This is a genomic window from Terribacillus halophilus (genome assembly GCF_900162685.1).
In the GTDB taxonomy this organism is placed as follows: domain Bacteria; phylum Bacillota; class Bacilli; order Bacillales; family Amphibacillaceae; genus Terribacillus; species Terribacillus halophilus_A.
The window spans coordinates 1,103,697-1,334,382 of the sequence record NZ_LT727828.1 but is presented as its reverse complement, the minus strand read 5'-3'; the positions used below and the strand labels follow the sequence as shown (position 1 = coordinate 1,334,382).

The following is a 230,686-nucleotide window of genomic DNA, read 5'->3' as shown; positions in this document are numbered from 1 at the left end:
TGGGGTAAATTCAAGTTTGAGTGCTAAATAAGGAGATTGTGATGTAGCTGAGATAACTTGACCGGTTACCGGCAGTTCCACAGATGCCACAATATAATTGCCAGGTCCATATTGATAACATTCCTCCCCCAGCCATACTTCTTTTTCACCTTGGACAATAATACAAAAGGAAGTCTCGTTCACTCTGGCAACAGGTTCACTAATTGCAGACTCACGTATGAGAAATAGTGATGGGATAGAAGTAGGATGCACACCATCCGGTTCTGTGTTTCTTTGTATGAGCTTGCTTAGTTCGTACCTCTTCTCTATTTCCTCAGACATATAGCATTTCTCCTTCTATGGTTAGGCTCATTCTAATTCATATCCGAGAAGTGTGAAAGAGATTTGATAGGAATAGGCAAGAACTTAAGATAAATGTGTTAATCTTCTGTTTCTAGTTTATGCCATAATGAAGTGGTAGTTAAAGATAATGAACTAAGGGAGGATAATATAAATGGAATATGTAAAACTGGGCAATACAGGTTTGGACGTATCTAGAATTTGTCTTGGCTGCATGAGTTTTGGAGATGCAGAAAAGTGGATACACAAATGGGTGCTTGATGAAGATAAGAGTCGCTCTATCATAAAACGGGCGCTTGACCTTGGCATAAACTTTTTTGATACCGCCAATGTGTATTCAACAGGAACGAGCGAAGAATATCTAGGACGCGCTCTAAAAGACTATGCCAATCGAGATGAAGTTGTGCTAGCAACAAAAGTGCATGGCCGTATGCATGAAGGTCCAAACGGTGCGGGGCTTTCTCGTAAGGCTATTATGAGTGAAATTGATAATAGCCTGACAAGACTGGGGACAGACTATGTAGACCTTTATATTATTCATCGCTGGGACTATAACACACCAATTGAAGAAACGATGGAAACCTTGCATGATGTGGTAAAATCCGGGAAGGCAAGGTACATCGGCGCCTCTGCGATGTATGCTTGGCAATTTCAAAAAGCGCTTCACGTAGCCGACAAAAATAATTGGACTCGCTTTGTGTCGATGCAGAATCACTACAACCTCATTTACCGTGAAGAAGAGCGGGAAATGATCCCACTCTGTAAAGAGGAAAAAATCGGGATTACACCTTATAGCCCGCTAGCATCAGGAAGATTGACACGCGACTGGTCAGAAACAACGCTTCGATCAGAGACAGATCAGATTCAAAAATCTAAATACGATGCAACCGCTGATGCCGACCGATTGGTTGTAGAACGAGTAGCCGCAGTCGCAGAAAGACACGGTGTCCCTCGTATCCATGTCGCACTTGCCTGGTTACTATCGAAAGAAACAGTAACAGCTCCAGTGATAGGCGCTACAAAGATATCTCACCTTGAAGATGCTGTAGGTTCTCTTTCTGTTAAGCTCACAACTGATGATATTGCATTTCTTGAAGAGCCTTATGTACCACATGCAGTGGTTGGGCCTAATTAATCATTGTTTAGATAAAAGGAGCAGCCTACTTTGTTAATGGCTGCTTCTTTTGTCTATAAGATATCTATATCTATTAAAAATATTTTCTAGTCTGTATCGCATTTGTTGCAGCAACTACTACAAAAACAACAATCCATATATAAAGTAATTTAGGATTACTATCTAACTCTTCAATTGCAAATATGGAAACAGGAACTAAAAAAAATATAATACCCATTACGATTGTATATTTCCCTTGTTGTTTTTTATATCCATCTTTGTCCGTTACTTTCTCAAGTTTATCTGTAAAACTCCACATTAGTAAATCTTCAGCTTTATCATTCAAATACGCATATCCTAACAAGAAACATACTATAGAAAAAATGACTAGTAAAAACATTAAAAGTCCCATAAGACAAAAGCTCCTTTCCCTACTCCAACTGCTTAGGTTACATATACCCTTAATAAGCTGCGGAAATTAGGAATAATAAGGTTAACTTATATCTTGAAGATTCTTATATAATGTTTTGAAGACAAAATAGTCTACCGAAACAAGAGCAGCTTATTCACTTTTTATATGATGAGTTGCTCTTTTCCTTTGTTTCTTTCTCTTTCTAAGACTACATGTTTACCGACGTGCAATAGAGTAGGAAACCTCATCTTCAATATCTTTGTTTTAATAGACTCTAAACTACAAAATTTCCCAATACATTCAGTTTCAAGAAAATGGTAAGATTGATTTATAGATAAAAACTTTAAAGGAGGTTTGCTCCATGGGACAGAATATATATAATCAAGTCAATATTTCGGCTGAATTGGATAATTGGTCGATCAGTATTCGTCTTGATAAAAGAGAAGCGGCAGTCAGTATTCACGACCGCTTAAAAGGCTTTTCCGATGACTTCAGTATAGATACTCTTATAAAATTTTTACTGTTAGAAAGTCGCTTCTACCTAATGCAAAAACACCTCGTGAATAGTGCTGCTGCGATTGACAATGCTAAAAAGCACCTAGTCCACTTTAAGGATACCCACAGACATTATCTACACCTAGCAGAAGGAATACAATTCTATGACGAAAAACATTACCAAGAAGCTCTTAACTGCTTTGAGAAGGCTGAAAAATATCTGAATCAATTAAATGACCCAGTAGAAATAGGTGAATTTCACCTTCGTAAAGCCATGACTTATTATTTTCTTGATATAACTACTTTATCTGCTTTACATGCAGAAAGAGCAATAGAATCCCTAAAACCATATAAAACATTTGAGTTTCTTCTTGCCCGGGCAGAAATGCTGCAAGGGATGAATTACATGGATCTTCATAATTTTGAAATGGCGGAAGAACATCTTCATAGAGCTTTAGCATCTTACAAAAATATAAATAATCACAACTTTATAACCACTACTAAACTCAACCTTGGACTTCTGTATGTGGAACGCAAATTGCCGGAAACAGCTATTCGTTATCTGGAAGAAGCACGTAAGAATAGACAAGAACGCATCCATTTGAAGATTTTATACTTATTAGCTGATTCCTATTGGAAAACTAATCAGTCTTCAAAAGCTATAGAAGTTTATTCTGAAGGTTTCCAGAAAAGCATGGATAACGATGATTTAACAATGAAGTGGGAATTTTCCATGCTGCATAAGAAATATGAGGATAAGGTGAACTATGAAAGTGTATGGCAAGAAGGTATAGAATATTTTAGAGGAATAAACGATTTGTATAATGTTAGACTCTATTCAAAAGAACTAGCCTGGCATTATACTGAAACGAAGCAATTCGAGCTGGCAACAAGATACTATCTTTTAGCTACTATCTAAAAAGGAGGGTATATAATGAAGAAAGTTGTTTTCTCGCTGATACTAGTAGTAACGATCATTCTAAGCGGCATGGCTGGATATGCAAACGATAACAAGACAGCAGAAAAAAAAGGTGATCTTGGGACTATAATACTTTCACTAAATATAAGCAAATAAAGAAACCGGGACAAAACCCCTTAAAATGAACAATTAAAGAGGCAGGTATTTCCGTAAGTTCGGAGACACCTGCCTCATCTTTTTTATAATTCAGACATTCCCTATTACTACCTACTACTTTCCCATGTAGACGTCAAGTTGAATTTTACACTTTTTGCTCGTTTCCTTTTTACACTTTTGCTGAAAAGATGCTCTTCCGATTTTTCATCCGATAGCTTTCCTCTTCCTCGCCTCCATGAATCACTTCCACTCGATGAAGTAAACGGTCTAAAATCGCTGTGGTGATACCTTGGTCTCCGATTAAATTGCCCCATTCATCTGGACTTTTATTTGACGTCAGGATAATCGAACTTCGTTCGTACAGATGATTAATCAAATGAAAGAATAGGTTTGCTTCTCTTTGATCCATGGCCATATACATTAAATCATCAATGATCACTAGGTCGGCATTTCTAATTCTCTTAAGCTGAACTTTAGATTTGTTCAGGTATTCTTCTGATTTTAGAAGCTGCACAAGTTCTCCCATTGTAGCGAAATTAACATTGAACCCTCTGTAAACAGCCTCCAATCCAAGACCAATTGCGATATACGTTTTTCCGATGCCGGGAGGACCTAAAAGAATGAGATTGTACTGTTGCTCCAGCCAGCTTAATTCTCGCAGTTGAGAGAGCTGGCGAGCCGTCAGAATGTTTTGGCCTTTCAGCTCAAACTCGTCTAATGACTTCACGAAAGGGAAGCGTGCCCATTTCATTCTTTTCTCCAGACTTTTCGCTTCACGCTTGGCTAATTCAAAGCGAGTGATAGACTCTAAAAATTCCAAGTAAGTCCACGATGCTTTTTCAGCTTCGCGAAGAAGCTGTGGTAGCTCCTCCGCCGTTTCTGCTAAGCGTAGCTGCCGGAATTGATTTTGTAGTTCATGTACTGTCTTATTCATCATGCTCTACCTCCTAAAATGCTAGTATAGGCATTTAGAGAACGGGTAGAGGCTTTGATATGAGAATGTTTTGGCGGACTCGTGTAATAAGATTGTACTTCTTCAATCGGCTCATCTCGTAAAGCATCAAGGTGATGAGCGATATCGCGAAAGTCATTCGCATTGTAGAGCTTTTCTGTCGTGCACTTGGTTAAAACAGTATCAATTAAAGCTGGGTATTGTTGGATCACCTTATGAATAATTGTAAATTGATCTCTCCGATACCTAGGGTATCTTTGGCTAATCTCATCTAAATATGCAGCTGCGCGAACCTGATCTCCAAAGTGGGAAATGAGGCGTTGTTTAAGCTCTTCCACACCTTTGGAGCGATCACGAGTATGGTGACGGTTTTGAATCAGCTTTCCCTTTTCAGAACTGATCATATGCTCGCCAATCACTTCACCATTTGCTTCTTTACGGATGATCAGGGCCTGATCATCTTCCCTGATTTCAATCCACACAAGATTCTCACTCATATTTTGATAAGTCCCCAGTGGGACAGAGTAACGGTTTGACTTGTACCGGATCGTGTTGTCCTTGCTGACACTTCTTGTTATACTTTGGTTATTGGTACTTTCATATGAAAGTAACGAAGAGACTGGCTGTAAGTGTTGCTTTTCGAGGAGAAACACTTCTGCTGGTCTTTTTTTCATTGTCTGGTGAACCTGGTGGTTTCCAGTACGCTCGAGCCACTGCCTTGCCCGTTTATTCCAATCTTCTATATCTCTAAACACACGACTATCAGCGAAGTTGCCTTTTATGTATTTCACTACATTTTCAATCATACCTTTAGATTCTGGATCCGCTCTTCGGCACAGGTGAACTTTGAATTTACGCTCGTTTACATAGCTTTGAAACTCAGCTGTTAAAAGTAGTTGACCTGCATTTTCACTTACTGAGATTAAGTGATCCTGATCATAGACAATTTCTTCTGTTCGTCCCCCATAGAACTGGAATGCGTTTTCGTGACAACGAATCGCATCTCTTGTAGTGAATGGACGTGCTTGCCATTCCATATATTTGTGTCGTGAGTTAGCGAGTACAAAGGCAATAAAGTATAGTTTGATTTCCTTATTGTTCACGTTTTTCTGTTTTGTTTCTCCCCAATCTACCTGGAGTTGTTTACCCATTGGCTGCTCAGGAACTGCTTCGTATTGACGAACAATCATCTTTTTCTCAATCTGATAGACTTCTCGAATATCCCTTACATATGTTCTTACAGTACTTCCGCCGACCACTAGGTCGGGGTATCTTTCTAAAAGCCAATCATGGATCTGAGCACTGCTTAGGTGGGGATACTCTTCTAGCCAGGCCAGTATCCAGTCCTTATAGTGATCTAATTTTTTCATCTTTCTCGAGGGCTGTTCAGTATAGGCCTTTGCCTCATCGAATGTCATTTCTAAATACTTATAGACAGTCGGTCTTGAGATCTTAAGCTCCTTAGAGATTTGTGCTACTTTAAACTTTCTCTTATGTAATTCCTTAATCTTAATATATAACACTAACTTCTCCTCCAAAATACTAACCTCCAGTAAAATAACGTCAAATCTATTTTACTAAAGTAGTAGGTTGATTGAGCAAAAGTGTAAATTCCTATCGAGCAAAAAGTGTCAACTTTATTCTAGCGTTTACATCCCAATCATTATAATCGTTGCATGCATTGCATGTAAGGCCATTAAAATCCAAATACAACATCATAAACCTAACAATTCTTCCTGTAAAAAAAGCAATAATAACTAACCAAAAACACAATATAAATTTATCTTTATTCATATTAAAAAAACCTCTTATATTGCTAGTAAGTCAATCTACGGCGTAATTTCTTACTAAACCGTCGTATTGACTATTACTAAACAATATAAGAGGCTGATTTGGCGACTATTACAGCCGACTCAGTTAGCGTCCCAAGAGGGATTCGAACCCCCGACCCACAGCTTAGAAGGCTGTTGCTCTATCCAGCTGAGCTATTGGGACATGGAGCGGGTGAAGGGAATCGAACCCTCGACATCAGCTTGGAAGGCTGAGGTTTTACCACTAAACTACACCCGCGTATTGCATTTATGTATGTTGCCCTCTCTTAAGGACAAGATTAATAATACACTATATGTTTCAAATCGTCAACAGTTTTTTTAGATTTTAAAAATTGCTCCGGTATCCCGGAGCAATTTCATTAATAATACGGGCGAATCATTAGGTAAACGATGACGCCTGTCAGGCTGACATAAAGCCATAATGGCATTGTCCAGCGAGCAATCTTACGGTGTTTTGGCACGTCCATATTCCAAGCACGCGTAATCGATGCAAGGGCTAACGGTACGATAACTGCTGCCAGCACGATATGCGTGATTAAGATAAAGAAGTAAATTGGACGGATGATACCTTCACCACCGAAGGATGAATCTCCTGCCAAGTAGTGATAAGACACATAAGTAACTAAGAACAATGTCGTTGTAATAAACGCTGCGTAGATAAAGCGCTTATGCCAGATAATTTTCTTCTTCATGATGAAGATTAGTGCCAACAGCAGGAAGATGAACGTAAAGCTGTTGAATATTGCGTTTAGCATTGGCAGGATGTGTACGTCGAATAAATCAAAGTCTTCGACAGGCGGTAAGCCGCTCAATACAACAACCAATCCATCAATAATGATAGTCAGCCAAATGACAAGCGGACGATAATTGCGTTTTTTATGATTTGGTTTATAACCGAAATCGGATTCATTCATTCAGAATCACCTCTATTCGTAACATTACACTAGTATAACGTAAGTTCGAGGTAATTCGGCAAGCAAAACGTTACAATTTTTTGTCCGTAATCAGCTGAACGATACAGATTTCTCCAGTTCCTGCACTTCTTTTCCATCCATCGTGTAAAAACGGACAGTCGCAATTTTGTCTTCGTAGGACAACAAACAATAAGTCGGATGCGGCGATTGCTTTGGCAGGCGGATGCTGCCGGGATTGATGTAAAGTCGGCCATTGATAACATCTGCTCTTGCTACATGCGAATGCCCGTAGCAAACGACCTTCGCCTCCCTTTCCATCGCCAGCTGCTCTAAAGATCGCAGGCTGGATTTCACCCCATATAGATGACCATGTGTGATCAAGATCGGTAAATCGTCAACAGTAAGCTGCTCTATTTCTGGATAAGCTCTGTCAAAATCACAGTTACCTGCAACACGGTAATACCCTTCCATTTCTGGCGCGTCAAAAGGCAGCTCGGAATCACCACAGTGGATGCTCCCAATAACTTCCTCTTCATGACGCTGTTTCAGCATTGCTACTTCTGATGTGAGTCCATGACTATCACTCGTGATTAGTAGCTTCATCTATCTCCCTCACTTCGCTTGTTCATTCAGCCATTTTTCCAAATGTACCATCGCTTGTTTGCGGTGGCTGATTTGGTTTTTCTCAGCTGGATCTAGCTGCGCCATCGTTTTCTCATAACCTTCTGGCTGGAAGACTGGATCGTAACCGAAACCATGTTCACCTTGGGGAGCTTCGGTAATGACACCTTCCACATGACCTCGTGCGTAAAACGTTTCTTTACCAGGCTGCGAAACAGCTAATACACAGACGAAACGTGCAGTGCGCTCAGCCGTTGGAACATCTTGCAGCTCTTCTAGTACTTTGTCCATATTCGCTTGATCACTCTTAGCTTCTCCAGCATAGCGAGCAGAATAAACACCCGGACGCCCTTCCAGCGCATCAATTTCCAAGCCGGAATCATCTGCAAGAACCGGCACTTGCAGAAAGCCCGCTATCGTTTCTGCCTTTAAGGCTGCGTTTTCCTCAAAAGTTGTACCAGTTTCTTCAACATCATCAAATTGCTTGTCTAATTCGTCGAGACCATACGCTGTCATATCATATTGCTCGAAGAAAGATTTAAATTCTTTCAGTTTTCCAGCATTTTTTGTTGCAATAATAATTTTGTCCATGATAATCCCTCCAATAAACGTGACTATGTTTCTGTACCCTAATTTGAAACTTGCTAAATATTATGTAATTCTTACTTATAAAGTATATCCTTCTAACCGCTATCATTGCAAAAGTTCAGCGGTTCTTTTCCTGCAAAAAAAGTCCGGTCAGCTGACCGGACTTTTCCAAACTTATAATTTTTCCGCTGGTACGTATTGTTCTCTTGTCACAGGCTTGGCGTATGCTTCGCCTTGTTCGTTGAACACTTCTTCCACGCCTTCTACTTTCACAGAGACAGCTTCAACATCTGTCATTTCCGTTAAGCTCATTACTAGCGTTTCCATTAGTTGATCAGAGATTGCTGCTTCATCTGCGTTGCTCAACACTTCTTTGTTGAATTCAAGGTTAAGCACGCCATCTTTCAAAGTTGGTTCAGATGTTAAAGCAGAACCAGTGTTAAATACATTGGCTAGGCTGCTGTCCATAGCTGGACCGTCAATCAAGGATGTAACAATTGCTTCGTAATCATTTTCTACGTTGCTGCTAATACGCTCTGTGACTGGCACTTCATAAGCTGCACCGTCCACTGCTTCTGCTGGGAAGTATAGTGTTACAGATTTACTGTCAACTGTTGTAATGCCGTTATCCATTAGGTTGATTCCGTCAGCACGAGATAAGCTCTTGCCGATTGGTGTACCATCGACTGGCATTTTCGCCAATTCTTGTCCTTCTACACGGACAGAAACATTTTTCACATTTTCAAACTGTGTAAGTGTGTACGTAATCGACTCGAGAATTTTCTTCTCGTTTGCAGCTTGGTACTCGTTGAATTCTTTCGAGAAGTCGACTACTAATGTGCCGTTTTTCTTAGCATCAATACCGTTAATCGTTGTGCCAGCTGGCAATACAGCCTGGAATCCATTTGGAAGCATGTCCGTTACAGGACCGTCTTTTACAAGGTATTCCAATGTTTCTTTGGCTACTTCATTCGTCTGCGGCAATTCAAATGTCATCGGTACTACCATGTTATTTGCATCCATAAGGAACAGCTGACGCTTGGCAGTGGCAGATTCAGCGGCTTCCCCTTTATTCTTTTCATCTTCAGGCTGCTTTTCTTCACCTTCTGCTGGTGCTTCTCCTTCAGCAGGCGCTTCTTCCTTTGCCGAAGTTTCGTCTTCCACAGGCGTTTCTCCCTCTGCTGGCGCTACGTCTGTTGCGCCTGGCTCAAGTGCACTTTCTTCCAGCTTGTCCACATATGTTGTATCCTGCGGCACGTCCACTTCATCGATTGCTTGCTCTCCTTTTAAAGAACATCCGGCCAGTAAAATGGAAAGGCCTATTACGCTAGTGAAAAGACCTGCAATTTTCTTATTCATACGCACTTCTTCCCCCTTGATGGTTTGTACTATCATGTATACGAGCCATCAAAGGATTTAGACCATCTTTATTTAGATTGAGTGCGATTGGCCGAATTTAATTCTGCCTACTTCCGTAACGGGACGCTGCAACCACATGTTTGCGATTTTCATGAACAGATGCGTATCGCCTGTTGCATAAAATTGATGGGAAACAGGACGTGTTCCTTCATATAGCTTTCGTTTGAAGCCGAGAATGGCACTTACTTCTCTTGCTGTCTCATCCCCAGAACTAATAACCTCTACTTGATTCCCAACAACTTCCTCAATTACCGATTTGATAAGCGGGTAATGCGTGCAGCCGAGGATGAGCGTGTCCATCTGTTTCCAATTCTCTAACGGCTTTAACGCCTCTTGGACAACTTGATGTGCAAGAGGCCCAGAAATGACCCCCTTTTCCACCATCGGCACAAATGTCGGACAAGCAAGCCCTTCAATCTCCAGCTCACTATTGATATTTTTAAGCGCTTTTCGATAAGCATGGCTGCGAATGGTGCCTTCTGTACCAAGCACGCCTATATGATTTGTTTTCGTTGTCTTTATAGCTGCTCGTGCGCCTGGTTCAATAACACCGACGACTGGTATATCCAGCTTTTGCTTCAGCTCTTCTAAAGTAAAAGCTGTCGCTGTGTTACAAGCGATTACAAGCATCTTAATGTTCTTCTCCAGGAGGAAATTTACCATATCCCAAGTAAACTCCACGACTTCCTCTTCTGGCCGCGGACCATATGGGCAGCGCAGTGTATCACCTACGTAGATAAGGTTCTCTTTTGGCAGCTGCCGCATTAATTCTCTGGCAACCGTCAGTCCCCCTACTCCTGAATCGATGACCCCAATTGGATAATCCACGTTTATCTCCTCTTTTTCTTTTCTGTTTTAGCCTCTAGCTGTTCGTAATCATTCATTTTACCGTGTAACTTATGTAAGAGCAACTGCAGCTGATCTGCTTCCTCCGGCGAAAAATTTTCCAGCAGGTTTCCGAGATAAGCTTGCCGTTTCTTGATCACTTCCGTAATGATTTGCTCTCCCTTTTCTAAGATATGCACACGCACGATGCGTCGGTCCTTCTCATCACGCACGCGCTTTACTAGTTCGTTTTTCTCCAGCCTATCCACGATATCTGTTGTTGTACTAATAGCCAGCTTAATTGTTTGAGATAGTTCTCCTGTCGTTAAATCGCCTTTGTCTGCCAGCCATTGCAAAGCGACGAATTGCGGTGCTGTGATTGGATACTGCAGCAAAATCTCCCGTCCTTTTTGCTTGATAATCGCTGAAACATGCCGCAATTCTTTCTCAATGGCTGCAATTCGTTCGGCTGTCAGTGTGTCGTGCACGTTCCATTCCCCCTGCTACTTCTTCGTTAAAATATTCCGGCGCAAATATCTTGCAAGTTTTTTCTTATATTGTAAGGAAACCATGATATACAACGTATCGCCTGCTTCAATGATTGTTTGGCCATTTGGCGAAATAATCTCCCCATTTCGGAGGATGGCGTTAATTAAAGTTGTCTCTGGTAAATCGAGATTCTCCAGCGATTTACCAGTAATTTCATTTAGTTCGGTTGGTTTATACTCTACCATCTCAAGATTATTTCGTCCCATACTGATCAATTCCAGCGTTTCAATTTCATTCGTTGTCTGTGGTTCCACTAACTTCAGCTTTGCTGCGAGTGCTGTCACTGTAGACCCTTGCAGGACCGTTGACAACAGTACGACGAAAAAGACAGCATTAAAGATGAGCTGACTGTTCTCTATACCAGCAATCAACGGGAAGAGAGCCAACACAATTGGCACAGCCCCTTTTAAACCAGCCCAGGAAATGAACAGCTTTTCTTTCGCAGAGTATTTGAAGCGAATAAGACTGAGGAAAGTTGCCAGTGGTCGCGCTAAGAAAATCAGCACAAGGGATAGCAAAAATCCTTTTAGCATCAAACTCGGTGTAAACAGCTCTGACGGAAAAACGAACAAACCGAGCAATACGAACATGCTAATCTGCATCAGCCAGCCGAAACCTTCATTAAAGCGAATGATGGCACGCCGATAGGTAATTTCTGCATTGCCGATATACAAGGCACTTACATACACAGCTAATAAGCCGGATGCATGGATAAGTGAAGTAATGCCATAGCTTGCCAACGCAAAAGAAAGAGCAAACAATGGGTACAGTCCGCTCGTATCCAGATTGATTCGATTGATAGCTGTAACGGCAATAAAGCCGATAAGGAGACCCATCGCGGCACCAGCACCCATTTCCCATATAAAACTGCCAATCATTGAAACGACGCTGGAACCATGTCCGCTAATTAACTCAATACATGTAATGGTTAAAAACATTGCCATCGGGTCGTTCGTACCTGACTCCGCTTCCAGCGTGGAAGTAAGCCTTTCTTTCACATTCTGTCCTTTCAAGACAGAAAACACAGCAGCAGCGTCCGTCGAACCGACAATTGATCCGATCAATACAGACTCCAGCCACGGCAAATCAAATATGTAATGAGCAGCAACTGCCACAATTGCAGATGTCAGTAACACGCCTATTGTAGACATCGTAATCGCCGGAGCAAGCGCTGGCTTCATTGTATGCCAGTTTGCGTGCAAACCACCTTCAAACAAAATAACAATCAGCGCAAAAATACCGATTCCTTCCGCTAAGTACACATTATCAAAATATACAAGACCGAAACCGTCACTCCCGACAATCATACCAACTGCAATAAACAGTACGAGTGCCGGAACACCAAACCTAGTCGAAAATTTCGTCACTACAACACTCACAACGAGCAATAGTGCGAACAGAAAGATGAATTGATTTGTTACCACATAATCCTGCATGTACATCCTCCTACAACTTCTCGAGCTTTTTAACTTTTTTATCCTACCCTTTATGATACCTTTAAAAACGCATACCTGCATGGAAAAAGCACTATTCGCCCGTGAACAGCAAAAAACCGACACACGTATGTCGGCTGTTTATCTGGTTCTTTATTTAAACAAAGGGCTTAATGTATACGAGCGAAATAGCTCTGAAAAAGAAGATACCGGCAAATCACGATAAGCAACGGTACGGCATCCGTTAATGCTGACCAAGATGCAGTTCTGTTCTTCATCATAACGACTTACTACTGTATTTCCCTTCTTCATCGCCCACTTTTCAAAATCCGCTGGCGGAGAGCTTCCAAACTGTGTTTCCTGAAACTGTGCAATCGCGCACTCTGCACCGCTGTAATGTATTGCTATCTCCTCAACAGATAAACCGTATAACGCTGCAAATGGCTGCATCACAATCGGATCATCTTCATCAGACATGTAGAATTCCCCTGCCCCCGTTTGCTGCACAAAGGCTTCACGAACATCTTTGAAAATTTGCTGCTGCAATTTTGGCAATGCTACAATGACTGGAGCGACAAACGGACTTTTCACAATTTCCATGGAAAACCCTCCTTTTCTGTACAGTTTCGACAGAACCGGAGGGATACCTGCAAGTTTTCGGTGAAAAACCCAGGTTAACTGCTACTTACACAAGTTGGAAGATTATCGTCGTTATTCTCCTCCACCGCCCCCTCCGCCATCTGAACCTCCGCCGTCATAGCTTGGGCTGCTCGAGCCTGCATCAAGGGATTGGGAACTTAAGTCAGTGTCGTGATATTTTTTATGCTTTCCATCCAAATCAGCCGATTCAAAGGCTGTCATAGAAGCTAATACAGAAACATCTCCATTGTTGTCATGCTTTGTTTTTTCATTATGCTTTCGAAGCTGAGCAGCGCTCGGTGCATTCTTTTTCTTAGGAGTAACGATCACCAACGTTAAAACTGTTACAAACACAATGAATCCAACAATCAAGATAACAGTTGTAATATCATTCATATGTCTCGCTCCTTACTAAATTTATTGTTATGTATAAAATTCAATCCTAGCCCATCATAACATACAAATATTTACACGTTGAGCCAGCATATGTATTGCTTCTGTTAAGATGAAAGAAGTACAAAACACTTGGTGCTAATTGCTCCGGATCGCAATAACGCATTCAATGTCTTAACGAATGAAGGGTGTCATCATGCGTACAGAACTGAGGAACATGACGGAAAGTGACTTTACTAGTTATATAGAAGAATTTATCCCAGACTATGCAAAAGACTTAAGCGAAAATTTCCATTTGCCAATGGTTCTTGCATTAGAAGAAGCACAACAGTTACTAAACAATTTACTTCCAGACAACCACAATACACAAGGGTATGAAGTCTGTAATATCTATTCATCTAAAGAGGGAGCAAACATCGGCGTGCTTTGGTATAACATACAACCGGACAGTAACAAAGCCTTTGTTTACCACATTCTTATTCACGACAGTTATAGACGAAAAGGATATGCAACTGCTGTGCTTCATCAGTTAGAATCCGAGATGAAGAATCAGGGCATCACATCTCTTGGATTAAGTGTTTATGGTAATAATCCAAATGCATACCATCTGTATAAAAAATTAGGATACACTACTTCCTCAATCTCCATGGGAAAGGTCTTGCAACAATAAAGAGATTCAAAAGATAAGGCCGCCCTTAGGCAGCCTTATCTTTATCGTTATTCGAAATAGTTTTCTTCCCTAAAGAATACAATCCTGATGCAGCAAGACCAGCTAAACCGCCTGACCATATCCGCAAAACGAGGGTAAGATCCGTTAATGGCCAAGCAAGTAAACCAATGAGCAAACCAGTCAGCAAGCTAATTAATGGCAAGAATCGTTTATTAACAGAGACTGTCTTTTTAACCAGCTGTACCAAAGCAATTACAATTGGGCTAATAACTGATGCAAAAGTCATTACTGCTTCCATGCATCCTTGCCTCCCCTACGATTTTATTACTTACCCATTCATTATTTCTCCGTGCGGTACCCAGTTCTCCTTCATCTATTATTTGTTATAAAAAAATGTATTCAGAATAATAGCAACCTCACTGCCTCCGAAACCATGAACCTGGCTCATTTAGGCTATGTCGTCATATATCATTATCTTATTTAGTCTCTTTAAATTGAGAGTAGAGCTAGAGTTTTCTTCCCCTCAAAGTTTAAAACTCCCTATAGCCCTCTTGTAAATGTATTAGAGCAACCTGAGAGAGCTTAAAAGTTCACTCAAAACCTAAACATAAAAAAACTCCTCCTAAATGAAAAGGAGAAGAATATAATAACTTTAAAGCATCTTGAAAAATCCGAGGGTTATTAATAGACACGGTGATAAGAAAACTAATTTCTGCAGCCATTTTATTTTTGCTAAAACAAAACCTGACTTAATGCCAAATAAAACAAATAATCCGCTCATTAAAGCAACTAACACAGCTGTAATAAATGGTGAATAACCACCGATCATAGCAGCACCGATTCCAGCACCAAATGCATCTAAAGCAAGGGCAATACCTAATAATAGCGATTCTTTCGCAGAAATTGTACCTGAGCGGTCTAAATCAGCCATTTGTGGTTTTTTAAGCACAGTTATGAACAGACCGAATTTCTTTAATTCAATCTTCCATTCTTTAATCTCCAGTTTATTTTTTTGTATTGGATCCTCTTCCATTTCTTCATCAACCTTCTTTGATCGGAGAACATTATATAGACTAAATACCCCTATTGAAATTAAGATTATGCTCCCAATTATTTCTGCAAATCCGGGAGGAATAAAGGAACTTAATAAACTTCCAATCGCCATTGATGTCAGAACCGTAACTCCTGAACATAACATAATAATTAGTAACGCCAAAAAAGAAATGCGGATTCGCCTCATACCGTAAGTAACCCCAACACCAAAACCGTCCAAGCTCACGGCAATGATCAAGAGCATTAGTCCTGCAAAATAGGCCATACTATCCCATCCTTCATTTATTTCAAGCTGGATTTAGTATATGAATGAATGCGGAATATGTGTACTAACGAATTAGTAGAGCAATGGCTTACTTCCCGCTATGCGTTTTTTCGCACTTTCCTGGGCATCCAATATGAGGAAGAGTTGAAATATGGGAAAATAAAAGTCTAAATGTCTATGTATGCTGCCATCACCAAATGCAAATAATATAGGACTCCTTCGTGTTTCTAGAACAATTTATCTAACCATTACAAGAAAATCACTATGTTTTGCTTTCTTAGACTATGCAACGTTATAATTGTAAGCTCCAGGCCTTTTAAACAAGAACGTGACAGACACCTTTCAGTTAGTTATCAAACAGCCGATTGTAATAACCACTAAATTCTTTTTTTAGTTGGTTTATTTGTACTTCTTCAGCCATTATATCTAACACGTCCGTGCTGATATAAACAATATATTGTTTGGTTTGAAAAACGATAGGAAAGTTTAAAAACATCCTCACTTCTAAAATTGACCTCAGCATATATTAGTTTAAAATTCTCACTATAATCGATAATTTTTTCTTTCCAATTTGTGATTTCCAGGAATTTACCAACACCTATTTTTTTGCCATACCTTTTGCCGCCACTATAAGAAGCGACACAAAATGTCGCTTTAATCAGCGTATCTCATTCAGCATCCTTACGGTTCGTCACCATTCTTATGATTGTAATAAATTATGTCAATCTTGTTCCTTACACGAAAGGGAGTTGCCCTATCAAGGAGGGTTGTATCTAAAATTACTTTTTTCTATCCATTAACTTTTCAATAGTAAAACAGCCACCAAATAGCAATACCGCTACTATAACTAAGCGAGCGAAATTTCTCTCAGGGTACACTAATTCGAATGTATAGAAGATAACAAACGCATATATAGCCATAACAACATATTTCACAGAATACCTCCATATATAAAACAACGCTTTATTCACAACTTAGATACTAGGAGGTTAACCCTGTCGAGATCATACTTGTATGAAGCAAGATTAAACGCTGTTACAAGCGTGTTGTAGAATAACTTACCATGAGTCGACAACTCTTTCACGAATAACTCTCTGTCAATACTTACAATTTTATGGTCAAATTGGACTTGAATGTTTGTACCTACATCTTTCATTGCTAATAGAATAGGCTGACCCGGAAAAAGGCACTTACCTTCACCAATTTCTAAACATTCTTCCAGCGTGTTAAACAGGAACCCCCAAATCATTGGCAGATCATCCCAATACTCTACACCCAAGTATTCCTTAGATTTAAACCTAAAAGAAAGACCACCATCAATACTTAAGAGATTGTCATCAAGGAGTTCTTCTAAATTTGTTTTCAAAAAATCAATGAATTTTTCTTCGTTACCTTCAAGGAAACAAACATGTTCGTCTGTATTCATCAAACTATTGTTTAGTCTCCTAATTGGTTTAATGACTATAAATTGCTTGATCTGCAACATAATCATACTCCTAGTGATTGAGAAATCATTTGTAATTTCGGAATATAAGTTACGTCGTTCTTACTTTAACGTGATATGAGGCTTTTTTAATCTCACTCCCCAAGTAAAACGGCGCGTATTGTTCTAGAGAGCGCATATAGAATAATAATGCCTGTTTGTGTTTTCTATGTGTTCAATATAATAATTTACCATCACCCATAACCTGGTCTCCTAGCCATTACATCAACAAAAACCATCACAATTGGTTGCAGTAGCTAGAAAAGAAAGTGATGACGGGTTGATGTAAAGTTGCCAAAGTTAACGACTGAAGTTTCGCTCTAACTCAACTAACGCAGATTGAGATCAATTATCGGATTTTATCTGCTAGAAATTCTTTAGCGACTTTGTTATCAAAGTCTAGCTCTATTATTTTTATAGCAGCAGCAAGTGCTTCTTCATCATCAATTATTTTGTCCGGTATTTCATGTAAGAACAATAAATATGATAGGTATCCAGCTAACGCCTGCTTATCAGCTAACGCAATACAGCGCCTTGCGTGATAAAGAGCCGCATGATAGGCTCCCTCTATATGACAAAGCGGATTAACAAGCAATTCAAAAGCTATTTCATGAAATTCTATTTTTTCATCTTCTATAAGTAAACTTACCATGAATGTATAAATAGACATACTTGGACAAGTAAAAGCAATATCTGTTAATTCCTCGTCAAGTTCCTCAAAAGATAAGTGCTTCGAGAAGCTTTTCGCCTCTGCAAATCTACCTTTTAGTATTAATTCTTTAAAATTAGTAGACATACAACTCCCCCACCCGTTACTAATATTTATTTCTTTTGTAAATGTAACTGTAACAGTTTTCCCACTTACTTTAATAGAACTTTTTATAAGTTATCTCTTTACCATGGCGCACAACATGGACAGCACCTTAGAAAGGTCTCTCCATTCGTTTCCCGTTCTCTTCACCCCAATTGTGCTTAAACAAAAAAGCCCCCTCAATTGGCTAGAAGTAATCCTGCTGAATGATAAATAGCAATATGTATGTATAAAGCAAAAAGTGCTGTTCCTGCAACTCTCTTGCAGTTTTAATCATATCTGTATTTTTAGTCCAGCATCAATTTAGAATAACGCTTACTCCATCAGCCTCATCGACTGCACTCGTCAGAACATCATCACAATTGCTTTTCCCCAAAACAAAAAAACCGACCATCATAGTCGGTTTTAAGCAGCCGTTAAAGCAAGCGATTATTTTCTTTCTGCTTACAGTCAGCTATGTCAAGCAACAGGCAGATCGCCCGTCAGAGCTTCAGTTCCCCCATACGAAGGAGCTCCACTACAGCCTGAGACCGTCCCTTTACTCCCAGTTTCTGCATCGTATTCGAGATGTGGTTTCGCACCGTCTTCTCTGAGATAAAAAGCTCTTGTGCGATATCCTTGGTCGTCTTATCCTGTACCAGTAGTTCAAAGACTTCTTTTTCTCGTTTGGTGAGTAATTGTTTTGGCCTGTAGTCACTATCCTTCAAAATTTAACCCCTCCTTGCTCTCTTCAGGGTTGCTGCGTCAGGTATTTATTTAGTCCATGTAGCTTATGTAAAGGAATGACGGAGGGTGAACGGGAATTAGCGAAATGTTAACGATTTGTTATAAGGAAGATACACATTTAAAAATTAGACTGATCTAGGTGTCAAATGTTTATGACACACACTATGTTCTTATCCATGCAATCTCTCCCAAAGTTTAGGTACGGTCTGCCACATATCCTTTATAAGCTTATTGTACTTTTAATTCTTCTTTGACAGCTTCTCAACAATTAAGAAAACCGCAAGTGCAAGAACGAGGACATTAATCAAGCCAAATGAATCAATCAGCGCACTGCTTATTGATTGCATCGTGTAAAGTTTGTATAGGAATATACCTAAAGATATCATTGTGCTAATTAGGAATATAGAAAATAACGTCTTAGCTGAATTAGAGATAAGTAGAAATACGAAGAAGATAACAAAAATGATCACCAAATAGATTAATTCCATATAAATTTCCTCTCCTTTATATCCAAAGATTCAATTCACTGTTACTCATATTTATTGACTCAAGAGGATTTATCAAAACATAACCATATATCTACCTCTTCAACACACAATATTATCTTTCCATTATTTTTACATAAATGGTTGCAAAACAATCCGACGTTGTATATATTGTACATATAGTGTATATACATTATAACAGGGATACATACGCTCACTCGAGTTTGCTTTTGGCACTCATTGCTATGTCTGTGTCTCTCTATACACACACTTAAGATTGCGTTTCACTAAAAAAGCAGATGAGGGATCGGCATGCAAATTATTATTTCAAACAGTTCGAAGGAGCCGATTTATGAACAAATTACAAATCAAATTAAATCGTCTATTTTAACCGGTGAGCTGCAAGAAGGATCTCCTATTCCTTCTATGCGGAAGCTCGCCAAGGACTTACAGATTAGTGTCATCACAACAAAACGCGCTTATGAAGAATTAGAAAAAGCGGGCTTTATCTACTCTATTGTCGGAAAAGGATCGTTTGTTGCGGAGCAAAATCTAGAAGTCATAAAAGAGAAAAAACTAAAAGTCGTTGAGGAACAGCTTAACGAAGTTATTATGAACAGCCGAGAGATCGGCCTGTCCCTTGATGAACTGCAGCAATTATTGAAGATTTTATATGAGGAGTGACGTGAATGGATAATGTAGTTGAATTAAACAATGTGACAAAGCAATTCAAGGATTTCTCTGTAAAGGACCTGAACCTGCAAGTGAAGCGCGGATTTGTGCATGGTTTTATCGGCGCTAATGGTGCTGGTAAGTCGACAACAATAAAGATGATGATGAATTTGTTGAAGCCAGATGCAGGCGAGGTAAAGGTTTTCGACTTGGATTACAAAAAGTATGAAAAGACAATTAAAGAACGCATTGGTTTTGTATACGATGGTAACGTTTTTTATGAAGGTCTTAATTTAAAAGATATTAAACGTATTGTGGCACCAGCTTACAAACACTGGGATAATGCATTATTCTCTCACTATACCAGTCAATTCGAATTGCCAATGAATAAATCAATAAAAAACTTCTCAAAAGGAATGCAAATGAAGGCTTCTCTAGCTGTGGCGCTCTCCCATCATGCTGAACTGATTATTATGGATGAGCCTACCGCTGGCTTAGACCCTATTTTTAGACGTGAGCTGCTTGGACTCTTACAAGAGCTAATGATAGACGGCAACCGTACCATCTTCTTCTCCACTCATATCACCACAGACTTAGACCGCATTGCAGATTATATAGCATTCATCCATAAAGGAAAATTGATTTTTGATAAGTCCGTTCATGACGTAGCTGAAAATTATGCAATTGTAAAAGGGAGAACAGATCTTCTAGACCAAGATACAGAACAAGCTTTCTTTCATATTCATCGCGCTGCAACAGGATTTGAAGGTTTAACAGATGATGTACGCAACGCTGAACGCACTTTTGGGGGTGAAGTTGTTATTGAGCGCGCCTCACTGGAGGATATTATGTATTATGTGAAGGGTGGATTACAGCATGTTTAATTTAATCAGACGTGATGTCATTTTGCAGAAAAAGCAGCTTCTACTATTTGTACCTTTTACTTTGTTCTTTGTTTTGTTGGGAAAACAAAACCCAGCATTTATCTTTCTTCTTGCCAGTCTTTTTGTGCCGATTAACACCTTTGCATATGATGAAAAAGTAGAAGTAAACATTTTACTGAACTCTTTACCATATAAGCGTTCTGAAATTATTGCATCACGTTATCTAGGAGCTATTGTTTATATGCTCTTAGCTACTGGCGTAACCTGCGGGCTGTTTTATGCTTTAAGCAGACCATTCACAATTACAGATATAGCTATTAGCAGTGGATTATTTCTACTATTTACCGCACTATTTTTCCCGGTATCTTATGTCATTAAAAAAGGATACGTTTTTCCTGTCGCAATGATTAGTTTCCTTGCTCTTTCTATCATTGGACCTAAGATTGTGTTCCATTTTGCTGATGATTTGAAAGTAATAACCGATTTCGTTACAAGTTTATCTACACCCATTTTCTATATTGGATTGACACTTAGTATTCTAATAATCTACGTAGTTTCTTGGATGATTACGACTTTTATCTATCAGCGTAAGGGTTTTTAAGTTACAGGGTACCTTTAAAGTACATTATCACCTCTGTTACAATAATAGCATCTAATTTCCTGCATGTTCTAGAGGTGATTGTATTGAAACCTAAGAAACTGTTTTATTTAACCTTCCATGTTTTTACACCCTGTGTTTACTTTTTTGGATATCTCGCCATACATTATTTTAGAGGGAACAATTTAATGGAAGCTGCTGTAGATATCTTATGTATAAACGCCATTTACTCATTTTTATTAGGAATAATTTGGTCATTATTTACCGATAAACTTGACCAGGCTATCAAAGCAGATGAAGAGAATAACAGTGTGTAGGGGTTATAAAAAACCAGGTCTGTGCCTGCAGACCTGGTTTTGCTATTTTTGCTGGTCACAAAACAAAGAAGTGCTCATGCTGCGATAACCTTTGGTTTAAACACAATAAAACGGTGTAAGCTATCTAATTCAATTACTTAACCACACACATCTTTTTTCAAACCTATCTCCTTCATCAACAAACCCTGAGCCTGCATATGGTTATGTGCACCGTGGTTTTCTTGATGATAGACCTCGAAATCTTATCTATTTGAAATTCAACCTCCAATTAATATCATTAAACTTCTCTCCCCAATTTTTCTTTTAAATGTATTTATGGGGAGTATATTGTGAATTATGATGAGTAAAAGCCAAGTAATGGGGTTGCATTTTTATGATGGGAATAGAAGTATATTAAATACCACTTTTCACTTCCCTTCAGTTGTCACTTAGCTTATTCTTAAGGAAGTACAACAATAAAAGGGGACGTTAGTTATGAAGGATGAATTGAGATACATAGGAGAGAAGATACAGGAGAATAAAGATATAATAGCTAAGTCTGTGCTTCAACGCCTTGATTCGAATTTAGGTCATGATCTTCGTCTTTTATCTCTTCCTAACCAGGATCTATACAAATTCAACGCGGAACTGGTCTATTCAATCGGTTCGATTCTATTGCCTGAGGAGAATAAAGAAGAAGTAAAACAGCATTTTCTTAACTGGGGATCAAAAGCAGGTCAATCTGCAACGGAGATGAATATATCCCTGACTGCTACCTTGCAGTATGTTTCCAATTTTCGGAGCGTTATATGGGACATTTTCACGGAGGAGCTGGAGGAGCGGCATTTCGCGGCGATTACAATGCTGGATGTATCGAAGATTATAGATCCGATGCTGGAAGCCGTCAGCTTCGAAATCGGCAGACAATTCGAAAACCATAATAAAGAAATGGTGAGCATTGCGTATAGTGCGCTGGAAGAGCTGTCGGTGCCAGTCGTTCCAATTTATGAAGGATTAGCTGTTATACCCATTGTTGGGGAAATCGATACGCATCGTGCCAAATTGATTATGGAGACGGCGTTAACACAAGGAAGATTATTAAAACTGGAGCATATTATTTTAGATGTTTCTGGTGTTCTAATGATTGATACGATGGTGGCTGATCAGATTTTTCATATCGTACAGTCTCTTCGGTTGAGCGGTATAAAAACAATCATTACTGGTATTCGACCGGAGATTGCGCAAACAATGGTATCCCTCGGATTGGAATTCCGTTCCATTACAACACAGTCGACGCTTAAAAATGCGCTGCATCTTCTCGGCTACGGGAAGCTGGATAAGCAATAACATTGTAAAAAGAGCTGATCATGCCGATCAGCTCTTTTGTCTTTACTTCACTCTGCTGTATATAGTTTTAACGGCTTCATCAATCTCATCTCGAGACATACGCAGCGCCTTGGCAGATGTACCATAGCCGATTTCTTCTTGCCCCTCTTTCAGCCCTTCAAATATGCCGTCCGCAAATTCATCTACTGGTGCTCCGAAAGTGTGAATACCTGCTCCTCCCAGATCGGTATTGACTGCTGGCGGTGCTATTTCAATTACTTCTACTTCTGTGTCAGCTAACTGCAGACGAAGACTCATCGTAAACGAATGCATTGCCGCCTTCGCTGCTGAATAAATAGGAGCTATTGCCATTGGCGTGAAAGCTAGTCCGGATGTAACATTTAAAATTGCTGCCTTTTCTCCTTTGGAAGCAAAGAAAGGCGCAAACAGCATTGATAAATGAAATGGCCCTTCTATATTAGCGGAGATCTCTTTGCTGTAATACGACCAGTCATTTACCGTGTCTGCTTCTAAAACAGCAAAACGCTGCTGGATACCTGCATTATTGACGAGAACATTAACCTCTGGATGTTCTTTTTTGATCCATTCCAATAGAGCGATTCGCTCTAATTCTACAGACACATCACAGACGCGCGTTATAAGTTCTGGATGCCTGTCCTTTGCTTCTTGCAGCTTACTTTCTCTTCTGCCGCAAACAATTACGTCATTTCCTGCCTGCAGGAATCGTTCAGTAAATGCAAAACCGATTCCGGATGCACCGCCTGTTATTAAAATTTTATTTCCAGTAAGATTCATCTGTCTACCTCCAGCTTTGTACTGTTGTTATCTTACCCGCCCAATTGCTTTCCATAACTTTCTGAAACGATTACCGCATCTATTTTGGGGTAAAGTATGACTGACCTTACTAGAAACGGAGTGATTATCTGTGGCAACCGAGCCAATTAGAATTGATGCGATTATCAACGGAGAAAAACACAAAGCAGAAAAACAAGCCCCTCGTGAAAACCCAGCTTACCCAGAACAAATTGTTGGCTACTCCCCCCTTAATACAAAAGAGGAAACCATTCAAGCAATCGATGCAGCAGATCAAGCCTTTACCGAATGGCGAGACACATCATTTGATGACCGAATCAAACGTATGCGACGCGCCATACAGAAAATCAAAGACAAGACACCAGAAATTGCAAAGTTGCTTGCTCGCGAGCATGGGAAAGCATTATATGATGCCAAGGGCGAAATCGCCGTTTCGCTTATGTGGATGGAGTTCGCTTGTGATAATGTAGCTGAAGTACTCAAAGACGAAGAACACGAGCATGATAGCGGTAAAACAATTATTGCGCGAGATGCGATTGGTGTTATCAGCGCCATTTCGCCTTGGAACTACCCTATTTCCCTTTCCACCATCAAGATTGCTCCTGCCCTGCTCGCGGGTAACACGATGGTGCTAAAGCCTAGTCCGCTGGCACCGCTTGCTGTCAGCAAAGTGACCGAACTAATCGCGGAAGAGTTTCCTCCTGGCGTACTGAATTTGGTACATGGTGAAGCAGAAGTTGGTGTCGAACTTACTTCCAACCCGAAAGTAGCAAAAATCGCCTTCACCGGCGGCACAGAAACTGCCAAGCATATTATGAAAGCAGCAGCTGATACCATCAAGCATATGACGTTAGAGCTTGGTGGAAATGATGCAGCCATTGTACTGGATGATTTTGATGTGAACGATGAAAAAGCCATGCGCAGGCTGGTTGTTTCCAATTTCTTAACAGCTGGTCAAATCTGTATGATTGCCAAACGCGTCTATGTACATGAAACGATTTTTGATACTTTTATAGAAAAATATCGCGAAGCTGCTGACAAATGGATTCGAGTTGGTGATCCATTCGACGAAAATGTCACAGTCGGCGCGGTCAATAATAAGAAACAAATTGAATTTGTTCAAAGTCTCATCGATGATAGCAAACAAAAAGGCGCAGAAGTGATTAAACTCGGTAAAATAATGGATGAAAACCTCTTCCAGCAGGGCTATTTTATGCAGCCAACACTCGTTTTAGGTGCAGACTATGACGATCCAATTGTGGAACAAGAACAGTTCGGACCTACTGTACCAATTCTGCCGTTTAAAGACGACGAGCATGCCATTCACCTTGCCAATAAGAGCATCTTTGGATTGACGAGTTCTGTCTGGGGAAAACAGGAGCACGCTGTAAAGGTTGCTAAACGCATCCAAGCAGGTACAACGATGATTAATACGGCCGCTGTCCAAGGCTTAGATGTTCGCTTCCCATTCGGCGGCGTCAAACAGTCTGGAATCGGGCGCGAGTACGGCAAAGAAGGCCTCCTCGCATATGCGGAAACACATGTTATCAATATGCCGAAGTCTTTAGATTTACCTTATATACCGGAATGACAAAAGCAGTGCATCTGCCCTGATGCACTGCTTTCTGCTCTTGTAAGCTGTCGCCATCGCCCGTATGATGGATATAGAAACAGCATGAAGGAGCTTTTGACAGCATGAAACAAACGTTACAACTGACAGTTTGGCTGATTACTACATTATTCTTATTGAGTGCCTGCGGGACAGTCAATCTTAATCAAGCAGCAGAAACAAACGACCACCCAACAGCAACTTCCGGTACAACAGATAAAGTGGAAGTTTCGTTGATCCGTATTGTTGACGGAGATACGATTAAAGTAAACTATAACGGCCAAGAAGAAACAGTCCGCTATTTGCTTATTGATACTCCGGAAACGAAAGCACCAAATAAATGTGTACAGCCCTATGGAAAGAATGCATCTAAGCGCAATGAGGAGCTCGTCACAAATGGCAAGCTGGAACTGGAATTTGATGTAGGACAAAGAAAAGATAAATACGGAAGGCTGCTTGCCTACGTGTACGCAGACGGACAAAGTGTTCAAGAAACGCTGCTAACAGAAGGATTGGCGCGCGTAGCGTATGTGTATCCACCCAATACCAGATACCTCGATTCATTTGAAGACGCAGAGGCATCCGCTATCGATGGTAATAAGGCAGTGTGGCGTCAAAATGGTTACGCAACAGACAAAGGATTTAATGGCTGCTCTATCGAAGAGAAAGAAGATAATGTATCAAGTGATGTTGACCAAGACCAATCAGATGAAGCGACAGATTTTGCTAACTGTACAGCACTGCGAGAAACGTATCCAGCAGGCGTACCGAGCACACATCCGGCGTATCAGCCCAAGTTTGACCGAGATAAAGATAATTATGCTTGTGAATGAGCGGAGAATATAATGTTCCTCATCCAGTAAGTTCAATTCTTCTTAAATGACAATGGCTATACTTTTTGTTTATAGTGAAGTTATCTACATAACAAAGGAGAATGACGAATGACTAAAACAGCTCACTGGAAAGAAAGCTGGCTTCAACATCGCCACGTACTAATTAACCTGCTTGACCAAATAGAAGACGGGCATTTAGATTATAAACCATGGGAAGATGCAATGACACTGAAAGACTTAGTGCTTCACGTGGCATCATCTAACGCTATGATTCTTGACATGGTAAAAACAGACGATATGAACAATCCAGAAATCCCTGAGGTACAATCAATGGACGAATTGCGTCAAGCAGTTCGCGATTTCACTGATAAGACAGCAGCTATTTTCGATAGTATTACTGATGAAGAATTAGACCAAGATAACCAAGCAAAAATTCCAAGCATGCAAGGAAAGAGAGAAGTCTACGTGCAAGCAATGTACGACCATGAACTGCACCACAAAGGACAGATGTTCGTTTATGCACGGCTAGTTGGAGCAACGGCTCTTCCTTTCTTCCGTTAACCTTATAAAGATCCTGCGGTTTCCCTGCCGCAGGATCTTTTAGTATGATACTCCATATATTTTCAAAAAAACTGCTATACAGCAACTTCCTCTCGATATATAATCATCTAAACACCTTAGAAAACGTTGAAAGAGGGATGAAACATAGCATTCATAATCATGCGTGAAGAAAAAGAGAACGTTCGCTGCCTGACAGAGGCCGGAAGCGCCATGTGTAAGCTGTTTGCTACATTAGAAGAAGCTGAGTTGATGAAAAAGCAGCTCGCTGCTGAGACTGCATCGCATATCCGCTGGTTTATTGTAGAAATGTAATTCATGTATTTAGAACAGACAAGTAGTCGGAAGCTTTCGAGGAAGCACCGGCTTCTTGTCTTTTTATTTGATAAGCAACAGCGTTTTCTCTGGAACTTACAGATTGATGAAGCTCTAAAATAAACACCGCCGCCAAGCGCTATGATCTGTTTCCCCTTTCAATTCTCTGGCAACTACAGGAGATATAGCTAGAGAACTTTCTTTAAAGATCGGAAAGAAGATTTAATAATTTTTCCGCTTTGTGGGCTTCTTATCATTCATATTTCTAACTATACACACGATTGAAATGACTTGGAGTATCGCTCCAGCCAAAAACAGGATAGGCTGTTTCAACCATGCGGAAAATCCAAAAAAACCTGAAGCTAAAAGCAATGATACAACTCCCCACAAATGCCACTTAGATTGAAACATCGATTCCCCCCTCATATATTAGTAAAGGTCATCCTTATTTATACTTCTAATACCTAAATGCTTTATTAAAAGTATCATCGCAATCACTTGTAAAATAAGTCCCGTGATAAGGAACACTGCTCCTTCTGAAATTGCTCCTAATAGCATCAATGAGGAGGCTAAAAGAAGCAAACCAACTCCCCAAATCTGAAACTTGGATCTATTCATTCTCTCCCCTCCTTTTATTCAGCTTATACTCACCGTATCATAAATCTCTCCCATTTGGAAAATAAACCCTTGTAAAACTAATAGTATTAGTTTACTATTTAACTAATACTATTAGTTTGGAGTGATACATGTGCGTTTACAGAAACATGAACATCTTTATCAGCTCACTTTTATGCCGCGTTTGTTTCCTGTTAATTGTTACTTGATTGAAGAAAAAGATGGCCTTACGCTGGTAGATGCAGCTATGACTTCTTCCGCTGCATCCATCTTATCTGCCGCTGAAACAATCGGCAAACCTATCCGTAAAATTGTACTGACACATGCCCATTCAGATCACATTGGAGCATTAGACAAATTAAAAAAAGCCTTACCACATGCAGAGGTGTTTATGGCAGAAACAGAGTGGAAATTACTATCGGGGGAATTTTCATTAAAAGCCAATGAACCACCTATAAAAGGAGGCTTTCCAAAAAACATCCAGACAAAGCCAACTGTATATTTAACAGAAGGCGATCGAATCGACTCTCTGGAAGTGATTGCTGCTCCCGGACATTCCCCAGGCATGCTTGCTTTCTTCGACCATCGAAACGGCGTACTTCTTGCCGGAGACAGCTTCCAGCTGCGCGGCGGAATGGCAGTTGCTGGTGATATTCGTTGGCGCTTTCCATTCCCTGCATGGGGTACGTGGAACAAAGAACTTTCTATTGCTTCTGCACAAAAATTAGTTGATCTAGAACCAAAGCTTCTTGCTGTCGGGCATGGTGATCTCCTGCATAACCCGGTACCTAAAATGCAGCAAGCCATTCAGCGTGCTAGAAAAGGATTAAATTCTCATGCCTAAAATGCAGCTTACACAATCCAAAATAACAGACGCTGCACTTTCCATTGCAGAACAGCAAAGCTATGAAGCTGTAACAATGGCGAATATCGCACGCGCCTTATCCATTAAGCCGCCATCTTTGTACAATCATTTCAAGAACTTGGATGAGATTAAACAAGAAATGGCCTTGATTGCGCAACAAAAATTGTATGAAGCCTTGAAAGACAAAAATACGCTTTTGTCATTAGCCAAGAAGTACGTAGATTTCTCCATATCATATCCTGGTTTATACACCGCTTCCCTGCGTGGCGGTACAGGTAAGACAGGTCACGCAATCGTACAACTTTTTGCCAACACACCCGTTTTAGCTGGATTAGTGGAAAAAGAAAAAATCCATGCTATTCGCGGATTTCGCAGTATGCTGCATGGATTTATAGATTTACAATATCACGAGGGGTTTAAAATGAATGTTAATCTGGAGGAATCGCTTGTGAGGATGGTTGGTATCTTCGAGCGAGGGCTAAGCGGGTGAACAGAAGCCGTACATCAAGTTTGAGCAGACATGCTGATAGTGCTTTAAAGTGTCGTTCAGAGTAAGATACATTGGTTATAGAAAAGGATCTTACATTAAAGGCTAAGATCCTTTTCTCTATCAAAAACTATATGGACTAGTTAGAAGAGCTATCTTACAATTATTTACCCCCCAACAGAACTTGAAAACTGTTAACATAAATGGCGTTCCCTGTAATCTGAACGTTAAATAATTCTTTATGTACGACAACACCGCCATTTTTCTCAATCCTCTTGCTCAACTAATACATTGATGCCGCCTTCTCTTATCCCTGAAAAAGAGAATGAGAAACGTCTGGCATGCACATCCGCGATAAATAAATACCTTTCTAAGCAGAATATTTAGGTATTAATTTCCAAATATACGAAAATTAATTCCCTATATCAAAGTAAAGCCTATACTTAAAATGGTCGCTCTTTCCGTAACATAATAGAATTGGCCATAACAAAGATCAAAAAGAAACTGCAAAGTATTAATAGGTCGCTCCATATCCAATTTATATCTTCTCCACGTAACATTATTGCATTTAAGATACGAGTGGCGAAAGATAGTGGCATTAGGTTGGCTATTGTATTTATCCATTGCCCGCCACCGGTTATATCAAATAATCCACTGAATAATATTTGGGGTACTAATAGAATTGGGATGAATTGTATAAGCTGAAACTCATTTTTGGCAAAGACAGATAACAGTAATCCTAGCGCAAGAGCAACACACGCAATGACTAAGGTAACGAAGGTCAACAGTAGCAAGCTGCCTTCCAGTGGTACATCTAAAACAAAAATAACAAACACTTCAATGATGAAAGCCTGACAAGCGACAAAGGGTAAGTAGCCTAAAAAATAGCCAATCAACATGTAAGATCTTCTGATAGAAGTTGCTAAACTGCGCTCTAATGTACCAAATGTACGTTCTCGTAAAAAGCTCACTCCTGAAGTAATGAATACATATAGAAAGATAAAAAAGCCCATTATAGCAGGTCCTACTTCCTCAAATGCAGATAGATGTTTACCACCGTACATATATTCTGTATGGACAGGCGTATTGGAACTGCTGTTTAAATTCTCTTGTTCAAGTTGGTCGGTTATTATATGATAAGCAGCGTTTCTTTTTGTATTTTCGGTGCCTTCAATAATAATTTTAAATTCTTCCGGAATTACAAAAGCATCTAGTTCTCTTTTCTTCATATCAGCTTTTGCAGACGCAACTGAACTGTAATTTTCCCAACCCTCAACTTTAAAGGCTTCATCTCCTACAATTCCAATCTGTATCTCTCCACTCCCTGCATTCAATACACTATATAATAAGAACAGTACAAGTATTGGAGCTACAAACATCATTAGCAGTGTACGTTTATCTCTTAATAGCTGTATACCAACACGCTTTGCAATCATGAATGACCTCATACTTGTGCCTCCTTTAAAAAAGCGACATCAACAGAGCCATGATGTTGAATTAATTTCTCCGGAGTACCTGCATCAGATAACTTTCCATTTCGCATGAATAGTAATCGATCACAAACTTCTGCTTCATCCATTAGATGAGTAGAAAGTAAAATTGTTTTACCGGCTTTCTTAAGACGTTTGAACTCTTGCCAAAAATCTAATTTCAACTTTGGATCAATACCAACTGTCGGTTCATCTAAAAGCAGAATATCAGGGTCATGTATAAGCGCAATAGCTAAACTTAGTCTGCGTTTCATTCCACCTGAGAAGAAAGCTATTTTACGTTTTCTTACATGATATAAATCAACAAAATGAAGCAGCTTATCTACCCTTTCCTTTAATTCCTTCCCTTTTAGCCTGTGAAGAGCCCCGAAGTAAAGTAAGTTTTCTTCGGCTGTTAATTCACTGTATAGAGCATCGTTTTGTGCCATATACCCTATATATCCACTTACTTCTAATGTTGGCTGTTCTTTATCCTTTATCTTTATCTGACCAGATTTCACCTTTATGATACCGGCAAGTGCACGAAACATCGTGGTTTTTCCAGAGCCACTTGGACCAATTAAGCCAATTAACTCTCCTTTCTTAATAGTACAGGTGATATCATTTAGAATGTAATGTTTTCCTTTCGCGATAGTTACTCCCTTTAGCGTAATCATTTCGCTCTCCTTCCTTTCCATAGCTGTTGTGTAGGATACATTTATTTCATGTATAATTATGGAATAGCCAAAAGAGGGATTCAATTCGCAATAAAGTGTAACTGTCAAATAAGCAACATATTTGTAAATATGTCTAGTTAGGGGAGTTAATAATGACTGCTGCAGATTTGAGAGTAAAGAAAACCTTATTAGGAATAGAAAACAGTTTTCTTGAACTTTTGAAGTCAAAAGAATTTAGTAAAATAACTATTCAACAAATTGCTGATCGCGCAATGATTAATAGAGCAACCTTTTATTTACATTACACCGATAAATTCCATCTTTTGGAAGAGTTGATTCAAAAACGGATGGATAGGATACTTAACATTTATCGACCTGCTGCTCATCTTACAGAAGGCATCTTATATAAGGATCGCTTTATAAACACAATAAAGTATGTATTTCAACTTGTTGAAGAGGACAGTGGGTTTTATGAATTACTAATTAAACGAGAAGATATAGGAAACTTAAAACATAGATTTGAAACAGCTATCCTACATGTCTTTCAAGAACGTTTCCACTCACTTTTCGGTCAGCAAGCGTTGCCCCTACCAAAGGATATTCTGCTAACCTTCCTAAGTACTGCAATTAGCAGTATGCTATATTGGTGGCTAGCAAACAGTAAGCCTTATACACCTGAACAAATGGCTTTATTTATCGTTCAATTAAGTATCAAGGGACCTATCAATGGATCTGGTTTGGAGTTAACTCCTTAATACTTACACCGATAAACTTAATCCATACCTTGACTTTACAAAAGCTGCCGAATTCTGGGCAGCTTTTGTAGCAAGAGGGTTTCATTGTATATGTGTAAAAGATGCTTATGGTAACAATGAGGAAGAGAATTAAAAAAGGAATGCTTTTCTCACTTCCTTTCAGTACTGACACCCATTGTTTCTTTTTCATTACATCAATCACTATTCCCCCTCATTCCTCAACCTACAAAAAAACGGAACTCCTAGTAAGAGTTCCGTTCTTCTGTCTTAATAATTCGTATCACTGCCAAAGAAGTTCTTAAACGATTGGATGTTCGTTGCGCGGTTCATCTCGGCGATGGACGTGGTCAACGGAATGCCTTTCGGACAAACTTGGACGCAGTTTTGGGAGTTACCGCAGCTGCCGATGCCGCCTTCGCCCATCAAAGCTTCCAGACGTTCTCCCTTGTTCATTGCTCCTGTTGGGTGGGAGTTGAACAAACGGACTTGGGAAATCGGTGCGGGACCGATAAAGTCTGATTTGTCGTTAACGTTCGGACATGCTTCCAAGCATACCCCGCACGTCATGCACTTGGAGAGTTCATATGCCCACTGGCGTTTTTTCTCCGGCATACGCGGTCCAGGTCCAAGATCGTACGTACCATCAATTGGCACCCATGCTTTAACTTTTTTCAGACTATCGAACATTTGAGAGCGGTCAACTGCCAAATCTCGAACGATTGGGAAAGTAGACATTGGCTCAAGTCGGATTGGCTGCTCGAGTTTATCAATCAGTGCGGCACATGACTGTCTAGGTTCGCCGTTGATAACCATAGAACAGGCCCCGCATACTTCCTCCAGGCAGTTCATATCCCAATAAATCGGCGTTGAATCCTTGCCTTCAGCATTCACTGGGTTTCTGCGAATCTCCATTAAGGCAGAGATGACATTCATATTTTCCCGGTATGGTACCTCAAACGTTTCTTCATAAGGAGCGCTGCTCGGATCGTTCTGACGTGTAACAATCAGGGTAACCGTCTCTTGTTTGGTCGCTTCCATTATGCTTTTGCCTCCTTCGCTTTCGCTTGGCTGTAGTCACGTTTTCTTGGCTCGATATAGGAAGTGTCGACTGCTTCGTAATAGATATGTGGTGAGTTGGTAGATTCATCATATCTAGCCATAGTTGTTTTCAAGAAGTCTTCATCATTACGTTCCGGGAATTCCGGCTTGTAATGGGCTCCGCGGCTTTCGTTCCGCTGGTAGGCACCAATTGTCATCACACGTGCTAAGTGAAGCATATTCTTCAGCTGGCGTGTGAACATTACACCTTGGTTGCTCCAAAGCGACGTATCATGGATGTTGATATTGTTCCAGCGTTCCTGAAGCTCCTGCAGTTTATCGTCTGTTTTCAGCAGCTTGCTGTTTTCCCGAACAACTGTCACGTTATCTGTCATCCACTCGCCGAGCTCACGATGCAGCTTGTACGCATTTTCCTTCCCGTCCATCTTAATCAGCTTATCGAAGGACGCCTGCTCTTTTGCAAGGGCATCGTCGAACAGTTTGCTGGAAAGGTCATCTGCGTGCTTATCTAATCCATCGATATACTTAATTGCGTTTGGTCCTGCAACCATTCCGCCATAAATAGCAGACAGCAGGGAGTTCGCACCAAGACGATTCGCACCGTGCTGTGAGTAATCACATTCTCCAGCCGCGAATATTCCTGGAATGTTTGTCATCTGATCATCGCTGATCCATAAACCACCCATCGAATAGTGTACGGCTGGGAAGATCTTCATCGGTACTTTGCGCGGATCATCTCCTGCGAATTTCTCGTAGATCTCGATAATTCCACCCAGTTTGACATCTAATTCTTTCGGATCTTTATGAGAAAGATCAAGGTACACCATGTTCTCCCCATTGATACCGAGCTTTTGGTTCACACACACATCGAAAATTTCTCGAGTGGCGATGTCACGCGGCACCAAGTTTCCGTAAGCCGGATATTTCTCTTCTAAGAAGTACCAAGGCTCACCATCTTTATACGTCCAAACACGGCCGCCTTCTCCGCGGGCAGATTCACTCATCAAGCGAAGTTTATCATCACCTGGTATCGCGGTCGGGTGAATCTGGATGAACTCTCCATTCGCATAAATTGCGCCTTGCTCATACAAAGCACCAGCAGCCGAACCTGTATTGATAATGGAGTTTGTCGATTTACCGAAGATAATCCCAGGTCCGCCTGTTGCCATAATGACAGCATCTGCACGCAATGCGCGCAATTCATGGGATTGGATGTTCTGTGTCAGGATACCGCGTCCGACACCTTCTTCATCAATGATTGCATGAACAAATTCCCAGCCTTCATATTTCGTTACCAGTCCAGCTGTTTCGAAGCGGCGGACTTGTTCGTCCAGCGCGTAAAGCAGCTGCTGGCCAGTCGTCGCACCAGCGTAAGCTGTCCGGTGGTATTGTGTACCTCCGAAACGGCGAAAATCAAGCAGTCCTTCTGGCGTTCTGTTGAACATAACGCCCATTCGGTCGAGCATATGGATAATGCTTGGTGCAGCATCACACATTCCTTTAACCGGACCTTGGTTGGCAAGGAAATCTCCGCCGTATACTGTATCGTCAAAATGTTCCCATGTGGAATCGCCTTCCCCTTTTGTATTCACTGCTCCGTTAATGCCGCCCTGGGCACAAACAGAGTGGGAGCGTTTCACTGGTACAATGGATAATAAATCTACATGGACGCCAGCTTCTGCAGCTTTGATGGTAGCCATCAACCCTGCAAGTCCCCCGCCGACGACTACTATGTTACGTTTACTCATATCTTTAAGTCCCCTTTCTTAAAGCTGCTATCTTATACGCCCATACCGATTGCAAGCAAGGAACGTATTCCCAAATACGTAACGCCCAGGAATACAAGCAGCGTCGCATATGTCGCGATTCGCTGAGAACGCGGAGACACGGTAATGCCCCATGTAACCAGGAAACTCCATAAGCCGTTCGCAAAGTGGAACGTTGTGGAAATGACGCCAATCAAGTAGAACCAGAAGAAAAATGGCTGCGTAAGAATCGCTTCCATGAAATCAAAGTCAATCGTTTCCTGCGTAAAGATTGTAATAATACGAGTTTGATAGACATGCCACGCAATGAAAATCAATGTTACGATACCAGTGACCCGCTGCAGCAAGAACATTAAGTTACGGAAGTAGCCATATCTTCTCGCATTGTTCTTACCAGTCAGTACAATGTACACACCGAGAATGGCATGGTATAGGATTGGTATGTAAATAACCACCCATTCAAGGACAAAGCGGAATGGAAGATCGTGCATGAAACCGGCAGCTTTATTAAAGCTGTCGCTTCCGTATGCAGCAAAATGGTTAATTACCAAGTGCTGGATAAGGAAGATTCCAATTGGAAGCACTCCCAACAACGAATGCAGCCTGCGGTAGAAAAACTCTCGATTCTCGTTCATACGTACCCCCCTCTGTAGCTCTCTGAATTAACAGAATGATTGCGTTTTCATAACCGGTCAAAAATAAGACCGATTGAAAACTAAAATCCGTTATTAACAATATTATTGTATAACTATCAAATTTAGGCGTCAAGAAAACGCTTCGAAAAAATTAATAAACAGTTTTTTTATTTTGTTAAATACCGACGAAACAAATCATTTTTTGTCAGCTGTGTAAACATTCTTAATTCCGTCAAAAGACAATAGCGGGAAGTGCTGTTTTCATGTTAAAGTGAATACAGATAGCTTGTAATTGCAACAAGGCGGGAAAGGAAGACACGCATGCAAAAGAAAATGCAAGAATTCGACAGAGATTATATGGAGCAGCTCATTACCCACGGAGCTGGTCATGATATATTGCGTTTTGTCAGTTTACCAGACTTATTAGGCGAGGACGCCTCCTCTATCCTTTATGTTCTTGGTAAGAAGCTGGCACGGAAAGTAAACCCAACGTCCATGGAACAAATCGAGGATTTCTTTATTCAGATGGGCTGGGGCAACCTGAGTCTCGTCAAACAAAAGCGGCATGAAATGACATTCGAACTCTCTGGTGCTCCCGTCGTACATAGATGGAAAGTAGGTCTCGGGAAGGAATATCGCATGGAAGCAGGCTTCCTGGCTGCCAGTATAGAGCAAATCAAAGAACTTATGTGTGAAGTGGTAGACGAAAATGTACCGAAACGTGAGTATGTCCAATTTAATGTGTATTTTGCAAAGGAAAATTAATGTACTTGTGAATCGAAAAAAGACGTGTGGATATCTTCACACGTCTTTTTTGTCTGCTCTAGTAATATCGATATTTCTCTCTTTCAGCCTCGTGTTGTTTATAATAAAGGAATAGTACGTAAAAACGGGCTAGCTCAAATGTTTTATATTCGTGATAGAACACAGGATACTTTTGAATAAAGCTGTTATCTTGAATAGCCCATTCTGGATGATGCGAAAAGAAGTTTTTGCTGCACCACGCAACAAAAGATCTGCTTGGCAGCTTGCCTCTTCCTATAGGATGTACGGCAGCAGCAATATCCATCCAATATGTATTCCAATCTGCTCCGTCCAACATATCTGCATTAGGATGGTCTGCTATCAAATGCCTCAAATCATCATAAGGGAAATGTTCCCGGAGACGGAGGGACAACATTTCTTTCATGGTTCTAGTCCAGCTTTCTTTTACAACTTCCTCTTTAAGATGATGATACGCGGTTGGCATTGCAATGTATTTGCCTTCTTTTATAATTCTCATCTCCTCATAAAAAAAAGACCAGAGCATCATAAGCCTGGTCTATTCTTGTTCATTCTCCTGTTCATCTTGCGGGTTATTCAAGTGATTCAATATAACTTGCGCAGTCGGTGCTGGTATACCAAGCTTGCTAATCTCTTCGACAGAAGCTTCCTGGATAGCGGGAACTGATTTGAAATGGCGCATAAGCAATCTTCTGCGCTTCTCTCCTACGCCAGGGATATCATCCAACTTGGATTTGATCGCACTCTTGCCGCGAAGTTGACGGTGGAAGCTGATGGCGAAGCGGTGGACTTCATCCTGTATACGCTGAACCAGATAAAAATCCTGAGCATTTCGATCGAAATTAACAACTTCTGGCGGTGTACCATAAAGCAGTTCACTCGTTCGGTGCTTGTCATCCTTTGCGAGACCGCAAACCGGAATATCCAGTCCAAGCTCGTCCTCCAGTACTTCCAAAGCAGCGCTCATTTGACCCTTACCACCGTCAATGACAATTAAGTCAGGCAGCGGCAGGTTATCCTGTAATACGCGCTTGTAGCGACGTCTGATGACTTCACGCATTGTATCGTAATCATCCGGGCCTTTTACATCACGAACTTTGTACTTTCGGTATTCCTTTTTGTCCGGGCGACCGTCGGTGAAAACAATCATCGCTGATACTGGATCGGTTCCTTGGATATTCGAGTTGTCAAAAGCTTCAATTCGATGCGGTGTTTCGATATTCAATTTTTCTCCAAGTGACTCTACTGCTTTAATTGTTCGGTCTTCATCACGTTCGATAAGCGAGAATTTTTCTTTAATAGCGATTTTCGCATTCTTTCTAGCAAGTTCCACTAGCTCTTTTTTCCGACCTCGGAATGGGATGGCAACATCGGTATCCAATAGCTGCTGCAGTCCTTCCACGTTCGTGCCAATTGGTACGAGTACCTGTTTTGGCATTAGATGGTTTTGATGCAAATAGAAACGTCCGACAAACGTAAGGAATGTCTCTTCTGGTTCATCAAAAAACGGGAACATGCTGACATCACGCTCAATCAGCTTACCTTGGCGGATAAAGAATACTTGCACACACATCCAGCCTTTGTCATAAGCAAAGCCGAACACATCTCTGTCTGTCTGATCCGTTAATGTCATCTTCTGCTGCTCCATGACAGATTCAATATGCTGAATTTGATCTCGCAGTTCTTTTGCCCGCTCAAAATCAAGTTCTTCCGAAGCTTCCTGCATCCTTTGCTGCAAATCCTTCTTAATCTGATGGTGTCCGCCATTTAAGAAGGTCGTAATATTTTGTACGATATTACGGTTTGTTTCTTGGGAGACAGGATACACACAAGGACCAAGGCATTGGTGCATATGGTAATACAAGCAAACGCGGTCGGGCATCGTATTACATTTACGCAGCGGGTAAAGCCTGTCCAGCAGTTTCTTCGTTTCCCTGGCTGCGATTACGTTCGGATATGGTCCAAAATATTTGCCTTTGTCTTTTTTCACTTTTCGTGTCACCAGCAAGCGCGGCTGTTCTTCTGCTGTAATTTTCAAATAGGGATATGTCTTATCATCCTTTAGAAGGATGTTATATTTGGGATCGTATTTTTTGATTAAATTCATTTCTAAAATGAGTGCTTCGATTTCGGAGGAGGTGACAATGTATTCGAAATCGACAATCTCTGTGACAAGCCGCTGCGTTTTGCGGTCGTGTGCACCAGTAAAATAGGAGCGCACGCGGTTGCGGAGTGTCTTAGACTTTCCAACATAGATGACTGTCCCATTTTTATCTTTCATCAAATAACAGCCAGGCTGCGGCGGCAGAACAGCGAGTTTATCTGTAATCGTCTTGTTCATTCGCTTTCCCCTCTATACAATTCTTTACATAAAGGAACCCTTGCTACAGGAAGTAACAAGGGATCCAATTCATGATTGCTTACGCGTGTTTGTTTACTAGCTCAACAAGAGCTTCTTTTGGCTGGTAACCAATTACTTGGTCTACTACTTCGCCATCTTTGAAAAGAAGCAAAGTCGGGATGCTCATTACGCCAAATTTACCAGCAGTAGCTTGGTTTTCGTCAACGTCAAGTTTTACGATTTTTACTTTATCGCTCATTTCGCCATCGATTTCTTCCAATACTGGAGCGATCATTTTACAAGGGCCGCACCAAGTTGCCCAAAAGTCAGCAAGGACAAGTCCTTCGCCAGTTTCTGTACTAAAGTTTGAATCCGTTGCATTTACAATTGCCATTGTCTATTCCTCCTAAATAAAGCTTTCACCAGAGTATAGCACTGCTGAAGTCCGGAACGCTAATAGTTTGCTTAGAAGGCTCCATTCCTAAACATCGTACTAAATACTTGCTCCTATAACATATGACAATCCTACGGAAATAACAAGAGATATAAATCCAACTGCGCGATTATCATTCGCAATCTCCGCATCAATCTTATAAGTCGGCGTAAGGAACTCAAAGATAAAATAACCGATCAGCAGCATGACGAAGCCGACGGAACTCCACACGATACTTTGCAAAATACCATCATTATGTTCATAAGAAAAACGAAGTACATTCGTAATTCCGAACATCTTTCCCCCAGTCGCCATTGCTACTGATAAGTTTCCGCGTCTGATTTCTTCCCAGTTCTTATAAGAAGTAACCAGCTCGAAAATAGCCATAAATACAATAATGCTCAATACTGCCACGCTATAGCGAGCAGCTGTCAGGACAAACGTATTTTCCCAAAATGACTCCATAACTTCGAATTCCCCCGGTCGTTACTGAAATTCCAGCACGGTAACACCAGTTCCGCCTTCACTCATTCCGCCGGAGCGATGATTTTTCACAGCACGATGACGTTTGGCAAATTCCTGTACACCAGTCCGTAATGCGCCTGTTCCTTTACCGTGGATAATCGATACTTGCGGATATCCAGCTAATAGCGCATCATCCACATATTTTTCTACGCGGCGCAGTGCATCCTCATATCGTTCTCCGCGCAAATCCAGCTCTGTGCTTACATGATAGGCGGAGCCTTTTACAGTGGCTACCGGCTTTTCTTTTAATGTGTCCTGTCTCTTTACGAATTCAATGTCTTTTCGTTTCGCTTTTATTTTCATAATTCCAATTTGGAGTAAATATTCTTTGTCGCTTACCTTCTCGACGACTGTTCCTTTTTGTCCGAGTGTGAGCAGAAGTACTTCATCACCAGGCATAAGCTGCTGGGATTCCTTCGATTTCGGTGCTGATTTCGCGCCTTTTTTCGCAAGCTCCGGTGAAGCATCCTCCAGCCGTTTTCGTGCTTCAATAATTTCATGCTCTTTTACGCTTGCTTGATTTTTCATCGTACGAAGCGAGCTGACAATTTCTTCTGCTTCTTCCCGCGCTCGTTCTACCGCTTTAGCAGCTTTCTCTTCTGCTTTTTGGTAAAGACGTTCCCTCTTGGTGTCAAACTCCTGCCATTGCTTCTCCAGATCTTGCTTCAGCGCTTCTGCTTCTTCCAGCTGCGTTCTGGCAGTTTCATAATCCTGTTCTGCTTGTCGGCGAGATGTCTCTAAGGAAGCAATCATATTTTCGACACTCTTAGAATCGGTACCAATCAGTTCTTTTGCACTGTCGATAACAGATTCTTTCAAGCCTAGACGGCGTGATATTTCAAAAGCATTACTGCGTCCTGGCACACCGATTAAAAGGCGATACGTGGGCTTCAGCGTTTCTACATCAAATTCCACACTGGCGTTCACAACACGCTCTCGGTTAAATCCATACGCTTTCAACTCTGGATAATGCGTTGTCGCTACAACGGACGCTCCACGCTTGATTGTCTCATCTAGAATACTCATCGCTAATGCGGCACCTTCCTGAGGATCTGTACCAGCACCTAATTCATCAAACAAAACCAGCGATTGATGATCGACTTGCTGCAAAATATCCACAATATTCACCATATGGGAGCTGAATGTACTCAAGCTTTGTTCAATAGACTGTTCATCGCCGATGTCTGCAAACACATCTGTGAAAACAGCCATCTCTCCCCCATCAAGCGCTGGCACTTGCAAACCGGACTGGGCCATCAGTGTACAAAGGCCGATTGTTTTAATCGTGACAGTTTTACCACCGGTATTCGGTCCGGTAATAACAATGGTGGAATAATCTTCTCCAAGATCAATATCATTCGCTACCACTTCTTCCGGATCGATGAGCGGATGTCTTGCCTGCTTCAAATGGATGATGCCTTGGTCGTTCATTTTCGGCATGGAACAGCGCATCACCGCGCCAAGCTTCGCTCTAGCTGCAATAAAGTCAATCTGACCTAGAATCTCAATATTAGCAAGTAAAATCGCTTCGTCTTCAGCAACTCGCATACTAATCTCTTTTAAAATTCGTTCGACTTCCGCTTTTTCCTGTGCTCGTGCTTCCTGCAGCTGGTTATTCATATCTACTACAGCTTGCGGCTCCATGAACAATGTTTGACCTGAGGAAGACTGGTCATGCACGATACCGCCGATTGCTCCGCGATATTCTTGTTTGACCGGCAGCACATAGCGGTCATTTCGAATAGTAATGATAGAATCTGATAACATCTTGCTTTTCGAACGGGTATAAGATTCTAATTTTTCTCTTACTCTGCTTTCATTCGTACGGATTTTAGTACGGATTCCACGCAGGCGGTCTGATGCGCCATCCATAACACGGCCATGATCATCAATGGCGTTCTTTATATGGCGTTCCAAGTCGCTTAACGAAATAAGCTGTTCAACGAGTGCACGAATGATCGGCAATTCAATGTCTTCCAGTTCTTCCACGAAGTGTTTTAAATTCTTTCCGCCATAAATTGTGCTGGCAATGTCCAAACACTCATTGGCATTTAAAACGCCGCCGATTACCGCTCGTTTCACACTAGCACCGATATCGTGAATGCCTCCTAGCGGAATTCCTCCGCGAAGACGAATAATAGAAGCCGCTTCATCCGTTTCGGCTTGCAGCTGTTCAACTGCTTCCAGTTCTGTTGCGGGCTGGATTTGCATCGTTCTTTTTTTACCAAGTGAAGACGCAGCTTGTTCACTTAGCTTTTGGATGATTTTATCGAATTCCAACACACGGAATATTCGTTTATTCATTTTTTCCCCTCACTTTTAGCAGTTAGTTGCGCTGAAAAAGCTCCATCAACTGTTGCTTCGACCATGTGTTGATGACTGTCTCTGGTTTAAGCCAGCCTTTTCGAGCCATAGCGACTCCTACTTCCATAAAAGATAGAGTCGCATAGCTGTGGGCATCGGTATTGACAGCAATCTTTACACCGAGCTCCTGCGCTTTCTTTAAGTACGTCCATGACAGGTCCAGTCGGTTTGGATTCGCATTCAATTCAATGACTGTTCCTGTTTCTGCTGCTTTCTCTAACAACCAATCCGGATCGGCCGCGTAACCGGCTCTTCTGCCGATAAGACGGCCTGTTGGATGAGCTATAACATTTACATTCGGATGTTCCAGCGCTGCCGTCAGACGATTCTTTATTTGATCAGCTGATTGCGAAAAGCTGGAATGAATTGCACCGATTACGTAATCCATCTCTTGCAGAAATGCATCATCAAAGTCTAAGCGGGCATCTGGCAGAATATCCATTTCCACACCGGCAAAAATATGAAAGTCGGGGAACAATGCGTTTACACGCTCAATTTCTTCCCGCTGTTTTCGGAGCCGCTTTTCATCCAGCCCGTTTGCCACTTTCAAGTATTTCGAGTGGTCTGTAATTGCAATATAAGAATAGCCAAGTTCAATTGCTTGCTTTGCCATTTGTTCAATTGACTGTGCACCATCACTCCACGTTGAGTGCATGTGCAAATCTCCTTGAATATCAGAAAGCTGAATTAGCGGCATTTCTTGTTTGAAGCTATCTAACTCGCCGTGCGCTTCCCGTATTTCAGGAGGAATAAAGGTTAAATCAAAATGTCGGAAGAAATCCTTCTCTGTTTGGAAGGTTGTCAGTTCTCCCGTTTCTACATTCTCCACGCCATATTCACTAATTCGCTCACCGCGTTTTTTCGCCAGCTGACGAAGAGCGACATTGTGGTCAGCTGAACCAGTAAAGTGATGCAAAGTCGTCGCAAAAGCTTCTGGTTCAATCAACCGAAAATCGACGTTAATGTCGTAGCCTTCTTCTAACGTCACTGATACTTTTGTTTCTCCATTAGCAATAACTTCTTTTAAATTCTCAATCGTCAGCAGCTGCTCTTGGACTTGCTTTGGGTCATTCGTTGCAATAATAAAGTCTAAATCTTTCACAGTTTCCTGCATCCGGCGCAAGCTCCCAGCCCGGGCATAGCGCTCAATACCATCTAGACTTTCCAAAAAGGCTTCAATTCGTTCTGCTAAGGGCAGCATCATTGCAATTGGAATACGCTCTGGTCTGGATCCGACATTTGCTAAGCTATCGAGAATCTTTTCAGCAGACTTTTTGCCAAATCCGCTTAGTGCTGCAACTTTTCCTGATTCTACAGCTGTTTTCAAGGATGCTCCGTCAACTACGCCAAGCTCCTGGTACAGCTTGGCCAGTTTCTTCCCGCCTAATCCTGGCAAGTCAAGAAGCGGAACAAGACCTTCTGGCACTTCCTCTTGCAGCTGATGCAGCGTATCAGACTCTCCGTTTTGTATATATTCTTCTATCACTGCGGCCGTTCCTTTGCCGATGCCATTTAATGCGGTAAAGTCAGCAATCTCATCTAGTGATTGATCGTTTGTTTCCAACGCATTCGCAGCTTTTCGGTATGCAGATACCTTGAATGTATTTTCCCCTTTTAGTTCAAGATAAATTGCAATCGTCTCTAATAGTTTAACAACATCCTTTTTGTTAATAGCCATCTGTCTCATCCTTTCGACCAAGGTAGAAAACCCTTGCGCACGATGCCGCAAGGGTTAGTTATTCCATCCCATCATTTCGCTGGGTAATTTATTTGCAACATGATTCAGCCATAAATCTTTAATTTCACCAGATATATATGGTGTATGCTCTACCATCCAAGCTGCGAGTATTGACCTATCCAGTGCTTCCTGTATCGGTGTAATCGGCAGCAATACGGAAAGATATAGAATGACGAAGACAATTAAATATATCTCGATGAAGCCGAGCGCACCGCCAAGAAGCTTGTTGACAGAACGCAAAATTGGCAAATCGGCGATAAAGTCAAGCATCGATCCGATAATGTGTAAAACAATTTTTGTTGCGAAAAAGAGAATCGCAAACGCAATAGCGTTGTAAAACACTTGATCTAATGGAACAGCTCCAAATATATTGGACCACGTGCTGTCAGATGACATATCCGGATACGGAATCCATAATTCCAGTTTCGGAGCCAGCTGATCGTAATAAATAGCAGCAACAATAAATGACACAATAAAGCTTGCCAAATGGAACAGCTGCATAATGAAGCCTCGCTTCAAGCCGACGAGAACGCCGAACAAGAGCAACGCGATAATGAGTAAATCAATCATTGTCCTTGCTTGCCTCTTTCCTTGTAATAGAACCTAGCAATTGTGCATAGTCTTCTTTTAGTTTCAAATAATCATTTGTCGTATTTACAGCCGTTAGCACGGCTAATTTTGCTGTATCAAGATTCGGATTCGCCGCAGAGATCTCCGACATCTTCTGGTCGACTAGGCTCGCCACCATTCGCATGCGATGGGCTGGCTCTTGGCCTACAATTGTATAGGATCGGTTATGTATTTCTACCGTAACACGTGTTTTATCTGACTGGGACACGTTATCCCCCCTCACTTCTCTTATAATACTAAACCTTATAGTAACATGAAGGTGCCAATTTAGGAAACAATTCAATATAGCTTTATCGGCATGCTATACTGGATGTCAGATTGGAGAGATGAACGTGGGACAAATCGTATTACAATTAACATTGGACAAGATCCAGGAAATGAAAACAGTATACAGCCAAACAGCGAAAGCGGCACCACCCGGAGCTGTCTTTGCCGCCAAAACACCAAGCTGCAGTATTACTGCCTACAAATCCGGCAAAGTGCTGTTCCAAGGTAAAGCACCAGAATCGGAGGCAGATAAATGGGGAACAGCTCCAGCAGCTTCTAAAAGCAACAGCACCTCAAAACCAAGTGTGAATGATCACAAGTATGCACCAGACCCTTCTTTATTTACCACCTCTCACATCGGCTCAGACGAAGCAGGGACAGGTGATTTCTTCGGGCCAATCACTGTTGCAAGTGCATATGTAGATAAGAGCCAGGTTGCACTTCTCAAAGAACTTGGTGTGAAAGACTCGAAGCTTCTGAAGGATGATGCTATACAGCGCATCGCAAAAGATCTCATGCACGCCGAGATGCCTTACTCTCTCTTAGTGATGCGCAATGAAAAATACAATCAGCTGCAGAAGCGCGGCTGGTCGCAAGGCAAGATGAAAACGATGATGCACCACCACGCCATCCAAAAGCTGCTTGCCAAGATTGCCCCGACTAAGCCGGATGGCATTCTGATTGACCAGTTTCAGCTGCCGTCAACTTATATAAAGCATCTTGCTTCTGAAGGAGAAAAGCTGCAGCCAGACGTGAGCTTTATGACGAAAGCGGAAAGCTATTCTCTCGCTGTAGCAGCAGCTTCGATCATCTCCCGAGCGAGCTTCTTAAAAGAGATGGACAAGCTTTCCAAGCAAGCAGGTTTTACAATCCCGAAAGGCGCCAGTGCAGCTGTTGATCAAGCAGCCGGACGCCTCATCCGAAGCAAGGGACGCCAAGCGCTTCCTGTATTCACGAAAATGCATTTTGCAAATAGCGCCAAAGCCGAAAAGTACGTCTAACGTCCATATTTTCGCCGACTATTTGATTTCCTGGTCCGCACGAGCCTGCCAGCAGGCTGCTTGCGGATCCATTTTATATACTTGGACAATTTTTCATCTGACCGCAGCGCTTCAATTGTACCAAGCCGAGCTGCCAGCTCCTCATTCGTATACAATGCATGAATTTGTTTGTGACACGGAATACAAATCATCGCAGTATCTAGAAATGTGCCGCCCATTTCCTTTGGTATAAGATGATGCTCTGTTAACGTAACCTCATCTCGGCCGCAAAGCTCACATCTGCCAATATGCTGTCTTGCCACATTCATCCCCTCACTTAGTACCAGTATAGACAGTAATTTCCGCTTTTAACGTACATTAGCCTATTTCCCGATAATACCGCAGCGACACTTGTGTTTCGCCTGTTTCAGTCAGATTGCTTTTCTTGCCCCGCAGACGGAAGCCTCTTGCTTCATAAAAAGGAATGCCTAATGTATTGCCTTCTTGAACGGAGACCCATTGTTCCGAAACGCCTTGCTGCTTTTGGTCTTTTGTCAAAGCTTCCAGCAGCAGCTTTCCAGCACCCTTATAACGCGCTGCTTCATCGACATACAACACAAACACTTCCCCAGTCGATTGTCCTGTTACCGCTCCTCCAATAACACCAACCACTCGCCCCACCTGCATTGCCACATAACGATAACTGCCAGATTGGATTTCTTCTTTTACACGACCAAGGTTATACCAATAAGCGACATTCTGCCGCTGAAACTCCTCACTAAGCTTCCCAGCAACCGTTTGCCGCCACCCTTTGGAACATATGGCTGCTATTGCTTCGGCGTGTTTTAGTTCTGGTTTGGTAATATTCATATTTGCTCCTCCATTACTTTTATTAACTGCCTGACAATCTAGTAAAAAGATAACTCTAACTTCCAATCGAAAAGAAAAGTTCTTCTCTTTTTGGAGATACAAGAGAGTCTTTTGCCTCTATAGAGAAGCGCACTTCGAGGGTAGAAAGTGATGAGATCCTCTGTAAAGAGCCTTTAAAGAGCTGTTTCTTGGTTACAGAGACAAGTGATGGCTAAAATACTGGTACTGAGCGTATTAGAGGTAAAAGAAAAGTACCTATTATTATTGAACTTTTTCATTAGTATGTGGATTCTGAAGCGAGAATTGAATAAAACTGAGTATTTCGAAATTCACCTTTAATAAATTCATTTTTTCGTAATGTCCCTTCATATCTCATACCTAATTTGGTCATCACTTTTTGTGAACCTATGTTGTCAGTATCGCATCTGCCTTCTATTCGATTAACGGATAAACTTGCAAAACCATACTCAACAATTTTATCTAACGCTTCTGTCACAATTCCTCTACCCCAATATTTTTCTGATAGAAAATATCCAACCTCGATACTCTTATGTTTATTACTCCAGTCAATAATTGCAGCAACTCCGATTACTTTGTTAGTATCATTCCAGACAATTCCCATTCCCCTGCTTCCCCGACACTATAACCATTGATGCCATTGTCTAAGAATTGAAGTGTTGTTTCTTTGGTCTTATTCGTTTCCCAAGTCATAGGACCGGAGACATTAGGGTTGGAACCAAAATTCATACAAGTCATCTATGTCGCCATAAGATAACTTTCTAAGCATTTAACGTCCAGTCTCAAATTCAGGCATCACCTTTAAATGATTTTCAAAACTCATATATTAACCCCATAAATCAATTCCGGTGATTTTTTTCTGTCGTCAACCACAATCTTTTATGAGACATTTAGTTTGTGCTATTCCTTATATTTCGTTAATTCTGATTATAACTTAGCGAGATAATCTAACTGACTTTACGCTTTAATTCTAAAGAATTATTTTATTTGTTCTACTTCTTCTGTTCTAAAATCAACAGTATATATCTTTTTAACTTTCTCAGTACCATCTATATCTTCGTAAACCCTAATAACATATTTAGTTCCATCTTCTTTCAGGTAGTCAATATGTAAATGTTCTTTCTCTTCAGAATGAAGTTGATTGTAAATAAGTAATTCTGCATCATCTTGCGATAAGATACCATTTGCTTCCGCATTTTTATCACTAAGCGTATAGCCACTTCCTGATTCCTCTTTATTGCTTGCTGCATCGGTTGAACAACCGACTATACTACTCATCATTATAAGAATTAAACTAATTACTAAGATTACATTCCTCTTCAAACAATCACCTCTTTAGGAGATTTTGCTGTCTTGCACTATCTATTCAAAGAATACAAATCATCCAAAGAAAGATTTTTATAGTAACATTAGGTTTGGGGTCCTTCGTATACAATTCAGTACGACATTCAACTTAAAAGTTTCATGTAATCAGGTCTTCTGTAGACTTATACTTGCTAACTATTCACTTATTCTGCTTTTCTTCTCTCTTTCAGCTTACTAATTAAGTATGCCACGCTGTTTATTCCGATTACTATCATTAACCCATAGCCAATTGCTCTCCCATGTATTACTCCGTAAATTGAGATTGAAAGAAAAACAATAAAAAGAACTATGTAAAGTATCCCTCGCATCGAAACTTGCAAGTTATCACTCCTCATTGTTTAATGAGATTATCGTAGCACATAAAATATTCGCACATAACAATATTTTACATTTTTTTCTGATACAAAAAATAAAAAGGATAGCTAGCGTCTCCATGACGCTAGCTATCCTTCCTCTTTAACTTCTCAATTCCGCACCATGCACTGCTTTCACAGCTTCCATAATGCTGTTATAAGATGCTTCTACTTCTTCATCTGTCAGTGTGCGTGTTGGGTCTTGGTACAGCACAGTATAGGCAATTGACTTCTTGCCAGTTTCCATGTGCTCGCCCTGGTACACATCGAAGATCTGTACTTGCTGCACGAGCTCACCGCCAGATTCTTTGATCGTACGCTGAATATCGCCAGCATGTGCTGTTTCATCAACAACAAGCGCGATATCACGTGTGACAGAAGGGTGACGCGGTACTGTGCGGAAGCTTGGTTCTTCTTTATACTGATCCATCAAATAAGCTGCATCTAGATCGAAGACATACGTTTCTTTTAGGTCGTACGCTTTTTGTACGGTTGGATGCAATTGCCCTACCACACCAACTGCGCGGCCGTTATGGGAAACAGTTGCTGTACGTCCAGGATGATAGCCATCTACTTGTGCCTGCTGGAAAGCAGGTTCAAGGTCAAGCTGTGCGAAGATGCCTTCAACAATTCCTTTTACTACATAGAAATCAACTGGCTTCTTCTCTTGCTGCCATGGCTGCTCCATCCACATACCAGTAATTGCACCTGCAAGACGGGCCGTTTCTGTAGGCTGCTCTGTCGTTTGTTCTTCTTCTGAAAGGAATACACGACCGAATTCAAAGTAGCCTAAGTTATCTTGTTTACGTGCCACGTTATAAGATAGTGTGTCCACAAGCTCTGGAAGCAAGCTAATACGCAGGTGGCTGTGCTCTTCACTCATCGGCATTTTTAATGCCACAGCGTGTACGCTCTGCTCTTTTACTTCCGGACTAACAAGCATTTCTGTACGAGCTTTGCTAGTCAGCGAGTACGTGATTGTTTCCATCAAGCCAGCACCTTGCAAATACTGTTTCAGCTGACGTTTCAAGTATTGCTTCGTTGTCAGTTTACCAGCAAACGCTTCTCCTTCTGGCAGCGTGTACGGAATATTATCGTATCCGTAAATACGCGCAATTTCCTCGAGCATATCTTCAAACAAGCTGATATCACCGCGCCTTGTTGGGATAGAAACAGTGAATTGGCTGTTAGTTTGTTCAAAATGGAACTGCAATCTAGTCAAAATAGACGCGATTTCTTCATCTGAGATTGCTGTACCTAAACGGGCGTTTACACTTGTTGTATCTAGCTCGACCTTCTTCTCTTGGCGATCTAGTTCGTCGAATTCAACAACACCTTCGGCAACTGTTCCGCCAGCGTATTCTGCTAGTAAGCGAGCAGCATAAGCGCCTGCTTTTTTGACACGATTTGGATCAATGCCTTTTTCGTAGCGCGAGCTCGCTTCACTGCGCAAGTTATGATGCTTACTCGAACGGCGGATTGCACGGGAATCAAAGTAAGCTGCTTCCAGCAATACAGTTGTCGTTTGATTAGAAACTTCAGAGTTAGCGCCGCCCATCACACCTGCAAGTGCAATCGGCTCCTTGCCGTTTGTGATAACTAGCTCATCACCTTTTAGTGTGCGTTCTTGATCATCCAAGGTTTGCATTGTTTCGCCTTCGTTCGCAGTTCGGACAATAATTTCTTTCGTTGCCACTTTGTCATAATCAAAAGCGTGCAGCGGCTGTCCGTAGACAAGCAGCACATAATTGGTAATGTCGACAACATTATTGATTGGGCGAATGCCTGCTGCGATTAAGTAATTACGCATCCAAAGCGGGGATGGTGCAATTTTTACGTTTTCAATTACATAGGCGCCGTAATATGGGTTAAGCTCGCCATCTTCTACTTTCACTTGTACAAAGTCAGCTGCTTTGCTGTCGCTTGTGGGATACGCTTCATCCGGCAAGTTAACTTCTTTATTTAGGATTGCTGCTACTTCGTAAGCAACACCGAGCATGCTCATTGCATCAGCACGGTTAGGTGTCAAACCAAGCTCCAGAATAACATCATCTAAGTTAAGCAGTTCTGCAACAGGAGTCCCAACTTCCGTATCTTCAGGAAAAACAAAAATTCCTTCTGCGAATTCTTTCGGTACGAATTTCTCATCAATACCTAATTCTTGAAGCGAACAAACCATTCCGTTCGATTCGACGCCGCGCAGTTTTGCTTTTTTGATTTTCATTCCGCCAGGAAGACGCGCACCTGGAAGTGCTGCTGCAATTTTCTGCCCTTGTGCGATATTCGGTGCACCGCAAATGATTTGGTATGTTTCTGTACCAACATTGATTTGACAAAGATTTAATTTGTCTGCATTTGGATGCTGTTCGCAGCTTTCCACATAGCCGACTACTACGTTTGTGCTTTCTGGAGCGATGCGCTCAATTCCTTCTACTTCGATACCAGAGCGCGTAATTCTTTCTGCTAGCTCCTCTGGTGTAATATTATCTATGTTTACATATTGCTTCAGCCAATTTAAAGATACAAACATCGTTATCTAACCTCCCGTTATGCCTTATGGTATTGCGATAGGAATCGTACATCATTCGTATAGAAGTGACGGATATCGTCAACGCCGTATTTAAGCATCGCGATACGCTCTACACCCATACCGAATGCGAAACCAGAATATTCTTCCGGATCATAACCGCTCATCCGAAGAACATTGGAATGTACCATGCCGGCACCAAGGATTTCAATCCAGCCAGTGTGCTTGCAGACGTTACAGCCTTTTCCGTCACACACTTTACACGTCACATCAACCTCAACAGATGGCTCTGTGAATGGGAAGAAACTTGGACGCAAGCGAATTTCCCGGTCAGCACCAAACAATTTACGAGAGAACTCGAGCAGAACACCCTTCAAATCGCTCATGCGAACGTTTTTATCAATTAGCAACCCTTCAATTTGTGTGAATTGATGGGAATGTGTCGCATCATCACTGTCACGGCGGTATACAATACCTGGGCAAATCATTTTAATTGCCTTGTCACCGTTGTATTCGCGCATGGTACGCGCCTGAACTGGCGATGTTTGTGTACGTAAGAGCAGATGATCTGTAATATAAAATGTATCTTGCATATCACGCGCTGGATGGTCTTGCGGCAAGTTCAATGCTTCAAAGTTGAAATAGTCTGTTTCTACTTCTGGTCCTTCTTTAATTTCGAAGCCCATTCCAAGGAATAGGTCCTCTACTTCTTCAATGATGCTTGTAAGCAAGTGCGGACCGCCTGTTTTAACTGGACGTCCTGGAAGTGTCACGTCAATTGCTTCTTTTTGCAGCTGTTCATTTAATGCTGCTTCTTCGAGCAAGTTCTTTTTATTATCCAATGCTGTTGCAATGGCTTCACGAACTTTGTTGGCCAATTCGCCGATTACCGGACGTTCTTCCGGAGACAGTTTCCCCATTCCGCGCAGTACTTCTGTGATTGGTCCTTTTTTACCTAAGTAAGCAACGCGCACGTCCTGCAAAGATTGCAGGTTATCAGCTTGCTGTACTTTCTCGATGGCTTCTGCTTGTAGTGCTTCGAGTTTTTCTCTCATGCTTTTGCCTCCTATGATTTTGAGCATAAAAAAAGCCCCTCCCTCCGAAAAGGGACGAGCTTTCATTCGCGGTACCACCCTTGTTGGTATACACTTGTACACCCAACTTGAAGCTTGATAACGGATCTTGCAATCCGGATACACCTTTACTTGTCATAAAAGACAAGGTCCCGGCGTCTGCTCCAGAGTGAAGGTTCATCCGCTGCCGCAGCCAGCATGCTCTCAGTCAAGGCATGCCTTCCTGGTGCTGCGATTTGCAAGGGATTACTGACTCTTTCCACGCATCTCAATATGAATCTTGTTTTATTATAGAAAATCCCGGCGCAACTTGCAACCCGCTTTTATTTGTTTACCGTGTGATAAAGCAGGATTCCAGTTGCAATACTAACGTTGAGCGATTCCGCTTTGCCGAAAATCGGGATTTTGACAGCCATATCGCTTTGGGCGATTAGCCGCTTGTCAATTCCTGCTCCTTCATTTCCGACTAGCAATGCTGTTTTCTCCGGAGCCGATACTGCTCTATAGTCTACCGCTCCCTCTAGTGCAGCTGCCCAGACGGTATAGCCAATGTCCTGCAGCTCTGGAACCAATAATTCCAAGTCAGCAGTTAATACTGGCAAGTGGAAAATAGAACCTTGGGTTGCACGAATCACTTTATCGTTATACCGATCAGCTGATCCTTCACCAAGATATATCGCATCATATCCAGCAGCATCAGCTGTTCGAATAATTGTCCCTAAATTGCCTGGGTCTTGTACCGCATCCAATAAAAGAATTCGGTTGTGTCGCTTCAGCTTTTTATCCTGCATCTGCACGACAGCCGCGATACCTTGAGGCGTCTCTGTTTCTGTAATCGACTTGAATACATGCTCACTAACTGTTTCTGCTTCTAAATGAGATGCCCATTCTGGCAGCTCCGTCTCTTCACGCAGAATAAGCTTTTCAATCGTCCATCCGGCTGTAATCGCTTCTTCGACTAAATGGAAACCTTCCACAAGAAAGGTGTTCGTCTTTGTCCGTTCTTTTTTTCGTTTTAGTTTTTGCCACTGTTTTACTTGGGCATTTTGTGTTGATGTAATCAACGCACGTTCACTTCCCTTTCTCGACATATCCTCTATCATACATAGTTTTACAAAGCCGGGTCAAACTATAAAAAAGTTAAGGAGGTGTTCATGTATGGATTTGGACATCCGACGCGCTATTTTAGCGAATATTAAAGGCAATAATGAAGAACAGCTGGAAGCGACTATCACAGATTCCATTGGCGGAAGAGAAGTATTGCTTCCAGGTCTTGGCGTACTTTTTGAATTAATTTGGCAGCATGCTGATGAAAACGAAAAAGCAGAAATGGTTGATGCACTAGCAAAAGGAGTACAAGCGACACAAAGCTAATTCTGGGGCGAAATAAAGTCTTGTCCGCCTGGTTCTTTTGAGCTACAATTGGACTAACAATATGTGACAGGAGATATGTTTTTTGGATACATCTTATCTGCTTTCGACACTTAGTCCTCTTATCCGCGCATCTTACCAGCAGCAGACAGGACTTTCCCAATTATCCAGTCCGAGCCAGTCATTCGGTGATGTGCTAATGCAATCGATGCAAGCAAACATGCCAGTTCGTTTGAATCCATATGCAACAACTAGCGCCCCGTCACCAGTACAGAATGTCACGGCTGTGCAGTCCATTATGGAAAGCGCACCAGCCAGTTCAGGGAATAAAACGATTGATGGTATTATCTCCAACGCTGCTTCTCAATATGGCGTAGATGAGAAGCTTATCCGTTCGGTTATAAAGATGGAATCAAACTTCAATCCGAGAGCTGAGAGCGGTGTAGGAGCGCAAGGTTTGATGCAGCTTATGCCAGCTACAGCAGCAGGGCTTGGGGTTATGAACAGCTTTGATCCAGAGCAGAACGTAATGGCAGGTACAAAATACCTCAGCCAGATGCTTGACCGTTATAATGGCAATACAAGCTTAGCTTTAGCAGCTTATAATGCCGGACCAGGCAATGTTGATAAATATAACGGCATACCGCCGTTCAACGAAACAACGAATTACGTTCGTAAAGTAATGGGCAGTTATCTCGCTTAAAAAACCAGCTTCCTCGGAGGAAGCTGGTTTTTTATTAACTATACGTAATTTTTTCAACTGTTTCTTTATCCAGCTTCTCGATAACTGCGGTAAGCAATTTCACGGTGTTGTCATAATCATCTTCATGCAGCATGGCCGCATGAGTATGAATATAGCGTGTTGGGATACCAATTGTTAAAGCCGGAACACCTTCACCGGTCAAATGGATGCTGCCTGCATCCGTTGCACCACCCTTAATGGTATCGTATTGATAAGGAATTTCCAGCTCCTCTGCCGTCTGGATAACCAAGTCACGCAATCCTTTATGAGAGATATGTGCAGCGTCATATAAGACGATTTGCGGACCACCGCCGAGCTTTCCATTCGCTTCTCTGTCGCTAATACCTGGTGTATCGCCTGCAATTCCTGTATCAACAGCAAAAGCGATATCCGGTCCAATCTTATTAGCAGAAGTAGTAGCACCTCGTCTTCTGACTTCTTCTTGCACCGTTCCAACACCATAGACAGTTGCTTCTTTATCTGTATGATGTAAGTTTCTCAGTACATCAATGGCAACTGCACAGCCAATCCGGTTATCCCAAGCTTTCGCTAAAAGCAGCTTTTCATTCTTCATCTTCGTGAATTCAAAGTAAGGTACAACCGAATCACCCAGACGAACGCCAAACTCTTCTGCTTCTTCTCTGCTGCTGGCACCAATATCGATGAACATTTCTTCTATGACAGCGGGTTTCTTCCGCTTTTCGAGGGACAACAGATGCGGTGGCTTGGAGCCGATGATACCGACAAGCTCCCCTTTACGCGTATGAACAGTAACACGCTGCGCCAGCATCACTTGGCTCCACCAGCCGCCTAGTGTTTGGAAAAACAGATAGCCGTTCGCATCGATGCGTGTCACCATAAATCCAATCTCATCCAGATGCCCAGCGACCATTACTTTCGGACCGTCTGGTTTGGAACCTTTTTGCTTTGCAATTAAACTGCCCAAGTTATCGGTAGACACTTCTTCTGCATAAGCTGAGATATAATCTCGCATCACATTGCGAATTACAGCTTCGTCTCCAGATACACCAGGTGCGTCGGTTAAGTCCTTCAGCATCTTCAGTTTGTCATTCATATATGTGCCTCCCTGTTTAATAGCCTTCATCCTGTCTTGTATGATTCACTTCGTTTTTTTGCTGGTATGCCTTTAATATCGCTTGTTCATCAAAGCCTAGCAGCTGACCTAACAGCAAGAAGCTGCGGAACATCATGTTGTAATTTTCTTGATTCGGCGCGGCATAAAACGCATGAATAGTACGGTAAAGCTCCAGAAATGCATCTGTCTGATCTATTTGCTTGTTTGGAAGCGGTGCTGATGCATACGTCAAGCCTTTATCCAGTCCTACCGACAGAATGAAATGCAGACCATCTACATATTCCTCCAAAATAACAGCTTGTTCACTTGGCCCTTTGCGGCTCCAAAACTTGAAGCAGCGTGTTTCATTGGCCAGTTCCCCAATTTCCACTTGCAGTGCAAGTACCTTCTTCCGGAAAATATCTTCTCGATTTGCTGACTCTAGATTTTCTTCAATATAGGAATCCAGCTCCCGCTGCTTCCTGAATAAATATTCGTAATCCATGTATAAGACTCCTTCTTGCGTTATTGCTATGTAACGAGGGTATAGTAATACAGATGAAACTTCCTCTTAAGCGTAATCGTATCTATACAAAAAGTAAAGGAGGCCTGCTCGCTGATGAAAATCTTTTTTCTCCTGCTTCTGGCAGGTGCGGCGCTTCTTTTGTTCTATACTGTGATGAAAGCAAGAAATTATGCTGCTAAAGACCATTCCTCCGCGGAAACGGATGAAGTCGAATTTCACGACCAGCTGATTGATCAGTATTTTACATTAAGTTACCGAGGATACCGTATGATTGGAGAAAAACATATTCAAACAAAAGAAGATAGCATTGAAGTAACAAAGGTAGTAATGACTGCCGCGCAGCCGACCCGGTTAACAGGGTTCTCCCGAAATGATTTGTACCAGATGGAAGAATGCATCCTTCAGCACTTCCCCTACACCTCTATTGAGTGGCGCCATCCGATAAACGAGCTTGTCTTAACAGAAATCTAAAAAGAGCACGGAAGCTTGAAGCTTCGGTGCTCTATGCACTTTCTTTGAAGAATTCTTCCCACTTGTAGGTGAATTCTTTTTTTCGCATTAAGTAGATAAACACAAGCAAAACAAGCATGACGCCTCCTATTGCTGCTGGCGGCAAGTAGCGCAGCCATGTTCCCGCAAAGGAATACAGCGCTGCCAGCGGTATACTGGAAATAAAGGATGCTTTTGCGTACGATTTCCAATCCCGGTTCGTCTCCATCAAACACACACTCAGCATATGAAAATGAATGAATGGAATCATTCGCATAAGCGCAATTTGCGTCGTCGTAAAGCTCGAGTGTTTGCCAATCAGCTTTTGTTTCAGAAAAAGGATTCGTTTCGCTGATTTCGGAAAACGCAGAGAAATAAAATAAAATAGCAAACTTGAAGCGGTTATACCGATGATGGAAAGAACCGTTCCAGCTACCGCACCGAATAAAATCCCGCCTGAAATACAAAGAAACACAACAGGCAGAAATAAGGCGGGCCGAAGCAGATGCAGGAGGATGAACAAAAGCGGTGCAAACAACCCACCTGTTGCGACGACCGTCATCAACTCCATGCCGACCTGGTTCATTGCTGCTCACTCCTCTCAGATGTCTCTAATACATATGACAGGAGACGAGCCTTTATGACAAGCACATATTACTTTTTCTCAGAGAAGATACAGAACAAGTAGGACATGCATGGCGATAAGACAAGGAAAGCCGAAGACAAAGGCTGTATGCTTCGTTTTATGTCGAAAAACCTGCATCGCGATCCAACCACCGATAGCACCGCCAATAACAGCAGTAATCCACAATCGTTTCTCACTGATACGCCAAGCATGCGCGCGGGCTCTCCGTTTATCAATCCCCATCCAGCTAAACAGCAGCAGGTTGACGATGATAAGATACAGAACTAGAAACAGCCACACATTTTTCTCCCCTCTCTATACAAAAAGCCGCTATCAAGTGATAGCGGCTTTTCTAGCTTATTTCAAAGCGTCTTTAGCTTTTGCAGCAAGCTGAGCGAATGCTTTCTCATCAGAGATTGCAAGCTCAGAAAGCATTTTGCGGTTTACTTCGATACCAGCAAGCTTAAGACCGTGCATCAAACGGCTGTAAGTAAGTTCGTTCATACGTGCAGCAGCGTTGATACGTGCGATCCAAAGTTTACGGAAATCACGTTTTTTCTGTCTGCGGTCACGATAAGCGTACTGACCTGATTTGATAACCTGTTGTTTTGCTGTTTTGAATAGTGCGTGTTTCGCACCGTAGTAACCTTTTGCTAACTTAAGAACGCGTTTACGACGCTGACGCGTTACTGTTCCACCTTTTACACGTGGCATTGTATTCCCTCCTATAGGACGAAAGCTTAACTTTCAGTTTTTATTATTTTGGTAGCATTTGTTTGATTCGTTTAAGGTCGCCAGCAGAAACTAGTGCATCTTTACGAAGCTTGCGTTTCTGTTTCGTAGACTTGTTAGCAGCCAAGTGGCTAGTATAACCGTGATGACGGCTTACTTTTCCAGAACCTGTTTTTTTGAAACGTTTAGCAGACCCTTTGTGGGTTTTCATTTTTGGCATCGTATTTCCTCCTTATATCCTTCGGCTTACTGTTTCTCAGCTATAGGAGCAAGCATTAGGAACATGCTGCGGCCTTCCATTTTCGGTCTCATTTCAACCGTTGCAACATCTTTGCACTCTCCAGCAAGCTTTTCGAGAACTTCTTGGCCTAATTCTTTATGCGTAATGGCACGTCCGCGGAAACGAACAGAAGCCTTTACTTTATCGCCTTTTTCAAGAAACTTACGCGCGTTGCGAAGCTTCGTGTTGAAGTCGTGATCCTCGATACCGGGGCTCAAGCGCACTTCTTTTACGTTGATTACTTTCTGGTTCTTACGCGCTTCTTTTTCTTTCTTCTGCATTTCGAAGCGGTATTTACCATAGTCCATAATCCGGCAAACTGGTGGTTTTGCATTTGCAGCCACAAGCACCAAATCAAGATTTCTCGTCTGAGCGATTTCTAATGCTTCCTGACGGGATTTAACGCCAAGCTGGTCACCGTTGGAATCAATGAGTCGCACCTCACGTGCACGAATTTTCTCATTGACGTTCATTTCTTTGCTAATAATCATCCACCTCCAGGATATTTTGGGAAACTTATGATCGGGGACAAGATATCCGCCGCTAATCAGTTACACATGGTTGTAAAAAAGCATAAAAAAAATGCCGGTACGCATACGGCACCCACACTTGTCCTAAAACACTGTTTATCAAACCTGCCAACTGCCAAGCGGCGTCAATCAGGTGAGAAGTGGGTACTTCTGCTTGTCTCAGATCATTATTTATTTCACTTTTACAATCTTATCATAGCTGATGTAAACTGTCAATCATAGTGAAGCCCGTTAATCCTGCTCAATTAATGTAACATATTCTTACGATACTGACAACCGTCGTTTTAAAATTAACTAGACGAAACTTATTCCCCAACAGTACCGTAATTAAACAAAGAGGTGATAAAATAATGCAAAAACAGCTTCACCTGCCGAAAACTCACAGCGAAAAAGTTTGGGATATTATCGGAATCAGCAGCTGGTTAACTACTAGCCTCTTCCTAATTATTATCTGGCAGCACCTCCCTGAGCAAACACCGCTTCATATGGGCATAACCGGGAAAGTCGATAATTGGGCTGCAAAAGAAAGCCTGCTGCTATTGCCAGCGCTCGGGATGGTCAACTTCTTCCTTCTGCATTTATTAGAAATGTATCCTCAATTGCACAATCAACCAGAGCGCTTAAATGAGCAAAATGCAGCAGCGTTCTATCTGCTGAGCCGTAAAACGGTGAACAAGCTAAAGAATCTAGGTGTATTGCTTTTATCTTCCATAGCAGTGGAATTCAGTATGATTGGAATGCGGTGGATAAATCACGGCAGTACGTGGCTGATGATAATTGCATTGCTAGTTTATCTTTATCCGATAGTTGAAGCAATATGGAAGCAGCGTAAAATAAAGTAATTACAAGCGACCCCAGTCTTCAGGATTAAGCTTCCCAGTCTCTTTGGCTTTTCCAATAAAGATGTTTCGGAAATTCTCTTTCAAGAAGTGCGGGTATCCATAATATGTGATGTCATCGGATTTTTTAACTATATAATCTGCATCATTAATCCAACTAATATCTTTAATAGAATCAATCTATTCTTTCATATTATCAAATACCATTAGTCCTGTCGCAGGTTACCATTTTCTAGCTTCCAACTCTGATGAATGTTATCACTTTCTGTAGTTTTCACGTACAGTAATGCATCTCTTTCAGTTTGAATTATTGGTAGGTTTACTTGTGTCATATAAATCTCTCCTTTAAGTGTTTTTAACATTCTAATTTAAAAAGCTCAGTTTTTGAGAAAAAACAAAAATATTATACAAAAATAGCGGTCCTCCCGGTTAAAGGTGGTTCCGCATATTGTCTATTGTTATCTATGGTTTATCAATTAACTTTTGCACTTTGATTGTACGTGAGGACAACCTTTTGCCTTTTGTTATCTTCTACTCGTTCACTGTAGTTACCAACTACTTTTATTGTCTTTAAGGCAAGGGACATATAGAGTTTCTGCTCATTCAACTTTCTCATAAAAGCAACTGTGGACATCTGGTCCATTATCTTACCCTTCTGGTCTTCTCCTACAATCACATTATTTATTAGCGAATAAAATTCATCATCTTTATCTTGAATTTCTTCTATGGATTGCCTGAGCCTTCTCCCCTTGTAGCTATGATCTTCTTCCGGGATAACTTGCACTATTTCAGTATCAGTGAATTTCATCAGCTAGAACCCCCTCACCAAATCGAACATTTGAGCAACTTCTTCTTCTTTCCGAAACAATTCCTCAATCGCTTTTCTGTAGTCTTCTAACATCATATGACCACTTTCTACATTCTTGTACAGCTCGCGGACTTCTTCATCCATATCAGCGTTCCGCAAAGGTTCAATATGTTCGTCAACAACCAAAGATTCTACTTCATAAAGCGGGTATCTATGCATCCATCCTCTTTCATACGCAAAGCTTTTCGGACTAGCCTCAATATGGTTTATCCCGTCCAAAACCTTATATTTCTCTTCTCTATAGGAAATAGCGATTTCTTCATTAAGTCTCTCTTCTAAGCGGACAATTGCAGTTCTTTTTTCGTCAAGAAGCATCGCCCCTTTACGATACATCTTCAGAGCGGCTGTCATATTAACTTTGATAGCTTCACCGCCACCGGCGTTTGCAGTATATATTAGGTCTTTTCCTATGTAACTCTTCTTGCCCTTCGTCATAGCATTCAGCAACTCATTAATACTGTGGCTATCTTTAATACCTTTTAAGCTATCCAGCGTGCCACTATCTAATATGTTTTGGATAGATTCTGTAAGAGAACCTGCGATTTCTTTCCCAATTAGGAACGTAGCAATATCACCACCCAGCGCAACACTCCAACTTTCTTCGTTAACGCCTACATTCGCATTAATTAGTCCAAGAATTTTTGTCAGACCTTCATCAAGGTTTCCGATTTCCTCTATCATTACTTTTTTTTGCTCTTCATCTATATATCCCGCCTCATAAAGGCGCCCAAAGATGGTATCCGCATTTTGACTTATCAACCTTATCTTATCCGCCAAAGGTGGTAAATTGTCTTTTAATGCTCGCATTGTTTCATCAACTTCATCATTATGCATCGCATACCACTTTAAGAGGTCAGCCTTGCCTTCTATTCCTTCAAGGTATTCCATCTGTACTCCAAGAAGCTGATATACAACTTCATTAACTCCACCTTTATTATCAGCATCGGCGTAATCAATTGCCAGGTCTCTGAAGCTCGCTATAACATCATCTGGTATATCATCAACAAGTTCTTTAATTCCATCAGTCTCCAGTTTTGTATCGACCTTCGTAACATCACCAAATGTCACAAATCCCGCTTTCTCAGTAACAGCATATAGCGGATCATCTTCTGATATATACTGGTGTATCTTTACCGGCGCATCTGCATAAAATTCTTTTGTGAATTCAGCAAGCTCATTAGTGGGTATTTCATAGATATCGTTCTTACCCCTTAATCCGAAATGTACATTTACCGCATCGTAGAAGTTAAAGTCATAATTATACGCCTCAACAGGTGAAATTTGGAGCCCATTCACCCCGTATATTTCATCAAACGTATCGTCCGATATTCCCGTCATTGAACTGTTGTGGTGACCAAGAGAGTGCCCCAAAGAGATAGTTTCTACACCATCTCCAACCCCAAAGTTTCTTTTTGTATCATCCACAAATGTTCTGGTAGCCTCCGCTTGTTTCTCAGACTTTCCTGCAAACGGTCCTTTTATATTTTCTTTCCAGTCAGCTAAATTCGTAGTTCCTTGGTTTATAACGTATAGTTTTTCTTCATTGTTATTAGACAGTAAAAGCGCTGTTCCATCATACCCAGAATTCAACTTTGATGTAACTTCAGACTCAGAAGAATGGTAGATACTAATATCGCCTTCATAAAGTTCCCCTGTCTCTTCTAAATATATAGATTTGAATTTGAGTTCTAACTCCTTAGAATTCAAATTATCATATTCTGTATTTACCAATCGCATCCATATATTGGTTGTAGTGATTTTCTCAAGGGACATAAAATCATCCCTCCTTAGTTTCTGTTAGCTTAATGGTTTTGAGCGACTTCAATATGCGTTCTTTTTCAGCTTTTACCATTTCATCGCACCTCTGAGAACTAAGACCCTTTTTACAAGACATATCTGCGAATATTCGAATGTTGTCTTTATTATCGTTCCATATCAGTGTTGCAAAAGCCGGACGGTGAGCTTCGGTTAAATCAGCATATTCTATATATTGCCCTTCATATTGGGACTCCAAAGGTCGAAAATCCAAGTTCTCATTACTATTTTTAGACATTCCCTCTTTGATGGATTCTTCGCTGCTCATAAAGCCATAGTACTTTAATTGAATATTGGTAACTAAATCAAGTTCGTTATCCATATGAGTAATGTCAACGAACTCGCTATCCCTCGCAGAAGCATTAGTATAACTTCTTTCAATTACTTCCATATCTCCAGGAAACGCCATCGTGAATTTTCCAGTTTTAGCCTCAAACGGGTAATAACCTTCTCGCACCGGTTCAGTAGATGTTAAGAAGCTGCGAGTAAATTCATCTTGAAATGCCGGTACATCCGGCAAGTCTTTAGGGTCCATATCTGACGGCGCAGCAGATTCTTTTCCGTTAGTCATATTACACCCTCCTAAAACGATAGTAGTCAGTAAAACGAGTATTATTGTCTTTATCTTCACAAAAGTACCTCCGCACTCATATTTCTCCTTGTGTAAAAATTATACAAAAAAACGAAAACTTTCACAGCATTATAAGGAGACTCAACAGAAAACCCTACTTTTGTCGCGGGACTTTTTCCTAGTTAAACCATAAAAAGAGAGTGTTATTTATCTCGCTTTACTTTTGTCGTTAGATTTTCGCTCAAACTAGGAGGTTCACAATAAGTTTTCCTTTTCAACGCCAAGTTTATTAAAAGATATTCCAATACCTCAACTCAGACAACAACAAAAGGGGTTGTTAAGACAGCAAAGGACAAGTCATCGGAAATCACAAAGGAATCCAATACGACGGATAAATCCATTCAGCCTTCAGGCGCGAACAAATTCATCGCTATGAAACAGACAGAACCTACTTAATATCCGAACAACAATTCGAGTTTTAGGTTTAATGGCTGCTGCGCTTGTCTTCAAGATATTTGCTGGTCTCCTATACAGAGATGTAGTCAACATAAACTTCTTTGGTTTCGGAGCCTCTACAGCATCTAAAGAAACAGCCGCTATCGCTATGGAAAGTCAAAACAAGTCTACGAAATTAGAAATTCTCGCTTATTACAGTACTGCTATTTTCAAATTAGAGTTCTATCACAAGGTCAAAAACAAAGTAAGCATAGAAGACCAAGATATTGATGACTACTTAGAAACAATGGCAGAAGAAATCGTCACTATCTACGACAAAGAGTTCAAAGTAAATTTGAACTACGACGTTATTTATATCGATAGCACCCGAGAATCCTCATATCCGAACATAGTGAAGAGATTCTTGCCCGAAAAATTCCCCTCCGGCTTCTCAAGCTTACCAAACAAAAAATCCCTCCACCGCCATAATGGCAGTGAAAGGAATTTCTATTACTTACGCAATATGCGCTTGTCTACTTCTTCTTTAATTTCTGCCACGAAAGCTTTCAGATCCTTCGTTTCAGAGTCTTTTTCACCATAGCGGCGAATGTTTACTGCATGATCAGTTACTTCCTGATCACCTAAGACGATGGCGAAAGGAACTTTCTGTACTTGCGCTTCACGAATCTTGTAGCCGAGTTTCTCTTCCCGCTCGTCTACTTGAACGCGGATACCTTCCATGCGAAGTGCATCTTCTACTTGGCGTGCGTATGCAAGATGCGCGTCAGGAGAAACTGGGATGATTTTCGCTTGGACTGGTGCAAGCCATGTTGGGAAGGCGCCTTTGTATTCTTCAATCAAGAAGGCAACGAAACGTTCCATTGTAGATACGACACCGCGGTGGATAACAACTGGACGATGTTCTTTTCCGTCTTCTCCGATATAAGTTAAATCAAAGCGTTCTGGCAAATGGAAATCAAGCTGTACAGTAGACAATGTTTCTTCTTTGCCGAGTGCTGTTTTCACTTGTACGTCCAGTTTCGGACCGTAGAATGCTGCTTCGCCTTCTGCTTCTACATAATCCAATTCAAGATCTTCCATTGTTTCTTTCAGCATTGCTTGTGCTTTTTCCCACATCGCGTCATTGTCGACATACTTCTCTTTGTCTTCTGGGTCGCGGTAAGACAAGCGGAATTTGTAATCATCGATACCAAAGTCTTTGTACACAGCTTCTACAAGTTTCACTACACGAATGAACTCATCTTTCAACTGATCTGGGCGAGCAAAGATGTGCGCATCGTTTAATGTCATCGCCCGAACACGCTGCAAGCCGGCAAGCGCGCCAGACATTTCGTGACGGTGCATTGTACCAAGCTCGGCAATACGGATTGGCAAGCTGCGGTAGCTATGCAATTCATTTTTATACACCATCATATGGTGCGGGCAGTTCATTGGACGAAGAACAAGGTCTTCATTGTCCATTTCCATTGTCGGGAACATGTCATCTTTGTAATGATCCCAGTGTCCGCTTGTTTTATAAAGATCTACACTCCCAAGTACTGGTGTATAAACGTGATCATAACCAAGCTTTTCCTCTAGGTCTACGATATAACGCTCGATTGTACGGCGTATTGTCGCTCCCTTTGGCAGCCATAGCGGCAGACCTTGACCGACTTTTTGGGAAACAGTAAATAACTCAAGCTCTTTCCCCAATTTGCGGTGGTCACGCTCTTTTGCTTCTTCAAGCATTTTCAAATAGTCATCCAGCTGGCCTTTCTTCTCGAAAGCTGTACCATAGATGCGCTGCAGCATTTGATTATTGCTGTCGCCTCTCCAGTAAGCACCGGAAATGCTAAGCAGCTTGAATACTTTAATCTTTCCTGTAGATGGTACGTGAATGCCCCGGCAAAGGTCGAAGAATTCACCTTGTTCGTAAATCGTTACATCCTGGTCTTCTGGAATTGCGTCAATTAGCTCTATTTTCAGCTCATCGCCGGTTTCGCGGAACATCGCTTTGGCTTCCTCGCGAGAAACGACTTTGCGTACAATCGGAAGGTTTGCATCAACGATTCGCTGCATTTCCTTCTCGATTTTCGGCAAATCTTCTGGTGTGATAGAAGCTTCTAAGTCCATATCATAATAGAAGCCATTTTCAATGACTGGTCCAACACCAAACTGTACATTATCATACAGACGTTTTACCGCTTGCGCTAACAAGTGCGCTGCAGAGTGACGCATGATTTCTACGCCTTGCTCTTGTTTAAGAGTAACAATTTCGATTGCGCCTCCGTTTGGAAGCTCTGTGCGCAAATCATATGCAATGCCGTCGACGTTGACTGCGATCGCTTGTTTTTTCAGCCCTGAAGAAATAGAACCGGCAATATCCTCACCAGTTGTTCCAGCAGGAAATTCTTTTTTTGCTCCATCTGGGAAAATGAATTCTAGTACATCTGCCATTTGTGTTTTCCTCCTAAATATAAAAAGCCCGTCCCTTTGCACAATTGATGTGCAAAGGGACGAGCATTTGTCTCGTGGTTCCACCCTAATTCCCGAAATATAATTCCGGCTCAAGAATCGGTAACGTCGATCGAACGCCGCCGGTTTTCTTTCGTCCTCCGACGGAGCTGTAAAAGGTGGTAACAGCAAAGCGTATGCAGGAAGCTTCCAGCCTTGGCTTCCCTCTCTTGCAAGCAAACGGATTTTACTATCGTGTCCTTTATTGTCGCTTCTTCATATAATGTACAGTATAAGCGCAACAGCCGGAAAATGCAAGAGCAGTTAAAAACAAGCGAAAGGGAATTGATGTAAAGGAAGGTATGTGGCTCTTTCCTGGAAAATATTAATCACAGTTTGTGTTTTTGGATCCGTTGGGTGCTCACCATACAAATAAATCTTACGAGGTGACATGGCAATCAAAGGTGTCAGGTTCATCTCTTGCTTCCCGATTCCTGCAAGGGCAAGCGGTTCTTGGTTTGCCAATGTTTTAATTTCTTTACCGGAAAACAAGCTTCCATCTTCCCTGTAGAAAGAAAAATCAGGTCCTTGAATAATATGAACGGCTTCCTTACTTATTGGCTTCTTGCTAATGTACTGGCGCAGCGATTCCACATACAGCTGATACTCTTCTTCGAGTTTGTATTCATCAATAGCGTCGCCCACAACGACAGTGAGCGCTTCTTTGTACGCGCTGCTGCGAAATTGAATGACAGCATCAAAGAACACACGAATATTTTTTGCAGCTATCTCTTGAAAGATTTGGGTAATCTGCTGACGCGGTAAGCTCGGTTCCTTCTTTTCTTCATACATATCCCCGACGAGAATCGTGTGCGTCAGCTCTGCAATGCGCTTTATCGCTTCCTCGTCCTTATAGTAATAAACTTCGTTGGCAATTTGCTTGATCCATGCTGTCTCACGATGATGGAGAAATGTTTCTACAAGCGCCGCTGCTATGCGGCGATGGTATCCATCTTGAATCGTCGCCTCATAACCCCATCGCTCATCCTCAGCCACGTACACTTGTTTCGTTACATCAAGCATCGCTAAACAAGAACAAAATGTATCCATCTCTATCTTTGATTTGATAAACACTTTACGCAATATCAACCACCCTCGCCACTATCAACTGTTACATTATATGGGCAGAAAATGGATTTATGAGTTGAAAAAAAGACAAGCCGCATGGCTTGCCCTTTCTTCTTAATTGTTTCTTCTGTTTTTCCCGAACAACGGAACCTCGGTTGCGACACGCTTGATGCGCTCCATGATTCGTCCTGCTTTCACTCTTTCCACATCACCGCGATTTGTCGTTGCGATTTGCTGCTCCAATTGATCAATGGAATAGTTGGAGGTGAAAAAGACTGGCAATCGTTCCATCATTCGATAATGGAGAATCGAACCGAGTATCTCATCGCGGAACCAGGCAGACTGTGACTCAGCCCCTATATCATCCAACATGAGAACTGGTGCTTTTTTAAACATGTCCACTTTTTCATTGACCGAATCGTCTTTTAGGGATGCTTTTATTTCTCGTACAAATTCCGGCATATAAATGAGCATACTGGAGATATTCCGTTCTGCCAAATAGTTGGCGATAGCGCCTAGGAAATACGTTTTACCCACACCAAACGGTCCATAGAAATAAAGACCTTGTTCCGGAATTGTATCACCTGTCTGCTGCAGGAACTGCAATGTCTTCAGGATCGCCTGCTGACGTTCGGAATCGCCATGATCGAGTGTTTCTGTTGATGCCTCTAAAATATCTTTTGGCATATACAAGCTGTTAATCCGAGCTTCTTGCCTCTCTCGCTCTTCATGCTGAAGACGGGTATGACATTTATCGTAAGCAAGACGGATAACATGCCCGTCCACTTCCAATCTTGGTGTGTAACCATTTAATATATTTTTGCATTGACCAAGTGCCGGACAATCATGACACGCTTTTGATGCTGTCGTATATTCATAAAGCCGCATCAAGTTACGCTGAATATCCTGCTCTGTCAGCTGCGGATTTGCTTCCAGTACCGCTTTAACTTCCGGATTTTCTCTAACTTGCTGCTGCATACGTTCAAAGTTTTCTTTGAAATTATTGTTTTCCTGCATCCATTTTTTTAATGATGCCTGAATGGGCTCCATACGTGCACCCCCTTCCCGCTATCTCTTAAACGCCACGCTTATTCGCATTAAATTGTTTAAGCATTTCTGCTACATCCGCATCCGGCACTGCTGTCGTGCTCGGCGCTTCTGCTTTGCCTTTCTGATCAAACCATTCCGGAACGACCTCGGATCGGCCACCGTTTTTCCGCCGTGCGGCTGCTGGCTGCTTCGCGTTGTTTGCTGTTGTGTTCCATGGCTGATTGCTGCTCTTGGCAATCTCCATCGCTTCTCTTACTGTGCTTATCTTTTTTCGTGCCCAATGTGCAGCTATTTTTTCCATGTATGCTTTTGATAATTTCATATCCGATTTGAGCAGCACATAATAAACGAGGACATTCATAATTCCTGGTGCCATGCCTTGCTCCGCCATCACGTCCCGGATAACTTTCAAGTCAGAAGCTGCTGCTGTTCCATTACCAGAAATATCTTCTAACAGCTGCTTTGGTGAAATTGTCTCAAGCATGTGAACAAGCTTCTCTTGCTTGGAAGTTGCCTGCACTTCTTGTTTGGCATCCTTCTGTGTAAGCTCCATTACTTTTACTTCTGTTGTCCTTGGGCGTGCTAAAAACAGATCATGACAAGCCGATTTGAATTCGGTCGGATTGAGCACATTGTCTTCCGAAACGGCCCATTGCATTGCTTTGTCCAAATCGAGCGAAGTAAGATTATAAAGCACAGCCATGGATTCGAGCAGCTTTTGATTGCGCGGTGTCAGAACCTCTTTAGGATTCAGCATCCGCTGTTTGAGTGATTGACCCAGCCAATCAAAATCCACCACATCCGTTTCGATGGAAGGGCCGGGATTCTCTTCTGCAACCGGCGCGGCCGGAGCTTTCATCGGCAGCACACCTTGTTTAGCGAGCTTGTCCGCAGAAAAGACAGCTTCAAATGATGCAGTAATTTCTTCCGTTGCGTCAGGCAGCTCTTCTGCTGCTACTAAAGCCTGCTGCATGTCCTTGTAACGACTTTCCCCTAATTGATGGTAAAGCAGCTGCGAAAGCATATCATCAGCAAAAAAGGCAGCTGGTGTAAACGGCGGATACAAGTCATAGGTAAACACACGCTGCTCTCCATGCTGCTTGTATGTTCGGATGAGTCCAATCGCTTCCAGCTGCAGTCTCGCTTCGTATAATTGGTCCATTGGCATATCCAGTAATGTCATCAGCAGGTGATGTGTTTTGGGTTCATACATGCCGTGATGCATCATATATTCATTGACCATCGTCTGGTATAAGGTAACTGCCCTTAACCCAAGCAGCGGCTGATACAAGTGAGTCAAAGCGACCGAATATCCATTCGGAAGGGATCTTTTCATCCGGATCTGATACCCGTCAGCTGGCAGCAGTTTCCCGATATGCTGACTTTTCATACAATCTGTCCTTTCCATCTTCCAAGCTGTTACAATTATTTATCGGTTTTAATCAAGTCTTTCAATTCTTCCAGGAAGACACTGAGATCCTTGAATTGTCGGTATACAGATGCAAATCGAACATAAGCCACTTCGTCCACATCCGACAGACGTTCCATGACCATTTCGCCAATTTCCTTGCTTTGTATTTCCGATGTACCGCCGTTGCGTAATTCTTTTTCAACTTCCAATACGATATGTTCAATCTGCTCCAGCGCTACTGGACGCTTCTCACATGCTTTGATTAGTCCGCGCATAAGCTTCTCTTTGCTAAATTCTTCCCTTGTCCCCTCTTTTTTCACAACAATCAGCGGCGTTGCTTCAATCCGCTCAAATGTAGTGAAGCGAAAGGCGCATTCTTCACATTCCCGGCGACGCCGGATGGAACGTCCTTCTTCTATGGGACGGGAATCTAATACTTTTGTGCTTTTATATTGGCAGTTTGGACATTTCATGCCGATCCACCCCATTATTCTTTGCAAGCCTCGACAGGCTTCGCGCATTTACGACACGTTTGTATCGCCTTTTTCTTATTCTACCATGATTCAAGTGAAAAATCGAAGGACCGCAGCGGAAACAAAAAAAGGCAGCCGAGGGCTACCCTTTCCACTTACGCAATGCCAGCACCGCATTATGACCGCCAAAACCGAATCCATTTGACAAAGCAAATGTAATATCTTTATTGACTGATTCATTCGGCACATATGTTAAGTCACATTCTGGATCAGCATCTCGATAGTTAATTGTCGGAGGAACGATGCCATCTTGCAGCGCTTTTAGCGTAATAATCGCTTCCACTCCTCCAGCCGCTCCAAACAAATGACCCGTCATGGACTTGGTAGCACTGATCAGCAAGTCATGCGCTTTATCACCGAATACTTCCTTGATTGCTTTTGTTTCCGTTTTATCGCCTTCTGATGTACTCGTGGCGTGGGCATTAATATAGTCAACATCATCAGCTTCCCAATCTGCCATTTGCATCGCCAGCTTCATTGCTTTGGCAGGTCCTAGATAGTTTGGAGATGTAATATGATGGGCATCTGTTGTCGAGCCATATCCTACAACCTCTCCAAGGATTACTGCTCCGCGCTTTTGTGCATGCTCGAGTTCTTCCAGCACTAAAATACCGGCACCTTCGGACATAACAAAACCATCGCGGTTTGTATCGAATGGTGAACTGGCTGTTTCTGGCGTATCATTCTGCGTACTCATTGCTCGCATCTTTGTGAAACCAGCATAAGCAAACGGTGTAATTGATGCTTCAGCTCCGCCAGCAAGCATTGCATCGGAGTAGCCATGCTTGATATTCAGGAAGGCTTCCCCAATCGCATGGTTACCTGTAGCACAAGCAGAAACAGGTGCAAAGCTAGGTCCAGTAAAGCCCGTCTTAATGGAAACAATTCCTGTTGCCATGTTGCTAATCATCATTGGTACCATAAATGGCGAGACACGGCGCGGACCCTTGTCCAGCAGCTTCTCGTGATTGTCTAGAAGCGTATTTACTCCGCCGATACCAGAGCCAATGTATATCCCTACCCGTTCCGGATTTACTGTTTCTGCATTTAGATTAGCCTGCTCCATCGCTTCGACTGCTGCAACGTAAGCAAATTGGCTATATAAGTCATATCGTTCGATATCTTTTTTATCGAGGTATTTCTCTGGGTTAAACCCAGTTGCTGTTCCGCCAATTTGCGACGCAATCCCAGCGAATTTTTCTGCATCTAATGGCTTGATGCCGGATTTCCCAGCTTTTATATTATCCCAAAATGTCTCCACATCCGAACCAAGCGGTGTGACTGCACCATATCCAGTAACTACGACACGTCTATTCAAAATTATACCTTCTTTCTAGCAGTAACTATTAGTACCTGCTATTATATCCGAAGTAATAAAAAAATGCGAATAAATGCATTATCTCTAGTACGCAATAGTTACTCCATCACTATGTATGTTTACCATCTTTTCATGTAGCAATACAGCCTTCATTGACGATTAGAAAACCCCACTCCAGAATAAGAGCGGGGTTAATTGTCTGTCCAAATATTAATGTGATTTCGGCTGCACTGCCACAGGACCCATGCCCCGCGGAAGCTCGGCTTTCTCACACGTTTTAGCTTCAAGCGCGTCAATGATATAATCAGTAGCTACGTTCGGATCAATGATGTTACCACAAGTGTAAACATCAATGCTCGCATAACCATGTTCCGGAAAACTATGGATTGTCAAATGTGACTCCGAGATAATAACCACTCCGCTTACGCCATGCGGCGCAAATTTGTGGAAAGCGACTTCCCTTACTTCAGCACCTGACTTTAGTGCAGCATCAACAAAGATTTGTTCAATCTGCTGCATATCGTTCAACGTTTCTATGTTACAATCCCATAGTTCTGCAATTACATGTCTTCCCATTGTATCCAATGTAATTCCCCCTTAGAATATTTACCTAAAAAATAGATGCGTGAATTGCCACGGGGGAAAGTTAGTCCAAAGAGGTCCTAACCCTTTAAGCAAGTCACTTACTGCATAGATTCCTTAGGAAAACAGGTTTTAACGCCCTTGCTGCAAAGATGCATGCAAAAAGAAGTATATAGTGTTTGTACCTGTTTGGCAAGCAAACTTCCGAAATATCTCCAGGGGGATATACAAAGATTACATAACTTCTGCGCTATTCGCTTCTCTTACACCGTTTCCGACTAATGTCGCTAGATCGACTACCCTGCAGGAATAACCCCATTCGTTATCATACCAAGCGATAATCTTTATCTTGTTTTCTTCCATTACAATAGTAGATAGTCCGTCAATGGTTGCTGACTGCTCTGTCGTTGTGTAGTCGATGGATACAAGCGGTTCTTCACTGTATGAAATAATACCACGCATATCCGTCTCAGCAGCTGTCCGGAAAGCATCATTCACTTGTTCAGCCGTAACAGACGCTTCAACATCTACTACCAAGTCTACAAGTGATACATTCGGAGTCGGCACACGTAAAGCCATACCGTGAAGCTTCCCTTTCAAATGCGGAAGTACTTCTGCAAGCGCTTTGGCTGCACCTGTAGTAGTCGGTATGATTGACTGCGTACAGCCTCTCGCACGACGAAGATCTTTGTGCGGATTGTCGATATTTTTTTGATCATTGGTAAAGGAATGCACCGTCGTCATTAAGCCATTTTTAATTTTGAAACATTCATCGAGTACTTTCACAACTGGTGCTAGGCAATTGGTCGTGCATGACGCATTGGAAACGATGTGATGGATGTCACTTTTATATGTCCGCTCGTTTACACCCATAACAATTGTTGCGTCCACATCTTTACCGGGAGCTGTAATGACAACTTTCTTCGCGCCTGCATCCAGATGTGCAGATGCAGCTTCTTGAGAACAGAATTTACCTGTAGCTTCGATCACAACGTCCACACCAAGCTCTTTCCATGGAAGCAGTTCCGGGTTGCGCTGACCTACTACAGTAATTTTTTTGCCATCATATAAAATAGTATCTGTTTCTGCATAAACTTCTTTATCCAAATTACCATGAACGCTGTCAAATCGCAGTAGATGAGCCAATGTTTCTGCCGGATAGGAGGCATTCACTGCTACAATCTCCAAATCAGGCAGCTCCATTGCTCGTCTGCAAACCAATCTTCCAATTCTGCCAAATCCATTAATCGCGATACGTATTGTCATCGTATTGCCTCCTTTAATGTGCCACACTATATTGTTTAAACTTTAATATAGTATAACACAATAAAAGAATAGTGCGAACGAAAAAGACATTTATATATCAAATTATTTTGTGTACTTTCTTGCAAGAGCTCTAATACATTATTTTTTGCTAACTCACCATTATAGGAAAGAATGACATCTGAATCTTTCCATTATCATTCATCAACTTACGGCATATCACGCAAGGAGCGGATGTGGGTGAGCAACTGGTACAATAGTTTCCATCTCAGAAGCCCCTCAGATATGGACTTACCAATAGCTATGGCTTTCCCACAGACAGTTATGCGGTCGACATTGGCTTCCACATGTACTGCCGAATACATTTCACCCGATTTTTTTTCGTACAGCTGAGCCAATATGATGACGACCATAGCTGTAGTTCTTTTTAATACATTCTCTGCTTCTTTAATTAGCTGCTTATCTTGGTCATCCAGCGACTTTACTTTAACAAGCGGTCTTCACTCCTCCTGTTATACAACATTCCCACTATAATCCAGATGATTTTCAAATAAAATAAAAGGCCAAATCGCAAAACGATTTGGCCTTTCTATTGTTCACTTGTCTATAATCTCCCAAGAAGTCAGTAGCTGCTCGAGCTGCTCCTGTGTCTCTTTAGGGGTGCCGTTATTGTCAATCACAGCATCCGCTTTGCTCGCTTTCTGCTCTAATGACATCTGACTGTTGATTCGATCCATTGCTGCTTGCTCTGTTAATTCATTCCGCCGCATGAGCCGTTCCAGCTGAACGGATGAATCGACATACACAACAACCACTTTATCGACTAGCTGCAGCTGATTTCCTTCGAATAGCAGCGGAATATCCAGCACGACAGCTGGGTAAGTTTTTTTCAGCCGATCACGCTCTGCTGTCATTCTCTCTCTAACAACAGGATGAACAATATTATTTAGCTGCTCCCGCTTTTGCTCGTCCCGAAAGATAATACTGCCAAGCTTGGGCCGGTCGAGTGTTCCGTCTGAAAGCAGAATCTCTTCCCCAAAACTTTTAACGATTGCTGCCAAAGCTGGCTCACCGGGTTCTACTACTTCCCGTGCTACTACATCAGCGTCAATCACTGGAATTTTGTATTCTCTAAACAAATCACTGACGGTGCTTTTCCCGGATGCAATGCCCCCAGTTAATCCAATCACCAAGCTCATAGCTGGATCCTCCTTTACTGCTGACAAGAAGTACAGAGATGCGTTCCTCTGCCGCCTACTTTTATCTTTATAATTTCCCGGCCGCAATTTGGGCATGGTGTACCTTGCTGGCTGTAAACTTGCAGCTCATTTTGGAATGATCCTATCTTTCCTTGGCTGTTTACATAGCTGCGAATTGTACTGCCACCTTTTTCGACTGCTTCCAGCAGTGTTTCAGCAGCTGCTTGCTGAATCCGAACCAATTCGATATCGGTTATAGAAGAGCCGCGCCGTTCTGGGTGGACACCTGCTTTGAATAATGTTTCATCTACGTAAATATTACCCAAGCCGGCTACAACCGTTTGATCCAGCAGGATATTTTTGATCATCCGGCTGCTTTTTTGTACCTTCTCTTTGAAATAATCCAGTGTAAAAGATTCATCAAAAGGTTCCGGACCAACTAAGGTTAACGGCGGTGCGTCGTTTTCCTGTCCTTCGTTAAACAAATGCATTGTACCAAACTTGCGCACATCGTTGTAACGCAGCTGTTCCCCATTTGTCAGCTTAAAAATAACATGTGTATGCTTATTGTCCGGCTCTGTTTCCGGCTTTAGAGAGAACTTTCCTTCCATTCGCAAATGGGAGACAATGACATCTCCATCCAAATAGAATAAAAGAAACTTTCCTTTGCGGCCGACAGATCGAAACGTCTGTCCTTTCAGCCGTTCGATAAAAGCATCTGCGCCTTCATCAAATTTAATAATTTTATGCCAGTGGACAGTAATATCGGCAATCGTCTTGCCAACGATAAGCTGTTCCAATGTTCTTCTTGCTGTTTCTACCTCTGGTAATTCTGGCATTTCCTGTCCTTCTTTCCGTGCTTATTTCGCGTCATACCATGTCTTCCCGTATGAATAATCCACTTTTAGCGGCACATCCAGCTTCACTGTATGTTCCATCACATCAGGAACAACTTCTTTTAGTTTTTCAATCTCTGATTCAGGCGCTTCGAGAATCAATTCATCGTGTACGGACAGCAGCAGCTTCGCTTCCATTTGTTCTGTTTCCAAACGTTCTGCTAAATCAATCATAGCTTTCTTAATAATATCTGCGGCACTGCCTTGAATTGGTGTATTCATCGCTGTACGTTCAGCAAAACTGCGTACATTGAAGTTTCGGCTAGTCAAATCGGGCAGGTAACGTCTGCGATTCATGATCGTTGTTACAAATCCTTTTTGCTTCGCATCCTGAACGATGTCTTCCATATACGTTTTAACACCTGGGAAGCTCTTGAAATAACGATCGATGAACTGTTGTGCTTCCTTCCTTGTAATGCCAAGACTTTGAGACAGTCCATAATCACTGATTCCATAAACAATACCGAAGTTAACAGCTTTTGCTTGGCGTCGCATATTACTTGTAAGATCTTTCTCTTCTACATGAAATACATCCATTGCTGTTCGGCTGTGAATATCCATATCTTCATTGAACGCTTCAATCAGCTTTTCATCTTGTGCAATATGCGCTAGTACGCGCAGCTCGATTTGGGAATAGTCAGCCGCAAAAATAACGTAATTATCTTTCGATGGAACGAAAGCTTGTCTAATTTTACGTCCCTCTTCCAGTCGAATTGGGATATTTTGCAGATTGGGTTCCGTTGAACTTAATCGCCCTGTTTGGGTCAATGCCTGATTGAACCGTGTATGAATCTTATTGTCTTTATCCACTACTTTCAGCAAACCTTCAATATATGTGGACTGCAGTTTGCCTAATTGACGGTACAAGAGCAGTTGCTCAATAATCTCATGCTGGTCCGCCAGCTGTTCTAATACGTCTGCAGAGGTAGAATAGCCTGTTTTGGTCTTCTTAATAACCGGTAAGCCCAATTTCTCAAACAAGATCGGACCGAGCTGCTTTGGTGAATTAAGATTAAATTCTTCTCCTGCCAATTCATATACTTTTTGTTCAATTTCAGTTAATCTGCCGCCCAACTGTTCCTTCATTTCCTGAATTCGCTCTACATCAACTTGCACGCCAAGGTATTCCATTTCACCTAGAATAGCAGCAAGTGGCAGCTCTAAATTCTGGAGCAGCTCCAGCTGTTCGTTTTCCGATAGTTTTGCTTCTGCTTCTGGCTTCAAGTTATAAATAACCATTGCTTTTCTAGCTAAATGTTCGGCAAGTGCTTCCACTTCCGGCACCTTCATCTTGGCACCTTTTCCGTACACTTCTTCATCATACAAAACATCTTTCATTCCTAGGCGATGCCCAATTGCCGGGATGTCGTGATGGTTTTCAGATGCATTGATTAAATAGGAAGCTAATAGCAAATCAAAATTAGCATTTTCCAATGTGATACCATGATGCAGCAACGCTACGACCGTTCGTTTTACATCGAATACCCATTTCGATTTTGAGCTGTCTTGTGCCCATTCCTTGAATACGTCCGAATTGTATGCAACGTCAGAAGGAATAAAATAAGCACCATTCGCATTGGCAAGACCAAATCCTTCTACCTGTGCTGTATGGTAGTTGTCTGTCAGCATCTCAACGACTAAGGCGTCCTCACCAGTGAATAGCTCGCTCTTCACTTCATCAACAATGGTTACATCCAGCGGCGCAAGCTCTTGTGAAACTTCCTCCGTCTCTCCTTCTTCACCAATTCTAGTGAGCAACGATTGGAAACCAAGATCTTTAAAGACCGTACTTAAAGCTGGCGTCTGGTAGCCATCATAATTGATATCAGCAAGACTTACTTCAATTGGCGCTTTTGTATCAATGGTAGCAAGTTCCCGGCTCATATAAGCAGAGTCTTTATTATCGGCAAGCTTCTGTTTGATGCTTTTTCCTGATACTTCATCCAATTGCTCGTAAATGTGATCAAGCGTTTGGAATTGCTTTAGAAGCTTCACAGCGGTCTTCTGTCCGACACCTGGAACACCAGGAATATTATCGGAACTATCACCCATCAATGCTTTCATATCGACGATCTGATCTGCTGTGACTTCCATATTCTCCAGCAAGAAATCCGGCGTGTAGGAATCTGTTTCGCTGATCCCTTTTCTTGTCAGCTGAATTGTCGTCTTATCACTGACAAGCTGCAGAAGATCTTTATCTCCGGAAATGACTTTCACTTCAAATTCATCCTGCTCTGCTTGTTTTGCTAACGTACCGATAATATCATCCGCTTCGTATTGACTGAGCTGATAATGTTTAACTGAAAAAGCGTCCAGCAATTCGCGCAGCAGCGGGAACTGTTCCGATAATTCAGGCGGTGTTTTTTGACGGCCGCCTTTGTATTCCTTAAATGTTTCATGTCGGAATGTCGTCTTGCCCGCATCAAAAGCAACGAGCATATGCGTTGGTTTCTCGTTTTCCAAAATACGAAGCAGCATCGTCGTGAAACCGTAGATAGCATTTGTATGGATACCTTTATCATTATTTAGCAGCGGCAGTGCAAAAAATGCACGGTAGGCAATGCTGTTCCCATCTATTAAGACCAATTTTTTCGTCATAAATCAAGCTCCTTTTTCATCGTTCCTTACTCTACTTTTTAGTTTACCATGTTTCTTTCTGGAAACAAAAAAGATCGTCCAAGTGGACGATCTTTAGCCAAGTGCTTTTGGCAGGCGTATGGAAAATGTCGTACCTTTATTCACTTCACTGCTGACAGATATGGTGCCGCCATGCGCCTCGACGACATGCTTGACGATAGCAAGTCCGAGTCCGGTTCCCCCGGTGTTGCGGCTGCGTGCCTTATCTACCCGATAAAATCGTTCAAAGATCCGATCGAGCGAATCTTCCGGTATACCTAGTCCAGTATCTGATATCTCAGCAAATACGCTATCATTGGATTGGGTGACTTGCAGTCTCACACTGCCATTTGATGACGTGTAATTCACCGCATTATTCATTAGATTAATAACAAGCTGCTTCAGGCGATCTTCGTCTCCCCGCATGATTACACTATTCGGCAGTTCTGACTGCACGTGAATCTGCTTACTTTCCGCATGCTGTTCAATAATCGGCATAATTGTATCAACCATTGAACGGAAGTCCAGCCGCTCCATTCGTATCTGAAGCTCATCTTTTTCCAACCGAGATAGCTCAAGCAAGTCCTTTACTAATGCTTGAAGTCGCTGGCTCTCATTATTAATGATGGTAAGGAAGCGCTCAGTAAGTTCTCTGTCCTCCAGTGCTCCATCTTCGAGCAGCGTTTCCGAAAAGCCGCGGATAGATGTCAATGGCGTCTTCAGTTCATGCGATACATTTGCGACAAAGTCCTTACGCATCTCTTCTACCCGCTTCAACTCTGTAATTTCATAGAAGACAAGTACCGCACCTTTTAGATCATAGGAATCATTAAAAATTGGTGCAGCAACGATTTCGAAGAAGCGTTTCTCCTTTTCCCGCTGAAGGATAAATGCATCGCGGACTTTTTCTTCGTATAGGAAAGCCTCGGATACAACATGATGGATGTGACTTTGGGAAATGGTGTCGTGATAGACATGACCGATGTAATCCTTATCTTTCCCGCCAAATACAGACAGGAACTTTCGATTGACCAGATGGACATATCCTCTTTCGTCCACTAACATCAAACCGCTTTCCATATTGTCGATCACAGTTTCCAGCTGATCTTCCTGCATCTTTTCCAACAGTTCTAGTTCGTGGAGATTGCGGGCAATCTGATTTACCGAGCGAATCAGCCGCCCGGCATCACCATAGAAATTCTCATAATTCCTAGCTTTATAATTACCCTTCACTAGCTCTTCTGCTACTACAGCAGTCATGGAAACGGGTTTGATATAGCGCTCCTGCAATCGGTAAAGCACGGATGTAATTAATGCAGCGCCAATTAGCAAGACACTCCAAAGAATAAACCACTCAGAAGTGATTTGCATAAGGATAAAACCGATTGCCGCAAAGATCAGCAATATAAGCGATCCATACACGACAATCCCATAAGAGCTGCGACGCATTATTGCGGCTCCTCCATCTTATAGCCCAGTCCGCGAATTGTTTTAATAAAAACAGGATGCTTGGAATCAGGTTCAATCTTCTCACGCAAATGACTGATATGAACATCTACGATACGTGTATCACCGACAAAGTCGTAATTCCATACAGAGCTGAGAAGCTGGTCACGTGACATAACCCGCCCTTTGTTCTTCGCCAAATACATCAAAAGTTCAAATTCCTTGCGGGTAAAGCTTAAAGAGTCGCCATTAATTGTTGCTTCATATTGATCCGGAAAGATAGACAAACCAGAAATTTTGATTTCGCCGCTGTCCATAAAACTATCATTCTTGTTCGTCCGACGCAGAATAGCTTTAATTCGGGCCACGACTTCTTTTGGACTGAATGGTTTTGTAAGATAGTCATCCGCGCCAAGCTCAAGCCCCAATACCTTGTCCAATTCTTCGTCACGTGCAGTCAGCATTAAGATTGGAGTATCAATTTGCTTTTGACGCAGCTGCTTGCAAACTTCTGTGCCGTCAAGTTCCGGCAGCATCAGATCAAGCACAATAATGTCATATGTATTTTGCAATGCCTTTTGCAGGCCAGTCATACCATCGAAAGCTGTCTCTGTTTCGAATCCGGCTCTTTCTATATTGAACTGTAATAACGTTACAATAGATTCTTCGTCGTCTACAATTAGTACTTTTTGTGCCATAGATACTAGCCCCCTCTATGCCCATCATACCGTTTTCTAACTGTAAAGTGAACAGTACTAATTCGCTTTCTCTGTTAAGAGTTTGTAAATAAAGCGAAAAAGATAAGAGAACCACCTGAAAGATTAGCTTAAAGGCGAAATAGCGGAGGATTAGATCCACTGCTCTGAAAGGATAACGCTGACTGACACTATATTAAATATGGTGATTCCTGTTGGAGACCTACGTTTTTTTTGCGGAGCAAGATAGCTCTCTAGTACCCTGTAATAAATAAGAAAACCGAACCAATGAAAACTCTGCAAGAATTTTCGTGGTTCGGTTTTCTATTAGACTAAGACTCTATTATCTTCGTGTAAATATTTACTGAAGAACGCTCATGACTTTCTGTACGGATTCAACAGATTTGTCCAGCTGGGCTTTCTCTTCGTCTGTAAGTTCAAGCTGAATAACATCTTCCAGACCGTTACCGCCAATAATTGTAGGTACACCCAGGAAGAGATCGTTATAGCCATACTCTCCTTCCAAGTATGCAATGGCAGGAAGGACACGGCGCTGATCTTTAAGAATTGCTTCCACCATGACTAGCAAGGATGCAGCCGGAGCGTAATATGCACTTCCGTTTCCAAGCAAGTTCACGATTTCACCGCCGCCTTTACGTGTACGTTCCACGATAGCGTCCAGACGATCTTTCGGAATTAATGTCTCAAGCGGAATGCCTCCAGCGTAGGAGTAACGGATAAGCGGCACCATGTCGTCTCCGTGTCCGCCGAGAACAAAGCCAGTAATATCCTTGATGGAAAGATTCAGTTCTTCCGCTACAAATGTACGGAACCGAGCCGTGTCTAGTACACCGGATTGACCAATGACACGATTACGCGGGAAACCGGAAGTCTGGTATACCGTATATGTCATGGCATCAACTGGGTTTGTCAATACAACGATTACACTATTTGGTGAATACTTAACAACTTGTTCTGTAACGGATTTCATAATCTTGCTATTTGTGTTCACAAGATCATCGCGGCTCATTCCTGGCTTGCGGGCGATACCTGCCGTAATAACTACTACGTCAGAATCTTTTGTGTCAGCATAATCTGCTGTCCCTTTTACATGTGCATCGAAGCCTTGAACAGGAGATGCTTCCAGCATATCCAAAGCTTTGCCCTTTGTCGGATCTTCCATATCAGGAATATCGACTAATACGACATCAGCCAGTTCTTTCTGTGCGATGAGGAATGCAGTTGTCGCTCCTGTAAAACCACTACCGATTACGGATACTTTTCTTCGTTTAATTGCCATAATGATTCCTCCTTCGACAGGTTAGTCCATGTTTTTGATTAGTTCGTCACCAAATTCGGATGTTTTCACTTCTGTTGCGCCATCCATCAGACGAGCGAAGTCGTAAGTAACAACTTTGGAAGCAATCGTTTTGTCCATTGCTTTTGTAATGAGGTCAGCTGCCTCTCTCCATCCTAGGTGCTCTAGAAGAAGCACACCAGAAAGGATAACAGAAGATGGGTTTACTTTATCTAAACCTGCGTACTTCGGCGCTGTACCATGTGTTGCTTCGAAAATGGCATGGCCAGTATCATAGTTGATGTTTGCTCCAGGTGCAATACCGATACCGCCAACTTGTGCAGCAAGTGCGTCAGAAATATAATCTCCATTCAAGTTCATTGTTGCTACAACATCGAACTCTGCCGGACGCGTTAGGATTTGCTGAAGGAAAATATCAGCGATTGCGTCTTTCACGACGATTTTACCAGCAGCTTCTGCTTCTTTTTGTGCTTCATCAGCAGCTCCACGGCCTTTTTCTTCTGCAATCTTGTCATACTGATTCCAAGTAAATACTTTATCACCGTATTCAGCTTCTGCAAGCTCATAGCCCCAGTTTTTAAAGGCTCCCTCAGTGAATTTCATGATGTTGCCCTTATGGACAAGCGTCACGCTCTTTCTATTTTCTTGGATAGCATAATCAATTGCAGCACGTACGAGACGCTGCGTTCCTTCTTCTGATACTGGCTTGATACCAATGCCAGAAGTTTCCGGGAAGCGAATGTTATGTACTCCCATTTCATTCTCAAGGAATTCGATGACTTTTTTCACTTCCGGTGAGCCTTTTTGCCACTCAATACCAGCATAGATGTCTTCCGTATTCTCGCGGAAAATAACCATATCCGTATCTTCTGGCTTCTTCACTGGTGAAGGTACACCTTTAAAGTAGCGGACCGGACGCAAGCAAGTAAACAAATCAAGCTCTTGTCTAAGCGCTACGTTCAAAGAACGAATACCGCCGCCGATAGGTGTTGTCAATGGACCTTTAATAGCGATCTTGTAATCACGAATGACTTCAAGTGTTTCTTCTGGCAGCCATTCACCAGTCTTGTCGAATGCCTTCTGCCCTGCATAAACTTCTTTCCACTCAATTGACTTTTCGCCTTTGTAAGCCTTGTCTACAGCAGCCTCGAGTACACGGCTTGCGGCAGCCCAAATATCAGGTCCTGTTCCGTCTCCTTCAATGAAAGGTATAACCGGTCGGTCTGGTACTTGTAGCGCTCCGTTAGTTACTGTGATTTTGTTTGCTTCAGCCATGTTCGATTCCTCCTAAAATAAAATCTGATACTCTATCAGTTTAGCAAATATTGGCCTCTATTGTTGTAAAAATATTAGATTCTTTCTTCAAGTGATGTATACGTACGATGTGTTTCCCCGACATACTCAGCTCGCGGACGGATCAAACGGTTATTTGCGTATTGTTCCAGGATATGCGCAATCCATCCTGAGAAGCGGCTCACCGTAAAGATTGGTGTATACAAATCATGGTCAATTCCTAAGCTGTAATATACCGTTGCAGAGTAGAAATCAACATTCGCTGGAAGATTCTTTTCCTGCTTGACGATGTCTTCTACCTTCACACTCATTTCATACCATTTTGATTGTCCTGAAATTTCGGTTAATTCTCGAGACATTTCTTTAAGAAATTTCGCTCGCGGATCACCTTGTTTGTATACGCGATGCCCCATACCCATAATTTTTTCTTTATTTGCGAACTTATCATCCAAGTATGCTTCCACATTCTCGATCTCACCGATGTCAAACAACATCTCCATTACTGCTTCGTTGGCTCCGCCATGAAGCGGCCCTTTAAGTGCACCAATAGCTGCCGTAAGACCGGAATACATATCAGACAATGTACCGACACAAACACGTGCTGTAAAAGTAGATGCGTTTAATTCGTGATCTGCATGAAGTACGAGCGCTTTGTTCATTGCTTCCACTTCGATGTCTTTTGGTTCTTTCTCGTTAAACATATACAAGAAATTCGCTGCATAACTGTAATCTGCTCTTGGTGCCACAGGCTCGTGACCAGAACGAATACGCGAAAATGCTGCCACCAAGGTTGCGATTTGCGCCTGCAGACGGATCGCTTTTTTTGCATTTGCTTCTGGTGTATTTACTTCTGCCTCTTCGTCATACACCCCAAGCAAAGATACTGCTGTACGAAGCGCCGACATAGGATGAACCGTTTTCAAATCATAGGATTTAAAATGCTCCAGAACTGGTTCTGGAAGCTTTGCCTGCTCAGCCAGTTCCCCTCTTAGCTGTGCAAGCTGCTCCTCATTCGGCAGCTCATTATGCCATAACAAATAAATTACTTCCTCGAAACTGGAATTACTAGCAAGATCATCGATGTTATAACCTGCATATGTCAGTTGATCATCTATAATTGAGCTAATCTTTGACTCTGCTGCTATAACTCCTTCAAGCCCCTTAACTACTGCCATGTTAATCTCTCCCCTTCAGTAAAAGTAAAAATCAATAACATGTGTAATAAAAACTTCAAATTGCCAAGTCTATGAGTGAAGCACTTTCATTATAAACATAATCTGCCTATTTGTGAAATGAAAACGTTTTAATTTTTTTGTTTTCTTTCTAGTCTGATTTGATTTAAATTTTTGTTATTTCGTAAACAAACCGATAACTTGAATGACCATATAAGTAATACCTGCGCCAATCAGCGGTCCGACCGCCACTCCATTTAACAGCACAACAGCAAGGATTGTGCCAATGACAAGCGCTACGGTAACCTGCGGATCAGTTGACATCAGATTAACCCCGTACTTACCAAGAATTGCTACTAAGATACCCGAAGCGAGCGCCATCCAGGCATAATATGATTTCACACTTGCATATAAATCCTTAAAGCCGATTTCTCCGCTTGCAATAGGGACAAGCACAGCAATCGTCAGTACAGTAATTCCGATGCTCATACCTTTGGATGCAAGAAAAGGAAACAGCTTGTCATCGAGCTGCAGTACTTTTATGCCCAGCAGCACATACGCCGCTATGGTGATGGATTGATTTTTCCCAATGATTCCTAAGAGTAAGATGATTACTAAAAACAATGAAGATGTGTTTAACAAGATTATTTCCTCCAAATTTCTTTAAATATATAAAAGGGGTGAGTTCATGCAGATGACGCTGCTCCATCAGCTGCTGCGAATGTGTATCGTCCTCGGCTCTATCGTCGGCTGTATCGCATTCATTATGCTTGCTGCGCCTTATGTTTATCCTTTTATTATTTCATTCGTTCTAGCGATAGTAATGAATCCGATCGTCCGTTTGATAGAAAATAAAACGGTGTTAAATCGGACGGCAGCTGTTGTTCTTATTCTATTGATATTTTTAGGGATTTGTATCGGCGGGTTAGCATTAGCTGTAACAGAAATTGCGCAAGGCGCCACTTATTTAGCCAAGACAGTCCCCGCACATTTCACAGATTTTGTAAGCTATATCCAGAAGCTGTCGGAGCAATATGTGATGCCCTATTATGAACGGCTTTTGTCCTTCCAGCAGGAACTAGATTCCAGTCAGCAAGATGCACTCGACGAAAACCTGCAAGCTGTTGCCCAGCATTTATCTGTTACGCTGGGAGAAGGAATTCAAGCAGCCTTAGAAGCTGTTCCTTTGCTCCTTAGTAAGGCGCCACTCTACATCAGCGTCTGTGTATTTGCTTTACTTGGCACCTTTTTCTTATGTAAAGACTGGGAGAAAATTAGTCGTTTATTGGAACGTGTTCTCCCCGTTATGCTGCTGTCCTCTACAAGACAAGTGGGTGAGGGATTAAAGAAAGCGTGCATCGGTTTTCTCAAAGCACAAGCACTGCTGCTAAGTCTTACATTCCTCATCATGTGCATAGGCTTTGCCGTGCTTCGGATTGAGCACCCTTTTGCTACTGCCTTCTTCATCGCACTCGTTGATATTGTGCCATATATGGGCACAGGTATTGTCTTTATTCCATGGATTTTATATAGTTTTCTGACCGGAAAATTTTCCCTGACAATAGGCCTAGCTGTTCTTTATCTAGTCATTGTGCTTCAACGTCAACTTATGGAACCGAATCTGCTGTCTGTTCAGATCGGGCTTAATCCATTAGCCACGTTAATTGCTGTTTTTGCAGGTTTCCAATTGCTAGGCTTTATCGGGTTGCTAGCCGGACCTGTTCTGCTGGTAATTCTGCATACCCTTTATCAGACAGGTGTGCTGCATCTTTTATGGAACTATGTGAAATATGGCAAACAGATTTAACGGCGATAAACACGAATTGTATTTTTCGCTACGAGCCGCATCAGCAATCCTTGTACCCAATAGCGCAGCTTCCTGCGGCTGAATGGCAGCAAAAACAGCAATCCTAGCACGTCGCTAATAAAGCCAGGCAGCAAGAGCAAGAAGCCGCCAATTAATATACACAAACCGTTTAACAATTCATCCGTCGGCGGCTGTCCGTTCTGCATTTGCTCACGCGCTCTCCTGTAAGTCTGAAGTCCCTCGCGCCGAGCCAAAGCCACTCCAAGCAAGCCTGTGGCCGCAATCAAAAGAAACAGCCAAAGAAACCCAATCTCTAGCCCTGTCCAGATAAAAACGGTAACCTCAAGCGCCGGAAATAAGATAAAAAGAAAAAGTAACGCTTTTTTCATATACAACGCTCCATCATCATTTAGATTACTAACAGTTTACCACAGCGCCTTGCAAACAAAAAAGGAGAGGGGACTTATCCCCCTCTCCTTCCTTCATCCTTCTATTTTACAGGACGCTGGCATGTCCGTCATAAATATCACCTTTGGCTGCATCTACTGTTACGTAGGCACCGCTGCTGATTTTAGTAGTCGCTTCTGCAACTCCTACAACAACCGGAATACCAAGGCTAAGTCCGACAACTGCTGCATGGGAAGTCAAACCGCCTTCTTCTACAATCAGTCCGCCCGCTTTCTCGATTGCAGGCATCATGTCTTTATCTGTGCCGTATGTGACAAGGATATCACCCTCTTGAAGCTCTTGCAGTGCTTCTTCAGCATTTTTAGCTACTACTGCTTTGCCATACACACTGCCTTTGCCGATGCCTTGTCCTTTTGCAAGGATATCACCAATTACGTGAACCTTCATCAAGTTCGTCGTACCAGTTTCTCCGACTGGAACACCTGCAGAAATGATGATACGATCGCCGCGTTTGAACAGACCAGTAGAAAGGCCAGTATCAACTGCAAGATCTAGCATATCATCTGTTGATTCTACGCGTTCACCTGTGATTGCTTCAACACCCCATACAAGCGCAAGCTTACGATTCGTCGATTCATCGAATGTAACAGCAACAATCGGCTGCTTCGGACGATACTTCGAAATCATTTTAGCTGTGTAGCCGCTGGAAGTAGCCGTTACAATCGCACTCACACTCAAATTGATTGCCGTATGACCGACAGACTGGCTGATTGCGTCTGTAATCGTCATATCACTTGCTTTAGAGTTCTTATCAAGAATCGCTTTATGATCAAGTGCTGTTTCGGCTTTTTTCGCGATATTGTTCATTGTACGTACTGCTTCAACTGGATAATTACCAGCTGCTGTTTCACCAGAAAGCATGATCGCATCCGTACCATCGAAGATTGCATTCGCAACGTCGGACGCTTCCGCTCTTGTCGGACGAGGGTTGCGCTGCATGCTATCCAGCATTTGTGTAGCTGTAATAACAGGTTTACCTGCAATATTACATTGCTTGATCATTTCTTTTTGAGCCAATGGTACATCTTCAGCCGGGATTTCAACACCCAGGTCACCACGAGCAACCATTAAGCCATCACTCACCTGCAGGATTGCTTGCAGATTATCGAAACCTTCTTGGTTTTCGATTTTTGGAATGATTTGAATATGACCTGCTTCATTTTTCTCAAGCAATTCACGGATTTCCAATACGTCAGATGGGCGTCTAACGAAGGAAGCAGCGATGAAATCAATTCCCTGTTCGATACCGAACTGAATGTCATTTGCATCTTTGTCAGTAATACCTGGCAAGTTTACACTGACACCTGGTACATTGACGCCTTTTTTGTTTTTCAACAATCCAGAGTTCAATGCCTTTGTTTTAATTTCATTATTCGCTTTATCGATGTCCAATACTTCCAGCTCAATTAAACCATCATCCAGCAGGAACTTAGATCCGACGTGCACATCATTAATCAGACCTGGATAAGTGACAGAAAATCTTTCTTTTGTCCCTTCCATTTCGTTCATGCTGACGAAGATTTCGTCGCCTTTCTCGATATTCGCTTCACCATCTTGCAGAATGCCAGTACGGATTTCCGGACCTTTCGTATCCAGCAGGAGACCGACTGTTCTACCGGCACGGCTTGCTGCTTCGCGGATATTTTTGATACGAGCACCATGCTCTTCATAATCCCCGTGGGAGAAATTAAGACGGGCAACATTCATGCCTGATTCAATTAGCTGGACTAGTGTTTCTACGGACTCAGAAGCTGGTCCGATTGTACATACGATTTTTGTTTTTCTCATTATGAGAATCCTCCTTCAGTAGTGCAACATCTATTAGATAGATAATTCTTGGGATAGCTTGTACATATCCAAGTCGATTTCGTGTTTTTTATCCAGAATATCAAGTATGTCGTGGTCGACAAGCTTATTGTTCTGGATTCCTACCATGCGCCCGGATTTGCCCTCCAGCAAGAGATCGACTGCTTTACCGCCTAAACGGCTGGCTAGCACGCGATCATTTGCAGTAGGCGATCCGCCCCTTTGCACATGTCCCAGGATCGTTACTCGCGTATCCATATTTGTTGCTTTTTCAATACGTTTGCCGAATTCGAAGCCGCTGCCGACTCCTTCCGCAACGATGATGATGCTGTGTTTCTTTCCGCGTTCCTGACCACGCTTCAAGCGCTCGATTACGTCGTTGAAATCTGTCGGCTGTTCCGGAATGAGAATACTCTCCGCACCATCAGCAAGTCCCGCCCAAAGGGCGATATCTCCTGCATGACGGCCCATCACCTCAACAACATAAGTGCGCTCGTGACTAGTAGCCGTATCGCGTACTTTATCAATCGCTTCAATCACGGTATTAAGTGCTGTATCGAAACCGATTGTAAAGTCAGTACCAGGTATATCATTATCAATTGTTCCGGGAACGCCGATACAAGGATACCCTTTTTGTGTCAGCTTTTCGGCACCGCGGAACGAGCCGTCGCCGCCGATTACTACCAACCCTTCGATCCCAAAACGCTTCAGCTGTTCAATTCCCTTTTCCTGTCCTTCATCGGTTTTAAACTCCAAACAGCGTGCTGTGTGGAGCACCGTCCCGCCACGCTGGATAATATCACCGACGGATCCAAGATCCAATTGTTTGATATTCCCTTCAATCAAACCTTGGTAACCATTGTATATACCGTAAACTTCCAAATCATGATAAATAGCTTTTCTGACTACGGATCGAATCGCTGCATTCATACCCGGAGAGTCTCCGCCGCTTGTTAGAACACCTATCTTTTTCATGCACTCACCTCTACACAATTTCGATTATAGAACTTTTGTACCCTTTCAAAGATAATCCTTATTCAACTAATTATCAAATAAAAACATATAATTTTCTTATTAAAAAAAGTGAGCATCGAAAATCTGCAAAAATCCTATGTAAATCGTTTACAGAAGCGGAAAATGCAGAGAATCTATTAAGTGATCTATTCTGTATAAGCACCGATATTACTATATTTTTCCCATCTTTTCTCTAGTAATACTTGCTTGTCCATCTTTTCCAGCTGTGTAAGATTCTCTGTGATTGCTTGATCGACAAGTTCAGCCTGTGATGCAAGATCTCGATGTGCACCGCCGCGAACTTCAGGGATGATATTATCAATAACACCTAATTCTTTCAAATCTTGTGCTGTAATCTTAAGTTTTTCCGCAGCTTCTTTTGCTTTTCCGCCGTCTTTCCAAAGAATAGAAGCGGCTCCTTCAGGGGAGATGACAGAAAACGTAGAATTCTCCAGCATAAGCAGGCGGTCTCCAACGCCTAACGCTAGTGCGCCGCCGCTTCCTCCCTCTCCGATGACGATACAAATGATTGGCACTTCAAAACCAGCCATCTCCATCAGATTACGGGCAATCGCTTCACTTTGTCCGCGCTCTTCTGCTGCCCGGCCGGGAAATGCTCCTTTTGTGTCAATAAAGCAAATAATAGGCCGGCCGAATTTGGCTGCTTGCTGCATGTGACGTGCTGCTTTACGAAAACCTTCTGGATGCGGCATCCCGAAATTACGGCGAATATTCTCTTTCGTCGATTTTCCTCGCTGATGACCGACAACTGTTACAGGCTGTCCTTTGTACTTGGCAATACCAGCAACAATTGCTGCATCATCCCCGTAATAACGGTCTCCGTGAAATTCCAGGAAATCCGTAAATAGGTGTTCAATATAATCAAGTGTCGTCGGACGGTCTGCATGCCGTGCCATTTGAACACGGTCCCAAGGCTTGAGATTTGTGTAAATATCATTCTCAAGCTTCTCCAGCCGCGTTTCCAATTTTACAATCTCTTCAGACAGATCCAAGTCACTATCCTTTGTGAATTTCTTCAGCTCAGCAATCTTTTCACGCAGGGCAATAACCGGCTTCTCGAATTCCAATACTTGTCTCATGATACGTGTCCTCCTGCTTGGTGAATATCGAGGATGGTAGTCAGGTATTTCTTCATATCATGGCGATTGATGACAGCATCCAGCTGACCATGATCCAACAAAAACTCTGCTGTCTGGAAATCTTCCGGCAATTTTTCACGAATCGTTTCTTCGACAACTCGTCGGCCGGCAAAACCAATCAATGCACCTGGCTCGGCAAAATTATAATCGCCTAAAGAGGCAAAACTTGCAGATACACCGCCATATGTCGGGTTTGTCATGACCGAAATCATCAATCCACCCGCATCACGGAAACGTTGAACTGCTGCTGATGTTTTTGCCATCTGCATTAGGCTTAGTGCACCTTCTTGCATTCTGGCACCGCCAGAAGCTGTGAAGATGATAAATGGGATCTTCTCCTCGCGAGCTTTCTCTAGGGCACGCGCGATTTTTTCTCCTACAACGGATCCCATACTTGCCATTCGGAAACGAGAATCCATGACAGCGAATGCTGTGCGGAAACCATTAACTGTGCCTTCTCCAGTCACAACCGCCTCTTTCAATTCCGTCTTAAGCTGGTCTTTCTCAAGCTTTTGTGAATAACTCGGGAATTCAAGCGGATTACCCGTTTCTAAATTTGTATCATATTCCAAGAATGAACCTTCATCAAACAAGCTATTAATTCGCTCGTCAGAGGGCAATTGGTGATGGTGACCGCATTTTTGGCACACATACAATTGCTTTCTCATCTCTTCTCGGTAGTAGATTTTCCCACAACTCGAGCATTTGAGCATGAGTCCCTCAGGAATATCCTGCTTCGCCTCTTCACTCGGCTTGGAAGCATGTTTCTTCTTGCTAAAAAAATCTTTAAGCAAGGTAATTCCTCCTTTTGAACAAACGCATCTAACTATTTATTGTACCATCATTTCGATATAAGTGCGCATATATTTCCACTATGTAAAAACAGATAACCTGCGTTCGACAGACAATTTCCAGCATTGGAAACATCTGCCTTGGCAGGTTTATTCTCAGTCTTCGTCGATTAGTGTCAGCTGACGTGTTTTCTCCGCCACTTCTTCTGGATCGACTGTGATACGGTTTACACCAGTGTCCATTGCTGCTTTCGCTACTGCTTTGGCAACAGCTGGGGCAACGCGCGGATCGAATGGAGCTGGGATTACGTAGTCTTCGTTCAAATCGCTCTCGTCGATTAGCTCGGCAATTGCTTTAGCAGCGGCGATTTTCATTTCCTCATTAATGCCAGTTGCACGAACATCTAGTGCACCACGGAAAATACCAGGGAAGGCCAATACGTTGTTTACCTGGTTCGGGAAGTCAGAACGTCCTGTACCGATAACCCGGGCACCGGCTTCTTTCGCATCATTTGGCAAAATTTCTGGATCTGGGTTAGCCATTGCAAAGATAATTGGATCTTTCGCCATTGTGCGCACATCTTCTTGAGAAAGCAGGTTTGCAAGGGATACACCGATGAACACATCTGCATCCTTGATTGCATCAGAAAGACTTCCTTCTTGGCGATCACGGTTTGTGATTTTCGCAACGCGGTCTTTCATCTTGTTCATGCCTTCTGGGCGACCTTCGTAAATCATCCCTTTGGAATCACACATGATGACGTTGTTTACACCAAGGCTGTGCAGCAATTCGATAATGGCAATACCAGCAGCGCCTGCACCGTTTGCGACAACTTTGATATTGTCGAAGCTTTTGCCAACCAATTTCAGTGCGTTCAATAGACCAGCAACTGTTACGATGGCAGTTCCGTGCTGATCATCATGGAATACTGGGATGTCTGTTTCTGCTTTCAAGCGTTCTTCAATTTCGAAGCAGCGCGGTGCAGAGATATCTTCCAAGTTTACACCGCCGAATGTTGGTGCCATTAATTTTACAGTGCGAACGATTTCGTCCACATCATTTGTGTCCAGCACGATTGGGAAACTGTCCACCCCTGCAAAGCTCTGGAATAGAACCGATTTTCCTTCCATAACTGGCAGGGAAGCTTCCGGACCGATGTTACCGAGGCCAAGAACAGCAGAGCCGTCGCTGACAACGGCAACCATATTGCCTTTCATTGTATATTCATATACATCATCTTTATTCTGATGAATTTCTTTACAAGGCTCCGCCACTCCGGGAGAGTAGGCGAGACTTAAGTCAGTCGCGTTACGGACAGGGATTTTCGACTTCATCGTCAGTTTCCCTTTGTTTTCGCGATGTATTTTCAATGCGTCTTCTCTTAGGTTGGACATATTTTTTCATCCTTTGTGTAGTTTATAACATGATGGTCTGTGCAGACGTTTATCATTATAGGGACAACAACGCGCAGTGTAAAGGCAGGTGCCCTCCTTTATTAGGTTACTGCAACGTTCTCTTTGCCAAACTGATTCCTTAGCTCTGCCAAGCATGCTGCACTTACTTCTAAACAGTATGTCTCCGCCAGCTGGTAGCTCTTACGTGTTTCTTTATGCACAACTATGACAGGTACACTGCCAGGGTATGTTTTTGCAAGTTCCCGAAGCGCTTCTAGCACTTTATCTTCTTCATCATAACGAATGAATAATCGCTGCTTACTTTGCTGAAGCTGCTCCTCTTGAAAAAGACGACCCTCTTGAAGAATGAGCTGACTTTCTCCATTTCTTTCTTCCAACTTGCCAACTAAATCAAGCAATGCCTCTTCTTCCAGAAAACGTCCAATTTTCCGATGCAAATCAGGAAAAACAACCGCTTCAATCTCTCCTGTTTCATCACCTAAGGTTAAGAATGCCATTGGCTGACCTTTTTTCGTTCGAATGACGCGCTGCTGAAGTAAAACAGCGGTTATTCGAACCTGCTTTTTCGGCGGTAAACTTTCCAGCTGTTGTATCGTAATATAGCCACTGCTTCGCAGGGTACCTCGATAGCTTGCGAGCGGATGACTTGAAATATACAACCCGAGCACTTCTTTTTCGTACTTTAAAATTGCCATTGGTGAGAATGGCTCTTGCTCATCGTATGACGCTTCAAATTCCACTTCTCCAAGCAAGGAAGGCTGTTCGTATAGCTCTTTGAATAATTCGGCCTGTTCCATCGCTTTGTCAATAGTTGCTAATAAAGATGCTCGATTGCTGTAAATAGAATCAAATGCACCTGCCAAAATAAGCTGTTCTAAAGCGGATTTGCTAATCGTAACACGGATACAGAAGTCGAACAGATTCTTAAATGTTCCCTCTTTCCGTGCTGAGATAATTTCCCGGACAACCTGAGCCCCGATACCTTTAATTGTCAGCATTCCCATTCGGATGTTTGTATGCTCGACGGTATATTTACCAAAACTTTTATTAATGGAAGGAGGTAAAATATCAATTCCGCTTCCGCTTGCTTCCCGCATATATTGACGAATCTTGTCCGGCTGATTGGCAACACCGCTCATTAATTCAGCAAAGAAGCTGGCTGGAAAATGGGCTTTTAAATAAGCAAGTTGGTACGCAAGATAGCTGTATGCAACTGCATGGCTTCGGTTAAAGCCATAGTTGGCGAATTTGACGATCCAGGAAAATACTTCCTTGGCAGTATCGGCTGTGTAACCTTTTTCTATACAGCCTGACAAGAAGCGTGATTCCTCTCTTTCAAGCACCTTGCCATCCTTCTTACTGACAGCTCGGCGCAGCATATCTGCCTCTCCCATCTTATAGCCTGCCATTGAAGCAGCAATTTGCATAATTTGCTCCTGATAAACAAGCACACCGTACGTTTTTTCCAGAATTGGAGCGAGATTTTCGTGCGGATAGCTGATGTCCTCTTCTCCATGCTTTCGTTTAACAAAGACTGGGATGTAACTCATCGGACCTGGACGATACAACGCGTTTACGGCGACAATATCTTCAAATGAAGTTGGTTTCAGCTGCCGAAGTACTTGCTTCATACCGCTCGATTCAAACTGAAACACGCCATTTGTTCGCCCATCACGGAATAACTGGAATGTCGCTTCATCATCAAGCGGAATACCATCCACATCGAGTGAAGGTACTTGTCTGGACACAGTGGACAGAACTTGATCCATCAATGTAAGGTTACGCAGCCCTAGAAAATCCATTTTTAAAATTCCTAGCTGTTCCAGTTCCTTCATGGCAAATTGCGTTAGTGCTATCTCATCATGTCCTTCGGTAAGCGGCACCGTGTTTACGAGCGGGTCAGCACTAATTACCACACCAGCAGCATGCGTTGACGCATGGCGCGGCAGTCCTTCCAATTTAACACCAATCCGGAATAAGCGTTTCAGCTGCTCTGACTCTTTCACATAAGCTGTGAGCTCCTCAGAAGCTCGCAGTCCTTTTGATAAAGAAGGCGCATTAGTTGGAATTGCTTTCAGCAGAAAAGACGCATCTGCTTGCGGGATTTCCATCGTTTTAATTAATTCACGCAGCAACGAACGGGCGGCAAACGTGCCGAATGTAATAATTTGTGCTACCCGCTCCGCTCCATATTTGTTTTGTACATAACGAATTACTTCATCTCTCCGGTAGTCAGAGAAATCAATATCAATATCAGGCATCGTTATTCTTTCCGGATTAAGAAAACGCTCAAATAATAATCCGTAAGCTAACGGATCAACAGCTGTAATGCCGAGCACATAAGCGACGAGGGATCCGGCTGCCGATCCCCGCCCAGGGCCGACTCGGATGCCTTGTTCCTTCGCATAACGCACAAAATCCCAAACGATTAGAAAGTAATCACTAAAGCCCATCTCTCTTATGACGTCCAGCTCATAAATAAGCCTGTCTTGTGCATCTTGACGATTGTGATAAAGATCCATCATTCGCTGCTCGCATATCTTTCTTAAATAAGCATCCGCGGTCTCCTCTTCTGGTACAGGATAAGCCGGCAAGCGTCGTTTGCCGATTTCTAGCTGCACGGTGCAGCGTTCTGCGATGGATCCAGCTTGGGTTAATGCTTGCTGCCACGTTTCGCTTTGAGAAAGCTGCATCATTTCAGATTGCGTCCGCAAGTGGTACAACGAAGGGGAATCATACGGTGTCGGCTGCCATGTTGCCCCTTCCTGCATCGCAAGCAAGCATTCATAAGCATCCGCATCCTCTTCCTGTAAATAGCGAACATCTCCGGTTGCTGTAAAGCGTATATTTGTCTGCTGCTGCCAGTTGATAAGTGTCTGATCATCCAGAAAGTGTACTTCGTCAGGACTAATAGCAGCATAAAGCCGCTCCCCATAAATCGCGCGCCATGGCGTTATGTCCATTTGAATCAGCGTATGAGAAGGGACAATTGCGATGACTCCTTGTGCATAGTTGTCTAAGTCAGACAACATCAGTCGACCGTCGTTGCCGGACTGCAGGAAGGTGCTTAATTCAACAAGTCTTTGATAACCGATATCATTTTCCGCCAATAAAAGTACTTTCATAACTTGTTCTTCTGCTTCGACGGATACATGCACCCCGATGATTGGTTTTATACCAGCATCCAGACAAGCAAGGTAAAATGGTACCGCGCCATGCATTACCCCGTCATCCGCCAATGCCAATGCTTCAAAACCCGCTTCTTTGGCTTTACTTACCAACTGCGGAATCTTTATTGTGCTTTGATAAAAACTGTAGCTGCTTCTGATTTGCAGATGTGTGAAATCCATACAACATTACCGCCCTTTTTTACACTATCTCTATTATATACGAATTCCTTTCGACTTTGAAATGACTATCATAACTTGTCCGTTGCAGCCATAGGGTAGAAAAAGTACAAAAAAAGGAGCCTCAGCATGGAAGAACGCGTAATCATTTCAATGATGCATTGTTATTTCATTGCATTGGGAGTTATGATCGGAGGCTGTTTCGTCGGCAGTATCGGAGCGTTTGCTACTGGTGAACCGCCACTGACAGCGATCAAACGTATTTCGAACGGGATAAGAATTTGGGCAATTATAGCTGCTATCGGTGGTACATTTGATGCTATTAGCAATTTTGAAAAAGGGATTTATCAAGGGGCAACATTTGATGTTATTAAACAGATCCTTATCATTGTGGCAGCGATGGGCGGTGTGAAAACAGCACTCTTGATTATTGGCTGGTTCGTCCAGGAGGATATTTCCTGATGCGGATTCCGCCTCTTTATAAACAAGCTGGCTGGCAGCGTTTTTTAGTCGGTTTCTTCCTCGGCGGTATTATCTCTTACTTTGTTTATCTCTTTATGTACGGAACTTTGTATGAAGAATGGGTCAAAGAAAAGGCTGAAATGGAAGGAACGATTCACGACCTGGAACGAGACATAGAAGTATTAAAGAATAATAACGAAGAAATAAATGAGCTGAAACAAGAGGGCATGGTTATTGATGAGATTACGGTACAGCTCGAAACAGATGAAAATCTGGAACTGGATAAGCTAATCGAGCATGAATTAAAGGAAGCGATTAAAGAAGAAGCACGGCATATGATTGGCAGAAGTGTTAACGGCGCTGTCCAAAGTACACCGTTATTACTCGGGGCAATCGAAAATAAAGAATACGAACTGGAAGGGTTTCGGTATAAGGTCGCTGTCAAGCAGCTGATCATATCGGAGATCCTCTACTTGACAGTGACAGTGGAGAAAGCAATTTAAGCCCAGTCAAACGCACGGCATATGTCTTGCAAATCCCGCTCCAGCTTGGCTGCTTCGGTCCAACTGTATACCGTCGCCCCTGAGGCAAACGCATGGCCGCCGCCATTATATTTTCCAGCCAAGCCATTAATTACAGGGCCTTTTGAGCGAATACGCACTCTGATTTGTTCTTCTTCTTCCACAAAAAAGACCCATGCCTTAACGCCTTCCATATTGGCCATTGTTCCAACAAGCTGACTTGTTTCCAAGGACGTTACTCGGTAGGAAGCTAAAATATCCTTGGTGATTCGAATAGACGACACACCTGTTTCGTGCACAGTGAAATGCTGGAGTATATAGCCATGCAGCCTGGCTACATCTTGCCTGCTAGCATACAAGTTTTCATATAAATAAGTACGATCAAATGCATACTCGACCAGCTCACCAGCGTAACGGAACGTCTTTTCACTCGTTGACGGAAAAAGAAAACGACCGGTGTCACCGACTATACCAGCATATAACAGCATGGCACCGCGCGTTGACAGTTGGAGGTCTGGATCAGATATAAACAGCTCGTAAATCATCTCGCTAGTTGAGCTCGCTGTCGGAACAACCCATTGCATATCACCATATTCGTCGACTACAGGGTGATGGTCAATTTTAATAATTTCTTTCGCTAACTTATATCGCTGATCAGATATTCGCGGCTGGTTTGCTGCGTCACAAACAATGACGAGTGCCCCCTCGAATTCAAGATCTTCTATTGTATCCATTTTCGCAAGGAATGTTAGGGAAGGATCTTCATCACCTACGACCCATACCTGCTTTTCAGGATAGGAAGCCTTGATAATCTCGCGAAGCCCGACCTGTGATCCGTACGCATCTGGGTCCGGGCGTACATGCCGATGTATGATAATTGTGTTATATGCTTTAATTTTCTCTACGATTTGTTTGTGCATCCTATCCTCCTCCATAACTATTAGCGATCCAGCAGCTGCGCCATAAGCAGCGCCTTTGCTACAAGTGTTTTCTTGTTACTATACACTTCTACGTCCATTTTTGCCAGCTTGCGGCCGACCTCTAAAATACGCGGTTTAATCAAAATCGTACTCTCGAGCTGAACAGGGCGTAAGAAATAGACAGACACATTATCAACTACCATGTCACCTTTTTTCATCTTTCGTACAAAACGACGGCTGGCTTCCGTAACGAATGTGGTCAATACACCTGTCGAAAGACTTCCAAGCTGGTTTGTCATTTGCGGTGTCACTTTCCCACTGAATACAATGTCCGGCGCTTCGTCTTCGAGCAGCTCAATTTCCCTTGTAATGATATCTTCAATTGTTTCTCCGATTTGCGGCTGGAGTTGAATTTGCTGAAGCGCTTTTAATACATCTTGTCTAGATATGAGCCCTTGCAATTTGTGCTGCTGGTCTACGACAGGAATAATCTCAATTCCTTCCCATACCATCATATGGGCAGCATAAGCAAGCGTTGTATGCGGCTGTACCGTAAGCGGATTTTTAGTCATAGCCTTCGCAACAGATAGCTGCTTATCTTTATTGATAATATCCTTTGAAGTAACCATTCCTGTTACCTTTTCATTATCATTCGTAACGGGATATCTTGTATGTGTTGTTTCAGCGTTATATGTAAACCATTTTTCCAGCGTATCTGATTCCTGCAAGTAATATGTATCATTCAAGGTTGTATAAATGTCTTCCACGACGATGATTTCTTTTTTTATCATCTGGTCGTAAATTGCCCGGTTAATCATTTCGGCGACTGTGAATGAATCATAGCTGGTAGAAATGACCGGCAATTCTTTTTCGTCAGCCAGACGTTTAATGCGGTCATCTGTATCAAATCCACCCGTAATAAGGACGGCTGCACCTGCTTTAATCGCCAGTTCATGTGCTTCAATACGGTTTCCGACAATAAGCAAGGCATCCTTTTGGGTATACCGCATCATGGCATCAAGCTCCATTGCACCAATAACAAATTTATTTAATGTCTTATGCAGCCCATCACGTCCGCCAAGCACTTGTCCATCAACGATTCCAATAATTTCGGCGAACGAAAGTCGGTCGAAGTTTTCTTTCATCTTTTTCTCAATGCGCACAGTCCCGACACGCTCAATAGTACTGACAAGTCCTTTGTTTTCCGCTTCCTTAATGGCACGGTATGCAGTTCCTTCACTTACATTCAATTCTTTTGCGATTGCTCGAACGGATATTTTCCCGCCAACTGGAAGGCTTTCAATATATTTAATAATTTGATCATGTTTTGTTGACATTCCTTCACCATGCTCTCATCTGTACTAGTCATTATTTATCTATTGTTATTGTACAGTTTTTACGTGAAGGTTTCAATTTCATAAGAAAATTAGCTGCTTTACTGCTAGGATTCCATTTTAATAAGCAGCATTTCACTATAACAGATAAAAAACAGCACCTTATCAAAAAGGTGCTGTTTTCTTTAGATTGTAATATATTGGCCTGGCTCCAAATGGACACCTTTACCTGGTTTTACTTTTTCTGCAAATGCCGCACCATCTTGCTCGATCAGTGGGAATGTATTGTAGTGCATTGGAATAACTTGTTTTGCTTTAACCCACTCAGCAGCAATTAACGCATCTTCCGGCCCCATGGTGAAATTATCTCCAATCGGCAAGAAGGCAACATCGATGCTGTTTGTATCTCCGATAAGCTTCATATCGGAAAACAGCCCTGTATCTCCGGCATGATAGATTGTCTTACCTTCTGCTGTAAATAAAATCCCTGTCGGCATTCCCATGTAATGCGTATGACCATCTTCGTCAGTGAAAGCACTGCTGTGAAATGCTTGGGTCAGTTTCACACGTCCAAACTCAAAATCGTGCGCTCCGCCGATTCCCATAGGGTGTGTATTCAACCCTTTGCTTTCCAAGTAAACAGCCAGTTCATTTGGCGCTACTACAAGTGCGCCTGTTCGTTTCGCTATGGAAACTGTATCTCCAACATGATCATTGTGGCCGTGTGTCAGCAGGATGACATCCGGCTGGACTTCATCTGCATTCAAGTCGCATGTGCCATTTCCAGTGATGAACGGGTCGATTAAGATCGTATGGTTCTCTGTTACAATCTGTACAACAGCTTGTCCATGGAATGAAAGTTTCAAGTTGCCAACCCCTTTTCATTTTATCGCCTATAGTTTACCACAGTTGCCATTGGAAGAAACGTGATACGATTTTTGTTATAATAGGAGAAAAGGAGGCTTACTTATGCAACACAGAATTGATATACTATTACGCCAACTGAAGGAAAACCAGACAGACAGCGTGTTTATCACCTCCATGGAAAACGTATATTATATGAGCAATTATTATACGGATCCGCACGAGCGACTTGTAGCTGTATTCGCTGACCAGAAGGATGCACCACTGCTCATTTTGCCGGCAATGGAGAAAGAAGATGCCTTGAAGGCTGGTTGGAAAGAAGAAATGCTTACATACCATGATCATGAAGATGTGTGGAAGTTGTTTAAAGATTACTTAAAGGAACGCGGACGCGTACCTTCATCCATGGGAATTGAGAAAGATCACGTGTCTGTTATTCGCTTGGAAATGCTGCAGCAAATCTTGCCTGAGGTTTCCTTTATCAACGCAACAGAATTCCTGCAGAACCAGCGAATTGTCAAAGACAAGAAAGAATATACGTTGCTCAAACAAGCAGCTGTCTTAGCTGATTATGGGGTGAAGAAAGGAATTGAAGCAATTGCTGCTGGTAAAAGTGAATTGCAAATTACTGCCGAGCTGGAATATGCATTAAAACAAGAAGGCGTTACCAGCATGTCATTTGCGACAACTGTTCTTTCCGGAGCCAAAACCGCTTCGCCGCATGGCACACCTGATGGAAAACAGATTGCACCTGGTGATCTTGTTCTGTTTGATCTAGGGGTTGTATTTGAAGGGTATTGTTCCGATATTACCCGCACTGTCGGCTACAAGCATGTAACAGCGGATCAGCAGCACATCCACGATACAGTGCGAGTTGCACTCAAAAATGCAACTGCAGCATCACAAGTCGGAACTGCTATCTCAGAGATTGATAAAGCTGCCAGAAGCCACATTGAAAAAGCTGGATACGGCCAATATTTTACACACCGTGTCGGACACGGCTTAGGAATCGGCGTTCATGAGTTCCCATCGCTTTCGAGTAATAACACCCAAGCAATGCAGGAAGGCATGTGTTATACAATTGAGCCCGGCATCTATTTGCCTGGTGTTGGCGGTGTCCGAATTGAAGATGATATCTTCTTAACGAAAAACGGACCGGATGTGCTCACTGCTTATCCGCGTGATTTGCAAATTATTGGGTAACACAGAAAGAGCATCTGCGATTTATGCAGATGCTCATATTTTATTATAAAAGTAATGCACTAGAAGGCTTATAAGCAAGATTATGAGCTTCTGCAACTGCTTGATACGTTACAAATCCATCTAATGTATTAATGCCTTTTGCCAAAGCTGGGTTCTCTATACAAGCTTTCTTATAACCTTTATTCGCCAGTTGGAGCGCATAAGGTACCGTTACATTTGTCAATCCAATTGTAGAGGTACGGGGTACAGCTCCAGGCATGTTGGCAACAGCATAATGCAGTACATCGTGTTTGGTATACGTTGGGTTATCATGGGTTGTGATTTTGTCGGTAGTAGCAAAAATACCACCCTGATCAATAGCAACATCGACGATTACAGAACCAGCTTTCATGCTTGCGATCATCTCCTCGGAAACAAGCTTCGGTGCTTTAGCGCCTGGTATGAGAACAGCTCCAATCACCAGATCAGATTCTTGTACAGCGTCTGCGATATTTAATGGATTAGAAACGAGTGTGTTAATAGAACTACCGAACAAATCATCCAGTTCCCGCAAACGCTGCGGACTTAAATCAATGATGGTGACGTCCGCTCCAAGTCCGACGGCAATTTTAGCTGCATTTGTACCAACAACACCTCCACCGATAATGGTAACTTTCCCTCGCTTCACCCCAGGAATACCAGACATTAAAATGCCGCTTCCTCCATAAGGTTTTTCCAAAAATTGTGCTCCGACTTGTGACGCCATCCTGCCTGCCACTTCACTCATTGGTGTCAGCAGCGGTAAAGAGCGATCTTCCAGCTGCACGGTTTCGTACGCAATTCCAACTACTTTTTTCTCGATTAACGCATTTGTTAAAGGACCTTCCGCTGCAAGATGCAGGTAAGTGAAAAGAATAAGACCTTCATAAAAATAATCGTACTCCTCCGGTAGTGGCTCTTTCACTTTCATCACCATTTCCTTCATCCACACTTCCTTTGCCGTCGGAAGTATCACTGCGCCAGCTTGTTCATACTGTTCATCCGTAAATCCCGAACCGAGACCTGCGCCAGTTTCAATGAATACGTCATGTCCTGCATCGTGCAAAAGTGTGACACCAGATGGAGCCATTGCTACACGGTTTTCACTATTTTTAATTTCCTTCGGTACCCCAATCTTCATGCTGTTTCCCCCTATTTTATATGTAAAAGGAACTCGCTTGCTTTTTCAGTATACCATTCTTTACAGTCATGAAAATGCAAAAAAAGCTGGTCCCATCAAGTCTGGGACCAGCTTTTTGCTAAATTATTTTGCTACAGTTTCAGAAAGACGAACTGTATCTCTGGCAATCATTACTTCTTCGTTTGTAGGAATGATAATAACTTTTACCGGAGAATGCGGATATGTTAGGAATTGCTCTTTACCACGAACATTATTCAATGCTGGATCATAATAAACGCCCATGAATTCAAGACCTTTAAGTACGCGCTCACGTACTTCCGTGCTGTTTTCACCAACGCCAGCTGTGAAGATGATTGCATCTACACCACTCATACGCGCAGCGTAAGAACCGATATATTTGTGAATTCTTTCAGCAAACACATCAAGTGCTAACTCTGCACGCTCATCGCCTGCTTCAGATTTGCTTTCAATGTCTCGCAAGTCACTGGAGAAACCAGATAGTGCAAGCATTCCGCTTTCCTTGTTCAATACATGCAGTACTTCGTCAGCAGTTTTGCCAGTTTTACGCATGATGAATGGAATCAAGGCAGGGTCAATGTTACCAGAACGAGTACCCATCGTTACACCTGCAAGCGGTGTGAAGCCCATAGAAGTATCAACAGATTTACCGCCTTCGATCGCTGCGATACTTGCGCCGTTACCAAGGTGAGCAGAAATCAGACGAAGATCTTCTACTGGGCGGTCAAGCAATTCAGCTGCACGCTGTGACACGTATTTATGACTTGTACCATGGAAACCGTATTTACGGATGCCATATTTTTCATAGTAGTCATAAGGAAGGCTATAAAGATAAGATTCAGGCGGCATCGTCTGATGGAAAGCTGTATCGAAAACAGCAACCGCTGGAATGTTTGGCAGGATTTCTTTAAATGCGCGGATACCTGTCAAGTTTGCCGGGTTATGCAAAGGTGCTAGCTCGGAAACTTCTGCAATCTCGTCCATTACTTGATCTGTAATTACAACAGAGTCACTGAATTTCTCTCCGCCGTGAACAACACGGTGGCCTACGCCGTCAATCTCATCAAGAGATTTAATGACACCTGTAGAAGTAAGCTTCTCAAGAAGCATTTTTACAGCTTCTTCATGATTTTCAATATCTTTAGTTGTTTCATCTTTTTCACCATTGAATTTGATAGTGAAGATGGAATCTTTCAATCCGATACGTTCTACTAGACCCACTGCCTTTACGTCTTCCTCAGGCATGCGGATTAGCTGGAATTTCAAAGAAGAACTACCAGCATTAATTGCTAAAATATTACTCAACATGTTCAGCCCCTTGTAAACTTTTACGTACTTCCCTATTTTACCTGTGTCGACAAGCTTATTGCAAGATGTGTCGAGAACTTGTTTGGAATTTCGTTAATTTTTTTAGTTTTTTAAACCAGATAACTCGCTATCGAACCAATCATTGATCTGCTTCAGGACATTGGACATGGCATTTGGATTTTTAAACGAAGGCAGCTGCACGAGTAGCGCTTGCTTTGGCGCTGTTGTTAGCGTCCCCTTCTTCTGCAAAATCAAAACGCTTTTCGCTTGCGATTCGTTCTTGAACATGCTATCAGGGAACTGCAGCAATCCGACAATATGTGCATGCTCCTGAAGGAATGCGTGCAGGGAGCGCGCCTGGTCACTTTCAAATAAGAAATTCGGAACGACAAAGAGCAGGTAGCCGCCTTCTTTCGTGTAATGCAGGCTTTGCTCGATGAATAAATGGTGAGAATACGAATGTCCTTCTTCTGCCTTCAATTCAAATTGAGCAGCCTGGACATCATCTGGGTAATACCCTACCGGCAAATCACTTACAACAAGTTCAACTGGCTCCAGCAAAAACGGACGTAAGCTGTCTTGATGGAAAAATTCGATCTGTCTTTCCTGCATATTCGCACTCATAACCGCAAGCTGAATCAAAGTTGGATCCACATCACTGCCGTATGCTTGTATGTCTTTTTCTACTTGGTTGAGTACAGCTGTGAGCAAATTACCTGTACCAACTGCTGGATCAAATAAACGAATATTATCATTTTTTCCAACTAGTTTATTCGTCAAGTACCCGATTAGCATGGCAACAGTGTCAGGTGTGAGCATATGCTGCTGCTGTGTTGCCCCTTTCATGCCTTTCAAGATTGCGAGCTGGATTCCTTTTCGAACTTCTTCTTTCTTATAACCCTGTTTATCGAAAATGGCAGCATGTTTATCCAGCTGCTGCTTTACTAGCGGCTGGTCTGTAAGCTCCGTTTCGCGATCTATTATATATTCCATTGCTGCACCTAGTGCATCAAGATAAGCTATGTTTTCACGTGATTCCAGTGACTCAGCCATCTGGTCAAGTGCCTGGTACACTTTTTCGACATTTTGTTGTTCCACGTTCAAGTTCCTCCATTCCTCTACATCTGTCTTATTGTATCAAATGCTGCAGGCAGAAGCGAGAACAGCCATTTATGCATGCAAAAAGCCCAGCCGAAGCTGAGCTTTTTGATCTTTTTAAGAGAAGAAATGCATCAATGCTGTTGCACCGATAACTGTTGCAGCACCACCAAGACGCGTGGAGATCTGTGCGAACGGCATTAAAGCCATACGACCAGATGCAGATAGGATCGCAACGTCACCTGTTCCGCCTAGTCCACTGTGACAAGCTGTTACGATACAAGACTCAACGGGGTACATCTTCATCAATTTACCGACAAAGTAACCTGTTGTAGCCATTGCAATAACAACAGACATACATGTTACAGCAAAGCCGATTGTGAATACGCTTGCTACATCCTCAAGTGGAATAAAGACAATTCCCAAGCCAACCATTAGCGGCCATGTGAAGGCAGTTGATACAAATTTGTATAGCTGCTGCGCACCAGTTTGCAGTTTCTCAGGAAGTAAATTACCGGATTTAATAATTGTAGCAGCAATAATCATGATGATTGCTCCGGATAAAGTAAATCCAGCGAATACATGAATCCAATGTTCTACTACTCGTCCAAGAACGAACAAACTCATTGCAACAAGGAGACCTGCTCCCATCAAGCTGAAATCAATTGATTTATTTGTGTTCTGTTTTGCAGCTTCCAACACTTTATCACCTTTATCAGAGCGAACAAGTTTGTCATGTCCAGCAAGTTCCGGACGTTTTTCACCAAGCTTTTTCATCAAACCAGCGATAATGATCGCACAAACGTTACCGATGATTGCAGCAGGGATAAGCTGAGAAACAAATTCTCCAGCGCCTCCGCCAAGGATACCTGCATAACCTGCTGATAATGGAAGGATACCTTCACCGATACCACCAGCAATGATTGGTACAACGATATAAAAGAAAGCATGATGTGCACTGTAACCGAACAGCATACCAACTAGGGTACCAACTGTTACTGCAGCAATCGTTCCTGTTACCAATGGGATGAACATGCGGATGAATCCTTGAATAAGGACTGTCCGGTTCATTCCAAGAATACTACCTACAACAAGACATGCGATGTAGAAATAAAGGAAGTTTGATCCGCTTGAAGTCATTAGCTGATCGACAGCTTCCAATGTTGTTGAGCTTAATGTGTTGTAAAACACAAGTACAGACGGAACGAACAACGATAGAATCGCTGGTCCTCCAATACTGTTGAAATACGGAATTTTCTGCCCAACATCCCCTAGCAGCACTCCGATTACCATGATGACAGCAAAGCCGCCGATCATGTCAGTAGGTAATTGATTTGTGTATGCAGCAATAAGTACAATAATAGCTAAAACTATATACACAGGAAGCGGTATAACACCGACTTTCCAATCCATGACTTTTTTAAAGCCTTTTGGCTTGTTGTCATGAGTATGGTTATCGCCTGTATGCGATTTCATTTCCATTGTATTGCCCCCTCTAAGTAGATACGACTATTCTAATTTAACCTAATTTACCTGTGTTATTATTTAACTAAACTAAATGTAATGTAACTTTTGTAATTATAAAAAGCAGGGTGAATTAATTATTAGATTATTTACTAATTAGGCGGTTATTATCCAAAAATCCTTGATATGACCGGATAAGTTAAAGATAAATTTATAGTATATATATTGGAATTCAGAACAGCTTCATTATGGAAACCCTTTCACTATTTTTCATAAAATACGGAGGATACTAGCAGAATTTGTGCTTTTAACAGTGAAAAACGCAAAAAAAGAAGCCTGCTCGCAGGCTTCTTCTTAGATATATTGGCTGATATGATGAGATGTATTGGCATTGACGCGATACTTGAATACTGGGCGTCCTATACTGCCGTAGTGCATTTCCACTTCCAGCAGCTGCACATCTTCCAAGAACTTTAAATATTTCCGCACAGATACTTGAGACATTTCCGTTTCGTTAGCAATATCTTCTGTTGTGAAAAAATTGTAACGGAAAGTGAGAATGCTGTTCCACACTACCTTCAGTGTACTTCTTGTGAGTCCTTTTGGCAGCTGCATCATCTGTTCTTGTTCCGGCAGCAGCAGAAGCTGATTATCCAGTTCTTGCTGGGTCATTTCTTCTTTGTTGCTGAAAATAAGCTGGCGCTTGCGATAGCCGCTTAATGCATGCTGGAACCGATCAAATTCAAATGGTTTAATCAGGTAGTCTACAGCTCCGTACTGCAGCGCTTCCCGGATCATTGGTTTCTCACTGGCAGCAGAAATGATAATTGCGTCCACTTCATAGTCCCGTTTGCGTGTTTCTTTTAGTAATTCAATTCCGTTCTTGCCTTTCATATAAACGTCCAAAAGCAGCAAGTCTACATCATTCTGCTGGATAAAATCAAGCGCGTCCTTATAATTTTGAACAGCACCTACCGCAGCAAATCCGCTCATTTGTTTCACATAACGTTTATTTAATTCACTAACCATCGGGTCATCTTCTACGATGAGTACTTTAATCATTTATTGCATCCTCCTGTATATCATACGGCAGCTGGAGACTAAACGTCGTTCCTTCACCTAGTTCACTTGTCAGAACAAGATAGCCGCCCAACTTCTGCACGTAGTCTTCCACTTGATAAAGACCGAAACCACGGTCACTCCCCTTGGTTGAAACACCTTGTTTAAAAATCGATTCTTGCTGTTCTTGACTAATCCCTTTTCCTGTATCGGTCAGTTCAAGAAACAGTTGCCCATCAGCAAACTTAATTGAAAGTTGTACACGTTTTTCCGGCTGCTGTTCGACTGCGTCTACGGCATTATTCATCAAATTACCTAAAATCGTGATTAGCATTTGATTTGTTTTTTCCGAAGTATTTGGAATTGTATCGTTGCAATCTACTTCAAGCTGCACGCCATTCTCCGCCATATAGCTTTTCTTCCCTAATAGAAAACCAGCTAAGATAGGGTTCTTCAAATAGTGAATCATCGCAATTGTAGCAGATCGTTCTTTACCGGCAACATTTTTCACATAACGCCCGAGCTGATCATAATCTTCCAGCTCTAAAAGCCCAAGAATTACATGCAGTTTATTCATAAAGTCATGTGTCTGGGCACGTAGGGCATCCGCATACAGCATTGTGTCTGTGAGTTTTTCATTTAGATGGTTGTATTCTGTCCGATCAACAAATGTTGCGATAGCACCTGCTGTATTGCCTTTGAGCTGGATTGGAATTTCGTTCATTACTAGCGTCAGACCGTTATGCTCCACTTGGCGACCAATTAACGGCTTGTTCCAAGCAATAACTTGATGAAGCTTTGTGACAGGCAGCACATCATCCACTTGCCGGCCTTTCAGCTCCCCTTTTATTCCCATCTCTTCCAGCAATCTTTTTCCTTCTTTATTGACCATCTGAATCTTACCTTTTGTGTCAACAGCTACCATACCATCTTTAATGGATTCGAGCATGGCAATACGCTCGCTAAGAAGCGCAGCAATTTCATCTGGCTCCATGCCGTGCATAATCTGTTTGACTTTCCTCGCAAGCAGCACGGCTCCAATAAGTCCGATCAAGAGACTTAAAACTGTCGCTAAATACAATGGAATACGGTTGCTGCGAATAATCTCATTCAACTCATTCATGGTAATTCCGACAGCTACAACTCCAACTTGTTCCCCTTGCTCGTTATAAATCGGTGAAAAGGCGCGAAGACTTAATCCTAGCGTTCCTTCTGCCTTTGAGACGGATTCCTCCCCTGCCAGAGCTGATTTTTCATCTCCTCCGACGAAGGGCTCCCCTATTTTATCTGGGTCTGGATGACTTAAACGAATTCCATCCATATTCATGACAACGACAAAATCGGCGTCCGTGATTCGCATTGCTTGTTGTGTAAACTGCTGAAGTGTCTCTGAATCTTGTTCATCTGCCGCTTCGACTACGGACGGATCAACTGCCATCAGCTTGGCCGTTTGCAGCACTTGCGCCCGTTCTTGGGACTTGATATTCCGGCTTGTCTCAATTCCGATCATAATAAATGTCGTCGTGACAGCAAGTATGACGACAACGAAAACGAGTGCGGTCATTTGTGTCCGCAACTTTATCTTTTGTTTCAAGTATAACCTTCTCTCTTTCCGCTTTCCCGCTTCAAGCTCATTTCTCTAAATTATAGCGGAATAATGCTGGATTATAAACCAAAAAAACCACCAACAGGTGGCTTTTTCTCAATATACGGTCTCATCATCAAAGCGTTGGGGCTTTTGCTGCTTCTTTTGCTTTGGATTTTGCTTCAGCATTTCTTGGATTTTCTCTACTGCTGCAGGAGCCGCCTCAATTAGTTTTTCATAAAGGTGAGTCTGTTCATCAAGATGAATCATTTTTACGCCTTTATGACCTACAATTAAGAAAGCTATCGGCGTTATGGAGACACCGCCACCACTTCCCCCGCCAAAAGGAAGTTCATTTTTTTCACTTTTTCCTTGGGAATTGCTTCCTTCAAACTCACTGCCTCCAGCTGCAAAACCGAAACCAACACGTGACACAGTTAAAATAATACTGCCATCCGGTGTTTCTACCGGATCGCCTACTATTGTATTGACATCAATCATTTCTTTCAGGTTTTCCATTGCGGTTTTCATTAACCCTTGAATTGGATGGTCTCCCATAGTAAGCCTCCTATCTCCTGACATTGGATATAATAGCTTGCATAGCTTTCCCAGTACGAATAGACACTATGCATTGAAAGTTACTATCGAAGACAGCAGCATGAAACACCGGATTCACCTGAATATCAAAAGGTTTTGTGACCTGTATGTTTTGCGAGATGAGTTGTTGAGCAATTCCTTTTAACGTCCAGATAACTCCTGATAAAGTGCCGGCAGCTGCAGCATCCCCAGTACCAATCGTTGTATGCCAGCGTAATTGATGCAGTTCAGCTGTCCTAGTTATTTGCAGAAGATAAGGAAAAGAGTGCCTGAGTTTGCGCAGATCTGCTGTCATTGTGTCAAGTGTAGCTTTTAGTTCCTCTCCCGGTGTAGTTTGAATAGGTTTGTGCTGGGTAAATCGCTTTTTATAGACAACTACTCCGACTATACTTACTTTGATACGCCACCGTTTCTCTTCGTAAAAAATATGTAGCATGACATTTGCTGATAAAGCGACGATCAGAAGAACCAATAAAATAATTGCGCTAATTATAATAGCCATCCACATGTCCAGCCCTCCCCTACATATAGCATGGGTCAGCATCATTGTTTTTACACGGAAAAAGGAGCAGCTAACGCTGCCCCCTTTTGTGCCATACTTATGAAATTATCTGTTTAATTGCTCTTGTGCAGTACGTACAAGACGTTTTGTGATTTCTCCTCCAACAGATCCGTTGGCACGAGAAGTTTCGCTTCCGCCAAGCTGCACACCGAATTCTTGTGCAATTTCATACTTCATTTGATCTAGAGCTTGTTGTGCTTGAGGTACTACTAGCTGGTTGCTTGAGTTGTTGTTAGCCATTTGATGTCACCTCCTTGTACATGTAGCATGTGCTGATGAGGGAGGTAACATACGGATTAATTTAATGGGAAGTTCTTACAACAAATCAGCGAATGGTGCTTTTTCTTCCAACTCAGGAACGGCCGTAATGATTTCCGTTCCTTTAACAGCTTTTTCAATTTCTGTGGAGAAATCAATTGTACCTTCATACAAATGCACTTTCTCACGTCGCGGTTTCGTTTTCGGTGAATCTGGTACAAAAACAGTGCAACAGTCATCGTATGGGCGCGTGGATATGTCATACGTGTCTATTTGCTTTGCAATATCGATGATTTCGGACTTATCCATTGTAATGAGCGGTCGCAAAATCGGATAATTGGTTACTTCGTTAATGGTATGCATGCTTTCCATCGTCTGACTGGCAACTTGCCCAAGACTTTCTCCAGATGTTAGGGACAAGATACCGTTTTGTTCAGCAATCCGCTCACTGATTTTGAGCATCATACGACGCATGACCGTCATACTGTATCCAAAAGGAATTTCTTGATGTACTTTCACCTGCAAATCGGTAAACGGTACAACATGAATTTTCACTTTCGCTCCGAATTTAGAAAGTGTTTGGGCTAAGTCAATTACTTTCTGCTTCGCCCGTTCATTTGTATAAGGAGGAGAATGAAAATGAATAGCTTCGATTTCTACTCCGCGTTTCATGGCCAAGTATCCTGCCACAGGGCTGTCTATCCCACCAGAGAGCATCAATAGTGTCTTACCTGAGCTTCCGGCTGGTAATCCGCCCGGCCCTTTTATCTTTTGTCCTGTCACATATGTTGCTTGTTCGCGTATCTCAACCATAATATCTACACCAGGCTTACGAACGTCAACAGGATAACCTTCACTGTTCTGCAAAACATAAGCGCCGATACGCTGATTCATTTCTTGGGAGTCGATTGGGAATTTCTTATTCGTCCGGCGGCAAGATATTTTAAAAGACGTGCCTGCCGGGTTGTCGAGCAGCAGCTGAAGCGCAGCTTGTTTGATCGCCTGTTCTTCATTTGCTGTCCGTATTGCCAAACTAAAGCTGTGAATACCGAAAATGTGGCGGCACGCTTCAACGATAGGTTCATGATCTTCTCCGTGCAAATGAATATACATACGGTCCCGCGTACGCTCCACTTTGGCTTTTCGATAGGACCTGATTTGGTCTTTCACATTATGTTCCAGCTGTCTGGTGAAATGCTTCCGATTCTTTCCTTTCAGTGCCATTTCTCCATAACGTATTAATATATGATCATACTGCATCTGTTTATCTCATCACTTTCTTTAGTTGTGTTAGTGCTTCTTCCAGCACTACAAGGAAATATTCTACTTCTTCCATCGTGTTGTCATAAGAGAAACTAACACGAATTGCTGATTCTGCCTGTGCAACGGGAACACTGCAAGCCAGCAGTACAGCACTGGCATCACTGTTTTTAGAAGAACAAGCCGATTTAGTTGAAACATAAATATCTTTTTCCCCAAGTGCGTGGACAAGCACCTCTGGCTTTAATCCAGGTACGGAAAAATTAAGAATATGCGGTGCACCAGCCGGTGGAGAATGGAGGATAACACCTTTCATATTCGCAAGCCCTTCCCATAGCTTTTCCCGCAACTCAAATAAACGAGCAGGCTGATTCTGTAAGTTCTCCATCGCCATACGGAAAGCCTTTACCATCGCTGTTATTCCCGGTACATTTTCAGTTCCGGAACGCAATTCCTGTTCTTGTCCTCCTCCGGTTAGCTGCGGCGCAATAAATACATCTTTGTCTTTATAGAGAATGCCGCTTCCTTTCATGCCATGAAACTTATGCGCAGAAAGTGTACAAAGATGGATGTGGCTTTTCTTTAAATCCAGCTCAACCTTTCCTGCTCCTTGGACATAATCCACATGAAACGTGATATTCGGGAATTCTGTCAGCATCTTTCCGATTGTTTGAATCGGCTGAATCGTACCGATCTCATTGTTTACGTGCATAACACTTACAAGTATTGTATCTTCTGTAATCGCAGCCTTAATGTTATCGACTGCTACATACCCATATTTATCAACATCCACATACGTCACCTGAAAGCCTTGTTTTTCTAGTTCCGCACATGTTTCCAGAACGGAAGGATGCTCGACGGTTGTCGTAATGATGTGATTCCCAATCCTTTTCTTTCGGTATGCTGTTCCTTTTATCGCCAGATTATTTCCCTCCGTACCGCCTGAGGTGAAAATAATCTCATTTTCTCCAACATGCAGCAGTTGTGCCGCCTGTTTGCGGCATGCAGTCAACAGCTGCTCTGCTTTGCCGCCCATACGATGAAGAGAAGACGGATTAGCGAAATACGTCTGCGCTGCTTCTGTATAACTAGACAGCGCGTCACGATGCGGTCTCGTGGTCGCACTATTATCAAAGTAAATCATCATCCATCTCTCCTCTGATTCAAAACTGTCTTTTACTAAAATAAAGCAATCCCTCGTTTGTGACAAGGGATTGCTTTATTTATCAGCTGGGAACCTTGATATGTTTTTCCAAGCGTTCCAATGCTTTCGGTTCTATATCTTGCAAGGCACGCGCCGCACGCTCCAAAGCCTGCTCATATTGATATTCCCGGAATAATTTCTCCGCTTCCAGCATTTCAGCCGCCAGCATCGGATATTGACTTCGGTAACGGTTGGAATATTGGATTACTACTTCTGCCAAATAAGCCTGTTCCAGCAGATTTTCAATTTTTTCAACACTTGCATTGCTTATTTCTTCTGCTTGCTGCAAGGTCGTACTGACTTCCGCCATATCAAGCGGATGCCCATCAAGTATTTCCATTGCCCGAGAAGTTTTCTCTTGGCTTTCTTCTACCATTTTCCAAACTTCCTGAGGAACACCAGGAATATTGCTCTTTTGCAGCTTCCGATTCACATCGTATAGCTTCTGACGCATATCCGCAATCTTCTCTTTTGCATCTAATTCATCTTTGCGAAGCGTCTTTATCTTCTCTCGGATGACTTCATGCTCTTCTTCAATTGCACTAAGTTCCCGGAATCCTGCTTCTAACTCTTCTTTCAATTTCGCATGTGAAAACTGGTCATCGTCAACTTCTCTCTGTAAGTTATCAAGCTGATGAGCCAGCCTGGAAATCTTAGATTCAAGTTTCACATGGAATTCAACATCATTGTCTGTAAAGAAATAAGATTCCCGAAGCAAATCAACTTCTTCTTTTGTTTCTAGAAATGCTTCTGCCTTCTTTTCGACCGTTTGGACATACTGATCGAACTTCGAATCAACATAGTTCTTCGCTACAGCTTCATTTTCCAGCAGTTGATACATTTCTTTAATCCGGCTTTCTAAAGCAGGGATAACCAATTTTGTCTCCTCAGCGTCTCCGGATTCCAGCTGTTTAATCAAGTGTCCAAGCCGTTCATTTTCTCTCTTCAGCTCGTCTTCAAACCCAAGATGATGGATGCGGTATCCATCTTGTTTCATTTCCCGGATTCCTCCTAGAAGGTCAGAGATTTGTGCCGGCAAATCTTGTTTCACCTGCTTATAGGCTGTAGGGAACGCATCAATCTCTGCTGCTAGCACTTCTGTCTTTTCCTTCACATCCATAATAAGCTGATTGGCTTCAAAGTAGTTTCCAGATTCAATAAGGGCATGATAAGCAGCCAGCTGTGCACTCTGCTCCGCAATAGCCGCTTCAAAGCGCACATCCGCTTTACCAAATTGATGACGATGCTGCGAAATGGTTCGTTTTAGCCCTTGCAGTATCGGCTGCAGTTCCTCCGCCTGTTTCCGAGCTTCTTCTTCAGAAGCAAGCAGTTGATCAAGCTCACGAAACATCGCTTCAATCTTCTCTTCTACCTGGTTAAGGATATCCTGTACTTGCTGCAGATGCTGTCTCGCTTTCTTGAAACGGTAACGGTCCGCCCCTTCTTCCGCATCAAAAAGAGCCTCTTCTGTATCTGGAAGCTCTTTTGTTACGATATGATCCCAGCGTTCCTTCCACGATTCAAATTTTTCCTGCGTCTCCCCAGATAGGTTCAACGCTTTCACTTTTGCTAATTCTTCTGACACATTGCGGTTTGTAATGTCCAGTTTCCAGCTCTCGAGCCGATCCACTTCATCATAAACCCGCTTTCTCATAATCAGCCCCAGGATAATAAGGGCGATGATTACTATAATTCCTCCGATGATGTACGGCAATGTCCAGCCTCCTAACCAATACTCGGGAAAAAGGAGTAATACCCTATTAGTCGTTATCTTTTTAATACTACAATGATACCATGTAAAGGACAAATTTGGCTAAATTTTTTCAAATTTCTCAGGTAATTTCCACCTATTCCCTTGTACGTGCTCCTAATTGGCTGAGACTGCCTGCAAACGACTGGAGGAGACGGTCGCCAATGTATCAAGCCAATGGTGAATGCTCGACGTATACATCGAGCAGAAATAGGTGCGCGATTCCTCTGTGACCAACACACCTTTCATCTCTTTACTCATTGTAAATGGAGCTGCCAGCATACCTGAGAGTTGCATATAGAGGTAAACACCTTCTCGTTCTCGTATGCCATACATCTCCAAATAGTCCCTGAACGCTTGTTTTAGCAGATGTGTCTCTTTTGCCAGGTACGTTACAGCCATCTCTCGGACAAAGATGGAATCCAGCATAAGTTCGCGCTGGATAAAAGCAGAGAATTGATTGCGAGTGAGCTTATATTGTATAATTGCTTCAATTAATCGTTTCAGATAGATACTGGCGTTATCCTGCTGAGCAGGCCTAACTTGATCCAGATAAGCCAGATAGTCTTCGTAATACAACACGACAGATGCTTCCAGAAGACCTTGCTTACTTTTGTAATAATAGTTAATTAAGGAGACATTGACCGAAGCTTTTCCCGCAATATCGCGGACGGATGTCCCATGGTAGCCTTTTGTGTAGAACAATTGACAAGCGGCGTCCATCACTTTCTGTTTCGTGTCATTTTTTTTCAATCTTTTCAGCTCCTTTCCTGTTGTATACGACAGTGCCAGGTGCATTCCTGCATCTTTCACTCGTCAAATATCGCACTATCTGTCGAATGATCGAAAATAATTGTATGGGGGAAATAAAAATATGTTTGAAACTTCAGCCTATAGCGGTTCCCGTGAAAAGGATTATGAATTACTTGTAAAACAGCTTGACGCATTGCTAACAGGAGAAGAGGATGAAATCTCTCACTTGGCAAATGCTTCTGCACTTCTTAATCAGTTTCTAGATGATGTAAACTGGGTTGGGTTTTATCTTCATAAAGGGGAAGAATTAATTCTCGGCCCATTCCAAGGGCTTCCAGCTTGTGTACGCATTAAAATCGGAAAAGGCGTGTGCGGAACAGCAGTCGCTGAAAACAAAACACAGCTTGTAGAAGATGTAAACCAATTCCCAGGCCATATCGCATGTGATGCAGCCAGTCAGTCTGAAATTGTTGTACCGATTGTAGTTGACGGCAAATCTTACGGCGTACTGGATATTGACAGTCCATCCAAAGCTCGCTTTGACGAAACGGATCAGAACTATCTTGAGAAATTCGTTGCTGTACTCGTCAAGCACTTACAAAAATAAAAAAAAGGCAGCCTCCCAACACGGAAGGCTGCCTTTCTTTATACACAATACCTGTTTTTACCTAAACGCTTCGCATCATACAACTTATAATCAGCTTGAGAAAACAGCTGGTGCACTTCCGGACGTGCTTCCGCTGTCCACGTAGATATACCACAAGAAACGGTAACTGCCGGACGGGTTGAGCTTGCTACATTTTGCACGATTTCTTCAGCTTTCTTAATGGTCTGATCAAAAGTAGCGTGCGGCATGTAAACTGCCAGCTCTTCTCCGCCCCATCTGGCGGCCACATCATTAGGTCCAAGCAAATCCTTCAGTAGATTTGCCACTTGAATTAAGAGATAGTCGCCAGTATTGTGGCCGTATGTATCATTTACTTTCTTAAAATCATCCACATCAATTAAGATAAATCCTCCCTGATCATCCTCTTGGATGTGCGTCCGCATCCGATCATCCAAATAGCTGCGCGAACAAAGATTGGTTAAATAATCTGTTATGACTAATCGTTCCAGCTTCTCCTGCAGCATCGAATTGACGATCGACAAAGAAGAATGCTGGACAAGAGACTCAATTAACCGGAAAGATTCGAAAGTAAAGAAACTTGGGTTGCGATGCAGCACAAGCGCGACGCCTTGCAGCTGCTCCGACCCTACCATCGGTATGACAAGCAGCGAGCGATAAGGAAGGTTAATATCTGGATAGCGCTCAGGGAAGTTACTGACAAACATGGCTTCTTTGGATTCATTTCGATAAAGACGTGCAATAAAATTAAGGAAAGGCGCAGAAGCTTGATCAAAGAAAAATCCCGTACTGCCGTCTAACACGGTACCAGCTTCCTGCTCTCCTTTATATAGAACAAACCCGATTTCCTCCCCGCCAAACGTTTCATGAATTTGCTCATGCATTAACGTAATTGTATCGGAAAGACGTAAATTCGCATTTATATTTTTTGAGGTCTCATTGATAAGCTGTAAATCGCTAATCAGTTTCTTGGAGTGCTGATACAATCTCGCATTCTCCAATGCATTTCCCGCAGAATCCGCAAGCTTTGTAATAAAACTATCATCCGCTGTTGTATAGGTGACAAGTGCCGGCATCGAAACATGCAGTACGCCATAGATACCCTGCTTGCCATGCAGCGGTACATAGCGATTGATTACTTGTCCATCTGCACTTCGATCCACTTGTACCTCTCCGGTCATATAAGCTTTCGCACTAACCTCATGTACCGAATAGTCATATACCAGGTTTTTTATAGGTAAATTTGTGTCTCCGTGGTAATCCTGTGCAAGCAGTAAGGCGTATGCAAACTGCGGATAGCTTTGCTGCAGCGTGTTAATAAGTACAGTCAAGACATCGTGCATATCAATGGAAGCATGCAAGTTAGTCGTCGCTTCGTATAATTGGTTAATGTGCTGCTCATTTCCTTTTAACTCCTGCACCCTCGTAAGATGAGAAACGAATTTGCCTATCTCTATGGGCAGTTCTCGATTATAAAGCAGTTGATCGGCAGCATTGCCAATGTATATATATCCAATTGCAGGTTCTTCGGGTTCTTGCAGCGGCAGCACTTTGTCTAAGGCATGCGGGAACTCTCTTAGTTGGTCTGGCATGCAAGGAGACGAAAATGGAAAATTAACGGATAAATAAAACCCACTTTGCGTCGGTCCAGCATAGCTAACGCGCTCTAATTGCTTCTGCCAGCAATCATATATGTAGAGAGCCACGCTTTCTGCCTGTAGAAGGTTTTTTAATCTTTCTGTTGCAAGCGCAAGAATCTCCCTGTATGTATAGCTTTCTCCCGAGACAAGGAGCTGGTAGAAATATAGTTTTGCTTGATCAAGTTTGTTATCAATTATCCGCTCCATATAATCTCACCTACATTTTGGTAGTTTTATTCTATTATATAAGATAATAGACTTATTTCTCAACGATAAACGTAGTCCTTATTACTTATCAATCGTTGTACTTCTTCTACTTTTTATATTAGTCTTGACTTCTTACGACTAAAAAGCTTATAATACTCTTTGTGTAAAATAAATGGCGGCCTACGTGAACTCCCATTTGACTGATTTTGTTCCTTTCTTGGCAAGGCGCAAACCGAGACGGATTTCCGTTTCTCCTTGTTTCAGAAGGTGTATCGTGTAACTCTCTGCTGTCGGAGCGATGGTACATGAAAACATAATCAGCAAGTGACTCGAGAACACTCTCTGTTTTTATTTTATGCAAATAAAATAATAAAGGTGGAATTTATCCATGGCACGTTATACAGGTCCATTATGGAAAAAATCCCGTCGTCTTGGCATCTCCCTAAGCGGAACAGGTAAAGAGCTTGACAAACGCCCTTACCCACCAGGTCAGCACGGTCCAAACCAACGCAGAAAGCAATCCGAATACGGCTTGCAGCAAGCAGAGAAACAAAAACTTCGTTACATGTACAACATGAACGAACGCCAATTCCGTCGTGCATTCGAGGAAGCTGGTAAAATGAAAGGTATTCATGGTGAGAACTTCATGACACTTCTTGAATCTCGTCTTGATAACCTAGTATACCGTCTTGGCTTGGCTCGTACTCGCAGACAAGCTCGTCAGATCGTTGGCCACGGCCACATCGAAGTAGACGGTAAGCGCGTAGATATCCCATCTTACCGCGTAAAACCTGGTCAAGTTATCGGTGTTCGTGAGAAATCCCGTAAACTTGATATCATCACTACATCTGTTGAAGCGAACAACTTCGTACCAGATTACGTGACATTCGATAACAACAGCTTGGAAGGAACTTACTCTCGTTACCCTGAGCGTTCTGAACTTCCTGCTGAAATCAATGAAGCACTTATCGTTGAGTTCTACTCCCGTTAATTGCTTGGAAAACTCCGGATTGCCATCAGGCATTTCCGGAGTTTTTTTGTATACATAAATGTAATCTTAAATACCATCCATTTCTGCATTATGTCCATTTTAATTTAACTACCAATAATGGAATAAAATAGTCATCCTGTAAATCCATATATGCAAAAAAGCTGCCCCCTTTAAAAGTGAGACAGCGTTTCTTTAAAACTTACTTCGTATTCGTAAAACCGCCATCAATGCGGATGACTTCGCCATTGATGTACTGTGCTTTAGATATAAGCAAGAATGTAACAAGTTCCGCTACCTCTTCTGGTGTTCCTAGGCGCTTCTGCGGAATACCGCCAGTTGCATTTTCTTTCATTTGCGGATTAGCTGCATAAAACTCAGCTACCATTTTTGTTTCAGTAGGTCCTGGTGCAATTGCATTTACACGCAATCCGTCTTTTGCATACTCTGCTACCAAGCTTTTTGTCATACCAACGATGGCATGTTTTGTCGCCGCATAAGCGACAACTGAATCTTGACCAATGACTCCTGCACTCGAAGATGTGTTCACGATAGAACCACCGCCATTTTTCATCATCACGTCTGCTACATAACGAACACCATAAAGCGCCCCAAGCAAGTTGATGGCTACGATACGTTCGATTTCAGAAACTTCTGATTCAAGGAAATACTTCCCGCTTCCAGAAATACCAGCATTGTTAAAGAAGTAGTCAATAGAACCGAAATATTCTAGCGTCTTATCAACATAATTTTTCACTTCTGCTTCTTTAGAAACATCTGCTTGAATGAATATAGCATCTGCTCCAGCTTTCTTTACCAGATCAACTGTTTCGTTTGCCCCTTTTTCACTTACATCGACGACAGCGATATTGACGCCTTCTTCCGCAAGACGAACTGCTGTTGCTTGTCCTAATCCGCTTCCCGCGCCTGTAATGATTGCTGTTTTACCCATCTGCAATCCCTCCAATAGATAGTATGAGTGATATACTGACTTATTTTAGTGCTTTCACCTCACTCAACCATAGATGAAAGCCGACTTATCTCAACAGCGTTATACTTCCCCAAAAAAAAGAGAGCTATTACAGCTCTCTCTGTTACTCTTTATATTCTGTTAAAACAAGATTTTCTCCACAGCATCTTTCAAAGAATTTGTCGTTTTTATACTGCCAAATGGAATGCCTAGCTGTGTGGATGTTTGCGCAATTTCAGGGCGCATACCACAAATAATTGTCTCCACACCAAGAAGTTTTAGTGCCTCAATAATCGAAAATATACGTTGCGCGACCATTGTATCGATTACAACAACTCCCGACATATCGATAAACAAATAATCGACTGCCAGCTTTGAACAGCTATGTAGGACATTATCTATCATATAGCGCGCGCGGTTTGTATCAATTTCTCCGACAAGCGGTAATAGTGCTACGGTAGATGTAAGGGATATGACAGGTGTGCTTAACTCCAGGATTAAGTCCCGCTGCGCTTTTAATTTGAATTCAGATTGTCTGTCATATTCACGGATGAACCAAACAATCACTTCATTAAATGAATCCGTAATCTTTTTATAATAATCGAGCGCTGTTTGTGCATCCACATTCATTTCTTTACAAAAATCGCGAAGCACATTCAGATAGATTTCTTGATTGCGGTGGAACTCTCCAATAATTGTTTCTATTGGCGTGTCCAAATGCCGTTCATCCTCTACGATGGAAATAATCCAATTCTCAAAAGCATCACATGAAATATTACGTTGAGGATTTAGCACTTCACAAAATTGTACATGAAATCCGCGGTTCTGCTCTTTTAATCTTGCTATTGCTTCCGGATTATCCATTGCATACACACCATTGGATTTATCGGCAGCTGAATACCACTCTTCTACCAATCGATCAATATTGTTTAGAAAGTGCTTATGTATTTCCTGTTGATATAGCATTTTCCTGCTCCCTTTATCAATCTGTTTCATACATATGAACAATATATACTATAGCATCTTTTTTGGAAAAATTCTTTTTGTAGCAGACAAGAAAAGAAAAATACTACCTTTTTCCTAATTAAATAGGAAAAGGACACCCTATTTCGACATCCGTTTCAACATACTCACTTTAGTATATTTCAATATTTTGTGCTGTTATTTTATGTTCTCTGGCGTTAAATTCATAAACGACATTCCCTTCTTTCCTGAAAAATCAATAAACCCTTCTTTTTGAAATTTCATTAGAAAATCCCCTTCAGATACTCTATATGTGAAAGAGATTTTCTAATATTCACTTAAGGATTAAGAATTACTTTCACGACATCAGCACTACTATTAGTTAATTGCTCGAATATATCCGGCCCATTCTTCAACGGGATGCGATGACTAATTATTTGCTTACCGTTTATTTGACCAGTTTTCATATAATGAACAGTATTTGACCATTCTTTACCTGGAAAAGGAGAAGATAAAGCGTTCCACGAACCATGAATGGTAAGTTCATTGCGTACAATCTTTTCGAAAAAGAAACGTTCAATCTTTATATCTGCATACGGTATTCCAAGATAGACTACTTCTCCACCTTTTTTAGGAAGAGCTAACACCTGAGCAGATGTTATGGTTGTTCCAGCAGATTCAATAGCTAAATCACAGCCTTGACCATCTGTGTATGTCAGTATCTTTTCATGTGGGTTTACTAGCCTTGCATCTATAACGTGAGTAGCTCCTATTTCCAAGGCAGTATCTAATTTCTTTGTATCAATATCTATCGCAATCACCATTTTCGCTCCGAATATCTTAGCCCACTGTATTGCGAGAAGTCCAATACTTCCCGCCCCCAATACAGCAACAGTGGCACCCGGCTGGATTTTTGTGCGGTAAAACCCATGTGCTACTACTGCAGCTGGCTCAACTAAAGCCGCCGTCTCACTATCTACTTCTGAGGGAAGTAAAATAATATGTTCCGCAGGAAGTTTTACATACTCAGCAAAAGCACCGGGTACTTTAGATCCAATGACTATTAGTTTTTCACATCTCGATGGCTTCCCACTTTGACAAAAGTAACAGGTTCCACACGCGTATGTTGGGCAACCCGCCACTCTATCTCCAACTTTTACATTGGAGACTGCCTCACCGATTCTTTCCACAACTCCTGAGAATTCGTGGCCGAATGTCATGCCCGGACAATAAGGACCGAGTTTTCTATACCGAGACAAGTCGGAGCCGCAAATTCCCGCAGCAGTCACTTTGATAATTACATCATTTTCCAATTCAATAGATGGCATCGGGGATTCTTCATAACGTATATCCTCAATTCCGTACAAATTTAATGTTTTCACGCCGCTCCCCCATTCACGTCTGATTCTGCTTCTTTTTCATAAATATTTTCAGAAAAACACCGCCTATAATCACACCGTTAAAAATCATCTGATGATTGATATAGAAAGCACTTATTCCCCTTAATGGTCCCAACATAAAGTCCAACATCATTTCTACCATATTTCTCCCTCCATACTAGTAATCCAGATATGTTTCCTCATTATGGCTAATAACGATCTCTGCTAGTATCAACTTCATTCCTCAAGTATTACCGCCATACTATAGAATTGAATTTCTCAGATCCTTAAGATGTATACACCTATCAGAAACACCACCAGCGATTGCCAGCTTTAATTCTTCCACTTTGGCTTTTGTTGTTGCTCTCTAATTAGTAACCTATTAATTAATTGCTCTTTTTTATTTCCTTATCTTTCTTCCATTGGTGTTAAAAGAACTTTAATTGCATCACCTGATTTAATTGCCTGATAGGCTTTCTCCCATTCCGATATATTAAAAATGTGTGTAACTAATGCAGCAGCATTTACGGAATTACTTTCCAGAAGACGCAACGAGGGTTCCCAGTCTGCCGGCTTCTGGCTTCGGCTTCCGACAATTTCAAGTTCCTTCTGAATCACCTGTTCCATGTCAAAAAGTACCGCTGATTCAGCAAACAGACCCACCTGGGCGTATTGCCCTTTTTTTCGAAGAAGCTTCAATCCTTGACGGGCAGCTGGTACTGCTCCTGAACATTCAAAAACTATGTCTGCGCCGTAGCTATCTGATAAACTCGATATCAGCTCTTCTAGAGATTCTTTCTGAATATTAACTACGTAGTCAATCCCTAATTCCTTCGCTTTTTTCAAGCGAACTTGATCAGATGAAAGACCTGTAATAATGACAGTTGCTCCCTTACTTTTCGCAACTTGAGCAGTCAGCAAACCGATCGGTCCAGGACCAATCACCACAACGATATCATCTTGCATAATTGTCGTTTTCGCTACTGCATGATGTGTACATGCGAGCGCTTCTGTCATTGCTGCTGATTGATCATCGACATTGTCGGGAATCTTATGGATGCTTTCAGCCCTGGCAATGACATAGTTTGCAAAACCTCCATCTTGTTGCGTGCCGAGGCCTTTCCGGTATTTACATAAGTTATAATCCTTCTGCCGACAATAACTGCACTCTCCGCATATATAGAAAGTTGTCTCAGATGTAACCCGATCTCCAGCTTTTATATGAGTAACATTCCTGCCTACATCTACTATAACTCCAGTAAATTCATGACCTAATGTTACAGGAGCAGCTACACGGTAGCTCCCTTCGTACGTATGAATATCAGATCCACATATGCCAGCATAGGTCACTTTTATTTTCACTTGGTCATCTTGAGGATAGGGTTCTTGTTTATCTTCCATAACTAGGTTTCCAAACCCCAACTGCTTTTTCACTAAAGCCTGCATACTTAGATCCTCCTAAATTATTAATTGAATATCGAGAATATCTTCCAAATAATCCAGTTAACTAAGTTGCCTCCTTGGTCTATACTAGAAACCATTGCTGAACCTTCTGGCATTTCTATATTGGCCTCGGTTGTCATGTCTGTAAATATAGGAGCAATATCAGTTGCCATATATAAAGATAAGGCAATCATAATTGTTCCAGTTATAACGGAATAAATGATGTTTCCTCTAGCCGCTCCGACAATGAACGCGACAATAAAGGGAATTGTTGCTAAATCAGCAAATGGAAGAACAGCATTTCCAGGAAGAATGACTGCCAAAAGAACAGTTATTGGTGTTAGTATTAAGGCTGTAGATATAACGGCGGGGTGTCCCAACAACACAGCAGCATCCAGTCCAATATTTATTTCACTATTACCGAAGCGCTTACTAAGCCAATTTCGTGCAGATTCCGACACCGGCATAAGTCCCTCCATCAGGATTTTTACCATCCGGGGCATTAACACCATGACAGCGGCCATCGCCATTCCAATTTCTATAATGTCTCCAACTCCGTATCCTGCTAATGCACCGATAGCAGCTCCTAGTAACAATCCAATTACCATCGAATCTCCGAAGATACCAAATCGCTTTTGAATTGTTTCTGGATCAGCATGAATCTTGTTTAAACCAGGAACTTTCTCTAGCAATTTCACGATTAAGATACCCGGCGCATAAGAAATCGTACTTCCAGTCGCTACCGTAACGCCCGGCATTTCATAAAAATCCTCTACCATTGGCTGTGTCCAGTCTGCAACTTTCAAACACACAATCTGGAACAAAACAGCAGCAATCAGTCCTTGTACCACACTTCCAGAAACGGTATATACAACAGCGGCCATAAAGGTATAGTGCCAATAATTCCAGATATCTACATTCATTGTTTTAGTTGTCTTCGTCACCAGCATGATAACGTTCACAATAAGACCTAGCGGAATAATGAACGCTGCTACTACAGAAGCCCATGCAATGGAAGATGTAGCAGGCCATCCCACATCAATTACATTGAGATCAACTCCCAATCTGTCTACCATCTGTTGAGCAGCAGGACCTAAGTTCAATGTCAGCAAGTCGACGACAAGGAATATACCAACAAATGCCACGCCAATTGTAAGACCAGATCGAAATGCTTTTCCTGGTTTCTGTCCAAATAATAGACCAAGAAGGAAAATTGCCACCGGCAAGATCACAGTCGCACCCAAGTTAAGGAATCCTTGTAAGAAATTCACAAAAGCATCCATTATACAGCCCACACTCCTTTAAAATGAGGCCGATTCTAAAACGTAGAATCGGCGCCCATTCCTCACTTTTTAAGTTCGCTCAAGATTTGTTCTTTTGTATCTTCCATACCAATCCCCGTTAAGAAAGATCGCGCATTAATTACAGGGAAAGGATAAGTTGTTTTTACCATGGCTGTAGTTACTAACAAATCAGCTGTATCCACGTAGGAATTGACTTCAGCAATTTTAATCTGAATCAAGTTAACATCGATTTTGTTTTCCTTTGCCATCTCTTCTATTGCACTATTTACGACAGTAGAAGTAGCAATGCCAGCGCCACAGGCAACTAACACTTGTTTTTTAGCCATTATCTGTCACCTCCTTTACTAGCTGATAAGCTAAGTTTCCTTTCTATCAAACTAACAACATGCTCTTGTGACTGAGATTCTGAAAGATCTTGCAATGTCGTTTCATCTTGGAGAAAGTCCATCAGTTTTTTTAAAATCGTGAGCTGCGCGTGCGACTCTTGCATCGCTAACATAAATATGATACTCACCGGTGTTTCCATGGAAACTTCCCCCATCACCTGAAAAGTTACCGGTTTCTTCAAAAGGGCGATACTAATAGCATTCTTTTTTACATGTTCAATATCTGTGTGCGGAATTGCAATTGATATAGAAGAGGAAGTTGGTAAGCCAGTCGGGTATTCCTTTTCTCGATTGATAATTCCTGCCACAAAGCTAGTTTCAACAAGGTCCTCTTTTACAAGGTTTTCAGCCATACTACGCAATATGTCTTCTTGACTTCCCGTCATCTGCAGAAACACCAGCCTCTTATCTAAGTAAAATTCAGCCATAATAGAACTCCTTCTCCTTTATTACGTCATTCGAATAGTGTTGTATGATTCGTTTTAACTCTGGAATGCTAGATGCATTTATTAATTTTTGCAAATTAGCTTCAGATTTTGATAGTTGCATCAGCTGCATTAGTGCATGAATATGCTGTTTTTTATCCTTCGCGGCGATGACTACGATAACATGTATTCGATGATGCAAATATTCAACGCCATTCTTGATTTTCAGCAAACTCATACCTGTTTCAGAAACGCCGCATTCCGGAGAGGCATGCGGTATTGCTATGCCAGGTCCTATGACGATATATGGATCGTCTTCACAGCTTTTGAGCATTGAGTCTACGTACCTAGGTTCTATCATCCCCTTCTCAAGCAGAATACTGGCACAGGATTGAACAGCGTCTTCCCATGAATTGGATTGAAAAGTCATTTTCAAATGTTGCCCAACCAGGAAGTCACTTAGCTGAAGTGGCTGCGGCTCATCCGGTGTTTTCTGAACTACATGCTGATCCACTTGACTAAGATAAGCCTGTAGCTCTTCTTCAAGGGCCTTCGCATCTTTCACAGTCGCATGATTATGGATGATTTGCATGATATCGCTTGTTCGAACTTCTTTTGAAACAAAGCCGTGAATATAGGATAGGACCTGTTTCCTTAAGAGCCTTTTTTCATTTGCATCTAACATTGTCTTGGTAATGAACATCTTCCGAGAAGTTTCCAATACTACTGGCGAAAAAACAAGGTCATAATCAATGTCATAAGTAATGAACTCTCGAACAGACATGCTGTCTAAGAAGATTAATTCTGGGAATAATCCGCTTAATTCAAGATGCATTAGCTTTGAAACCGAAACACCGTGCGGACATACGACAATTGCTTTCACCTTCTCACCAATACTTTCACCGTGCTGCCTAATCCATCCTCCTATTAGCAATGTAATGTATACCTGTTCATTCTCAGGGATCTCCCTATGGAGAAAGAGCTCTAGTGGTTCGAGGGAACGTTTGACTAATACATGTAAAGCACGAAATTCGCCATTAAGCACGCCTGGAACAGGTGTTGTATCCGTTAAGTTATATTTAATCCGGTAGTAGGCTGGCTTAAGATGCTGCATTAATTTCTGCAGCAGTTGATTTCGTTCATGTACACGGATGCATGAGATTTTTTCAAATAAACTGAGCATGCTGTCTACCACTGGATATAAATCCGGAAACGTATCTGCTGCTTCTAATTCAGAATTCACAACATTCGCCGATAACAGATGAAGAGTAAGAAATAGTTTTTCTGCTTCTGGCATTTCCTGATCAAATAGCAATTCCTCTGCAGCTAGGTATTCTTTCGTACCAGCCAATTCCTTATAACTTATTGGTGTGTTATTTAAGCACTGACCTTTACTGATTCGTTCCAGAATCAAAAATAAAGTGATTGGCATCGTCTTCATTTTTTCATCTGTGTATTTAATTGATAGTTTTTTCTCTACTTGGTGGATTCTGTTGCTGAAGGAATACAAACATTCCTGTTCTACCTCTAGAATATCGATTAAACGTGGTAGACCATCTTCTATTCCAACGAATTCCATCACTGTGGACATTACTACCTTTCGCAGCTGAATCTCGTTTCCTTCAATATGGTAGCCGAGCTTTCTTGAATAGCGTATATACAACTGATAGAGATCCAGCTGCTCTTGCAAAACTTTTAAATCACGTAAAATTGTATTTCTGCTAATACGAAGCACGCTAGAGAAATGATCTAATGAGAGCTCATTCTTACTAACCAGCATAAGTAGCAGCAGATTTGTTCTCTGTTTTACTGTCATAGAAGATAAATCAATCTGCTCATGATGGTCCTTTACATAATTAAGAGCAGTAAATATGCTTTCATTGATAAGGAAATATCCTTGTGATGTCCGCTCTATTAAGGGTAAATTTCTTTGTTCAAGCCAATCATTGATTTTCTGAATAGTGTAGCCGAGCTGTCTTTTTGAAAGATTAAATTTCTTTTCAATTAAGGCACTGGAAAGGCTCGGATTACTTAATAAAGCATCTAGAATAGCGGTGTTGCGCTCATTAAGATTCATCTAATCCTCCTTTCTATTCACATACTAACACGCTAATCCGTTATTTTGTATGCGCTTTCATTATCATTTAGGGGAGAATGAATGTACAGCATGAGAAGGAACCTGCTACAAGTATAGTATCGCAGAAAAAAAGGCTTCATCAGCATGTTTAACTGATAAAGCCTTCTGATTAGTTACTTCCTTGTCTTATTAAGCTCATTCGCATTTTGATCTTTCGTATTCGGCTCTGCGTGCAGTCCATCATTCGGTTTATCTGCAGCATACAACCCATCTGCTGTCATACCTTTTTCTGCTTCTGTCGCATGGTTCCTGCGATCTTTGCTGCCTAGTTGTGATGACACTTGTTCGGAAGTTCCAGCTGCTGGCTTATTTTTAGCATAAAGCAATACTTTACCTGCTTTTAGTTCCTCTGCATAGCGATCTTTTTCCACATCAGAAACTTGGAGATTCTTTAACACTTTCTCTTCTGGATCATTACTAGAAAAGAAAGAAGAAAACTTTGTGCCGAAGGAGCCGTTTGCTTCTTTATAATTCACTTCCCGCTTATCGGCTAAGATACTGTTGTCAGGTTTTTTATCCACAATAATGGTCACATCTTCTTCTGGTACACCCGCCGTAACCAATTCATTAATACGTACAATTGCGTTTGCTTCATTGTTGAATGATTCTATCGTGTTACGCATAAAATATACCTCCTATTGTTTGTATTCCTCATGCTATCTCTATGGTTCTTTCTTTCCCCTTTCGGTCCTTATAAAACATAAAAGCACTGCCCGAGTTGGACAGTGCTTGTTTATTATGCGAATTTTAGCAATGTGTATTTTTTCTTTCCGCGACGGATGATAATGAATCTTCCATCAATACGGTCGCCTTCAACAAGGACTCGTGCTGTATCCTCTACTTTGTTACCGTTAATACGGATGGCGCCATTGGTGATATCTTCTCTCGCCTGACGTTTGGATGATGAGATACCTGCTTCTACTAGCATGTCAACAAGTCCTTTGTCTTCGTCCGCTGCCAGATAAAATGGAACATCTTTAAAGCCTTGTTCAATTTCAGCACCATTAAGGGAAGCGATATCGCCGCTGAACAAAGCCTCAGAAATCTTGATAGCTTGCTCCAGCGCTTCCTTTCCGTGTACGAGTGTGGTCAATTCTTCTGCCAATTTCGTCTGTGCAAGTCGTTTTTCTGGTTCCTTTTCAACACTTTCTTCAAATGTTGCGATTTCTTCTAGCGACATGAAAGTGAAGTATTTCATGAACTTGATAACATCGCGATCATCTGTGTTGAACCAGAACTGGTAGAATTCATATGGTGTTGTCCGTTCCGGGCTGAGCCAGACAGCACCTCCGGCAGTTTTCCCAAATTTCGTACCGTCAGCTTTCGTGATCAGCGGCACAGTAAGCGCAAATGCCTTGTCTGCTGCTTCTTCATCGTTTCCTGCATGTGTACGGCGGATTAATTCCATTCCAGCAGTAATGTTCCCCCACTGATCGCTGCCGCCAATCTGAAGCGTGACATTTTCTCTTTCGTGCAGGCGAAGGTAATCGAGTGACTGCAAAATCATGTAACTGAATTCTGTAAAAGAGATGCCATTCGCTAATCTGGATTCGACTGAGTCTTTTGCCAGCATATAATTGACGCCAAAATGCTTCCCAACATCACGGAGAAAATCAATAATGCTCATCGCTCCGAGCCAGTCCTTATTGTTTACCGCTTTAGCAGCATTTTCGCCCTCATCAAAATTCAAAATGCTAGCAAGCTGTTTGGCGATGCCTTGGCTGAAGCTATCTACAGTAGCTGCATCGTTTAAGTTACGCTCATCAGAACGGCCGCTCGGATCCCCAATCATACCCGTACCGCCGCCGATTAAAGCAATTGGACGATGACCCGCTTGCTGAAAACGTTTCAGCATGAGCATTGGCACCAAATGACCGATGTGCAGACTATCCGCAGTCGGATCAAACCCGCAGTACAAACTTACTTGCTGGCTGGATAGATGTTTTTCCAAACCTTCCTCATCACTTGTCTGCTGTATCAAACCTCTGTCTCTCAAATCCTTCAAAATTGACATGTTAACCACTCCTCAACACTTTATAAAAACAAAAAAATGCCCCATCCCAAAAAAGGGACGAGACATGACTCGCGGTACCACCCTTGTTGCAGTTAACCTGCCACTCGGTTTGCTAACGGATATACATCCGTCTTCTGTCTGCACAGAAGAAGCTCCAGTCTGTACTTGGCAAAACAACTGTATGCTGACTTGCACCGGCCGTCAGCTCTCTGCAACAGGGAATTGTTCCGCTACTATAACCTTCAACGCAATATTTTATAATGACTGTTCCTACATTATTACCATATACACCTATAAAATACAAGACTTTTTTCAGTTGATACAATAATCTACAAATTGCAACAAGGAAGATGGACTCACTACGAAAATTGACTATTATGGTATAATAGATAAACCAATTCGGGGGTGAAACATGCAAATCAAAGCAATTTTGAATAAACTTCGGACACGGGTTGCGGAAGCTTGGAAAGCTGGCAAGATTCAGCGAAATTCTCGTATAACATATGATGTCATTTGGAACTTATTTCTCTTTTTCCTGCTTCTCGCTGGTATCGGAATCTTTTTCGCTGCCGGTGCAGGTGCAGGCTATTTCGCATCACTTGTAAAAGATGAACCTGTCCGTACGTATGCATCAATGAAAGAGGACATTAATAATTATGAAGAAACATCCTCTATCTATTACGCAGATAATGTGTTTTTCGGGAATATCAAGGCCGACCTTTATCGAGAAGACATTAAACTTGATAAAATTTCTCCATATGTAATTGATGGTGTTATTGCAACAGAGGATGACAACTTTGAAACACATGATGGCGTCGTACCAAAATCGATTTTGCGCGCTATCATGCAGGAAGCGACAAACGCAGAAACGAAATCCGGTGGAAGTACGCTCACACAGCAGCTCGTCAAAAATCAAATCTTGACTAACGAAGTTTCCTTTGAACGAAAAGCAAAGGAAATCGTATTGGCGATGCGCTTGGAGAAAGCACTGACCAAAGATGAAATATTGGAAGCTTATATGAATATCGCTCCATTCGGAAGGAGCGCATCAGGTGATAACATTGCCGGTATTCAAACAGCGGCTCAAGGTATTTTTGGCGTTGATGCGAAAGACCTAACGTTACCGCAATCTGCTTTTCTGGCTGGATTGCCACAAAGTCCAACCGCTTACTCTCCGTTCACTAATAGCGGAAAGCTGAAGGAAGAAGCAGCAATGCAGCCTGGCTTGAATAGAATGAAGCAAGTGCTCAACCGAATGCTAGATGAACGATATATCAATGAGAAAGAATACAATGAAGCGATGAACTATGATATTACAAAAGACTTCATAGAAAGCAGCGTATCTTCTAAAACAAAATCTGGCTATTTGACAACCGAGGTCGAACAGCGTGCAGCAGATATTATTTCCGTCCAGCTCGCGAAAGCGGATGGACATTCTGAGAAGGATTTGTTCAAAGATAACGACCTCAAAAATGAATATCTGGATAAAGCGTCACGCGCTATACGTCAAAATGGCTATCAAATCCATACGACGATTAATAAGGATATGTATGAAACCCAGCAAAAGATTGCAAAGGAATATGCATACTACCAGCCTGATCACTGGGTGGAACCGAAGGATGGAGAGGCATATTCTGAACCGATTCAAGCTGGTTCTATTATGATTGAGAACAGTACTGGTAAGATTTTAAGTTTCGTTGGCGGCAGAGATTATAACAAGAACCAAGTAAACCATGCCACAGACACGAAACGCTCTAATGGCAGTACAATGAAGCCGTTGTTAGTATATGCCCCAGCAATGGAAGAAGGTACATTGCAGCCTGGAAGTCCTATTGCGGACATACGTAAAAGCTTCTCCGTACCTGGTCAAAAAGCCTACACACCTGGTAACTATGCCGGCAACTTCCATGGCTTGGTAACTGCTAGAAAAGCCTTGGAGCAATCGTATAACATTCCGGCGATAAGAGCATACAAAGATATTATTACCTTGGATCCGGCAAGCAAGTATGTAGAAAAGATGGGAGTTACGTCATTAACAGAAGGCGATCATAATAACCTTTCCGCAGCATTAGGCGGGATTGCTTATGGTACAACGGTTGAAGAAAACGTTAACGCCTACGCAACGTTCGGGAATAGCGGGAAATTCACGGATGCTTATATGATTGAATCTATCAAAACGAACGATGGCAAAGAAATCTATAAGCACAAATCAGAATCTGCGAAAGTATTCAGCCCGCAAACGAACTACTTGATGCTGGATATGATGCGCGGTGTCCTTGACAGCGGTACTGCCACTTATACCAATTCACAGCTGGCGAATAAAAATGTCGATTGGGCTGGTAAAACCGGAACATCGCAGAATTATCATGATTCCTGGTTCGTTGCAACAAACCCGAATGTGACTGTCGGTGTATGGATGGGCTACGATCAGCAAGCTTCTATCCAAGCTGCTGGAATGAGCTACAGCCATCGCAGCCAGCTTCTTTGGACACAGCTCGTCAACAGTGCAACAAAAATAGATCCAGAACTTATGGCTCCTAGTTCTTCCTTTAAGCAGCCTAAAGGAGTTACAAGTGCTTCCTATTGTGCGATTGACGGCGGGAAACCAACAGATCTATGCAGTCAAGCGGGCATGGTGAAGACAGATCTGTTTAATTCAAAATATGTACCGACAAAAGCTGATAACAGCTTAATCAGAAAAAATGGCAGCATTATGTTAAATCCTGATTTTGTTAAAGCGAATGAGTTGCAAGGAGTCAGCGTTGAACAGCTCTTCCCACGCAATGAGAAAGCACAAAATCTGATTGGAAAAACAGCACCAAAAGCAGAAGACAAAGTCAACACCGTAACCACAAGTTCAGGTGCTCCGCTGCCGCCAACCAATGTGAAGAAGTCAGATAAAAAACTGTCATGGACACAGTCAAAAACAAAAGATGTAAAAGGATATCGTATCCTTCAAAAACAAGGCGACAAATACGTACAAATCGGATTCAGCGATCAATCATCCTACAATTTGCCGGATAGCGATTCATCCTATCAAATAAAAGCTGTTGGCAAGGATGACAAAGAGTCGGCTGCCATTACACTATAAAAAATAAACTAGCGTATCCAAATGGATACGCTAGTTTTTATTTTGTCGAATTACGTTCGATTATACGGTGAGGCAAGGTAACATTCTTATCTGTAACTTCCTCTTTGTTCATTAGTTTCGTCAAGAGACGCATAGCTACAGCTCCGATATCATACGTCGGCTGCACCACCGTAGATAAAGTGGGACGTACCATTGTCGCAAGTCTTGTATTATCATAGCCTACTACTTCAATATCTTCTGGCACATTCAAACCGATATCCTGGAATCCATGAATAACACCTAGTGCCATTTCATCTGAAGAAACAAATACAGCAGATGGTCGGTCAGAAAGTTCTGCCAGCTGTTGAGCAGCTTTAAGCCCTGCGTCATATGTGTTGGTTGACTTCACGATGTACTCTTGCTTCACTTCAACATTATGCTCTGTTACAGCACGAAGATAACCTTTGTATTTCTCGTTATTTGTTTCGATTTCTGTTTCTCCTGCAACAAATGCCGGATGCTGATGATTGTGGCTGACGAGTAAATTCGTCGCTTCATATGCCGCTTGTTCATAGTCAATTGCTACAGTTGGGATATCTCCTGTCCCTTGTACTGTCGCTGCAATAACAATTGGCACAGGAGATTTTTCGAACTGCTGAAGCAATTCTTCACTTATTTTTCCGCCCATGAAGACAATACCGTCTACCTGTTTTTCCAGCATGCTATTGAAAAGTGTCAATTCTTTGTCTGGATTTTGATCGGAATTGCTTAGGATCATATTGTATTTATACATCGTCGCAATATCCTCAATCCCGCGGGCAAGCTCCGAGAAGAAAATACTGGAGATATCCGGTATGATTGCACCGACTGTTGTTGTTCGCTTACTCGCAAGCCCTCTCGCTACTGCGTTCGGACGATATCCAAGCGTTTCTATGGTGCCAAGTACTTTTTTCCGAGTTGCAGGTTTAACGTTTGGGTTGCCATTTACCACACGGGAGACAGTTGCCATTGATACATTTGCTTCGCGGGCAACGTCGTATATGGTTACATTCATTGTGTCATTTCCTCCTATATACACCTTACACGATTCCAATCATCTAAAGATGATATTAGCAATTTGTATGTTTATTCACATATTCTTTACCCATTATACCAGAGTTTTGAACATATCAGTAGAAAGAGATACAAAAACCCTTGATATTATAGGCTTGCTGTGTTTCTTAATACCTATTATTCAGCAGGTACACGGCTTGCGTAACTGCTATGAGACGTTAAATCTCGATAAAATGCATCAAAGCGACCTAGGTCCATTTGCTGCGCAGCATCAGAAAGCGCGACAGCAGGATCGGGATGAACCTCTGCCATAATGCCATCTGCTCCGATTGCCAGCGCTGCTTTAGCGGCTGGAAGCAGTAAATCGCGTCTGCCAGTAGAATGGGTAACATCCACCATCACCGGCAGATGCGTTTCTTGTTTCAGAATGGGTACAGCAGTTATATCCAATGTATTGCGAGTGGCATTTTCGAATGTGCGGATACCCCGCTCACAAAGAATAATATCATTGTTTCCGCGAGAGCTGATATACTCAGCAGCATGGATGAACTCAGAGATTGTTGAAGACATTCCTCGTTTTAGTAGAATCGGTTTTTTCACATCACCAGCCGCTTTCAGCAACTCAAAATTTTGCATATTACGAGCGCCAATTTGAATGACATCCAAATAGTCAACTGCTTTTTCTATATCCTCAGGTGCGACAATTTCACTAATGACAGCCAAGTCGTATGTATCGGCTATCTTTTTCAAGATACGCAAACCTTCTTCGCCTAAACCTTGAAAATCATATGGAGATGTACGTGGTTTAAAAGCACCGCCGCGAAGCAGTTTCAATCCTTTTTCTTGAAGTGATGCCGCGACTTTTGCCGTTTGCTGATAACTCTCAACTGAACAAGGCCCGAATACGAATTGCGGGACACCATCACCGATAGAGGTATTCTTAACCTTGATCACAGTATTCTCCGGTTTCCGCTGCCGTGAAACAAGTAAGGCTTTATGCATGTCGTCTTCCTGCAGCTCCAGACTTGCCTTAAATATCTCCTTAAATAAATGCTGCAGTGTTCCATCCTGGAAGGGGCCTTGGTTGTTGTCGGCAATTACGTTTAGCATGTCTCTTTCCCGAACCGGATCAAATCGCTTTGTACCTTGTTTTTCTTTCACTTTCCCAATTTCCTGAACCAGCTTTCCTCTTTCATTTATCAAAGCTAGCAGGTCCAAATTTACGTCATCTAATTTTTTTCGTAAAACAGCTAATTCGTCGTTCATCATCGCTCTCTCCCACTCTCTTTCTAGTATATCCAGCTCAAGTAATTAGCAATCATTATAGCTAAAAGTTTACGCGCTGTCACCTACAAATAGTGTAGAATGAATGTATGAAAGACAGGCACGGAAGAGGACATACACGCCTGGCTTCCTGTTTACAAAACGAAGAGTTCGATGCAGAAAGGATTATCGCTTTGAAAGAAAGAGTTTTCGCCTTGGATATTGGCACAAGAACCGTTGTCGGAATGCTTCTGGAAGCAGAGTCCGACACTTATACATTAATAGATTACGAGATGGTTGAACATAATGAACGATCCATGCTGGATGGACAAATCCATGATGTCGTGGCCGTTGCCAAAGTAATAGCAGAAGTAAAGCAGAAATTAGAGGAAAAACATGGGCAACTGTCCAAAGTTTGCGTTGCTGCAGCTGGTCGTTCGCTGCAGACAAAGCGCGTGACCGTAAATCATAGCATTGCGGAGCGCGGCGTATTAAATAAAGAGCAAGTACAGCATTTGGAGCTTAGTGCTGTGCAGCAGGCACAATATGAAATTGCCCAGTCTGAAAATTTGCGGACGGATTATTATTGTGTTGGCTACTCTGTATTACATTATCAGTTAGACGATCAAGAGATTGGTTCGCTGATTGATCAGCAAGGTCAGGAAGCAAGTGCGGAAATTATCGCTACTTTCCTGCCAAAAGTCGTCGTAGAGTCCCTGCTGTCTGCACTAAAACGTTGTAATCTGGAGATGGATGCACTCACTTTAGAGCCAATAGCAGCAATCCATGTGCTTATTCCGGCCTCCATGCGTCGCCTTAATGTAGCATTAGTTGATATTGGAGCCGGAACAAGTGACATTGCGTTAACAAACGAAGGAACAATCACTGCCTATGGAATGGTTCCGAAAGCTGGAGATGAGATTACAGAAGCGATAAGCGATCACTATTTGCTGGATTTCCATGTTGCGGAGGCCGCTAAACGCGATTGGGCTGACAAAGGATCCATTACAACGATGGATATCCTTGGATTTGAACAACAGCTGGAATCGGATCAAGTGGAACAGGATATAGGTGAGGCAGTCGACCAGCTGGCTGAGGCCATCGCTTCCACTATCATGCAATTAAATGCCAAAGCTCCAAAAGCTGTCATGCTAGTTGGCGGCGGCAGTCAGACACCAGGACTACGATCTCGCTTAGCCAAACTGCTTGATTTGCCGGAAAACCGGGTAGCGATTCGCGGAACTGACGTCATTCAAGCTCTAACAAAAACGTCTAACGTACCAGCAGGTCCTGCATTTATTACACCAATCGGTATTGCATTAGCTGCAAAACAAAGTCCTGTTCATTACGTGAGCATACAAGTCAATGGGCGTCTCACTCGAATGTTTGATATGAAACAACTGTCTGTTGGCGATGCGCTGCTAGCTTCCGGCATACATATCTCCCGACTCTACGGGAAGCCCGGAGTCGCTTGCATGATATCATTCCAAGGCAAACCGTTAACCATCCCTGGGACGCTTGGAGAAGCACCATCAATCACATGTAATCAACAGCAGGCAAGTTTAGATACGCAAATTCAAGACGGCGACGTTTTAGAAGTCGAAGCTGGAGCAGATGGTTTACCAGCACAAGTAACGGTAGGAGATATTATTGGAGATTTACAACCAATTACCGTTTTCTACAATGGAAAATCGTACCCGGTTAAGCAGCAATTCCTCGTGAATGGACAACCTGTTCCCGCTAGTCATCGACTAGAAGACAGAGATGAACTTATCGTGCAGCGAACAACAACCGCAGAAAGCTTTTTACACGAAAAGCAGCTGCCCTTGCCAGCGCTAATCGAGGCATCAGATTATGAGGTTTATGTAAATGATCAACGAATAACAATTAATGCTTTCAGTCAAAGATTTACTATTAATGAGGTTCCAGCCAGGTTGCGTGATACGGTGGCTGATGGTGACAGCATCCGTTTCCAGGAACTCACCTTGCCTAAAGCGTCTGAACTGCTTTCACAGCTGCCAACGGACAACGAGAAGAATATGACAGTAACATTCAATGGCAGGACAATTAAACTAACCCCGCCAGCAGCACAGTTCTATAAAGATGGACAGCCTGTAGCGGCCGATGACCATATCGCATGTGGTGAAAGACTTGCCCTGCGAACAGCATCCGATTCATTTATCATTCAGGACATCTTTCGTTTTGTTGATATAGACCTGACAAAAATGAGCGGGAGTTATCGTCTATACAAAAATGGCACTGAAGCAACTTTCCATGATACTTTAGCACCGCACGACAAGATTGAGCTGACTACGTGAAAAAAAGCTGTACGCGAGGGCGTACAGCTTTTTTCATTGGTTCCTGTATTTCTTATAGTTGATATCATGGATAAGCCGAATGGTTGGCCGTATCAAAAGCAGAAAACTCCCAGCTACAAACAACCAACATCCTGCCATTTTTAAAGACTTATACATAAAGAAGAAGCTGCCTACCAAGAAAATGAGTCCAATCAGAAAATCATTCAGCATATAGAGAATCTGATATGGCCGCTTGAAGAAGATTTCGTATTTCCCGACTTGAGCAACTTCCTCTATGTTTCTTGAACTATCGCTATGCCCCATGACAAACACCGCCTATTAATTAAATCTCTGACCCTTTTCCCGTAATACTTCCTCTTTAATCTCATTATGGGATGTATTCCAGATAATTTGATTATTCTCAAAGAGCAGCACCTGCGGTGATTCATGCTTTACTCCGTAACGTTCGGCAATGCTATTAGACAATTCTCTTGCTTCTTGTACATACAAGGTGTACAGCGGCAGCTGTGTATCCAAGCTGTAACGATCGTACTCTTGTTTTGCTGCTGCACTAATTGGGCAAGTAAGACTGTGTTTGAGCAAATAAAAGGCTGCTTCACGATTTAGTACATCTTGAAATTCCTCTTGGTTTTGAATAACTTTAGCTTCCATCTTTGATCATCTCCCTTTCTAATAATAAAACAGACTCCTAAGCAAGATGCTTAGGAGTCTTCTCATTAAAGATCCTTATTACGTTCAATTGCGGATTTTTGCTGCTCCATTTCTAATTCTCTTGCAGCTTCCTCAATTGCACGTGCTACTTCTTCAGCAGCATCTTCTGCTTCTTTGTCGTTGGCAGAAGCTTGGTCATTGGATTCGTCATTACCGGTTTTGATGTTTTTCACTTTATCCGTAAGAACTTCTTTCCATTGCATGCCCTTTTCACTGTACTGGGATTTCATATCACCTGCGCGGCCTTTTAATGTGCCTGCTTGTTCTGTGATATCGTTACGCAGTTCTTTACCTGATTTAGGTGCCAATACAAGTGCTGTTATAGCTCCTGCAACACTGCCGATAATAGAACCAATCAGAAAGTCTCTTCCATTTGTCTTCTTCGTTGACATAGTGCATTGCCTCCTAGCGTCGTTTGGTTTAATTAGATGTTTCTTTTACTGGTAAAGGCTGCTCTGTTGGTTGTACAGCTGGTACAGAGACGCTCTCATTGGCTTCATTCTGCTTCTTTTTCTTCCATAAGTCAAGTATTACTGAGCCCCATTTAAGCACCTGACCAGTTTGTTCTGTATTTTGTTCTGCAGATAATGCCACTTTGTTGGAGACATTGCGAATGGAGTTGTTCAAGCTGTTGACTGTATCACCGATACCTTCAATTCCGTCAACAAGCGTATTCAGCTTTTGTGCTTTTGCTCCAATATCCTCAGCTAGATGATTTGTCTTGCTGAGCAGCTCAGCTGTTTCACTTGTGATGCCCTGCATCTGTTTTTCGACGCCTTCCAATGTGCTTGCAACGTCATTCAATGTGCGAGAAGCAGCTTTCAATGTTTTGGCGAGAAAGATTACTAAAACTGCGAATGCGATGGCTGCGATTAATGCAGCAATGTAGCCTAGAATTTCCATGATGAATAGTCAGCTCCTTCTTTGGTATGTAGTATGAGTAGTTCCAGCACATCTCATGCTATTTGTACTCTTTTGTCTAACTACGGTATTCCCCCGATATAAATCGTTAAACATAAAAGCACAAATAAAAAAAGAGGAGCAGCACTCCTCTTTTTTAGTGTAATGGATTATTGTACAGCTTGCAATGAATCTTCATAGGCAGCCTGGAATTTCTGTATATCTCCAGCCCCCATAAATAAAAGGATACTATCATCATACTGCTTTAGTGCATTTACATCTTCAATCTGCAGCACTTCACAGTCTGGTACCAGCTTCTGCAAATCATGAATAGTTAATGTTCCTTTAGCCTCTCGAGCAGAACCAAATATGTCGCATAGGTATACCGCATCTGCAAGCTTCAAGCTGTCCGCAAATTCCTGTAAAAACGTCTTCGTTCTCGTAAATGTATGAGGCTGAAAAACAGCAACTACTTGCTGTTCAGGATATTTTTTCCGCGCAGATTCAATTGTAACTTCAATCTCCTTCGGATGATGTGCATAGTCATCAACTAAAACTTGACTGCCCACTTTCTTTTCCGAGAAGCGCCGTTTGACACCCGTGAAACCATACATTTCCTTCATTTGATCCGTTGTCATGCCCTCTTGGTGACATAAAGCAACAACTGCTAGTGCATTGAGTACTTGGTGATTCCCATACCCCGGAATGGTAAATGTATGATAAAAGCTGCCTTCTACGTATACATCAAATGTTGTTCCGGTTGGGTCTTCATGTACATCCTTGGCTTGGTAGGTGTTTGCTGAATCAAAACCATAGTAATGAACTGGAACACCAGCTTGCAAATCACGCAAATATGCGTCATCACCGCAAGCAATGATTGCATGTTTTACTTGGCTCGCCAGCTGCTGGAAAGCTTGGAAGACGTCCTCGATATTTTCGAAATAATCTGGATGGTCAAAGTCAATATTCAGCATAACCGCATAATCCGGCTTATAAGCAAGAAAATGACGGCGGTATTCACATGCTTCGAACACAAAGTAATCACTCTTCGGCTGACCGCTTCCAGTACCATCGCCAATCAAATAAGAGATTGGATGCGACTGTTTTAGCGTATACGCTAATAATCCTGTTGTTGATGTCTTCCCATGAGCTCCTGTAACGGCAACACTGCGGAACTTATCTGCGTAAGCACCGAGAAAATCGTGGTAGCGATAAAACGGAAGTCCGAGTCTCTTCGCTTCGACAATTTCCTCATGTTCATCAGAGAAGGCATTCCCTGCAATAATTGTCAAATCAGGTTTAATATTTTCTTTTGCAAAAGGCAGTATGGAAATGTTTTTATCTTTTAGGGCTTGATCGGTAAAGAATACTTTCTCTACATCAGAACCTTGAACTTTCTCGCCTGCATCATGCAGGATCTGTGCCAATGCACTCATACCAGATCCTTTAATACCAATGAAATGGTAAGTTGTCATAATAGGAACCTCCACATAATGATATATCGCTTTTGTATGGTGTTAGTATAAGTATGTAAAGCGTTGTGTGCCACATATACATGAAAAAAGCATACTAGCAACAGTATAGCATTTTGTCTGTATTTATTAAATGCAGAATCTCTTCTGCTGCGCTTTATACAGTATATACGTCGCACCCTTCATAGGTGTCACGAAAATAATACAGCCTGGACTGTCCTTAGGACAACATCCAGGCTGCCGTTTATTCCGCTTGAAGCTGCGCCAGCGAAACGAGAACGTCACGAGGCTTGCTTCCTTTTTGCTCAGAAATGACGCCTCTCATTTCCATGTGATCAATTAATCTGGCTGCACGATTATATCCAATCTTGAAACGACGCTGCAGCAGACTCGCACTTGCACTGTTGTGCTCAATCACAAACTCTAAAGCTTCTTGATACAGTTCATCTTCTTCCTCTTCTGATTCTCTTCGCTCCAGTAAATCTTCATGTTGGAAAAGATACTCAGGTGGCGCTGTCTGTTTCACGTGCTGAACTACCCGCTCGATCTCTTCGTCCGAAACAAATGCGCCTTGAATACGCTGCGCTTGACGGGCACCATTCTCTATAAAGAGCATATCCCCTTTTCCTAGCAATTTCTCAGCGCCATTGTTATCAATAATCGTACGGGAATCAACAGCTGAAGAAACACTGAAAGCAATTCGGGTAGGAATATTCGCTTTAATTAACCCTGTGATAACATCCACTGATGGACGCTGTGTCGCCAAGAGCAAATGAATACCAGCAGCTCGCGCTTTTTGCGCAATGCGGCAAATGGCATCCTCTACATCTTGAGGTGATACCATCATTAAATCTGCTAGCTCATCAATCACAATAACCAAATACGGCAGTTTATCAGCGTAACGGCCTTGCTTGGCAAGTTTCTCATTATATTTGCCAATATCGCGCACTCCTTCACCAACGAACTTCATGTAGCGTTCTTCCATCTCATTAACAGCCCACTTTAAAGCTGCAGTGGCTGCTTTCGTATCGGTAATGACTGGTGATACGAGATGAGGGAGATCGTTGTACGGGGCAAGCTCTACCATCTTCGGATCAATCAATAAAAACTTAACCTGTTTATGATTTGCTTTATACAGCAAGCTAAGCAAGATTGTGTTGATACACACACTTTTACCGGAACCTGTTGCTCCGGCAATTAAACCATGCGGCATTTTTTGCAAGTTCGTGACAATAGAATCTCCAGATATATCTAATCCTAGTCCGACTGCTAGCGGTGAACTGCTTTCCATGAAATCTTCTGTTTCTAAGATTTCCTGCAGCCCTACTTGCTTCGCTACAGCATTTGGCACTTCAATTCCAATTGCATTCTTACCAGGAATAGGCGCTTCCATCCGAATATCTTTTGCTGCCATATTTAGTTTAATGTCGTCAGTCAAACCCTTGATCTTACTGACCTTCACACCCATATCTGGCTGAACTTCAAAACGTGTAACCGACGGCCCTTGCATAGCATTCACCACATGTGCATTCACATTAAAATGCTGCAGTGTTGTCTCAAGAAGCTGCGTCTGCTGATCCACCCAGGCGTCGTTCTCCACCGTCTGCTCCACTGGATCATTTAAAAGGTGCATGGGAGGTCTGGAAAATACCGGTTCTGTTTGCTGCTGAACTTCTTCAGCAGGTTCTTGCATCATTTCCGGTTGCGGTTGCTGAACAATTGTCTTCGCATATTCCAACTCGTCTTGCTTTTCTTCCGTTTGTTGAACAGGCTGCTTTGCGCGTTCCAACTGATTCCGCTTGTCCCGAGGTGTCATGAAGACATTAAACGGAACTGATTTCCGGATTGGATTACGAGCCTCGTGAACTTGATAGGCATTGTCCGATTGCACAGGTTCTTCTGGCTGGTCTGCTTCTATAACCGCTGCTTGCTGGCGTTCAGGCTGGCTGTCCTCTATCTGTCCTTCCTTGTCCATTGTAGAGGCCTGTTCTGTTTCCAACATTTTTTCAGAATCCAAGTTACTTGCCTCTTTAGATTCAATTTGTTCTTTTTGGTCCAATTCAGCAGATTCGATTTCGATTGTTGCATCGTCTTCTAGTTCTGCTTGTTGGTCTGTCATTGTTTCTTCCTGATTAACTTCTAGTGATTGCGCTACTCCCAGGGATGCAGCTTGATTCCATTCAGCGTTTGCGTTTGCGTTTGCGTTTGCTTCTGCTTTAACGGCTTCCTGTTGATCCATTCTCATCGGCTGCTCTGCTACTAAATTTTCTTCTTGCTGCTGTTGTTCAGCGGCCTGCTCCGATCCTAGACGTTCTTCGTGATCCCATTCAGCTGACTGCTCTAGCTCTGGACGTTCTTCCTGATGCCATTGGGCTGACTGTTCGAATTCCGCCGCACCCGCTTGCTGCATAGGGGCTGGCTTGTTCAATTCTAAGTCGGCAGTTTCCGCTTCTTCAAAAACCACGTTCTGAATGTTAGTTTTCGTTTCAGCTTCAACAATTGATGCTGGACTGTTGACTGGCTGCTTCTCATCAGAAAGCGGTTCACCTTCTAGTTCAAAAGCAAGCGATGCTGTTTGTTCCTTTACTGCAGCTGCTTTCTCAGTCGCATGCAAATCCTTTGCTTGAGCAAAAGGTTCACTTACTTGCGTGAGATTAGAAGCTTCATTAGAATTTTGCTTTTCTTGGTGCTTATACAAAGGTGCGCTTTCAGCGGCGATTCTCTTCCAGTCAGCACGATCCTGAATGGATGCCATCGTTACAATTTCCTCTGCTTCTTCCTTGCGCTTACGGAAACCATAGACTGGCGAAGGCACTTCTGACGGTTGGAACGGCTTTTTATCTTCTTTAGGTTCCACCGGCTTCGGCCTTTGTGTTTGCGTCTGCCGCTGCCTAGTCTGATTGGAAGGTCGTTCAGGATAGTCTGACCTTTTTTGCTGTGCCTGCTGCTTTTGACGATCTTCCATCGTTGATCGAGGTCGATCTTGCGCCGGAACAGACCGTACAGGACGCGCTGGAGTTTTCGGGCTGCTGCTATTAACCTCATCCGGAATCATGGGAAAGCGAAAGGCGCGTTCCTTAGGATATGTATAGGCCATTTTAGCCTGTGGCTGCTGGTTCGCATGATATTGATTCTGTACGTTGTGTTCAGAAGCGTTCCTTTGTTTCAGCTCTGGTTCTTCCTCTACTACTACTTCGGTTATAAAAAAGTTGCTTAGAGCTTGCTTTAGACGCTCCCACATAATAAATCTTCCTTTTTCAGTATATTAACTTCATTTTAGCAGGTTTTCACAAACCGTGAAGAGCTTTACCCTAAAAACATTCTTCCTACACCTAAAAAATATGGTGGTTATTGGCTATAACCGTCCTATCTACCTACAAAAAACACCGGATACACATGTATCCGGTGTTTTTTTACCTATTAAGATTCAAATGCTTGTCCGACTTCATAGGAGTCATCCAGAACATAGATTCCTTTTTCTTCTGGCGCATTGGGAAGACCCAACTCTTTCTGCGAACAAATCATTCCGAAAGAGTCCTCTCCGCGCAAGTTGCCAGCTTTTATTTCCAAGCCGCTCGGCATTATAGCGCCTACCTTCGCGACAACTACTTTCTGACCAGCATCCACATTTGGTGCGCCGCAGACAATCTGTACCGTTTCATCACCAAGATCAACTTGGCAGACACTTAGTTTGTCTGCATTGCTATGCTTTTCTTTTTCTTTAACGTAGCCAACGACGAATTTAGGAGTAAGATCCACATCAAAACTGTCTTCCAAGTCATTTTGACGGAAGATATCACGGATTTTATCAACGAATTCCGCATCAACTTGTACCGTACCGGCAGTCGTAATTTTCAAGTACTCGGAAGCACGGAAAATATTATAACCGACTAATTCGCCTTTATCCGTAATTCGGACAACGTCTCCGAATCTTTCTTCTTTAATGGAATGACGATCTCCCTGCTTGATTGCGATTAGCAGTACATCACCGATTCCTTGTTTGTTATAAAATGCTTGCATCTTACTTTTCCTCTCCCTTGGCAGATTCTGGTCTGTTCCGCGCCATAATGAATACTGGCTCCAACTTCTTCTCTTCATAGATGAATGGTAAGGAAGTAATTGGTACGCGGCCTTCTGCAAAATATTTCATGGTCATCTGTGCTAATATATCATAACCAGTCTTATTTTCAATATCCGCCAGTATAAGCACGTCTTGGTGAGGAACTGCAACGAGCACTTCACCTTTTGCATTTGCCCGGAATCCTTCCAGGAGTGATTCATTTAAAATACGGCTGGCGTCATAACCATCCTGCGTTGCGATGAAATAAAAAGAATTGCCGGCAACTCTGTCCTCTCTTAACTCAGCAGAGAGACTTCTTGCATTAAACGCAGCAATTTCTCGAAGTCTTTCTAAATTCCAGCCTTGTTCTTTCATCATTTGTTCATCAATAAGTCGATATGATTTTCCGAGGTCCAACGCATAATAAACCCTTGTTTCTGCAGTATGGTCGGAATACACCATGTTTAAGCCTGATTTCGTTTTCGATGGGAATGAAGTTGCCCGTATAACTGGATAGACATGCTGTTCATTTCCTTCAAGCTGCTGCTCCTCGTGCATGACACGCAACGCCTCTTTTACATGCTCTTCGAGGTCATCAAGTGCTTTCTCACCCTTTGTTTCATATTTCGCAATAATGTTAGGGAGCGCAAGTGTTACGCCTTCCTTCGTATCCTGCCATTCGACACGGAATTTGTTCTTTTCACGATCATAGGCAGTGCGCCATGCCGGATTCTGCAAGCGCTCCTCCAACTTCTTCTTTATTTTCAAAGCCGTCATTTTCATACTCTATTCTCCTTGCAGTTATTGAGGTAGGGATTCAATGAACGACTCGATTTCCGCTGTCGTTTTACGGTCCTTGGATACGAATCGACCTGTTTCCTCATTCTCGCTGAATGCGATAAAGCTAGGAATACCGAATACATCATATTGCTGACATACATCGATAAACTGATCACGATCTACATAAACGAACTCGTAATCTTTGTACTTGGCTTCGATCCCCGGCAGCTCTGGTTCAATGATGCGGCAGTCCGGGCACCAATCAGCAGAGAACATTAAAATTGTTTTCCCGTTTTGCAGTATTTCTTGTAATTGCGCTTCTGATTCTAATTGTTTCATTCGTATTGCCCCCATTAATTTCTTTTAGCTTATTTTATCAAAGCCTGCCACCAAATGCGAATATACTGCGCTAGTCCTATATAATTAATCCTCCGCAAGCTAATACGCAATAGTTCTATCAAATCATAAAATTGTCAAACTTTTATTAATTTATTGTAAACATGGTAAGTTATACCTATAATGTAAGAGAGCACACACGAGCATGAAGGGGGATTCTTATGCATACGATACGACAACGTATTCGGTTAATCATGTTTTTATCACTTGCCAGTATAATAGTTCTTGGAGTCTTCAGTTTTTACTATTTTTATCAGCAACACAAAATGACAGAAAAAACACAGCAGTATCAGGAAGCTTATGTATCCAGTCAATATATTAAGGACGACATGCTAGACACGATACAGAAGCAAGATACGTATCTGGCACAGCCTTCTGCCTCTAATGGGGAAACGGTATTAGGTGCTATCGCTAGTGTCAATAAGTCAGCTGCTACATATGAAGACAAATACAAGGATACAAAAGAGCTGCGGGAATACTTCGCACAAATCAAAAAAAGTGCATCTACATATGAGCAAGAGCTTGAAAAAGTGACGAGTATGAATGAAATGATCGGCTACACATCTGATGAAGGACTCCGAAAAATTATTCAAGATGCTTCCGGCAATTTCAACAGCATTGCGTCCAATTCAGGTGACGATGTATCAAGCAAGTTAGAAAATGTACTTCGGACAGAGCGTGACGTCATTCAGCCGCCGAATGGCGCGGCTCCCAATAAGAAAGCATTCGATGAAGCTGTCAGTGCTTTTAGATCAGCTGTTTCTGAAGCAAACTTGGATAGTGACGCCTTAAGTACTATCAATTCCAGTCTCTTAAAATATACATCCGCTATGTCAACGCTATCTACTACTCGCACACAGGCTGCAGAGCTAGCCACTAACTTTGAAACCGCCGCTCTGGAGGTCACAACAACAGTAGATAGTGTTGGACAGACAGCTGTTGAGCAGATGAATGAAATGAAAGAAGCGAATGAACAGACATCCACCACCCTAGGGATCATTTTACTTGCCGTCATCGTACTAAGCTTCCTGCTCGTACTTTGTATCGGCTGGCCGCTTATCCGTGCGATCTCAAAATCAATCTGGCAGCTGAAAGAAGCTGCCGAAATTATCGGGGATGGCAATCTTGCCTACCGCGTTCCTATTACAACAAAGGATGAAATGGCCGACGTTGGCAGAACATTTAATCAGATGGCTGCCAAAATGGAACAATCCATGGTAAAAGTAAAAGATGCTTCCAGGGTAATGGATGAGTCTTCCACATACTTAGCAGCTGCTTCCCAGCAGACAGCAGCCCAATACGAAGAGGTAAACCAAGCAATTGGTCAAGTTGCAGGAGGCGCACAGGATCAAGCAGCACAATTAGAAGAAAGCGGTACACTGCTTGAGAAAGTGCGACACAGCATTGATAGGATGAAGTCAGAAACAGCTCATGTAGAATCCGCAATGAAACAGGCAGAATTCGAAGGGAGTCACGGCCTCGAACAGATGCAGCAATTGCATGATACATCAGTTAGCTTCCTGACACTTGCTCAAACACTGACAACTGAAATCCAGCAAGCTGTCAAGCAGGCTGATCAAATCCGCTCTATCGTAAAGACTATCGAAGAAATCTCGGAGAGTACGAACCTGCTGGCATTAAATGCAGCTATTGAATCTGCCCGCGCAGGCGAACATGGCAGAGGATTTGCCGTAGTAGCCGATGAAGTGAAAAAGCTAGCAGAACGATCGAAGCAAGAAGCGCAGCAAATTCATAAACTAGTCGGATCAATGAATCAGCAAATGACGGATTTAGCAGAAGAAGCAAAAGCATTTGACGCCTTCCAGCAAGTGCAAGCAACTAGCGTAGAAGAAACCAGAAGTGCTTTTGATCGCATTCATCGTCAACTGCAGGAAGGTAACACGAAGGTGAAAGATATCACATCGTCTGTGTCGGATGTAGCTGCTAACAACGAGGCCGTCGCCGATATGCTTGAGCACATCAACCAAATTGCAGAAGAAGCAGCATCCACTGCCGAAGAAGTTGCAGCTTCTAGTGATACACAAGCTGCTTCCATCGACATGCTCACGAATGCCGCATCTCAGTTACAGCAACTCGCCAAAGATTTAGCCACTGAGGTGTCACAGTTTGAATTTGCAACCGTTCCATCTACGAATAGTGACATGGAAGCTTTTGCAGAAGAAGGCGAGCCAATAGAACCTGCACTCCCTTACAATGAGGAGCATGCTGAACCAACAAAAGAAGATCTGAAGAAAACATCATAAAAATAAGGAAACAGTTCCAATTGACGTGTACTCTTTGTAAAGAACATTTTTTTGTAAGACTAGGCAGCTTTCTTTAGAAGATGATCCCTGTATGATGCAGGTATCATCTTTTTTAGATTCCACTGCCCTCTGCAATGGTTGTTATAGTCATATAGCTTCTTATTTCTTGTTTTAGCTCTTTAGAAGTTTTGCAGAACTTACTATTTGTATCATCGGTATCTTTTATAGTAACCAAATTCCGATAATGGTAGAAAGAGAAAGACCGATTACGACTGGGATAAAGCATTGCCGCACTAATTCCATCACTGGTACCCTTGCAAATCCAGCAATCGCTACAATAGAGGACCAGGCAATCAGCGTGCCGCCGCCAACCCAAATTGCTCCCATTTGCCCGATTGCAGCAAGCGTAGAGACATCCATGCCGACAGCAGGTGCTAGGGCACCTGAAAGCGCTCCGACAAGAGGAAGTCCGGAAAAACCTGAACCGTCCAATCCAGTTACCATGCCAACAACCAGCAGCCCGAAACCTGCGAAGATTGGATTCTCTGGTATATAGTGCTGACCAGCCTCTACTAAATCAAAGAGAAAGGAAGGAGCCTGCGCAGCATCTTCCATTCCGAATATCCTGGCAGATATTTCTCCGCTACCTAGGAAGAAGAAGCCAGCAATCGGAATAACCGGTCCCATTGCCCGAAAAGCAAAGGTAAAACCATCTACTAAGTGGTCACTCACATTATGCAAGGACTGTTTCCAATTGTAAGCAATCGCTGCTGCCATCATGAGCAGGATAGCAGCACCTCCGATTAAAGCAGCCCCCTCCCCGCCTTCAAAAGAAGCAGTATTGCTGAAGGACGCATATGTCATGTAGCTAACGACAACAAGAAAGGCTGCGGGCACCAAAATCGCAAACAACATACTGAACCTAGTTTTTTCACCTTCATCATCTACATTAGACACCTTGTTCCCGTTCCATCTTTCCAAGTGCACAATGGAAGGAGAAGCGATTTTTTTTCGAATACGATAGTATGCCAGCAGTAAGGCTGTAACACCGGTAATAAGCGATAAAATAAGGGCTTTGTCTGCCACCGCTGCAGTATCTACACCAGCTGCAGCAGCACTCAGCATTGGTGCAATTTTAATAATATAGTCAGCAGAAAGCGCTATACCCTGGCCTGAAATCGCCATTGCCACACCTGTTGCGACTGGCGGCAAACCAGCTTTGATTGCAACCGGAAGCAGAATTGCACCTACGAGCGGCACTGCCGGTGTGGGCCAAAAGAATAGAGAAATACAGTACGTAATAAGTGCCAGCACCCAAAAAGAAGTGTGACCGTTCGTCATAACATACCCAAAAGGGCGAATCATTCGTTCATCAGCCCGCAATGCTTTTAAAGACTGCAGCAGAGCAGTCATAACGGTAATAATCAAGAAAATATTAAATAGCTCAGAGGCAGCTGTTAAACTTGCGCTGAAGGTTACCTGCAGTCCCTCTACAAGTGTCCCCGTATACACCCAGCCAACTAAAAAGGTCATCAATAATGATGGAACCAGCACATTCTGCCGAACAAGCATTGTTAAAATAATCAAAATTGTTCCTGCAAGATACATCCAATGGGCCATCGTCAAGTCTGTCAAGCGGGTTCCTCCTTCATCTCATCATGTGCCATAGCCTATGTAAGACAGAAGAAACCGGTGACTTATGCTTAATTGGATTGACATTCGAATCTTAGCAGCTGCTTCTCAGAAAGACAGCAGCCCACAACATTTAAAATGTAAATAGGACTTGCACGCTCTCACAAAGATGCGCATCTGCCCTCAAAAAAAGCCGCTCTAATGAAAACAATCATAAAAAGAAGGAAGCGGATCATTATTCCGCTTCCTTCTTCTGATTGAATTGATAAAAGCTATACTGCCCCTTTAACAGTAAACAAACATGCTCAAACATAGCGCCGCGGGACATGTGGCCATTCGTGAAAACGCCGACTGCTCCCTCTGTGGTTGAAATATCCTCTTTACTGGTAAATGCACGCATAACTGGGCCCAGCTCTTCACCGGCAAGCACTGGTTGTGCAATAAATTCTGGCAGAAGCAGCTTAGCTCCGCTTGCACTCCACACGTTATCACCAATTGACAAGGCTCCCCAATTACAGATATACAGACCGTCGTCCATTAACGTGACGCCGCCTTCTAGTCCGATGCCGGCCGCTGCGCCTGGTAATCTACTGCAAGCCTTTGCCCGCTGAATCGCTCCCTGACGTGTTTCCTCGTCACTCATCGGCTGCGCCCGCACACCAGAATCTACACTGGTGCCTTCCAAATCCCAAACATCTCCGAAAACAGCCTTAACAGCCTGTATTTTCGCAGGATTTTTTGATCCAATAATCATTTTCATCTTACCGTGCTTCCTTCCTTGCTGCTTAGTCGTTCTTTGTAATAAGGTCTACTGTGGACTGATCGGTAGAACGGACAAGTTTTAACAGCAATTCTTTGGCCGCAGCATAATCATCGACATGTATAATGCTCGCACTTGTATGCACATAACGGGAAACAATCCCAATAACTGCAGACGGCACGCCTTCATGCGCCATATGCACACGCCCTGCATCTGTTCCGCCTTTTCCAACATAATATTGATAATTAATATTATTTGATTCAGCTGTATCCAAAATGAATTCCCGCATGTTGCGGTTCATAATCATTGTACCGTCGAAAATACGCAGCAAGGCACCTTGACCAAGATGTCCGAATGCGTGCTTATCTCCGCCAACATCATTTGCAGGTGATGCATCAAGTGCATAGAAAATATCCGGGTTAATCATGTTAGCAGCAACCTGCGCCCCCCGCAGACCTACTTCCTCCTGAACCGTCGCACCGGCATACAATTCATTTGGTAATGTTTCGCCTGCCACTTGCTCCATCAATTCTAGAGCCAATCCGCAGCCGTAACGGTTATCCCATGCTTTAGCCAATATCTTTTTCTCATTTGCCATTGGCGTAAACGGCATGTACGGAAGAATTTGCTGCCCAGGCTGGATACCAATTTCATATGCATCTCGTTCATCATCTGCTCCAATATCAATCAGCATACTATCAATTGACGCTGGTTTGTTTCGTTGTTCTGGTGTTAAAAGGTGCGGAGGTGTTGAACTGATTACGCCGGGAATTGGACCCGCATCTGTCATGACTTGCACGCGCTGTGCAAGCAGAACTTGACTCCACCAGCCTCCCAGCGTCTGGAATCGGATTAAGCCATTTGGTGTGACACCAGTGACCATAAAGCCAACTTCATCCATATGACCTGCAGCCATTACTTTTGGTCCGTTGCCTTTTTTCACTCCGAAGATACCGCCAAGTTTATCCTGGATAATATCATCTGCATACGGCTTCAGCCTTTCTTTCATGAACGCACGCATCAAATGTTCATTTCCTGGAGCTGCCTGCAGCTCGGTCAACTGTTTAAATAAACCTAGTGTTTTTTGGTTCATGTATATGTACTCCCTTTTTGTCAGACTATTGTATATCTATTGTAAACTATTGACCCTCAACATGCCATAAAGGTTGTTTCGTTTTATATTTCTGGGGTAATAAGCTATACTAGAAGATAACTTATGTTGAAGAGGTGACCAAAATGGGCGTTAAAAAAACAGTAGCGGTTGTAGGCGCAGGTCTAGCAGCTGGATATTTTCTTCAGAAGCAGATTGCAAAACAACAAAAAGTAACTCCAGAAAAAGCACTTAAATTCGCAAAAGAAGCGTTTAAGAAAGAAGGACCAATCAGTGGTTCTTGGATTTATATGAAACCAGAAGAAAAAGTGAAGCACGGCCTCACGTATAATGTATACCGTGGCGGTATCTCTCGTACAATTGATGGAGAACCCGCTCAATATGAATTCTTCGTTGATGTAGAAACTGGTTCTGTCATTGACGCTGTTGAAACAGCATCTTAAAAAACAAACTGCACCCCAAAAGTTACAAACATGTAACCTTTGGGGTGTGTTTTTTTATAACAATTTTTTTAGGGACACCAACAATCGTCTAAGTTGGTTTGCAAGCTTTTTTAACTACTTTCCTGCAGGTCGCTCAATCGCTTTATCTGCCTCTCTCGCGTTTTTGGAAGCCTCATCTCGGCTCTTCTTCATTTCTTCAATTGATTTCGTTTTTAATCGTGCAGCTCCTTTAAAATCCTTCGTTGGCAGTCGCTTTTCATTTTGCTGACGCTTCTTGGCTTGATTGATGCTGTCTTTGTACTGCGGCAGCCATTGCCCCTGCGCAATGAGCATATCATCTACCATTTGCCAGATTTCTGGCGGTGTGCATACAGCACCAACTAGCGGATCCATCATAAATGCCTGCCTTAAGAGTAAATCATCCCCATTGACGGCAGCTTCTACTGCGAGCCGCTGCACAGAAATGCTTACTTGACATACAGCCGCACAACCAAGCGGCAAATCACCAACAACTGGCATATTAATGCCGTTCCGATCAACATAGCCAGGTGCTTCTATAACAGCGTCTGTCGGCAAGTTTGAAATAATTCCATTGTTGATTGTGTTGAAGTGGCCGCGATACGTTCTGCCTGTTTCCAGCGCTTCTATAATATAAGAACCGTGTTCTTGCCCCCGCTCTTTTTCGTCATAACGATAAGCAGGCTCTTTCATCCAATTTGGAAAGTCTTCCTTAAACCAGTTTCGGCCTTCTGTGCAAACACGCAGGTATCCTCCTGTTTCACCATTAATCCAGGAACCTAAGTCGACCCAATCTGTAATCTGATCCAATCGTTTACGGTACCACGGTACATATTCACTTAAATGTCCATTTGATTCAGTGCTGTAGTATCCAAAACGGCGGAGCATGTCGATACGTACTTTTTCTGTTTTACTATACTCCGGGTGCGACTCAAACGCTTCAAGGAGTTTGCCGGTCAAGTCTTCTCCATTGTTGGTGATCTGAATATACCACGTTTGATGATTAATTCCCGCACAGATAATCTCTACATCTTTCTGCTCTAACTCCAATACATCCGCTATTTGACGATGTCCTCCCTGTACGCCGTGACAAAGACCGACTGTCTTGACGCCTCCATACGTATTGCATGCTCAGGTGAGCATTGCCATTGGATTTGCATAATTCAGTAACAAGCAGTCCGGCTCTGCCACTTCGCGAATATCTCTGCAAATCTCGAGCATCTCATGAATACCGCGCTGTCCGTACATGATCCCGCCAGCACTTAATGTGTCCCCCACACATTGATCCACTCCATAACGCAGGGGAATATTGATATCCTGTTCAAATGCCGCTAAACCGCCAATACGAAAAACAGATATAATATAGCGTGCATCTTTCAATGCATCTCTTCGATTTAAAGTGGATTGAATCTCAACGGATAATCCATTCTCCCGTATATCTCGCTGACACAGCGCCGTCACCATCTTAAGATTGTCTGCATCTATATCGGTGAAAGCAATCTCAACGTTTTTAAAAGCAGGAACAGCCAGAATATCTCGTAACAAAGCACGCGTGAATCCAATGCTTCCCGCTCCGACGAATACGATTTTAAAAGACATTCTTATACAAATCCTTTCTTAATTTGGATAGTACCTTCTAGCGAGAATTTACTTGTCTGCGTATGTTGTAAGACAGTTCATTCCTACCAAAATCGTCACAATTATTGCCATGACTGTTGCTGGGAGAAGGATGAATGTTTTGACTCTTTATACTTGTAGTGCTTACGTAAGCACACTGCTGCAGCTATATATATTCGCCGCCAACGAAGATTATCTTCTACTGCGACAACTTGCATCCCTGCTATAAAGAGATTTTTTGATTATCTGTTCTGTTATCATCTTCTGTCCATGTTAATGGCTAATATCTGCTCATTTTCAACATACAAAAAAGCCGGCATGGGTCAGGTACGATACCATCTCCATGCCAGCTCAAGGCACTAATATTGTATTAGCTCCTATCATAAGAGCTTATTGAAACGAAGCGACACTCCGGTAAATACGGTAGCCTCGGGAAGAAAATTTCTCTTCATACTCAGTTTTCACATTCAAAGGATCATTCTCTGCGTGCAGATCAAGCTTCACTTCCTGCAAAATCATTCCGAAACGGGAAAAGCTCGATAAGGAATATTCAAAGAGCTTTTGGTTATCCGTCTTGAATATAACTTCGCCGCCATCCTTTAATACTGCTTTATACTGCTCTAAAAAGCTGCTAAATGTTAATCGGCGCTTTTCATGCTTGTTTTTCGGCCAAGGATCGGAGAAATTGAGATAAATGGTATCCACTTCATTTTCCTCGAACAATTCACGAAAATCAGCAGCATTTTCATTCAACAGCCGGACGTTTGGCAGTTCAGACTCCGCTGCTTTCTCTACCGCTGTAACGATAATACTTTTTGCCAATTCGATACCGATAAAATTGAATTCTGGGTGCTGGGCTGCCATTCCAGTAATGAACTGCCCTTTACCTGATCCAATCTCTACACGCAGCGGTTTATCATTGCCAAATAGCTCCCGCCACTTTCCTTTATATTGCTTTGGTTCATGGATGACGATATGGTCATTTTCTTTCAAAAAATCGTCTGCCCATGGTTTATGGCGCACACGCATATATCTCACTCCTATTACTATCCTTCCCTCCTGCATAGTTTGGTGCTAAAACGCACACGCTATGCTTAGGAAGGAGGAGAAAATCGATGTCACTTTCCGTTGATAATCAACTCGGTTTGCTGCGTGATATCCTTAGTGAGCATTGCGAATCCTGCTGCGGCAGTAAATCCGAATGCGAGCAAATATCACGATTAGCACGTTCTATTTTATCTAATAAATCATCCGATCAGCAAGAGATTCTGGCGATGCTTCCCGGTATCCACACCTACAGCTCTGCTGGTGAAAAAGCTGCCGACATTAACGCTCATATCACGACCAACAGAGGCCAGCTTGAGAACTGGGTAGAGACAATCGACAGTCTGCAGGGTTAACAAATCAGCTGTTTTATTTCCGAAATCAACAGTAACAGATCCTTGCATTTCCGTTCCAAATTGTCTTCTCGAAGAGACATGATAAGACGCGCAGCTTCGTACCAATAGATTCGTTTAAGCAGGCCATCATCCAACGGTTTGCCATACGCAGCCATCCAAGCTTTCCAATCCGCATGCGGAACGTATTTCCGAAGCAGCATTCCTATGTCTGCGGCCGGATCGGCAATGAGAGCACTGTCCCAATCTACTAGATAAAGCTCATCATGCCGACTTATCATCCAGTTATTATGGTCAATATCAAAATGACAGACAGCCAAAGTTTGTTTCGGCATCTCGGGTAAGAACAGCTCCAGACTCTTCAATACCTGATGCAAAGCAGGCAGCCGATCTTGGAAGCCAGCTGCTTTCTCTCGCAGCTCTTCCAATTTCGCTTCTGGCTGCAATGGTTTTTTACCCATGCGCATCAGCATATTCAGCATCTCGGAAGAATGATGAATCTTGCTAAGCAGCTGGGCCACTCGGGAATCGTTCATCTCAGAAGACGTAAGCCCGCGTCCTTGCAGCCATTCCTGAGCCGTTATTACATCCCCATTTTCCATTCGCTTTGTCCATACAAGCTTTGGAACAATTCCCTCCGCTGATAGGACTGCCAAGAAAGGAGAAGAATTACGTTTTAGGAAAAGCTGCCGATCCGCACTGCTTGCATAATATGCTTCTCCAGTTACACCGCCTGCAGGAGCGATCTTCCACTCATTTCCCAGTATGTGTTCTAACCAATTCACCGTTCATTCCTACTTTCCTAGTGCAATCGCTCTGCATTACTAGCTGTAAACAAGCCCAGCGTGACACAAGGCAAGTACATTCCCGATCAAAATCGACAGACATACTTTAGATTACAACATTTTCTATGGTTTTATCAATACGATAATCTGCAAAAACCGCTTATTTAACTAAAAAATTCTTCTTTCTCTTCCGTTTCCCATTCGGGACGTCTGACAGCTTTTGTATACGCATGCTGGAGCAACACTTCAGCAGCACGCAGCTGTACATGCTTTAACGCAACCTGCTCCTGACGTTTTCCCATCAGCCAGTCTGCATGTTTTTGACTGCCAATAATCTGTGTATTCCGCGGTTCACTGCTAAAACGAATCGCATTCTCTCTGCTTAATACGACTTTTGTTACTGGCAGTTCTACCTCATATTTACGTAATATGCTTTGAACTAATTTTTCTGTTCGGTTGAGTGACAGCATCGGATTGATGAAGTTTGTAAACTGCCCTTTTTTCTCTCTTTTCCACGTTCGTTCTTCTGAAGTCCAAAACAGCACATCCGGCTTGTCTTCCAATACGGAAATAATTTCAATACCAAGCGGATGAATCAAAATTGTTTCAGCTTCCATTGTTGTCTGCTTCACTTCGAAGACAGGTTTATACATCACAAAAAACGTATCCGGAAACCGTTTTAAAAAATAACGAAGAATCGGGTCTTTCTTATATTGATGATTATAAAAAGAGAATTCTCCCAAGGTAGATGTTGCCCATTTCAGCTGAAATTCAAAAAGCTCTTCTAGGAAATCCTGTTTTAATGCTTGTTCTGTAGGCGCTACATACGCCGGCTTTTCTTCTTCTGGAAAATCATGTGCATCTTCTTTTCTCTGAAAAACTTGATACCATGGCTTTTTGGGCGGTTCTTCTGCTTTCTCTTCCTCCACATAGGAGGGAGCAGCTTGCTGCTGTTCCCAATCTTTTTGTGTTTTTTCCCAGTTCTCTTTCTTCAATTTAATGAATTGGCTGGGATATCGATAAGGATGCTGTTCGTACCGCGATATATATTCATGCAGCTTAATCAATTGAGCCACATCGTTTCACTCCTTTTCCAAATCTTTCACCAGTACAGGGACGTATTTAGGACGTTTTCCTGGTTCAATTCGGTATACCGTCACTTTGTCCACCAAAATCCTTTTAGACAGCTGTTTTTCCGGCAGCGGCAGCGGTCCCTCTACATCGCCTGCCCCCCATCTTTTACCAAGCGTAATGTGAGGGCGGTACGGCCGGGTTTCTTGTTCGAATCCAGCTCTTGCTGTGGCAGCTGTTACATGCTGATGCAGCTTGTGCAGCGGATCATGCGGCTGTACACCTGCCCAGATAACGCGGGGCTGTTTAGGACTGCCAAATACATCAACACTGACTGCTTCCAATTCAAACGCCTTTCCAAATTGCTGCGTTTGCCATGCCTGTTTCAGTTTATCCAGCTGCTGGTCTGTCGTGGAGCCAAGAAACTGCAATGTTATATGAAATTCCTCTGGTCTTGGCCACTGTTTCATCGGCACATAAGCTTGCAATTCGTTCTGCCAGTCAGCCAACGCTGCTTGAATTGATGCTTCTAATCCAATTCCGATGAAATAATGTATACTCACGCTATCCCTCTTTTCCCTGTTAATGCGTTCGTCATGCGTTTTACGACAAACAGAATACCAACGCCAAGAAATGTCGTCACTGCGAAAAGGCCATACATATGGTAAACAGTGCCCGTCTCTATGACGACACCTCCGATAAGGTTAAAGAACGCGTTGCCCAATCCAGTTCCAACGGCAGAATATAGGGCAATTGCAGTAGCCTGAACGGAGGTAGGAGCAGCGCTTCTTATATAAAGTAAAGCAGCCGGCACATAGAGGCCGATGGATAATCCTTGAATAATGGTTGTGATGAAAATAACCGCGAGCGGCGGATCGAACATATATAATACCCATCGTGCTCCAGAGACACTGGCGCTTAATATAACAACATGCAAAATGCTCATCTTCCCGATAATACGATGTGCTAATTTCATAAAAGGCGCTTCACTTCCAGCTCCAAGGAAGAATGCAATACCTACAGCACTTAGTGTGCCTCCGGCAGCCAAAATGAATGTCCCGAAATAGAAATTGTTTGCCAGAATCGGACCAAAGATAAGAAAGTTAGATGCCAGAAACAGCAAGAACGGTTTGTTTTTGCGTAAAGTCTGGAGTCCTTCTTTCATGGAGACAGCAGCAATATCATATCCTTGACGCGGAAATCTACGCAAAGCAGGTAACGCGAGCAGCAAACATATACCGTATGCTACGAAAATCCAATCCAACGATCCTGCCAAATCTGTTATATATCCCATTAAGAACGACGCGGCAGCGAAACCAATGGCGCCCCACAAGCGAATATTTCCATAAACCAGTTTGTTTTGTTCCACAAAACCTAAAGCCATGCTGTCCGATAATGGAATAACTGCTGCTTGAAATACAGCGATACACAGCATTCCGATTAACAGCAAAGCGTAATGATCATAAAATAAATAAATGAATGCAAGCGCTGCTGCAGCAGCTAATGCTGCCGCTAACAAACGCAAAGGCTTCCGAGTATAATCACTCAAGAGACCCCAAACTGGCTCCATAACTGTATTTACAAGCGGGATAGCCGCCACAATCAGCCCAACCAACACCGAATTTAGTTGCTTTTCTTCTTGCAGAAACACTGCGAGCAGCGGAAATAAGGATCCGTTGGAAAGAAATGCTGTAAGATAAAAGTACTGAAAAGATCGGTATGTTTTTTTCGTTTCAGCACGCATTAGATGTGATCATCCTTCGTCAGCAGGTAAAGTGATTCTGCATAAATGGCAATAGCGCGAATCATATCATCAAGCAGGATATGCTCATCCTGTTGATGGGCACTGTCTGGTGCGCCCGGAAATAGCGGACCAAAAGCGACTCCTTTTTTCATCGCACGTGCATATGTTCCGCCACCGATTGCCAGGATATCTGTTTGATCACCCGTCTGACGGCGGTAAACATCGACCAATGTTTCAACTAATGGATCATCCTTCTCTACATAAAGCGAAGCTAAATGTGATGTTTGTTTGAATCCGGCTCCTGCTTCCGCAAGCTGATTCAATAAGCTTTCTTTCACGGTATCGTATGCTGCTGTCACAGGGTAACGGATATTAACACCAATTGACCAGGCATCCGTTTCTGTCATCTTGAATTCACCGAGATTGAGTGTCAATGGACCGGATACATCATCTGATAAACCTAGTCCGATGTCTTTTCCATTGTAATCCTCAAATTTTTCCACTAGCCAATTCAGCTTGTCTGATACATCACCATGCAGCGGGAGTGATTGGAGGAACTTAGCCAGTACAATAACGCTATTGCGTCCTTTCTCCGGTGTGGAGCCGTGTGCCGCTTTGCCGGACACGCTCAGCATAATATTATTTTCTTTCACTTCTACGCTGCCGTTGATACCTTCAGCTGTTAAATAAGCAGCGAATGCTTGCTCTACGGCAGTTAGATTCTCCCCTGAAAGAGCAGCATCTGCTTTACCGGGAACCATGTTTAAAGCTTTTCCTCCACTAAACCGAATGAGTCGAAGCATGTCGCTTTGTGCTGTTACAGGCGGCAGGGAAATGTAGCCATCGATAATGCCTTTTTCGGCATAAATTAGCGGAAAGTCAGCATCCGGTGTAAAGCCGGTATCCGGCATTTCTTCATACTTAAAATAATGCTCCATACACTGCCAGTCTCTTTCTTCATCTGTGCCCATAATAAGCCGAATACGCTTACTCGGCTCATAACCGCTATCTTTTAGCAGTTTCATCGCAAAGTATGCGGCGACAACCGGTCCTTTATCGTCCAAAGTTCCTCTTCCGAAAAGTCGCCCCTCTGTCAGCGTTGGAGTAAATGCTCCATACGTCCATTCTCCATCTGCAGGAACAACATCCAAATGGCCGAGCACACCAACCAAGCCGCTGCCCTGACCATATTCAATATGGCCCGCATAACCGTCCACATACTTTGTAGCAAAGCTATCGCTATCGGCTGTATTCAGCATATAGCGCAGCGCTGTATCAATTTGCTCTCCAAACGGCATCTTGTCTGTTTTTGACGACTCGTCATACACACTCGGTATGGCTAATAGACCCTTTAATACCTCAACATATCTGTCCTTATAAGCTGATGCCTTGTCATACCAGTCGATTCTCTCCATTTCCGTCGCCTCCTAAAAAAATATTAATATCTTTATACGTCTATTGTAAAATAAATTAACAGAAAATTTAACCTATCTTCTAGCCTTCTTTGATTAATTAATGTAAAATACGGGTAGAGAGAGATTTAGAGGCACCACCGATTCTTATGTAAAACTAAGGAGTGGTTTTTTGAATCAATCAACATCCCGAATGCTAAACCGAGTAAAAGCTGTCTATCTTTTTATTAGAGAAAGGGAAACAGTTTCTACTACTGAATTGGCTGAAGAATTTGGTATTACAGACCGTACAGTGCAGCGCGATCTTAACGTGCTGGAATATAACGGTTTAGTACAAAGTCCTCATCGGGGGGTTTGGTCTACGACATCAAAAAAAGTCAAAATCTCTTGATTTAAATCGTACAACCTATGTAACAAACATTACTTACCTATAAGGCAAGCTGATCTGTTCTCAGATCAGCTCTTTTTTGTATCTTCAATCAAACTGTTCAGTTCCTCATCAGAAAGTTCCCGATATTCGCCTAGCTGAAGGTCTTCATCAAGCTTCAAACTGCCCATCTGAAGACGCTTTAAATACGTCACTTCCATCTCCACAGCTTCAAACATCCGCTTAATCTGATGAAATTTCCCTTCTGTAATAATGATTTCAATTTCAGAAACCGGTCCAGCCTCTAGTATCTTCAAAATAGCCGGCTTCGTAACGTACTCGTCATCCAGCGTAACGCCCGCTTCGAATTGTTTAATTGTCTTCTCGGTAACTTCGCCATTAATTTTCGCGTAATAAAGCTTTTGCACATGCTTTTTTGGAGATAACAGCTGGTGAGAAAGCGTGCCGTCATTCGTTAATAAAAGCAAGCCCTCTGTGTCCTTGTCTAAACGACCTACAGGAAACGGCTCAAATAGTCGATCTTCCGGCTGCAGGATGTCTACCACCGTCTCATCACGCTTATCTTCTGTTGCCGACACAAGGCCAGGCGGCTTATGCATCATCAAATAGATGAATTCCCGATACTCCACCGTTTCCCCATTCACTTGGACATTATCTTTGTTTTCATCCACATGTATCGATGGCGACTTAACCGGGGTGCCATTTACTGTAATGGCACCTTTTTTTAATAGTCCTTTTACTTCTTTTCTGCTGCCAAAACCCATATTTGCAAGTAGCTTATCTAATCTCATTCATTAGTCCTTCTTTCTTTTCATTAAACGATCTAAAAATCCAATTCGATTTCCAAGCACACGTTCCAGCAAGGTGGATTTATAAGCAAGAATCATGTAAACAGATCCACCAGCTAACGCACTTACCATAATAATAACAGCTGAAGCAATTCTTCCATCTTCATACGTTAATGTAAACCCAAACAGGAATTTTACGAGTAATACAACAACAGACATGATAGCTGTGAAGATTAAGATTAATATGGTCCGCTTTGTCAGCTGCTGTGTAGGGAATTTTAATGCGTGCTTCATTTTAAAGAAATTCAATACTGTCGCGATTCCGACAGCCAAAGCCGTCCCAAAAATAGCACCTTTTGCTCCGAAAGCATGCATAAGCGGGATATTGAAGAAAATCTTTACTAACAGCCCTGCTGTCAAACTAATAACAGAGAAGCGCTGCTCATTGATTCCCTGCAAGATAGATGACGTTGTTGTGAATAGTGCAAACAGCAAGGCTACAGGCGCGTACCACATCATTAGTGTGCCCGCTCCTAAGTTTGAGTTTATGACGTCACTTGTCCCATAGAAAGCTGTATATGCTTCATTACCTAATAGTGCAATACCAACACTCGCTGGGAATATCAAAAACAAGACAATTTGTAACGATTGATTTATTTGCTTCAGGTACAATTTACGATTATTTGAAAAGAATGCTCGCGTAAGTGCTGGAACTGCCGCTAAGGAAAGTCCTATAGACAATGTCATAGGTATAGTGATTATTTTGTGTCCATATAAGTTAATAATTCCGTACAGCGCCTTAGCTATCTTCCCATCTTGACCAATTGCTGTGAGCGCTCGTACCATCGTGAACTGATCGATAAACTGGTAAAGTGTCGTAGCAATACCAGTTACAACAAACGGTCCAGCATAGCTCAACAGTTCTTTTATAATTGTCTTATCAGTTACTTGCGCAGCTTGGACTTTTTGCTGTTTCATTCTTAACTTTAGATGTGGTTTTCTGGCTCTCCAGTATACATACAGTACAACACAGGAAGCTAATGCACCTATAAAAGCTGCAAATGTCGCATATCCTACAGCTACAGCTGTGCTCTCATGAAAGACATGGATAGCAAGATAAACGGCGAGTAGTAAAAAGACAATACGCACTACCTGTTCCACTACTTGAGACACAGCAGTAGGTCCCATAGATTGGTTACCTTGGAAGAATCCTCTAACAATACTCATAGCAGGGATAATGAGGTTAGCAAAGCTCACAAGCTTAATTACATAAGCAACTGCTTCACTTGAGAACCCTTCCTCATTGCCTCCCACACTCCATTGAGCGATGAGGTCAGCTCCAAAGTACATAACTAAAAAGGCTACTGCTCCTGTGACAACCATAATAGACATACCTTTATGCAGGACACGCTGGCTTGTTCGATAATCACCTAAACCATTGTATTTTGACACAAATTTAGATACGCCCAATGGTATACCGATTGTCGAGATACTAATTAATATATTATAAGGAACATAGGCATAACTGAATAACGCCCCACCAGAGGCACCTACTAATGCATTAAATGGGATAACATAAATAATCCCTAGAAACTTCGACAGGAAAGAAGCTGCTGTCAGCAGCAAAGTCCCGCGAATTATAGTCGACAAAGCCATTTATTCACCAAACTCCTCTTTAAAATCCAATGAATCTATTTTATCATAAAGTAGACCTGATGGAAGAATTCGATTGAATCCCATCAGCAGAAAGGAAGAACAACGCATGAATTACGATGTAATTGTAATCGGGGGCGGCCCATCCGGACTAATGGCAGCCATATCGGCTGCTGAGCACGGTGCTGCCACGCTTTTGATTGATAAAGGAAAGAAATTAGGTAACAAACTCGCGATATCTGGAGGCGGCAGATGTAATGTTACGAATCGCTTGCCTCAGGATGAAGTAATTAAGCATATTCCGGGTAACGGAAAATTTTTATATAGTGCTTTCTCTATATTTAATAATTACGATATTATCGATTTCTTTGAGAATCTTGGTGTAAAGCTCAAGGAAGAGGACCATGGACGTATGTTCCCAGTCAGCAACTCAGCAAAATCCGTTGTACAAGCGCTGCTGAATCGAATGGATACGCTTCATGTACATGTTCGAACGGAAACTCCTGTGAAAGCAGTTCAATACGGGGAAGAGAGTCATGAGGTTATTTTAAAAGATGGCGAAAAACTTAGCACAGGTGCTGTTATTGTAGCCGTCGGCGGAAAAGCAGTACCACACACTGGCAGTACAGGAGATGGCTATGCATGGGCCAAAAAAGCTGGGCATACGATTACGACACTTTACCCAACCGAAGTGCCTCTCCTATCTTCTGCAGCCTTCATCAAGCAGAAACAGCTTCAAGGTCTTGCTTTACGTGATGTAGCAGTGAGTGTGCTTAACGCGAAGAATAAAGCCATCATCACACATCAGATGGACATGCTGTTTACGCATTTCGGTATATCCGGCCCAGCTGTTTTACGCTGCTCACAATATGTGGTGAAAGAATTGATGAAAGGCCGAGAAGAAGTTACTATCCATATTGATGCTGTACCAAGTAAGAAAGAACATGTCTTAACTGAAGAGATTTCGAAAACGATGACTGATCAGCCGAAAAAAGCTTTTCGCAACCTCGTGAAAGGAATTGTACCAGAACGCTATTTAGATTTTCTGCTGGAACAAGCAGGAATTCCTTCAGATACAAAGGCAGCAAATATTTCCCGGGAAAATCTGGTGCAGTTTATTAGCTTGGTAAAAGGTTTCACTTTCCCAGTCAATGGCTCACAGCCAATCGAAAAAGCATTTGTTACGGGCGGAGGCGTTTCTGTAAAAGAAGTTGTTCCGACCACAATGCAATCGAAGTTCATGCATGGGTTATATTTCTGTGGTGAAATTCTTGATATTCATGGATACACTGGAGGTTATAATATTACTTCCGCATTAGTAACTGGCCGAGTGGCTGGAATGCATGCTGCTTGGGAAGCATCATCTTTCAAAAATTGATACAACAAACCCTCCATCGTCTAAATGGAGGGTTTGTTGTATTTCTTAGCATTAAACCATGCCATAAGTAGTGTATCGTATAGTTTACCGTCACGAAGTCTTTTATCGTCCTTTAAACAACCTTCCATTTGAAACCCGAACATTTCATATAAAGCTACAGCACGTTTATTAGCTTTCAGTACGGATAAGTTAATTTTATGTATGTGATGATCCTCTGCCCAGTCTATTACCTTGTGTAGCATTTGCTTCCCTATTCCGTTTCCCCAATAGTCCTTTCGTATTGCAATGCCGAATGTGACTTGGTGCTGCTGACGTTTCAAGTTATTTCCTTCACATCTGCAATAGCCAATGATACTTTTGCCATCACAAGCTACAAGACAAAGATTATTTGGTTCTTGCTGATCGGATTTAATCAACTCTTCAAAATCCTCCGGCGAAAGATAACCTTCACCTTCTTCACGGTCCATATATTCCGTTTCTCTATCTGTTAGTACTCTTAGCTGAGCTAAACGCTTAACATCATTGACCGTGGCTTCTCGAATGTTAATACTGTTCGTCACCTTCTCCTCCCCTTTCTCTATAACAAAAAATCCCTGATCATTTTTGATCAGGGATTCATCTTNTCCCAGTCTTACAGGCAGGTTGCCCACGTGTTACTCACCCGTCCGCCGCTCATTCCACTAGAATCACCCCGAAGGGGTCATCTAGCTTCCTGCGCTCGACTTGCATGTATTAGGCACGCCGCCAGCGTTCGTCCTGAGCCAAGATCAAACTCTCCATGAAAGTGTGATGCTTTGCTTCTTGCGCTGACGTTGATCTTATAAAAGACCATGTCGTTTAGTTCGTAATTGGTTGTTTTGTTCAGTTTTCAAAGATCAATAACTGCCCTTCGACAGTAAATATATACTATCACCATTATCCGCGTCTGTCAACATAGATTCAAAGAGAAATAGAATAAATGAGAGAAAAGCGTCGGAACGCCTTCCTCAGCATCTTTTCACCTTACTTGAATACCAATTCGCCTTTCCATTCCAGCATACCGCCATCCATGTTAATAACATCATAGCCTTGGTTCTCCATGAACAAAGCCGTATTCATGCTGCGATGACCGCCTCGGCACACAAGCACATACGTATCTTCTGTCGGAAGCTCAGCCAGCTTCTCCGGCACTTGCTGCATCGGAATATGAATTGCACCTGGTATCATACCATGCTCAACTTCTTCCTCTTCCCTAACATCAATAATCTTATATGAAGTACCTTTTTCGACTAGTTCATCCAATTCTTCTGGTTGTATATTACGCATTGGTTATCCCCCTTTTCAAATAGGTAAGTCCCCTCCGTCGCACGGAAGGGACTTTTGTTTTAATTTGCTACTACGTTCACAAGCTTCCCTGGAACGACAATTACTTTACGCACAGTCTTCCCTTCAAGCCAGCTTGCCATTTGGTCATTGGAGAGAGCAATTTTCTCCAATTCTTCTTTTGAAGCATCATGCGGTACCATTATTTTTGCTCGCATCTTGCCCATTGCCTGCAGGACAATCTCAACTTCTTGTTCAATAAGTTTTGACTCATCATATACAGGCCACGCTTCATAGGTGATTGTCTCTTCATGACCCAACTTACTCCACAGTTCTTCCGTTAGATGCGGTGCAACAGGAGAAAGCATCTTCACGAAACCTTCCGCAAATTCCTGCGGGATAACAGATGCTTTATAACAATCATTGATAAAGACCATCATTTGAGAGATACCCGTGTTAAAGCGCAGTGACTCGAAATCCTCTGTCACTTTTTTCACTGTTTCGTGGTAGCTCTTCTGCAGTTCATCGGCTTCTGTATCTTGGACTTTATCAGAAAGCTCTCCTTCTTCTGTCACAAACAGACGCCATACGCGATCAAGGAATCGACGGGAACCATCCAGACCATTTGTAGACCAAGCAATAGAAGCATCTAAAGGACCCATGAACATTTCGTACATACGAAGCGTATCCGCACCATGAGATTCAATGACATCATCCGGGTTTACAACATTCCCTTTGGATTTACTCATCTTCTCGTTATTTTCTCCAAGAATCATACCTTGGTTATACAGCTTCTGGAAAGGTTCTTTCGTTGGCACTGCTCCAATATCGTATAGGAATTTGTGCCAGAAACGCGCATAAAGCAAGTGAAGCACAGCATGCTCTTGTCCTCCGATATAAACATCCACCGGAAGCCATTTCTTCAGTGTTTCGAAGTCAGCCAGTTTGTCTGGATTCTTCGGATCGATATAACGAAGGAAGTACCAGCTGCTGCCTGCCCATTGCGGCATTGTATGTGTTTCGCGCTTCCCTTTCATACCTGTTTCCGGGTCGGTTACATTCACCCATTCGGTAATGTTAGCAAGCGGTGACTCTCCAGTACCAGAAGGCTTGATTTCATCTGTTTTCGGAAGAACAATCGGCAGCTCTTCTTCTGGCACGCCTGTCATAGAGCCATCTTCCCAATGGATAACCGGAATTGGTTCTCCCCAATAACGCTGACGGCTGAATAACCAGTCGCGCAGGCGATAGCTGACTTTCTTTGAACCGTGATTATTTTCTTCCAGCCATTCAATTGCAGCAGTGATTGCTTCTTCCTTATTCATACCATTCAAGAAATCAGAATTAATATGAGCTCCTTCGCCAGTATGTGCTTCTTTTTCGATATCAGCACCTTCGATTACCGCTTTAATTGGCAGATCGAAAGTTTTAGCAAACTCATAATCACGCTCATCGTGAGCCGGTACTGCCATGATAGCTCCAGATCCGTAACTCATTAATACATAATCAGCAATCCAGATTGGCATTTTCTCACCATTGACTGGGTTAATAGCATATGCACCAGTGAATACGCCTGTTTTTTCTTTTGCAAGGTCGGTACGCTCTAAATCACTTTTCGCCGCTACCTCCTGCTTATAAGAATCAACATCTCCTCGCTGTACTTCTGTTGTAATTGTATCAACAAGCGGATGTTCTGGAGAAATAACAGCGAAAGTTGCTCCGAATAGTGTATCCGGACGAGTAGTGAATACGTTAAAACTTTCTTCTGTTCCATCAATACGGAATGTCACTTCTGCACCTTCTGAACGTCCGATCCAATTACGCTGCATTTCTTTTAAATTTTCTGGCCAATCAAGGTCATCAAGGTCTTCCAGTAAACGATCAGCATAAGCAGTAATGCGAAGCACCCATTGTTTCATCGGCTTACGAATGACAGGATGCCCGCCTCGTTCACTCTTCCCATCAATGACCTCTTCATTGGAAAGTACAGTGCCCAGCGCTGGACACCAGTTCACAGCCACTTCATCTACATAAGCAAGTCCCTTTTTATACAATTGAAGGAAAATCCACTGCGTCCATTTATAATAATCTGGATCTGTTGTGTTAATTTCACGATCCCAGTCATAAGAGAAACCTAACTCTTTAATCTGTCTAGTGAAAGTAGCAATATTCTTCTTCGTAAATTCCTCCGGATCATTACCTGTATCAAGCGCATACTGCTCTGCCGGAAGTCCAAATGCATCCCAGCCAATTGGATGAAGTACTTCATAACCTTGCATCCGTTTCATACGGGAAAGTATGTCTGTCGCAGTATAACCTTCCGGGTGACCGACGTGCAGACCTGCCCCAGATGGATACGGGAACATATCCAGAGCGTACATCTTCGGTTTTTCTGAAGAACTATTTGTTTTAAATGTTTTGTTTTCTTCCCAATAAGCTTGCCATTTCTTTTCGATTTCATGATGGTTGAATGACATATCGTGCGCCTCCTGTACTCTCTTCAACTTGAACAATCTGACCGTGAAACAAAGAAAAAGCCTCTCATCCCAATAATGGGACGAGAGACTTTTCCCGCGGTACCACCCAACTTTAGCGCAAATGCGCTCGCTCGACCTTCCTTAACGCGGAAAACGGCAAAAAGTACTGGCAGTTCCCTTTTGCAATTATGAAGGCGAGTTCACAAGCTGCTGGGACGGCTTGCACCAAAGTACCGTCTCTCTAGACCGAGCAAAGCTTACTACTACTCCTTCTCCTCATCGTTCACAGTATTGTTGTGTTCAGTGTACGAAACAGTCCCGCGTTTGTCAAGATTCGGCAGTTTCTGTCTGAAATACAGCAACTGCTTCCTGCAAGTCATTCGTTACGCGCTCAAGTTCGCCGACTGTTACAGCCAGCTGTTCATAAGCTTCATATTGTTCATTCGTCGAATGATGAACAATATCCGTTTTGGCTGTGTTTTCTTGCAAGGTACTATTGATTTGCTCCACTCTGGACAGCACGTCACCACCGAGTCGTTCTGATTGCACATTTCCGCTTTGGATTTGCTGCAGCCGACCAGATATTGCTTGAAACTTCTCTTCTATTTCGACAAATGACGTCTCCATACTTTCCATCGATGCTGCCTCCGCTTTAGCCAGCTCGTTTCCGAACTGAACAGCTTCCGATAGATTCATTGTGCCTTGACGAATTGCACGAACCGATTGATAAATAGCATCTGCAGAAACTTTTGATTCATCCGCAAGCTTCCGAATTTCATCTGCTACAACTGCAAAACCTTTCCCAGCTTCCCCAGCCCTTGCAGCCTCTATTGCTGCATTTAAAGCTAGTAAATTGGTCTGCTCTGCCACAGAAGAAACGGAAGCCACCATTTGCTCAATTTGCTGTGAATACTGCGTGAAATCCCGAAGTGAGGCTTCCATCAGTTCTCTGCTCTCGTTATTCTTCACCGTCAGCTGCTGTTGATTCACAACTGTTTCCCGGCCGCGCATGGCAGCTCCAGATGCAAGTTTGCCGAGTTCCACTGTTTCTGTCGCAAAAACACTGTTCGCTTTGCCTTGCTTGTCCATTTGCTCAATCAGCTCCACTGTCTGCTGAAGATCAGCAGATATACGCTGGGAACCGGAAGTAATTTCCCCTACAGAAGCAGCAATGTCATTGTGCAGCGATTGAAGATTTCGATTATCTTTATCAATCTCTTGAGACATTCCAGCTACTTCATTACTTGCTTTCTCGATGGAACCAATCAGCCCTTTCAGCTGTTCCGTCATTTGTCCGAATGCATGATTCATTTGTTTAATCTCCAAGGTACCAGCCTTGTCTATCGGTTCCGCAGTCAAATCACCCGCAGCGATCTGATTCGTTCTGGAAGCAAGTGCCAACAGAGGATCCGCAATGGATTTACTTGTTCTTCTGGAAATATAATTTGTTACGATGGTGAGCAGCAGAACACCAATTAAAGACACCACAATTACAAATGTTATTTGATTTTGCAAAGCAAGCTGTTCATCCTCATAAGCGGCCGTACTGTAGGCATTCGCCATGTAGACATCATTCAACAGTCCTTCTACGCGGCTCGATAACCGCAGTGCTTCCATCTCGTTCACATTTGTCAGGAGACTTGTTACGTCCCCTTGCCATTCATCGTATTTCTTCTTGCCTGCCTCTAGATATACTGCAGACTGCCCCTTTGTAGAAGATAACAACTGCTCAAAATCCGATTCACTTTGATCTAAATAAGTACGCAAGTCTGCTGCTGATGTCTCCGTCCGAATGGTAGAAGTGTTCCGCAAAACTTGCCCAGCGTTATGCAGCTCACTGTCGAGCTGCTGCAGCTTGAGCAGATGCTGTACTTGATCGTAGCTGGAAGCATTAATTCGAATCATACTCATAATGATGAAAGCAATCAGTACGAAAGCAAGCGCACTGGTACAAATAGATTGCCATAATAGTTTCCGTGTCAGTTTCATTTGGCACGCTCCGATTCTATCAGCTTTTGAGTGGCAGTATGGACTTTGCCCGCCACTTTATCTGTGATGCTGACCACTGCAATCGGACTTAATTCAACTCCCTGCTCCTCTAAGCCCACATTCGTATCACTAGGAAGGTCCTCGCCTTTGTCATTCAACTTGAGCAGCTCAAAAATAACATGGTCAACTCGCAGCATAGCAGATGTGACGACTGCATCTGGTTCTAAGTAAGCTTGATCTCCGCCAGCTCCAATCGCATAAACATGTGCCAGTGCTGCTTGCGCAATCATTGCTTTCCCAGCTTTTCCAGGATCAGCAAAAAGTACATCTGCCCCTTCTTTCAGCAGTTCCTTCGACAACTCATTTCCAGCACGCTGATCATCAGGCGACGTTTCTCGGACTAGAAGTTCTGTATCCGAATTAGTATTTTCAATCCCCTTCTTAAAGCCTGTCAAATACGGACTATCAGACTCTCCAATAAATCCTGTTTTTCCACTTTTGGTGATTGTTGCTGCTGTTACACCTGCCAGATAGCCAGCTTCCTCTGTATGGAATTGGTAGCCATACAGATTCTTCGCTTTTAAATCAGTTCCAAAGCTTATGTATGTTATATCAGGATTGGCTTTGGCCTGTTCAGCGACAGCCTCTCCTGCTTCCGCTTCAAGCGTGATGATGATATTCATCCCTTCACTCGCAAGCTCCTGGAGTGCTTTTTCGTATGACATGTCTGCTGTAACTTCTTTGTATGTATAGATAATATTGAGCCTATCTCTTGCTTTTGTGAGCCCTTCAATTGCCAGATCATTCAATTCCTGATCTCCGAGACCTGCTTCTGTAAGAACCACACCTATGCGTTTCTCTTCATCCAACTTAGCTGCAGCTGGGTTAGCAGCACACCCCGCTAAATAGCAGAGAATGAGGACACATATAGGTATTAGGATGCGCTTATGCATGTATTTGTGCTCCCTTCTTGTTATTCACCCTCCTACTATGGTCCTTATTCCGACAAGTTTCTACATGACTTCCGTTAAGTGTTTGTAAATTTTCTTTTACAAAAGAGTGATTTGGTTTGCTAAATAGTCGCAGGTAGCGTAAAAATAAGAGAGAACAATTTGTCAGAGAGAGGATTCATGGAAATGTTAAAACATGTTATTGCTTATGCGCACGAACTGATAGAACAAGTAGTCAATCCGGGAGATACCGTCATCGATGCAACTTGCGGCAACGGAAACGATACACTCGTGTTGAGCCGGTTAGTTGGAGATGAGGGGAAGGTGCTGGCATTCGATATACAAGAACAGGCAATCGAGATGACAAGCAAGCACTTGACTATGCATGATGTCACAAACACAACGTTGATTCTGGACAGCCACCAGCGTGTCGACCATTATATAACCCCAGAGGACGAAGGAAAACTTGCGGGCGCTATCTTTAACCTCGGTTACCTCCCAGGCAGCAGCAAGGCCATTACAACAAATGCTGAGAGTACCATCACAGCTATTGAGAAAATTCGCCACAGCATGAAACCTGGCGGAAGAATTGTACTCGTTGTCTATCATGGTCATGCAGAGGGCGCTATTGAAAAAGAAGGATTGCTCGCCCACGTAAAAGAGTATGATCAAAAGCAGTACGCTGTCTTGCAGTACCGCTTCCTTAACCAAAAAAATAATCCCCCGTTCATTATTGCAATTGAGAAGAAAAAGAAAAAATGAAAGAAGCGCGACACCCCTAACTAATTGGGGTACGCGCTTCTTTCATTTTATTATAAGCTTTTACATTAAGGTGGAAGAATTTTGACTTATTCCCACTTGCACGCAGCAAAGACTTAATCATTTGCTTACTATCTGTTAAAAGGCTCACTTTCCGGTCTGCTAAGTACAGCCCTACAAGACCGTGATGGACCATCTCATGGAAGGAAGCATGCGGGAGCTTCTGAACGCTTTCGTTAGTCCGGTCAATGAAATAGAGAAGTCTTTCGCGCATTTCCTCTGAATCTCTGTAATAGTGGCAAAAATTCAAATCACCTTCTTCTTCATCTTCCATTTGGTCAATATAGTAATCCAGAAGAATATGTAATCCTTGCATATAAGGGAAGTAACTGCGGTAAATATCATCCGCCAGCTGGTGATTGAGTTGTATCCCCATACCATACGACACAAAACAGAAAATACCCAGTGTTGAACCGCTGCAGGCAGAGAATTCATACCAGGTCAAATCCTGGTAGTTCGCCTGATGGTCAGCAAACCATTTTGTAAGGCGTTCAATTCGCTCTTCTTTCGCAACATGCTTATGCACTTGCAAGTCACCATACAAGCCAGATAACTTCAGCAAATACGGCTGGATAATCTTCAAATTCGGCTGCTTTCCTAAAATCGTTTGACACGTAGACACGAGAGCATGCAAATAGCCCCCATCCTCTTGTTCTTCCCGCAGTGCATAATAATCTTTTAACGGCTCACCAGGCTGCAGTGCATCCAGCATCGACTGGTGCAGAAGACGAAAATCATCCGGATCAAGTGAAGTACTGCGGTCACAAAGATTATCTAAATAATCACTAATGGTTTGATACGCAATAATGAATTTAATCGATTGTTTCCAAGCATCTCCAGCGAGAAGACTATAAACAGCTCCTCCTTGGCAGTGGAAGCGTTTTGTTCGGATACTTTCCAAAGCCTGTTTGCGAAGTTCCGGATTAGGAATTGCTTCGGCGCGTTTTGTCCACGTTTCCAATTCTTTATGTACTTCCGGGAAAATTTTCCGATATACTTGATGCATAAGTAAAACTGATGACTTCGGTATTTGTTGGGCCATAGTATGATTTCGCTCCTCGAATTCCGGGATTATCTCTTTTTTCTAAAAAAACTAGTAAGTCTATAAGAACATAAACGAAAGGAGTATTCAAATGATTTACGAATACGACAAGAAACGTCCACATGTTCATAAGGAAGCATATGTCGCTCCTGATGCTGTTATCACAGGAGATGTCACGATCAAAAAAGATGCTAGCATTTGGTTTAAAACAGTGATTCGGGGAGACGTTTCTCCCATAGTAATTGGCGAAGGTGCCAATGTACAAGATCTTTGCGTGCTTCACCAAAGTCCTGATCTACCTCTTATTATAAAGGAAGGTGCCACAATTGGTCACCAAGTTACACTGCATTCCTGCACAATTGGTATAAATTCTCTTGTTGGTATGGGTTCTCTTGTACTAGATGGCGCGGTTATTGAAGATGGCGCATACCTTGGTGCAGGTTCCCTCGTGCCTCCTGGAAAGACGATACCTGCGGGCAAACTTGCCTTTGGCAGACCAGCAAAAGTTGTACGAGATTTAACGGATGCTGATTACCAGGATATGGAGCGTATCCGACTAGAATATATAAACAAAAGCAAGCAGTATAAAGAAACAACGTAAAAAAGCCGTTCCTGCAACACCAGGAACGGCTTTTTCTTCTTAAGTAGTTTGCAGTTTGCTTCCTACTTTATCGACCTTTTGGAACTCTGCAAAGTCATATTTGCGCTCTACATAGATTTGATGCCATAGCATGAAGGCAAGTACAGTCCAAATCTTCCGGCTGTAATCCCCTTTTCCTTGGCAATGCGCCTCTAGTAAATTCAAAATATAATCTTTATGCAGCAAATGATCTGTCTGACTTTCGCGAATCAATGTTTTCGCCCAGCTGTTTAGTTCGTTCTTCAGCCAGTGGCGCATTGGTACCGGGAAGCCTAGTTTCTTACGGTTTAGTACGTGATCCGGCACAATGCCTTCTACCGCTTCACGCAGCAAGCTTTTCGTCGTGTTGTTTGCAATCTTCAAATCTTCTGGAATCTCACGTGCAACACGGAACACTTCTTTATCAAGGAAAGGCACGCGCAGCTCAAGTGAGTGCGCCATCGTCATTTTATCTGCTTTCAGCAAAATGTCTCCACGCAGCCATGTATGAATGTCGATGTACTGCATCTGATCAACGAGTGATTCATTTTTAACGTTCTCATACAATGGCGCTGTTAACTGCTGATAACTAATGGAATCATCATATGTTTTCAGAAGTTTTTGCAAGTCATGTTTTTCAAACATCTTCGCATTTCCGATATAGCGGTCTTTCAGTGGTGTTGTACCGCGCTCTAAGAAACTCTTTCCGCGTACGCCTTCTGGAAGAACTTTTGCCACACGATTAAGCAGCGCTTTAGCAGGACCAGGAATGCTGTCAAACATACGCAGTGATTCTGGTTCACGGTAAATATTGTATCCGCCGAATAGCTCATCAGAACCTTCACCAGACAGAGCAACAGTTACATGCTTGCTCGCTTCTCTCGCTACGAAATACAGTGCGATTGCAGATGGATCCGCTAACGGGTCATCCATATGCCACATGATTTTCGGGAGTTTTTCTAAATACTCTTCTGGCGTAATAATATGCGAATAGTTCTCAACGCCGATTTTCTCAGCTGTTTCTTTCGCCACATCCACTTCAGAGAATCCTTCACGTTCAAATCCTACCGAGAAGGTTTTTAGATTCGGATTAAATTGCTTGGCAATTGCTACAATAATTGAAGAATCGATTCCACCGGAAAGGAACGATCCGACCGGCACATCACTGCGCATATGTTTGCTTACGGAATCATGCAGCACATCTTGAATGCGCGTAATCCAAGCTTGCTTGTCCATGATTTTCGGTGAGAACGTTGCATGCCAGTAGCGATGTAATTCCAGCGGTTCACCTTCACGCTTCACAAAGTAATGACCAGGTTCCACTCGCTTAATGCCTTCTGTCATTGTAAGAGGTTCCGGTACATACTGATAGCTCAAATACTGCTGCAATGCCTCTGTATTTACTGTCTCGGATTCTTGAAGAAGTGTAATACTCTTCTTCTCTGAAGCAAAGAAGATTTCCTCGTCTGTTTCTTTGTAGAAGAGCGGTTTAATACCGAATGGATCACGCGCTCCGTAGAATGTTTTCTTCTCTTTGTCCCATAGCAAAATGCTGAACATACCGCGAAGCTCTTTGAAAGCTTCTGCTCCGTATGTATGGTACATCGCGGCAATGACCTCTGTATCGGATTCCGTTTTGAACGTGGAACCTTTTTTCAGCAAATCTTCACGCAGCTCAACATAGTTGTAAATCTCGCCATTGAAGACCATCCAAATTTTCTCATCATCATAGCTTAATGGCTGTACACCAGCTTCAATATCAATAATACTCAAACGGCGGAAACCGAATGAGACATGCTCATCATGGTAATATCCTTCATCATCAGGTCCGCGGTGGGTGATAATGTTGTTTTGTTGTTGGAATTTATCCTTTTCAGCTTGCGTTAGTTGTTTTACGTTTTTTCTAATGACGCCAATCAAACCACACATTTACATTTAGCCTCTCTTTCATTCCTTCTAGCCTTTAATTATAGCACAAAACAATTCGATTCTTGTATCTAGAATATGGGCGCCCGCACAAAAAGAGCAAGAGCGGGAAAATGCGCTCTTGCTTTTAACTGATTATGCGAATGTATAGCTTTTCAGCTGTGCTGCTCTATCTGTCTGCTCCCAAGGGAAGTTCTTATCTGTACGTCCAAAGTGACCATACGCTGCTGTATCTTTATAGATTGGCTGGCGCAGGTTCAGCATCTTGATGATACCTGCAGGACGCAAATCGAATAGTTCGCGTACTGCTTTTACCAATGCTTCTTGCGGTTGTTTGCCTGTTCCAAATGTATCAATACTAATTGAAACCGGTTCAGCAACACCAATTGCATAAGCAAGCTGCACTTCACATTTATCTGCAAGGTCAGCTGCAACGATATTTTTCGCTACATAACGCGCTGCATATGCTCCGGAACGGTCCACTTTGGTAGCATCTTTCCCGCTGAAAGCACCGCCTCCGTGACGCGCATATCCGCCATATGTGTCTACGATAATCTTACGGCCAGTCAAACCGGCATCGCCTTGCGGACCGCCGATAACGAAACGCCCTGTCGGATTGATAATGTATTTTGTATTTTCATCCAGCAATTCTGCGGGAACGACAGGCTTGATTACAAGTTCTTTTAAATCAGCATGAATCTGCGCCTGTTCTACATCTGGGTGATGCTGTGTGGAGATAACAATTGTATCAATTCGTACTGGCTGATCATTGTCATCGTATTCTACTGTTACCTGTGTTTTACCATCTGGACGCAAGTAGTCTACAGCTTCATCCTTCCGCACCTTAGCCAATTGCTTGGAAAGACGGTGAGCAAGAGAAATAGGAAGCGGCATAAATTCAGGTGTTTCATTACTAGCATAACCAAACATTAATCCCTGGTCGCCTGCTCCGATTGCATCGATTTCTTCGTCTGACATATGCCCTTCACGAGCTTCTAATGCCTGATTAACACCGCCTGCAATATCAGGGGATTGCTCATCGATTGCTGTCAAAACAGCACACGTATCAGCATCAAAGCCGTATTTTGCACGGGTATAACCAATTTCCTTGATTGTGTTGCGCACGATGCTTTGAATATCAACATAAGCACTTGTGGTAATTTCACCTGCAACAAGCACTAGCCCTGTTGTTACCGTTGTCTCACAAGCAACACGGGCATTTGGATCCTTAGACAGGATTTCATCTAATATAGCATCCGAGATTTGGTCACAAATTTTATCCGGGTGGCCTTCAGTAACGGATTCTGAGGTAAATAATCGACGATTAGCAGTCATTCTGCCAAATCCCCCTTCAACTACGATTAATACGGAAGTTCTACTCTTTCCAAGTATGTTATTAAGAAACTTGATAATGGGTGAAGGTTGAAAGAGCACTACGATTTGTATTGCTCTTTTTTTAGTATTAAGCCGTGACATGAAAAAAACCTTCTATGCATAACAGAAGGCTGGCTTATTCCCTCTCTTATCGTTCAAGGTAATCCTTGCTCAGGTTGAGCACCATTTCACGTGTTGTGACGGTTGCCGGGTTTCTTAGGGCCTGTCCCTCCGCCTACTCTGAATAAGAGTGTTTCCGCTCGCACTTATGTTATCGAAACAACGCCCATAAGTCAATAAAATCCTACAAATACCGACTGTGTCAATCGGGATTGATGTGCATCTATTATGCACATTTCCATTGCAATTAAATATAGTATGTATTAATATTCTAATGTGTTATACTATTAAAAACTAAACAAAAGGGCGGGATCCTAAATGCGAATGATGCATGCAGTAGCAGCGTTAGAGGAATTGCGCAATCAACCAAATGTAAAAAGAAACTTATCTGTGGCACAGCTAACGGAGGCGGCACTATCCCGTCAAGAAGCATGCCTGACAGAAACAGGCGCATTGCGAGCAGCTACCGGTAAATATACTGGGCGCTCACCTAAAGATAAATTTATCGTACAAGACGAATTATCCGAAAACAAAGTAGACTGGGGAAAAGTAAACCAGCCAATCAGTGAAGAAACGTTTGAGCATTTATTGGAAAAGGTTGTGAATTACTTGCAGGCCCAAGAAGAAGTATTTTCTTTCCAAGGTTTTGCCGGAGCGGATGAACGTTATCATTTACCGATCCAAGTAATCAATGAGTACGCGTGGCATAATCTATTTGCCCATCAGCTGTTCATCCGCCCAGCCGAAGAGGAACTGGCGGCACATAAACCTGCTTTCACTGTCATTTCTGCTCCTGGCGTGAAAGCAGATCCAGCTGTTGACGGCACAAACTCAGAAGCGTTTGTCATTGTATCATTCAAACAGCGCGTCATCGTAATCGGCGGAACAGAATATGCAGGTGAAATGAAAAAATCAATCTTCTCCGTAATGAACTTCTTGCTTCCGCAGCAAGAAGTCATGCCAATGCATTGCTCTGCGAATGTAGGGTCAGACGGAGATACAGCTTTATTCTTCGGATTATCAGGAACAGGTAAGACCACACTTTCTGCAGATCCAAATCGCCCTTTGATAGGAGACGATGAACATGGGTGGTCTCCGGATGGCGTCTTCAACATAGAAGGCGGCTGCTATGCCAAGTGCATAAACTTGTCTGCTGAGAAAGAACCCGAAATTCACAGCGCAATCAAATTCGGAACCATACTTGAAAACGTCACAGTGAATGATAGCGGTGTATGTGATTACGACGATGGGTCGGTAACAGAAAACACCCGTGCTGCTTATCCAATTGACTATATAAAAGACAGCCTTCCAAAAAGCCAGGCTGGACAACCGAAAACAATCGTTTTCCTGACTGCTGATGCTACTGGTGTGCTTCCTCCAATCAGCAAGCTGTCGACCGAACAAGCCATGTATCATTTCTTAAGCGGGTATACGAGTAAACTTGCCGGTACAGAGCGCGGCGTTACAGAACCAGAAGCAACGTTCTCTACTTGTTTTGGCGCTCCATTCCTTCCGCTTGCACCCGCCGTTTATGCGGAAATGCTAGGAGATAAAATCAGCACACACAAAGCAGAAGTGTATCTCGTTAACACGGGGTGGACTGGCGGCGACTATCACACAGGTGCCAGAATGAAGCTTACGTATACGAGAAGAATGGTGCAGGCGGCGCTGTCGGGAGAACTGAAAGATATTCATACAGTCGAAGACGAGATTTTTGGCTTGCATGTCCCAGTTTCTTGCCCAGATGTACCATCCACCCTTTTAATGCCTGAGAATGCATGGGAAGATAAAGCTGCTTATAAAGAAAAAGCAAAAGAACTAGCAATGAAGTTTCATCGTAATTTCGAGAAATTTGATTTCATTGATGAAACAATTCGCCAAGCTGGTCCATTATATAGGTAACAGAAAAAGGACTGCCCATCGAAGCCGAGCGCTTCAGGGCAGTCCTTTTACATTGTTTTCTCTAAGTTATTTATATGGTGCAGTGCACTTGGCAGTACTTTGTCTTTCATCATGAAACTGTACTCAGCTTGCTGCGCCAAATGGGAAGGAAACCGATCAACAAGTACCGGACCATATGTCTCCAGATAGTTTGACTTTTTTTTCATTTCCGAAATAATGGCGTAATAGACGTTTTTTACGATATGCCCTGCCTTACCAGCCACAAAGTATTGTCCAACGTATTTTAACTGCTGCACAACGCCACCTGTCTCCTCCATCACTTCTCGCATTGCCGCATGTTCTGCAGTCTCGCCTTTTTCCACTTTACCTCCAGGGAACTCCAATCCCCGATCTTTATGCCGTGTTAACAGCCATTTGCTGCCATAACGGCATATGACCCAAACATGTTTAGGGTGATCAGAAAATGGATGGTCGGCGAAAGACATCTTCACTTCATTATTGTAGTAATCTCTGAATGTAATCATCGTCCCACTGCCTTCTTCTTCACATCAAACCTACAAGTATTTGACTTCTGCGATTTTCCAGCCTCCGTCATACAAGAATTTGATTTCGATTGTATAATTACCGTGCAGTTCATCTGCATTGCTTTGTGTAATTGTAACATACTTATCGGACTCTGTTTTTACTTTGTATGAATTATCTGGATTGTACCATGCAGGTGTTTCAGTTGGCACAATATATAAGCCGTCTGCTTTTTCTGTGAAATAAAACTCAACCATTGGTTCGCTTACCGTTCTGGCAGCCACCTCATCAAAGCTTTTCAATAATTCTTCCTTCGTATCGTAGTTGATGACTTTATAGTTGGCATCGATATCTTGTGTAATTTTGTCCATAAATGCAGCTGTCAGCTTATTAATTTGAGCTTGTGTCAGCTCTTGCTGTTCAGTTGTCTGCTTTTCTGCTGCCTGACTCTGCTCTGTCGTTACTGCGAATATATTCTCTGAATGGTATGATAGCGCAAATGTAATTGGGACTAGGAGTGTAATTATGACAGCAAATGTTTTCTTCCAAGATGAACGTCTCATATGTATTCCTCCTCATTTAGTCTTAGTATAGGTATTCCTCATCTCAGGTTATTTAAAACCCATATGTTTGGTTTAGTTACTATGTGCTCAAGATCTTCTAATCAATCTACCTCCGTCCAATCACCTATTAGCCGTTACATTGATAGGTAATTCCTATCTTTATTCTGTTCAAGTCGGATTAGAAGCATAGTATTTTCTCCTTAATTGTAACTTTTTGTAATATATCCGAAGAAATTCGTAATAATCTACTTATCAATTGGGTATTGTTTCCATGACGGCTTATTGGTGTGTTCTGCAACAAGGTTTATACAAAACGCGTCTTATCCATAACCAGTACGATTACATTTTTGGAGGGATTTTTATGAAGACAAGAAAACATGTAGGATGGTTTATACTTGCATTCGTATTATTTTTGACAGGCTGCGGGGCAGATGGGGCGTCCTCATCAAGTGCAGGAGAAAAAGAAAAAACGCCTACAGCAGACGAAATTCTTAGCAAAAGTTACAACGCTAATGAAGAACTGAATAGTTTTGACATGAGCATGACTACTGATGCAACTATTATGATGGATGGATTAGAACAGACTACAGAATCTAACTTTAGTGGATCCATTGTGCAAGAACCATTTGAGTTTAAACTGAAAATGGAAGCTATGGGAGAAGAGATGGAAACGTATTTAAAGGATGATATATTTTATGTATATGAACCGACGGCTGACATGTGGCTGAAGATGGATAGCGCATCACAAACAAGCATTCCAGATACAAACGAAGCGACACTAAACCCTGCTGACAGACTCAAAGAAATTCAAGAATTGTCAGACAGCATTAAAGTATCCGAGACAGATTCAGCGTACGTGCTGGATGTTGCAATAGCCGAAGACAAGATGATGGAAGTAATGGAAGAACAGTTGGGAACATATATGACGGAAGTGCGAAATGTAGAAGACCTCACGGTTGATAAGTTTGATTACACTGTCACCATTGATAAGAAAACAAACTATATGACAAATACGAAATATGATATGGCTGGCAGCATTGTAGAGGCCGGAACAGAAACTAAATTCAATGGTGTAGTCAATATGGATATGTCTAACTTTAACAGTTTAGAAACGATCAAGCTTCCTCCAGAGGCAGAGACTGCTATGGATCTTTCCACGGAAGGCACACCAGCTGAACCAGACACAACGATAACGTACTAATAAGACAAAAGGCACCAAAGGGACTAATACATCCCTATGGTGCCTTTTTCTAAGTTAAATTTTATATTGTACGTCTGCATCTTTCTCCAGCTCGTCCACTTTTTCAAGCATAACTGTCTGCAGGTTTTGCTGTTCCATAGATGCTTTAAGCTGATCTTTTACTTCCTCATATTTCGGCAAACTATCTTCTTGCTTACTTTCTTTTGCTTGCTGTTCCATTTTTTCATAATAACTCTTCATGTCGTCTTCTGTTACTTCTTTCGGTGACAGCTCGTTCTCAACGTATTTCGTTACAAGCAAGCCTTCCTTTAATTGCTGCTTGTATTCTTCCTCCGTTGAGCCTGTCGCTTTTAATGCTTCAGTAAATTTCTCTTCACTTCCAAGCTGGTCTTTTGTCGATTGCAGTTCTTCGTTTACTTCTTTATCGGATACTTCATAATCATTATTTGTAGCGGCTTGAAGCAGTAATTCATTGCCAACTAGGCTCTTTAGCACTTGGTCCTTAAGTTCCTTGGCAGCATCATCCGTTGTCGGATCAGCACCGCTGGCCTGTGATTGCTGTTGAGCTTGAGCTAGAAGGGCATTATATTCTTTGCCTTTAATTTCTGTTTCATTGACGGTAGCAACTGTTTTATCCGCATCTACTTGCTGTTTCTCGAGTTTCTTCTGCATTTCTTCCATTTGCTTTTGTGCTTCTTCTTGCTGTTTCTGCGCTTCCTCTGTGTCGGCGCTGGATGAATTATCAGATTTATCCTCATCATTCCCGCATGCGGCTAATACTAATGCAAGCACCAGCATCAAGCATAGGGTCGTTAATCGTTTCATATTACAGAAACCCCTCTCTTGTTCTATGGTTACGAATGTAACATCTAAAGATACACAACTCAAGTATACCACGTCTTTTTGGTAGAAAAGTAAGAGAAAGACGCCCGCTGTTCAGGCGTCTTTCTTAGGCAAATTGTTTTTTACGGTCTTTATGGTCCTTTACTACGAGAGCAGCATGTACCGCCCCCGGGACGAAAAATAGCAGCGTTAAGACTAAATTCAGCAATGCTTTGAACGGTTTGCCAGTGAATAATACTGCGACCGGTGGTAATAAAATTGCTAATAGGTACATTAACATAGGACTCCTCCTCTAGGTTGCACTAGTATAGATATACCCATATCTATGTCTTTTGACACCTATTCGCTTTGCACCACGTCACGAGAGACATAAGATAAATATTCCACATCTACTTCTACACCTATTCCCGGACCATCTGGAATGGCGATGCTCCCTCCTTCAACACACAGAGGTTGCTGCAATAAATCACGCGAAAAGTGTCTGTCTGAGCCGGACAAGTCCCCTGGAATCGTGAAACCAGGCAAAGATGCGAGCGCTAGATTATGCGCCTTGGAAATTCCTGATTCGACCATTCCGCCACACCAGACAGGCAAGCCCGCTTGCTGACAAAGGTCATGAATATGAATTGCTGCAGTCATACCTCCAACGCGGCCAATCTTGATATTGATAGTTCGGCAAGCTTCCAGCTCCAGTGCCTGCCAAGCATCTTCTCCGCTTTCCACCGTTTCATCCAGACAGATAGGCGTTTTCATCTGTTTTTGCAGCCGCTGATGCAGCACCACATCGCCTGGTATAAACGGCTGTTCAATCATCTGAAGCTCCAAGCTGTCCAAATCGGTGAGCAGCGGTATATCAGCTTGCTTATACATACCATTTCCATCAATCATGAGCGGCAAGCTAGCGTCGATTTGCTTTACTCGTTCAATTGCCTGCCGCTCTTTGTATTTCTCCACCTTCAGCTTTGCTCGTTCAAAGCCTTGTTGATGGATCAGCTCGATCGTCTGCTCCAAGTTATCCGAAAGACTAATAACAGCTCCAGCTTTCGCTTTTGTTTGCGTCCCGCCAATACAGGAAGCAAGACTCTTATTTTGCTGTTTTGCATACAAATCCCAGACGGCACATTCTACTGCCGCTTTGGCCATTTGATTACCGACAATGCCTGCAAACAGCCCCGGTATTTCCGAAGGGTGTTTCACCTTACTCTCAAATAGGAGCGGGAGCAATGAACGCTGCAGAAGAATCCAGCTAGACGCGACTGTCTCACTCGTATAGAAAGGGACAGCAAAAGCCACTCCTTCCCCGTAACCGACACGCCCTTCTGCATCCTGCAGCTCTAAAATAATTCCTTCTCGTTCATGCAAAGCACCAGCATGCGTAGTGAACGGCTGTTTTAGCGGCAGTGTATAGTTGAATAATCGATAACTTCTTAGCTGCATGATTCGCTGTCCTCTTCCAAAAATTCCTGCAGCTTATATCGCATCAGTTTATTGCTGGCATTTCGCGGCAGCTCCATCACCCAATTCCAGTTCTTTGGAATTTTATAACGAGCGAGTCTTTCTTCACAGAACGCTTGCAGTTCTTCTATACTTACTTCTCGCTGTTTTACCAGAAAAGCTGCAGGCACCATTCCCCAGCGTGCATCTGCTTTCCCAACGACAGCGGCTTCCTGAATGCTAGGATGGCTGGTCAGAATATTTTCCACCTCAGCCGGATAAACATTTTCACCGCCAGAGATAATTAAATCTTTTCTGCGATCAAGCACGTACAAATAGCCTTCTGCATCGGTATAGCCAATATCTCCTGTCGCAAGCCATCCATCCTGAAAAGCGGATGCAGTAGCATCTGCATTGCGGTAATAGCCTTTTGTAATCATCGGTCCCTTTACTTGAATTTCTCCTGTTTCCTCAGGCTGTGCGAGACCAGATGTACCCATGATCCGCAGCTGCGCCGGTACAAGAGCTTTTCCAGCTGATCCGAGTTTCCGGATACTATCTTCTGGACTTAGTGTGACAATTTGCGATGCAGTTTCTGTCATACCGTAGGATTGAAACACCGGGATGTCACGTGTTTTTGCTTCCTCAAGCAGATGAAGCGGAGCAGGGCCGCCTCCGAGCAGCATACAGCGAAACGTTTCAGGATAAGTGATACCATCCTGATCTTGAAGTTGCAGCAACCGCTGCAGCATCACTGTCACAACCGATACAATCGTGACGCCATGCTGCATAATCGCTGTTTGAACAGTTTGTTCATCAAACCTTTTTGTTACATACAACGGCATTCCATAAATAGCGCTCTTGAAGATTGTAGATAAACCGCCTACATGGAACATTGGCAGCGGTGACAGCCATTTGTCATTTTGGGAAAGTCCAAGATTCAGCGCCGACCCAATCGCACTCCACCAATGATTGCCGTATGTATGCGCTACACCTTTCGGATTGCCGGTTGTGCCGGAAGTATAAATGATGCTGAACACGTTATCGAGCGAAAGCTCTGTGCAGCGTGTATATGCTGATACTGCTTGCTGCTCCAGGTTCTCGATTGTGTATACAGCAACACCTGTTTCATCTGCAGCTTTCTTATAAGCTGCGGCAGCAAGCAGCAGATCCGCCTCACTATCTTGCAGCTGGTATGTCCACTCAGACGTTGTTAGTCTTGTATTCAGTAAAATAAGTGTCGCTCCGATATAGCTTAAAGCATGAATAAGCACGATCATTTCTATACTGTTTGGCGACAGCACGGCAACGCGCGAGCCTTTTGTGATACCGAGAGAAGCGAGACATCCTGCGACATTATCTGCCGCTTCATGCAGCTGACGAAATGTAAGCTGCATCCCTTCTGGCGTTTCTGCAGCCAGACGGTTTGGACTGAGTTCAGCTTGCTTTTGCAGCCAATGTGGTATCTTATCCGTCATGTTTATCACTCCTTTTCATAAAGAAGAACCTTTGCAGCATATCGCAAAGGTTCTGTCTTTCTGTCTATTAAGGGAAACGCGGGAATTTCTTGAAGTCAGGCGTGCGTTTCTCTTTAAACGCGTCACGTCCTTCTTTCGCTTCATCTGTTGTGTAATAAAGCAATGTTGCATCTCCGCCCATTTGCTGCAAACCAGCAAGGCCGTCTGTATCTGCATTAAGGGAAGCTTTCAAGAAACGCAATGCTGTCGGAGACATAGAAAGCATTTCTTCACACCATTTTACTGTTTCTGCTTCCAGCTGATCCAAAGGTACAACTGTGTTAACTAAGCCCATATCCAATGCTTCTTGTGCATTGTACTGACGGCATAGGAACCAAATTTCGCGCGCTTTCTTTTGACCGATATTACGCGCAAGCAGACCAGCACCGTACCCTGCGTCGAAGCTACCAACACGAGGACCAGTTTGTCCGAAGATTGCGTTGTCTGCAGCAATTGTTAAGTCACATACAACATGCAGAACATGACCGCCGCCAATTGCATAACCGGAAACCTCCGCTACAACTGGTTTTGGAATAACGCGGATTAAACGCTGCAAGTCTAGTACGTTCAAGCGCGGAACTTGATCTTCTCCTACATAGCCGCCATGACCGCGAACTTTTTGGTCACCTCCGGAGCAGAATGCTTTTTCGCCAACACCAGCTAATACAATAACGCCGATGTTTGAATCGTCACGTGCGTATGTAAACGCGTCGATCAGTTCATTTACTGTATGCGGACGGAACGCATTGCGCACTTCCGGGCGGTTGATTGAGATTTTTGCGATTTGGTTGTACTCTTCGTATAAAATATCATCATACGTACGGGTAGCTTCCCATGTAATTGTCATTATGATTCCTCCATTATATCTGCTTCATCATGAAGCAAGTATCTCTTTACTATTTTATCAAAAATTCGCGGTTGTTCAACATGGACGCTGTGACCAGCTGCTGTAACGATATGTAAAGATGCATTCGGCAGCCGTTTTTCCATCTCCTGATTGATTCCGACGAACTTATGATCCAATGCACCAGCTACCAGGACAACTGGTCTATCCAAAAGGGAAAGCTTGTCCCAATTAGAAATTTGCTTACCTGTTCCCATCGTGCGAAGTGATGCAGCAAGACCGCTTGCCTGCTGAGAAAGCCGCTCCTGTCTGATTTGCTTTTGGATGGAATTTGGTAAACTTTTTTGCGTTTCAAACAGGGGAATGTTTTCCCAAAAGCTGACAAACTCCTCCAACCCCTCTGTCTCCAAACGCTGTGCCAGTCGCTCATCGTGCTGCTGTCTGGCACGTCTTTCTTCCTCTGTGTTCAAACCTGGAGAAGCACTCTCTAACAGAAGACCGCTTACTCTTTCTGGATAACGGCAAGCAAACGATAGAGCTGCTCGGCCGCCCATCGAGTAGCCTATTAGCTTCATTTCGTTAATGCCGTGATTGTCCAGGAACGCTGCAACAGCATCTGTGAAGCGTTCCATTGTACCATCACTAGTGATCGATGTTTTTCCATGCCCCGGCATATCAATTGCTATCACATGATGCGCTGTACTCCAAGATTCGAGAAAAGGCATCCATGTCTGACTCGTACTTGTAAATCCGTGAAACAGCAGCAGCGTGGGGGCTGCTTGTTTATTACCATATTCCACGTAATGAAAATCAAGCATGATGCTGCTCCAAATAAGTTAACAGCTGCTGTTCGGCTTGCTGCCATTTTTCCCGGTGCCAGCTGACATTCGCTTCCCGTTCGGTACGCACTTCAATGAGGTGCATACCTTTTGTTTGGTAGCTTTCTTGTAAAGCACTAGAAAAAGTATTTCGGTCAGCTGCCAATGTGTATGGCAGCTGGTACAAATTCGCTGCGTGGGCGAAATCCAGATTAGTTGGTGTTCCAAATAGTGTCTCAAAATGGGCAGCTTCTTGCGCCTGCGGCAGGAAGGAGAAAATGCCCCCTCCATTATTGTTGATCACAACAATAGTTAGATCAAGACCATAATTCCGCCCAAGCATCAGGCCGTTCATATCGTGATAGAAAGAAAGGTCTCCTATAACAAGCGTCGTTCGTTTGCCGCTGGCAGCAACACCTAGTGCGGTAGAGACAACACCATCAATGCCATTCGTTCCGCGGTTGCACCAAGGCTGGACGTCCTTATCCGTTGCAAAGAAGAAGCTGTCTAAATCGCGTATCGGCATGCTATTTCCAACGAATACATGGCTTTCTGCTGGTGTCTCCTGCAGAACATCCTGAACAGTTGTGCCTTCCGTCAGTTCCAGTTGCGCTGCATCATCTTGCAGCACATCACAGGCAATGCGATTCATCTCTTGCCAAACCGGGAGCCAAGTGTCGCGTTCTCCGGCAGGTTGTTTTGCCAGTGATTGACAAAGAGCGGCAGGATTACAGTAAATGAATTGCGTATGCATTCCCACTGGTTCACGGTAGCCTGCATGGTTTTCGATGACAATATGCTTGGTAGCAGGATTTTCTTTTAGCAAGAATAAATATGGCTTGGATACTGGCATTGCACCGAAGCGGATAATATAATCTGGCTGCAGCTGCTCTCGAACCGATGCTGCTTTCAAGATTGTATCGTACGTTTCGATAATCATATCCTTGTCATGATTTCCGCTTCGCAGCTGCGATAACGGATCTGCTAAGACAGGGAGCTGCCATGCTTTGGCTAACTGCACAACAGATAGTGCGAGCGTCTTATCTTCCTGCGGCCCAACAACTAGCAGCCCTTTCTTACCAGATGCAAGAAGTTCGGCAAGCTGACCGACTACCTGTTCATCTAATTGTGACGTTCCATATAAAGACGGCTCTCCGGTAACCTCACCTGTTGACCAAATATTCTCCATCGTAAAGTCCGGGGTGAGCGGCTCACGGAAAGGGAAATTAAGATGAACAGGACCTGCATTACCCTCCAGCGCTTGCTGCATCGCTCGGGCAGCCTGCTGCTGCACATATCGCAATGCAGCAGGGTTTGCTTCCGGCAGCATCATTTCGTGGAACCATTTGACGAAACCGCCATACATTTGAATCTGGTTGATTGCCTGCGGCGCTCCTACATCACGCAATTCATGCGGGCGATCTGCTGTCAGCAAAATTAACGGAACTCTGCTGTAAAACGCCTCCACAACAGCTGGCATATAATTAGCTGCTGCTGTTCCTGATGTACATACGAGCGCTACCGGTTTTTGGCTTTCCTTTGCCAAACCGAGCGCAAAGAATGCAGCGGAACGCTCATCTAAGTTTACCCACTGCTTCATATGCGGATGCTCTGTCATTAATAAAGCAAGCGGCGTCGATCTGGATCCAGGCGAAATGACAACCTGTTCGACTCCGCTTCGCCAAAGAGCATCCACAAAATGGCCAACATATTTGGTTAACGTTTGAATATGGCTCATTCGGTTACCTCCAGTGCTTCCAGCATCGGACGGAATTTAATTGCTGTTTCTTCAAATTCCATTTCCGGATCGGAATCTTTTACAACGCCGCAGCCTGCAAACAGGACAGCTTGCTTACCATCCAGCAAACCGGAACGAATCGCAACTGCCGTATCACCATTTTGATAGCTGTCCATCCAGCCAATCGGCGCACCATACCAGCCGCGCTCCAGCGGTTCTCTGTCCGCGATAAAAGCAAGCGCTTTTTCCTTTGGCAGTCCGCCCAAAGCAGGTGTCGGATGCAGCTCTTGCACGATTTGCTGCATCGAAGCTCCTTCTTGTAAGTTTGCCGAAACAGGCGTATATAAATGCTGGAGCTGACGTAATTTCATCAATTCCGGTACAGCAGGAAGACGCAGATTATCCGCATATTTGCGAATTACACCTGTTATCATCTCGACAACATATTGATGTTCTTCACGGTTTTTGCTGTCTTCAAGCAGCGCTTCTCCGATCTCGGCATCCGCGGCAGCATCTTTTCCGCGAGGCGCAGTCCCTGCGACACAGCTCGTGTGTAATGTTCCTGCTTCTACACGAACGAGCCGTTCTGGTGTAGCTCCAATGAAGCATGCCGAACCGTTTTCCACTGCAAAAATAAAACTATCTTGCTGACTGTTCATCAAATTTCGAAGTACAGCAGCCGCTTGCAGTTTCTCTGCAAACTCCAGTTTCATTGCTCGCGCTAACACAACTTTATCCAAGTCTGTTGCTTTTATTGTGTCCGTTGCTTCCTTGACTAATCGTTTCCACTCTTGTGAATCGAGCTCTTGCTTATTTGTCAGCTGCATTGGAGAAGCTGACATCGAACCATCAGCCATCAGCGTCTTAAGCTGCTCTAAAATAACCGTAACAGCCTCATTTACATGAGAGCCATCCACAAGCTGATTAATTGTTATATAATAGTTTGCCTCTGTTTTGGTCAAAGTAAAAGCAGGGATACGATATTGCGTAGCAGGAAAGTCCTTCCATAGCTGACGCAGCTGCTCTGTTTGAAAGTTGTTTCCGCAAAAGGCGACTGGCCCTGTTCCGGGTACCGCCGAAAGATTGTGAACTATTGCACTTTCTATAACATGCTCCCATTCCTGAGATGAACGCATATCCATAATGGCTGGCCCTGCACCAACCAAGTAAAAATCATCTTTCTGGCTATACCAGAAATGTCGCTCTCCTTCTAAAGAAGAACCATTGGCGAAGAAAAGGAGTGGATCAATGCCACTGATCTTTTCTGTCCAGCTTACTAGTGTTTGCTGCCCATTTGGTACGGCAGCGTTACGAAGAAAAGACTCGAAGTCTGTCATATATTGTTGAATCATTTTTTCCGACCTCCACATTACTGCAAGGACAAGTTTGTTCGTTAACGTACATTTCAGATGTCCTTCCCTATTCTATTCCCTTTTTCACTGATTAACAAGGACTAGCACTTGATTACTTATCTTAAGTAAGTAATTTACGTTGACAGGCTTTGTCTGTTTCCCTAAAATTAATATGATATAATGCTCTGCATTTATAAGGAGAGAAAGTACTATGCAATCTATCGGAAACGATAATGTGCGCCAAGCACTGAATGAGCGCGATGGCTTTCAGGTGTGGTGGCGTCTTATGCGTCCACATACATTGACAGCATCCTTCGTGCCTGTTTTCATCGGAACGATGCTTGCTGCATTAGATGGATCAATCAACTGGCTGCTTTTCGGAGCTATGCTGCTTGCTTGTATTCTCATCCAATGTGCAACGAATATGTTCAATGAATACTATGATTTTGTCCGCGGACTGGATAATGAACAGTCTGTCGGAATCGGCGGTACAATTGTACGCGATGGTATCAAGCCGAAAACTATTTTGACACTTGCGCTGGTCTTTTATGCCATCAGCATGCTGTTAGGCATCTATATTTGTATAGAGTCCAGCTGGTATATCGCTTTGATTGGGCTTGCATGTATGCTATGCGGCTATTTGTACACAGGCGGTCCCTACCCTATCTCTTATACACCGTTTGGTGAGTTAACATCCGGCGTATTCATGGGTGCTATCATTATTTGCATCACGTATTACATCCAGACGCTCACACTGACTGGAAGTGTCGTACTGATCAGCATTCCGACTACTATTTTCATTTCTTGCATCAATTTCGCTAATAACTTGCGAGATCACGATGGAGATAAAGCAAATGGCAGACGAACTGTTGCCATCTTACTCGGCCGTCCAAAAGGGGTTGCCTTTATGGGAATCTGCTTTATTGTCAGTTATGTTATTACAGCTGTGTTCATTGCAGTCGGATTGCTGCCAATCTGGGCTGTCATCACGTTCCTATCAATTAAGAAAGCGCGTGACGCTTACCGAGGCTTCCTTGGTAAAACACACCCCCTAGAAATGATGCCTGCTATGAAAGCAACTGGACAAACGAATACGATTTATGGTTTATTGCTTGTGATTGCATTGCTAATCCAGCAATTTGTACCATTTTCATTCTAATGAAAAAAGCGGGCAGGCTGCCCGCTTTTTTTCTATAGGTTTAATCTCGAAACGGACGGGAAATACATTACATACAGAAAGCAGGTTGGAACAATGGATTTTTCAAACACAATGATGGAGCAGCTGCACATGCGGGTTATCGAAGCAAAGCCAGAGCAAGTGGTGATGGAAATGCCAGTTGGCCCGCACAACCGTCAGCCATTGGGCTACTTACATGGCGGTGCCAGTGTTGCACTGGCTGAAACGGCAGCAAGCATCGGTGGCAATCTGCACGCAGATCCAGCCACACAGGCTGTCTTCGGTTTAGAGATTAATGCGAATCATATTCGCAGCGTCCGATCAGGTATCGTGACGGCCGACGCCACGCCGATTCACATCGGTAAATCGACGATGATTTGGCAAATTAAAATTTTGGATGATAACAACGACCTGCTCTCTATCGCACGCTGCACGCTAGCTGTAAAAACGAAACGGCAGTAAAGGAGATGGAAAAGAGAATGGATAAAGATAAATTGAATAACTACCGCGAACAATTGCTTGCCATGAAGGCAGAAGCAGAAGAACAAATAAAGGGAAATGACAGTTATGATAGCGCCAAAGAACTCCCAAATGATTCAATCGGTGAAATGTCCACTGTTGTAAACCATCCTGGTGACCTTGGCACAGAACTGCATGACCGAGAAACAGCGCAAACGTTGAAAGAATCCGCACGTGAACGCCTGCGCGATATCGAGGATGCATTGGACCGCATAGAAGAAGGAACATATGGCTTAAGTGAAAAATCTGGTAAACAGATTCCTGAAGAGCGTTTGCAAGCAGAACCGACAGCACGTTTACTCGTCGAAGAACAAGCAGAAGAGGAAGAAGCAAGAAGAATATAAAAAAATTGAGCATAAGAAAAGGCACCCTCGCAGGGTGCCTTTGTTAATTGCGGCGTGTAAAGCCATGTGGCCACATCCACACGTGTCTAAGACGTGCTTTACCGACTTATGCAATTCAGCTCATCGCTAGACTATTGTAGCATGAACAAGTATTTGGCGCAACAACTATTTCGTCTCACAAAAAAACTCCCAATTGGGAGCTTTTTTATGCCGCTGCGGAACCAGAACGTTTGCGTTTCACGAACCATGGCTTCAGTTTCGCAAATAGCGGAACGAAGACGATTGCGATAATGATACCTTTGATAAAGTTAAAAGGAACAATACCAGCAATGACTGCTAACCATTTCGCTTCTGGACCCATAGACGGATAACCTGCGAACATGATATATAGCGGTAAAACGACAAAATAATTCAGCAAACCCATTCCAATTGCCATGACCACTGTTCCTGTTGCCAGACCGGAAACGAGCGTACGTTTGCTCGCTTTGAATTTATGGTAGAAATAAGCGACCGGCAAGACGAACATCATGCCTGCCAGGAAGTTAGCTACGACACCTACAGGATCACCTGCTCCTGTAAAGATAAGATATAATAAGTTCTTAATTGCCTCGACTGCAACACCTGCCATTGGTGAAAAAAGCAATGCAGCTAGTAACACCGGCACTTCACTAAAGTCAATCTTCAAATAAGCTGGAAGCAATGGAAGCGGGAAATTGAGCAGCATGAGCACCATGCTAATCGCCCCCATTAGAGCAATCGTAATCGTTTTTGTTAAATTGGATGAACGCATATTCGTTCTCCTCCTTCATCATATTCATCGATTCTAACTCTTGATGAAGGGGAAGCCAGCTTATTTACGTTAAAAAGCCCCGGAGCATCACGCTCTGGGGCTTGGAATATACGCAAATAAGCGGAAGACGTTTCACGTACGGAAACCGTACGGAAAGCAAGGATAGCCAAATTGGCATCCCTCTTCTGCTTCGTATCTTCTCCCATCCAGACTTTCACTGTCGGTCCCGGACTTGCACCGGATCAGCCGCAGAACAATTGTCCTGCGGGTCACGGACTTCAGCAGAAATCCTGCTGTCACCGTCGGTCGGGAATTACACCCTGCCCCGAAGATAGAATCGATATGGATTTGTTATTTTATTATACCTGCTTTCAGCAGATTTGCAACCCCTTTGCTTACAAGTCTAATGGGTTCAGACTTTCTTCACCAGAGAGGTTTGTCAGGAATTTTACCAGCAAATCAATTTCCTGCTGAATGACGTGCAAGCTGACCGTTTCAACTGGAGAATGCATATAGCGTAATGGAAGCGAGACAAGTGCTGTTGATACTCCTTTGCCAGCATAGCGCATCTTATCCGCATCCGTTCCTGTATGACGAGGTGTTAGTTCATATTGCAAAGGAATAGCCAGTTCTTTGGCTGCTTGCTCGAGCAGCTGGTTGGCTTTTCGATTAATAGGCGCTCCCTTAGCAAGAACCGGCCCGCCATCCAAGCTGACATCAACAACCTTCCGTTTGTTCACACCTGGATGGTCCGTTGCAAATGTTACATCACAAGCAATCGCAAGGTCAGGCTGAATACCTGCAGCTGCAAAATAAGCACCACCCATGTTTGTTTCTTCATTCACTGTACTTACAGCATAAACACCAACGTTTACTTTTTCCTCTTTCAGTCTGCGCATCACTTCGCCGACAATAAAAGAGCCGGTCCGGTTGTCGAGTCCGCGTCCAGTCAGATAGCGATCCATTAGGACAGATGGCTGACGCTGATACACAATCAAATCGCCTACTTGAACATATTGTTCTATCTCCTGTTTGGATACCGCTCCGCAATCAATATACAAATCCGGAAGCTCAAAATCTCCTTTTACTCCGCCAAGATGCATGGCATTCACACCAACAACACCAGGAATTGTCTTGTTAAACCCCAACACTTGCACTGTCATTCCCAATGCTGCTTTGGCGTTAAATCGTCCCATCTCATCAATACGCAAGAACCCATTCTCATCAATGCCAGTCACTACCATCGCTATTTCATCACAATGACCCGCAAGCAGCACTTTAAAATCTGCTTCTGGATTCATAACTGCGATCGCATTTCCCGATACATCCGTGCGCATTTCATCTGCAAACGGTGTGTATTCTTTTATCCATTTTTTCTGGATTTCCATCTCATAACTGGATGGCGACGCTGTACGTAGTAATTCCATTAGAAATCCTTGATTATCTAGCTGCATATCTATCCGCCTTTATTATGTAGTATGCTTACACTGTAGCATAAGCTAAGCTTATTTGTTTAGTTTAGCCGACTCCTCGGGTAAACTAAACAGCAGAAAGGATGAGAAATATGACGACATTAAACGAATGGTTTGATAAGGGAATAAACATTGATGCGTACTTGGACGCGATGCAAACACATAAAGAAAATGCAATGTACATTTATGATCACTATGAACTGCCAGCAGATACGGATTTCTTTAATACGCTCCGTTCACAGAAACTGCGTGCTATCATATTAACNATGCTGAACTTACCAATCTTCTACCATATTGCCCAAGCTGGTGCGATTGAAGTCAGCATTCTCTACCGCGATAAAAACTTGGAATTGATGGATCAGTACCTAACGAACGGAAAAAGCCGTTCGATTCCGATTATTATCTTTATTAATCAAAACGGGGACGAAGTAGCAAGTTGGGGTCCGCGGGCACCTGAGCTGCAAGTTTACATCGATGAATCATTCAGCAGTCTTCCTGACAAAGATGCACCCGAATATGAAGAAAAACGTGATCAGATGCTTACGTTTATCACGAAATCTTATCGTGATAACGAAGACTTCTGGCACCGTGTGTATGCAAGCATGAAAAGAGGCTTACAGGAAGCATAAAAACATCCGTTATGGATGTTTTTTTGTTTACACACTTTTATTTTAAGTTGTTATTTGTCTCTCCAGTTCGGCCAGTACATAACTATTCGGACCTTTTTCTAGCAGCTGATAATACAAACTTAGCTTGGAAAGCATAGCAACCCTTTGCCGAATCATATTCTTTTCTTCGCTTTTGTAGCTCGATAACACTAACTCCATAAATTCTGTACTCACCTGTGCTATTCCAGCAAAATCAATTGCCGGATCACCAATATGCATGTCACTGAAATCCAATACACCAAGCTTCCGGAAAGGTTCCTCAGCTAATAGATGGGCTGGCCGCAAGTCACCATGAACAACCGTGCTGCAAACTGGCTGATAGTTGCTAAACAAGTGCTCCGTATATGCAGCCACTCTAGCCGGCAGCTGAGGATAGAAGTTTCTAATCTGTCTTAAGAAACGTTCATAGTACGTTTTATCTCTTCTTGGCAGTCTATAATACGTGACAGATACACGATGCAACTCGGTGAGAAAGCTGCCCAGCTGGTGAGCAGCCTGTTTTAAATCAGTCTTTGACATGCTTGCCTGGATAGGAAAACCTGGGATGTACCGATAGAGCATCACTTCCTGACCATCCGCTGTCATGCAGACACGCGATGACGGGAGTGCGACCGCAGTTCTCACCTTCAACTCTTTCAGCAGCTTACCCTCTTCTCTTGGAATGTCTCGCTTGTCTCTAGGCACCCGCAGTATCCATTGCTGGTTAATCACATAAATCTTATGATCCCAGCCTGTATCATTTGTTTCTATTTGTTTGATTGGTTCATCCAAATATGCCTCCAACCAGCTAAAATTGTTCACACGCTTCCTCTCCTGCCCCTTTTGTTTAAAGCTATTTATTATACATATACTAACAAACATCAAGGAGGGGTAGCATGGTCTTCCAATTTTTGCGGCGCTTTTATTTCCGGCTCCCTATATTTATTCGACTCATATCTACTGTGCTAATTGTCATGGTAGTGTTTGGCGTTTGTATGCGTCATATTGAACCTGAACAGTTTCCGACTTATTTTGATGGTATATGGTGGGCTTTTGTCACTGCTTCTACAGTTGGTTATGGCGATTTGATTCCGGAAACGCTGAATGGAAAAATTCTCGCAGTTATTCTCATTCTTTCTGGTGCCGGCCTTGTTAGTATTTATTTATCAACGATTGCTGCGTCGACGGTAGAATACTCACAGAACCTATCAAAAGGCTTGACGGCATTTAAAGGTACCAACCACATTATTATCGTCGGCTGGAACGAACGAGCCAGAACCATGCTAAAACGACTTACAGATAAACATCCAGAACTGCCGGTCGTGCTAATTGATCGAACATTGACTAGCCTTCCTTACAAAAAGCACGCCCTACATTTCATCCGCGGAGATGCATCAGAAGACAAAACGTTAGAGAAGGCGAATATCCAGCATGCAAAAGCAGCCATTATAACAGCGAACACAGGGAATAATGAAAAGCAGAGTGATTATATGACGATTATGACCACCATTGCGATGCGAGGCAATAACACAGAGCTTACGATTATTGCAGAAGTATTAACAAAGAGTCAAAAAGAGAACGTGCGGCGAGCTGGCGCTGATACTGTCATCCGGTCTAATGATTTTGTAAGTACACTTTTTTATCATGAGTTATTTCACAAAGAAAAGAGAAGTCATTTAGAACTGTTACTACACTTTTTACAGGAGCAGGAAATCAGAATGAGTCCGTTGCCTCAGGAATTAGTGGACGCTAGTTTTTTCGAAGTTACACGCTATTTCGCTCGTAAAGACAAAACTGCAATTGGCTTTATGCGGGGAGATAGAATTGATATGAGTCCTGATTTTCAAGAACCAATGCAAGCAGAAGACAGCGTCATCACTCTGCAGCACATCAAATAAAAAATCCCTTCCGCTGCAAAGCGAGAAGGGATTTTATCATTTTATAGTCTTTTTTCTAACGCTGCTTTTTCTTCCTCGAACCCAGGCTTGCCAAGAAGCGCAAACATGTTCTTCTTATACGCTTCTACTCCTGGCTGATCAAACGGATTAACGCCAAGCAAGTATCCGCTGATGGCACATGCTTTTTCGAAGAAATACACAAGATACCCGAAGCTGAACGGATCCAATGCAGGAACTTCAACAACCAAGTTCGGCACATCACCATCTGTATGCGCCAGCAATGTTCCTTGGAATGCTTTGCGATTCACTTGGTCAACAGTTTGTCCTGCAAGATAATTCAATCCATCCAGGTCTTCCTCTTCTGCTTCGATTGTCACATCAGAAACAGGCTGTTTTACTTGCACAACTGTTTCGAACAAATCACGGCGACCTTCTTGTACGTATTGACCAAGAGAATGCAGATCGGTTGAGAAGTTAGCAGAAGCTGGGAATAACCCTTTCAGATCTTTGCCTTCACTTTCGCCGAACAATTGCTTCCACCACTCACTGAAATATTGCAATGCTGGCTCATAGTTGACGAGCAGTTCAATTGTTTTCCCTTTGTTGTAAAGTACATTACGAACAGCTGCGTATTGATATGCCGGATTTTCCTGCAAATTCGCATTCGAAAGCTCTTCTTGTGCTTGTTTTGCACCAGACATGATGCTATCGATGTCGACACCAGCTGCAGCAATTGGCAAAAGACCGACTGCTGTAAGAACAGAGAACCGTCCGCCTACATCATCAGGAATGACGAATGACGCATAGCCTTCTTTTGATGCCAGCGTCTTTAATGCGCCTTTTTCTTTATCTGTCGTTGCATAAATCCGCTTGCGTGCTTCTTCCACGCCGTACTTTTCTTCAAGATATTTTTTAAAGATACGGAAAGCAATTGCCGGTTCCGTTGTTGTACCGCTTTTAGAGATAACATTCACACTGACGTCTTTATCCTTAATTGCGTCCATAAGCTGGTTTAAATACGGCGCACTGATGCTATTGCCGACAAAGAATACTTGCGGTGCTTGACGATCTTCTTTTGAGAGCACGTTGAAAAAGCTATGTGTCAAAGCTTCAATCGCCGCTCGAGCACCAAGGTAAGATCCCCCAATACCAACAACCAGCAAAACATCGGAATCCGATTTAATCTTCTCTGCTGCTTGTTTGATTCGTGCAAATTCTTCTTTGTCATAATCTGTCGGCAGGTTCAGCCAGCCTAAATAATCATTGCCTGCACCTGTTTTATTATGTAGTTGATCATGCGCAGCTTGTACGAGTGGCGCCAAATAGTTTACTTCCTGTTCGCCAATATATGGCATTGCTTTTTTATAATCAAATCCGATGTGTGTCATAATCATCCTCCTTGAAACTGCTTTCTTATTTCACTTTACCGAATCTCCCAATGTTTAGCAAGAATTGTTACAGGAATAAAATCCGTTAAACAAAGCATGCTAATAAAGATTTATCATCCGCTTCACGAAATGGAGGTTATGCAGTTGAATTTAGTTACACGTATTGCTCTCGTTCTTGTCATCATCGGTGCAATTAACTGGGGACTAGTCGGTTTATTCAACTACGACTTGGTAGCAGGTATCTTCGGTAATGGCAGCCAAGCTGCTGCTTTCCCGCGGATTATTTACAGCCTAGTCGGCTTGGCTGGTCTCGTATCGATCTCCGCTTTGTTTTTAGAGCGTAAAGAAGTCGAGCAAGCATCAACAAACAAGGCATAAACGATAAATCAAAAAAGACCCCCTGCCACGTGCAGGGGGTCTGTTCTGTCTTATTTGCGTTTGTCTTCTGTTTGTTTAATCCAATCCTGCAACTTGTCTTTCAATGTGTTGAAACCAGCTGGTGCTTCTTGGGAAGCAGCTACAGCTTGTTTTTGATTGTTTTGCGGCTTAGCTGGTGCTTCTTCTGTAGCACGGATAGATAGAGAATACTTACCGCTATCTTCATTGATATCTAAAATTTTAACCTTAACTTCGTCACCTACAGAAAGGTGCTCGCTGATATCTTTTACGAAACCATGTGTTACTTCTGAAATGTGAACCAAACCTTGTACTTGCTCATCCAATGCAACAAACGCACCATAAGGCTGAATACCTGTTACTTTTCCTGTCAATACTTGTCCTTGTTCGAACTTCTCTGCCATACTAAACAACTCCTGATATTTTCTACTTTAGTCGCAATAAACAATTTTATCATAGTCAGCCGAATTCGGCAAAATTTATCAAGAATTTCACAAATAAGGTTTATGTTTGAGTCATTCTGGCAATACATAGTACTGTAAGACTTTCTCGTATTCCCCCTGTAGGCAAAGCGATGCGCATCGCTTTGCTTTTTTTTGCATATAAAGACTAAAACGAGCGAGACTATACCTAATTGCAGGTAAAGGGGCAGCGCGAATGTCTTGTTCAACAGGTATTTTTTATTTTAACGGGGTTGCGGTCGATTATAAGACATATCCTTCGTACAATACAGGAACCTCCAAAACGATCCTTCTTCTTCATGGTTTTCTTGCTTCCCAATATTGTTTTCATCATCTGATTCCAGAGCTGCGGCGCAATTACCGTGTCCTCACCTTAGATTTCCCTCCTTTTGGTCAAAGCGGCAAACATGCAGAAACGGCTTTTTCGTATGACGACTATACCAGCCTGCTTTCTGCTCTTTTAACACATTTGGATATCGGTCGACTGGATATCGCAGGTCACTCCATGGGAGGTCAGATTGCAATGCGGTTTTCCTATCACTATCCAAAGATAGTTAATCAGTTATATTTGTTTGCGCCTTCCAGCTATATGCTGCCAACAGATTCCTTTAGCAGCCTCGTTGCTTCGAGTCATTTCTTTCCCAGTTTTATAAAATTAATTTTTGAGGCTGGCAGTGTCGTCCGCTTTTTGCAGCATCTTGTTGCCAGCCCAAACAGTATTTCGCTCCGCATGGTGGTCGCATACAGCATTCCATTTATGGATCAACGTTTATTTTCTTCCTTGGCTACCTTTATCCAACACCGGGGCGGCGATTTGCCAAATGACTGCATCCAGCAAATACAAACTCCCGCGACAATATTCTGGGGCAGTCAAGATCCCTTACTGCCGCCATCGATTGGCTACAGACTGCTAGCTGAAATGCCGAAAGCGACACTGCATGTTTTTCCAGACGCAGGACACCTATTACCGGAAGAAATTCCAGATACGCTAACCGCTTATATGATGTAATCATTCATTTCGCTTTTCGAAACGACCTAGCCTATAATGGGGATAGAAGTGAAGAAAGGAGTGCGGGATATGCATAATTTTGAAACCGTACATGACCGGAGGAAAACTCGTTCCGTAAAATGGGATAACTTACAGGCATTATATGGCGGAGAAGACGTCCTGCCGATGTGGGTTGCAGATATGGATTTCCAATCTCCGCGCGCAGTGATTCATGCACTGAAAGATAAGGCAGAGCATGGTATCTATGGATACACGATGACAGACGCCAGCATTGCGAAAGTCGTCAGCAGATGGGTAGAAAAGCGCCACGGCTGGAGAATCAAACCGAGCTGGCTCTTATACAGTCCTGGTGTCGTAACAAGCTTACATATGGCGATTCAGACATTTACCAACCCAGGTGACCAAGTTATCATTCAAACACCAGTCTATACTCCTTTTTATAGCGTAGTTAAACAGCACGATCGGAAATTAGTGGAGAATCCACTGCTTGAAGACAACGGTGTATATACAATGGATCTTGAGCACTTAGAGACATGCTTCCGAAATGGAGCAAAAGCGATGATTCTATGTAATCCTCATAACCCAGTTGGACGTGTCTGGACGAAGCAAGAGCTGGAGCAGCTGGCTGCCTTATGTCAGACATATGATGTTTTACTTCTTTCAGATGAGATTCATGCTGATTTGATTCACAGCGGCCATCAGCATATCCCAATTGCTTCTTTATCGGAAGACATGAGCAAACGCACACTGACGTTCTTATCTCCATCGAAAACATTCAACATTGCTGGACTGCAAGTATCTTATGCAATTGTACAGGAAGAAGAAAAGCGCCAGCAGCTGCAGGAAACATTTACGAAGCAAGGCATTCACATGCTGAATACGATGGCTGTAGCGGCGTTGGAAGCTGCTTATACGGAAGGCGAAGAATGGCTGACAGGTTTGCTCGACATCTTGGCCGTGAATAAGCAGCTGGTAGAAGAGGCCTTGGCAGACACTCCGCTAATAAAGCCAATTCCGTTGGAAGGAACGTATTTAGTTTGGCTGGATTGTCGTAATATGAAGCTGAACCAAAAAGACCTAATGGATTTCTTTGCGAATAAAGCAAAACTTGGTTTTAACGGCGGCGAACAATTCGGAGATGCTGGGACAGGATACGTGCGTATGAACATCGCTTGCCCGCCAGAAACGATGCGCGATGCCTTACAGCGTCTGATGAACAGTTTAAAAGGATTTGAGGTGTCACAATGACTACTACGATTGACAGTGTCGTGAAAGCGCGATATAAAACAGGCAGCTATGTAGGGAAGGTAAAAGAAGAGCGCGGAAAATTCTTCTTGGTGGAAATCCTTGCTGTACTTAAGCATCCGCAGCAAGGAGACTTGCACAACCCGAAACAAACTGAAGATGTTTTCTTCCACGAACGTCGAGCGCTCGCTCACCACGAAAAAGCAAATATACCAAAGACGGCTGTATCCGGATACGAAGAAGATGTACCTGCGTACACCGAGTCACTGCGGACAGCACTCGAGCAGCTTCAGCAAACGTTACATAACGAACCTGCTTCCCCTTACCAGCAGCTGGCACTTGCCAATTTGGCTGCTTTAGAGAAAGACTACTTTGGATAAACAAGAAAGGGCGGAAGCATATGCTTCTGCCCTTCTTATGCTGCTAGCCCAGACCACGGCGATCTAAACAGCAAGCAAAGCAGTGTGCTCGATAAGAGAGCACAAAAAAAGCCGGAGAATATCTCCAGCTTTTCCGTCAACTCAAATGGTTTTCCAGCACTTCTTGAATGCCTGCCATCGCGTCTTCCTTATCTTGTCCATCAATTGTAATCAGAATCTCTCCGCCTTGCGGAACGCCTAATGACATGACACCCATAATGGATTTAAGATTCACTTTTTTCTGCTTGTATGTAAGCCCAATTTCGGAATTGAATTGGCTAGCTTTATTAACGAGCAATGTTGCAGGACGCGCGTGGATACCAGTCTCGCTCGTAATCGTAAATGTTTTCTCTTGCATTGTGATTCCCTCCAAAGCAAATTGCACATGTATGATAATGTGAATGATGTAACATTACTATTATAAGTGAAAAGAAAGCGGTTTTAAATGCAATAGACACTTTTTTAAGTTTAAAAACAGCTTTTTACCAGAACATTGAGTTTCTCTAACTTTTGTGGTAATTTTGACACATCTAGAAAAGAGGAGTGCTGTCATGAGTGTACATATAAACGCGGAAGCTGGTCAGATTGCAGACAAAATTCTGCTTCCAGGTGACCCCCTGCGTGCGAAATATATCGCAGAAACATTTTTAGAAGATGCTGAACTTTATAATGACGTAAGAGGCATGTATGGTTACACAGGTACATACAAAGGAGAAAGAATTTCTGTACAAGGTACTGGCATGGGTGTTCCTTCCATCAGCATCTACGTTAATGAACTTATCCAAAGCTATGGTGTGAAGAAATTGATTCGTGTCGGTACTTGCGGAGCCATTCAAAAAGACGTAAACGTGCGTGACGTTATCCTCGCTTCCACTTCCAGCTCTGATTCTCAAATGAACAGACAGGAATTCGGTTCCGTTGATTTCGCTCCTACTGCTGACTTCGACCTCCTGTTGAAAGCATATGAAGCTGGTAAGGCAAAAGATCTTAATCTTCGTGTAGGTAATGTGTTTACAAGTGATCGCTTCTATCGTGACAATACGTTAGAATTTTACGGAAAGCTTGCTGATTACAACGTATTGGCTGTAGAAATGGAAACAACAGCACTTTACACACTTGCTGCAAAATATGATTGCCAAGCATTGTCTGTTCTAACTGTAAGCGATCATATCCTGACTGGCGAAGAAACAACGTCAGAGGAACGTCAAACAACTTTCAGTGACATGATGGAAATCGCATTAGATGCTGCAATTCAGGCGTAGAAGAAGGCTTCTGCGCCTTTTTCTTTACCTACATTGTAAACCTTAACAAAATTTAAGTTGACAATGTAAAGCATCTTGTTTACTATGTTGCCAAGGAGTTGATACGGATGAATCGAACAGGAAAATTGACCGCAAGTGCTATGTTTGTCGGACTGATGACAGTCGGCGCGAATATATCAGTATGGCTGCCTTTTCTGGCTGTACCAATTGGCGGGCAAACGGTACCACTCTCGCTGCAGCCTTTTTTCGCTATTCTGGCGGGCCTCTTATTAGGGTATAAATGGGGAGCTTACAGCATGAGCTGTTATGTGCTGCTCGGGCTTACTGGATTGCCCATTTTTGCGGATCTTTCCGGAGGATTCGGTGTGTTTGCAGGACCGACTGGCGGTTTTCTGCTATCTTTTATCGCCATTGCATTTGCCGCAGGATTTATCATGGAGAAAACTGCTTTCAACAATCGCGTATTTGCGGCAGCATTTGTCGGACTGCTCGTTAATTACCTGTTCGGCGTGACATATATGTACGGCGCCATGCAGCTCTGGCTTGGGGTGGATATTAGCTATAAAACTGCTTGGATCAGCATGCTCCCCTTCCTCGTCAAGGACTTCTGCTTCAGCATGCTGGCAGCCTTTTTCTTTCCAAAGGTCGCCCGTGCTTTCGGAAAAAGTAAAGTGTCTTATAATACTTCGTTTAAATGACATTTTCTCAGGGAAGTTTAGTTATAATGATTACATCACACATTATAGCTTATTCACTGAAAGGATGTAGCTCTGCATGTCATTATTACAAAATATGCCTTTATGGAGCGCACTTATAGCCATTATTGTAGCGCAGGTTATTAAAGTACCGATTCGCGCAATTACAGAAAAGCAGGTGCAGCCTGATTTGGCATTTAGTACAGGCGGAATGCCAAGCAGCCACTCCGCAGCAGTAGCTGCCTTAACGACTTCGATTGGCTTCGAAACCGGACTTGATTCCCCTGTTTTTGCTGCTTCCTTTGTTTTCAGTATCATTATTATGTTCGATGCCTCTGGTGTGAGAAGGGCAGCTGGAGAACAAGCGATTCTGCTTAACTTACTGCTGAAGGATTTCCAGCGATTTGTTGACGAAGCGAAGAAATGGGGCAGCAAGCAAGAATTTGAAAAAAATCGAGAAATTAGAGAAATGCTCGGACATCAGCCAATTGAAGTATTTTTCGGTGCATTAACTGGCATTGCTATTTCCCTCATCATTTACTTGCTGTTTTGATGGAAGATGCACCTGTTTTGAAACAAGTTCCTTTACCTGTACGGGCTGCTGTTCATACTTGATCACATCCTGTACAGTCAAATTGGTAAGCTGGCTCCACGTTACATACATAGCTGTACACAGAAGCATAAACAGGACAGTTCTTTTACACCAACGGATCATTTTGTCTCACCTCTCTTTACAGCATCGACAAATGGAAAATTCCTTATACCGATAAGCTGACAAGAAGTAATGATGAGACTTGTGGATATAGAAAAGTGTCAAATCAAATTGATTTGTCACTTTTTTTGCTTCCTAAATTAAAATAGGTACGGCCACCACGCAACCGCCATACATAGGCACCAAGCTATAGAAGGAATTGCCAAACTTTTGACCGCTTCCATCCATCCAAACTCATAACGACGGTTCTTTAAGATTCTATCAGTTATAAAAAATAGTACAGAAGCACCTAAACTATACCAAAACAGAATAAGACCAAAAACTGCATGCATTGCTCCTGAAACAATAAATTCCGCCTTTTTGTCTTGTGTTTTAGCTGATATAGCTTCCCCTGCCTTCTCACTAACAACAGAAGTGGCTATCCCATAAATTATAATGACTGGAAAGCTATAGATAATATATACCGGTATAGTCGTAATGGAAGAAAACAAATAATTACCGATTTGGCTGAGGTCGAAAGAATCTGGTATCACAAATCCTAGAATGACAGCAAATAAAGTTCCTGATATCGAAGCGCTCATGATTTTTCTAGCAAATATAGTAACACCTCCAATAGATAATATATTTCACAATTTTAACCTACAAGAGATGGTGCGACCTTTTGCGCTATGCGCGCTGCCATACATATAGGTTTAACTCGAGAGGATTTTTAACAAAAAAACATTTCCAATTGGATTAATTACATATCTCTTTTTGATTACAATTATTAGGATGACATTCTTACACAACCTTACTTAACATGGAGGTATAAAGATGTATATGAAGAGTACACCAAGCAAGCATTTTGGTGAATTTCTTAGTTTGGGGCTGGAGTAGGGGCTGGAGTAGGGGCTTTATTTTATAATAAACCCATAAGTGCAGTACTAGGGTTAACATTTGGAATAGCTTTGGGAAATCCAATTGAAAAAACAGAACAAAAACGGTCAGCGACTCATGCATTGGCCGTTTTTATTCTGTTTGCTAACTTACTAGATTTCACGATTAACTGAAAATATTAAATTTCCCTTTCTTCAATACAAGCCCAACACCGCCAAGCTGATACAAATAGCGGTTGTCGGATGCTTTCTTCATCACGTCTGCCGACTTACCGTATAGTTTCTTGCCCATTACGGTACCCATGGCATCGCCTCCGCCTAAGGAAGCAAGTGTACCTTTCAGGTCTGGTACGAATTTCTGTGTGTTGCTTTCCTTACGAATGAGGGCTTTAAGATTTTGTGCACAATTAAAGCCCATTTGTGTCGCAATCTGCGCTGTCGGCGGGTACGGCTTGCCTGTCTCTTCGTTCATAACAGCTGCACAATCACCAACGATAAAGATATCATCATGATCCGGATCACGCAGATCTTCTGTGACCATTACTTTGTTGCGCTTTACATCAAAACCAGATTTCTCTAAAACAGAGCTGCCTTGTACACCAGCTGCCCAAACAGTTGTATTTGTATTGATTGTATGTTTTTCTTCGGCTTTCTCATAAACAATGCTATCAGCCGTTACTTCCTTAAGAAAAGCATTTGTCTGGAACTCAATACCACGGGACTCCAAGGAGTTCAAGGCATATTCAACGAGCTGGGGATCGAATCCCATCATGACAGATGGTCCTGCTTCTATAACGGTAACGCGGACTTTGTCACGATCAATATCGTATTCCTTGCAAAGTTCCGGTATACGTTCAGCCAATTCACCAGCAAATTCAATACCTGTAAAGCCGCCACCGCCGATAACGATATTCAAACGTTCTTCTTTCTTTTCATTTTCATTATTGTACATAGCAAAATTATGTTCGATATGTTCTCGAATCAATCGGGACGAATTGATACTGCGGATAATATAAGCATGATCCAGCAAACCTTCAATCCCAAAATTGGCAGGCTCAAAGCCAAGCCCTACAACAAGATAATCATAGGAAATTTCACCATTTTCCATGATGAGTTTTTTCTCATCCGGATTGATTTTCGTCACTGTATCTTGGACAAAATTTACTTTTTTTGAATCAATTACATCTTTAATCGCGATTCTTGTTTGATCATGGTGTCTTGTACCAGCCGCATTTTCATGAAGCCAAGTTGTTTGATAATGATAGTCGTGCTTGTTAATAAGTGTAATGCTTGCTTCGTCAGTTCCAATTAGCTTCTGCAGTTTCACTGTCGTGATGAGGCCGCCATAGCCAGCACCTGCTATTACGATTTTCGGTTTGTTCATCTTTGATCACATCCATTAATATAGTTTGGTCTTTCAACAGCTGCATAACCTAACAACACATTAATTTTTTTGTTTGTGATTCTATTCACTTTATAAGGCAGATGAAAACATAAAACTGTCATAAAACTGTCATCATTATTATGGTAATCGTTTTAATTCCTTTTATCAATCAAAAAGTGAAGCGTTCTCATGGTTCTGGGCATACTACGAAGTGATGAAAAATCCTTCTTCTTACTCATATTTCAACATCTATGATAAAATACCACATGTTACGTTTAAAAATATTAGGAGGAACCGGTATGTCAGATCAAATTTATGATGTGACCATCATCGGTGCAGGTCCAGTCGGACTTTTCACTGCGTTCTATGGTGGGATGCGTCAGCAAAGTGTCAAAATCATTGAAAGTCTTCCCCATGTTGGCGGACAGCTTTCTGCTTTATACCCAGAAAAATTCATTTACGATATAGCAGGCTTCCCTAGTATCCGCGCTCAGGAATTAGTGGACAACCTGATGGAACAGCTAAACCGCTTCGACCCTTCCATTGCGCTTGGCGAGTCAGTTGATAAGGTCGAGCGCTTAGAAGATAATACATTCCGTATTGAAACAGATAAGGATGTACATTACTCGAAAACAATTATTATCACAGCTGGTAATGGCGCGTTTCAGCCGCGCCGTTTAACAGTAGAGCGCTGCGATGAGTTCGAGGGTGTCAACTTGAATTATTACGTAGACAATATGCAGAAGTATGCTGGCAAGCGCGTGCTGTTAGCAGGCGGCGGTGATTCTGCTGTTGACTGGGCACTCATGCTAGAGCCGATTGCGAAGGAAGTCATCCTTGTTCACCGCCGGGACCAATTCCGTGCGCACGAACATAGTGTGGAACGCTTAATGCAGTCAAACGTTAGAATTATGACGCCATACGTACCAGTTGAGATGCTAGGTACAGATCGAATCGAACAAGTTGTGCTGCAAAAGGTGAAAAGCGAAGAAACAGAAACAATCGATGTAGACGAAGTTTTGGTAAACTACGGCTTCATCTCTTCTCTAGGTCCAATCAAGCAATGGGATTTGGAAATCGAGAAAAACAGTATTGTCGTTAATACGAAGCAAGAAACAAATATTGCCGGCATTTATGCCGCTGGTGATATTTGCACATACCCAGGGAAAGTCAACTTGATTGCCTCTGGCTTCGGCGAAGGGCCAACAGCAATTAATAATGCCAAAACGTATATCGATCCAGATGCACGTGTCCAGCCGAAGCACTCTACAAGCATGTTTTAATTCAAACACCGGATTCCTTTACGGAGGGCCGGTGTTTTTTATATGCTCTTTGTATAAGGACACGCTTCTTTCACACACTAGTAGCGATAAAGGAGGAGCTGTATGGAAAACGAATTCGAACATCGCTTGATGCCCTTAGCCTCCATGAAGAGTGGTAAAAAAACAACCGTCTCTCCAACTGTTCATGGCTACCTTGACCAAATTGTGAATGTGTTTTTCATTGAAAATCCTGCCGCGAAGGAATGGGTCCTCGTTGACGCTGGCATGCCCGACACAGCTAAAAAGATTAAACAAGCTGCTGCCCATTTGTTCGGAGAAGGAGCAAAACCTGCTTGTATCATTCTGACGCATGGCCATTTTGACCACGTTGGGAGTATTGTCGAGTTAGTAAAAGAGTGGAATGTGCCAGTTTACGCACATGAATTGGAACTGCCTTACCTTACGGGACAGCAAAATTACCCGGAAGCAGATACCGAAGCTGGCGGCGGTATGATTACAAAGCTGTCCAAGTCGTTCCCAAACACAGGAATCGACTTGAGCGAGCATGTACGACTCCTTCCGCTGGATCATAAAGTACCGCACCTGCCAGGCTGGGAATGGATTCACACACCTGGACATACACCTGGACATATTAGCCTCTTTCATCCTGAAGACAAAGTTCTGGTTGCCGGAGATGCATTTACAACAGTCCAGCAGGAATCTTTACACAAAGTGTTAATGCAGCAAAAGGAATTCAACGGTCCTCCCCGCTACTTTACAATGGACGAACAAGCTGCCTTCCGTTCCATTCGTAAGCTGCAAGAACTGTACCCACAAGCAGCCGGCACTGGCCACGGAATGCCCGTATTTGCCGATGAATTAGAAGAAGGGCTGAAAAAGCTCACGGAAACGAAGAAATAAGGCTGGGACATAAATGTTTGAGCTATATAAAATTCCAAACAATATTGCAATTAAAAGCAGTATTGTTTGGATTTTTTGCATTGGAAACGAACATGAGAGCATCGCTTCGGAAATACACTCCGCTTTCCTGCGGGAGTCTCCGTGTATTTCCTACGCTGATTTTTATGATGGGAAATCTTCACTCGCAGAATACGTAGACTCCTCGAAAAAGATATCGATTTTCTTGTCGGCGTCAACTTCAAAAGCCACTCTTAGTCCAACAATAACAGCTAAAGTTGGAAAGCAGCAGTCGTCAGAAAGCTGCATTAAAAGTACGGATCTAGTTATTGTTCGCTTTTAGGATGAATTAATCTTGTTTCGTCCCGCTCTCATTTCTCTTTTAGTTCCTTCGTCATTATAACTATTTCTACCTTTGTTTCATCTGGCTTCCTTACTGTTGTTCTGTTGCTTATGTAAAATCCATTCTGTTCATATAAAGCTATATTTTTTGCCACCGACAGCCTTACCTGACATTGAAGCTGAAAAAGTCTCCGTGAAGCCGCATAACGCTCTAATGCAGCTAATAATTGCCGCGCTATTCCCTGTCCCCTCTCTTCTGGACTTACAGATAAGCGAAAGAAATACAGATGCTCTTTTTGTTCTCTAAATCGCACAACCCCGATAACCTTCTTTTCCCTCCAAAACAAGAACGCTTTTTCTTCTCCATTTCTTAAAGAAGTTTCAATGGTGTCTACCGTTTCCTCCAATGCACTGGATGGCGCATTACTAAACCGATATTCTTCAAATGCTGCCAGCATTGTGCGGTGTATTTCCTCAGCATGAGAAACTTCAGCTAATAAAATCATGGTATCCCTCCAGCTATCAATAGTTCATCTAGATATTACGGTTCATTTATTCTGCTAAGTGTACAAAAGACAGAAAGTGATTGGCAGAAAACATAACAAAACCCACTTCCGCTGACGTTCTTTTCCCAATACAAGAATCTATTAATTCAACTTATAATTTAATAGAATTACATACCACATTTTAGGAGGAATAAATAATGAAAAACAGTAAATGGATGAAACTTCTGCTCGTTGGCTTAGCTGTTGTATTGTCACTGACTTTTTCGTTCCAGCCATCAAAAGCAGAAGCAGCAACGAACAATACACCCGTTGTATTTGTACATGGCCTGGGCGGATCAGATACTAATTTCTACTTCATTGAAAGATATTTGCAAGGACAAGGCTGGTCCAGTGAGGAGCTTCATGCTATTGATCTCCCTAGTAAACAAGGACAGCAGCAACTGAACGCTGCCGCTATCTCACGCTTTGTGGACAATGTATTAGCGGAAACAGGCAGTGATAAAGTAAACATTGTGGCGCACAGCATGGGCGGGGCCAACAGCCTTTACTATATCCAGAACTACGGCGGCAATGACAAAGTAGACAAGCTCGTTACATTGGGCGGGGCAAATCGCCTTACTACTAGCCGTGCCCCTGCTGGGATTGACACGACTTCCATCTACTCTACAAGCGATAGAATTGTAAGCTCCTATCTTTCTGTCCTATCCGGTGCAAACAACATTCGCCTTTATGGTATTTCTCATATTGGGCTGCTAAATAGCTACCAAGTAGATGCTCATATTAAAGACGCACTTCAAAATTAATACAGAAAAAGGGTGATTCATAAGAATCACCCTTTTCTTACTAAAAGAGCCTGTTGCCAGTTAAAAATCAATGCATCAAGTTCTTCTTATTTCGCATCAGCAGTTCTCCGGCGTACCTTCACGTGCTGCCGCTTTAAACGATGAACCACAGCCACAAGAAACGATGGCATTTGGATTATCAATCGTGAACCCGCCGCCCATCATGTTCTGTTTAAAGTCAATTGTTGTACCTTCAATAACTGGGATATCCATGGAACGGATAATAACCGGGATATCGTTGTTCACTTCGTATGTGTCTAGTTCTTCATTCTTCTCGTATTCAAAGCCAAGGCTGTAAGATAATCCACTGCAGCCGCCGCCTTTCACACCAAAGCGCAAGAAAACTGTTTCGGCGTCTTCTTCTTTCAGCATCTCTTTAATTTGAAGGCTGGCACTGTCTGTTATATTTAAGACCATTTCGGTAACCTCCTGTTTTAATCTTATCTATAGTATACGCTCCTAATGCAGGATGCTCAAGCACCGTGCTCCCAATAAAATGTGCCAGATACTGTCTTTTCGGCAGCACCGCGCATCCAGACTGATCCAGCTTTTTCCCAGCGAATGAACAAATCTCCGCCGCTAAGATGTACCGTTACTTCTTCTCCATAAGGGGCTTTTCCGTTCAGGATAGCTGCGACAACAGCTGCACAAGCCCCTGTCCCGCACGCCTGCGTCACGCCAGACCCACGTTCCCAGACGCGGAAATGCATTTCTTTTTCAGACACCATTTCAATGAACTCAACGTTCACTCCTTCTGGAAAACGAGGATCATTCGTAATGACAGGTCCAGCTGTATAAAGCGGGGCATTATCAATGTGATCAACAAAGAAGACCGCATGCGGGTTGCCCATGCTTACTGCGGTGACCCTGAGTTGTTCCTCTCCTGAATCAAAAGCTTCGGCTACGACTTGCTGACCTTTTTCCCCTAACATCGGGATCAGCTCACGCTGCAGAATTGGTGCTCCCATGTCGACAGTCACTTCGTGTACATGCTCTCGCGAACCATGCACTTTTGCTTCCACTTGGCCGGCTTTTGTTTGAATCGTAAACGTATCCGTGTCCACCAAGTTGTTTTCATAAGCATATTTAGCAACACAACGCAGTCCATTACCGCAATTCATCGCCTCTGAACCGTCCAAGTTAAAAATGCGCATGCCGACATCGCATGTTTCGCTCGGATGAATTAAAATTAAGCCATCCGAGCCGATACCTGTGTTTCGATCGGCAATGTCGATTGCAAGCGGTGCCAGCATCTCTTCTTCTAATTGAAACTGAAATAAATCCACAAAAATATAGCTGTTTTTCAAGCCATGCAGTTTTACAAATGGTATGTCCATTCTCTCGTCTCCTCTACTATGTATGAAAAAAGCCATGGTCTGCGCATGGCAGACACATAGCCTATTAAAATAATGGATTTTCTTCAATGAACTTGTAAACATTTTGGACAAGCTCATCGGCTGTCTCTGCAGTCACCGGCTCTCCGTTTACTAACGCAAACAGATGCTGGGCGCATATGCCGCAAAAGCTTGTACAGCCATATTCTATTACATCAAGACCAGGATCACTGTCGAGCTTTTCAAAAGCCTCCTGTGAACCAGTGGCCAGATTGTTTACGCAAAATTCAATGATCGGATTCATCCCGCTCACTCCTATTCTAGGATGTAACACTATCAAAAGATAATGCTACCACACTGCAGGATAGGAGCACAACTAGCTTGCGCTGACCGCCTTCTCAACAGCCTTTGTAACAGCTTTCAGTGAAATTATACCTTCACCTGCTATCTCCCCATCGACAAGGACAACTGGATAAAACAAATCGTCTTCCATCACCAGTTCGGCAAACTGCTTGTGCCTTGCTTCTGCAGGCGGTTCGTGGATATCGATGTACTCAAATTCAAACTGATTGTCTTTAAACTTTCGCCCTAACGCAGCCTGCAGCCATTCATACGTGTCTTTGGAGCTTGGTGCATTCACACAGCTTGCGCAAATGATTTCTGCCCCATAAACGCTAATCCTTGTTGCCATCTTATCCGTCCTTTCGTCTGCTAGTAGCTTCAGTTTACCGTAATGAACAAAATGTTGGAATGGAAATTTTTAATTGATAAAATTTCTCAGTTGACTAGCGTGGATTTTTTATCTGAAACGATTTATAATAGATATATAATCGTAAGGGGGATAATGGATGATGGAAAACCAAGTACAAGAAGTATTGAACAAATTACGTCCATTCTTGCTGCGTGACGGCGGTGACGTCGAGCTAGTCGATGTTGATGAAGGTATCGTGCGCCTGCGTCTTATGGGAGCATGCGGTAACTGCCCAAGCTCTACGATCACATTAAAAGCTGGTATTGAGCGTGCCTTGATGGCAGAAGTACCTGGCGTGCGTGAGATCGAGCAAGTATTTTAATAGAATGAATAGACCCACGAGGAAATATCTCTTTCCCAGTGGGTTTTTATTTTATGCATAAATACAAAACCCACAGAAATTCTTAAAATTTCTGTGGGTTCTATTATGCTTCAACTGCTAACTCTTCTGTACAGCTTCCATTCTTCGCACAAGACAGCAATACCCATTCAAACGCCGGATACTTCTGTTGATATTGCGCGTGTACAGAAGCAGCTTGCGCTTCACTGACTATTGCAATCATCGTAGGCCCAGCACCGCTTAAATAAACACCATAAGCTGCTTCTTGCAAGGAGTCTGCTATTTCCTCATAATGCGGTATCATCGCTTGTCGGTATGGCTGGTGGAAAAGATCCTTCTCCATCATTTCTCCAAGCAGCTTCCAATTCTGCTGCAGCAGAGCTGCTACGGCTACATTCGCGACACCGCTCGCTTGCACGGCTTCTTTATAAGCTAATTGATCTGGAAGAACAGCTCTGGCAGCTGATGTTGCCAGCTCAAAAGGGGGGATGACAGCTAAAAAGCGCACATGATCAATCGGTGTTTGAACATAATGGACGTCGCCATCATAATAACCAATCACACAGCCGCCTAAAATCGATGGCGCAGCATTATCTGGATGGCCTTCGAGACTGACAGCTAGATCGAGTTTCTCTGCATCACCGAGCGCTAATGATAGAAGGCAATCTGCCAGCTCAATTCCTGCGACAAGTGCGGTTGCACTGCTTCCGAGTCCTCTGGCCAGCGGGATATCGCTTCTCATCCGAACCGAACAAGCTGGCAAATCCTCAAAGCCATACTGCTTGGCAACATGATGTGCAGTTTCATAGATCATGTTATCTTTGCCAGACGGAAGACCTTGTACAGCATCTGATGCGGCAATGAATTCCCATTCTGCAGCAGGCTGCACTTCCAGTTCCAAGTACAGATCCAATGCAATGCCAATTGAATCAAAGCCTGGTCCGATATTAGCTGTACTTGCAGGTACACGTATTTGCCAGCGTTTCATTTACATCCGCTCCTTGATTGCTTGGGCAATCACTTGCTCTTCGTTGGGCAGAACGACCGGCTTGATTGTACTGTATTCAATAGCTGTATGCGGATCCTTCAAACCATTGCCCGTTAATACACAAGTAACAGTAGCACCCTTAGCTACTTCTCCTTGCTCCAAAGCTTTCAATAGTCCTGCAAAGGAAGCACAGGAACCTGGTTCAGCAAATATGCCTTCCTCACGAGCGATTTTTTGATATGCAGCGATAATCTGCTCATCTGTTACTTCATCAATCGTACCGCCTGATTCATCTCTTGCTGAAGTTGCTTTTTGCCAGCTGGCTGGGTTTCCGATACGGATAGCAGTACCAACTGTCTCTGGATTTTCAAACACACGGTCATGAACAATCGGTGCCGCTCCGCTAGCTTGATAACCTTTCAATACTGGCAGACTGTAGCCTTTTTCCTGTTCATATTCTTTGAAGCCTTTCCAATAGGCACTAATGTTACCGGCATTTCCGACTGGAATGAACAGATAATCAGGTGCTTGTCCCAATTGCTCGCACAGCTCAAAAGCTGCCGTCTTTTGTCCTTCGAGACGGTAAGGATTAACAGAGTTCACTAGTGCTACTGGCTCGGTTTCACTCAAATTGCGGACAACCCGCAGGGCATCGTCAAAATTGCCTGCAATCGAAAATATTTCCGCGCCATACATGACGGCTTGTGCCAACTTGCCTTGGGCAATCTTGCCTTCTGGGATTACGACGAAGCAACGCATACCAGCTCGGGCAGCATAAGCAGCAGCGGAGGCGGACGTATTGCCCGTCGAAGCGCAGATAACCGCTTTCGCTCCTGCTTCCTTTGCTTTGGCTATCGCCATGACCATCCCGCGGTCTTTAAAGCTGCCCGTCGGATTCGCTCCCTCTATCTTGGCATAAGCGTTGATTCCATAAGCAGCCGATAGTTTCTCAAGTTTGACGAGTGGTGTGTTTCCTTCTCCTAAACTTACTGCTGGTGTTTCGTCAGAAATAGGTAAATGTGCTTTGTATGCTTCCAAAAGTCCCTGCCATACCATCTTGATCAATCCTCTCCGTCTACACGATAACAGCTGATAACACGTTTCACGACATCTAATTTTTCCAGCTGCTGTATGCTGTTTTCGATTTGCTGTTTGCTATGCTTATGTGTCACCATAACGACTTCTGCTGTTTTGGAGCTTGCGTGCGGCAATTGAAGAATTTTTGCAAACGACACATTTTCACCAGCGAAAACATTCGTCACCGCATGGAAAGCACCTGTCTGGTCCTCTGCTTCTACTCGGACAAAGTACTTCGCATGTTTCTGTGTATTGTCTTTCAAAGCTTTCCTGTACTGCGGTGTCACATAAGCTTTCCCGCTGACCCCTAGACGGACATTTTTGACCACTTCCATTAAATCCGATACGACTGCGGTAGCTGTTGGTAATCCGCCTGCGCCTGGACCGTAAAACATCGTTTCGCCGACTGCTTGCCCGTATACATAAACAGCATTATATTCATTTTTTACTTGAGCCAGCGGATGGGCTGTCGGCAGCAAAGTAGGCTCTACACTTACTTCGACTTTTCCATCATCCATTGCTGCAATACCAATCAATTTCATTTGGTAGCCTAATCTTCCGGCAAAATCAATGTCTTCTTGGGTAATGGATGTGATACCAGAAACTTCGACATCTTCATATGCGACTGGCATCTTAAAAGCCAAATTCGCTAATAACGTCATTTTGCGCGCTGCATCCAAGCCTTCGACATCCGAAGTCGGATCTGCTTCTGCGAATCCAAGTGCCTGCGCTTCCTGCAATACTGGTTCAAAAGGAAGATTCTCATCGGTCATCTTCGTCAAAATAAAGTTTGTCGTACCATTAACAATCCCCATTACTTTTTGAATCTTATCAGAAGCAAGGCCGTCACTTAAGGTTCTGAGTATTGGAATCCCGCCAGCTACACTAGCTTCGTAATAAATATCGGTATTATATTCCTGAGACAATGCAAACAGCTTATCGCCTTCCTCTGCCATCAAGTCCTTGTTAGCCGTCACGATATGCTTGCGATTGCGGATACTGCGTTCGAGCAGCTGATACGTATCCTCCATGCCGCCCATTACTTCAACAACAATATCAATAGCAGAGTTATCGGTAATATCTGCTGGATCTGTCGTCAGGATGCTAGCATCCCCAATGTATTCCCGCTTCTTTTCTTTGTTTTTCACGAGTACTTTTGCTACTTCTACTTCACAGCCAAGCTTGTAGCGGATTTGTTCTTGATGATCCTGTAATATCTGTACGACTCCGCTTCCGACTGTACCTAGTCCGCATAAGCCGATTTGAATCTTTTGTTTCATCTCGCCCATCTCCTGTCCACCTGAAATAAACAAATGTTTTTATATAAAGGACATTATAACCCTATGAATCTATTACCGCAACCATATTTACAAATAATTTTCCAACACAGGTATCTCTAGGGAACGAGTATCCACTTGCAAATGTTGGAATAAGCCGGTTAAACGCTGTTCATACGTTCGCTGCTGCATAATTAGTGTTTCATATGCGGCTCCCGCTGTCCCGGTTAATCCTAACTCCATCTGATCAAATATGTGCAGCGGCATAATGAGTCGCGCATACAAGAGACGCATGCCAAAAACAGAAAGTGGTCGTGCCTGCATATAGGTAGGAAGAAATTCTATTATGTCTTCCTCTTCTTTTTTTCCAAATGCAGTTCGGACATATTCTGCCAAATCACGTGCTGGATGATCATAAATAATCTGATGCGGCAGTACATACGTTTCTGTTAATTCGGATTGGTATTTCATGAAAACAGTCGTAGCCTGATCAGCCTCCGTGAAACGGAACTCGCCGTTCGTCTCATTTACATATTGAATAGCCAGTTCTGACCTGCCAATCACATAAGGAAAAGTATCTAAGAAAAAGCGTTCCTCATGCGTTAGCGGCCGTTTTTGATAAAGCTCTGCATACAGCTTCTCTCCCTGCGCTAAGCGCGCCGTCCACAATTCACTCCACATACCATAGCTGGATAAAGTGTCCGGAGCGAAAGGACAAGCAGCGCCAAGCTCGTGAAACGCCGCTAATTCTGCACCATGAGCACCTAGGCGAACAGGGTAAGGAGGCGGCATCTCGACGACAAGATAAGGTGTATTTTCATACACGGTAATAATTTGCCCTTCTGTCGTAATCATCGGCTGTGCTATTCGCGGAAAACCATTCTCCTGCATATATGCCGTTATCGCTGCCAATTCATAATAGCTGTCTTGATCCGTTCGAGCTGGTATAATAACATAAAGACGTTCCATTGTCTGATAAGCGTGATAATTCCGGTAAGAGACGGGTTTGTCGGTGAACCCCGGTATATATTGCTGCATTAGCTGTAGCACACAAACACCTCCTGATACATTTTATGAAGCAACTAAAAGAATCATGTTCAAGTACAGATGGTTGACGCATAAGCTAACAGGGTATACTGCTAACCGAATCATACATAGAAAGTGACGTGATCATATGACAGCAGAATTAGAAAAAAAAGCAAGAGAATGGCTGATTGAACGAGGTGTACAAGTAGAAGATATTGCAGAACTGGTACATTATCTGCAGGAAAAATATTATCCTGGCCTGACAATGGATCGGTGTATTTATAATGTAGAGCGTGTATTATCCAAAAGGGAAGTGCAAAACGCCATCCTGACTGGTATCCAGTTAGATGTGTTGGCAGAACAGGGAAAACTTGAGCAGCCGTTACAGGATACTCTTGAACGTGATGAGAGCTTGTACGGAATTGATGAAGTTATCGCCCTTTCCATCATCAACCTCTATGGATCAATTGGGTTTACCAATTACGGCTATATCGATAAACAAAAACCAGGTATTCTGGAAAAACTTAATGACAAGAGCAGCGGAGAGTGCCATACTTTCCTCGATGATATTGTCGGAGCCATTGCAGCAGCTGCTGCCAGCAGACTCGCACATAGCCAGAATGAAGAAGAAAATATTGACGGATAAAGCTTTAAAGGGGATATTAACCGCTAGCCAGACAAAGAAAAAGGAGCTGCCTAATTTCCTAGGCATGCTCCTTATTTAAATTCCCATTCATCCAATGTGTCAATTGTATAAGTTGGTTTTGGATGCAGCGATGGCAGCTCTTCTCGCTTTGTGAAACCTGTGCAAACCATGAGTGTGTCCATGCCCGCTCGAATGCCAGCTGTAATATCGGTTAAATAGTTATCTCCGACCATGACGACCTGCTCTTTGTCCAGCTTTAATAGCTTTCTCGCCTGCTCCATCATGATGCTTTCGGGTTTACCGATAAAGATTGGCTCTATTCCTGTGCTGACTGATACAACAGCTGTTAACGATCCATTTCCTGGTAATAAGCCTGCTTCAGTTGGAAGGGCTTTGTCGCTGTTCGTAGACAGAAACGTAGCACCTGCCCGAACTAATAAACATGCTTTCGCCAGCTTCTCATAAGTAATAGCTGTATCAAGTCCAACAACAACGTAATCACAGTCTTCATCAGCAACAGTCAGTTCTTCTTTCGCCAAAGCATCAAACAAGCCTTCCTCACCTATGGCATAGACACGTGCAGCTGGCTTTTGCTCACGAATATACGCTGCCGTTGCCATACTGGTTGTAAACACATCCTCAGGTTGGGCTTCTATATCCATTTGGCGCAGCTTGGCGGCTACTTGCTCTTGTGTACGTGTCGAGTTATTCGTCACAAACAGATACTTCCTGCCAGCCTCCCTTAATCGGTGAATGAATCCTGGAGCAGCATTAATTCGTTTGCTGCCAAGATACATGGTTCCATCTAAGTCGATTAAATAGCCATCATATGCTTTCATCAGTCTTGATCGCTCCTTGCAAAAGCGGAAGCTGTCCGCGTTTCATTCACTAGATAGTCTCTAACCCATTTCACGTATTGTGCAAGAAGTGCTTTGTGCTTGTCCATCGTGTCTGCTAGCGTTTGATGGTTTACATGCAAATAGTCCCCTGTAAGCATTTTACGTAGTGCGATTACTTCTTTAAAAGCTGGTGCTGCGTTTTCAGCAATCACCTGCTCATCAGCAAGAATATCGATAATATCATCATAGCTGCCCGGATCACGCATGATAAATCCATCGATTACGCTATTGCCGGTATCCAGTATAGCTTCAATGAGCAGCTGCGCCCGACGTTCCATAGCCAGCTTGCCTGTGAGCTCTTCCGTTGACGTTATATCAGCAGCAAGCAGCTCTTCCATATATGTAAGTATTCCTTCAATTTTTTGTTTATCCACAAAGTACATCGTATTAGCCCCTCTCTTTACACGTTTACTTTGCCGGTGATTTTTTCACAACAAAGTACGCGCAGCCAAAATTACAATACTCATACAGATAATCTTCCAACGTACTTATTTTCGTATCAAAGGTAGATTTTGGGTTTTCGTCGTCAAAGAAGCCCTTTAAACGAAGCTGCTCATAGCCCCAATCCCCCACAATATAATCATATTTCGTCAGGATTTCGCTGTAGCGATCGTGAAATGCCTGTTCTTGAAAGGCATTCTTTACATCCTGCACCACCTCGTACTGTTTGCCTTGTATGGTTGTTTTCACCAGCTATCGACTCCCCTATCTTGTTTCTAGTGTAGCATATTTTGTCTGTAATTTCGCTCCTCTTCCATCTATCCGCTATTAGCAGTTATGAAATTCCAAACACTGTACAAACTAACGGCACACAAGTAAAGAAAGGTGAGCAGCATATGAAAAAAATGCATGTGATTATACTGCTAGCTGTCCTGCTGAGCAGCTGTCCATTGCCTGCTTCCGCGAAGCAAGCAGACAAAGAAAGTGACCCAAAACTTGAGCGCATGGCCCTCTATAAGAAGACAGCAGCTGCAACGGGGCTGCCGTGGTACTATTTGGCTGCCATCGATCAATACGAACACAACCTGCCAGCGGCATCAAAATCAGAAGCTGAAAAACTGATTGCCATCACGATTCCAGAGGAAAAATGGTTCGGTATAACAGAACATAAAAAAGCAGAAGCAAATGAATCCACTATTTCATGGTTCCAAGGTCTTGGGCGGGATGGTAATGGAGATCGTTTGGCTGACCCGGATAATCCGGAAGATGTACTTTATACAATGGCTTCATTTATCCAGCGCACCGGAACGACAAAAGACGACTTTAAGATCGCCCTTTGGAATTATTACGAGCGCGATTTAACCGTCCAGACGATTATGAATACTGCTAAGCTGTACGAGCAATTTGGTACGATTGAGCTCGACAACCGTTCTTTCCCGCTGCCGCTGCATCATAACTACAGCTACCGAAATACATGGGGAGACGCCCGTGGTTTTGGGGGACGACGCATTCATGAAGGTACCGACATTTTTGCTAACTACGGTGTTCCTGTTTATGCAACCACTTATGGTGTCGTCGAATTGAAAGGCTGGAACTTGTATGGCGGATGGCGTATCGGCCTCCGGGACAGCAATAATATTTACCATTACTACGCGCATTTGAATGGCTTTGAAAAGGGTGTATCTGTCGGCAATATCGTCAAACCAGGCGATGTGATTGGCTATGTCGGCGCAAGCGGATATGGTCCGCCTGGCACGTCTGGCAAATTTCCTCCTCATCTGCATTATGGTATGTACAAGGATAACGGCCACTCCGAGTTTTCATTTGATCCTTACCCCTATTTACGTATATGGGAACAAAAATCAAAGCAGCAAAAAAAGGAAGGCTGATTTATTCGCCTTCCTTTTGCATTGGAATGGAAAAAGATGGTGACGACCCAGTTTGCCCTCCGCCACTATAAAATTCAGGCACCTGCCCTTGGATGACGGTACTCCCGAGCAGAACCTCCTGTGTCACTGTAGTTGTCTTGGTTGAGAAAGGGATAATAATCCGTACATTTGCTTTAATTTCGACCATGAACACAAACATTGCGTTATTGATACCATACTCCTCCACTTTCACATCTACACCTGATTCCACATAACCGATCATTTCAAATTTAACAGGAATCTTCGGACCAAGATTAGCTAGCAAGGCGTTATTGCTTGCTTGGCCGAGCGGAATGTCAACGAGTGTTGAATTTTCTTCCAGCTGCTCTTGAATAACATCAGCTGCTGCTTCCTCAGCAAGCTGTTCCTCACTCACTGCAGGCATCTTGCCATCTTCCATGAGACGAAGATAATTTTGCACCCGAAACGTTACTTTGCGCAGCACTTCGTTAACCGTTGCTGCATCCCAGCTGGCGTGCGTGACATTTCCATTTGTATCTTCCTCTACTTGCACGAATGCATTCAAGTCCAAATCCGCTTCCTTTTCCGCCTGTACCGCTTGGTTGATTGCCTGTTTGGCAAATTGCTCTGTTTTTGTTTCCGCAATTGCCATTAAAGTGGGCTCAAGTCCTCTGTTTACCAACCATAAACTTAATGAAATAAATAATGCAAAAAGAAACAGACTCATGAAAAGCACATGACGAAAGGAAGGTGGTGCTTTAGAAGCTCTGCGCTGCCATGGACGCATGAAAAAACCCCCTTGGTCAAGCATATGCTTGACTAAGGGGGCTTAGAATAGGAACTAATTTGACTCTGCAGCCGTTGAACAAGCCACAACTGTTATATTCAGATGTTCATACAAATCCACCTCGTAAGGATCGGGTTCTGTTCCATCTGCTTCCTCTAAAATTCGGACAATCGGTCTCGTATTGATGTCTTCATTTTGCCGGATGACAATGCCCGCCCGTCCATCACTCAGACGGACAGTTAAACCAGTCGGATAAATTGCCACACTTCGTTTAAAAGCTTCTACCATTTCCATATCAAACAATTCTCCCGCACCGGCAAATAATATTTCCAGGCCTTCATGCGGCAGCATTGCATCCCGATAGACACGGTTGCTTGTTACAGCATCAAATACATCGGCAATGCCAATAATTTTACCGTATAAATGAATCTCTGCACCATGAATGCCGCGCGGATAACCGGATCCGTTCATTCGTTCGTGATGCTGATAGGCACAATGTGCAATTACAAGCGGAATATTATTCATCTTACGTAAATAATGGAAACCTTTTGTCGTGTGCTCTTTGATTTTCGCAAATTCTTCATCATTCAATTTGCCCGTCTTTTGCAGCACTTCCTGTGGTACAAACATTTTCCCAACATCATGCAAAATAGCTCCGAAACCAATTTCTTCTACAACAGAAACAGGCAGCTTCATCTCATTAGCGATTGCCATTGCATATAGTGCAACATTGACCGAATGTGAAAAAATATAATCATCGAATATAAGCATATCGGAAAGAATTGTCAGTGTCTGACGTTTCGGCCGCAGATTACTCACCATCTCTTGAATCGATGTTGTAATCTTATCTGTCATCTTTTCCGTCAAATATTTCCCATTGTCACTCTGTTTGATTTCCTGGAAGGATTTATGAATAACCTGCATCGCTTTAAGCCGTTCTTCGCTGGAAGTGGAGAATTCAAGCTCAACGTCCTGAAGCCGGTCATCCCGTATATAAACATAGGTATATCGCAGTGCCTTCAAACGATTGATAATCTTTTTTGTCAGTTCAACGTCTCTTTGGACCAGAATGCTGCCTTTGTCGTTGTATACAGGCTGCGCAAGTTTACTGCCGGGTTTTACTGATTTTGTCGCAACTAGTCTCATTGTTGTGCTCCTAACTTCTCCAACATTCCATTCTGATAAAATAGTACCAGAAAATCGGAAAACAATCTAGATTGAAGAAGGCAAGGTTCGACAATTTTTTTACGCAATCAACAGTAAAGCATCCTTCCCAATCATTCCTGTCTTCCATCCATACACAGCTGAAGCGTCTGTTACTTTCTCCAGTGGTGCATCCAGCAGCTGCTGGATTGTTTTAACGCCAACTGCTCTGCCGGAAATAATGTTGCGATCAGCTAGTTTTTCATTAAGTAAATCCACATCCAGTGCTCCGCACATAATATAGCCAACGTCATTTGATACAACAAGTAATGTTGTTTTAGGTAATTTCACTGTTACAGCGGTAAAAGGCTTTCCCTCTAAAAATATCGGTTCAACAGTCATCAATTGAAAACACCTCCGCTATATCCTATGTTGGAGGAGCGGAGGTGTTAGCTCATTTTTCAATTTCTTGTAAAGCACCTAGAAGCAGATCACGAAGCATTTCCGGCATAAAGTATTTTTTGTCTTCAGCTTGCTTAATGCCAGGAAGCAGGCTGCCGAATGTGAAGGTGTCTGCCATCGCTGCCGAATAAATCTTTTTCCGGTCTAGCGGTTCTCCTGCTATTTTTAAATTAACTGCTTGTGGCTTCTCGGCTGTTCCTGTAATGTCGAATGTCAATCCACTATAAACCATTTTTCCAATCACTTCACCGCGGAAGCCAAAACCTTTTAGCGGAAAAGTTATAAAGTCAGGCTGCAGGGCAGCGGTGACAATTTGCTCTAAAACACTTCCTGTTAACGGGACTGTCGCCGGATTAATTGGATGTGGGCAAATTCGGTGGATATCCATATAGGAAACACTGCCTGCCGGGAAACTCTCCAGCAGTACACCTGCATTGAGAAAAGCAAAATCTGCCTTTGTCCAGCGTCGCATATAGTCTGTTAAAAGGTCCATTGCACGTGAATCTTCATACGGGGAAACTGGCAGCGGTGATGATAATACTGCAGCTGCCTGGTGCATCGCTTTTGCCGCATTATCTTCGTAAGCCGTGACATGCTCTCTTGCAGCTTCATCTTCCTTCAAATCGGCAACCGGAATAACTCGCGCCCGCTTATCTGTCAAACAGCCAAGTTCTGTATCCCATGTCATTTCTACTTCGCCAAAATAAAAACCTTGCTTGCCCGCAGTTGTGATTAAGCACTGATTCACGTACTCGCTCTCCTGCAGCAAATGATGGGTATGGCCGCCAATTATGACGTCAATTTCATCAAAAGCAGCAGCAATATCTCTATCTGCATATAATCCGAGATGAGAAAGAAGAATGAGTACATCACAAGAAGCGCGAAGGGAATGAATGCTTTGCTTAAGAATTTCCATCGGATCTTGGATATCCCAACCGATTAAATTATAGAAATCCGGGAATGGTGCAGTAAGCCCAATCATTCCTACCTTTACACCGCTTGCCGTTTCAACGACCCAAGAAGGTTCCATCCAGCCCGGATCTTCTTCTTTCTTTGAATGAAGATTCGCAACCGCTACGCGGAATTCTGCCTCATCATACAGATGATACAAATCCTGGTAATCAAGCGTAATGCCTTCGTTGTTTCCAATTGTAGCAAAATCATAGCCTGCTTCGTTCATCAAGCTTATATTTGCTTTCCCGCGAAAGGCTTCTGCGATCGGTCGGGAACGATCCACATGATCGCCAATATCAATCAGCCAGCACGTCTCTCCGGCATCGCTTAGCTTCTGCTTATTCTCTTTTAGATAGCCGACAATCTTCGGCCAATTTTCGAAATAGCTATGCAAATCATTTGTGTAGTTGATAGTCAGCTTTTTCTGCATCCTTCTCTACTCCTTTATGACAACAAGCCATCCCAGATTAAACGGATGGCAACTAATATGAGCATAATACGTAATATCCAGACGACTGTATTGCCTTTTAGTAACTGGTTAATCTTCGCTCCAAGAATTCCGCCCAGAATTGCTCCTGGAATAAAGGCAAACACATAAACCCATTCCACATGGCCGAGCGAAATATGCGTAATTGTACTGACAATACTGAGGAAAAACACCATAAACATACTTGTCGCTACAGCAACATGAGCCGGGAACCCAAAAATCAGAATCATCGCCGGCACCATAAAGCTGCCGCCGCCAATTCCAAACATACCCGAAAGCAGTCCAACGAATAATGATAATAAAAATGCTGCGAAAAACCGAAAGCTATACGTATAGGTGCTTCCATCCAGTTCTTTTGTGACAACGATTCCTTTTAGATTCGTTTTCTCCTGCTCTTTGCGCTTTACGAAAAACATAAAAAAGACAATTAAGACGAGTATTCCAAAATAAAGGGAGAAACCATCCCCCGAGACGAACCGGTTTAGGAATGAGCCAAGGATCGCTCCCGGTACTCCGCCTGCCAAGAAAATGAAGCCGCTCTTATAATCGACTCTTCCGCTTTTCATATATGTTAGTGTGGATGATAAAGCAGTAAATATCATGACAATAACAGAAACACCAACGATTGTTTGCGGTGTCGCCCAGCTGAATTTATCCCAAAAACTGCTTAAAATCAACAGCAGCGGAACGAGGATAATGCCCCCTCCTAAACCTACCAAACTGCCCAGCGCGGCAGCGAGAAGCCCTATTAGTAAACTTACGGCAAAGACCATCATTATCCCTTCCATCTTCTATGTAATTTAAAAAGGTGCGACTGTATAGCACAGTCACACCATTATAACAGAAATTATTTATATTTGACTGATCCGCCGTTCACTGGGAATTCAGCTCCATTGACGTATGATGCTTTGTCTGAAGCGAGAAAAGCAATAACATTGGCAATCTCTTCCGGCTGTCCAATCTCCCCGCGCGGTATCTGCCGGACTTCTTTCGCAAAATAGCTGACAGCCTCTTCACCTTCTCTGTCAAACTTGTTAGACAGCATATCAACCATGCCGCCCGGCTTATTCCATAGCGTTGTACGAGTTGGACCAGGAGAAACTACATTTACGCGGATAACTCCGCCAAATTCATCAGCCAATGCTTGCGTCAAATTCAGCACTGCTGCTTTACTGCCGCTATAATCAATCGCGAATGAATCTGGTACGTGACCGCTTTCGGAAGCAATATTTACAATACTTGCTCCCGCCTGCTTTTTCAGCTCCGGTATAGCGGCTTTCGTCAATGCCACCACCGAGAACAAATTGGTTTCAAAAGTTTCTTTCCAAATATCCATCGTCACATCCATAAAGCTGTCTTTATAAGTGGCAATTCCAGCTACATTGGCCAAAATATCAAGCTTCCCGAAGTGAGAGACAGCCGCCTCGACTACTTTCTCCGCAGCACCCTCATCCGTCAAATCCATCTCTATCGGTAAGAAGGAAGAACTATTCGAAGCATCTTCATCCACATAATCGGTCGTCAAACTCACACCGACAACTTTTACACCCTCATCAAGAAAAGCTCGAACCGTTGCCAGCCCAATTCCGTCGTTGGCCCCAGTTACAATGGCTACTTTATCTTCCAAATTATAGCTCATCGAATTCATCTCCTTTATCTTTCACATAAAAGAGATGTTCCCAATGTGAGAAAAAGCCAAACATCCGTATGATTTCAATCTACTGCTTATGATCGCCAATACTTTTGTGCGGTAACTTCTCTTTATACAATTTTAGCGTCGCTACAATGAGGAAGCTGACAATGACTAATAAAAGCCATGAACTTACTTTGCCGAGATGCACGAGACTCCAAGTGTCCGTTTGATTGGGATATTCCCAAGCGCCGAAGAACGTGGCAATATTTTCGGCAACCCAGATAAAAAAGCCGATAAGAACAAAAGACAGTGCAAGCGGCATTCGGTAACGAACTTGATTCACCTCGTATGTGACCCAAGCTCTCCTGAATACAATAATAACGAGTCCTGATAAAATCCACCTTACATCAATCCAATAATGATGCGTAAAGAAGTTCAAATAGATCGCAGCTGCAAGGGGAACAACAGCTAGAAAAGGCGGCCAATTTATCAAGTTTACCTTCAGTCTTCTCCAAGCCTGGCAAAGATAGCTTGCGACACTTGCATACATGAACCCGCTGTATAGCGGTACTCCAAATATTTTCGAGTATCCTTCGTCGGGATAAGACCAGGAGCCCATATGTACTTTAAAGAGTTCCAAAGCAAGTCCGATTATATGAAACAACGTAATGACTTTCAATTCATCTTTTGTTTCAAGTCTTGCACGTAACATCACTATTTGCATCAGGACGCAAATAATCAGCAGCCAATCATAGCGTGGAAAGAAGGGAAGCGGAAAGATTTGTGTCAGCGCAAGAGATGCAAAAATAACAACTGGAAATAAACAAGATAGTGCCTGACCCCAGCCAAAATGAATCAGCTGCTTTACAGCTCGAAGTCCCTTAGATTCCCTTGTGCTTCTTTCAGGTGACATTGTGCCCTGATTTGCATACATGCTGTTCTTCTCCATCACTTCCCAACCTCTCTTTATCATATATTTCTGTCACACATAACTAGTAGAATTACTTGCTATGATTTTCCTTCGTCAGCTTGATATTCCAATATATCGCCTGGCTGACAGTCTAATGCTTTGCAAATTGCGTCTAATGTCGAAATGCGAATCGCCTTTGCCTTTGCGTTTTTTAAGATGGAGAGATTGGCCATCGTAATCCCAACCCGTTCTGATAGTTCAGTTACACTCATTTTTCTTTTCGCCAGCATTACATCAATATTTATAATAATCGCCATATGGTTCACCTCAGACCGTCAAGTCATTTTCTGATTTTATATCAATGGCACTTTTCAGCATTTTTTGCAGAACAGCAGCAAAGATTGCTACTACTAACGGTCCGAATATAAGCGCCATCCCTACTAAAATAAGACCTGGAGCATCATCTCTCTCGGCCACAACATAAACTAACGGCAGGAGGATGACATAAACAACACTTATCGTTATCGCGCAGAGTTTGATATTTTTTAATGCCTTCACTGACAAATCGGAGAAAGCTACATTTTTATCAATATACCCAAGCAAGCGGAAAGATTGGTAAAGAGCTAGAAAATATGCCAATGCTGTTAGATACAATCCAACCAAAGCAGGATATTTTAAGAATTCAACTTCTGGATAATAATCTGCTGAACCAAAAGCTATATTCGGAATTGCAAAGATACATAATGCAAGAACCGGTAAAGCCATGAATAATAAAGCAGCCTTTAAAAAGAGTGTTTCTCGTTTCATAATAAGCACCTCATTTCGTTTCTATAAATGATTTTAATGTATTATTTATCGTTTTACAATAAATAATTAATGATAAATAAAATATTTTTATTGTTTAAATAAAAAAACATCCCAATGGAGATGCAAAGAAAATTGAATTATTTTGTAAACCAATAGGATGTTAGCAGTTTGCTATAAACGATTAGATCACCTACAGATGAGGTCTATACTTACATTATCTAAAAATAGTCATCGATATATGAACAAAAAAAACGGAGTCCGTCTTCTCAGACGTGACTCCGTTCATTTTATTAACCGATAGAACCTTCCATTTCGAATTTAATCAAACGGTTCATTTCTACGGCATATTCCATTGGCAATTCTTTCGTGAATGGCTCGATGAAGCCCATTACGATCATTTCAGTTGCTTCTTCTTCAGAGATACCACGGCTCATCAAGTAGAACAATTGCTCTTCGGAAACTTTGGAAACTTTCGCTTCGTGTTCCAAGGAGATGTTCTCATTGAAGATCTCGTTGTATGGAATCGTATCGGAAGTGGATTTGTTATCCATAATCAGTGTGTCACACTCGATGTTGGAGCGTGCACCGTCTGCTTTCTTACCGAAGTGAACGATTCCGCGATACGTAACTTTACCACCTTGTTTGGAGATGGATTTAGAAACGATCGTCGAAGAAGTATTTGGTGCCAAGTGCATCATTTTCGCGCCGGCATCCTGGTGCTGGCCTTTACCAGCTAGGGCGATGGACAATGTCATACCGCGTGCGCCTTCTCCTTTAAGAATAACCGCAGGATATTTCATTGTAAGTTTAGAACCGATGTTACCATCAATCCATTCCATCGTACCATTGGCATCAACTGTCGCACGTTTTGTAACCAAGTTGTAGACGTTGTTTGCCCAGTTTTGAATCGTTGTATAACGGCAGTAAGCATCTTTTTTAACGAAGATTTCTACAACCGCACTATGCAAGGAATTCGTTGTATAAACAGGAGCTGTACAACCTTCTACATAATGCACAGAAGCACCTTCATCTACAATGATAAGTGTACGTTCGAACTGACCCATGTTCTCGGAGTTGATCCGGAAGTAGGCTTGCAATGGTGTATCCGTTTTAACGCCCTTCGGTACATAAATGAAGGAACCGCCGGACCATACAGCAGAGTTCAACGCAGAAAACTTGTTATCAGATGGCGGAATCAATTTACCGAAATGCTCACGGAAAAGATCTTCATTTTCTTTAAGCGCTGTATCTGTATCCTTGAAGACGATTCCCATTTCTTCTAGGTCTTCTTTCAAGTTATGATAAACAACCTCTGATTCATATTGTGCAGATACACCTGCAAGGTATTTTTGTTCTGCTTCTGGAATACCAAGTTTATCAAATGTGTTTTTGATTTCTTCTGGTACTTCATCCCAAGAACGTTCAGAACGCTCAGAAGGTTTTACATAATAAGTGATTTCATCAAAGTCAAGCTCAGCAAGGTCTCCACCCCACTGCGGCATTGGCTTTTTGTAGAACTGCTCCAAGGATTTAAGACGGAAGTCCAGCATCCATTGTGGTTCTTCTTTTAACTTAGAGATTTCTTCAACAATCTTAGGTGTAAGGCCTTTTTCCGTACGGAATATGGACACATCACGGTCGCTGAAGCCATATTGGTAATCTCCAATTTCAGGCGCTTTTTTAGCCATGGTAAAGCCTCCTTCAAGATTTATCTATTCTACACACGACAGTGTTCACATTTATTTCTTTTCGACGCCTTGCTCCATCGCCTTCCAGGCGAGTGTCGCACATTTGATGCGGGCCGGGAACTTTGCAACTCCTTGCAATGCCTCGATATCACCAAGCTCCAAATCACCAGGATCAATCTCTTTCCCTAACATCATATCAGAGAACAGCTCTGACATCCGAAGAGCATCTTCAACGGCTTTCCCTTTGACAGCTTGTGTCATCATGGAAGCAGAAGACATACTGATCGAACAGCCTTCTCCATCAAATTTCGCATCCTTTACCTTGCCATCCTCTACCTCGAGCTGAAGCTGGATACGGTCACCGCATGTCGGATTGTTCATGTCGACTACAAGTGCGTCTCCTTCCAGCTTACCACGATTACGCGGATGTTTATAGTGATCCATGATCACTTGACGGTAGAGTGTATCTAAATTATCAAAAGACATTGCCGAAAAACTCCTTCGTTCTTGTCAGACCGCTGACAAGTTGGTCGATATCGTCTTCGGTATTATAGACGTACATACTAGCTCGGGCAGTCGCGGTGGCATTCAGCCAGCGCATAAGAGGCTGTGCACAATGATGACCTGCGCGCACTGCAATTCCCATAGTATCAAGAGCAGTAGCCGTATCGTGCGGATGGACACCATCGATATTGAAAGTAACAACGGCAGATCGTTTGTCTGCTGCAGGTCCGTAAATCTCCAGACCTTCAATTTCACGCATGCGTTCCATCGCGTAATTTGTCAGCTTCTGATCATGTGCTTCGATCTCATCCATGCCAATTTGATTAAGAAAATCAATCGCAGCACCAAGACCAATGGCACCAGCAATAATCGGAGTTCCTCCCTCAAACTTCCAAGGAAGCTCTTTCCATGTGGAATCGTATAAGTGAACGAAATCAATCATTTCTCCGCCGAATTCCACCGGTTCCATTTCTTCCAGCAATTCTTGCTTTCCGTAAAGGATCCCGATACCTGTTGGGCCGCACATTTTATGTCCGCTGAAGCAATAGAAATCACAATCGATTTCCTGCACATTTACTTTCAGATGGGGTGCCCCTTGTGCACCGTCTACGAGTACAACAGCATTCTGCCGATGAGCAAGTTCGACGATTTCTTTTATTGGATTGATTGTACCTAGAACATTGGATACATGTGTCAAAGCTACGATTTTTGTTTGCGGACCAATCGATTTTTTCACATCGTCCATGTTCAATGTACCATCATCATTTAATTCAAAGTATTTTAATGTAGCGCCAGTCGCTTTGACCGCTTGCTGCCATGGAATGATGTTGCTATGATGCTCCATCGGTGTAATGATTACTTCATCACCAGGTTTCAAATTTGCACGGGCATAACTATGTGCAACTGTATTGATTGCAGTCGTTGTACCACGTGTAAAGATGACTTCCTTCGTGCTTCTAGCATTGATGAACTGCTGCACCTTTTCCCTGGCACCTTCATATTTATCCGTAGCCCGGGTTCCCAGCGTATGCACACCGCGATGTACATTGCTGTTATCGTTCCGGTAATAAGCATCCACAGCTTCCAAAACCGCAAGCGGTTTATGGGAAGTTGCAGAAGAGTCCAAGTAGACCAGCGGATGTCCGTTGACCTCTTGATTCAGAATCGGGAACTGTTCACGGATAGAGCGGGCATCCATTAGTTTACTTTCCCTTCAATTACCTGTGTCAGCTGATTTTTTACTGATTCAATCGGCAGCTGGTTTACAACAGGCGCAAGGAATCCATGGATGATCAAACGTTCTGCTTCATGCTTGGTGATTCCGCGGCTCATCAAGTAATAAAGCTGAAGCGGATCGACACGGCCTACAGAAGCTGCGTGTCCAGCAACTACATCATCTTCATCAATCAAGAGAATTGGGTTGGCATCACCACGTGCACCTTGGCTAAGCATCAAAACACGTGTCTCTTGCGTGGCATCTGATTTACTTGCACCATGTTCGATTTTACCGATACCGTTAAATACAGAACTTGCTTGTTCCTTCATAACACCATGGGACAAAATGCTGCCGACAGAGTTTTTACCGAAATGAATGATGTTTGTCGTGAAGTTTTGGATTTGTTTTCCGCGTCCTACAACAACACTCTTCGCTTCAGAACCAGAGTTATCTCCGATCAAGTTGGTGATATGTTCACTGATTGTGTTTCCGTCATTCATTTGACCGATTGCCCAATCAATACGTGCATCACGATAAGCAACACCGCGGCGTTTCGCGTAAACAGTCGTACCTGCAGCAAAGTTATCTACTGCGCCATAAGATACGTTCGCATTGTCTTCCGCAATAACTTCCGTTACCACATTGGCAAACGTTGCTGTATCAGCATTATGAGAAATGCTATTTTCCACATATGTTACCGAGCTGTTCGCTTCCGCAACAATCAAGATATGGTTAAAGGAAGCAACACTGTCATCTTCCTGCCAGAAGATAGTTTGAAGCGGCTCATCTACTACGACATTTTTCGGAACATAGACGAACACGCCGCCGTTCATTAATGCTGCATGTAAAGCAGTCAAACGGTCTTCATCTACATTTACTGCATCTTTCATGTAATAACGCTTCACAAGGTCAGCGTGCTGCTGCAACGCAGTGGAGATATCAGTAAAGATAACTCCTTGCTCGCTCCACTTTTCA

233 protein-coding genes, 2 tRNA genes, 3 pseudogenes, 2 riboswitches and 3 other annotated features (2 of these 243 only partly in view) are annotated in these 230,686 nt (G+C 42.8%); of the genes and pseudogenes, 56 read left to right on the top strand and 182 right to left on the bottom strand.

Features of this window, described 5'->3' with window-relative positions:
• On the bottom strand, nucleotides 1–321 hold the 5' end (the start) of the coding sequence (locus B1K52_RS11245; protein WP_077308259.1) for an AraC family transcriptional regulator. Its footprint begins 573 nt before the window's first position; 321 of the gene's 894 nt are visible here — the first part of the coding sequence; the start codon lies at nucleotides 319–321; its stop codon lies beyond the left edge, outside the window.
• Between the two features lie 172 nt (nucleotides 322–493).
• On the opposite strand from B1K52_RS11245, the gene B1K52_RS11240 reads away from it, so the two are divergent.
• Nucleotides 494–1,474, top strand: a complete 981-nt coding sequence (locus tag B1K52_RS11240) for an aldo/keto reductase (RefSeq protein ID WP_077308256.1) — start codon at nucleotides 494–496, stop codon at nucleotides 1,472–1,474.
• A 73-nt stretch (nucleotides 1,475–1,547) separates the two neighbouring features.
• Here the strand turns inward: B1K52_RS11240 and B1K52_RS11235 are convergent, their stop codons facing one another.
• On the bottom strand, nucleotides 1,548–1,865 hold the full coding sequence (locus B1K52_RS11235) for a DUF3784 domain-containing protein (protein ID WP_077308254.1): 318 nt from the start codon (nucleotides 1,863–1,865) through the stop codon (nucleotides 1,548–1,550).
• A gap of 361 nt (nucleotides 1,866–2,226) precedes the next feature.
• Here B1K52_RS11235 and B1K52_RS11230 point away from each other — a divergent pair, with 361 nt between their 5' ends.
• Nucleotides 2,227–3,279 (top strand): tetratricopeptide repeat protein, encoded by a 1,053-nt coding sequence (locus B1K52_RS11230; protein ID WP_077308252.1) that lies wholly within the window; start codon nucleotides 2,227–2,229, stop codon nucleotides 3,277–3,279.
• Between the two features lie 15 nt (nucleotides 3,280–3,294).
• Nucleotides 3,295–3,435 (top strand): hypothetical protein, encoded by a 141-nt coding sequence (locus B1K52_RS17985; RefSeq protein WP_179106536.1) that lies wholly within the window; start codon nucleotides 3,295–3,297, stop codon nucleotides 3,433–3,435.
• Between the two features lie 169 nt (nucleotides 3,436–3,604).
• Here B1K52_RS17985 and istB read toward each other — a convergent pair whose 3' ends face one another.
• The 13 genes from istB to B1K52_RS11160 all read right to left on the bottom strand — a co-directional run bounded on the left by istB (nucleotide 3,605) and on the right by B1K52_RS11160 (nucleotide 13,603).
• Nucleotides 3,605–4,369 carry an IS21-like element IS643 family helper ATPase IstB gene (gene istB / locus B1K52_RS11225; RefSeq protein WP_077310583.1) on the bottom strand — a complete coding sequence of 255 codons (765 nt, stop codon included), beginning with the start codon at nucleotides 4,367–4,369 and terminating at the stop codon, nucleotides 3,605–3,607.
• Nucleotides 4,369–5,910, bottom strand: coding sequence for an IS21 family transposase (gene istA, locus B1K52_RS11220; protein WP_143588798.1), 1,542 nt, complete (start codon nucleotides 5,908–5,910; stop codon nucleotides 4,369–4,371). The genes istB and istA overlap by 1 nt, the downstream gene beginning before the upstream one ends.
• A 398-nt stretch (nucleotides 5,911–6,308) precedes the next feature.
• A tRNA-Arg gene (locus B1K52_RS11210) sits at nucleotides 6,309–6,382 on the bottom strand.
• Between the two features lies 1 nt (nucleotide 6,383).
• Nucleotides 6,384–6,457, bottom strand: a tRNA-Gly gene (locus B1K52_RS11205).
• Nucleotides 6,458–6,578: 121 nt separating this feature from the next.
• The gene (locus tag B1K52_RS11200) at nucleotides 6,579–7,133 is read right to left on the bottom strand and encodes a DUF420 domain-containing protein (RefSeq protein ID WP_077308248.1); all 555 of its coding nucleotides are present in this window, start codon (nucleotides 7,131–7,133) and stop codon (nucleotides 6,579–6,581) included.
• A 90-nt stretch (nucleotides 7,134–7,223) separates the two neighbouring features.
• Entirely contained in the window at nucleotides 7,224–7,736 is a 513-nt protein-coding gene (locus B1K52_RS11195) for a metallophosphoesterase (RefSeq protein WP_077308246.1), read from the bottom strand.
• A 9-nt stretch (nucleotides 7,737–7,745) separates the two neighbouring features.
• Nucleotides 7,746–8,345: an XTP/dITP diphosphatase gene (locus tag B1K52_RS11190; protein WP_077308244.1), complete on the bottom strand. Its 600-nt coding sequence runs from the start codon at nucleotides 8,343–8,345 to the stop codon at nucleotides 7,746–7,748.
• Nucleotides 8,346–8,516: 171 nt separating this feature from the next.
• Nucleotides 8,517–9,701 carry a GerMN domain-containing protein gene (locus B1K52_RS11185; RefSeq protein WP_143588873.1) on the bottom strand — a complete coding sequence of 395 codons (1,185 nt, stop codon included), beginning with the start codon at nucleotides 9,699–9,701 and terminating at the stop codon, nucleotides 8,517–8,519.
• Nucleotides 9,702–9,773: 72 nt separating this feature from the next.
• Entirely contained in the window at nucleotides 9,774–10,589 is an 816-nt protein-coding gene (gene racE, locus B1K52_RS11180) for a glutamate racemase (RefSeq protein WP_077308240.1), read from the bottom strand.
• Nucleotides 10,590–10,591: 2 nt separating this feature from the next.
• The gene (locus B1K52_RS11175) at nucleotides 10,592–11,074 is read right to left on the bottom strand and encodes a MarR family winged helix-turn-helix transcriptional regulator (protein WP_077308238.1); all 483 of its coding nucleotides are present in this window, start codon (nucleotides 11,072–11,074) and stop codon (nucleotides 10,592–10,594) included.
• 15 nt (nucleotides 11,075–11,089) lie between these two features.
• Nucleotides 11,090–12,571 carry a potassium/proton antiporter gene (locus tag B1K52_RS11170; protein ID WP_077308235.1) on the bottom strand — a complete coding sequence of 494 codons (1,482 nt, stop codon included), beginning with the start codon at nucleotides 12,569–12,571 and terminating at the stop codon, nucleotides 11,090–11,092.
• A 150-nt stretch (nucleotides 12,572–12,721) separates the two neighbouring features.
• Nucleotides 12,722–13,168, bottom strand: a complete 447-nt coding sequence (locus tag B1K52_RS11165) for a hypothetical protein (RefSeq protein ID WP_077308233.1) — start codon at nucleotides 13,166–13,168, stop codon at nucleotides 12,722–12,724.
• 111 nt (nucleotides 13,169–13,279) lie between these two features.
• Nucleotides 13,280–13,603 (bottom strand): hypothetical protein, encoded by a 324-nt coding sequence (locus tag B1K52_RS11160; protein ID WP_077308231.1) that lies wholly within the window; start codon nucleotides 13,601–13,603, stop codon nucleotides 13,280–13,282.
• 193 nt (nucleotides 13,604–13,796) lie between these two features.
• On the opposite strand from B1K52_RS11160, the gene B1K52_RS11155 reads away from it, so the two are divergent.
• Nucleotides 13,797–14,270, top strand: coding sequence for a GNAT family N-acetyltransferase (locus B1K52_RS11155; RefSeq protein ID WP_179106535.1), 474 nt, complete (start codon nucleotides 13,797–13,799; stop codon nucleotides 14,268–14,270).
• A 25-nt stretch (nucleotides 14,271–14,295) separates the two neighbouring features.
• On the opposite strand, the gene B1K52_RS11150 is transcribed toward B1K52_RS11155, so the two are convergent.
• The 6 genes from B1K52_RS11150 to B1K52_RS11125 all read right to left on the bottom strand — a co-directional run bounded on the left by B1K52_RS11150 (nucleotide 14,296) and on the right by B1K52_RS11125 (nucleotide 19,096).
• On the bottom strand, nucleotides 14,296–14,568 hold the full coding sequence (locus tag B1K52_RS11150; protein ID WP_077308228.1) for a holin: 273 nt from the start codon (nucleotides 14,566–14,568) through the stop codon (nucleotides 14,296–14,298).
• Between the two features lie 354 nt (nucleotides 14,569–14,922).
• Nucleotides 14,923–15,588, bottom strand: coding sequence for a sporulation membrane protein YtaF (gene ytaF, locus B1K52_RS11145; RefSeq protein WP_077308226.1), 666 nt, complete (start codon nucleotides 15,586–15,588; stop codon nucleotides 14,923–14,925).
• A 967-nt stretch (nucleotides 15,589–16,555) separates the two neighbouring features.
• Nucleotides 16,556–17,074: a hypothetical protein gene (locus tag B1K52_RS11140; protein ID WP_077308224.1), complete on the bottom strand. Its 519-nt coding sequence runs from the start codon at nucleotides 17,072–17,074 to the stop codon at nucleotides 16,556–16,558.
• Between the two features lie 346 nt (nucleotides 17,075–17,420).
• Nucleotides 17,421–17,867: a hypothetical protein gene (locus B1K52_RS11135; protein WP_077308222.1), complete on the bottom strand. Its 447-nt coding sequence runs from the start codon at nucleotides 17,865–17,867 to the stop codon at nucleotides 17,421–17,423.
• Between the two features lie 497 nt (nucleotides 17,868–18,364).
• Entirely contained in the window at nucleotides 18,365–18,589 is a 225-nt protein-coding gene (locus B1K52_RS11130) for a helix-turn-helix domain-containing protein (protein WP_077308221.1), read from the bottom strand.
• Nucleotides 18,590–18,847: 258 nt separating this feature from the next.
• Complete coding sequence (locus B1K52_RS11125) at nucleotides 18,848–19,096, bottom strand: hypothetical protein (RefSeq protein ID WP_077308219.1); 249 nt, start codon at nucleotides 19,094–19,096, stop codon at nucleotides 18,848–18,850.
• A gap of 309 nt (nucleotides 19,097–19,405) precedes the next feature.
• On the opposite strand from B1K52_RS11125, the gene B1K52_RS11120 reads away from it, so the two are divergent.
• The 4 genes from B1K52_RS11120 (at nucleotide 19,406) to B1K52_RS11100 (ending at nucleotide 22,890) form a co-directional block, all read left to right on the top strand.
• Entirely contained in the window at nucleotides 19,406–19,777 is a 372-nt protein-coding gene (locus tag B1K52_RS11120; protein ID WP_077308217.1) for a GntR family transcriptional regulator, read from the top strand.
• A 5-nt stretch (nucleotides 19,778–19,782) separates the two neighbouring features.
• Nucleotides 19,783–20,649, top strand: a complete 867-nt coding sequence (locus tag B1K52_RS11115) for an ABC transporter ATP-binding protein (protein ID WP_077308215.1) — start codon at nucleotides 19,783–19,785, stop codon at nucleotides 20,647–20,649.
• Complete coding sequence (locus tag B1K52_RS11110) at nucleotides 20,642–21,250, top strand: ABC-2 transporter permease (RefSeq protein ID WP_077308213.1); 609 nt, start codon at nucleotides 20,642–20,644, stop codon at nucleotides 21,248–21,250. Before B1K52_RS11115 ends, B1K52_RS11110 begins: the two co-directional genes overlap by 8 nt.
• A 788-nt stretch (nucleotides 21,251–22,038) precedes the next feature.
• Nucleotides 22,039–22,890 carry an STAS domain-containing protein gene (locus B1K52_RS11100; protein ID WP_077308209.1) on the top strand — a complete coding sequence of 284 codons (852 nt, stop codon included), beginning with the start codon at nucleotides 22,039–22,041 and terminating at the stop codon, nucleotides 22,888–22,890.
• A gap of 42 nt (nucleotides 22,891–22,932) precedes the next feature.
• Here B1K52_RS11100 and B1K52_RS11095 read toward each other — a convergent pair whose 3' ends face one another.
• Nucleotides 22,933–23,685, bottom strand: a complete 753-nt coding sequence (locus tag B1K52_RS11095) for an SDR family oxidoreductase (RefSeq protein WP_077308207.1) — start codon at nucleotides 23,683–23,685, stop codon at nucleotides 22,933–22,935.
• Between the two features lie 130 nt (nucleotides 23,686–23,815).
• On the opposite strand from B1K52_RS11095, the gene B1K52_RS11090 reads away from it, so the two are divergent.
• The 4 genes from B1K52_RS11090 (at nucleotide 23,816) to B1K52_RS17980 (ending at nucleotide 27,018) form a co-directional block, all read left to right on the top strand.
• Nucleotides 23,816–25,294 (top strand): aldehyde dehydrogenase family protein, encoded by a 1,479-nt coding sequence (locus B1K52_RS11090; protein ID WP_077308205.1) that lies wholly within the window; start codon nucleotides 23,816–23,818, stop codon nucleotides 25,292–25,294.
• A 104-nt stretch (nucleotides 25,295–25,398) separates the two neighbouring features.
• A complete protein-coding gene (locus tag B1K52_RS11085) occupies nucleotides 25,399–26,145 on the top strand; it encodes a thermonuclease family protein (protein ID WP_077308203.1) in 747 nt (248 codons plus the stop codon).
• 108 nt (nucleotides 26,146–26,253) lie between these two features.
• Entirely contained in the window at nucleotides 26,254–26,706 is a 453-nt protein-coding gene (locus B1K52_RS11080; RefSeq protein ID WP_077308201.1) for a DinB family protein, read from the top strand.
• 159 nt (nucleotides 26,707–26,865) lie between these two features.
• On the top strand, nucleotides 26,866–27,018 hold the full coding sequence (locus B1K52_RS17980) for a hypothetical protein (protein WP_179106534.1): 153 nt from the start codon (nucleotides 26,866–26,868) through the stop codon (nucleotides 27,016–27,018).
• A gap of 429 nt (nucleotides 27,019–27,447) precedes the next feature.
• Here the strand turns inward: B1K52_RS17980 and B1K52_RS11070 are convergent, their stop codons facing one another.
• A complete protein-coding gene (locus tag B1K52_RS11070; RefSeq protein ID WP_077308197.1) occupies nucleotides 27,448–27,636 on the bottom strand; it encodes a hypothetical protein in 189 nt (62 codons plus the stop codon).
• A 130-nt stretch (nucleotides 27,637–27,766) separates the two neighbouring features.
• Between B1K52_RS11070 and B1K52_RS11065 the strand changes: the two genes are divergently transcribed.
• Together B1K52_RS11065 and B1K52_RS11060 are read left to right on the top strand one after the other, a co-directional pair.
• Entirely contained in the window at nucleotides 27,767–28,477 is a 711-nt protein-coding gene (locus B1K52_RS11065) for an MBL fold metallo-hydrolase (protein WP_077308195.1), read from the top strand.
• A complete protein-coding gene (locus B1K52_RS11060) occupies nucleotides 28,470–28,988 on the top strand; it encodes a TetR/AcrR family transcriptional regulator (protein ID WP_077308193.1) in 519 nt (172 codons plus the stop codon). Before B1K52_RS11065 ends, B1K52_RS11060 begins: the two co-directional genes overlap by 8 nt.
• Nucleotides 28,989–29,428: 440 nt before the next feature.
• Here the strand turns inward: B1K52_RS11060 and B1K52_RS11055 are convergent, their stop codons facing one another.
• Entirely contained in the window at nucleotides 29,429–30,421 is a 993-nt protein-coding gene (locus B1K52_RS11055; protein ID WP_179106533.1) for an ABC transporter permease, read from the bottom strand.
• 8 nt (nucleotides 30,422–30,429) lie between these two features.
• The gene (locus B1K52_RS11050; RefSeq protein WP_077308189.1) at nucleotides 30,430–31,131 is read right to left on the bottom strand and encodes an ABC transporter ATP-binding protein; all 702 of its coding nucleotides are present in this window, start codon (nucleotides 31,129–31,131) and stop codon (nucleotides 30,430–30,432) included.
• A 152-nt stretch (nucleotides 31,132–31,283) separates the two neighbouring features.
• Here B1K52_RS11050 and B1K52_RS11045 point away from each other — a divergent pair, with 152 nt between their 5' ends.
• Nucleotides 31,284–31,886 (top strand): TetR/AcrR family transcriptional regulator, encoded by a 603-nt coding sequence (locus B1K52_RS11045; RefSeq protein WP_077308187.1) that lies wholly within the window; start codon nucleotides 31,284–31,286, stop codon nucleotides 31,884–31,886.
• Nucleotides 31,887–32,153: 267 nt separating this feature from the next.
• On the opposite strand, the gene sdhB is transcribed toward B1K52_RS11045, so the two are convergent.
• The 3 genes from sdhB to B1K52_RS11025 are packed head-to-tail and all read right to left on the bottom strand — an operon-like array spanning nucleotide 32,154 to nucleotide 35,346.
• The gene (sdhB, locus tag B1K52_RS11035) at nucleotides 32,154–32,924 is read right to left on the bottom strand and encodes a succinate dehydrogenase iron-sulfur subunit (protein WP_077308183.1); all 771 of its coding nucleotides are present in this window, start codon (nucleotides 32,922–32,924) and stop codon (nucleotides 32,154–32,156) included.
• The gene (gene sdhA / locus B1K52_RS11030; RefSeq protein WP_077308181.1) at nucleotides 32,924–34,693 is read right to left on the bottom strand and encodes a succinate dehydrogenase flavoprotein subunit; all 1,770 of its coding nucleotides are present in this window, start codon (nucleotides 34,691–34,693) and stop codon (nucleotides 32,924–32,926) included. The genes sdhB and sdhA overlap by 1 nt, the downstream gene beginning before the upstream one ends.
• Before the next feature lie 32 nt (nucleotides 34,694–34,725).
• Nucleotides 34,726–35,346: a succinate dehydrogenase cytochrome b558 subunit gene (locus tag B1K52_RS11025; protein WP_077308179.1), complete on the bottom strand. Its 621-nt coding sequence runs from the start codon at nucleotides 35,344–35,346 to the stop codon at nucleotides 34,726–34,728.
• Between the two features lie 321 nt (nucleotides 35,347–35,667).
• Between B1K52_RS11025 and B1K52_RS11020 the strand changes: the two genes are divergently transcribed.
• Nucleotides 35,668–36,111, top strand: coding sequence for a YslB family protein (locus tag B1K52_RS11020; RefSeq protein WP_077308177.1), 444 nt, complete (start codon nucleotides 35,668–35,670; stop codon nucleotides 36,109–36,111).
• A 58-nt stretch (nucleotides 36,112–36,169) separates the two neighbouring features.
• Here B1K52_RS11020 and B1K52_RS11015 read toward each other — a convergent pair whose 3' ends face one another.
• The 8 genes from B1K52_RS11015 to zapA all read right to left on the bottom strand — a co-directional run bounded on the left by B1K52_RS11015 (nucleotide 36,170) and on the right by zapA (nucleotide 44,368).
• Nucleotides 36,170–36,628, bottom strand: a complete 459-nt coding sequence (locus B1K52_RS11015) for a YxiJ family protein (protein ID WP_179106532.1) — start codon at nucleotides 36,626–36,628, stop codon at nucleotides 36,170–36,172.
• A gap of 39 nt (nucleotides 36,629–36,667) precedes the next feature.
• Nucleotides 36,668–38,470: an excinuclease ABC subunit UvrC gene (gene uvrC, locus B1K52_RS11010; RefSeq protein ID WP_077308173.1), complete on the bottom strand. Its 1,803-nt coding sequence runs from the start codon at nucleotides 38,468–38,470 to the stop codon at nucleotides 36,668–36,670.
• 79 nt (nucleotides 38,471–38,549) lie between these two features.
• Complete coding sequence (gene trxA, locus B1K52_RS11005; RefSeq protein WP_077308171.1) at nucleotides 38,550–38,864, bottom strand: thioredoxin; 315 nt, start codon at nucleotides 38,862–38,864, stop codon at nucleotides 38,550–38,552.
• A 99-nt stretch (nucleotides 38,865–38,963) separates the two neighbouring features.
• Complete coding sequence (locus tag B1K52_RS11000; RefSeq protein ID WP_077308169.1) at nucleotides 38,964–39,368, bottom strand: DUF350 domain-containing protein; 405 nt, start codon at nucleotides 39,366–39,368, stop codon at nucleotides 38,964–38,966.
• Between the two features lie 21 nt (nucleotides 39,369–39,389).
• Complete coding sequence (locus B1K52_RS10995) at nucleotides 39,390–41,732, bottom strand: endonuclease MutS2 (protein ID WP_077308168.1); 2,343 nt, start codon at nucleotides 41,730–41,732, stop codon at nucleotides 39,390–39,392.
• A 22-nt stretch (nucleotides 41,733–41,754) separates the two neighbouring features.
• A complete protein-coding gene (gene polX / locus B1K52_RS10990; RefSeq protein WP_077308166.1) occupies nucleotides 41,755–43,470 on the bottom strand; it encodes a DNA polymerase/3'-5' exonuclease PolX in 1,716 nt (571 codons plus the stop codon).
• A 54-nt stretch (nucleotides 43,471–43,524) separates the two neighbouring features.
• Nucleotides 43,525–44,100 carry a CvpA family protein gene (locus B1K52_RS10985; protein WP_077308163.1) on the bottom strand — a complete coding sequence of 192 codons (576 nt, stop codon included), beginning with the start codon at nucleotides 44,098–44,100 and terminating at the stop codon, nucleotides 43,525–43,527.
• Nucleotides 44,093–44,368 carry a cell division protein ZapA gene (gene zapA, locus B1K52_RS10980; protein ID WP_077308161.1) on the bottom strand — a complete coding sequence of 92 codons (276 nt, stop codon included), beginning with the start codon at nucleotides 44,366–44,368 and terminating at the stop codon, nucleotides 44,093–44,095. The genes B1K52_RS10985 and zapA overlap by 8 nt, the downstream gene beginning before the upstream one ends.
• 118 nt (nucleotides 44,369–44,486) lie before the next feature.
• Between zapA and rnhC the strand changes: the two genes are divergently transcribed.
• Nucleotides 44,487–45,428, top strand: a complete 942-nt coding sequence (rnhC, locus tag B1K52_RS10975) for a ribonuclease HIII (protein WP_143588872.1) — start codon at nucleotides 44,487–44,489, stop codon at nucleotides 45,426–45,428.
• Here the strand turns inward: rnhC and B1K52_RS10970 are convergent.
• The 7 genes from B1K52_RS10970 to B1K52_RS10940 all read right to left on the bottom strand — a co-directional run bounded on the left by B1K52_RS10970 (nucleotide 45,425) and on the right by B1K52_RS10940 (nucleotide 52,677).
• Nucleotides 45,425–45,730, bottom strand: coding sequence for a hypothetical protein (locus B1K52_RS10970; RefSeq protein WP_077308157.1), 306 nt, complete (start codon nucleotides 45,728–45,730; stop codon nucleotides 45,425–45,427). The genes rnhC and B1K52_RS10970 overlap by 4 nt on opposite strands.
• A 55-nt stretch (nucleotides 45,731–45,785) precedes the next feature.
• Complete coding sequence (locus tag B1K52_RS10965) at nucleotides 45,786–46,277, bottom strand: GNAT family N-acetyltransferase (RefSeq protein WP_077308155.1); 492 nt, start codon at nucleotides 46,275–46,277, stop codon at nucleotides 45,786–45,788.
• A gap of 277 nt (nucleotides 46,278–46,554) precedes the next feature.
• Nucleotides 46,555–46,899 carry a GNAT family N-acetyltransferase gene (locus B1K52_RS18280; protein ID WP_256855898.1) on the bottom strand — a complete coding sequence of 115 codons (345 nt, stop codon included), beginning with the start codon at nucleotides 46,897–46,899 and terminating at the stop codon, nucleotides 46,555–46,557.
• 374 nt (nucleotides 46,900–47,273) lie between these two features.
• Nucleotides 47,274–47,618 (bottom strand): hypothetical protein, encoded by a 345-nt coding sequence (locus tag B1K52_RS10955; RefSeq protein WP_077308153.1) that lies wholly within the window; start codon nucleotides 47,616–47,618, stop codon nucleotides 47,274–47,276.
• A 498-nt stretch (nucleotides 47,619–48,116) separates the two neighbouring features.
• Nucleotides 48,117–50,543 (bottom strand): phenylalanine--tRNA ligase subunit beta, encoded by a 2,427-nt coding sequence (pheT, locus tag B1K52_RS10950; RefSeq protein ID WP_077308151.1) that lies wholly within the window; start codon nucleotides 50,541–50,543, stop codon nucleotides 48,117–48,119.
• Between the two features lie 17 nt (nucleotides 50,544–50,560).
• Entirely contained in the window at nucleotides 50,561–51,595 is a 1,035-nt protein-coding gene (pheS, locus tag B1K52_RS10945; RefSeq protein ID WP_077308149.1) for a phenylalanine--tRNA ligase subunit alpha, read from the bottom strand.
• Between the two features lie 341 nt (nucleotides 51,596–51,936).
• On the bottom strand, nucleotides 51,937–52,677 hold the full coding sequence (locus tag B1K52_RS10940) for a TrmH family RNA methyltransferase (protein WP_077308147.1): 741 nt from the start codon (nucleotides 52,675–52,677) through the stop codon (nucleotides 51,937–51,939).
• Nucleotides 52,678–52,771: 94 nt separating this feature from the next.
• Between B1K52_RS10940 and sspI the strand changes: the two genes are divergently transcribed.
• Nucleotides 52,772–52,987, top strand: a complete 216-nt coding sequence (gene sspI / locus B1K52_RS10935) for a small acid-soluble spore protein SspI (protein ID WP_077308145.1) — start codon at nucleotides 52,772–52,774, stop codon at nucleotides 52,985–52,987.
• 82 nt (nucleotides 52,988–53,069) lie between these two features.
• Nucleotides 53,070–53,687, top strand: coding sequence for a lytic transglycosylase domain-containing protein (locus B1K52_RS18415; RefSeq protein WP_306278123.1), 618 nt, complete (start codon nucleotides 53,070–53,072; stop codon nucleotides 53,685–53,687).
• 34 nt (nucleotides 53,688–53,721) lie between these two features.
• Here the strand turns inward: B1K52_RS18415 and B1K52_RS10925 are convergent, their stop codons facing one another.
• Both B1K52_RS10925 and B1K52_RS10920 read right to left on the bottom strand, forming a co-directional pair.
• Nucleotides 53,722–54,801, bottom strand: a complete 1,080-nt coding sequence (locus B1K52_RS10925; protein ID WP_077308143.1) for a M42 family metallopeptidase — start codon at nucleotides 54,799–54,801, stop codon at nucleotides 53,722–53,724.
• A gap of 16 nt (nucleotides 54,802–54,817) precedes the next feature.
• A complete protein-coding gene (locus B1K52_RS10920; protein ID WP_077308141.1) occupies nucleotides 54,818–55,306 on the bottom strand; it encodes a dUTP diphosphatase in 489 nt (162 codons plus the stop codon).
• A 114-nt stretch (nucleotides 55,307–55,420) separates the two neighbouring features.
• Between B1K52_RS10920 and B1K52_RS10915 the strand changes: the two genes are divergently transcribed.
• Complete coding sequence (locus tag B1K52_RS10915; RefSeq protein ID WP_077308139.1) at nucleotides 55,421–55,798, top strand: hypothetical protein; 378 nt, start codon at nucleotides 55,421–55,423, stop codon at nucleotides 55,796–55,798.
• A gap of 31 nt (nucleotides 55,799–55,829) precedes the next feature.
• Here the strand turns inward: B1K52_RS10915 and B1K52_RS10910 are convergent, their stop codons facing one another.
• From B1K52_RS10910 to infC, 5 genes are all read right to left on the bottom strand, one after another.
• Nucleotides 55,830–56,402 carry a TVP38/TMEM64 family protein gene (locus B1K52_RS10910; RefSeq protein WP_077308137.1) on the bottom strand — a complete coding sequence of 191 codons (573 nt, stop codon included), beginning with the start codon at nucleotides 56,400–56,402 and terminating at the stop codon, nucleotides 55,830–55,832.
• A 78-nt stretch (nucleotides 56,403–56,480) separates the two neighbouring features.
• Complete coding sequence (locus tag B1K52_RS10905; RefSeq protein ID WP_373022416.1) at nucleotides 56,481–56,741, bottom strand: DUF1294 domain-containing protein; 261 nt, start codon at nucleotides 56,739–56,741, stop codon at nucleotides 56,481–56,483.
• Between the two features lie 57 nt (nucleotides 56,742–56,798).
• The gene (gene rplT, locus B1K52_RS10900; protein WP_077308135.1) at nucleotides 56,799–57,155 is read right to left on the bottom strand and encodes a 50S ribosomal protein L20; all 357 of its coding nucleotides are present in this window, start codon (nucleotides 57,153–57,155) and stop codon (nucleotides 56,799–56,801) included.
• Nucleotides 57,156–57,198: 43 nt separating this feature from the next.
• Nucleotides 57,199–57,393 (bottom strand): 50S ribosomal protein L35, encoded by a 195-nt coding sequence (rpmI, locus tag B1K52_RS10895; RefSeq protein WP_077308133.1) that lies wholly within the window; start codon nucleotides 57,391–57,393, stop codon nucleotides 57,199–57,201.
• 26 nt (nucleotides 57,394–57,419) lie between these two features.
• Nucleotides 57,420–57,926 (bottom strand): translation initiation factor IF-3, encoded by a 507-nt coding sequence (gene infC / locus B1K52_RS10890; RefSeq protein WP_143588928.1) that lies wholly within the window; start codon nucleotides 57,924–57,926, stop codon nucleotides 57,420–57,422.
• A 97-nt stretch (nucleotides 57,927–58,023) separates the two neighbouring features.
• Nucleotides 58,024–58,145 (bottom strand) — a sequence feature (ribosomal protein L20 leader region).
• Between the two features lie 188 nt (nucleotides 58,146–58,333).
• On the opposite strand from infC, the gene B1K52_RS10885 reads away from it, so the two are divergent.
• Nucleotides 58,334–58,825 carry a DUF1648 domain-containing protein gene (locus tag B1K52_RS10885; RefSeq protein WP_077308129.1) on the top strand — a complete coding sequence of 164 codons (492 nt, stop codon included), beginning with the start codon at nucleotides 58,334–58,336 and terminating at the stop codon, nucleotides 58,823–58,825.
• 469 nt (nucleotides 58,826–59,294) lie between these two features.
• Here the strand turns inward: B1K52_RS10885 and B1K52_RS10880 are convergent, their stop codons facing one another.
• The 21 genes and pseudogenes from B1K52_RS10880 to B1K52_RS10780 form a co-directional block, all read right to left on the bottom strand.
• Nucleotides 59,295–59,630, bottom strand: coding sequence for a hypothetical protein (locus tag B1K52_RS10880; RefSeq protein WP_077308127.1), 336 nt, complete (start codon nucleotides 59,628–59,630; stop codon nucleotides 59,295–59,297).
• Nucleotides 59,631–59,633: 3 nt separating this feature from the next.
• Nucleotides 59,634–61,463, bottom strand: a complete 1,830-nt coding sequence (locus tag B1K52_RS10875; protein WP_077308125.1) for a DUF6792 domain-containing protein — start codon at nucleotides 61,461–61,463, stop codon at nucleotides 59,634–59,636.
• 4 nt (nucleotides 61,464–61,467) lie between these two features.
• Nucleotides 61,468–62,076 (bottom strand): hypothetical protein, encoded by a 609-nt coding sequence (locus B1K52_RS10870; RefSeq protein ID WP_077308123.1) that lies wholly within the window; start codon nucleotides 62,074–62,076, stop codon nucleotides 61,468–61,470.
• Between the two features lie 945 nt (nucleotides 62,077–63,021).
• A complete protein-coding gene (thrS, locus tag B1K52_RS10865) occupies nucleotides 63,022–64,968 on the bottom strand; it encodes a threonine--tRNA ligase (protein ID WP_077308121.1) in 1,947 nt (648 codons plus the stop codon).
• 321 nt (nucleotides 64,969–65,289) lie between these two features.
• Nucleotides 65,290–66,099 carry a sporulation protein YtxC gene (gene ytxC / locus B1K52_RS10860; RefSeq protein ID WP_256855967.1) on the bottom strand — a complete coding sequence of 270 codons (810 nt, stop codon included), beginning with the start codon at nucleotides 66,097–66,099 and terminating at the stop codon, nucleotides 65,290–65,292.
• Nucleotides 66,100–66,207: 108 nt separating this feature from the next.
• Entirely contained in the window at nucleotides 66,208–67,143 is a 936-nt protein-coding gene (gene dnaI, locus B1K52_RS10855; protein ID WP_077308117.1) for a primosomal protein DnaI, read from the bottom strand.
• A 25-nt stretch (nucleotides 67,144–67,168) separates the two neighbouring features.
• Nucleotides 67,169–68,533, bottom strand: a complete 1,365-nt coding sequence (locus B1K52_RS10850) for a replication initiation and membrane attachment family protein (protein WP_179106531.1) — start codon at nucleotides 68,531–68,533, stop codon at nucleotides 67,169–67,171.
• A 35-nt stretch (nucleotides 68,534–68,568) separates the two neighbouring features.
• The gene (nrdR, locus tag B1K52_RS10845) at nucleotides 68,569–69,027 is read right to left on the bottom strand and encodes a transcriptional regulator NrdR (RefSeq protein WP_077308113.1); all 459 of its coding nucleotides are present in this window, start codon (nucleotides 69,025–69,027) and stop codon (nucleotides 68,569–68,571) included.
• Nucleotides 69,028–69,169: 142 nt separating this feature from the next.
• On the bottom strand, nucleotides 69,170–70,405 hold the full coding sequence (gene fabF / locus B1K52_RS10840) for a beta-ketoacyl-ACP synthase II (RefSeq protein ID WP_077308111.1): 1,236 nt from the start codon (nucleotides 70,403–70,405) through the stop codon (nucleotides 69,170–69,172).
• 210 nt (nucleotides 70,406–70,615) lie between these two features.
• Complete coding sequence (gene speD / locus B1K52_RS10835) at nucleotides 70,616–70,990, bottom strand: adenosylmethionine decarboxylase (protein WP_077308108.1); 375 nt, start codon at nucleotides 70,988–70,990, stop codon at nucleotides 70,616–70,618.
• Nucleotides 70,991–71,221: 231 nt separating this feature from the next.
• A complete protein-coding gene (locus B1K52_RS10830) occupies nucleotides 71,222–72,253 on the bottom strand; it encodes a glyceraldehyde-3-phosphate dehydrogenase (RefSeq protein ID WP_077308106.1) in 1,032 nt (343 codons plus the stop codon).
• A 116-nt stretch (nucleotides 72,254–72,369) separates the two neighbouring features.
• Nucleotides 72,370–72,726: pseudogene (locus tag B1K52_RS18275) on the bottom strand (cytidine deaminase); the annotation flags it as partial.
• A 120-nt stretch (nucleotides 72,727–72,846) separates the two neighbouring features.
• Complete coding sequence (coaE, locus tag B1K52_RS10820) at nucleotides 72,847–73,449, bottom strand: dephospho-CoA kinase (RefSeq protein ID WP_077308104.1); 603 nt, start codon at nucleotides 73,447–73,449, stop codon at nucleotides 72,847–72,849.
• A 14-nt stretch (nucleotides 73,450–73,463) separates the two neighbouring features.
• Nucleotides 73,464–74,288: a DNA-formamidopyrimidine glycosylase gene (gene mutM / locus B1K52_RS10815; protein WP_077308101.1), complete on the bottom strand. Its 825-nt coding sequence runs from the start codon at nucleotides 74,286–74,288 to the stop codon at nucleotides 73,464–73,466.
• A gap of 21 nt (nucleotides 74,289–74,309) precedes the next feature.
• Nucleotides 74,310–76,943 (bottom strand): DNA polymerase I, encoded by a 2,634-nt coding sequence (gene polA / locus B1K52_RS10810; protein ID WP_077308099.1) that lies wholly within the window; start codon nucleotides 76,941–76,943, stop codon nucleotides 74,310–74,312.
• A gap of 93 nt (nucleotides 76,944–77,036) precedes the next feature.
• On the bottom strand, nucleotides 77,037–78,410 hold the full coding sequence (gene pnpS / locus B1K52_RS10805; protein WP_077308097.1) for a two-component system histidine kinase PnpS: 1,374 nt from the start codon (nucleotides 78,408–78,410) through the stop codon (nucleotides 77,037–77,039).
• Complete coding sequence (locus tag B1K52_RS10800) at nucleotides 78,410–79,105, bottom strand: response regulator transcription factor (protein WP_077308095.1); 696 nt, start codon at nucleotides 79,103–79,105, stop codon at nucleotides 78,410–78,412. Before B1K52_RS10800 ends, pnpS begins: the two co-directional genes overlap by 1 nt.
• 358 nt (nucleotides 79,106–79,463) lie before the next feature.
• A complete protein-coding gene (gene mdh, locus B1K52_RS10795) occupies nucleotides 79,464–80,402 on the bottom strand; it encodes a malate dehydrogenase (protein ID WP_077308093.1) in 939 nt (312 codons plus the stop codon).
• 21 nt (nucleotides 80,403–80,423) lie between these two features.
• On the bottom strand, nucleotides 80,424–81,695 hold the full coding sequence (icd, locus tag B1K52_RS10790) for an NADP-dependent isocitrate dehydrogenase (RefSeq protein WP_077308091.1): 1,272 nt from the start codon (nucleotides 81,693–81,695) through the stop codon (nucleotides 80,424–80,426).
• Nucleotides 81,696–81,769: 74 nt separating this feature from the next.
• Nucleotides 81,770–82,888 (bottom strand): citrate synthase, encoded by a 1,119-nt coding sequence (citZ, locus tag B1K52_RS10785; RefSeq protein WP_077308089.1) that lies wholly within the window; start codon nucleotides 82,886–82,888, stop codon nucleotides 81,770–81,772.
• A 174-nt stretch (nucleotides 82,889–83,062) separates the two neighbouring features.
• Complete coding sequence (locus tag B1K52_RS10780) at nucleotides 83,063–83,527, bottom strand: DUF441 domain-containing protein (protein WP_077308087.1); 465 nt, start codon at nucleotides 83,525–83,527, stop codon at nucleotides 83,063–83,065.
• A 46-nt stretch (nucleotides 83,528–83,573) separates the two neighbouring features.
• Here B1K52_RS10780 and ytvI point away from each other — a divergent pair, with 46 nt between their 5' ends.
• Entirely contained in the window at nucleotides 83,574–84,692 is a 1,119-nt protein-coding gene (ytvI, locus tag B1K52_RS10775; protein WP_077308085.1) for a sporulation integral membrane protein YtvI, read from the top strand.
• On the opposite strand, the gene B1K52_RS10770 is transcribed toward ytvI, so the two are convergent.
• The 7 genes from B1K52_RS10770 to dnaE all read right to left on the bottom strand — a co-directional run bounded on the left by B1K52_RS10770 (nucleotide 84,689) and on the right by dnaE (nucleotide 94,697).
• Nucleotides 84,689–85,081 carry an FxsA family protein gene (locus B1K52_RS10770; protein ID WP_077308083.1) on the bottom strand — a complete coding sequence of 131 codons (393 nt, stop codon included), beginning with the start codon at nucleotides 85,079–85,081 and terminating at the stop codon, nucleotides 84,689–84,691. The two genes, ytvI and B1K52_RS10770, sit on opposite strands and share 4 nt — an antisense overlap.
• A gap of 106 nt (nucleotides 85,082–85,187) precedes the next feature.
• Entirely contained in the window at nucleotides 85,188–86,948 is a 1,761-nt protein-coding gene (gene pyk, locus B1K52_RS10765; RefSeq protein WP_077308081.1) for a pyruvate kinase, read from the bottom strand.
• A gap of 33 nt (nucleotides 86,949–86,981) precedes the next feature.
• Nucleotides 86,982–87,941 carry a 6-phosphofructokinase gene (gene pfkA / locus B1K52_RS10760; RefSeq protein WP_077308079.1) on the bottom strand — a complete coding sequence of 320 codons (960 nt, stop codon included), beginning with the start codon at nucleotides 87,939–87,941 and terminating at the stop codon, nucleotides 86,982–86,984.
• Between the two features lie 185 nt (nucleotides 87,942–88,126).
• Nucleotides 88,127–89,080 carry an acetyl-CoA carboxylase carboxyl transferase subunit alpha gene (gene accA / locus B1K52_RS10755; RefSeq protein ID WP_077308077.1) on the bottom strand — a complete coding sequence of 318 codons (954 nt, stop codon included), beginning with the start codon at nucleotides 89,078–89,080 and terminating at the stop codon, nucleotides 88,127–88,129.
• On the bottom strand, nucleotides 89,077–89,934 hold the full coding sequence (gene accD / locus B1K52_RS10750) for an acetyl-CoA carboxylase, carboxyltransferase subunit beta (protein ID WP_077308075.1): 858 nt from the start codon (nucleotides 89,932–89,934) through the stop codon (nucleotides 89,077–89,079). The genes accA and accD overlap by 4 nt, the downstream gene beginning before the upstream one ends.
• Before the next feature lie 153 nt (nucleotides 89,935–90,087).
• Entirely contained in the window at nucleotides 90,088–91,326 is a 1,239-nt protein-coding gene (locus B1K52_RS10745) for an NADP-dependent malic enzyme (RefSeq protein ID WP_077308073.1), read from the bottom strand.
• Between the two features lie 101 nt (nucleotides 91,327–91,427).
• Nucleotides 91,428–94,697 (bottom strand): DNA polymerase III subunit alpha, encoded by a 3,270-nt coding sequence (dnaE, locus tag B1K52_RS10740; RefSeq protein ID WP_077308071.1) that lies wholly within the window; start codon nucleotides 94,695–94,697, stop codon nucleotides 91,428–91,430.
• Between the two features lie 126 nt (nucleotides 94,698–94,823).
• Here dnaE and B1K52_RS10735 point away from each other — a divergent pair, with 126 nt between their 5' ends.
• Nucleotides 94,824–95,156 (top strand): sporulation membrane protein YtrH, encoded by a 333-nt coding sequence (locus B1K52_RS10735; RefSeq protein ID WP_077308069.1) that lies wholly within the window; start codon nucleotides 94,824–94,826, stop codon nucleotides 95,154–95,156.
• Entirely contained in the window at nucleotides 95,156–95,659 is a 504-nt protein-coding gene (ytrI, locus tag B1K52_RS10730) for a sporulation membrane protein YtrI (protein WP_077308067.1), read from the top strand. The genes B1K52_RS10735 and ytrI overlap by 1 nt, the downstream gene beginning before the upstream one ends.
• On the opposite strand, the gene B1K52_RS10725 is transcribed toward ytrI, so the two are convergent.
• The 3 genes from B1K52_RS10725 to B1K52_RS10715 form a co-directional block, all read right to left on the bottom strand.
• Nucleotides 95,656–96,597: a DHH family phosphoesterase gene (locus B1K52_RS10725; protein ID WP_077308065.1), complete on the bottom strand. Its 942-nt coding sequence runs from the start codon at nucleotides 96,595–96,597 to the stop codon at nucleotides 95,656–95,658. The two genes, ytrI and B1K52_RS10725, sit on opposite strands and share 4 nt — an antisense overlap.
• Before the next feature lie 20 nt (nucleotides 96,598–96,617).
• Nucleotides 96,618–97,934: a DRTGG domain-containing protein gene (locus tag B1K52_RS10720; RefSeq protein WP_077308063.1), complete on the bottom strand. Its 1,317-nt coding sequence runs from the start codon at nucleotides 97,932–97,934 to the stop codon at nucleotides 96,618–96,620.
• 182 nt (nucleotides 97,935–98,116) lie between these two features.
• Complete coding sequence (locus B1K52_RS10715; RefSeq protein ID WP_077308061.1) at nucleotides 98,117–98,797, bottom strand: metal-dependent hydrolase; 681 nt, start codon at nucleotides 98,795–98,797, stop codon at nucleotides 98,117–98,119.
• Nucleotides 98,798–98,900: 103 nt separating this feature from the next.
• On the opposite strand from B1K52_RS10715, the gene B1K52_RS10710 reads away from it, so the two are divergent.
• Nucleotides 98,901–99,998, top strand: coding sequence for a M24 family metallopeptidase (locus B1K52_RS10710; protein WP_077308059.1), 1,098 nt, complete (start codon nucleotides 98,901–98,903; stop codon nucleotides 99,996–99,998).
• Between the two features lie 43 nt (nucleotides 99,999–100,041).
• On the opposite strand, the gene ald is transcribed toward B1K52_RS10710, so the two are convergent.
• From ald to refZ, 13 genes are all read right to left on the bottom strand, one after another.
• Nucleotides 100,042–101,157 (bottom strand): alanine dehydrogenase, encoded by a 1,116-nt coding sequence (gene ald / locus B1K52_RS10705; RefSeq protein ID WP_077308057.1) that lies wholly within the window; start codon nucleotides 101,155–101,157, stop codon nucleotides 100,042–100,044.
• 123 nt (nucleotides 101,158–101,280) lie between these two features.
• The gene (locus tag B1K52_RS10700; RefSeq protein ID WP_077310580.1) at nucleotides 101,281–102,480 is read right to left on the bottom strand and encodes an acetate kinase; all 1,200 of its coding nucleotides are present in this window, start codon (nucleotides 102,478–102,480) and stop codon (nucleotides 101,281–101,283) included.
• A gap of 105 nt (nucleotides 102,481–102,585) precedes the next feature.
• A complete protein-coding gene (locus tag B1K52_RS10695; protein WP_077308055.1) occupies nucleotides 102,586–103,581 on the bottom strand; it encodes a class I SAM-dependent methyltransferase in 996 nt (331 codons plus the stop codon).
• 117 nt (nucleotides 103,582–103,698) lie between these two features.
• The gene (locus tag B1K52_RS10690) at nucleotides 103,699–105,057 is read right to left on the bottom strand and encodes a 2-hydroxycarboxylate transporter family protein (RefSeq protein ID WP_306278151.1); all 1,359 of its coding nucleotides are present in this window, start codon (nucleotides 105,055–105,057) and stop codon (nucleotides 103,699–103,701) included.
• Nucleotides 105,058–105,399: 342 nt separating this feature from the next.
• Nucleotides 105,400–106,107, bottom strand: a complete 708-nt coding sequence (locus B1K52_RS10685; RefSeq protein WP_077308051.1) for a response regulator — start codon at nucleotides 106,105–106,107, stop codon at nucleotides 105,400–105,402.
• Nucleotides 106,100–107,698: a DcuS/MalK family sensor histidine kinase gene (dcuS, locus tag B1K52_RS10680; RefSeq protein ID WP_077308049.1), complete on the bottom strand. Its 1,599-nt coding sequence runs from the start codon at nucleotides 107,696–107,698 to the stop codon at nucleotides 106,100–106,102. Before dcuS ends, B1K52_RS10685 begins: the two co-directional genes overlap by 8 nt.
• Nucleotides 107,699–107,806: 108 nt before the next feature.
• Nucleotides 107,807–108,247, bottom strand: a complete 441-nt coding sequence (gene ytfJ, locus B1K52_RS10675) for a GerW family sporulation protein (protein WP_077308047.1) — start codon at nucleotides 108,245–108,247, stop codon at nucleotides 107,807–107,809.
• 10 nt (nucleotides 108,248–108,257) lie between these two features.
• Complete coding sequence (locus B1K52_RS10670) at nucleotides 108,258–108,794, bottom strand: DUF2953 domain-containing protein (protein WP_179106530.1); 537 nt, start codon at nucleotides 108,792–108,794, stop codon at nucleotides 108,258–108,260.
• 99 nt (nucleotides 108,795–108,893) lie between these two features.
• A complete protein-coding gene (locus B1K52_RS10665) occupies nucleotides 108,894–109,088 on the bottom strand; it encodes an alpha/beta-type small acid-soluble spore protein (protein WP_077308043.1) in 195 nt (64 codons plus the stop codon).
• Between the two features lie 75 nt (nucleotides 109,089–109,163).
• Entirely contained in the window at nucleotides 109,164–110,366 is a 1,203-nt protein-coding gene (gene thiI / locus B1K52_RS10660; RefSeq protein ID WP_077308041.1) for a tRNA uracil 4-sulfurtransferase ThiI, read from the bottom strand.
• 4 nt (nucleotides 110,367–110,370) lie between these two features.
• A complete protein-coding gene (locus B1K52_RS10655) occupies nucleotides 110,371–111,510 on the bottom strand; it encodes a cysteine desulfurase family protein (RefSeq protein ID WP_077308039.1) in 1,140 nt (379 codons plus the stop codon).
• An 82-nt stretch (nucleotides 111,511–111,592) separates the two neighbouring features.
• Nucleotides 111,593–113,284, bottom strand: a complete 1,692-nt coding sequence (ezrA, locus tag B1K52_RS10650; protein WP_077308037.1) for a septation ring formation regulator EzrA — start codon at nucleotides 113,282–113,284, stop codon at nucleotides 111,593–111,595.
• A gap of 153 nt (nucleotides 113,285–113,437) precedes the next feature.
• Nucleotides 113,438–114,073, bottom strand: a complete 636-nt coding sequence (gene refZ, locus B1K52_RS10645; protein ID WP_077308035.1) for a forespore capture DNA-binding protein RefZ — start codon at nucleotides 114,071–114,073, stop codon at nucleotides 113,438–113,440.
• 121 nt (nucleotides 114,074–114,194) lie between these two features.
• Here refZ and B1K52_RS10640 point away from each other — a divergent pair, with 121 nt between their 5' ends.
• Nucleotides 114,195–114,680, top strand: a complete 486-nt coding sequence (locus tag B1K52_RS10640) for a GAF domain-containing protein (protein ID WP_077308033.1) — start codon at nucleotides 114,195–114,197, stop codon at nucleotides 114,678–114,680.
• Between the two features lie 38 nt (nucleotides 114,681–114,718).
• On the opposite strand, the gene B1K52_RS10635 is transcribed toward B1K52_RS10640, so the two are convergent.
• Nucleotides 114,719–116,545, bottom strand: a complete 1,827-nt coding sequence (locus B1K52_RS10635) for a sensor domain-containing diguanylate cyclase (RefSeq protein WP_077308031.1) — start codon at nucleotides 116,543–116,545, stop codon at nucleotides 114,719–114,721.
• A 388-nt stretch (nucleotides 116,546–116,933) separates the two neighbouring features.
• Between B1K52_RS10635 and rpsD the strand changes: the two genes are divergently transcribed.
• Nucleotides 116,934–117,536 carry a 30S ribosomal protein S4 gene (rpsD, locus tag B1K52_RS10630; protein ID WP_077308029.1) on the top strand — a complete coding sequence of 201 codons (603 nt, stop codon included), beginning with the start codon at nucleotides 116,934–116,936 and terminating at the stop codon, nucleotides 117,534–117,536.
• 199 nt (nucleotides 117,537–117,735) lie between these two features.
• Here the strand turns inward: rpsD and B1K52_RS10625 are convergent, their stop codons facing one another.
• The 11 genes from B1K52_RS10625 to tyrS form a co-directional block, all read right to left on the bottom strand.
• Nucleotides 117,736–118,485: an SDR family NAD(P)-dependent oxidoreductase gene (locus B1K52_RS10625; protein WP_077308027.1), complete on the bottom strand. Its 750-nt coding sequence runs from the start codon at nucleotides 118,483–118,485 to the stop codon at nucleotides 117,736–117,738.
• Nucleotides 118,486–118,644: 159 nt separating this feature from the next.
• A complete protein-coding gene (locus B1K52_RS10620) occupies nucleotides 118,645–119,469 on the bottom strand; it encodes an STAS domain-containing protein (RefSeq protein ID WP_179106529.1) in 825 nt (274 codons plus the stop codon).
• A gap of 335 nt (nucleotides 119,470–119,804) precedes the next feature.
• Nucleotides 119,805–120,848, bottom strand: coding sequence for a galactitol-1-phosphate 5-dehydrogenase (locus B1K52_RS10615; RefSeq protein WP_077308023.1), 1,044 nt, complete (start codon nucleotides 120,846–120,848; stop codon nucleotides 119,805–119,807).
• 13 nt (nucleotides 120,849–120,861) lie between these two features.
• Nucleotides 120,862–121,008 (bottom strand): hypothetical protein, encoded by a 147-nt coding sequence (locus B1K52_RS17975; protein ID WP_179106528.1) that lies wholly within the window; start codon nucleotides 121,006–121,008, stop codon nucleotides 120,862–120,864.
• Nucleotides 121,009–121,253: 245 nt separating this feature from the next.
• Complete coding sequence (locus B1K52_RS10610; protein ID WP_077308021.1) at nucleotides 121,254–122,291, bottom strand: zinc-binding dehydrogenase; 1,038 nt, start codon at nucleotides 122,289–122,291, stop codon at nucleotides 121,254–121,256.
• Between the two features lie 20 nt (nucleotides 122,292–122,311).
• On the bottom strand, nucleotides 122,312–123,571 hold the full coding sequence (locus tag B1K52_RS10605; RefSeq protein ID WP_077308019.1) for a galactitol-specific PTS transporter subunit IIC: 1,260 nt from the start codon (nucleotides 123,569–123,571) through the stop codon (nucleotides 122,312–122,314).
• A gap of 62 nt (nucleotides 123,572–123,633) precedes the next feature.
• Nucleotides 123,634–123,918, bottom strand: coding sequence for a PTS sugar transporter subunit IIB (locus B1K52_RS10600; protein WP_077308017.1), 285 nt, complete (start codon nucleotides 123,916–123,918; stop codon nucleotides 123,634–123,636).
• Nucleotides 123,918–124,406 carry a PTS sugar transporter subunit IIA gene (locus B1K52_RS10595; protein ID WP_077308015.1) on the bottom strand — a complete coding sequence of 163 codons (489 nt, stop codon included), beginning with the start codon at nucleotides 124,404–124,406 and terminating at the stop codon, nucleotides 123,918–123,920. The genes B1K52_RS10600 and B1K52_RS10595 overlap by 1 nt, the downstream gene beginning before the upstream one ends.
• Complete coding sequence (locus tag B1K52_RS10590) at nucleotides 124,399–126,480, bottom strand: BglG family transcription antiterminator (protein ID WP_077308013.1); 2,082 nt, start codon at nucleotides 126,478–126,480, stop codon at nucleotides 124,399–124,401. The genes B1K52_RS10595 and B1K52_RS10590 overlap by 8 nt, the downstream gene beginning before the upstream one ends.
• Before the next feature lie 173 nt (nucleotides 126,481–126,653).
• Nucleotides 126,654–127,163, bottom strand: a complete 510-nt coding sequence (locus tag B1K52_RS10585; RefSeq protein WP_077308011.1) for a general stress protein — start codon at nucleotides 127,161–127,163, stop codon at nucleotides 126,654–126,656.
• 113 nt (nucleotides 127,164–127,276) lie between these two features.
• The gene (gene tyrS / locus B1K52_RS10580) at nucleotides 127,277–128,554 is read right to left on the bottom strand and encodes a tyrosine--tRNA ligase (protein WP_077308009.1); all 1,278 of its coding nucleotides are present in this window, start codon (nucleotides 128,552–128,554) and stop codon (nucleotides 127,277–127,279) included.
• A gap of 50 nt (nucleotides 128,555–128,604) precedes the next feature.
• Nucleotides 128,605–128,809 (bottom strand) — a binding site (T-box leader).
• Between the two features lie 157 nt (nucleotides 128,810–128,966).
• Between tyrS and B1K52_RS10575 the strand changes: the two genes are divergently transcribed.
• Complete coding sequence (locus B1K52_RS10575) at nucleotides 128,967–131,645, top strand: transglycosylase domain-containing protein (protein WP_077308007.1); 2,679 nt, start codon at nucleotides 128,967–128,969, stop codon at nucleotides 131,643–131,645.
• A 37-nt stretch (nucleotides 131,646–131,682) separates the two neighbouring features.
• On the opposite strand, the gene ccpA is transcribed toward B1K52_RS10575, so the two are convergent.
• Together ccpA and B1K52_RS10565 are read right to left on the bottom strand one after the other, a co-directional pair.
• Nucleotides 131,683–132,678 carry a catabolite control protein A gene (ccpA, locus tag B1K52_RS10570; RefSeq protein WP_077308005.1) on the bottom strand — a complete coding sequence of 332 codons (996 nt, stop codon included), beginning with the start codon at nucleotides 132,676–132,678 and terminating at the stop codon, nucleotides 131,683–131,685.
• A gap of 176 nt (nucleotides 132,679–132,854) precedes the next feature.
• A complete protein-coding gene (locus B1K52_RS10565; protein WP_077308003.1) occupies nucleotides 132,855–133,946 on the bottom strand; it encodes a bifunctional 3-deoxy-7-phosphoheptulonate synthase/chorismate mutase in 1,092 nt (363 codons plus the stop codon).
• A gap of 188 nt (nucleotides 133,947–134,134) precedes the next feature.
• Between B1K52_RS10565 and pilM the strand changes: the two genes are divergently transcribed.
• Nucleotides 134,135–136,258, top strand: coding sequence for a cell division protein FtsA (gene pilM, locus B1K52_RS10560; RefSeq protein WP_077310579.1), 2,124 nt, complete (start codon nucleotides 134,135–134,137; stop codon nucleotides 136,256–136,258).
• A 33-nt stretch (nucleotides 136,259–136,291) separates the two neighbouring features.
• Here the strand turns inward: pilM and B1K52_RS10555 are convergent, their stop codons facing one another.
• The 9 genes from B1K52_RS10555 to B1K52_RS10515 all read right to left on the bottom strand — a co-directional run bounded on the left by B1K52_RS10555 (nucleotide 136,292) and on the right by B1K52_RS10515 (nucleotide 144,520).
• Entirely contained in the window at nucleotides 136,292–136,561 is a 270-nt protein-coding gene (locus tag B1K52_RS10555) for a YrhK family protein (RefSeq protein WP_077308001.1), read from the bottom strand.
• A 15-nt stretch (nucleotides 136,562–136,576) separates the two neighbouring features.
• Nucleotides 136,577–136,909 (bottom strand): bacillithiol system redox-active protein YtxJ, encoded by a 333-nt coding sequence (gene ytxJ, locus B1K52_RS10550; protein ID WP_077307999.1) that lies wholly within the window; start codon nucleotides 136,907–136,909, stop codon nucleotides 136,577–136,579.
• A 65-nt stretch (nucleotides 136,910–136,974) separates the two neighbouring features.
• A complete protein-coding gene (locus B1K52_RS10545; protein WP_077307997.1) occupies nucleotides 136,975–137,361 on the bottom strand; it encodes a YtxH domain-containing protein in 387 nt (128 codons plus the stop codon).
• A gap of 28 nt (nucleotides 137,362–137,389) precedes the next feature.
• Nucleotides 137,390–137,872, bottom strand: a complete 483-nt coding sequence (locus B1K52_RS10540; protein WP_077307995.1) for a DUF948 domain-containing protein — start codon at nucleotides 137,870–137,872, stop codon at nucleotides 137,390–137,392.
• A 167-nt stretch (nucleotides 137,873–138,039) separates the two neighbouring features.
• Entirely contained in the window at nucleotides 138,040–139,344 is a 1,305-nt protein-coding gene (gene murC, locus B1K52_RS10535) for a UDP-N-acetylmuramate--L-alanine ligase (protein WP_077307993.1), read from the bottom strand.
• Between the two features lie 241 nt (nucleotides 139,345–139,585).
• On the bottom strand, nucleotides 139,586–142,582 hold the full coding sequence (locus tag B1K52_RS10530) for a DNA translocase FtsK (protein ID WP_256855897.1): 2,997 nt from the start codon (nucleotides 142,580–142,582) through the stop codon (nucleotides 139,586–139,588).
• A 179-nt stretch (nucleotides 142,583–142,761) separates the two neighbouring features.
• Nucleotides 142,762–143,361, bottom strand: coding sequence for a YtpR family tRNA-binding protein (gene ytpR / locus B1K52_RS10525; RefSeq protein WP_077307991.1), 600 nt, complete (start codon nucleotides 143,359–143,361; stop codon nucleotides 142,762–142,764).
• A gap of 1 nt (nucleotide 143,362) precedes the next feature.
• Entirely contained in the window at nucleotides 143,363–144,184 is an 822-nt protein-coding gene (locus B1K52_RS10520; protein WP_077307989.1) for a DUF1444 domain-containing protein, read from the bottom strand.
• 18 nt (nucleotides 144,185–144,202) lie between these two features.
• A complete protein-coding gene (locus B1K52_RS10515; protein ID WP_077307987.1) occupies nucleotides 144,203–144,520 on the bottom strand; it encodes a thioredoxin family protein in 318 nt (105 codons plus the stop codon).
• A gap of 218 nt (nucleotides 144,521–144,738) precedes the next feature.
• Between B1K52_RS10515 and B1K52_RS18105 the strand changes: the two genes are divergently transcribed.
• On the top strand, nucleotides 144,739–146,841 hold the full coding sequence (locus B1K52_RS18105) for a methyl-accepting chemotaxis protein (RefSeq protein ID WP_077307985.1): 2,103 nt from the start codon (nucleotides 144,739–144,741) through the stop codon (nucleotides 146,839–146,841).
• A 59-nt stretch (nucleotides 146,842–146,900) separates the two neighbouring features.
• On the opposite strand, the pseudogene B1K52_RS18270 reads toward B1K52_RS18105, so the two are convergent.
• The 4 genes and pseudogenes from B1K52_RS18270 to B1K52_RS10495 all read right to left on the bottom strand — a co-directional run.
• Nucleotides 146,901–147,016: pseudogene (locus tag B1K52_RS18270) on the bottom strand (IS3 family transposase); the annotation flags it as partial.
• Nucleotides 147,017–147,063: 47 nt separating this feature from the next.
• Nucleotides 147,064–148,476, bottom strand: a complete 1,413-nt coding sequence (locus tag B1K52_RS10505) for a hypothetical protein (protein ID WP_256855896.1) — start codon at nucleotides 148,474–148,476, stop codon at nucleotides 147,064–147,066.
• 232 nt (nucleotides 148,477–148,708) lie between these two features.
• Complete coding sequence (locus B1K52_RS10500) at nucleotides 148,709–149,233, bottom strand: DUF84 family protein (RefSeq protein WP_077307983.1); 525 nt, start codon at nucleotides 149,231–149,233, stop codon at nucleotides 148,709–148,711.
• A 25-nt stretch (nucleotides 149,234–149,258) separates the two neighbouring features.
• A complete protein-coding gene (locus B1K52_RS10495; RefSeq protein ID WP_077307981.1) occupies nucleotides 149,259–150,326 on the bottom strand; it encodes a M42 family metallopeptidase in 1,068 nt (355 codons plus the stop codon).
• Between the two features lie 143 nt (nucleotides 150,327–150,469).
• On the opposite strand from B1K52_RS10495, the gene B1K52_RS10490 reads away from it, so the two are divergent.
• Entirely contained in the window at nucleotides 150,470–150,787 is a 318-nt protein-coding gene (locus tag B1K52_RS10490; RefSeq protein WP_077307979.1) for a PepSY domain-containing protein, read from the top strand.
• Between the two features lie 114 nt (nucleotides 150,788–150,901).
• Here the strand turns inward: B1K52_RS10490 and B1K52_RS10485 are convergent.
• Nucleotides 150,902–152,404: pseudogene (locus B1K52_RS10485) on the bottom strand (alpha-glucosidase/alpha-galactosidase).
• 408 nt (nucleotides 152,405–152,812) lie between these two features.
• Entirely contained in the window at nucleotides 152,813–153,451 is a 639-nt protein-coding gene (trmB, locus tag B1K52_RS10480; RefSeq protein ID WP_077307977.1) for a tRNA (guanosine(46)-N7)-methyltransferase TrmB, read from the bottom strand.
• Nucleotides 153,452–153,537: 86 nt separating this feature from the next.
• Here trmB and B1K52_RS10475 point away from each other — a divergent pair, with 86 nt between their 5' ends.
• Entirely contained in the window at nucleotides 153,538–153,822 is a 285-nt protein-coding gene (locus B1K52_RS10475) for a YtzH-like family protein (protein WP_077307975.1), read from the top strand.
• Here B1K52_RS10475 and B1K52_RS10470 read toward each other — a convergent pair.
• The 5 genes from B1K52_RS10470 to pepV all read right to left on the bottom strand — a co-directional run bounded on the left by B1K52_RS10470 (nucleotide 153,819) and on the right by pepV (nucleotide 158,834).
• A complete protein-coding gene (locus tag B1K52_RS10470) occupies nucleotides 153,819–154,604 on the bottom strand; it encodes a phosphotransferase family protein (protein ID WP_077307973.1) in 786 nt (261 codons plus the stop codon). The genes B1K52_RS10475 and B1K52_RS10470 overlap by 4 nt on opposite strands.
• A gap of 164 nt (nucleotides 154,605–154,768) precedes the next feature.
• Nucleotides 154,769–155,680 carry a hypothetical protein gene (locus B1K52_RS10465; protein WP_077307971.1) on the bottom strand — a complete coding sequence of 304 codons (912 nt, stop codon included), beginning with the start codon at nucleotides 155,678–155,680 and terminating at the stop codon, nucleotides 154,769–154,771.
• A 6-nt stretch (nucleotides 155,681–155,686) separates the two neighbouring features.
• Nucleotides 155,687–156,238, bottom strand: a complete 552-nt coding sequence (gene thpR, locus B1K52_RS10460) for an RNA 2',3'-cyclic phosphodiesterase (protein WP_179106527.1) — start codon at nucleotides 156,236–156,238, stop codon at nucleotides 155,687–155,689.
• Nucleotides 156,235–157,419: an MFS transporter gene (locus tag B1K52_RS10455; RefSeq protein ID WP_077307967.1), complete on the bottom strand. Its 1,185-nt coding sequence runs from the start codon at nucleotides 157,417–157,419 to the stop codon at nucleotides 156,235–156,237. Before B1K52_RS10455 ends, thpR begins: the two co-directional genes overlap by 4 nt.
• On the bottom strand, nucleotides 157,419–158,834 hold the full coding sequence (pepV, locus tag B1K52_RS10450; protein ID WP_077307965.1) for a dipeptidase PepV: 1,416 nt from the start codon (nucleotides 158,832–158,834) through the stop codon (nucleotides 157,419–157,421). The genes B1K52_RS10455 and pepV overlap by 1 nt, the downstream gene beginning before the upstream one ends.
• Nucleotides 158,835–159,003: 169 nt before the next feature.
• Between pepV and B1K52_RS10445 the strand changes: the two genes are divergently transcribed.
• A complete protein-coding gene (locus tag B1K52_RS10445) occupies nucleotides 159,004–159,222 on the top strand; it encodes a DeoR family transcriptional regulator (protein WP_077307963.1) in 219 nt (72 codons plus the stop codon).
• A 65-nt stretch (nucleotides 159,223–159,287) separates the two neighbouring features.
• On the opposite strand, the gene B1K52_RS10440 is transcribed toward B1K52_RS10445, so the two are convergent.
• Together B1K52_RS10440 and B1K52_RS10435 are read right to left on the bottom strand one after the other, a co-directional pair.
• Nucleotides 159,288–160,010 (bottom strand): pseudouridine synthase, encoded by a 723-nt coding sequence (locus B1K52_RS10440; protein WP_077307961.1) that lies wholly within the window; start codon nucleotides 160,008–160,010, stop codon nucleotides 159,288–159,290.
• A gap of 3 nt (nucleotides 160,011–160,013) precedes the next feature.
• The gene (locus tag B1K52_RS10435; RefSeq protein WP_077307959.1) at nucleotides 160,014–161,663 is read right to left on the bottom strand and encodes a putative polysaccharide biosynthesis protein; all 1,650 of its coding nucleotides are present in this window, start codon (nucleotides 161,661–161,663) and stop codon (nucleotides 160,014–160,016) included.
• 106 nt (nucleotides 161,664–161,769) lie between these two features.
• Here B1K52_RS10435 and B1K52_RS10430 point away from each other — a divergent pair, with 106 nt between their 5' ends.
• Nucleotides 161,770–163,038, top strand: a complete 1,269-nt coding sequence (locus B1K52_RS10430) for a BaiN/RdsA family NAD(P)/FAD-dependent oxidoreductase (protein ID WP_077307957.1) — start codon at nucleotides 161,770–161,772, stop codon at nucleotides 163,036–163,038.
• A 20-nt stretch (nucleotides 163,039–163,058) separates the two neighbouring features.
• On the opposite strand, the gene B1K52_RS10425 is transcribed toward B1K52_RS10430, so the two are convergent.
• From B1K52_RS10425 to B1K52_RS10405, 5 genes are all read right to left on the bottom strand, one after another.
• Nucleotides 163,059–163,598 (bottom strand): GNAT family N-acetyltransferase, encoded by a 540-nt coding sequence (locus B1K52_RS10425; protein ID WP_077310576.1) that lies wholly within the window; start codon nucleotides 163,596–163,598, stop codon nucleotides 163,059–163,061.
• Between the two features lie 442 nt (nucleotides 163,599–164,040).
• A complete protein-coding gene (locus B1K52_RS10420) occupies nucleotides 164,041–164,343 on the bottom strand; it encodes a rhodanese-like domain-containing protein (RefSeq protein ID WP_077307955.1) in 303 nt (100 codons plus the stop codon).
• A gap of 59 nt (nucleotides 164,344–164,402) precedes the next feature.
• Nucleotides 164,403–166,817: a leucine--tRNA ligase gene (gene leuS, locus B1K52_RS10415; RefSeq protein ID WP_077307953.1), complete on the bottom strand. Its 2,415-nt coding sequence runs from the start codon at nucleotides 166,815–166,817 to the stop codon at nucleotides 164,403–164,405.
• Between the two features lie 73 nt (nucleotides 166,818–166,890).
• Nucleotides 166,891–167,103: a binding site (T-box leader), on the bottom strand.
• A gap of 41 nt (nucleotides 167,104–167,144) precedes the next feature.
• A complete protein-coding gene (locus B1K52_RS10410; RefSeq protein ID WP_077307951.1) occupies nucleotides 167,145–168,806 on the bottom strand; it encodes a methyl-accepting chemotaxis protein in 1,662 nt (553 codons plus the stop codon).
• A complete protein-coding gene (locus tag B1K52_RS10405; protein ID WP_077307949.1) occupies nucleotides 168,803–169,759 on the bottom strand; it encodes a BMP family ABC transporter substrate-binding protein in 957 nt (318 codons plus the stop codon). Before B1K52_RS10405 ends, B1K52_RS10410 begins: the two co-directional genes overlap by 4 nt.
• 177 nt (nucleotides 169,760–169,936) lie before the next feature.
• Between B1K52_RS10405 and B1K52_RS10400 the strand changes: the two genes are divergently transcribed.
• On the top strand, nucleotides 169,937–170,518 hold the full coding sequence (locus B1K52_RS10400) for a tRNA 5-(aminomethyl)-2-thiouridylate-methyltransferase MnmM (RefSeq protein ID WP_306278122.1): 582 nt from the start codon (nucleotides 169,937–169,939) through the stop codon (nucleotides 170,516–170,518).
• 16 nt (nucleotides 170,519–170,534) lie between these two features.
• Here the strand turns inward: B1K52_RS10400 and B1K52_RS10395 are convergent, their stop codons facing one another.
• Nucleotides 170,535–171,617 carry a tetraprenyl-beta-curcumene synthase family protein gene (locus B1K52_RS10395; RefSeq protein ID WP_077307947.1) on the bottom strand — a complete coding sequence of 361 codons (1,083 nt, stop codon included), beginning with the start codon at nucleotides 171,615–171,617 and terminating at the stop codon, nucleotides 170,535–170,537.
• Nucleotides 171,618–171,708: 91 nt separating this feature from the next.
• On the opposite strand from B1K52_RS10395, the gene B1K52_RS10390 reads away from it, so the two are divergent.
• A complete protein-coding gene (locus B1K52_RS10390) occupies nucleotides 171,709–172,218 on the top strand; it encodes a gamma carbonic anhydrase (RefSeq protein ID WP_077307945.1) in 510 nt (169 codons plus the stop codon).
• 39 nt (nucleotides 172,219–172,257) lie between these two features.
• On the opposite strand, the gene asnB is transcribed toward B1K52_RS10390, so the two are convergent.
• Both asnB and metK read right to left on the bottom strand, forming a co-directional pair.
• The gene (asnB, locus tag B1K52_RS10385) at nucleotides 172,258–174,165 is read right to left on the bottom strand and encodes an asparagine synthase (glutamine-hydrolyzing) (protein ID WP_077307943.1); all 1,908 of its coding nucleotides are present in this window, start codon (nucleotides 174,163–174,165) and stop codon (nucleotides 172,258–172,260) included.
• Between the two features lie 132 nt (nucleotides 174,166–174,297).
• Complete coding sequence (gene metK / locus B1K52_RS10380; RefSeq protein WP_077307941.1) at nucleotides 174,298–175,497, bottom strand: methionine adenosyltransferase; 1,200 nt, start codon at nucleotides 175,495–175,497, stop codon at nucleotides 174,298–174,300.
• Between the two features lie 184 nt (nucleotides 175,498–175,681).
• A riboswitch (SAM riboswitch) is annotated at nucleotides 175,682–175,787 on the bottom strand.
• A 187-nt stretch (nucleotides 175,788–175,974) separates the two neighbouring features.
• On the opposite strand from metK, the gene pckA reads away from it, so the two are divergent.
• On the top strand, nucleotides 175,975–177,558 hold the full coding sequence (pckA, locus tag B1K52_RS10375; RefSeq protein WP_077307939.1) for a phosphoenolpyruvate carboxykinase (ATP): 1,584 nt from the start codon (nucleotides 175,975–175,977) through the stop codon (nucleotides 177,556–177,558).
• Between the two features lie 47 nt (nucleotides 177,559–177,605).
• Here the strand turns inward: pckA and ytkD are convergent, their stop codons facing one another.
• Together ytkD and B1K52_RS10365 are read right to left on the bottom strand one after the other, a co-directional pair.
• Nucleotides 177,606–178,082: an RNA deprotection pyrophosphohydrolase gene (gene ytkD / locus B1K52_RS10370; RefSeq protein WP_077307937.1), complete on the bottom strand. Its 477-nt coding sequence runs from the start codon at nucleotides 178,080–178,082 to the stop codon at nucleotides 177,606–177,608.
• A 30-nt stretch (nucleotides 178,083–178,112) separates the two neighbouring features.
• A complete protein-coding gene (locus B1K52_RS10365; RefSeq protein ID WP_077307935.1) occupies nucleotides 178,113–178,643 on the bottom strand; it encodes a hypothetical protein in 531 nt (176 codons plus the stop codon).
• Between the two features lie 361 nt (nucleotides 178,644–179,004).
• Between B1K52_RS10365 and B1K52_RS10360 the strand changes: the two genes are divergently transcribed.
• Complete coding sequence (locus B1K52_RS10360) at nucleotides 179,005–179,844, top strand: DUF6612 family protein (RefSeq protein ID WP_077307933.1); 840 nt, start codon at nucleotides 179,005–179,007, stop codon at nucleotides 179,842–179,844.
• Between the two features lie 54 nt (nucleotides 179,845–179,898).
• Here the strand turns inward: B1K52_RS10360 and B1K52_RS10355 are convergent, their stop codons facing one another.
• The 8 genes from B1K52_RS10355 to B1K52_RS10320 form a co-directional block, all read right to left on the bottom strand.
• Nucleotides 179,899–180,669, bottom strand: coding sequence for a SurA N-terminal domain-containing protein (locus B1K52_RS10355; RefSeq protein WP_077307931.1), 771 nt, complete (start codon nucleotides 180,667–180,669; stop codon nucleotides 179,899–179,901).
• 124 nt (nucleotides 180,670–180,793) lie between these two features.
• Nucleotides 180,794–180,967: a YqaE/Pmp3 family membrane protein gene (locus B1K52_RS10350; protein WP_077307929.1), complete on the bottom strand. Its 174-nt coding sequence runs from the start codon at nucleotides 180,965–180,967 to the stop codon at nucleotides 180,794–180,796.
• Nucleotides 180,968–181,026: 59 nt separating this feature from the next.
• Nucleotides 181,027–182,124 (bottom strand): o-succinylbenzoate synthase, encoded by a 1,098-nt coding sequence (gene menC, locus B1K52_RS10345; protein WP_077307927.1) that lies wholly within the window; start codon nucleotides 182,122–182,124, stop codon nucleotides 181,027–181,029.
• A complete protein-coding gene (locus B1K52_RS10340; protein ID WP_077307925.1) occupies nucleotides 182,115–183,599 on the bottom strand; it encodes an o-succinylbenzoate--CoA ligase in 1,485 nt (494 codons plus the stop codon). Before B1K52_RS10340 ends, menC begins: the two co-directional genes overlap by 10 nt.
• Before the next feature lie 67 nt (nucleotides 183,600–183,666).
• Entirely contained in the window at nucleotides 183,667–184,485 is an 819-nt protein-coding gene (gene menB / locus B1K52_RS10335) for a 1,4-dihydroxy-2-naphthoyl-CoA synthase (protein WP_077307923.1), read from the bottom strand.
• Complete coding sequence (menH, locus tag B1K52_RS10330) at nucleotides 184,485–185,300, bottom strand: 2-succinyl-6-hydroxy-2,4-cyclohexadiene-1-carboxylate synthase (protein ID WP_077307921.1); 816 nt, start codon at nucleotides 185,298–185,300, stop codon at nucleotides 184,485–184,487. Before menH ends, menB begins: the two co-directional genes overlap by 1 nt.
• Nucleotides 185,293–187,038 (bottom strand): 2-succinyl-5-enolpyruvyl-6-hydroxy-3-cyclohexene-1-carboxylic-acid synthase, encoded by a 1,746-nt coding sequence (gene menD, locus B1K52_RS10325; RefSeq protein WP_077307919.1) that lies wholly within the window; start codon nucleotides 187,036–187,038, stop codon nucleotides 185,293–185,295. Before menD ends, menH begins: the two co-directional genes overlap by 8 nt.
• Nucleotides 187,035–188,390: an isochorismate synthase gene (locus B1K52_RS10320; protein WP_179106526.1), complete on the bottom strand. Its 1,356-nt coding sequence runs from the start codon at nucleotides 188,388–188,390 to the stop codon at nucleotides 187,035–187,037. The genes menD and B1K52_RS10320 overlap by 4 nt, the downstream gene beginning before the upstream one ends.
• Nucleotides 188,391–188,601: 211 nt before the next feature.
• Between B1K52_RS10320 and B1K52_RS10315 the strand changes: the two genes are divergently transcribed.
• The 3 genes from B1K52_RS10315 (at nucleotide 188,602) to B1K52_RS10305 (ending at nucleotide 190,430) form a co-directional block, all read left to right on the top strand.
• Complete coding sequence (locus B1K52_RS10315; RefSeq protein WP_077307915.1) at nucleotides 188,602–189,549, top strand: 1,4-dihydroxy-2-naphthoate polyprenyltransferase; 948 nt, start codon at nucleotides 188,602–188,604, stop codon at nucleotides 189,547–189,549.
• 93 nt (nucleotides 189,550–189,642) lie between these two features.
• Nucleotides 189,643–190,029, top strand: coding sequence for a hotdog fold thioesterase (locus B1K52_RS10310; RefSeq protein WP_077307913.1), 387 nt, complete (start codon nucleotides 189,643–189,645; stop codon nucleotides 190,027–190,029).
• Nucleotides 190,030–190,046: 17 nt separating this feature from the next.
• Nucleotides 190,047–190,430 carry a TraR/DksA C4-type zinc finger protein gene (locus tag B1K52_RS10305; protein WP_077307911.1) on the top strand — a complete coding sequence of 128 codons (384 nt, stop codon included), beginning with the start codon at nucleotides 190,047–190,049 and terminating at the stop codon, nucleotides 190,428–190,430.
• A 205-nt stretch (nucleotides 190,431–190,635) separates the two neighbouring features.
• Here B1K52_RS10305 and B1K52_RS10300 read toward each other — a convergent pair whose 3' ends face one another.
• From B1K52_RS10300 to B1K52_RS10290, 3 genes are all read right to left on the bottom strand, one after another.
• Nucleotides 190,636–191,220, bottom strand: a complete 585-nt coding sequence (locus B1K52_RS10300; RefSeq protein WP_077307909.1) for an ECF transporter S component — start codon at nucleotides 191,218–191,220, stop codon at nucleotides 190,636–190,638.
• Nucleotides 191,202–191,438, bottom strand: coding sequence for a hypothetical protein (locus B1K52_RS17965; protein ID WP_179106525.1), 237 nt, complete (start codon nucleotides 191,436–191,438; stop codon nucleotides 191,202–191,204). Before B1K52_RS17965 ends, B1K52_RS10300 begins: the two co-directional genes overlap by 19 nt.
• Nucleotides 191,411–191,557: riboswitch (FMN riboswitch) on the bottom strand. Its footprint overlaps the gene before it by 28 nt.
• A gap of 58 nt (nucleotides 191,558–191,615) precedes the next feature.
• A complete protein-coding gene (locus B1K52_RS10290) occupies nucleotides 191,616–192,674 on the bottom strand; it encodes a M20/M25/M40 family metallo-hydrolase (protein ID WP_077307905.1) in 1,059 nt (352 codons plus the stop codon).
• A gap of 101 nt (nucleotides 192,675–192,775) precedes the next feature.
• Here B1K52_RS10290 and B1K52_RS10285 point away from each other — a divergent pair, with 101 nt between their 5' ends.
• Nucleotides 192,776–193,321, top strand: a complete 546-nt coding sequence (locus tag B1K52_RS10285; RefSeq protein WP_444851937.1) for a thioredoxin family protein — start codon at nucleotides 192,776–192,778, stop codon at nucleotides 193,319–193,321.
• A gap of 42 nt (nucleotides 193,322–193,363) precedes the next feature.
• Here the strand turns inward: B1K52_RS10285 and B1K52_RS10280 are convergent, their stop codons facing one another.
• A complete protein-coding gene (locus B1K52_RS10280; RefSeq protein ID WP_179106524.1) occupies nucleotides 193,364–194,161 on the bottom strand; it encodes a phosphotransferase family protein in 798 nt (265 codons plus the stop codon).
• 74 nt (nucleotides 194,162–194,235) lie between these two features.
• On the opposite strand from B1K52_RS10280, the gene B1K52_RS10275 reads away from it, so the two are divergent.
• Nucleotides 194,236–195,237, top strand: coding sequence for a potassium channel family protein (locus tag B1K52_RS10275; protein ID WP_077307899.1), 1,002 nt, complete (start codon nucleotides 194,236–194,238; stop codon nucleotides 195,235–195,237).
• A 41-nt stretch (nucleotides 195,238–195,278) separates the two neighbouring features.
• On the opposite strand, the gene B1K52_RS10270 is transcribed toward B1K52_RS10275, so the two are convergent.
• A complete protein-coding gene (locus B1K52_RS10270; protein WP_077307897.1) occupies nucleotides 195,279–196,625 on the bottom strand; it encodes a glucose-6-phosphate isomerase in 1,347 nt (448 codons plus the stop codon).
• Nucleotides 196,626–196,769: 144 nt separating this feature from the next.
• Here B1K52_RS10270 and B1K52_RS10265 point away from each other — a divergent pair, with 144 nt between their 5' ends.
• A complete protein-coding gene (locus B1K52_RS10265; protein ID WP_077307895.1) occupies nucleotides 196,770–197,003 on the top strand; it encodes a DUF378 domain-containing protein in 234 nt (77 codons plus the stop codon).
• 50 nt (nucleotides 197,004–197,053) lie between these two features.
• Here B1K52_RS10265 and yugI read toward each other — a convergent pair whose 3' ends face one another.
• Nucleotides 197,054–197,425: a S1 domain-containing post-transcriptional regulator GSP13 gene (gene yugI / locus B1K52_RS10260; RefSeq protein ID WP_077307893.1), complete on the bottom strand. Its 372-nt coding sequence runs from the start codon at nucleotides 197,423–197,425 to the stop codon at nucleotides 197,054–197,056.
• A 253-nt stretch (nucleotides 197,426–197,678) separates the two neighbouring features.
• Between yugI and B1K52_RS10255 the strand changes: the two genes are divergently transcribed.
• The 3 genes from B1K52_RS10255 (at nucleotide 197,679) to kapB (ending at nucleotide 200,116) form a co-directional block, all read left to right on the top strand.
• Nucleotides 197,679–198,491 carry an alpha/beta fold hydrolase gene (locus B1K52_RS10255; protein WP_077307891.1) on the top strand — a complete coding sequence of 271 codons (813 nt, stop codon included), beginning with the start codon at nucleotides 197,679–197,681 and terminating at the stop codon, nucleotides 198,489–198,491.
• A gap of 69 nt (nucleotides 198,492–198,560) precedes the next feature.
• Nucleotides 198,561–199,739 carry a MalY/PatB family protein gene (locus B1K52_RS10250; protein ID WP_077307889.1) on the top strand — a complete coding sequence of 393 codons (1,179 nt, stop codon included), beginning with the start codon at nucleotides 198,561–198,563 and terminating at the stop codon, nucleotides 199,737–199,739.
• Nucleotides 199,736–200,116, top strand: coding sequence for a kinase-associated lipoprotein KapB (kapB, locus tag B1K52_RS10245; RefSeq protein WP_077307887.1), 381 nt, complete (start codon nucleotides 199,736–199,738; stop codon nucleotides 200,114–200,116). The genes B1K52_RS10250 and kapB overlap by 4 nt, the downstream gene beginning before the upstream one ends.
• A gap of 136 nt (nucleotides 200,117–200,252) precedes the next feature.
• On the opposite strand, the gene B1K52_RS10240 is transcribed toward kapB, so the two are convergent.
• Entirely contained in the window at nucleotides 200,253–200,513 is a 261-nt protein-coding gene (locus B1K52_RS10240) for a phosphocarrier protein HPr (protein WP_077307885.1), read from the bottom strand.
• Between the two features lie 193 nt (nucleotides 200,514–200,706).
• Between B1K52_RS10240 and deoD the strand changes: the two genes are divergently transcribed.
• From deoD to B1K52_RS10225, 3 genes are all read left to right on the top strand, one after another.
• Nucleotides 200,707–201,417, top strand: coding sequence for a purine-nucleoside phosphorylase (gene deoD, locus B1K52_RS10235; RefSeq protein ID WP_077307883.1), 711 nt, complete (start codon nucleotides 200,707–200,709; stop codon nucleotides 201,415–201,417).
• 107 nt (nucleotides 201,418–201,524) lie between these two features.
• Nucleotides 201,525–202,115, top strand: a complete 591-nt coding sequence (locus B1K52_RS10230) for a biotin transporter BioY (RefSeq protein WP_077307881.1) — start codon at nucleotides 201,525–201,527, stop codon at nucleotides 202,113–202,115.
• Between the two features lie 76 nt (nucleotides 202,116–202,191).
• The gene (locus tag B1K52_RS10225) at nucleotides 202,192–202,665 is read left to right on the top strand and encodes a divergent PAP2 family protein (RefSeq protein ID WP_077307879.1); all 474 of its coding nucleotides are present in this window, start codon (nucleotides 202,192–202,194) and stop codon (nucleotides 202,663–202,665) included.
• A 299-nt stretch (nucleotides 202,666–202,964) separates the two neighbouring features.
• Here B1K52_RS10225 and B1K52_RS10220 read toward each other — a convergent pair whose 3' ends face one another.
• Together B1K52_RS10220 and B1K52_RS10215 are read right to left on the bottom strand one after the other, a co-directional pair.
• Complete coding sequence (locus B1K52_RS10220) at nucleotides 202,965–203,405, bottom strand: hypothetical protein (RefSeq protein ID WP_077307877.1); 441 nt, start codon at nucleotides 203,403–203,405, stop codon at nucleotides 202,965–202,967.
• A gap of 460 nt (nucleotides 203,406–203,865) precedes the next feature.
• Nucleotides 203,866–205,083, bottom strand: a complete 1,218-nt coding sequence (locus tag B1K52_RS10215; RefSeq protein ID WP_077307875.1) for an NAD(P)/FAD-dependent oxidoreductase — start codon at nucleotides 205,081–205,083, stop codon at nucleotides 203,866–203,868.
• A 299-nt stretch (nucleotides 205,084–205,382) separates the two neighbouring features.
• Between B1K52_RS10215 and B1K52_RS10210 the strand changes: the two genes are divergently transcribed.
• On the top strand, nucleotides 205,383–206,366 hold the full coding sequence (locus B1K52_RS10210) for an NAD(P)/FAD-dependent oxidoreductase (protein ID WP_077307873.1): 984 nt from the start codon (nucleotides 205,383–205,385) through the stop codon (nucleotides 206,364–206,366).
• A gap of 102 nt (nucleotides 206,367–206,468) precedes the next feature.
• Nucleotides 206,469–207,266 carry an MBL fold metallo-hydrolase gene (locus tag B1K52_RS10205; protein WP_077307871.1) on the top strand — a complete coding sequence of 266 codons (798 nt, stop codon included), beginning with the start codon at nucleotides 206,469–206,471 and terminating at the stop codon, nucleotides 207,264–207,266.
• Nucleotides 207,267–207,634: 368 nt separating this feature from the next.
• Here the strand turns inward: B1K52_RS10205 and B1K52_RS10200 are convergent, their stop codons facing one another.
• The gene (locus B1K52_RS10200) at nucleotides 207,635–208,111 is read right to left on the bottom strand and encodes a GNAT family N-acetyltransferase (protein ID WP_077307869.1); all 477 of its coding nucleotides are present in this window, start codon (nucleotides 208,109–208,111) and stop codon (nucleotides 207,635–207,637) included.
• Nucleotides 208,112–208,308: 197 nt separating this feature from the next.
• Between B1K52_RS10200 and B1K52_RS10195 the strand changes: the two genes are divergently transcribed.
• Complete coding sequence (locus B1K52_RS10195) at nucleotides 208,309–208,914, top strand: esterase/lipase family protein (RefSeq protein ID WP_143588870.1); 606 nt, start codon at nucleotides 208,309–208,311, stop codon at nucleotides 208,912–208,914.
• A 96-nt stretch (nucleotides 208,915–209,010) separates the two neighbouring features.
• On the opposite strand, the gene B1K52_RS10190 is transcribed toward B1K52_RS10195, so the two are convergent.
• The 4 genes from B1K52_RS10190 to B1K52_RS10175 all read right to left on the bottom strand — a co-directional run bounded on the left by B1K52_RS10190 (nucleotide 209,011) and on the right by B1K52_RS10175 (nucleotide 210,978).
• Nucleotides 209,011–209,370 (bottom strand): HesB/IscA family protein, encoded by a 360-nt coding sequence (locus B1K52_RS10190; protein ID WP_077307865.1) that lies wholly within the window; start codon nucleotides 209,368–209,370, stop codon nucleotides 209,011–209,013.
• Nucleotides 209,371–209,426: 56 nt separating this feature from the next.
• Nucleotides 209,427–210,290, bottom strand: coding sequence for a diaminopimelate epimerase (gene dapF / locus B1K52_RS10185; protein WP_077307863.1), 864 nt, complete (start codon nucleotides 210,288–210,290; stop codon nucleotides 209,427–209,429).
• 64 nt (nucleotides 210,291–210,354) lie between these two features.
• On the bottom strand, nucleotides 210,355–210,591 hold the full coding sequence (locus B1K52_RS10180) for a YuzB family protein (RefSeq protein ID WP_077307861.1): 237 nt from the start codon (nucleotides 210,589–210,591) through the stop codon (nucleotides 210,355–210,357).
• 72 nt (nucleotides 210,592–210,663) lie between these two features.
• Nucleotides 210,664–210,978 carry a YuzD family protein gene (locus B1K52_RS10175; protein ID WP_077307859.1) on the bottom strand — a complete coding sequence of 105 codons (315 nt, stop codon included), beginning with the start codon at nucleotides 210,976–210,978 and terminating at the stop codon, nucleotides 210,664–210,666.
• A 157-nt stretch (nucleotides 210,979–211,135) separates the two neighbouring features.
• Between B1K52_RS10175 and B1K52_RS10170 the strand changes: the two genes are divergently transcribed.
• Entirely contained in the window at nucleotides 211,136–211,360 is a 225-nt protein-coding gene (locus B1K52_RS10170) for a NifU family protein (protein WP_038564952.1), read from the top strand.
• A 103-nt stretch (nucleotides 211,361–211,463) separates the two neighbouring features.
• Here the strand turns inward: B1K52_RS10170 and thrB are convergent, their stop codons facing one another.
• From thrB to B1K52_RS10150, 4 genes are all read right to left on the bottom strand, one after another.
• Entirely contained in the window at nucleotides 211,464–212,366 is a 903-nt protein-coding gene (gene thrB / locus B1K52_RS10165; protein ID WP_077307857.1) for a homoserine kinase, read from the bottom strand.
• Entirely contained in the window at nucleotides 212,367–213,422 is a 1,056-nt protein-coding gene (gene thrC, locus B1K52_RS10160; RefSeq protein ID WP_077307855.1) for a threonine synthase, read from the bottom strand. It lies immediately after the preceding gene.
• A 5-nt stretch (nucleotides 213,423–213,427) separates the two neighbouring features.
• Complete coding sequence (locus B1K52_RS10155; RefSeq protein WP_077310574.1) at nucleotides 213,428–214,723, bottom strand: homoserine dehydrogenase; 1,296 nt, start codon at nucleotides 214,721–214,723, stop codon at nucleotides 213,428–213,430.
• 87 nt (nucleotides 214,724–214,810) lie between these two features.
• Nucleotides 214,811–215,770, bottom strand: a complete 960-nt coding sequence (locus B1K52_RS10150; RefSeq protein WP_077307853.1) for a protein kinase family protein — start codon at nucleotides 215,768–215,770, stop codon at nucleotides 214,811–214,813.
• 124 nt (nucleotides 215,771–215,894) lie between these two features.
• Here B1K52_RS10150 and B1K52_RS10145 point away from each other — a divergent pair, with 124 nt between their 5' ends.
• Nucleotides 215,895–216,392: a phosphatidylglycerophosphatase A family protein gene (locus tag B1K52_RS10145; protein WP_077307851.1), complete on the top strand. Its 498-nt coding sequence runs from the start codon at nucleotides 215,895–215,897 to the stop codon at nucleotides 216,390–216,392.
• Between the two features lie 71 nt (nucleotides 216,393–216,463).
• Here B1K52_RS10145 and B1K52_RS10140 read toward each other — a convergent pair whose 3' ends face one another.
• The 3 genes from B1K52_RS10140 to B1K52_RS10130 are packed head-to-tail and all read right to left on the bottom strand — an operon-like array spanning nucleotide 216,464 to nucleotide 217,981.
• Nucleotides 216,464–217,231, bottom strand: a complete 768-nt coding sequence (locus B1K52_RS10140) for a TIGR01457 family HAD-type hydrolase (protein WP_077307849.1) — start codon at nucleotides 217,229–217,231, stop codon at nucleotides 216,464–216,466.
• Nucleotides 217,231–217,674, bottom strand: a complete 444-nt coding sequence (locus tag B1K52_RS10135) for a DUF86 domain-containing protein (protein ID WP_077307847.1) — start codon at nucleotides 217,672–217,674, stop codon at nucleotides 217,231–217,233. The genes B1K52_RS10140 and B1K52_RS10135 overlap by 1 nt, the downstream gene beginning before the upstream one ends.
• Before the next feature lie 25 nt (nucleotides 217,675–217,699).
• Complete coding sequence (locus B1K52_RS10130; protein WP_256855895.1) at nucleotides 217,700–217,981, bottom strand: YutD family protein; 282 nt, start codon at nucleotides 217,979–217,981, stop codon at nucleotides 217,700–217,702.
• A 155-nt stretch (nucleotides 217,982–218,136) separates the two neighbouring features.
• On the opposite strand from B1K52_RS10130, the gene B1K52_RS10125 reads away from it, so the two are divergent.
• Nucleotides 218,137–219,120 carry a M23 family metallopeptidase gene (locus B1K52_RS10125; protein WP_077310573.1) on the top strand — a complete coding sequence of 328 codons (984 nt, stop codon included), beginning with the start codon at nucleotides 218,137–218,139 and terminating at the stop codon, nucleotides 219,118–219,120.
• Between the two features lies 1 nt (nucleotide 219,121).
• Here the strand turns inward: B1K52_RS10125 and yunB are convergent, their stop codons facing one another.
• The 13 genes from yunB to sufD form a co-directional block, all read right to left on the bottom strand.
• Nucleotides 219,122–219,907 (bottom strand): sporulation protein YunB, encoded by a 786-nt coding sequence (gene yunB, locus B1K52_RS10120; protein WP_179106523.1) that lies wholly within the window; start codon nucleotides 219,905–219,907, stop codon nucleotides 219,122–219,124.
• 54 nt (nucleotides 219,908–219,961) lie between these two features.
• Nucleotides 219,962–221,053, bottom strand: coding sequence for an HD-GYP domain-containing protein (locus B1K52_RS10115; RefSeq protein ID WP_077307841.1), 1,092 nt, complete (start codon nucleotides 221,051–221,053; stop codon nucleotides 219,962–219,964).
• A gap of 99 nt (nucleotides 221,054–221,152) precedes the next feature.
• A complete protein-coding gene (locus tag B1K52_RS10110) occupies nucleotides 221,153–221,452 on the bottom strand; it encodes a YunC family protein (RefSeq protein WP_373022642.1) in 300 nt (99 codons plus the stop codon).
• 52 nt (nucleotides 221,453–221,504) lie between these two features.
• Nucleotides 221,505–222,896, bottom strand: a complete 1,392-nt coding sequence (locus B1K52_RS10105) for a bifunctional metallophosphatase/5'-nucleotidase (RefSeq protein WP_077307837.1) — start codon at nucleotides 222,894–222,896, stop codon at nucleotides 221,505–221,507.
• 14 nt (nucleotides 222,897–222,910) lie between these two features.
• Complete coding sequence (locus tag B1K52_RS10100) at nucleotides 222,911–223,726, bottom strand: sulfite exporter TauE/SafE family protein (protein WP_077307835.1); 816 nt, start codon at nucleotides 223,724–223,726, stop codon at nucleotides 222,911–222,913.
• Between the two features lie 74 nt (nucleotides 223,727–223,800).
• The gene (locus B1K52_RS10095; RefSeq protein WP_077307833.1) at nucleotides 223,801–224,592 is read right to left on the bottom strand and encodes an SDR family NAD(P)-dependent oxidoreductase; all 792 of its coding nucleotides are present in this window, start codon (nucleotides 224,590–224,592) and stop codon (nucleotides 223,801–223,803) included.
• 79 nt (nucleotides 224,593–224,671) lie between these two features.
• The gene (locus tag B1K52_RS10090) at nucleotides 224,672–225,499 is read right to left on the bottom strand and encodes a DUF817 domain-containing protein (protein ID WP_077310572.1); all 828 of its coding nucleotides are present in this window, start codon (nucleotides 225,497–225,499) and stop codon (nucleotides 224,672–224,674) included.
• Nucleotides 225,500–225,594: 95 nt separating this feature from the next.
• Nucleotides 225,595–225,813: a helix-turn-helix domain-containing protein gene (locus B1K52_RS10085; RefSeq protein ID WP_077307831.1), complete on the bottom strand. Its 219-nt coding sequence runs from the start codon at nucleotides 225,811–225,813 to the stop codon at nucleotides 225,595–225,597.
• Between the two features lie 10 nt (nucleotides 225,814–225,823).
• A complete protein-coding gene (locus B1K52_RS10080) occupies nucleotides 225,824–226,306 on the bottom strand; it encodes a DUF2975 domain-containing protein (protein WP_373022639.1) in 483 nt (160 codons plus the stop codon).
• Nucleotides 226,307–226,593: 287 nt separating this feature from the next.
• A complete protein-coding gene (gene sufB, locus B1K52_RS10075; protein WP_077307827.1) occupies nucleotides 226,594–227,991 on the bottom strand; it encodes a Fe-S cluster assembly protein SufB in 1,398 nt (465 codons plus the stop codon).
• Nucleotides 227,992–228,042: 51 nt separating this feature from the next.
• Nucleotides 228,043–228,477, bottom strand: coding sequence for a Fe-S cluster assembly sulfur transfer protein SufU (gene sufU, locus B1K52_RS10070; protein ID WP_077307825.1), 435 nt, complete (start codon nucleotides 228,475–228,477; stop codon nucleotides 228,043–228,045).
• Nucleotides 228,467–229,693, bottom strand: coding sequence for a cysteine desulfurase (locus B1K52_RS10065; RefSeq protein WP_077307823.1), 1,227 nt, complete (start codon nucleotides 229,691–229,693; stop codon nucleotides 228,467–228,469). Before B1K52_RS10065 ends, sufU begins: the two co-directional genes overlap by 11 nt.
• Nucleotides 229,693–230,686 carry the 3' portion of a Fe-S cluster assembly protein SufD gene (gene sufD, locus B1K52_RS10060; protein ID WP_077307821.1) on the bottom strand. It continues 311 nt past the right edge of the window, so the window shows 994 of its 1,305 coding nt (coding positions 312–1,305); the start codon falls outside the window, past its right edge; the stop codon is at nucleotides 229,693–229,695. The genes B1K52_RS10065 and sufD overlap by 1 nt, the downstream gene beginning before the upstream one ends.

Excerpts from the sequence above, each read along its gene's own strand:
- B1K52_RS11240 (WP_077308256.1), top strand. The coding sequence starts at position 494 with ATGGAATATGTAAAACTGGGCAATACAGGTTTGGACGTATCTAGAATT.
- B1K52_RS11235 (WP_077308254.1), bottom strand. The coding sequence starts at position 1,865 with ATGGGACTTTTAATGTTTTTACTAGTCATTTTTTCTATAGTATGTTTC.
- B1K52_RS11230 (WP_077308252.1), top strand. The coding sequence starts at position 2,227 with ATGGGACAGAATATATATAATCAAGTCAATATTTCGGCTGAATTGGAT.
- B1K52_RS17985 (WP_179106536.1), top strand. The coding sequence starts at position 3,295 with ATGAAGAAAGTTGTTTTCTCGCTGATACTAGTAGTAACGATCATTCTA.
- istB (WP_077310583.1), bottom strand. The coding sequence starts at position 4,369 with ATGAATAAGACAGTACATGAACTACAAAATCAATTCCGGCAGCTACGC.
- B1K52_RS11200 (WP_077308248.1), bottom strand. The coding sequence starts at position 7,133 with ATGAATGAATCCGATTTCGGTTATAAACCAAATCATAAAAAACGCAAT.
- B1K52_RS11195 (WP_077308246.1), bottom strand. The coding sequence starts at position 7,736 with ATGAAGCTACTAATCACGAGTGATAGTCATGGACTCACATCAGAAGTA.
- B1K52_RS11190 (WP_077308244.1), bottom strand. The coding sequence starts at position 8,345 with ATGGACAAAATTATTATTGCAACAAAAAATGCTGGAAAACTGAAAGAA.
- B1K52_RS11185 (WP_143588873.1), bottom strand. The coding sequence starts at position 9,701 with ATGAATAAGAAAATTGCAGGTCTTTTCACTAGCGTAATAGGCCTTTCC.
- B1K52_RS11170 (WP_077308235.1), bottom strand. The coding sequence starts at position 12,571 with ATGCAGGATTATGTGGTAACAAATCAATTCATCTTTCTGTTCGCACTA.
- B1K52_RS11165 (WP_077308233.1), bottom strand. The coding sequence starts at position 13,168 with ATGGAAATTGTGAAAAGTCCGTTTGTCGCTCCAGTCATTGTAGCATTG.
- B1K52_RS11160 (WP_077308231.1), bottom strand. The coding sequence starts at position 13,603 with ATGAATGATATTACAACTGTTATCTTGATTGTTGGATTCATTGTGTTT.
- B1K52_RS11155 (WP_179106535.1), top strand. The coding sequence starts at position 13,797 with ATGCGTACAGAACTGAGGAACATGACGGAAAGTGACTTTACTAGTTAT.
- B1K52_RS11150 (WP_077308228.1), bottom strand. The coding sequence starts at position 14,568 with ATGGAAGCAGTAATGACTTTTGCATCAGTTATTAGCCCAATTGTAATT.
- ytaF (WP_077308226.1), bottom strand. The coding sequence starts at position 15,588 with ATGGCCTATTTTGCAGGACTAATGCTCTTGATCATTGCCGTGAGCTTG.
- B1K52_RS11140 (WP_077308224.1), bottom strand. The coding sequence starts at position 17,074 with ATGTTGCAGATCAAGCAATTTATAGTCATTAAACCAATTAGGAGACTA.
- B1K52_RS11135 (WP_077308222.1), bottom strand. The coding sequence starts at position 17,867 with ATGTCTACTAATTTTAAAGAATTAATACTAAAAGGTAGATTTGCAGAG.
- B1K52_RS11125 (WP_077308219.1), bottom strand. The coding sequence starts at position 19,096 with ATGGAATTAATCTATTTGGTGATCATTTTTGTTATCTTCTTCGTATTT.
- B1K52_RS11120 (WP_077308217.1), top strand. The coding sequence starts at position 19,406 with ATGCAAATTATTATTTCAAACAGTTCGAAGGAGCCGATTTATGAACAA.
- B1K52_RS11115 (WP_077308215.1), top strand. The coding sequence starts at position 19,783 with ATGGATAATGTAGTTGAATTAAACAATGTGACAAAGCAATTCAAGGAT.
- B1K52_RS11110 (WP_077308213.1), top strand. The coding sequence starts at position 20,642 with ATGTTTAATTTAATCAGACGTGATGTCATTTTGCAGAAAAAGCAGCTT.
- B1K52_RS11100 (WP_077308209.1), top strand. The coding sequence starts at position 22,039 with ATGAAGGATGAATTGAGATACATAGGAGAGAAGATACAGGAGAATAAA.
- B1K52_RS11095 (WP_077308207.1), bottom strand. The coding sequence starts at position 23,685 with ATGAATCTTACTGGAAATAAAATTTTAATAACAGGCGGTGCATCCGGA.
- B1K52_RS11085 (WP_077308203.1), top strand. The coding sequence starts at position 25,399 with ATGAAACAAACGTTACAACTGACAGTTTGGCTGATTACTACATTATTC.
- B1K52_RS11080 (WP_077308201.1), top strand. The coding sequence starts at position 26,254 with ATGACTAAAACAGCTCACTGGAAAGAAAGCTGGCTTCAACATCGCCAC.
- B1K52_RS17980 (WP_179106534.1), top strand. The coding sequence starts at position 26,866 with ATGCGTGAAGAAAAAGAGAACGTTCGCTGCCTGACAGAGGCCGGAAGC.
- B1K52_RS11070 (WP_077308197.1), bottom strand. The coding sequence starts at position 27,636 with ATGAATAGATCCAAGTTTCAGATTTGGGGAGTTGGTTTGCTTCTTTTA.
- B1K52_RS11060 (WP_077308193.1), top strand. The coding sequence starts at position 28,470 with ATGCCTAAAATGCAGCTTACACAATCCAAAATAACAGACGCTGCACTT.
- B1K52_RS11055 (WP_179106533.1), bottom strand. The coding sequence starts at position 30,421 with ATGATTGCAAAGCGTGTTGGTATACAGCTATTAAGAGATAAACGTACA.
- B1K52_RS11050 (WP_077308189.1), bottom strand. The coding sequence starts at position 31,131 with ATGATTACGCTAAAGGGAGTAACTATCGCGAAAGGAAAACATTACATT.
- B1K52_RS11045 (WP_077308187.1), top strand. The coding sequence starts at position 31,284 with ATGACTGCTGCAGATTTGAGAGTAAAGAAAACCTTATTAGGAATAGAA.
- sdhB (WP_077308183.1), bottom strand. The coding sequence starts at position 32,924 with ATGGAAGCGACCAAACAAGAGACGGTTACCCTGATTGTTACACGTCAG.
- sdhA (WP_077308181.1), bottom strand. The coding sequence starts at position 34,693 with ATGAGTAAACGTAACATAGTAGTCGTCGGCGGGGGACTTGCAGGGTTG.
- B1K52_RS11025 (WP_077308179.1), bottom strand. The coding sequence starts at position 35,346 with ATGAACGAGAATCGAGAGTTTTTCTACCGCAGGCTGCATTCGTTGTTG.
- B1K52_RS11020 (WP_077308177.1), top strand. The coding sequence starts at position 35,668 with ATGCAAAAGAAAATGCAAGAATTCGACAGAGATTATATGGAGCAGCTC.
- B1K52_RS11015 (WP_179106532.1), bottom strand. The coding sequence starts at position 36,628 with ATGAGAATTATAAAAGAAGGCAAATACATTGCAATGCCAACCGCGTAT.
- uvrC (WP_077308173.1), bottom strand. The coding sequence starts at position 38,470 with ATGAACAAGACGATTACAGATAAACTCGCTGTTCTGCCGCCGCAGCCT.
- trxA (WP_077308171.1), bottom strand. The coding sequence starts at position 38,864 with ATGGCAATTGTAAATGCAACGGATTCAAACTTTAGTACAGAAACTGGC.
- B1K52_RS11000 (WP_077308169.1), bottom strand. The coding sequence starts at position 39,368 with ATGGAGTCATTTTGGGAAAATACGTTTGTCCTGACAGCTGCTCGCTAT.
- B1K52_RS10995 (WP_077308168.1), bottom strand. The coding sequence starts at position 41,732 with ATGAATAAACGAATATTCCGTGTGTTGGAATTCGATAAAATCATCCAA.
- polX (WP_077308166.1), bottom strand. The coding sequence starts at position 43,470 with ATGGCTATTAACAAAAAGGATGTTGTTAAACTATTAGAGACGATTGCA.
- B1K52_RS10985 (WP_077308163.1), bottom strand. The coding sequence starts at position 44,100 with ATGATTGATTTACTCATTATCGCGTTGCTCTTGTTCGGCGTTCTCGTC.
- rnhC (WP_143588872.1), top strand. The coding sequence starts at position 44,487 with ATGAACGTGGGACAAATCGTATTACAATTAACATTGGACAAGATCCAG.
- B1K52_RS10965 (WP_077308155.1), bottom strand. The coding sequence starts at position 46,277 with ATGAATATTACCAAACCAGAACTAAAACACGCCGAAGCAATAGCAGCC.
- B1K52_RS18280 (WP_256855898.1), bottom strand. The coding sequence starts at position 46,899 with ATGGGAATTGTCTGGAATGATACTAACAAAGTAATCGGAGTTGCTGCA.
- pheT (WP_077308151.1), bottom strand. The coding sequence starts at position 50,543 with ATGTTTGTATCTTTAAATTGGCTGAAGCAATATGTAAACATAGATAAT.
- pheS (WP_077308149.1), bottom strand. The coding sequence starts at position 51,595 with ATGAGAGAAAAACTCGAAGCACTACAAGCAGAAGCCATCGAGAAAGTA.
- sspI (WP_077308145.1), top strand. The coding sequence starts at position 52,772 with ATGGATTTGGACATCCGACGCGCTATTTTAGCGAATATTAAAGGCAAT.
- B1K52_RS10925 (WP_077308143.1), bottom strand. The coding sequence starts at position 54,801 with ATGAATGACAAACTGAAGATGCTGAAGGACTTAACCGACGCACCTGGT.
- B1K52_RS10920 (WP_077308141.1), bottom strand. The coding sequence starts at position 55,306 with ATGGATTACGAATATTTATTCAGGAAGCAGCGGGAGCTGGATTCCTAT.
- B1K52_RS10915 (WP_077308139.1), top strand. The coding sequence starts at position 55,421 with ATGAAAATCTTTTTTCTCCTGCTTCTGGCAGGTGCGGCGCTTCTTTTG.
- B1K52_RS10910 (WP_077308137.1), bottom strand. The coding sequence starts at position 56,402 with ATGAACCAGGTCGGCATGGAGTTGATGACGGTCGTCGCAACAGGTGGG.
- rplT (WP_077308135.1), bottom strand. The coding sequence starts at position 57,155 with ATGCCACGTGTAAAAGGTGGAACAGTAACGCGTCAGCGTCGTAAACGC.
- rpmI (WP_077308133.1), bottom strand. The coding sequence starts at position 57,393 with ATGCCAAAAATGAAAACCCACAAAGGGTCTGCTAAACGTTTCAAAAAA.
- infC (WP_143588928.1), bottom strand. The coding sequence starts at position 57,926 with ATGAACGTCAATGAGAAAATTCGTGCACGTGAGGTGCGACTCATTGAT.
- B1K52_RS10885 (WP_077308129.1), top strand. The coding sequence starts at position 58,334 with ATGCAAAAACAGCTTCACCTGCCGAAAACTCACAGCGAAAAAGTTTGG.
- B1K52_RS10880 (WP_077308127.1), bottom strand. The coding sequence starts at position 59,630 with ATGAAATTCACTGATACTGAAATAGTGCAAGTTATCCCGGAAGAAGAT.
- B1K52_RS10875 (WP_077308125.1), bottom strand. The coding sequence starts at position 61,463 with ATGTCCCTTGAGAAAATCACTACAACCAATATATGGATGCGATTGGTA.
- B1K52_RS10870 (WP_077308123.1), bottom strand. The coding sequence starts at position 62,076 with ATGACTAACGGAAAAGAATCTGCTGCGCCGTCAGATATGGACCCTAAA.
- thrS (WP_077308121.1), bottom strand. The coding sequence starts at position 64,968 with ATGGCAGATGTACTAGAATTCATTTTCCCAGATGGAGCAAAAAAAGAA.
- dnaI (WP_077308117.1), bottom strand. The coding sequence starts at position 67,143 with ATGGAGCCCATTCAGGCATCATTAAAAAAATGGATGCAGGAAAACAAT.
- B1K52_RS10850 (WP_179106531.1), bottom strand. The coding sequence starts at position 68,533 with ATGAAAAGTCAGCATATCGGGAAACTGCTGCCAGCTGACGGGTATCAG.
- nrdR (WP_077308113.1), bottom strand. The coding sequence starts at position 69,027 with ATGAAATGTCCAAACTGCCAATATAAAAGCACAAAAGTATTAGATTCC.
- B1K52_RS10830 (WP_077308106.1), bottom strand. The coding sequence starts at position 72,253 with ATGACAATACGTATCGCGATTAATGGATTTGGCAGAATTGGAAGATTG.
- coaE (WP_077308104.1), bottom strand. The coding sequence starts at position 73,449 with ATGAGCTTGGTGATTGGATTAACTGGGGGCATTGCATCCGGGAAAAGC.
- mutM (WP_077308101.1), bottom strand. The coding sequence starts at position 74,288 with ATGCCAGAATTACCAGAGGTAGAAACAGCAAGAAGAACATTGGAACAG.
- polA (WP_077308099.1), bottom strand. The coding sequence starts at position 76,943 with ATGACGAAAAAATTGGTCTTAATAGATGGGAACAGCATTGCCTACCGT.
- pnpS (WP_077308097.1), bottom strand. The coding sequence starts at position 78,410 with ATGCGTCGCAGCTCTTATGGGATTGTCGTGTATGGATCGCTTATATTG.
- B1K52_RS10800 (WP_077308095.1), bottom strand. The coding sequence starts at position 79,105 with ATGGCACAAAAAGTACTAATTGTAGACGACGAAGAATCTATTGTAACG.
- mdh (WP_077308093.1), bottom strand. The coding sequence starts at position 80,402 with ATGGCAATTAAACGAAGAAAAGTATCCGTAATCGGTAGTGGTTTTACA.
- icd (WP_077308091.1), bottom strand. The coding sequence starts at position 81,695 with ATGGCTGAAGCAAACAAAATCACAGTAACTAACGGAGCGCTACAAGTA.
- citZ (WP_077308089.1), bottom strand. The coding sequence starts at position 82,888 with ATGGCAGTAGTTAAGGGGCTTGAAGGAGTTATAGCAGCAGAGTCAAAG.
- ytvI (WP_077308085.1), top strand. The coding sequence starts at position 83,574 with ATGCAGATGACGCTGCTCCATCAGCTGCTGCGAATGTGTATCGTCCTC.
- B1K52_RS10770 (WP_077308083.1), bottom strand. The coding sequence starts at position 85,081 with ATGAAAAAAGCGTTACTTTTTCTTTTTATCTTATTTCCGGCGCTTGAG.
- pyk (WP_077308081.1), bottom strand. The coding sequence starts at position 86,948 with ATGAGAAAAACAAAAATCGTATGTACAATCGGACCAGCTTCTGAGTCC.
- pfkA (WP_077308079.1), bottom strand. The coding sequence starts at position 87,941 with ATGAAAAAGATAGGTGTTCTAACAAGCGGCGGAGACTCTCCGGGTATG.
- accA (WP_077308077.1), bottom strand. The coding sequence starts at position 89,080 with ATGAGACAAGTATTGGAATTCGAGAAGCCGGTTATTGCCCTGCGTGAA.
- B1K52_RS10745 (WP_077308073.1), bottom strand. The coding sequence starts at position 91,326 with ATGTCCAACCTAAGAGAAGACGCATTGAAAATACATCGCGAAAACAAA.
- dnaE (WP_077308071.1), bottom strand. The coding sequence starts at position 94,697 with ATGGATTTCACACATCTGCAAATCAGAAGCAGCTACAGTTTTTATCAA.
- B1K52_RS10735 (WP_077308069.1), top strand. The coding sequence starts at position 94,824 with ATGGAAGAACGCGTAATCATTTCAATGATGCATTGTTATTTCATTGCA.
- ytrI (WP_077308067.1), top strand. The coding sequence starts at position 95,156 with ATGCGGATTCCGCCTCTTTATAAACAAGCTGGCTGGCAGCGTTTTTTA.
- B1K52_RS10725 (WP_077308065.1), bottom strand. The coding sequence starts at position 96,597 with ATGCACAAACAAATCGTAGAGAAAATTAAAGCATATAACACAATTATC.
- B1K52_RS10720 (WP_077308063.1), bottom strand. The coding sequence starts at position 97,934 with ATGTCAACAAAACATGATCAAATTATTAAATATATTGAAAGCCTTCCA.
- B1K52_RS10710 (WP_077308059.1), top strand. The coding sequence starts at position 98,901 with ATGCAACACAGAATTGATATACTATTACGCCAACTGAAGGAAAACCAG.
- ald (WP_077308057.1), bottom strand. The coding sequence starts at position 101,157 with ATGAAGATTGGGGTACCGAAGGAAATTAAAAATAGTGAAAACCGTGTA.
- B1K52_RS10690 (WP_306278151.1), bottom strand. The coding sequence starts at position 105,057 with ATGAAATCGCATACAGGCGATAACCATACTCATGACAACAAGCCAAAA.
- B1K52_RS10685 (WP_077308051.1), bottom strand. The coding sequence starts at position 106,107 with ATGATTAAAGTACTCATCGTAGAAGATGACCCGATGGTTAGTGAATTA.
- ytfJ (WP_077308047.1), bottom strand. The coding sequence starts at position 108,247 with ATGGGAGACCATCCAATTCAAGGGTTAATGAAAACCGCAATGGAAAAC.
- B1K52_RS10670 (WP_179106530.1), bottom strand. The coding sequence starts at position 108,794 with ATGTGGATGGCTATTATAATTAGCGCAATTATTTTATTGGTTCTTCTG.
- B1K52_RS10665 (WP_077308043.1), bottom strand. The coding sequence starts at position 109,088 with ATGGCTAACAACAACTCAAGCAACCAGCTAGTAGTACCTCAAGCACAA.
- thiI (WP_077308041.1), bottom strand. The coding sequence starts at position 110,366 with ATGCAGTATGATCATATATTAATACGTTATGGAGAAATGGCACTGAAA.
- B1K52_RS10655 (WP_077308039.1), bottom strand. The coding sequence starts at position 111,510 with ATGATTTACTTTGATAATAGTGCGACCACGAGACCGCATCGTGACGCG.
- B1K52_RS10640 (WP_077308033.1), top strand. The coding sequence starts at position 114,195 with ATGTTTGAAACTTCAGCCTATAGCGGTTCCCGTGAAAAGGATTATGAA.
- B1K52_RS10635 (WP_077308031.1), bottom strand. The coding sequence starts at position 116,545 with ATGGAGCGGATAATTGATAACAAACTTGATCAAGCAAAACTATATTTC.
- rpsD (WP_077308029.1), top strand. The coding sequence starts at position 116,934 with ATGGCACGTTATACAGGTCCATTATGGAAAAAATCCCGTCGTCTTGGC.
- B1K52_RS10625 (WP_077308027.1), bottom strand. The coding sequence starts at position 118,485 with ATGGGTAAAACAGCAATCATTACAGGCGCGGGAAGCGGATTAGGACAA.
- B1K52_RS10620 (WP_179106529.1), bottom strand. The coding sequence starts at position 119,469 with ATGCTATATCAACAGGAAATACATAAGCACTTTCTAAACAATATTGAT.
- B1K52_RS17975 (WP_179106528.1), bottom strand. The coding sequence starts at position 121,008 with ATGGTAGAAATGATGTTGGACTTTATGTTGGGACCATTAAGGGGAATA.
- B1K52_RS10610 (WP_077308021.1), bottom strand. The coding sequence starts at position 122,291 with ATGCAGGCTTTAGTGAAAAAGCAGTTGGGGTTTGGAAACCTAGTTATG.
- B1K52_RS10605 (WP_077308019.1), bottom strand. The coding sequence starts at position 123,571 with ATGGATGCTTTTGTGAATTTCTTACAAGGATTCCTTAACTTGGGTGCG.
- B1K52_RS10600 (WP_077308017.1), bottom strand. The coding sequence starts at position 123,918 with ATGGCTAAAAAACAAGTGTTAGTTGCCTGTGGCGCTGGCATTGCTACT.
- B1K52_RS10595 (WP_077308015.1), bottom strand. The coding sequence starts at position 124,406 with ATGGCTGAATTTTACTTAGATAAGAGGCTGGTGTTTCTGCAGATGACG.
- B1K52_RS10590 (WP_077308013.1), bottom strand. The coding sequence starts at position 126,480 with ATGAATCTTAATGAGCGCAACACCGCTATTCTAGATGCTTTATTAAGT.
- B1K52_RS10585 (WP_077308011.1), bottom strand. The coding sequence starts at position 127,163 with ATGCGTAACACGATAGAATCATTCAACAATGAAGCAAACGCAATTGTA.
- tyrS (WP_077308009.1), bottom strand. The coding sequence starts at position 128,554 with ATGTCAATTTTGAAGGATTTGAGAGACAGAGGTTTGATACAGCAGACA.
- B1K52_RS10575 (WP_077308007.1), top strand. The coding sequence starts at position 128,967 with ATGCAAATCAAAGCAATTTTGAATAAACTTCGGACACGGGTTGCGGAA.
- ccpA (WP_077308005.1), bottom strand. The coding sequence starts at position 132,678 with ATGAATGTAACCATATACGACGTTGCCCGCGAAGCAAATGTATCAATG.
- B1K52_RS10565 (WP_077308003.1), bottom strand. The coding sequence starts at position 133,946 with ATGATGAACGACGAATTAGCTGTTTTACGAAAAAAATTAGATGACGTA.
- B1K52_RS10555 (WP_077308001.1), bottom strand. The coding sequence starts at position 136,561 with ATGGGGCATAGCGATAGTTCAAGAAACATAGAGGAAGTTGCTCAAGTC.
- ytxJ (WP_077307999.1), bottom strand. The coding sequence starts at position 136,909 with ATGGAAGCTAAAGTTATTCAAAACCAAGAGGAATTTCAAGATGTACTA.
- B1K52_RS10545 (WP_077307997.1), bottom strand. The coding sequence starts at position 137,361 with ATGTCAACGAAGAAGACAAATGGAAGAGACTTTCTGATTGGTTCTATT.
- B1K52_RS10540 (WP_077307995.1), bottom strand. The coding sequence starts at position 137,872 with ATGGAAATTCTAGGCTACATTGCTGCATTAATCGCAGCCATCGCATTC.
- murC (WP_077307993.1), bottom strand. The coding sequence starts at position 139,344 with ATGACAACTTACCATTTCATTGGTATTAAAGGATCTGGTATGAGTGCA.
- B1K52_RS10530 (WP_256855897.1), bottom strand. The coding sequence starts at position 142,582 with ATGTGGGAGCGTCTAAAGCAAGCTCTAAGCAACTTTTTTATAACCGAA.
- ytpR (WP_077307991.1), bottom strand. The coding sequence starts at position 143,361 with ATGCAAGCATTTTATAACAAACAAGGAATCGGTGATGTACTGCTAATC.
- B1K52_RS10520 (WP_077307989.1), bottom strand. The coding sequence starts at position 144,184 with ATGAAAATGACGGCTTTGAAAATAAAGAAGAAGTTGGAGGAGCGCTTG.
- B1K52_RS10515 (WP_077307987.1), bottom strand. The coding sequence starts at position 144,520 with ATGAAACAATTAGAATCAGAAGCGCAATTACAAGAAATACTGCAAAAC.
- B1K52_RS18105 (WP_077307985.1), top strand. The coding sequence starts at position 144,739 with ATGCATACGATACGACAACGTATTCGGTTAATCATGTTTTTATCACTT.
- B1K52_RS10500 (WP_077307983.1), bottom strand. The coding sequence starts at position 149,233 with ATGAAAATGATTATTGGATCAAAAAATCCTGCGAAAATACAGGCTGTT.
- B1K52_RS10495 (WP_077307981.1), bottom strand. The coding sequence starts at position 150,326 with ATGAACCAAAAAACACTAGGTTTATTTAAACAGTTGACCGAGCTGCAG.
- B1K52_RS10490 (WP_077307979.1), top strand. The coding sequence starts at position 150,470 with ATGGGCGTTAAAAAAACAGTAGCGGTTGTAGGCGCAGGTCTAGCAGCT.
- trmB (WP_077307977.1), bottom strand. The coding sequence starts at position 153,451 with ATGCGTGTGCGCCATAAACCATGGGCAGACGATTTTTTGAAAGAAAAT.
- B1K52_RS10475 (WP_077307975.1), top strand. The coding sequence starts at position 153,538 with ATGTCACTTTCCGTTGATAATCAACTCGGTTTGCTGCGTGATATCCTT.
- B1K52_RS10455 (WP_077307967.1), bottom strand. The coding sequence starts at position 157,419 with ATGCGTGCTGAAACGAAAAAAACATACCGATCTTTTCAGTACTTTTAT.
- pepV (WP_077307965.1), bottom strand. The coding sequence starts at position 158,834 with ATGGAGAGAATCGACTGGTATGACAAGGCATCAGCTTATAAGGACAGA.
- B1K52_RS10440 (WP_077307961.1), bottom strand. The coding sequence starts at position 160,010 with ATGAGATTAGATAAGCTACTTGCAAATATGGGTTTTGGCAGCAGAAAA.
- B1K52_RS10435 (WP_077307959.1), bottom strand. The coding sequence starts at position 161,663 with ATGGCTTTGTCGACTATAATTCGCGGGACTTTGCTGCTGACAGCAGCT.
- B1K52_RS10430 (WP_077307957.1), top strand. The coding sequence starts at position 161,770 with ATGAATTACGATGTAATTGTAATCGGGGGCGGCCCATCCGGACTAATG.
- B1K52_RS10420 (WP_077307955.1), bottom strand. The coding sequence starts at position 164,343 with ATGCGTAATATACAACCAGAAGAATTGGATGAACTAGTCGAAAAAGGT.
- leuS (WP_077307953.1), bottom strand. The coding sequence starts at position 166,817 with ATGTCATTCAACCATCATGAAATCGAAAAGAAATGGCAAGCTTATTGG.
- B1K52_RS10410 (WP_077307951.1), bottom strand. The coding sequence starts at position 168,806 with ATGAAACTGACACGGAAACTATTATGGCAATCTATTTGTACCAGTGCG.
- B1K52_RS10405 (WP_077307949.1), bottom strand. The coding sequence starts at position 169,759 with ATGCATAAGCGCATCCTAATACCTATATGTGTCCTCATTCTCTGCTAT.
- B1K52_RS10400 (WP_306278122.1), top strand. The coding sequence starts at position 169,937 with ATGGAAATGTTAAAACATGTTATTGCTTATGCGCACGAACTGATAGAA.
- B1K52_RS10395 (WP_077307947.1), bottom strand. The coding sequence starts at position 171,617 with ATGGCCCAACAAATACCGAAGTCATCAGTTTTACTTATGCATCAAGTA.
- B1K52_RS10390 (WP_077307945.1), top strand. The coding sequence starts at position 171,709 with ATGATTTACGAATACGACAAGAAACGTCCACATGTTCATAAGGAAGCA.
- asnB (WP_077307943.1), bottom strand. The coding sequence starts at position 174,165 with ATGTGTGGTTTGATTGGCGTCATTAGAAAAAACGTAAAACAACTAACG.
- metK (WP_077307941.1), bottom strand. The coding sequence starts at position 175,497 with ATGACTGCTAATCGTCGATTATTTACCTCAGAATCCGTTACTGAAGGC.
- pckA (WP_077307939.1), top strand. The coding sequence starts at position 175,975 with ATGCGAATGATGCATGCAGTAGCAGCGTTAGAGGAATTGCGCAATCAA.
- ytkD (WP_077307937.1), bottom strand. The coding sequence starts at position 178,082 with ATGATTACATTCAGAGATTACTACAATAATGAAGTGAAGATGTCTTTC.
- B1K52_RS10365 (WP_077307935.1), bottom strand. The coding sequence starts at position 178,643 with ATGAGACGTTCATCTTGGAAGAAAACATTTGCTGTCATAATTACACTC.
- B1K52_RS10360 (WP_077307933.1), top strand. The coding sequence starts at position 179,005 with ATGAAGACAAGAAAACATGTAGGATGGTTTATACTTGCATTCGTATTA.
- B1K52_RS10355 (WP_077307931.1), bottom strand. The coding sequence starts at position 180,669 with ATGAAACGATTAACGACCCTATGCTTGATGCTGGTGCTTGCATTAGTA.
- B1K52_RS10350 (WP_077307929.1), bottom strand. The coding sequence starts at position 180,967 with ATGTTAATGTACCTATTAGCAATTTTATTACCACCGGTCGCAGTATTA.
- menC (WP_077307927.1), bottom strand. The coding sequence starts at position 182,124 with ATGCAGCTAAGAAGTTATCGATTATTCAACTATACACTGCCGCTAAAA.
- B1K52_RS10340 (WP_077307925.1), bottom strand. The coding sequence starts at position 183,599 with ATGACGGATAAGATACCACATTGGCTGCAAAAGCAAGCTGAACTCAGT.
- menB (WP_077307923.1), bottom strand. The coding sequence starts at position 184,485 with ATGACAATTACATGGGAAGCTACCCGTACGTATGATGATATTTTATAC.
- menH (WP_077307921.1), bottom strand. The coding sequence starts at position 185,300 with ATGCTTGATTTTCATTACGTGGAATATGGTAATAAACAAGCAGCCCCC.
- menD (WP_077307919.1), bottom strand. The coding sequence starts at position 187,038 with ATGAGCCATATTCAAACGTTAACCAAATATGTTGGCCATTTTGTGGAT.
- B1K52_RS10320 (WP_179106526.1), bottom strand. The coding sequence starts at position 188,390 with ATGATTCAACAATATATGACAGACTTCGAGTCTTTTCTTCGTAACGCT.
- B1K52_RS10315 (WP_077307915.1), top strand. The coding sequence starts at position 188,602 with ATGCAATCTATCGGAAACGATAATGTGCGCCAAGCACTGAATGAGCGC.
- B1K52_RS10310 (WP_077307913.1), top strand. The coding sequence starts at position 189,643 with ATGGATTTTTCAAACACAATGATGGAGCAGCTGCACATGCGGGTTATC.
- B1K52_RS10305 (WP_077307911.1), top strand. The coding sequence starts at position 190,047 with ATGGATAAAGATAAATTGAATAACTACCGCGAACAATTGCTTGCCATG.
- B1K52_RS10300 (WP_077307909.1), bottom strand. The coding sequence starts at position 191,220 with ATGCGTTCATCCAATTTAACAAAAACGATTACGATTGCTCTAATGGGG.
- B1K52_RS10290 (WP_077307905.1), bottom strand. The coding sequence starts at position 192,674 with ATGCAGCTAGATAATCAAGGATTTCTAATGGAATTACTACGTACAGCG.
- B1K52_RS10275 (WP_077307899.1), top strand. The coding sequence starts at position 194,236 with ATGGTCTTCCAATTTTTGCGGCGCTTTTATTTCCGGCTCCCTATATTT.
- B1K52_RS10270 (WP_077307897.1), bottom strand. The coding sequence starts at position 196,625 with ATGACACACATCGGATTTGATTATAAAAAAGCAATGCCATATATTGGC.
- yugI (WP_077307893.1), bottom strand. The coding sequence starts at position 197,425 with ATGGCAGAGAAGTTCGAACAAGGACAAGTATTGACAGGAAAAGTAACA.
- B1K52_RS10255 (WP_077307891.1), top strand. The coding sequence starts at position 197,679 with ATGTCTTGTTCAACAGGTATTTTTTATTTTAACGGGGTTGCGGTCGAT.
- B1K52_RS10250 (WP_077307889.1), top strand. The coding sequence starts at position 198,561 with ATGCATAATTTTGAAACCGTACATGACCGGAGGAAAACTCGTTCCGTA.
- kapB (WP_077307887.1), top strand. The coding sequence starts at position 199,736 with ATGACTACTACGATTGACAGTGTCGTGAAAGCGCGATATAAAACAGGC.
- B1K52_RS10240 (WP_077307885.1), bottom strand. The coding sequence starts at position 200,513 with ATGCAAGAGAAAACATTTACGATTACGAGCGAGACTGGTATCCACGCG.
- deoD (WP_077307883.1), top strand. The coding sequence starts at position 200,707 with ATGAGTGTACATATAAACGCGGAAGCTGGTCAGATTGCAGACAAAATT.
- B1K52_RS10230 (WP_077307881.1), top strand. The coding sequence starts at position 201,525 with ATGAATCGAACAGGAAAATTGACCGCAAGTGCTATGTTTGTCGGACTG.
- B1K52_RS10225 (WP_077307879.1), top strand. The coding sequence starts at position 202,192 with ATGTCATTATTACAAAATATGCCTTTATGGAGCGCACTTATAGCCATT.
- B1K52_RS10220 (WP_077307877.1), bottom strand. The coding sequence starts at position 203,405 with ATGAGCGCTTCGATATCAGGAACTTTATTTGCTGTCATTCTAGGATTT.
- B1K52_RS10215 (WP_077307875.1), bottom strand. The coding sequence starts at position 205,083 with ATGAACAAACCGAAAATCGTAATAGCAGGTGCTGGCTATGGCGGCCTC.
- B1K52_RS10210 (WP_077307873.1), top strand. The coding sequence starts at position 205,383 with ATGTCAGATCAAATTTATGATGTGACCATCATCGGTGCAGGTCCAGTC.
- B1K52_RS10205 (WP_077307871.1), top strand. The coding sequence starts at position 206,469 with ATGGAAAACGAATTCGAACATCGCTTGATGCCCTTAGCCTCCATGAAG.
- B1K52_RS10200 (WP_077307869.1), bottom strand. The coding sequence starts at position 208,111 with ATGATTTTATTAGCTGAAGTTTCTCATGCTGAGGAAATACACCGCACA.
- B1K52_RS10195 (WP_143588870.1), top strand. The coding sequence starts at position 208,309 with ATGAAAAACAGTAAATGGATGAAACTTCTGCTCGTTGGCTTAGCTGTT.
- B1K52_RS10190 (WP_077307865.1), bottom strand. The coding sequence starts at position 209,370 with ATGGTCTTAAATATAACAGACAGTGCCAGCCTTCAAATTAAAGAGATG.
- dapF (WP_077307863.1), bottom strand. The coding sequence starts at position 210,290 with ATGGACATACCATTTGTAAAACTGCATGGCTTGAAAAACAGCTATATT.
- B1K52_RS10180 (WP_077307861.1), bottom strand. The coding sequence starts at position 210,591 with ATGAATCCGATCATTGAATTTTGCGTAAACAATCTGGCCACTGGTTCA.
- B1K52_RS10175 (WP_077307859.1), bottom strand. The coding sequence starts at position 210,978 with ATGGCAACAAGGATTAGCGTTTATGGGGCAGAAATCATTTGCGCAAGC.
- B1K52_RS10170 (WP_038564952.1), top strand. The coding sequence starts at position 211,136 with ATGATGGAAAACCAAGTACAAGAAGTATTGAACAAATTACGTCCATTC.
- thrB (WP_077307857.1), bottom strand. The coding sequence starts at position 212,366 with ATGAAACGCTGGCAAATACGTGTACCTGCAAGTACAGCTAATATCGGA.
- thrC (WP_077307855.1), bottom strand. The coding sequence starts at position 213,422 with ATGGTATGGCAGGGACTTTTGGAAGCATACAAAGCACATTTACCTATT.
- B1K52_RS10155 (WP_077310574.1), bottom strand. The coding sequence starts at position 214,723 with ATGAAACAAAAGATTCAAATCGGCTTATGCGGACTAGGTACAGTCGGA.
- B1K52_RS10145 (WP_077307851.1), top strand. The coding sequence starts at position 215,895 with ATGACAGCAGAATTAGAAAAAAAAGCAAGAGAATGGCTGATTGAACGA.
- B1K52_RS10140 (WP_077307849.1), bottom strand. The coding sequence starts at position 217,231 with ATGAAAGCATATGATGGCTATTTAATCGACTTAGATGGAACCATGTAT.
- B1K52_RS10135 (WP_077307847.1), bottom strand. The coding sequence starts at position 217,674 with ATGTACTTTGTGGATAAACAAAAAATTGAAGGAATACTTACATATATG.
- B1K52_RS10125 (WP_077310573.1), top strand. The coding sequence starts at position 218,137 with ATGCATGTGATTATACTGCTAGCTGTCCTGCTGAGCAGCTGTCCATTG.
- yunB (WP_179106523.1), bottom strand. The coding sequence starts at position 219,907 with ATGCGTCCATGGCAGCGCAGAGCTTCTAAAGCACCACCTTCCTTTCGT.
- B1K52_RS10115 (WP_077307841.1), bottom strand. The coding sequence starts at position 221,053 with ATGAGACTAGTTGCGACAAAATCAGTAAAACCCGGCAGTAAACTTGCG.
- B1K52_RS10110 (WP_373022642.1), bottom strand. The coding sequence starts at position 221,452 with ATGACTGTTGAACCGATATTTTTAGAGGGAAAGCCTTTTACCGCTGTA.
- B1K52_RS10105 (WP_077307837.1), bottom strand. The coding sequence starts at position 222,896 with ATGCAGAAAAAGCTGACTATCAACTACACAAATGATTTGCATAGCTAT.
- B1K52_RS10100 (WP_077307835.1), bottom strand. The coding sequence starts at position 223,726 with ATGGTCTTTGCCGTAAGTTTACTAATAGGGCTTCTCGCTGCCGCGCTG.
- B1K52_RS10095 (WP_077307833.1), bottom strand. The coding sequence starts at position 224,592 with ATGAGCTATAATTTGGAAGATAAAGTAGCCATTGTAACTGGGGCCAAC.
- B1K52_RS10090 (WP_077310572.1), bottom strand. The coding sequence starts at position 225,499 with ATGTCACCTGAAAGAAGCACAAGGGAATCTAAGGGACTTCGAGCTGTA.
- B1K52_RS10085 (WP_077307831.1), bottom strand. The coding sequence starts at position 225,813 with ATGGCGATTATTATAAATATTGATGTAATGCTGGCGAAAAGAAAAATG.
- sufB (WP_077307827.1), bottom strand. The coding sequence starts at position 227,991 with ATGGCTAAAAAAGCGCCTGAAATTGGAGATTACCAATATGGCTTCAGC.
- sufU (WP_077307825.1), bottom strand. The coding sequence starts at position 228,477 with ATGTCTTTTGATAATTTAGATACACTCTACCGTCAAGTGATCATGGAT.
- B1K52_RS10065 (WP_077307823.1), bottom strand. The coding sequence starts at position 229,693 with ATGGATGCCCGCTCTATCCGTGAACAGTTCCCGATTCTGAATCAAGAG.